Source organism: Lysinibacillus louembei (genome assembly GCF_033880585.1).
Taxonomy (GTDB): Bacteria; Bacillota; Bacilli; order Bacillales_A; family Planococcaceae; genus Metasolibacillus; species Metasolibacillus louembei.
Genome location: NZ_CP137624.1, coordinates 1,494,387 through 1,725,072 on the forward strand (window position 1 = coordinate 1,494,387; position 230,686 = coordinate 1,725,072).

The 230,686-nt window shown below is 38.6% G+C and carries 213 protein-coding genes, 9 tRNA genes, 6 rRNA genes, 3 pseudogenes and 3 riboswitches (2 of these 234 only partly in view); of the genes and pseudogenes, 169 read left to right on the forward strand and 62 right to left on the reverse strand.

All coding sequences use genetic code 11. From position 1 onward, the window contains the following. Window positions 1-279 carry the beginning of a threonine synthase gene (thrC, locus tag R6U77_RS07410; RefSeq protein WP_319838001.1) on the reverse strand. Its footprint begins 774 nt before the window's first position, so only the first 279 of its 1,053 coding nucleotides appear in the window; it begins with the start codon at window positions 277-279; its stop codon lies off the left edge, out of view. 186 nt (window positions 280-465) lie between these two features. Here thrC and R6U77_RS07415 point away from each other — a divergent pair, with 186 nt between their 5' ends. The 4 genes from R6U77_RS07415 to R6U77_RS07430 all read left to right on the forward strand — a co-directional run bounded on the left by R6U77_RS07415 (window position 466) and on the right by R6U77_RS07430 (window position 4,003). Beyond that, window positions 466-1,692 carry an MFS transporter gene (locus tag R6U77_RS07415; protein WP_293929394.1) on the forward strand — a complete coding sequence of 409 codons (1,227 nt, stop codon included), beginning with the start codon at window positions 466-468 and terminating at the stop codon, window positions 1,690-1,692. A gap of 116 nt (window positions 1,693-1,808) precedes the next feature. Beyond that, a complete protein-coding gene (locus tag R6U77_RS07420) occupies window positions 1,809-2,324 on the forward strand; it encodes a sigma-70 family RNA polymerase sigma factor (protein ID WP_319838002.1) in 516 nt (171 codons plus the stop codon). Continuing rightward, the gene (locus R6U77_RS07425; RefSeq protein ID WP_319838003.1) at window positions 2,308-3,585 is read left to right on the forward strand and encodes a DUF4179 domain-containing protein; all 1,278 of its coding nucleotides are present in this window, start codon (window positions 2,308-2,310) and stop codon (window positions 3,583-3,585) included. The genes R6U77_RS07420 and R6U77_RS07425 overlap by 17 nt, the downstream gene beginning before the upstream one ends. A gap of 181 nt (window positions 3,586-3,766) precedes the next feature. Beyond that, on the forward strand, window positions 3,767-4,003 hold the full coding sequence (locus R6U77_RS07430; RefSeq protein ID WP_319838004.1) for a MurR/RpiR family transcriptional regulator: 237 nt from the start codon (window positions 3,767-3,769) through the stop codon (window positions 4,001-4,003). A 156-nt stretch (window positions 4,004-4,159) separates the two neighbouring features. Here R6U77_RS07430 and R6U77_RS07435 read toward each other — a convergent pair whose 3' ends face one another. Then, window positions 4,160-4,960, reverse strand: coding sequence for a GNAT family N-acetyltransferase (locus tag R6U77_RS07435; RefSeq protein ID WP_293929401.1), 801 nt, complete (start codon window positions 4,958-4,960; stop codon window positions 4,160-4,162). A 322-nt stretch (window positions 4,961-5,282) separates the two neighbouring features. Between R6U77_RS07435 and R6U77_RS07440 the strand changes: the two genes are divergently transcribed. After that, window positions 5,283-6,209 carry a manganese-dependent inorganic pyrophosphatase gene (locus R6U77_RS07440; RefSeq protein ID WP_319838005.1) on the forward strand — a complete coding sequence of 309 codons (927 nt, stop codon included), beginning with the start codon at window positions 5,283-5,285 and terminating at the stop codon, window positions 6,207-6,209. Between the two features lie 136 nt (window positions 6,210-6,345). Here R6U77_RS07440 and R6U77_RS07445 read toward each other — a convergent pair whose 3' ends face one another. Then, window positions 6,346-7,704 (reverse strand): FAD-dependent oxidoreductase, encoded by a 1,359-nt coding sequence (locus R6U77_RS07445; protein ID WP_319838006.1) that lies wholly within the window; start codon window positions 7,702-7,704, stop codon window positions 6,346-6,348. Window positions 7,705-7,830: 126 nt separating this feature from the next. Between R6U77_RS07445 and R6U77_RS07450 the strand changes: the two genes are divergently transcribed. From R6U77_RS07450 to R6U77_RS07465, 4 genes are all read left to right on the forward strand, one after another. After that, window positions 7,831-8,538: a DsbA family oxidoreductase gene (locus R6U77_RS07450; RefSeq protein WP_319838007.1), complete on the forward strand. Its 708-nt coding sequence runs from the start codon at window positions 7,831-7,833 to the stop codon at window positions 8,536-8,538. 120 nt (window positions 8,539-8,658) lie between these two features. Further along, complete coding sequence (locus tag R6U77_RS07455; protein WP_319838008.1) at window positions 8,659-9,294, forward strand: FMN-dependent NADH-azoreductase; 636 nt, start codon at window positions 8,659-8,661, stop codon at window positions 9,292-9,294. 139 nt (window positions 9,295-9,433) lie between these two features. Further along, on the forward strand, window positions 9,434-10,486 hold the full coding sequence (locus R6U77_RS07460) for a lytic polysaccharide monooxygenase (protein ID WP_319838009.1): 1,053 nt from the start codon (window positions 9,434-9,436) through the stop codon (window positions 10,484-10,486). Between the two features lie 18 nt (window positions 10,487-10,504). After that, window positions 10,505-12,874, forward strand: coding sequence for a bifunctional 2',3'-cyclic-nucleotide 2'-phosphodiesterase/3'-nucleotidase (locus R6U77_RS07465; protein WP_319838010.1), 2,370 nt, complete (start codon window positions 10,505-10,507; stop codon window positions 12,872-12,874). A 58-nt stretch (window positions 12,875-12,932) separates the two neighbouring features. Here the strand turns inward: R6U77_RS07465 and R6U77_RS07470 are convergent, their stop codons facing one another. Then, entirely contained in the window at window positions 12,933-14,672 is a 1,740-nt protein-coding gene (locus R6U77_RS07470) for an ABC transporter ATP-binding protein (protein ID WP_319838011.1), read from the reverse strand. A 231-nt stretch (window positions 14,673-14,903) separates the two neighbouring features. Between R6U77_RS07470 and murB the strand changes: the two genes are divergently transcribed. The 5 genes from murB to R6U77_RS07495 all read left to right on the forward strand — a co-directional run bounded on the left by murB (window position 14,904) and on the right by R6U77_RS07495 (window position 21,044). Next, window positions 14,904-15,815, forward strand: a complete 912-nt coding sequence (gene murB / locus R6U77_RS07475; RefSeq protein ID WP_319838012.1) for a UDP-N-acetylmuramate dehydrogenase — start codon at window positions 14,904-14,906, stop codon at window positions 15,813-15,815. A gap of 47 nt (window positions 15,816-15,862) precedes the next feature. Then, window positions 15,863-16,624, forward strand: a complete 762-nt coding sequence (locus R6U77_RS07480; RefSeq protein WP_319838013.1) for an exodeoxyribonuclease III — start codon at window positions 15,863-15,865, stop codon at window positions 16,622-16,624. A 4-nt stretch (window positions 16,625-16,628) separates the two neighbouring features. Continuing rightward, window positions 16,629-19,055: a penicillin acylase family protein gene (locus R6U77_RS07485; RefSeq protein WP_406601099.1), complete on the forward strand. Its 2,427-nt coding sequence runs from the start codon at window positions 16,629-16,631 to the stop codon at window positions 19,053-19,055. 288 nt (window positions 19,056-19,343) lie between these two features. Continuing rightward, the gene (locus tag R6U77_RS07490) at window positions 19,344-19,691 is read left to right on the forward strand and encodes a DUF3221 domain-containing protein (RefSeq protein ID WP_319838015.1); all 348 of its coding nucleotides are present in this window, start codon (window positions 19,344-19,346) and stop codon (window positions 19,689-19,691) included. Window positions 19,692-19,772: 81 nt separating this feature from the next. Beyond that, window positions 19,773-21,044, forward strand: coding sequence for a S1 family peptidase (locus R6U77_RS07495; protein ID WP_319838016.1), 1,272 nt, complete (start codon window positions 19,773-19,775; stop codon window positions 21,042-21,044). A gap of 164 nt (window positions 21,045-21,208) precedes the next feature. On the opposite strand, the gene hpaB is transcribed toward R6U77_RS07495, so the two are convergent. The 3 genes from hpaB to R6U77_RS07510 are packed head-to-tail and all read right to left on the reverse strand — an operon-like array spanning window position 21,209 to window position 24,769. Beyond that, on the reverse strand, window positions 21,209-22,648 hold the full coding sequence (gene hpaB, locus R6U77_RS07500; RefSeq protein ID WP_319838017.1) for a 4-hydroxyphenylacetate 3-monooxygenase, oxygenase component: 1,440 nt from the start codon (window positions 22,646-22,648) through the stop codon (window positions 21,209-21,211). 58 nt (window positions 22,649-22,706) lie between these two features. Further along, window positions 22,707-23,546, reverse strand: a complete 840-nt coding sequence (locus tag R6U77_RS07505; protein ID WP_319838351.1) for an aldo/keto reductase — start codon at window positions 23,544-23,546, stop codon at window positions 22,707-22,709. Continuing rightward, window positions 23,546-24,769, reverse strand: a complete 1,224-nt coding sequence (locus tag R6U77_RS07510) for an MFS transporter (protein ID WP_319838018.1) — start codon at window positions 24,767-24,769, stop codon at window positions 23,546-23,548. Before R6U77_RS07510 ends, R6U77_RS07505 begins: the two co-directional genes overlap by 1 nt. A 188-nt stretch (window positions 24,770-24,957) precedes the next feature. On the opposite strand from R6U77_RS07510, the gene R6U77_RS07515 reads away from it, so the two are divergent. Further along, window positions 24,958-25,302 (forward strand): winged helix-turn-helix transcriptional regulator, encoded by a 345-nt coding sequence (locus tag R6U77_RS07515; RefSeq protein ID WP_293928486.1) that lies wholly within the window; start codon window positions 24,958-24,960, stop codon window positions 25,300-25,302. Between the two features lie 63 nt (window positions 25,303-25,365). Here the strand turns inward: R6U77_RS07515 and R6U77_RS07520 are convergent, their stop codons facing one another. Next, entirely contained in the window at window positions 25,366-25,836 is a 471-nt protein-coding gene (locus R6U77_RS07520) for a hypothetical protein (protein ID WP_319838019.1), read from the reverse strand. Between the two features lie 58 nt (window positions 25,837-25,894). Then, entirely contained in the window at window positions 25,895-26,365 is a 471-nt protein-coding gene (locus R6U77_RS07525) for a hypothetical protein (RefSeq protein ID WP_319838020.1), read from the reverse strand. A 152-nt stretch (window positions 26,366-26,517) separates the two neighbouring features. On the opposite strand from R6U77_RS07525, the gene R6U77_RS07530 reads away from it, so the two are divergent. The 3 genes from R6U77_RS07530 (at window position 26,518) to R6U77_RS07540 (ending at window position 29,522) form a co-directional block, all read left to right on the forward strand. Further along, complete coding sequence (locus R6U77_RS07530; RefSeq protein ID WP_293928492.1) at window positions 26,518-26,868, forward strand: ArsR/SmtB family transcription factor; 351 nt, start codon at window positions 26,518-26,520, stop codon at window positions 26,866-26,868. After that, window positions 26,869-28,962 (forward strand): heavy metal translocating P-type ATPase, encoded by a 2,094-nt coding sequence (locus R6U77_RS07535; protein ID WP_319838021.1) that lies wholly within the window; start codon window positions 26,869-26,871, stop codon window positions 28,960-28,962. Between the two features lie 293 nt (window positions 28,963-29,255). Further along, window positions 29,256-29,522: a late competence development ComFB family protein gene (locus R6U77_RS07540; RefSeq protein ID WP_406601100.1), complete on the forward strand. Its 267-nt coding sequence runs from the start codon at window positions 29,256-29,258 to the stop codon at window positions 29,520-29,522. Between the two features lie 73 nt (window positions 29,523-29,595). Here R6U77_RS07540 and R6U77_RS07545 read toward each other — a convergent pair whose 3' ends face one another. After that, window positions 29,596-30,270, reverse strand: coding sequence for a DUF7683 domain-containing protein (locus tag R6U77_RS07545; protein ID WP_319838023.1), 675 nt, complete (start codon window positions 30,268-30,270; stop codon window positions 29,596-29,598). A 259-nt stretch (window positions 30,271-30,529) separates the two neighbouring features. Here R6U77_RS07545 and mntR point away from each other — a divergent pair, with 259 nt between their 5' ends. The 7 genes from mntR to R6U77_RS07580 all read left to right on the forward strand — a co-directional run bounded on the left by mntR (window position 30,530) and on the right by R6U77_RS07580 (window position 34,971). Further along, complete coding sequence (mntR, locus tag R6U77_RS07550; protein WP_293928497.1) at window positions 30,530-30,949, forward strand: transcriptional regulator MntR; 420 nt, start codon at window positions 30,530-30,532, stop codon at window positions 30,947-30,949. 24 nt (window positions 30,950-30,973) lie between these two features. After that, entirely contained in the window at window positions 30,974-31,828 is an 855-nt protein-coding gene (locus R6U77_RS07555; RefSeq protein WP_319838024.1) for a CvfB family protein, read from the forward strand. A gap of 98 nt (window positions 31,829-31,926) precedes the next feature. Beyond that, window positions 31,927-32,829, forward strand: a complete 903-nt coding sequence (locus R6U77_RS07560; protein ID WP_319838025.1) for a DUF1002 domain-containing protein — start codon at window positions 31,927-31,929, stop codon at window positions 32,827-32,829. Between the two features lie 19 nt (window positions 32,830-32,848). After that, window positions 32,849-33,127, forward strand: a complete 279-nt coding sequence (locus R6U77_RS07565) for a GNAT family N-acetyltransferase (RefSeq protein WP_319838026.1) — start codon at window positions 32,849-32,851, stop codon at window positions 33,125-33,127. A 62-nt stretch (window positions 33,128-33,189) separates the two neighbouring features. Beyond that, window positions 33,190-33,609, forward strand: a complete 420-nt coding sequence (locus tag R6U77_RS07570; protein ID WP_319838027.1) for a DUF4362 domain-containing protein — start codon at window positions 33,190-33,192, stop codon at window positions 33,607-33,609. Between the two features lie 437 nt (window positions 33,610-34,046). Further along, window positions 34,047-34,505 (forward strand): GNAT family N-acetyltransferase, encoded by a 459-nt coding sequence (locus tag R6U77_RS07575; protein ID WP_319838028.1) that lies wholly within the window; start codon window positions 34,047-34,049, stop codon window positions 34,503-34,505. Window positions 34,506-34,668: 163 nt separating this feature from the next. After that, window positions 34,669-34,971, forward strand: a complete 303-nt coding sequence (locus R6U77_RS07580; RefSeq protein WP_319838029.1) for a hypothetical protein — start codon at window positions 34,669-34,671, stop codon at window positions 34,969-34,971. Window positions 34,972-35,028: 57 nt separating this feature from the next. Here the strand turns inward: R6U77_RS07580 and R6U77_RS07585 are convergent, their stop codons facing one another. The 3 genes from R6U77_RS07585 to R6U77_RS07595 form a co-directional block, all read right to left on the reverse strand. Then, window positions 35,029-36,174, reverse strand: coding sequence for an MFS transporter (locus tag R6U77_RS07585; protein ID WP_406601082.1), 1,146 nt, complete (start codon window positions 36,172-36,174; stop codon window positions 35,029-35,031). Window positions 36,175-36,277: 103 nt separating this feature from the next. Next, window positions 36,278-37,801 (reverse strand): succinyl-CoA:acetate CoA-transferase ScpC, encoded by a 1,524-nt coding sequence (locus R6U77_RS07590; RefSeq protein ID WP_319838030.1) that lies wholly within the window; start codon window positions 37,799-37,801, stop codon window positions 36,278-36,280. Between the two features lie 345 nt (window positions 37,802-38,146). Beyond that, complete coding sequence (locus R6U77_RS07595; protein WP_293928510.1) at window positions 38,147-38,797, reverse strand: LytTR family DNA-binding domain-containing protein; 651 nt, start codon at window positions 38,795-38,797, stop codon at window positions 38,147-38,149. A 616-nt stretch (window positions 38,798-39,413) separates the two neighbouring features. On the opposite strand from R6U77_RS07595, the gene R6U77_RS07600 reads away from it, so the two are divergent. From R6U77_RS07600 to R6U77_RS07615, 4 genes are all read left to right on the forward strand, one after another. After that, entirely contained in the window at window positions 39,414-40,205 is a 792-nt protein-coding gene (locus R6U77_RS07600) for a helix-turn-helix transcriptional regulator (protein ID WP_319838031.1), read from the forward strand. A gap of 234 nt (window positions 40,206-40,439) precedes the next feature. Next, the gene (gene yidC / locus R6U77_RS07605) at window positions 40,440-41,189 is read left to right on the forward strand and encodes a membrane protein insertase YidC (protein ID WP_293928513.1); all 750 of its coding nucleotides are present in this window, start codon (window positions 40,440-40,442) and stop codon (window positions 41,187-41,189) included. Between the two features lie 9 nt (window positions 41,190-41,198). Further along, the gene (locus R6U77_RS07610) at window positions 41,199-41,447 is read left to right on the forward strand and encodes a hypothetical protein (protein WP_293928515.1); all 249 of its coding nucleotides are present in this window, start codon (window positions 41,199-41,201) and stop codon (window positions 41,445-41,447) included. A gap of 33 nt (window positions 41,448-41,480) precedes the next feature. Next, a complete protein-coding gene (locus tag R6U77_RS07615; protein ID WP_293928516.1) occupies window positions 41,481-42,344 on the forward strand; it encodes a M15 family metallopeptidase in 864 nt (287 codons plus the stop codon). A gap of 41 nt (window positions 42,345-42,385) precedes the next feature. Here R6U77_RS07615 and cls read toward each other — a convergent pair whose 3' ends face one another. After that, a complete protein-coding gene (cls, locus tag R6U77_RS07620) occupies window positions 42,386-43,843 on the reverse strand; it encodes a cardiolipin synthase (RefSeq protein WP_319838032.1) in 1,458 nt (485 codons plus the stop codon). Between the two features lie 342 nt (window positions 43,844-44,185). On the opposite strand from cls, the gene R6U77_RS07625 reads away from it, so the two are divergent. Then, a complete protein-coding gene (locus R6U77_RS07625; protein ID WP_293928518.1) occupies window positions 44,186-44,317 on the forward strand; it encodes an Lmo0850 family protein in 132 nt (43 codons plus the stop codon). Window positions 44,318-44,438: 121 nt separating this feature from the next. Here the strand turns inward: R6U77_RS07625 and R6U77_RS07630 are convergent, their stop codons facing one another. Next, a complete protein-coding gene (locus R6U77_RS07630) occupies window positions 44,439-45,629 on the reverse strand; it encodes an FtsW/RodA/SpoVE family cell cycle protein (RefSeq protein ID WP_293928519.1) in 1,191 nt (396 codons plus the stop codon). Between the two features lie 578 nt (window positions 45,630-46,207). Here R6U77_RS07630 and R6U77_RS07635 point away from each other — a divergent pair. The 8 genes from R6U77_RS07635 (at window position 46,208) to R6U77_RS07670 (ending at window position 55,949) form a co-directional block, all read left to right on the forward strand. Next, complete coding sequence (locus R6U77_RS07635; protein WP_319838033.1) at window positions 46,208-46,951, forward strand: hypothetical protein; 744 nt, start codon at window positions 46,208-46,210, stop codon at window positions 46,949-46,951. A 32-nt stretch (window positions 46,952-46,983) separates the two neighbouring features. Continuing rightward, window positions 46,984-48,051, forward strand: coding sequence for a D-alanine--D-alanine ligase (locus tag R6U77_RS07640; RefSeq protein ID WP_293928522.1), 1,068 nt, complete (start codon window positions 46,984-46,986; stop codon window positions 48,049-48,051). A gap of 12 nt (window positions 48,052-48,063) precedes the next feature. Further along, window positions 48,064-49,428, forward strand: coding sequence for a UDP-N-acetylmuramoyl-tripeptide--D-alanyl-D-alanine ligase (locus R6U77_RS07645; protein WP_319838034.1), 1,365 nt, complete (start codon window positions 48,064-48,066; stop codon window positions 49,426-49,428). A 128-nt stretch (window positions 49,429-49,556) separates the two neighbouring features. Continuing rightward, complete coding sequence (locus R6U77_RS07650) at window positions 49,557-50,249, forward strand: alpha/beta hydrolase (RefSeq protein WP_293928525.1); 693 nt, start codon at window positions 49,557-49,559, stop codon at window positions 50,247-50,249. A 366-nt stretch (window positions 50,250-50,615) separates the two neighbouring features. Continuing rightward, window positions 50,616-52,136, forward strand: a complete 1,521-nt coding sequence (locus R6U77_RS07655) for a degradosome RNA helicase CshA (RefSeq protein WP_293928526.1) — start codon at window positions 50,616-50,618, stop codon at window positions 52,134-52,136. A gap of 160 nt (window positions 52,137-52,296) precedes the next feature. Then, complete coding sequence (locus tag R6U77_RS07660) at window positions 52,297-53,988, forward strand: IS1182 family transposase (RefSeq protein WP_319838035.1); 1,692 nt, start codon at window positions 52,297-52,299, stop codon at window positions 53,986-53,988. Window positions 53,989-54,028: 40 nt separating this feature from the next. Next, entirely contained in the window at window positions 54,029-54,508 is a 480-nt protein-coding gene (locus R6U77_RS07665) for a PH domain-containing protein (RefSeq protein ID WP_319838036.1), read from the forward strand. Next, complete coding sequence (locus tag R6U77_RS07670; protein WP_319838037.1) at window positions 54,501-55,949, forward strand: PH domain-containing protein; 1,449 nt, start codon at window positions 54,501-54,503, stop codon at window positions 55,947-55,949. Before R6U77_RS07665 ends, R6U77_RS07670 begins: the two co-directional genes overlap by 8 nt. Before the next feature lie 58 nt (window positions 55,950-56,007). Here R6U77_RS07670 and R6U77_RS07675 read toward each other — a convergent pair whose 3' ends face one another. Together R6U77_RS07675 and R6U77_RS07680 are read right to left on the reverse strand one after the other, a co-directional pair. Beyond that, window positions 56,008-56,373: a hypothetical protein gene (locus R6U77_RS07675; RefSeq protein WP_319838038.1), complete on the reverse strand. Its 366-nt coding sequence runs from the start codon at window positions 56,371-56,373 to the stop codon at window positions 56,008-56,010. A 90-nt stretch (window positions 56,374-56,463) separates the two neighbouring features. Then, window positions 56,464-57,069: a rhomboid family intramembrane serine protease gene (locus R6U77_RS07680; protein WP_319838039.1), complete on the reverse strand. Its 606-nt coding sequence runs from the start codon at window positions 57,067-57,069 to the stop codon at window positions 56,464-56,466. A gap of 61 nt (window positions 57,070-57,130) precedes the next feature. On the opposite strand from R6U77_RS07680, the gene acpS reads away from it, so the two are divergent. The 31 genes from acpS (at window position 57,131) to R6U77_RS07835 (ending at window position 78,442) form a co-directional block, all read left to right on the forward strand. Then, entirely contained in the window at window positions 57,131-57,484 is a 354-nt protein-coding gene (gene acpS / locus R6U77_RS07685) for a holo-ACP synthase (protein WP_293928534.1), read from the forward strand. 90 nt (window positions 57,485-57,574) lie between these two features. Beyond that, the gene (locus tag R6U77_RS07690) at window positions 57,575-58,558 is read left to right on the forward strand and encodes a LolA family protein (protein ID WP_406601101.1); all 984 of its coding nucleotides are present in this window, start codon (window positions 57,575-57,577) and stop codon (window positions 58,556-58,558) included. Between the two features lie 80 nt (window positions 58,559-58,638). Then, window positions 58,639-59,757 carry an alanine racemase gene (gene alr / locus R6U77_RS07695; protein ID WP_319838041.1) on the forward strand — a complete coding sequence of 373 codons (1,119 nt, stop codon included), beginning with the start codon at window positions 58,639-58,641 and terminating at the stop codon, window positions 59,755-59,757. Between the two features lie 145 nt (window positions 59,758-59,902). Then, window positions 59,903-60,181: a hypothetical protein gene (locus R6U77_RS07700; protein ID WP_406601083.1), complete on the forward strand. Its 279-nt coding sequence runs from the start codon at window positions 59,903-59,905 to the stop codon at window positions 60,179-60,181. A gap of 4 nt (window positions 60,182-60,185) precedes the next feature. Next, window positions 60,186-60,536: a type II toxin-antitoxin system PemK/MazF family toxin gene (locus tag R6U77_RS07705; protein ID WP_042476940.1), complete on the forward strand. Its 351-nt coding sequence runs from the start codon at window positions 60,186-60,188 to the stop codon at window positions 60,534-60,536. 161 nt (window positions 60,537-60,697) lie between these two features. Next, window positions 60,698-61,093, forward strand: coding sequence for an anti-sigma regulatory factor (locus R6U77_RS07710; protein ID WP_319838042.1), 396 nt, complete (start codon window positions 60,698-60,700; stop codon window positions 61,091-61,093). Window positions 61,094-61,103: 10 nt separating this feature from the next. Next, window positions 61,104-62,099 carry a PP2C family protein-serine/threonine phosphatase gene (locus tag R6U77_RS07715; protein WP_319838043.1) on the forward strand — a complete coding sequence of 332 codons (996 nt, stop codon included), beginning with the start codon at window positions 61,104-61,106 and terminating at the stop codon, window positions 62,097-62,099. A gap of 60 nt (window positions 62,100-62,159) precedes the next feature. Continuing rightward, window positions 62,160-62,504, forward strand: coding sequence for an STAS domain-containing protein (locus R6U77_RS07720; RefSeq protein WP_293928543.1), 345 nt, complete (start codon window positions 62,160-62,162; stop codon window positions 62,502-62,504). Then, the gene (rsbW, locus tag R6U77_RS07725; RefSeq protein WP_293928545.1) at window positions 62,491-62,961 is read left to right on the forward strand and encodes an anti-sigma B factor RsbW; all 471 of its coding nucleotides are present in this window, start codon (window positions 62,491-62,493) and stop codon (window positions 62,959-62,961) included. The genes R6U77_RS07720 and rsbW overlap by 14 nt, the downstream gene beginning before the upstream one ends. Continuing rightward, window positions 62,939-63,718, forward strand: a complete 780-nt coding sequence (gene sigB, locus R6U77_RS07730; RefSeq protein WP_293928546.1) for an RNA polymerase sigma factor SigB — start codon at window positions 62,939-62,941, stop codon at window positions 63,716-63,718. The genes rsbW and sigB overlap by 23 nt, the downstream gene beginning before the upstream one ends. A gap of 167 nt (window positions 63,719-63,885) precedes the next feature. After that, entirely contained in the window at window positions 63,886-66,045 is a 2,160-nt protein-coding gene (locus R6U77_RS07735) for a Tex family protein (RefSeq protein ID WP_406601084.1), read from the forward strand. A gap of 90 nt (window positions 66,046-66,135) precedes the next feature. Beyond that, window positions 66,136-66,594, forward strand: a complete 459-nt coding sequence (locus R6U77_RS07740; protein WP_319838045.1) for a SprT family protein — start codon at window positions 66,136-66,138, stop codon at window positions 66,592-66,594. 172 nt (window positions 66,595-66,766) lie between these two features. Then, window positions 66,767-66,841: transfer RNA gene (locus tag R6U77_RS07745), tRNA-Asn, on the forward strand. Window positions 66,842-66,843: 2 nt separating this feature from the next. Continuing rightward, window positions 66,844-66,918, forward strand: a tRNA-Glu gene (locus tag R6U77_RS07750). Between the two features lie 26 nt (window positions 66,919-66,944). Next, window positions 66,945-67,020: transfer RNA gene (locus R6U77_RS07755), tRNA-Asp, on the forward strand. Between the two features lie 7 nt (window positions 67,021-67,027). Continuing rightward, window positions 67,028-67,102: transfer RNA gene (locus tag R6U77_RS07760), tRNA-Gln, on the forward strand. A gap of 7 nt (window positions 67,103-67,109) precedes the next feature. Beyond that, window positions 67,110-67,185 (forward strand) — tRNA-Lys (locus tag R6U77_RS07765). Window positions 67,186-67,241: 56 nt separating this feature from the next. After that, window positions 67,242-67,327 (forward strand) — tRNA-Leu (locus tag R6U77_RS07770). 21 nt (window positions 67,328-67,348) lie between these two features. Next, a tRNA-Arg gene (locus tag R6U77_RS07775) sits at window positions 67,349-67,425 on the forward strand. Between the two features lie 12 nt (window positions 67,426-67,437). Next, a tRNA-Gly gene (locus R6U77_RS07780) sits at window positions 67,438-67,511 on the forward strand. A gap of 244 nt (window positions 67,512-67,755) precedes the next feature. Next, window positions 67,756-69,310, forward strand: a 16S ribosomal RNA gene (locus tag R6U77_RS07785). 377 nt (window positions 69,311-69,687) lie between these two features. Then, window positions 69,688-72,615: ribosomal RNA gene (locus R6U77_RS07790) — 23S ribosomal RNA — on the forward strand. 68 nt (window positions 72,616-72,683) lie between these two features. Beyond that, window positions 72,684-72,799, forward strand: a 5S ribosomal RNA gene (rrf, locus tag R6U77_RS07795). The 16S, 23S and 5S rRNA genes sit together here with 8 tRNA genes alongside, the layout of an rRNA operon. Window positions 72,800-73,379: 580 nt before the next feature. Further along, window positions 73,380-74,276, forward strand: a complete 897-nt coding sequence (locus R6U77_RS07800; RefSeq protein WP_319838046.1) for a patatin-like phospholipase family protein — start codon at window positions 73,380-73,382, stop codon at window positions 74,274-74,276. Window positions 74,277-74,364: 88 nt separating this feature from the next. Continuing rightward, window positions 74,365-74,440: transfer RNA gene (locus tag R6U77_RS07805), tRNA-Asp, on the forward strand. Window positions 74,441-74,561: 121 nt separating this feature from the next. Then, a complete protein-coding gene (locus tag R6U77_RS07810) occupies window positions 74,562-74,891 on the forward strand; it encodes a hypothetical protein (protein WP_319838047.1) in 330 nt (109 codons plus the stop codon). Window positions 74,892-75,010: 119 nt separating this feature from the next. After that, complete coding sequence (gene tsaE, locus R6U77_RS07815; RefSeq protein WP_319838048.1) at window positions 75,011-75,463, forward strand: tRNA (adenosine(37)-N6)-threonylcarbamoyltransferase complex ATPase subunit type 1 TsaE; 453 nt, start codon at window positions 75,011-75,013, stop codon at window positions 75,461-75,463. After that, window positions 75,460-76,155: a tRNA (adenosine(37)-N6)-threonylcarbamoyltransferase complex dimerization subunit type 1 TsaB gene (gene tsaB / locus R6U77_RS07820; RefSeq protein WP_319838049.1), complete on the forward strand. Its 696-nt coding sequence runs from the start codon at window positions 75,460-75,462 to the stop codon at window positions 76,153-76,155. The genes tsaE and tsaB overlap by 4 nt, the downstream gene beginning before the upstream one ends. Before the next feature lie 3 nt (window positions 76,156-76,158). Further along, entirely contained in the window at window positions 76,159-76,599 is a 441-nt protein-coding gene (gene rimI, locus R6U77_RS07825) for a ribosomal protein S18-alanine N-acetyltransferase (RefSeq protein WP_293927630.1), read from the forward strand. Then, on the forward strand, window positions 76,600-77,616 hold the full coding sequence (gene tsaD / locus R6U77_RS07830; protein ID WP_319838050.1) for a tRNA (adenosine(37)-N6)-threonylcarbamoyltransferase complex transferase subunit TsaD: 1,017 nt from the start codon (window positions 76,600-76,602) through the stop codon (window positions 77,614-77,616). It begins immediately after the preceding gene. A gap of 448 nt (window positions 77,617-78,064) precedes the next feature. Further along, window positions 78,065-78,442, forward strand: a complete 378-nt coding sequence (locus R6U77_RS07835; protein ID WP_293927634.1) for a hypothetical protein — start codon at window positions 78,065-78,067, stop codon at window positions 78,440-78,442. A gap of 36 nt (window positions 78,443-78,478) precedes the next feature. Here R6U77_RS07835 and R6U77_RS07840 read toward each other — a convergent pair whose 3' ends face one another. Then, window positions 78,479-80,410, reverse strand: a complete 1,932-nt coding sequence (locus tag R6U77_RS07840) for an ABC-F family ATP-binding cassette domain-containing protein (protein WP_319838051.1) — start codon at window positions 80,408-80,410, stop codon at window positions 78,479-78,481. 129 nt (window positions 80,411-80,539) lie between these two features. Between R6U77_RS07840 and R6U77_RS07845 the strand changes: the two genes are divergently transcribed. Beyond that, complete coding sequence (locus tag R6U77_RS07845; RefSeq protein WP_293927638.1) at window positions 80,540-81,166, forward strand: redox-sensing transcriptional repressor Rex; 627 nt, start codon at window positions 80,540-80,542, stop codon at window positions 81,164-81,166. On the opposite strand, the gene R6U77_RS07850 is transcribed toward R6U77_RS07845, so the two are convergent. Continuing rightward, window positions 81,163-81,495, reverse strand: coding sequence for a hypothetical protein (locus R6U77_RS07850; RefSeq protein WP_319838052.1), 333 nt, complete (start codon window positions 81,493-81,495; stop codon window positions 81,163-81,165). The genes R6U77_RS07845 and R6U77_RS07850 overlap by 4 nt on opposite strands. Window positions 81,496-81,626: 131 nt before the next feature. Here R6U77_RS07850 and R6U77_RS07855 point away from each other — a divergent pair, with 131 nt between their 5' ends. Next, on the forward strand, window positions 81,627-81,839 hold the full coding sequence (locus tag R6U77_RS07855; protein ID WP_042479204.1) for a twin-arginine translocase TatA/TatE family subunit: 213 nt from the start codon (window positions 81,627-81,629) through the stop codon (window positions 81,837-81,839). Window positions 81,840-81,857: 18 nt separating this feature from the next. Then, window positions 81,858-82,679, forward strand: a complete 822-nt coding sequence (tatC, locus tag R6U77_RS07860) for a twin-arginine translocase subunit TatC (protein ID WP_293927644.1) — start codon at window positions 81,858-81,860, stop codon at window positions 82,677-82,679. 34 nt (window positions 82,680-82,713) lie between these two features. On the opposite strand, the gene R6U77_RS07865 is transcribed toward tatC, so the two are convergent. Further along, the gene (locus R6U77_RS07865; protein ID WP_319838053.1) at window positions 82,714-83,463 is read right to left on the reverse strand and encodes a CPBP family intramembrane glutamic endopeptidase; all 750 of its coding nucleotides are present in this window, start codon (window positions 83,461-83,463) and stop codon (window positions 82,714-82,716) included. A gap of 194 nt (window positions 83,464-83,657) precedes the next feature. On the opposite strand from R6U77_RS07865, the gene groES reads away from it, so the two are divergent. The 8 genes from groES to R6U77_RS07905 all read left to right on the forward strand — a co-directional run bounded on the left by groES (window position 83,658) and on the right by R6U77_RS07905 (window position 91,710). Then, window positions 83,658-83,942 carry a co-chaperone GroES gene (gene groES / locus R6U77_RS07870; RefSeq protein WP_293927649.1) on the forward strand — a complete coding sequence of 95 codons (285 nt, stop codon included), beginning with the start codon at window positions 83,658-83,660 and terminating at the stop codon, window positions 83,940-83,942. Between the two features lie 116 nt (window positions 83,943-84,058). Continuing rightward, window positions 84,059-85,696 carry a chaperonin GroEL gene (groL, locus tag R6U77_RS07875; RefSeq protein WP_319838054.1) on the forward strand — a complete coding sequence of 546 codons (1,638 nt, stop codon included), beginning with the start codon at window positions 84,059-84,061 and terminating at the stop codon, window positions 85,694-85,696. A gap of 309 nt (window positions 85,697-86,005) precedes the next feature. After that, entirely contained in the window at window positions 86,006-87,331 is a 1,326-nt protein-coding gene (locus tag R6U77_RS07880) for a CitMHS family transporter (RefSeq protein ID WP_319838352.1), read from the forward strand. Window positions 87,332-87,430: 99 nt separating this feature from the next. Then, a complete protein-coding gene (locus R6U77_RS07885) occupies window positions 87,431-88,699 on the forward strand; it encodes an ATP-binding protein (protein ID WP_319838055.1) in 1,269 nt (422 codons plus the stop codon). A gap of 1 nt (window position 88,700) precedes the next feature. Then, the gene (locus R6U77_RS07890; protein WP_319838056.1) at window positions 88,701-89,375 is read left to right on the forward strand and encodes a response regulator; all 675 of its coding nucleotides are present in this window, start codon (window positions 88,701-88,703) and stop codon (window positions 89,373-89,375) included. Between the two features lie 24 nt (window positions 89,376-89,399). Beyond that, a complete protein-coding gene (locus R6U77_RS07895) occupies window positions 89,400-90,350 on the forward strand; it encodes a tripartite tricarboxylate transporter substrate-binding protein (RefSeq protein WP_319838057.1) in 951 nt (316 codons plus the stop codon). A 55-nt stretch (window positions 90,351-90,405) separates the two neighbouring features. Continuing rightward, complete coding sequence (locus R6U77_RS07900; RefSeq protein ID WP_319838058.1) at window positions 90,406-90,960, forward strand: GNAT family N-acetyltransferase; 555 nt, start codon at window positions 90,406-90,408, stop codon at window positions 90,958-90,960. A gap of 18 nt (window positions 90,961-90,978) precedes the next feature. Next, window positions 90,979-91,710, forward strand: a complete 732-nt coding sequence (locus tag R6U77_RS07905; RefSeq protein ID WP_319838059.1) for a hypothetical protein — start codon at window positions 90,979-90,981, stop codon at window positions 91,708-91,710. Window positions 91,711-91,760: 50 nt separating this feature from the next. Here the strand turns inward: R6U77_RS07905 and R6U77_RS07910 are convergent, their stop codons facing one another. After that, window positions 91,761-92,561 (reverse strand): YwqG family protein, encoded by an 801-nt coding sequence (locus R6U77_RS07910; RefSeq protein WP_319838060.1) that lies wholly within the window; start codon window positions 92,559-92,561, stop codon window positions 91,761-91,763. A 173-nt stretch (window positions 92,562-92,734) separates the two neighbouring features. Continuing rightward, on the reverse strand, window positions 92,735-93,193 hold the full coding sequence (locus tag R6U77_RS07915; RefSeq protein ID WP_319838061.1) for a YusW family protein: 459 nt from the start codon (window positions 93,191-93,193) through the stop codon (window positions 92,735-92,737). A gap of 166 nt (window positions 93,194-93,359) precedes the next feature. Here R6U77_RS07915 and R6U77_RS07920 point away from each other — a divergent pair, with 166 nt between their 5' ends. Then, window positions 93,360-94,616, forward strand: coding sequence for a glycoside hydrolase family 18 protein (locus R6U77_RS07920; protein WP_406601085.1), 1,257 nt, complete (start codon window positions 93,360-93,362; stop codon window positions 94,614-94,616). A gap of 275 nt (window positions 94,617-94,891) precedes the next feature. Further along, complete coding sequence (locus R6U77_RS07925) at window positions 94,892-96,244, forward strand: S-layer homology domain-containing protein (protein WP_319838062.1); 1,353 nt, start codon at window positions 94,892-94,894, stop codon at window positions 96,242-96,244. A 150-nt stretch (window positions 96,245-96,394) separates the two neighbouring features. Here the strand turns inward: R6U77_RS07925 and R6U77_RS07930 are convergent, their stop codons facing one another. Next, the gene (locus tag R6U77_RS07930; RefSeq protein ID WP_319838063.1) at window positions 96,395-97,138 is read right to left on the reverse strand and encodes an alpha/beta hydrolase; all 744 of its coding nucleotides are present in this window, start codon (window positions 97,136-97,138) and stop codon (window positions 96,395-96,397) included. Window positions 97,139-97,316: 178 nt separating this feature from the next. Here R6U77_RS07930 and R6U77_RS07935 point away from each other — a divergent pair, with 178 nt between their 5' ends. The 13 genes from R6U77_RS07935 to R6U77_RS07995 all read left to right on the forward strand — a co-directional run bounded on the left by R6U77_RS07935 (window position 97,317) and on the right by R6U77_RS07995 (window position 117,706). Further along, window positions 97,317-98,210 carry a LysR family transcriptional regulator gene (locus R6U77_RS07935; protein ID WP_319838064.1) on the forward strand — a complete coding sequence of 298 codons (894 nt, stop codon included), beginning with the start codon at window positions 97,317-97,319 and terminating at the stop codon, window positions 98,208-98,210. A 10-nt stretch (window positions 98,211-98,220) separates the two neighbouring features. Continuing rightward, complete coding sequence (locus R6U77_RS07940) at window positions 98,221-99,033, forward strand: tetratricopeptide repeat protein (RefSeq protein WP_319838065.1); 813 nt, start codon at window positions 98,221-98,223, stop codon at window positions 99,031-99,033. 281 nt (window positions 99,034-99,314) lie between these two features. Beyond that, window positions 99,315-99,800, forward strand: coding sequence for a chemotaxis protein (locus R6U77_RS07945; protein WP_319838066.1), 486 nt, complete (start codon window positions 99,315-99,317; stop codon window positions 99,798-99,800). A 28-nt stretch (window positions 99,801-99,828) separates the two neighbouring features. Then, the gene (locus tag R6U77_RS07950; protein ID WP_319838067.1) at window positions 99,829-101,106 is read left to right on the forward strand and encodes a globin-coupled sensor protein; all 1,278 of its coding nucleotides are present in this window, start codon (window positions 99,829-99,831) and stop codon (window positions 101,104-101,106) included. 123 nt (window positions 101,107-101,229) lie between these two features. Further along, entirely contained in the window at window positions 101,230-102,045 is an 816-nt protein-coding gene (locus R6U77_RS07955; protein ID WP_319838068.1) for a YitT family protein, read from the forward strand. A gap of 80 nt (window positions 102,046-102,125) precedes the next feature. Next, the gene (gene hemG / locus R6U77_RS07960) at window positions 102,126-103,499 is read left to right on the forward strand and encodes a protoporphyrinogen oxidase (RefSeq protein ID WP_319838069.1); all 1,374 of its coding nucleotides are present in this window, start codon (window positions 102,126-102,128) and stop codon (window positions 103,497-103,499) included. A 260-nt stretch (window positions 103,500-103,759) separates the two neighbouring features. Beyond that, window positions 103,760-108,115 carry an InlB B-repeat-containing protein gene (locus tag R6U77_RS07965; protein ID WP_319838070.1) on the forward strand — a complete coding sequence of 1,452 codons (4,356 nt, stop codon included), beginning with the start codon at window positions 103,760-103,762 and terminating at the stop codon, window positions 108,113-108,115. 178 nt (window positions 108,116-108,293) lie between these two features. Continuing rightward, window positions 108,294-108,393, forward strand: a riboswitch (SAM riboswitch). Between the two features lie 171 nt (window positions 108,394-108,564). Beyond that, the gene (locus R6U77_RS07970; RefSeq protein ID WP_319838071.1) at window positions 108,565-110,409 is read left to right on the forward strand and encodes a bifunctional homocysteine S-methyltransferase/methylenetetrahydrofolate reductase; all 1,845 of its coding nucleotides are present in this window, start codon (window positions 108,565-108,567) and stop codon (window positions 110,407-110,409) included. Further along, window positions 110,402-113,833: a methionine synthase gene (metH, locus tag R6U77_RS07975; RefSeq protein WP_319838072.1), complete on the forward strand. Its 3,432-nt coding sequence runs from the start codon at window positions 110,402-110,404 to the stop codon at window positions 113,831-113,833. Before R6U77_RS07970 ends, metH begins: the two co-directional genes overlap by 8 nt. 312 nt (window positions 113,834-114,145) lie before the next feature. Continuing rightward, a complete protein-coding gene (locus R6U77_RS07980; protein WP_319838073.1) occupies window positions 114,146-114,631 on the forward strand; it encodes a GNAT family N-acetyltransferase in 486 nt (161 codons plus the stop codon). Between the two features lie 160 nt (window positions 114,632-114,791). Further along, entirely contained in the window at window positions 114,792-115,826 is a 1,035-nt protein-coding gene (gene desA / locus R6U77_RS07985) for a Delta(5) desaturase DesA (RefSeq protein ID WP_293927691.1), read from the forward strand. Between the two features lie 144 nt (window positions 115,827-115,970). Further along, window positions 115,971-117,104, forward strand: a complete 1,134-nt coding sequence (locus R6U77_RS07990) for a sensor histidine kinase (protein WP_293927693.1) — start codon at window positions 115,971-115,973, stop codon at window positions 117,102-117,104. Continuing rightward, window positions 117,101-117,706 carry a response regulator transcription factor gene (locus R6U77_RS07995; protein WP_293927695.1) on the forward strand — a complete coding sequence of 202 codons (606 nt, stop codon included), beginning with the start codon at window positions 117,101-117,103 and terminating at the stop codon, window positions 117,704-117,706. The genes R6U77_RS07990 and R6U77_RS07995 overlap by 4 nt, the downstream gene beginning before the upstream one ends. 79 nt (window positions 117,707-117,785) lie before the next feature. Here the strand turns inward: R6U77_RS07995 and R6U77_RS08000 are convergent, their stop codons facing one another. The 5 genes from R6U77_RS08000 to R6U77_RS08020 form a co-directional block, all read right to left on the reverse strand. Further along, window positions 117,786-118,760 (reverse strand): proline dehydrogenase family protein, encoded by a 975-nt coding sequence (locus R6U77_RS08000; RefSeq protein ID WP_319838074.1) that lies wholly within the window; start codon window positions 118,758-118,760, stop codon window positions 117,786-117,788. Window positions 118,761-118,847: 87 nt separating this feature from the next. Next, complete coding sequence (locus R6U77_RS08005) at window positions 118,848-119,606, reverse strand: ABC transporter permease (protein ID WP_319838075.1); 759 nt, start codon at window positions 119,604-119,606, stop codon at window positions 118,848-118,850. Then, window positions 119,603-120,319 carry an ABC transporter ATP-binding protein gene (locus R6U77_RS08010; protein ID WP_319838076.1) on the reverse strand — a complete coding sequence of 239 codons (717 nt, stop codon included), beginning with the start codon at window positions 120,317-120,319 and terminating at the stop codon, window positions 119,603-119,605. The genes R6U77_RS08005 and R6U77_RS08010 overlap by 4 nt, the downstream gene beginning before the upstream one ends. A 129-nt stretch (window positions 120,320-120,448) precedes the next feature. Then, a complete protein-coding gene (locus R6U77_RS08015; protein WP_319838077.1) occupies window positions 120,449-121,732 on the reverse strand; it encodes an ammonium transporter in 1,284 nt (427 codons plus the stop codon). 24 nt (window positions 121,733-121,756) lie between these two features. Beyond that, a complete protein-coding gene (locus tag R6U77_RS08020) occupies window positions 121,757-122,098 on the reverse strand; it encodes a P-II family nitrogen regulator (protein ID WP_319838078.1) in 342 nt (113 codons plus the stop codon). A 219-nt stretch (window positions 122,099-122,317) separates the two neighbouring features. Between R6U77_RS08020 and R6U77_RS08025 the strand changes: the two genes are divergently transcribed. From R6U77_RS08025 to guaA (R6U77_RS08055), 7 genes are all read left to right on the forward strand, one after another. Next, window positions 122,318-123,787 (forward strand): nicotinate phosphoribosyltransferase, encoded by a 1,470-nt coding sequence (locus R6U77_RS08025; RefSeq protein WP_319838079.1) that lies wholly within the window; start codon window positions 122,318-122,320, stop codon window positions 123,785-123,787. 13 nt (window positions 123,788-123,800) lie between these two features. Continuing rightward, window positions 123,801-124,625 carry an ammonia-dependent NAD(+) synthetase gene (nadE, locus tag R6U77_RS08030; RefSeq protein WP_319838080.1) on the forward strand — a complete coding sequence of 275 codons (825 nt, stop codon included), beginning with the start codon at window positions 123,801-123,803 and terminating at the stop codon, window positions 124,623-124,625. Between the two features lie 124 nt (window positions 124,626-124,749). Further along, the gene (locus tag R6U77_RS08035) at window positions 124,750-125,082 is read left to right on the forward strand and encodes a hypothetical protein (protein ID WP_319838081.1); all 333 of its coding nucleotides are present in this window, start codon (window positions 124,750-124,752) and stop codon (window positions 125,080-125,082) included. A 225-nt stretch (window positions 125,083-125,307) separates the two neighbouring features. Beyond that, complete coding sequence (locus tag R6U77_RS08040; protein WP_293927711.1) at window positions 125,308-126,252, forward strand: AAA family ATPase; 945 nt, start codon at window positions 125,308-125,310, stop codon at window positions 126,250-126,252. Beyond that, window positions 126,249-127,424, forward strand: coding sequence for a DUF58 domain-containing protein (locus tag R6U77_RS08045; RefSeq protein WP_319838082.1), 1,176 nt, complete (start codon window positions 126,249-126,251; stop codon window positions 127,422-127,424). The genes R6U77_RS08040 and R6U77_RS08045 overlap by 4 nt, the downstream gene beginning before the upstream one ends. Next, window positions 127,421-129,574, forward strand: coding sequence for a transglutaminase TgpA family protein (locus R6U77_RS08050; protein ID WP_319838083.1), 2,154 nt, complete (start codon window positions 127,421-127,423; stop codon window positions 129,572-129,574). Before R6U77_RS08045 ends, R6U77_RS08050 begins: the two co-directional genes overlap by 4 nt. Window positions 129,575-129,672: 98 nt before the next feature. Then, on the forward strand, window positions 129,673-130,983 hold the full coding sequence (gene guaA, locus R6U77_RS08055; protein ID WP_319838354.1) for a glutamine-hydrolyzing GMP synthase: 1,311 nt from the start codon (window positions 129,673-129,675) through the stop codon (window positions 130,981-130,983). A gap of 33 nt (window positions 130,984-131,016) precedes the next feature. On the opposite strand, the gene R6U77_RS08060 is transcribed toward guaA (R6U77_RS08055), so the two are convergent. The 3 genes from R6U77_RS08060 to R6U77_RS08070 are packed head-to-tail and all read right to left on the reverse strand — an operon-like array spanning window position 131,017 to window position 132,424. After that, the gene (locus R6U77_RS08060; RefSeq protein WP_319838084.1) at window positions 131,017-131,559 is read right to left on the reverse strand and encodes a DUF7010 family protein; all 543 of its coding nucleotides are present in this window, start codon (window positions 131,557-131,559) and stop codon (window positions 131,017-131,019) included. 11 nt (window positions 131,560-131,570) lie between these two features. After that, a complete protein-coding gene (locus tag R6U77_RS08065) occupies window positions 131,571-131,987 on the reverse strand; it encodes a hypothetical protein (protein ID WP_319838085.1) in 417 nt (138 codons plus the stop codon). Beyond that, the gene (locus tag R6U77_RS08070) at window positions 131,984-132,424 is read right to left on the reverse strand and encodes a LytTR family DNA-binding domain-containing protein (RefSeq protein WP_319838086.1); all 441 of its coding nucleotides are present in this window, start codon (window positions 132,422-132,424) and stop codon (window positions 131,984-131,986) included. The genes R6U77_RS08065 and R6U77_RS08070 overlap by 4 nt, the downstream gene beginning before the upstream one ends. A 314-nt stretch (window positions 132,425-132,738) precedes the next feature. Between R6U77_RS08070 and guaA (R6U77_RS08075) the strand changes: the two genes are divergently transcribed. Next, the gene (gene guaA, locus R6U77_RS08075) at window positions 132,739-134,289 is read left to right on the forward strand and encodes a glutamine-hydrolyzing GMP synthase (protein ID WP_319838087.1); all 1,551 of its coding nucleotides are present in this window, start codon (window positions 132,739-132,741) and stop codon (window positions 134,287-134,289) included. 67 nt (window positions 134,290-134,356) lie between these two features. On the opposite strand, the gene R6U77_RS08080 is transcribed toward guaA (R6U77_RS08075), so the two are convergent. From R6U77_RS08080 to R6U77_RS08125, 10 genes are all read right to left on the reverse strand, one after another. Beyond that, window positions 134,357-135,547, reverse strand: coding sequence for a tyrosine-type recombinase/integrase (locus tag R6U77_RS08080; protein WP_319838088.1), 1,191 nt, complete (start codon window positions 135,545-135,547; stop codon window positions 134,357-134,359). Window positions 135,548-135,573: 26 nt separating this feature from the next. Next, window positions 135,574-135,774, reverse strand: coding sequence for a DUF3173 domain-containing protein (locus tag R6U77_RS08085; protein ID WP_319838089.1), 201 nt, complete (start codon window positions 135,772-135,774; stop codon window positions 135,574-135,576). A gap of 552 nt (window positions 135,775-136,326) precedes the next feature. Then, window positions 136,327-136,557, reverse strand: coding sequence for a helix-turn-helix domain-containing protein (locus R6U77_RS08090; RefSeq protein ID WP_319838090.1), 231 nt, complete (start codon window positions 136,555-136,557; stop codon window positions 136,327-136,329). After that, window positions 136,554-136,976 (reverse strand): sigma factor-like helix-turn-helix DNA-binding protein, encoded by a 423-nt coding sequence (locus R6U77_RS08095; RefSeq protein WP_319838091.1) that lies wholly within the window; start codon window positions 136,974-136,976, stop codon window positions 136,554-136,556. Before R6U77_RS08095 ends, R6U77_RS08090 begins: the two co-directional genes overlap by 4 nt. A 684-nt stretch (window positions 136,977-137,660) precedes the next feature. Beyond that, window positions 137,661-139,259, reverse strand: a complete 1,599-nt coding sequence (tnpC, locus tag R6U77_RS08100; protein WP_319838355.1) for an IS66 family transposase — start codon at window positions 139,257-139,259, stop codon at window positions 137,661-137,663. A 38-nt stretch (window positions 139,260-139,297) separates the two neighbouring features. Further along, a complete protein-coding gene (tnpB, locus tag R6U77_RS08105) occupies window positions 139,298-139,651 on the reverse strand; it encodes an IS66 family insertion sequence element accessory protein TnpB (protein ID WP_319838092.1) in 354 nt (117 codons plus the stop codon). After that, window positions 139,641-139,958 (reverse strand): IS66 family insertion sequence element accessory protein TnpA, encoded by a 318-nt coding sequence (gene tnpA / locus R6U77_RS08110; RefSeq protein ID WP_319838093.1) that lies wholly within the window; start codon window positions 139,956-139,958, stop codon window positions 139,641-139,643. Before tnpA ends, tnpB begins: the two co-directional genes overlap by 11 nt. Before the next feature lie 127 nt (window positions 139,959-140,085). Next, a complete protein-coding gene (locus R6U77_RS08115; RefSeq protein WP_319838094.1) occupies window positions 140,086-140,799 on the reverse strand; it encodes a CPBP family glutamic-type intramembrane protease in 714 nt (237 codons plus the stop codon). Next, window positions 140,792-141,235: a MarR family winged helix-turn-helix transcriptional regulator gene (locus tag R6U77_RS08120; RefSeq protein WP_319838095.1), complete on the reverse strand. Its 444-nt coding sequence runs from the start codon at window positions 141,233-141,235 to the stop codon at window positions 140,792-140,794. The genes R6U77_RS08115 and R6U77_RS08120 overlap by 8 nt, the downstream gene beginning before the upstream one ends. A 741-nt stretch (window positions 141,236-141,976) precedes the next feature. Then, window positions 141,977-142,846, reverse strand: coding sequence for a LysR family transcriptional regulator (locus tag R6U77_RS08125; protein ID WP_319838096.1), 870 nt, complete (start codon window positions 142,844-142,846; stop codon window positions 141,977-141,979). A 91-nt stretch (window positions 142,847-142,937) separates the two neighbouring features. Between R6U77_RS08125 and R6U77_RS08130 the strand changes: the two genes are divergently transcribed. After that, the gene (locus R6U77_RS08130; protein ID WP_319838097.1) at window positions 142,938-144,119 is read left to right on the forward strand and encodes an MFS transporter; all 1,182 of its coding nucleotides are present in this window, start codon (window positions 142,938-142,940) and stop codon (window positions 144,117-144,119) included. A 73-nt stretch (window positions 144,120-144,192) separates the two neighbouring features. On the opposite strand, the gene R6U77_RS19850 is transcribed toward R6U77_RS08130, so the two are convergent. The 4 genes from R6U77_RS19850 to R6U77_RS08140 all read right to left on the reverse strand — a co-directional run bounded on the left by R6U77_RS19850 (window position 144,193) and on the right by R6U77_RS08140 (window position 147,229). Continuing rightward, complete coding sequence (locus tag R6U77_RS19850) at window positions 144,193-144,639, reverse strand: IS3 family transposase (RefSeq protein WP_406601086.1); 447 nt, start codon at window positions 144,637-144,639, stop codon at window positions 144,193-144,195. A 29-nt stretch (window positions 144,640-144,668) separates the two neighbouring features. Further along, the gene (locus R6U77_RS19855; protein ID WP_406601087.1) at window positions 144,669-145,055 is read right to left on the reverse strand and encodes an IS3 family transposase; all 387 of its coding nucleotides are present in this window, start codon (window positions 145,053-145,055) and stop codon (window positions 144,669-144,671) included. Between the two features lie 8 nt (window positions 145,056-145,063). Continuing rightward, window positions 145,064-145,384 carry a helix-turn-helix domain-containing protein gene (locus tag R6U77_RS19860; RefSeq protein WP_406601088.1) on the reverse strand — a complete coding sequence of 107 codons (321 nt, stop codon included), beginning with the start codon at window positions 145,382-145,384 and terminating at the stop codon, window positions 145,064-145,066. 600 nt (window positions 145,385-145,984) lie between these two features. Beyond that, window positions 145,985-147,229, reverse strand: a complete 1,245-nt coding sequence (locus R6U77_RS08140) for an MFS transporter (protein ID WP_319838098.1) — start codon at window positions 147,227-147,229, stop codon at window positions 145,985-145,987. A gap of 289 nt (window positions 147,230-147,518) precedes the next feature. On the opposite strand from R6U77_RS08140, the gene R6U77_RS08145 reads away from it, so the two are divergent. The 4 genes and pseudogenes from R6U77_RS08145 to R6U77_RS08160 all read left to right on the forward strand — a co-directional run bounded on the left by R6U77_RS08145 (window position 147,519) and on the right by R6U77_RS08160 (window position 149,631). After that, window positions 147,519-147,962: an ester cyclase gene (locus R6U77_RS08145; protein ID WP_319838356.1), complete on the forward strand. Its 444-nt coding sequence runs from the start codon at window positions 147,519-147,521 to the stop codon at window positions 147,960-147,962. A gap of 39 nt (window positions 147,963-148,001) precedes the next feature. Continuing rightward, window positions 148,002-148,583 carry a TetR/AcrR family transcriptional regulator gene (locus R6U77_RS08150; protein WP_319838099.1) on the forward strand — a complete coding sequence of 194 codons (582 nt, stop codon included), beginning with the start codon at window positions 148,002-148,004 and terminating at the stop codon, window positions 148,581-148,583. A 254-nt stretch (window positions 148,584-148,837) separates the two neighbouring features. Then, window positions 148,838-148,984, forward strand: a pseudogene (locus tag R6U77_RS08155) (GMP synthase (glutamine-hydrolyzing)); the annotation flags it as partial. A gap of 197 nt (window positions 148,985-149,181) precedes the next feature. Further along, window positions 149,182-149,631, forward strand: coding sequence for a GNAT family N-acetyltransferase (locus tag R6U77_RS08160; RefSeq protein WP_319838100.1), 450 nt, complete (start codon window positions 149,182-149,184; stop codon window positions 149,629-149,631). Window positions 149,632-149,910: 279 nt separating this feature from the next. Here the strand turns inward: R6U77_RS08160 and R6U77_RS08165 are convergent. Both R6U77_RS08165 and R6U77_RS08170 read right to left on the reverse strand, forming a co-directional pair. Beyond that, window positions 149,911-150,276 (reverse strand): annotated as a pseudogene (locus R6U77_RS08165) (site-specific integrase); the annotation flags it as partial. A 102-nt stretch (window positions 150,277-150,378) separates the two neighbouring features. Continuing rightward, the gene (locus tag R6U77_RS08170; RefSeq protein ID WP_319838101.1) at window positions 150,379-150,939 is read right to left on the reverse strand and encodes a hypothetical protein; all 561 of its coding nucleotides are present in this window, start codon (window positions 150,937-150,939) and stop codon (window positions 150,379-150,381) included. A 776-nt stretch (window positions 150,940-151,715) separates the two neighbouring features. On the opposite strand from R6U77_RS08170, the gene R6U77_RS08175 reads away from it, so the two are divergent. The 4 genes from R6U77_RS08175 (at window position 151,716) to R6U77_RS08190 (ending at window position 155,096) form a co-directional block, all read left to right on the forward strand. After that, window positions 151,716-152,495: a hypothetical protein gene (locus R6U77_RS08175; protein WP_319838102.1), complete on the forward strand. Its 780-nt coding sequence runs from the start codon at window positions 151,716-151,718 to the stop codon at window positions 152,493-152,495. Between the two features lie 111 nt (window positions 152,496-152,606). Then, window positions 152,607-153,236 carry a nitrite reductase gene (locus R6U77_RS08180; RefSeq protein WP_319838103.1) on the forward strand — a complete coding sequence of 210 codons (630 nt, stop codon included), beginning with the start codon at window positions 152,607-152,609 and terminating at the stop codon, window positions 153,234-153,236. A 215-nt stretch (window positions 153,237-153,451) separates the two neighbouring features. Then, a complete protein-coding gene (locus R6U77_RS08185; RefSeq protein ID WP_319838104.1) occupies window positions 153,452-153,808 on the forward strand; it encodes a hypothetical protein in 357 nt (118 codons plus the stop codon). Between the two features lie 424 nt (window positions 153,809-154,232). After that, window positions 154,233-155,096, forward strand: a complete 864-nt coding sequence (locus R6U77_RS08190; protein WP_319838105.1) for a DUF6994 family protein — start codon at window positions 154,233-154,235, stop codon at window positions 155,094-155,096. An 86-nt stretch (window positions 155,097-155,182) separates the two neighbouring features. Here R6U77_RS08190 and R6U77_RS08195 read toward each other — a convergent pair whose 3' ends face one another. Continuing rightward, window positions 155,183-155,467 carry a hypothetical protein gene (locus R6U77_RS08195; protein WP_319838106.1) on the reverse strand — a complete coding sequence of 95 codons (285 nt, stop codon included), beginning with the start codon at window positions 155,465-155,467 and terminating at the stop codon, window positions 155,183-155,185. Further along, window positions 155,425-155,625, reverse strand: a complete 201-nt coding sequence (locus R6U77_RS08200; RefSeq protein WP_319838357.1) for a hypothetical protein — start codon at window positions 155,623-155,625, stop codon at window positions 155,425-155,427. Before R6U77_RS08200 ends, R6U77_RS08195 begins: the two co-directional genes overlap by 43 nt. 197 nt (window positions 155,626-155,822) lie before the next feature. Here R6U77_RS08200 and R6U77_RS08205 point away from each other — a divergent pair, with 197 nt between their 5' ends. From R6U77_RS08205 to srtB, 5 genes are all read left to right on the forward strand, one after another. Continuing rightward, the gene (locus R6U77_RS08205) at window positions 155,823-155,975 is read left to right on the forward strand and encodes a hypothetical protein (RefSeq protein ID WP_319838107.1); all 153 of its coding nucleotides are present in this window, start codon (window positions 155,823-155,825) and stop codon (window positions 155,973-155,975) included. 97 nt (window positions 155,976-156,072) lie between these two features. Continuing rightward, window positions 156,073-157,206 carry a C39 family peptidase gene (locus tag R6U77_RS08210; RefSeq protein WP_319838358.1) on the forward strand — a complete coding sequence of 378 codons (1,134 nt, stop codon included), beginning with the start codon at window positions 156,073-156,075 and terminating at the stop codon, window positions 157,204-157,206. 8 nt (window positions 157,207-157,214) lie between these two features. Continuing rightward, entirely contained in the window at window positions 157,215-157,358 is a 144-nt protein-coding gene (locus R6U77_RS08215) for a hypothetical protein (RefSeq protein WP_319838108.1), read from the forward strand. A gap of 198 nt (window positions 157,359-157,556) precedes the next feature. Beyond that, complete coding sequence (locus tag R6U77_RS08220) at window positions 157,557-163,964, forward strand: DUF7601 domain-containing protein (RefSeq protein WP_319838109.1); 6,408 nt, start codon at window positions 157,557-157,559, stop codon at window positions 163,962-163,964. A gap of 23 nt (window positions 163,965-163,987) precedes the next feature. After that, on the forward strand, window positions 163,988-164,755 hold the full coding sequence (srtB, locus tag R6U77_RS08225; RefSeq protein WP_319838110.1) for a class B sortase: 768 nt from the start codon (window positions 163,988-163,990) through the stop codon (window positions 164,753-164,755). Window positions 164,756-164,796: 41 nt separating this feature from the next. On the opposite strand, the pseudogene R6U77_RS08230 reads toward srtB, so the two are convergent. Continuing rightward, window positions 164,797-165,275: pseudogene (locus R6U77_RS08230) on the reverse strand (NUDIX hydrolase). Between the two features lie 134 nt (window positions 165,276-165,409). On the opposite strand from R6U77_RS08230, the gene R6U77_RS08235 reads away from it, so the two are divergent. Continuing rightward, window positions 165,410-166,084, forward strand: coding sequence for an MOSC domain-containing protein (locus tag R6U77_RS08235; RefSeq protein ID WP_293929764.1), 675 nt, complete (start codon window positions 165,410-165,412; stop codon window positions 166,082-166,084). 22 nt (window positions 166,085-166,106) lie between these two features. Continuing rightward, window positions 166,107-166,514: an SMI1/KNR4 family protein gene (locus R6U77_RS08240; protein WP_319838111.1), complete on the forward strand. Its 408-nt coding sequence runs from the start codon at window positions 166,107-166,109 to the stop codon at window positions 166,512-166,514. Window positions 166,515-166,569: 55 nt separating this feature from the next. Here R6U77_RS08240 and R6U77_RS08245 read toward each other — a convergent pair whose 3' ends face one another. Genes R6U77_RS08245 through R6U77_RS08260 form a run of 4 tightly spaced genes read right to left on the reverse strand, consistent with a single transcriptional unit; the run spans window position 166,570 to window position 167,932 of the window. Continuing rightward, entirely contained in the window at window positions 166,570-167,016 is a 447-nt protein-coding gene (locus tag R6U77_RS08245) for an ASCH domain-containing protein (RefSeq protein WP_319838112.1), read from the reverse strand. Window positions 167,017-167,029: 13 nt separating this feature from the next. Beyond that, window positions 167,030-167,305 (reverse strand): hypothetical protein, encoded by a 276-nt coding sequence (locus R6U77_RS08250; RefSeq protein ID WP_319838113.1) that lies wholly within the window; start codon window positions 167,303-167,305, stop codon window positions 167,030-167,032. A 7-nt stretch (window positions 167,306-167,312) separates the two neighbouring features. Further along, window positions 167,313-167,672 carry a hypothetical protein gene (locus tag R6U77_RS08255; protein ID WP_319838114.1) on the reverse strand — a complete coding sequence of 120 codons (360 nt, stop codon included), beginning with the start codon at window positions 167,670-167,672 and terminating at the stop codon, window positions 167,313-167,315. A 5-nt stretch (window positions 167,673-167,677) separates the two neighbouring features. Further along, window positions 167,678-167,932: a hypothetical protein gene (locus R6U77_RS08260; RefSeq protein ID WP_319838115.1), complete on the reverse strand. Its 255-nt coding sequence runs from the start codon at window positions 167,930-167,932 to the stop codon at window positions 167,678-167,680. A 69-nt stretch (window positions 167,933-168,001) separates the two neighbouring features. Here R6U77_RS08260 and R6U77_RS08265 point away from each other — a divergent pair, with 69 nt between their 5' ends. Beyond that, window positions 168,002-168,946, forward strand: coding sequence for a YwqG family protein (locus tag R6U77_RS08265; protein WP_319838116.1), 945 nt, complete (start codon window positions 168,002-168,004; stop codon window positions 168,944-168,946). A gap of 26 nt (window positions 168,947-168,972) precedes the next feature. Here R6U77_RS08265 and R6U77_RS08270 read toward each other — a convergent pair whose 3' ends face one another. Together R6U77_RS08270 and R6U77_RS08275 are read right to left on the reverse strand one after the other, a co-directional pair. Continuing rightward, a complete protein-coding gene (locus R6U77_RS08270) occupies window positions 168,973-170,127 on the reverse strand; it encodes a pyridoxal-phosphate-dependent aminotransferase family protein (protein ID WP_319838117.1) in 1,155 nt (384 codons plus the stop codon). A 98-nt stretch (window positions 170,128-170,225) separates the two neighbouring features. Next, on the reverse strand, window positions 170,226-170,951 hold the full coding sequence (locus R6U77_RS08275; protein WP_319838118.1) for a GNAT family N-acetyltransferase: 726 nt from the start codon (window positions 170,949-170,951) through the stop codon (window positions 170,226-170,228). A 94-nt stretch (window positions 170,952-171,045) separates the two neighbouring features. On the opposite strand from R6U77_RS08275, the gene R6U77_RS08280 reads away from it, so the two are divergent. The 10 genes from R6U77_RS08280 to R6U77_RS08325 all read left to right on the forward strand — a co-directional run bounded on the left by R6U77_RS08280 (window position 171,046) and on the right by R6U77_RS08325 (window position 183,494). Beyond that, the gene (locus R6U77_RS08280) at window positions 171,046-172,128 is read left to right on the forward strand and encodes an AraC family transcriptional regulator (protein WP_319838119.1); all 1,083 of its coding nucleotides are present in this window, start codon (window positions 171,046-171,048) and stop codon (window positions 172,126-172,128) included. 122 nt (window positions 172,129-172,250) lie between these two features. Beyond that, window positions 172,251-172,351, forward strand: a riboswitch (purine riboswitch). A gap of 99 nt (window positions 172,352-172,450) precedes the next feature. Then, window positions 172,451-173,782 (forward strand): NCS2 family permease, encoded by a 1,332-nt coding sequence (locus R6U77_RS08285; protein ID WP_293929773.1) that lies wholly within the window; start codon window positions 172,451-172,453, stop codon window positions 173,780-173,782. Between the two features lie 323 nt (window positions 173,783-174,105). Beyond that, window positions 174,106-174,399 (forward strand): DUF5316 family protein, encoded by a 294-nt coding sequence (locus R6U77_RS08290; RefSeq protein ID WP_293929774.1) that lies wholly within the window; start codon window positions 174,106-174,108, stop codon window positions 174,397-174,399. 380 nt (window positions 174,400-174,779) lie between these two features. Next, window positions 174,780-176,334, forward strand: a 16S ribosomal RNA gene (locus tag R6U77_RS08295). A gap of 377 nt (window positions 176,335-176,711) precedes the next feature. Continuing rightward, window positions 176,712-179,639, forward strand: a 23S ribosomal RNA gene (locus R6U77_RS08300). 68 nt (window positions 179,640-179,707) lie between these two features. Continuing rightward, window positions 179,708-179,823 (forward strand): 5S ribosomal RNA (gene rrf / locus R6U77_RS08305). Between the two features lie 905 nt (window positions 179,824-180,728). Beyond that, window positions 180,729-181,541 carry a hypothetical protein gene (locus tag R6U77_RS08310; RefSeq protein WP_319838120.1) on the forward strand — a complete coding sequence of 271 codons (813 nt, stop codon included), beginning with the start codon at window positions 180,729-180,731 and terminating at the stop codon, window positions 181,539-181,541. Between the two features lie 19 nt (window positions 181,542-181,560). Further along, entirely contained in the window at window positions 181,561-181,944 is a 384-nt protein-coding gene (locus R6U77_RS08315) for a hypothetical protein (RefSeq protein ID WP_293923932.1), read from the forward strand. A gap of 11 nt (window positions 181,945-181,955) precedes the next feature. Beyond that, window positions 181,956-182,471 carry a GrpB family protein gene (locus R6U77_RS08320; RefSeq protein ID WP_319838121.1) on the forward strand — a complete coding sequence of 172 codons (516 nt, stop codon included), beginning with the start codon at window positions 181,956-181,958 and terminating at the stop codon, window positions 182,469-182,471. A 51-nt stretch (window positions 182,472-182,522) separates the two neighbouring features. After that, window positions 182,523-183,494, forward strand: a complete 972-nt coding sequence (locus R6U77_RS08325) for a stalk domain-containing protein (protein WP_319838122.1) — start codon at window positions 182,523-182,525, stop codon at window positions 183,492-183,494. A 72-nt stretch (window positions 183,495-183,566) separates the two neighbouring features. Here the strand turns inward: R6U77_RS08325 and R6U77_RS08330 are convergent, their stop codons facing one another. Continuing rightward, window positions 183,567-184,496 carry an LCP family glycopolymer transferase gene (locus R6U77_RS08330; RefSeq protein ID WP_293923926.1) on the reverse strand — a complete coding sequence of 310 codons (930 nt, stop codon included), beginning with the start codon at window positions 184,494-184,496 and terminating at the stop codon, window positions 183,567-183,569. Window positions 184,497-184,611: 115 nt separating this feature from the next. On the opposite strand from R6U77_RS08330, the gene R6U77_RS08335 reads away from it, so the two are divergent. The 14 genes from R6U77_RS08335 to purD all read left to right on the forward strand — a co-directional run bounded on the left by R6U77_RS08335 (window position 184,612) and on the right by purD (window position 198,913). After that, window positions 184,612-185,004 (forward strand): DUF5301 domain-containing protein, encoded by a 393-nt coding sequence (locus R6U77_RS08335; protein ID WP_319838123.1) that lies wholly within the window; start codon window positions 184,612-184,614, stop codon window positions 185,002-185,004. A gap of 126 nt (window positions 185,005-185,130) precedes the next feature. Further along, the gene (locus tag R6U77_RS08340) at window positions 185,131-185,319 is read left to right on the forward strand and encodes an NETI motif-containing protein (RefSeq protein ID WP_293923923.1); all 189 of its coding nucleotides are present in this window, start codon (window positions 185,131-185,133) and stop codon (window positions 185,317-185,319) included. Between the two features lie 85 nt (window positions 185,320-185,404). Further along, window positions 185,405-185,504, forward strand: a riboswitch (purine riboswitch). 127 nt (window positions 185,505-185,631) lie between these two features. Then, on the forward strand, window positions 185,632-186,120 hold the full coding sequence (gene purE, locus R6U77_RS08345; protein ID WP_293923920.1) for a 5-(carboxyamino)imidazole ribonucleotide mutase: 489 nt from the start codon (window positions 185,632-185,634) through the stop codon (window positions 186,118-186,120). Further along, a complete protein-coding gene (purK, locus tag R6U77_RS08350) occupies window positions 186,117-187,241 on the forward strand; it encodes a 5-(carboxyamino)imidazole ribonucleotide synthase (protein ID WP_319838124.1) in 1,125 nt (374 codons plus the stop codon). The genes purE and purK overlap by 4 nt, the downstream gene beginning before the upstream one ends. Before the next feature lie 16 nt (window positions 187,242-187,257). Continuing rightward, window positions 187,258-188,553, forward strand: coding sequence for an adenylosuccinate lyase (purB, locus tag R6U77_RS08355; RefSeq protein WP_319838125.1), 1,296 nt, complete (start codon window positions 187,258-187,260; stop codon window positions 188,551-188,553). An 18-nt stretch (window positions 188,554-188,571) separates the two neighbouring features. Continuing rightward, a complete protein-coding gene (gene purC, locus R6U77_RS08360) occupies window positions 188,572-189,282 on the forward strand; it encodes a phosphoribosylaminoimidazolesuccinocarboxamide synthase (protein ID WP_319838126.1) in 711 nt (236 codons plus the stop codon). A 2-nt stretch (window positions 189,283-189,284) separates the two neighbouring features. Further along, entirely contained in the window at window positions 189,285-189,530 is a 246-nt protein-coding gene (gene purS, locus R6U77_RS08365) for a phosphoribosylformylglycinamidine synthase subunit PurS (protein WP_293923911.1), read from the forward strand. A gap of 3 nt (window positions 189,531-189,533) precedes the next feature. Then, window positions 189,534-190,217: a phosphoribosylformylglycinamidine synthase subunit PurQ gene (purQ, locus tag R6U77_RS08370; RefSeq protein ID WP_293923909.1), complete on the forward strand. Its 684-nt coding sequence runs from the start codon at window positions 189,534-189,536 to the stop codon at window positions 190,215-190,217. Next, window positions 190,204-192,438: a phosphoribosylformylglycinamidine synthase subunit PurL gene (gene purL / locus R6U77_RS08375; protein WP_319838127.1), complete on the forward strand. Its 2,235-nt coding sequence runs from the start codon at window positions 190,204-190,206 to the stop codon at window positions 192,436-192,438. The genes purQ and purL overlap by 14 nt, the downstream gene beginning before the upstream one ends. Further along, complete coding sequence (gene purF / locus R6U77_RS08380; RefSeq protein WP_319838128.1) at window positions 192,414-193,838, forward strand: amidophosphoribosyltransferase; 1,425 nt, start codon at window positions 192,414-192,416, stop codon at window positions 193,836-193,838. Before purL ends, purF begins: the two co-directional genes overlap by 25 nt. A 171-nt stretch (window positions 193,839-194,009) precedes the next feature. After that, the gene (gene purM / locus R6U77_RS08385) at window positions 194,010-195,065 is read left to right on the forward strand and encodes a phosphoribosylformylglycinamidine cyclo-ligase (protein ID WP_293923903.1); all 1,056 of its coding nucleotides are present in this window, start codon (window positions 194,010-194,012) and stop codon (window positions 195,063-195,065) included. Then, window positions 195,065-195,622 (forward strand): phosphoribosylglycinamide formyltransferase, encoded by a 558-nt coding sequence (gene purN, locus R6U77_RS08390; protein ID WP_319838129.1) that lies wholly within the window; start codon window positions 195,065-195,067, stop codon window positions 195,620-195,622. Before purM ends, purN begins: the two co-directional genes overlap by 1 nt. A 166-nt stretch (window positions 195,623-195,788) precedes the next feature. Next, window positions 195,789-197,315, forward strand: coding sequence for a bifunctional phosphoribosylaminoimidazolecarboxamide formyltransferase/IMP cyclohydrolase (gene purH, locus R6U77_RS08395; RefSeq protein ID WP_319838130.1), 1,527 nt, complete (start codon window positions 195,789-195,791; stop codon window positions 197,313-197,315). 341 nt (window positions 197,316-197,656) lie between these two features. Continuing rightward, window positions 197,657-198,913, forward strand: a complete 1,257-nt coding sequence (gene purD, locus R6U77_RS08400; protein ID WP_319838131.1) for a phosphoribosylamine--glycine ligase — start codon at window positions 197,657-197,659, stop codon at window positions 198,911-198,913. A 58-nt stretch (window positions 198,914-198,971) separates the two neighbouring features. Here purD and R6U77_RS08405 read toward each other — a convergent pair whose 3' ends face one another. Beyond that, the gene (locus R6U77_RS08405; RefSeq protein WP_319838132.1) at window positions 198,972-199,325 is read right to left on the reverse strand and encodes a YgaP family membrane protein; all 354 of its coding nucleotides are present in this window, start codon (window positions 199,323-199,325) and stop codon (window positions 198,972-198,974) included. A 145-nt stretch (window positions 199,326-199,470) separates the two neighbouring features. Here R6U77_RS08405 and R6U77_RS08410 point away from each other — a divergent pair, with 145 nt between their 5' ends. The 17 genes from R6U77_RS08410 to R6U77_RS08490 all read left to right on the forward strand — a co-directional run bounded on the left by R6U77_RS08410 (window position 199,471) and on the right by R6U77_RS08490 (window position 218,660). Next, entirely contained in the window at window positions 199,471-201,186 is a 1,716-nt protein-coding gene (locus R6U77_RS08410; protein ID WP_319838133.1) for an adenine deaminase C-terminal domain-containing protein, read from the forward strand. A gap of 11 nt (window positions 201,187-201,197) precedes the next feature. Continuing rightward, entirely contained in the window at window positions 201,198-202,256 is a 1,059-nt protein-coding gene (locus R6U77_RS08415; protein ID WP_319838134.1) for a DUF3048 domain-containing protein, read from the forward strand. Window positions 202,257-202,274: 18 nt separating this feature from the next. Beyond that, the gene (locus R6U77_RS08420; RefSeq protein ID WP_293923885.1) at window positions 202,275-202,589 is read left to right on the forward strand and encodes a YerC/YecD family TrpR-related protein; all 315 of its coding nucleotides are present in this window, start codon (window positions 202,275-202,277) and stop codon (window positions 202,587-202,589) included. Between the two features lie 277 nt (window positions 202,590-202,866). Further along, entirely contained in the window at window positions 202,867-203,550 is a 684-nt protein-coding gene (locus tag R6U77_RS08425) for a polysaccharide deacetylase family protein (protein WP_319838135.1), read from the forward strand. An 8-nt stretch (window positions 203,551-203,558) separates the two neighbouring features. Continuing rightward, window positions 203,559-204,143: a DedA family protein gene (locus tag R6U77_RS08430; RefSeq protein ID WP_319838136.1), complete on the forward strand. Its 585-nt coding sequence runs from the start codon at window positions 203,559-203,561 to the stop codon at window positions 204,141-204,143. Between the two features lie 13 nt (window positions 204,144-204,156). After that, window positions 204,157-205,305 (forward strand): MGDG synthase family glycosyltransferase, encoded by a 1,149-nt coding sequence (locus tag R6U77_RS08435; protein ID WP_319838137.1) that lies wholly within the window; start codon window positions 204,157-204,159, stop codon window positions 205,303-205,305. Between the two features lie 146 nt (window positions 205,306-205,451). After that, the gene (gene pcrB / locus R6U77_RS08440; RefSeq protein ID WP_319838138.1) at window positions 205,452-206,144 is read left to right on the forward strand and encodes a heptaprenylglyceryl phosphate synthase; all 693 of its coding nucleotides are present in this window, start codon (window positions 205,452-205,454) and stop codon (window positions 206,142-206,144) included. 31 nt (window positions 206,145-206,175) lie between these two features. Further along, window positions 206,176-208,422 carry a DNA helicase PcrA gene (gene pcrA / locus R6U77_RS08445; protein WP_319838139.1) on the forward strand — a complete coding sequence of 749 codons (2,247 nt, stop codon included), beginning with the start codon at window positions 206,176-206,178 and terminating at the stop codon, window positions 208,420-208,422. 11 nt (window positions 208,423-208,433) lie between these two features. Further along, on the forward strand, window positions 208,434-210,431 hold the full coding sequence (ligA, locus tag R6U77_RS08450) for an NAD-dependent DNA ligase LigA (RefSeq protein ID WP_319838140.1): 1,998 nt from the start codon (window positions 208,434-208,436) through the stop codon (window positions 210,429-210,431). Between the two features lie 16 nt (window positions 210,432-210,447). After that, entirely contained in the window at window positions 210,448-211,620 is a 1,173-nt protein-coding gene (locus tag R6U77_RS08455; protein ID WP_319838141.1) for a CamS family sex pheromone protein, read from the forward strand. A 226-nt stretch (window positions 211,621-211,846) separates the two neighbouring features. Beyond that, on the forward strand, window positions 211,847-212,137 hold the full coding sequence (gene gatC, locus R6U77_RS08460; RefSeq protein ID WP_293923867.1) for an Asp-tRNA(Asn)/Glu-tRNA(Gln) amidotransferase subunit GatC: 291 nt from the start codon (window positions 211,847-211,849) through the stop codon (window positions 212,135-212,137). A 39-nt stretch (window positions 212,138-212,176) separates the two neighbouring features. After that, window positions 212,177-213,640: an Asp-tRNA(Asn)/Glu-tRNA(Gln) amidotransferase subunit GatA gene (gene gatA / locus R6U77_RS08465; RefSeq protein ID WP_293923864.1), complete on the forward strand. Its 1,464-nt coding sequence runs from the start codon at window positions 212,177-212,179 to the stop codon at window positions 213,638-213,640. Between the two features lies 1 nt (window position 213,641). Beyond that, window positions 213,642-215,069 carry an Asp-tRNA(Asn)/Glu-tRNA(Gln) amidotransferase subunit GatB gene (gene gatB / locus R6U77_RS08470; protein ID WP_319838142.1) on the forward strand — a complete coding sequence of 476 codons (1,428 nt, stop codon included), beginning with the start codon at window positions 213,642-213,644 and terminating at the stop codon, window positions 215,067-215,069. Between the two features lie 128 nt (window positions 215,070-215,197). After that, window positions 215,198-215,752, forward strand: coding sequence for a thioredoxin family protein (locus R6U77_RS08475; RefSeq protein WP_319838143.1), 555 nt, complete (start codon window positions 215,198-215,200; stop codon window positions 215,750-215,752). A 71-nt stretch (window positions 215,753-215,823) separates the two neighbouring features. Next, window positions 215,824-216,738, forward strand: a complete 915-nt coding sequence (locus tag R6U77_RS08480; protein WP_319838144.1) for a diacylglycerol kinase — start codon at window positions 215,824-215,826, stop codon at window positions 216,736-216,738. A 126-nt stretch (window positions 216,739-216,864) separates the two neighbouring features. Then, window positions 216,865-217,893 carry a TFIIB-type zinc ribbon-containing protein gene (locus R6U77_RS08485; RefSeq protein WP_293923852.1) on the forward strand — a complete coding sequence of 343 codons (1,029 nt, stop codon included), beginning with the start codon at window positions 216,865-216,867 and terminating at the stop codon, window positions 217,891-217,893. Beyond that, complete coding sequence (locus tag R6U77_RS08490) at window positions 217,890-218,660, forward strand: TPM domain-containing protein (RefSeq protein ID WP_319838145.1); 771 nt, start codon at window positions 217,890-217,892, stop codon at window positions 218,658-218,660. Before R6U77_RS08485 ends, R6U77_RS08490 begins: the two co-directional genes overlap by 4 nt. Window positions 218,661-218,710: 50 nt before the next feature. On the opposite strand, the gene R6U77_RS08495 is transcribed toward R6U77_RS08490, so the two are convergent. From R6U77_RS08495 to R6U77_RS08510, 4 genes are read right to left on the reverse strand one after another with little or no spacing between them, the layout of a single operon-like run. Beyond that, complete coding sequence (locus tag R6U77_RS08495) at window positions 218,711-219,097, reverse strand: STAS domain-containing protein (protein WP_319838146.1); 387 nt, start codon at window positions 219,095-219,097, stop codon at window positions 218,711-218,713. Between the two features lie 14 nt (window positions 219,098-219,111). Then, window positions 219,112-220,806 (reverse strand): methyl-accepting chemotaxis protein, encoded by a 1,695-nt coding sequence (locus R6U77_RS08500; RefSeq protein WP_319838147.1) that lies wholly within the window; start codon window positions 220,804-220,806, stop codon window positions 219,112-219,114. Between the two features lie 14 nt (window positions 220,807-220,820). Next, window positions 220,821-221,234, reverse strand: coding sequence for an ATP-binding protein (locus R6U77_RS08505; RefSeq protein WP_293923840.1), 414 nt, complete (start codon window positions 221,232-221,234; stop codon window positions 220,821-220,823). A gap of 14 nt (window positions 221,235-221,248) precedes the next feature. Continuing rightward, complete coding sequence (locus R6U77_RS08510; protein WP_319838148.1) at window positions 221,249-222,370, reverse strand: SpoIIE family protein phosphatase; 1,122 nt, start codon at window positions 222,368-222,370, stop codon at window positions 221,249-221,251. 155 nt (window positions 222,371-222,525) lie between these two features. Between R6U77_RS08510 and rlmD the strand changes: the two genes are divergently transcribed. The 8 genes from rlmD to R6U77_RS08550 all read left to right on the forward strand — a co-directional run. Next, the gene (rlmD, locus tag R6U77_RS08515; RefSeq protein WP_319838149.1) at window positions 222,526-223,890 is read left to right on the forward strand and encodes a 23S rRNA (uracil(1939)-C(5))-methyltransferase RlmD; all 1,365 of its coding nucleotides are present in this window, start codon (window positions 222,526-222,528) and stop codon (window positions 223,888-223,890) included. 203 nt (window positions 223,891-224,093) lie between these two features. Beyond that, the gene (locus tag R6U77_RS08520; protein ID WP_319838150.1) at window positions 224,094-224,636 is read left to right on the forward strand and encodes a DoxX family protein; all 543 of its coding nucleotides are present in this window, start codon (window positions 224,094-224,096) and stop codon (window positions 224,634-224,636) included. 194 nt (window positions 224,637-224,830) lie between these two features. After that, window positions 224,831-226,165, forward strand: coding sequence for a catalase (locus R6U77_RS08525; RefSeq protein WP_406601102.1), 1,335 nt, complete (start codon window positions 224,831-224,833; stop codon window positions 226,163-226,165). 94 nt (window positions 226,166-226,259) lie between these two features. Beyond that, window positions 226,260-227,327 carry a DUF4085 family protein gene (locus R6U77_RS08530; RefSeq protein WP_319838152.1) on the forward strand — a complete coding sequence of 356 codons (1,068 nt, stop codon included), beginning with the start codon at window positions 226,260-226,262 and terminating at the stop codon, window positions 227,325-227,327. Window positions 227,328-227,540: 213 nt separating this feature from the next. Further along, window positions 227,541-228,248 (forward strand): metal-binding protein ZinT, encoded by a 708-nt coding sequence (locus tag R6U77_RS08535; RefSeq protein ID WP_319838153.1) that lies wholly within the window; start codon window positions 227,541-227,543, stop codon window positions 228,246-228,248. 150 nt (window positions 228,249-228,398) lie between these two features. Continuing rightward, window positions 228,399-229,514, forward strand: coding sequence for a serine hydrolase (locus R6U77_RS08540; RefSeq protein ID WP_319838154.1), 1,116 nt, complete (start codon window positions 228,399-228,401; stop codon window positions 229,512-229,514). A 196-nt stretch (window positions 229,515-229,710) separates the two neighbouring features. Further along, on the forward strand, window positions 229,711-230,400 hold the full coding sequence (locus R6U77_RS08545; RefSeq protein ID WP_319838155.1) for a response regulator transcription factor: 690 nt from the start codon (window positions 229,711-229,713) through the stop codon (window positions 230,398-230,400). 95 nt (window positions 230,401-230,495) lie between these two features. Continuing rightward, on the forward strand, window positions 230,496-230,686 hold the start of the coding sequence (locus R6U77_RS08550) for an ABC transporter ATP-binding protein (protein ID WP_319838156.1). Its footprint extends 730 nt past the window's final position; 191 of the gene's 921 nt are visible here — the first part of the coding sequence; the start codon lies at window positions 230,496-230,498; its stop codon lies beyond the right edge, outside the window.

Consider the following 230,686-nt stretch of genomic DNA (forward strand, 5'->3'; position numbering starts at 1 on the left):
GTAAGCAGCAGCTGCAGCAGATGTGTTGCCTGTAGAAGCACAAATAACGCATTGTGCACCATCCTCAATCGCCTTTGCTACTGCAAATACCATGCCGCGATCTTTAAAGGAGCCTGTTGGATTTGCGCCTTCAATTTTTCCGTATAGCTCAATACCTAGCTCCTTAGATAAATTTACTAAATGTACTAATGGTGTATTTCCTTCATTTAAAGTTAAAGCTGGTGTATTTTCAGTAACGGGCAAATATTGTTTATATTCTTCAATTAAACCTTTCCACATAACGAAATAGCTCCTTTTGTTCTTTCTGAATGAACAGTTGTTTTTGTATACAAGACATTGTAAACCTCTAGCCTACTTATTTCAATAGTAAAACAACAATTTAATTTAAACAATATTGTCACAATTAAAAAATAGGTGTATAGTATACATGCTTATACAAGTGTAAAGACAGGTGGTTGTATTCATATGATAAAACAGCAAAATGGGCAAATTTCACGCAATAAATTGCTAGGTGTAGCAGGTATTGGATGGATGTTTGATGCGATGGATGTTGGCATTCTATCCTTTGTTATTGCTGCACTTGCAATAGATTGGGGTTTAAACCCATCGCAAATGGGGTGGATTGGTAGTGTCAACTCTATTGGGATGGCTGTAGGGGCATTAGTTTTCGGTGTACTTGCAGATAAAATAGGTCGTAAAAAAGTGTTTATGTGGACGCTCATTTTATTTTCTATTGCGAGCGGTTTATCTGCATTCACAACAACGCTAGCGCTATTTTTAATTTTCCGCTTTTTCGTTGGAATGGGGCTTGGTGGAGAGCTACCAGTTGCTTCAACGCTCGTTTCGGAAAGTGTGGAAACGAAGGAACGTGGTCGCGTTGTCGTTTTATTAGAAAGTTTTTGGGCTGCGGGCTGGCTTATTGCTGCAATTATTTCGTACTTTGTCATTCCAGCAACGTTTTGGCCGATTGAAGGATGGCGTGTCGCTTTAATTTTAACAGCCTTACCAGCATTTTATGCAATTTATATTCGCATGAAGCTGCCAGATTCTCCGCAATTCGTGGCGAAAGCAGAGGCGAAAAAGCGCTCCGTTATGCAAAATATTGCGGAGGTATGGTCAAAACCATATGCACGTTCAACATTGATGCTATGGGTGCTTTGGTTTGCAGTAGTATTTTCATACTACGGGATGTTTTTATGGCTACCGAGCGTAATGGTTGGGAAAGGCTTCGATTTAATTTCTAGCTTTAAATATGTGTTAATTATGACATTGGCACAATTGCCAGGTTACTTTACAGCAGCTTGGTTTATTGAAAAGCTCGGTCGCAAATTTGTACTCGTTACATATTTAATTGGTACAGCGGCAAGTGCTTATGTTTTTGGCAACGCAGAATCTGTCACAATTTTGCTTATTTCTGGTATGCTGCTATCATTCTTTAATTTAGGGGCATGGGGTGCGCTTTATGCATACACCCCAGAGCAATATCCTGCGATTATTCGTGGAACAGGTGCAGGTATGGCTGCAGCAGTAGGGCGTATAGGTGGCATTTTCGGACCGTTGCTTGTCGGTACATTAGTTGCAAAAGGCTATGCGATTGGCTCGGTATTTGCGATTTTCTGTGTAGCAATTTTAATCGGTGTAGCAGCCGTATTATTTTTAGGGAAAGAAACGAAGCAAGTAGAATTAGACTAAAATAGTAGATGCATTAACTATCTGAAAAGGTAAAATCTTTTCAGATAGTTTTTTTTTGAAACGAAACCGACGCCTTGTTCATCTAACAAGTAGATATAAAAAGGATGTGAATACAATTGCTAAAAAAAGCACAGAAAGGAAATGGCGCTGCATTTTTACAGCTAGTACAAGATGAAAAGGTCAAGCTATATAAAATGGCGTACATTTATATGAAAAATGAAAATGATGCGTTAGATGTTGTACAGGAAACAGTGACAAAAGCTTATGCTAGCATCAATAGCGTGAAAGAACAGCAATATTTTTCTACATGGTTAATGAAAATTTTAATTAATACAGCGTTAGAGCATTTACGGAAAAATAGCAAGATTGTCTTAATGCATGAGGAGCAGAAGGAGCAAGGAAAAACCTATAATCATGATGAACGCATCGACTTATTACATGCAATTGGACAGCTAGATGAGAAATATAAAACGGTCATTTTACTGAAATATTATCAGGATTTATCAACAAAGGAAATCGCAGAGCTGCTTGATTATCCAGAAGGAACTGTTAAAACAAATGTGCACCGTGGCTTGCAACAGCTGAAAAAGAGTTTAAATAAAGGAGGGAACCTATATGGAGAACAATATTAAAAAGGTCATTGATGAAATGGATGTGCCGATGCAAAAGCTGGATGAGGCAATCAATAAAGGAATCATTGCCCCTAAGAAAAAAAGGAAAAACAAGCTGATTATAGGATTACTATCATCTGTTGCAGCTGTTTCTCTCGTATTAGGGTCAGGCTTTGTGTCACCAACAGTTGGCAATGCGCTTGCGAAAATACCATTTATGGGCTTTGTTTATAAAATTGAGGAGCAGGATAAAGGTTTGCATAAAGCATTGTCAGATAGCAATGCTATTAAATTAAATAAGACGGTGACGAGCAAAGGCATTTCCGTTACTTTTGAAGAAATTGTCTATGATGGCGCACGTCTCCATGTGATTTATTCAATGCCTGAATATCGAGAAATAGGTAAAATGGAGATGTTCGTAAATGGTGAATGGCTGAATACAGGAGGAAGTATAACTTCTTTGCAGGAGGAAGAGGGCTCATATCGCGCTTTATACGGTTTTCGCTTTGAGGAGGAATTGCCAGAGGCATTTGATTTAACATTAAAAATAGACTCGATTGATGGCATAGTAGGGGATTGGACGTTTGAAACACCAATCAAGAAAGTACAAAATAAGCATCGTATATTGCAGGCTGGGCAAAGGGGCATGATGAACGGAATTGCCTTTGAAGTAAAAAGTGCTCAAACTTCAACTACTTCTACAAAGCTGCAAGTAGAATTTACAGGGCCAATCAGAGAGAAAATTGGTTTTCCAATCGGCTGGTCTATATCTGAAACGATTACAGATCAAAATGGCGTTCCATTAAAAATACTAGAAAAGGTAGGCGGAGGAAAAACAGATAATGATTTGACATGGACATATATGTTAGAGCCACTTGCATCAGATATAACAGAACTGCGTTTATATTATTATGCTGGACCGAAAATAGATGCGGTGTTTGAGGATGTCATTGTGCCATTATCCAACGAGTTACCTCAAAAAATTGAGTTGGGAGATATGGGGGATATTGTAATTACGCATGTTGAGCAGGTTGGGGATGAAGCAGTTTTAACATTTTTAATTGATAGTGATTTTCCATTTAACAGAAACCTAGGATTGCTTCCTTTTACAATAGCTCTGGAAGATGGCGAAAGAATTATGACAGAGGGAGTACAGGCAATCGGGCGCAATGAATATCAATTAAAATATAAAACAAATGTAGGTCAGCCCTTCATTAAAACAATTCTGTTACCGAAGCTAACAATTGAACCGACAGCACAGGTAGTTATTCCAATTAAATAGAATTTATTTGCGGGAGCTATGGGAAATTGCCATTGTTCATGGCATCTTTCTTTATAAATTTGACAAAAAAAGCACAAATAACAGAGTTTTCAGAAAAGTGTTGAATGTCATGATATTTCATGTTAATGTATGTTCAAGTTCAGGCAGTTGAGAATAGATGAGAAAGGATAGAGAGTAGAGTATGAGTATTTGTGAGAGCATTAAAAGAAGATTTATTCGATTATCAAAAGGGCAGCGACGCGTTGCGCAATTTGTGTTGAATGACCCGAGCATTGTGACAACAAAGATTGCCTCTGAGGTTGGTCGAATAGCGGGAGTAAGTGAGTCGACTGTCCATCGTTTTTGCTATGCAATGGACTTTGCTGGTTATAGTGAACTACAAAAAAGAATGAAAGAGGACTTAGCTTATCATAAATAAGCTGCTTGTAAAAAAGGTGGTATTTGAAAAGTCGATTTATACTGAATTTCTCAGTGCAAATCGACTTTTTTCTGTGAAGGAGGCATCTCCCAATAATTTTTTAGAAAATTCCTGTTTTTAATGCCACTTTGCGGATAAAACGATTACATTTGTAAATTAACGAACTAGCTTACTATAAATAAATTCATCATAATACTCATTGTCAATTTTTACTGAATGTACTTTTTTTCCTTCGACTGTAAAGCCATGTTTTTCAAAGAGGGAAATAGCTTTTGTGTTATGAGCCATAATGATTGCTTCCAGTCTTTCAATGTCGTTTTGTTGTGACCATTTGATGCTACTTTCTACTAGTGCAGTACCGATACCGTTGTTAGCATATTTTTTTAACACGCCGATACGTATTGTAGCACCATGCTGTAAGCGTTGCTCCTTATAGCCAGTAATACGAGAATAGCCTGCAAATTCCCCATTAACGATACATAAAAGTATTGTTTGCTGTTTAAACTTGCGCCACTCGGCCATCTGTTTGCGAATAATTTGTACTGTTAAATGTTGTACATTAGGTTCATAATATTCAAATTCTGATTGGGCATAAATTTGTTCCTGTAGACGAATAAATGAGCGAGCATCCTCTGTTTCAATTGGTCTAATAATTGAAGTTTGTGTATTTTCATCTGCATCATTTTCATCGATTCCTGTTTGCTTTAAACGAGAGAATGTTACGGATTGACCTAGCTGAACATCCATTACATGATAATTGGCATTGAACCAAGATTGGTAATGTGTCAAGGGAGGCTTAGTTTTTTTCCACCAGCTCAAGTTCAAGTAAGCTGCATTTGGCAACGCTTGCCCCATAATATTTTCAATTGCTTCATATGTTAATGTAATTTCACTTTGCGTTGCATTCTGAAAGAACTCAGCTAATGGAATATACTTCTTTTCCATTTTTTTAGACATTGCTATCCTCATTTCTATGACTGAATTTATTGTGCATACGGTTATTTTAACATATTAGTCAAAAAAATAATATTTAATGTTTAGTTTTTTTGTATTTATACTAATAAAGGATATGAAAAAGGAATTTTGTCTATTCTTTTTGAAAATGAAGTAGGAAGTTTGGAGCGTTTTTGAAGGACAAATAGCCTAATTTTTAATTATATCAAAGGATAATTACGATTAGATTTTTTGAAATTCACGAAAGAAACTTCATTCAACTTCACTCATTATTTGTGATAAAATAAGTTTGTTAATAAGCATTGATATATTAGGAGGCTATTTCATGAGCAACACTTTAGTTTTTGGGCATAAAAATCCAGATACAGATACGATTACATCAGCAATCGTTTATGCGTACTTAAAACAGCAGCTAGGTGTGGAAGCAGAAGCTGTACGTTTAGGTGATATTAATAACGAAACAAAATTCGCTTTAGAAAAATTCGGCTTTGAAGCACCGCGCTTTATTAGCACGGTTGTTGGAGAGACAGAACAAGTAATTTTAGTAGACCATAATGAATTCCAACAATCTGCTGATGGCATTGAAGAGGTACAAATTACAGAGGTGATTGACCATCACCGTGTAGCAAACTTCCAAACAGCAGACCCATTGTATTTCCGTGCAGAGCCTGTAGGCTGTACAGCGACAATTTTAAATAAATTATTTAAAGAAAATAATGTAGAAGTTCCTGCAAATATTGCAGGTCTAATGCTATCAGCAATCATTTCAGATACATTATTATTCAAATCGCCAACATGCACAGACCAAGATGTAAAAGCTGGTGAGGAGTTAGCTGCTATCGCAGGCGTTGATGTGGCTGAATATGGCTTAGCAATGTTAAAAGCAGGGGCAGATTTATCTGATAAATCATTGGAGGATTTATTATCATTAGATGCAAAGGGCTTTGATTTTGGGGCATACAAAGCAGTAGTAGCACAAGTAAATGCTGTGGATATTGAAGATGTATTAGGTCGTCAAGCAGAGCTAGAAGCATTGCTTGCAAAAAATGCAGCAGATAATAGCTTAGATTTATTTTTCTTCGTTGTGACAGATATTTTAAACAACGACTCTACAGCAGTAGCAGTTGGACAAGCTGCAGAAAAAGCAGCAGCAAGCTTCGGTGCAACAATTGTTGATGGACGCATCAGCTTACCAGGTGTCGTTTCACGTAAAAAGCAAATTGTACCTGTCTTAACAGAAGGCTTAAAATAATCAATGAAGCAGTTGGGAAAGTAGCGAATACTTGCTTTTCTCGGCTGCTTTTGCATTTTTAAATTGGCGATAGTAGAAGGTTAGCAAAAAGGCTGTCCAGCAAGGAAATACTGGATAGCCTTTTTACAAATAGCCTCTACTCATTTTCTAATTTTAAAGGATAAACGGCAGGCCCTTCTATAACATTTCCTTTTTTATCAAAGCGAGAGCCATGGCATGGACAGTCCCATGTTTCGTCAGCATCATTCCAACGTGTTTTACAGCCTAGATGGGTACATTTGGGTGCTGATATGCGTGTCACGTAGCCCGTAATAAATTGCTCGCTAATAAAGCCAGCTTTTGTGAGCATATCGTAAACGGTACGACCTTGTATGCGACTAGGCATATATAATTGTGTAGCGCGGTGCTCTTTTTTCGTAAAATAGCCACGTAATATTTCTGCTGCTACAAGTGAGCTTGAAAGTCCCCATTTTTTAAATCCTGTTGCAATATAAATAGAGGAATCCTTTGTCATTGGACCAACAAACGGTATGCTATCAGGTGTTGTCATATCTTGCGCGCTCCATAAAAAGCCTGGTTCAGATAAATCAAATTCACTGTTTAGCTCCTGTGTAAGGGTATCATAATACTTCGTCGTATCTCCTTCTGTGCCAGCAAGATGAGATGTACCACCGTAAAGAAAATAAGATTGTCCATCGATTTTAGCTGTGCGAATTGTCCGAGCTGGTGAATCGATACTAATATATTGTCCTTGTAGAAGGTCTGAGCATGCTGTTGCAGTTAAATAAGCACGATCTACTGTTAACTTTAACGTGTTTAAGCCAGCGATTGAGTCGATTGGATAATGTGTGCATAGTACAAGCTTTTTGCAAGCAATAGTGTAGCCTTCAGCCGTTGTTACAGTTGGTTTATCTGTCACTTGTGTAACACGAGTATGCGTAAAAAATTGTGCACCAGCCTGTTGTGCGAGCTTGGCGAAATGCAGTAAAAAATGCACAGGGTGAATTTGCGTTTCATGTTGCATCCCTAAAGCAAGCTGAGCTTTATCTGCCAATTCCGTATCATTTGTGATGAGCGATGGAATACCTATTTTCTTATATGTTTCGTATTCTTGTTTTAATAAAACACGATTCTCAGTTTCCGTTGTATAAATAAATGATGTAGCAGCTGTATAAGTGGTTTTATCAGCCTGCTTCAATGCCTGCTCAATTGCATCTTTATTTACTTGATAGTAAAGCTTAGCATCCTCCTGTTTTAACGTATGATAAAATAGTCCATGCTGTGCTGTAAGTTTACCTGTAGAATGTGCTGTTGCACCTTCACCAATGCTTTTAGCCTCAATAACAATAACACGCAGTCCTGCCTGAGCAAGTAAATAAGCGGTATAAACGCCACTTAAACCAGCTCCGACAATGCAAATATCACAAACTGTATCAGATGATAAAGTTGAAGTTGTCATTGGTGTAGTGTTATGAAGCCATAATGATTGCTGCATAAAAAGCCCCCTTACCTATATTTAACAAACAGTATAGGGCAATTTATCAGCCGTTATTCACAAGTCGAAAAAATTGAATAATGCATTCGCTTATTTGTACAATGAGAAAACAAGGAGGCGAAACTATTGATTATACAAGTATGGTCTGATTATGTATGTCCATTTTGTTATATTGGCAAAAAACAATTAGAGCAAGCGCTTGAAACAAGCGGTTATGCAGAGCAAATTGAAGTGCAATATAAAAGCTTTTTACTGGACCCATCAACACCTGTTGACACAGAGGAATCTATTTATGGTCCATTAGCTGCAAAATATAATATGTCCATTGAGCAAACGAAGGCGATGACGCAAAATGTAGCGGAACGTGCAAAGGAAGTTGGCTTACATTACGATTTTGATCGCATGAAAACGGCGAATACAATTAAAGCACATCGCTTAGCGAAATGGGCGGAGGAGCAAGGCAAAGGTGCAGAGATGAATGAGCGCCTGTTGCAAGCGCATTTTTTAGAGGGTCTAGCGATAGGTCGCATGGATGTATTAATTACATTAGCTGAGGAAGTTGGCTTAAATGGTGAAGCAGCAAAGGAAATGCTAACGAGTGATGAGTATAAAGAAGAAATGTATTCGGATATTGAAATTGCCCGTCAATTAGGTGTGCGCGGTGTACCGTTTTTTGTTATCGATAATAAATACGGTATTTCAGGTGCGCAGCCACAACACTTATTTGAAGAAACGGTGGCAAAGGCAGCTGAAGAGGCTGGCTTACAGCGTAAATTAAATATGGTAGGCGAACAAGGTGCGCTATGTGAAGATGGCGTATGTGATATTGAATAAAGTTCAGCCTAAAGTCTTAGAGCAGTATGATTGATTTTTTCGTGCTGCTCTATTATGATATGTAATGTCTTGATTTCGAGATAATAATAAACTTTCTGAATTTTAAAGGAGATTTTATAAATGACAAACGTATTAGTAGTAAAAGCAAATAACCGCCCAGATGGCGTTTCAACAAAAATGTACGAAGCTTTCGTAGCAGAAGCAAAAGCACAAAATATCGAATTTACAACATTTGATGTGTTTGAAGAAAATTTAGCCTACTTTGGTCAAGAGCTATTCAACGCTTTCGGTAAAGCGCAAGCAGGTGAAGAGCTAAATGAAAAAGAAGCTGCTTCATTAGCATCTTTCAATAAATCACGTGAAGCATTAACTGCGGCAGATGTAGTTGTGTTTGCATTCCCATTATGGAATTTAACAATTCCAGCAGCATTGCAATCATTCATCGATTACACATACGGTGCAGGCTATTCATTCAAATATGATGAGAATGGTAACTTAGTAAGCCTAATGACAGACAAAAAATATATCGTTTTATCTGCTCGTGGTGGCATCTATTCATCACCTGAGGCAGCTTCATCAGAAATGGCTGTAAACTACATTAACAATGTAATTGGCGGCGTTTATGGAATGCAAAAAGTAGACGAAGTAGTAATCGAAGGTCATAATGCAAACCCAGCAAAAGCGGAAGAAATTATTGCAGAAGGTTTAGAAAAAGTAAAAGCAACTGTACAAAACTTAACAGCAGCTTTAGTGTAAAATGAATAAAGCGCATGAAATTGAATCTTGATTTCATGCGCTTTTTCTATTGTAAAATAGGTGTTTTTTATCATGTTACTAATGGTAAAATTAATTTAATATAAAGATAGTAACTTAATAATGAACGGGAGGCTGTGAAATGAGGTTACGATTACAAACTATGAAGCTATTACTAGTCGTATTTGGAGTAGTTATTGTCACTTTTAGTTTTGTTCATAAAGCATCGGCACACGGCTATGTAAAATCACCTGAAAGCAGGGCATTGCTATGTGCGCAAAAGGTAAATAATGATTGTGGTTCAATTATATATGAGCCTCAAAGCCTAGAAGCACCAGGCAATTTTCCGAGTGCAGGGCCCGCTGATGGCAAAATTGCAAGCGCAAATGGAGCATTCCCAAAATTAGATGAGCAAACAGCTAAGCGTTGGGCGAAAGTACCAATGAAAAGCGGTGCAAACACGTTTACTTGGAAATTTACTGCAGCACATGCGACAGACAAATTTGAATATTACATTACAAAGGAAGGCTGGAATCCGAATAAGCCTTTAAAGCGTGCTGATTTAGAGCATTTTTGTACGGTAAAAAATAATGGGAAACGCCCTGGGGAAGAGGCTACTCATAAATGTGTTGTGCCAGAGCGCAAAGGCTATCACATTATCGTAGCATATTGGGAAATAGGTGATACACCGAATGCCTTTTACAATGTCATTGACGCTAACTTTGATGGGCAATTTGTTCAGCCAGCGCCTGACAAAAGCGAGAGCATCGCATGGGATGCGAAAAAGGTGTATGTAGAAGGTGATAAAGTTGCATATAAAGGCGTGACTTATCAAGCGAAATGGTGGACGAAGGGCGATCAGCCAGGAAAAGCGCAAGTATGGGCTTTAGTAGGAGAAGAGGTGCCTGTAGCTAAAACGCCAGCTTGGGATATCAATAAAGTATATGTAGGTGGAGAGAAAGCCACATATAACGGCGCTACGTACCAAGCAAAATGGTGGACAAAAGGTGAAAGACCTGACAAAGCGCAAGTATGGGCTTTAGTAGAGGGGTCTAGCAAGTTATCTGCTTGGGATGCTGAAAAGGTTTATTTAGGTGGGGAGAAGGCTCTATATAAAGGGGCAACCTACCAAGCGAAATGGTGGACAAAGGGAGATGAGCCTGTAAAAACACAAGTATGGGCTTTGATTAAATAAATTTCAAGGAGTGGCAAAATGAAAGGTAAATTTTTAACAGGAACTGTAGCATCATTAATACTTGCAGCGGGACTAGGGGGTATGACACCTGCTGAGGCAGCAAAGGAATCTGTTACACGTGGAGACTACGTTGTACAGCTCATTAAAGAGCTAGGCGTAGAGCTAGGTGATGGTTCTTCTATTACATTTAAAGATGTATCAAAGGAATTAGCACCATATGTAGAAAAAGCAGTTGAATTAAATTTAATTCACGGTAAATCTGCAGATACTTTTGCACCGGACGAAAAATTAACACGTTTACATGCATTCGTTATCGCAGCACGTGGCTTAGCAACAGAAAATGCACCACTTGATGTATTGAACCAATTTACTGACAATGCCAAAATCCATGCATCACATAAGCAGGATATGGCAAATGCAGCAGCGCTAGAAATTTTAAATGGCTTTGCAGATGGCACGATTAGTCATACGAAAATTGTGACAGAGCAACAAATGGAGCTTATTGTGAAGCGTTTTGTAGAGCAATACAATAAGGAAGCGGTAACGGATGAAGATGAAGCGAAGGTAGCTTTACGCATTTTAGGTACATCAGATATCCATACCAATCTAGCAAACTACAACTATTATTTAGACAAAGATGCGAAAGATGTTGGATTAGCTAATACTGCTACATTAATTGATGAGGCACGTAATGAAAATCCAAATAATTTATTATTTGATAACGGTGACTTAATTCAAGGTACACCACTAGGATCATATAAGGCACTTGAAGCGACATTAAAGCAAGGTGAAGTGCATCCAGCAGTAGCAGCACTTAACACTTTAGGCTACGATGCAGCAACATTAGGAAACCATGAATTTAACTATGGCTTAGATTATTTAAATGAAGTAATGGATGATGCAGAATACACTTGGGTAAATGCCAATGTACGCGATGCGAAAACAGGTGACTACTACTTTGAGCCATATGCAATTATAGAGCGTGAAGTGGTAGATGAAGATGGCGACAAGCATGTCATTAAAGTAGGGGTAACAGGCATTGTACCTACGCAAATTTTAGGCTGGGATGCAATCCATTTAACAGGTAAAGTAACAGTGGATCAGCCAGTTGATGCATTGGAAAAAGTAATTCCTGATATGGAAGCAGCTGGAGCAGATGTTATTGTTGTGCTTTCACACTCTGGTATTGGTTCAGACCAAAATGTACAAGGCAATGAAAATGTAGGCTATCAAATTACTGAATTAGAAGGTGTAGATGCAGTAATTACAGGGCATTCACATTTACAATTCCCAGGTGACTACAAAGATTTAGCGAATGTTGATCAAGAAAAAGGAACAATTAATGGTGTACCAACAGTAATGCCTGGTGCATATGGCAGCCATCTAGGTGTTATTGATTTAGAACTTGAGCTTGAAGGCGATGAGTGGGTTGTAACAGATGGGACAGGCGAAATTCGCTCAATTAATCGTGAAGGCTTAGTGCCATCGAAAGACGTATTAGCTGCTGTGAAGGAAGCACATGAGGGCACTTTAGAGTATATCCGTCGTGCAGTTGGGGAAACAGCAGCCCCTATTAACAGCTACTTTGGTTTAGTACAAGATACAGCAGCAATCGAAATTATTACACAGGCACAAACATGGTTTATTCAAGACCAATTAAAAGATACAGCGGACGCTGATCTACCAATGTTATCAGCAGGTGCACCGTTTAAAGCGGGCTCTCGTGATAATGCAAGCGACTATACAAATATTCCAGCAGGTCCATTAGCAATTAAAAACATGGCGGATATTTACCATTATGACAATACAGTCGCAACTGTTAAAGTAACAGGCGCAGATGTGATTGAGTGGTTAGAAATGGCTGCAGGTGTATTTGCAACAATTGATCCAGCAAAAACAGAAGAGCAAAATATTATTGATCCAGAAGCACGCTCATATAACTTCGATGTGTTAGATGGTGTAACATATGAAATTGATGTGACATCTCCTGCGAAGTATGATCGTCGTGGTAACGTTGCAAATGAATCAGCAAATCGTATTAAAAATGTTCAATTTGATGGTAAACCAATCGATTTATCACAGGAATTTTTAATCATTGTGAATAACTACCGTGTTGGTGGCTCTTACGGAGCACAGTTTGTGAAGCCAGACCAATCAAACTTAACAGTATACGCACATGAAAATCGTCAAGCGATTATCGATTACATTATTGAAAAAGGTACGATTAATCCACAAGCAAACAACAACTGGAAATTTGTAGACTTCCCTGCAAATACAAAGGTAGTGTTCCAAACTGCTGATGTAGCAAAGGACTATATTCCAGAAGGCAGCAATATTGAATACATCGGGCCAAGTGCAAATGGCTTTGGTAAATTCCAATTGAAATAAGCAAATAAAAGGCGTGTTAGGAAAGGTATTACCTCTCCAACACGCCTTTTATTTTTAGTTATTCAATTAACCCTTGTCCTGCTGAAAATTCTCGATATAGTTCATGCCTAGCAAGAAGCTCCTCATGTGTGCCTTGACCTGTAATTTGTCCTTTTTCAATAAATAAAATTGTGTCAGCATGTAAAATTGTTGCAAGGCGATGGGCAATAATAAATGTTGTGCGTCCATGCATTAAGCGCTGCAAAGCCTCTTGTACATAAATTTCTGAGCCGCTATCTAAATTAGAGGTTGCTTCATCCAAAAGTAAAATTTGTGGATTATGTAGCAATGCTCGTGCAATAGCAATACGCTGTCGCTGACCACCAGATAGCTTCATGCCACGCTCGCCCACCTCAGTTGCAAATCCTTCAGGTAATTCCTCAATAAATTGTAATGCATTGGCGGCTTCAGCTGCTGCTCGCAACTGCTCCTCACTAGGCTGCTGCTTCATGCCGTACATAATATTATCTGCAATCGTGCCGCTTAATAAAGGGCTTTCTTGCGAGACATAGCCGATGTTACTGCGCCAAGCCTGTAAATTAAATGTAGAAATTGGCTTATTGTTAAAAGAAATTCGCCCATTTGTTGGCTCATAAAAGCGCTCTAATAATGAAAAAATGGTTGTTTTTCCACCACCGCTCGGTCCAACGAGTGCAGTAACTGTCCCTGGTGAGGCAGTGAAGGTAAGGTTTTGCAAAATTTGCTTCGTTTCATTATATTGAAAGCCTACCTGTTCAAAGGCGATTGTACCTTGTATTGCTGGTTGCTCTAATGCATTTGGTTCACTTGGCATAGAGAAAATTTCTTGAATACGCTCCGTTGCCCCCATTGCTTTTTGGAATGATGTAAAAAATGTTGCCATTTGCGCAAATGGCACGATAATTTGAAACAAGTAAAAAATAATTGCTACAAGTGCACCAGCAGATAAAGCGCCACTTGCCACCTGTGTACCGCCATAGCCTAAAATAACAACAAGTACAAGCATCATTAATAATGTCATAATTGGTGAAATAAGCGCCTGTACACGAGCTTCCTTTAAGCCGTAGCCAAATAAAGAACGAATCGCCTTATTGCCACGTTCATTTTCAAAGGACTCTGCATTGTAGGCTTTTACTAAGCGAATATCGGCTAAAATGCGTCCAAGTAAGCCAGAGAAGGAAGCCATTTCCGATTGAGTAGCAATGGCGATTTTCTGCATAATTTTACCGAGTGGCATCATAATAAGTAAAGATACAGGTACACTAATTAGCAAAATTAAAGTCATTTTCCAATCGATAATAAAGAGCAATATAATCGCACCAATAATGGAAATTACGCCAGAAATCACTTGCACCATTTGCTGTGTAATGAGCGTTTTCAATGTCGTCGTATCCTGCGTAATACGGCTCATTGTTGCACCTGTTTCATTCGTGTCATAATAGCTAACAGGTAAACGCAGCACTTTATGCCACAGTTTTTCACGTAAATCTGCAACAATCCGTTCACCAATAAACGTTAATAAATAAAATGACACACCACCTGCGACCGCCTGCACAAGAAAGACAACTAAAATAATCGCTAAGATACGCCAATTAAATAACTCTGTCGTTAAATTATCAACTAAATTCATTGTCACTAATGGTAAAACAAGACTAGCCACTGTTTCTGTTAATGTAATAATTAACGCAATAACAATCATGGCAACAGGCCAATTTAAGCCTTTTAATAAGGAAATAAATGACCGAAAAGCACTAGGCTTTGTTTGAGAAGACTGTTCCATAAAGCACCTCCATGTATTTTATACGGGTGAAACTAGTAAAAAGTTTCGGTGCCAGGCACACACACAATTCTATACAATTTTACTTTCTTTTAAATTGTCGGTAAAATAGAAAGGATAAAGGTGAAAGCTTGTAAAGTGAACCGCAAGCAATAATTTACTTGTCAAATAGGTTATAAAAACAGATACTAAGAAAGTATAATTGAGATAAATGTAAGGAAAGGAAATCGTTTTATGACATTACAACAGTGGGTGAATGATTTAGCTAAAATCATTGATCCTTCAAATATGAAAATAAATGAATCGTTAAAAGCATATACAATGACAAAATTAGGAGGGCATGCGGATATTTTCGTTATGCCAAATACAGAGCAGGAAGCGCAAGCTATTGTGAAATATGCACATGAGCATAATGTGCCTTTGCTTATGCTTGGGAATGGCTCGAATATGGTTGTACGTGATGGTGGTGTACGCGGTATCGTCATCAATTTTTCGAAATTAAATCAAATCAAAATAACAGATGGGCTTGTCTTCGCACAAGGTGGCGCATTATTAAAGGATGTTTCAAAATATGCAGCAGCTGAGAGCTTGACAGGCTTAGAATTTGCTTGTGGCATTCCAGGTTCAATTGGTGGTGCGATGGCGATGAATGCAGGGGCTTATGGCGGAGAAATTAAGGATGTCATTTTAGAAACGATTGTGCTGACACCAGAGGGACAACGCATTGTTTTGACAAAGGATGAGCTAGAGTTAGGCTACCGTACGAGTATTATTGCTAAAAAAGGCTACTACGTTTTATCATCAACGTTCCAATTGCAGCATGGGGAACAACAAGCAATTGATGCGAAGATAGCTGATTTAACATACCAAAGAGAATCACGTCAGCCACTTGAATATCCTTCAGCAGGAAGTGTCTTCAAGCGTCCACCAGGTCATTTTGCTGGGAAGCTTATTCAAGATAGTGAGCTGCAAGGAAAAGGTGTTGGTGGTGCCGAAGTATCCCAGAAGCATGCAGGCTTTATTATTAATAAAGATAATGCAACGGCGACTGATTATATTGAGACAATCCGGATGGTACAGCGCGTGGTCAAAGAAAAGTTTGATGTCGATTTAGAGCTTGAAGTGAAAATTGTAGGCGAAGATTAAAACTAGGGGGGAGCTAAATCCCCCTGACGATTGTAAGGAGCAATAAAATGAAGTTTATTTCATGGAATGTTAACGGTATTCGAGCATGTGTGACAAAAGGCTTTTTAGATTATTTTCATACAATAGATGCAGATTTCTTTTGTATTCAAGAATCGAAGTGTCAGGAGGGGCAAGTCGATTTACCATTAGAGGGTTATTATCAATACTGGAATTATGCACAGAAAAAAGGCTATTCAGGTACAGCTATTTTTACAAAGCATGAACCTCTTTATGTTCATTATGGAGTTGGAGATGAAAATAGCGAGGCGGAAGGGCGTATCATTACATTAGAATATGAGAAATTTTATTTAGTAAATGTTTATACACCGAATGCACAGCGTGATTTAGCAAGGCTGCCTTATCGTATTGAATGGGAGGAAAAATTAGCGCTCTATTTGAAGCAACTTGACGCAAAAAAACCCGTCATTTATTGTGGTGATTTAAATGTTGCACATCAGGATATTGATTTAAAAAATGCGAAGGCCAATCAAGGCAACTCTGGTGTAACAGTTGAAGAACGAGCAAAGATGACAGAATTGCTTGCATCAGGCTTCAACGATACGTTTCGTACATTATATCCAGAGCGCACAGATGCTTACACATGGTGGTCCTATATGAATAAAGTACGCGAGCGCAATATTGGTTGGCGAATTGACTATTTTATCGTATCAGAGCGCATTATGCAGCATGTGCAAAGTGCAGATATTCATGCACAAATTTTAGGAAGCGACCATTGTCCAATTGAACTAATAGTAGAGGGAATTGACTAGAAAGGTGGATTTTATGAGTAAAATAAAAAGCAAAAAAATAATTAATATTGCGATTTGGACTGTCGGTATATTGATTATTTTAGCTGGGGCAGCGGTAGCTGGTGTACATATGTATGTGGCAAACTCCTTGCCAGAAATTGAAGGAGAAGTAGATGTAACGATATTAGATTCTGATGTAAAGGTAACGCGTGATGGTACAGGCGTTCCACATATTGTCGCACAATCGGATGCGGATTTATACAGAGCGCAAGGCTATGTACAAGCACAGGATCGCTTATTCCAAATGGATTTATCACGCCGTCAAGCGAGCGGGCGTTTAGCAGAGGTTATTGGAGAAAATGCGGTGTCAACAGATAAGTTTTTCCGCACATTTAGCTTGCGTCATGCAGCTGAGCAATCATGGAATGAATATGATGGGGAAGCACAGCAAATTTTACAATGGTATGCGGAAGGTGTGAATGCCTTTATTGATGAGGTAAAAGGCACAAGCAAGCTTTCCTATGAATTTAAGCTACTAGGCTATGAGCCAGAGGCATGGACACCGATTGATTCTTTAACAATTGGTAAATTTATGGCCTATGATTTAGGTGGTAACTGGAACATGCTAGCGTTCCGTCACTGGGCTTTACAAAATTATTCAGAAGAGCAAGTAGAAGAATTAATGATAAACTACCCTGAAAATGCAAAATCGATTATTGAGGCAAATTTAAATAACCCAGTAGACGTAGCAGGGGCTTTCAATGTTGATTTATTGCCAAACGAATTTAATGGCAGTAACAACTGGGTTGTATCGGGTGATTTAACAGCATCAGGCAAACCATTATTAGCGGATGACCCGCATTTAGGATTGAATACACCATCGATTTGGTATCAAATGCATTTACAATCGCCAGAGCAAAATGTCAGTGGTGTGATTTTTGCAGGTATTCCAGGCATTATTTTAGGGCATAACGACAAGATTGCATGGGGCGTAACAAATGTAGGCCCTGATGTTCAAGACTTATATATTGAAACGCCAAACCCTGATAATCCTAAACAGTTTAAATATGATGGTGAATGGGAAGATGCGATTGTTCGAAACGAGCCAATCAAGGTAAAGGGCGGCAAAACAATCGACTTTGAAGTGGTGGAAACACGCCATGGTCCAATTATTTCAGAATTAGTATTTAAAGAAGAAAAGCCAACAGCGGTATTCTCGATGCAGTGGACAGCATTGCAGCCAACGAGAGAGCTACGTGCAATTATCGGCTTTAATAAAGCGACAAACTGGGAAGAATTCGAAACAGCATTAAATGATTTCCGTGCACCAGCACAAAATTTCGTCTTTGCTTCAACGGATGGCACGATTGCTTATAAAGCAAACGGTGATATTCCGATTCGGAAAAAAGGCGATGGACAGCTGCCAGTACCAGGAGATTCCTCTGAATACGGCTGGGAGGGCTTTATCCCTTATGATGAATTGCCAACAGTGATTAATCCTGAGTCAGGCTATATCGCAACAGCGAACAATCAAATTATTGGTGAAGAATATCCGTACCATATTACGAATTTCTGGGCACAGCCATATCGCTATGAGCGCATTGTAGAAATGATTGAATCTGTAAAAGAGAGCATCGGCACCGTTGATGAAGAAACTGGAGACGTGTACGAGGGCTTCACAAGAGCAGAGATGAAGGCAATGCAAATAGATAAGAAAAATCTGTATGCAGCTGAATTTTTACCAGGCTTCCTTGAAACAATTAAAGCGAATGATACAGATGGGAAATATGCTGATATTATTGCATTAATGGAAGAGTGGGAATTATACGACAACAGAGATGACGCACAGCCATTAATATGGCACTTCTTGATTGAAGAGATTAAAGAGACGATTTTCAAAGACCAAATGCCAGCAGATGTTTATGAAATGATGCCTGGTAAATATCAAATTATGGATGAAATGCTGCGCAAAGCATACGCTGGAAATGAAGGTGTATGGGTGAAGCAGGCAGGTGGCTTAGACCAAGTTGTTTATGGTTCATTTGAGCGTGCTATCGCAGATTTAAAAGTGAAGTACGGTACATCTGTTGCCAAATGGCAATGGGGCACTTACCATAAAATTTTATTCAAGCACCCACTTGCAAGTGCATCTGATTTTATTGCCTCATATGTCAATCCGAAAACGATGCCTACTGGTGGCTCACGCGTAACAGTAATGGCAGCAGCGAATGATGCCAATGGCAATGTTAACCATGGTGCATCATGGCGCTTTGTCGCAGATTTAAATAATTTAAACTATGCTGATCATATCGTTGGTCCAGGGCAAAGCGGGCATTTAAAATCGAAATGGTATGACAACCAAGTATCCGGCTGGGTATATGGTCGTTACCACCGCACATATATTAACGGTGATATCGATCCTGCCTATGATTTAATTTTGAAGGCAGAATAGTAACTAAAAGCTGTAGTACAAAAAGGTATTGACCTACTTGTACTACAGCTTATTTTTGTTAATAAGTATTCATTTTAAAGGAAGCCTCTCGAATACCGACAAAAAAATTGTCGGTGCATTGTCGGATATTGTCGGTTGTTGAAAAAAATGTTTATAGTATAATGTAGGGAATTAATGGGGATTTAAGATGTTTTGCAGCATGCTCAAAATTTGTTTTCTATATTGTATTTGTCTTTTTAGTTTTCAGCTATAACCTGAAGTATTTCTGATGAAAGGAGTAGATGGAGTATGACAAGGAAGAGTGTCTTATTGTTGTGTTTTTTGCTTAGCTTGTTTATGGCAGGATGTGAAGAAAAGCCGAAAAATGAAGTATCGCAACCAGCAGCATCGTATATGATTGGCATAATTGTTACAATAGAAAATGGCAGTCTACTAGTGGTTGGTGATGTAACAGAAGAGGATTTAAATACTTTAAGCCCACAGGAAATCATTGATAAATATCAAGATGGCGCTTGGTGCGGGTTGAAGGGAGGGATAGAAGAATTTAATATAGGAGAGAAAGTTAAGGTTTGGTATGATACAGCTCAACTTTCTTTACCAGGGTATATTGAAGTTGTGGAAATAGAGATTTTATAAAACAATATATTAAAAAACAAATTATTTAAGTAAAATATTATATTTAAAATATGTACTTAATTAAATTTATGGGGTGGTAGGATGTATAAATATAGAATTATTGTTGGATTATTTGTGCTAGTTATATCTATTTTGGGAGGTAGTTCAATTTCTTTAGCTAATAATGATACACCTAGCATAAACGAACAAATTAAGTTTAGGGAAAGTTTTGGTTTAGACAATAATATCGATAAAATTAAATTACTTAATCAAAATGATAAACAAGGTAAAGGGCGTATTTTTGAAGTTCCTCTAACTGAAAAAGAAACAATGGAATTGATGGAAAGATTTGAAGTTCAAAATAATAATCTGCCGAAGATTAAAAAAATGCTGAATGAAAAGTTTAATCAAGAAAATGTGACGATGTATATTGATCAGTCAAAGGGTGGGGAAGTAGTTGTAAAGCTAAAGAATTATCATCAAAAATCAGCAAGTACGGAATTATTCAAGGAATTAAAATCAATCAACCTGACTATTCCTTATAGAATAGAAGAAGCTTTTTATAGTGAAGAAGACTTAAATGCAATATCTGATGCAATTTGGGCTAAGAAAGCAGAGTTGAATTTAGATTTTGATTCTACGAGGGTCGATGTAGTAAATGAAAAAATTATTATTGGAATTGTTGAATATTCAACAATTAAAGAAGAGGAGTTATTAAAAATATTTAACAATTATCCGATAGAGGTGGAGCAGATTGAATCTCCAAGGAATTTTAGAGGGCCTTATGGAGGCGAACTAATTGTAACGAGTAGGGGTAATACTTGTTCGACAGGATATTATGCAACAAGTGGGAGCAATTATTATTTAGTGACTGCCGGACATTGCAGTATTCTATATGATAAAGTTACCACAAAACAAACTACCTACTATACTGATGTTTATAAATATGGAACAACTACTTTAGGTCAGGTTTCTTCAATAAGACATACGGGTTATGTAGATGCGCTTACAATTAAAGTGCCATCTTCTATGGTGAACAGTAATATTTATTTAAATGGAGCTGTTCGAAAAATGACTTCCTCACAAGCAAGAAATGCAGATATTGTAGGACAAGCTGTATGTAAAACAGGAAAAACAACTTTCGTTACCTGTGGTACACTTATTAGTAAAAATACCAGTTATGAGGTTTGGGGAAATCAATTTATTGGAATGAGGTCTACTAATTTGCATGCGGAACATGGTGATAGTGGTGGAACTGTTTATAATAATTTTCAATACTTAGGTATTATAAAAGGAACTCATGGAGGTTATGTCACTTACACACATATTGCTGAGATAAATCGTGAGTTATCATTAAGTACGTATTTACAATAAAACGAGAACAGCAAGCGATTCGGTACTTTATACATACCGAATCGCTTTTTTGAAAACAAAAAACGATTGTCATTGGAAGTCATTTAGCTACTTCGAACCACCTTTTATATTCAATGTTGCTCGTTTATTTGCACAAATTTATAAAAATAGAGGGATAGTGATAGTTACAATTCCTTTTCTGCTAAAAAATCCTCTACACGATGAAGGTATTCTTCTCGGTTATAAGAGTGATATAGACGAGCAGCTAGGCGGAGAGGATCACCAAAAAAGAAGCGCTCATATAATGTTTGTCTTGTGCCGAAGCTACTCATCGCTAAATCCCAAGCTAGCCGGAATTTTTTTACACGCTCTTTCCCATCATCCTGAAATGATTGCAAATAATGCTTTAAGTCTCCATTATCTACAGCAAAAGACTTTTCATTTGGAATAGACATGAGCCCGCTTGCTCCAAGTAACTGGATAATTTCTGAGAATTGTGGATACATTTTAGGGAACACTTGAATGGCTACTTGTAATGTTGGCTGATGTGGTCGAAGGAACCCAAAAATATCCCTATGAGCCTCAGATTCAGATTTTAACAATAATGCCTTCATCGTTTCTAATGTGACAATGATATCCACTACCTTTTGTTGGATATGTGGGTAATCTCCAATATTTATCGTATTCACAATAGATTGTACTACACCTAAAACAAATTCAGTTTTAACGATTTGCCGCGTTAATACTTGATGTAATGTGTATGCTTGAAAGCCACTTACATTCACAAACTGATTGGCAACCTCTAAATTCTCATAATAAAAAACACGCTTCCATGGTACAACAACATCATCAAAAACAACAATTGCATCCATTTCCTCAAAGCGGCTGCTTAATGGATGATCAAATGTGGAAGTACCAGCAACAAACGATTGTCTACAATAAAATTTTAAACCTGCTGTATTGCTTGGGATAGAGAAGCCAAAACTTCTCTCTATATCGAAGCTGTTTGAGGATAATACTAAAAGTTCATCGGTCATGCCACCCTGTGTAGCAAGAAGTCGCGCACCTCGAATAACAAGCCCTTGACTCGTTTTTGCTACAATTCTCGCCGCAATCGTTACTTCATCATCTTCGATATAATATAGCTTTCGATTTACTTGTGGCTCAATAAATGTATGTGTCAGTGTTAAATCTTGCTCACGTGCCAACTCATAAAACTGTTGCAAATGCTCTGGAAAGCAATTCGGCTTTCCCTGCAAATAATCTGTAGCTGATGCTAAAGCCATCAATACGGTGTTCATATAATCTGGGCTTCTTCCCATAAAGCCATGTGTGCATAATGCCCATTCTTTTGCAGCCAGCCTTCTTTTTTGGAGATCTTCGATAGTCAATACTTGGCGAAAGGACATCCCAACACGTGTATCACTTGTTGGTGATTGATATGTCATGATGTCGATAACACTTTCCTCATGTTGTTTGTCAAAGAGTTTCGCCTGACTGTGGATGACACCTTGAAAAGCAGGATGCTCAGACACTCTGCCCTCTACTTTTTTTCCATCAATAACAATAAACGTTTGGAGTGCATCAATTTGTTCAATATATTGTTTGCCTGTGCGTATTGGCATGTTTTCACTCCTACCTACTTTTGTTTAGAGTATGAGGAGAACGTTGAGATGGTGCGCATTAAAAATCGAAATTATCTGGATCTGGCCCAACGCGGTAATTTTCATTTAATGCATCGATTTGTTCCATATCTTCTCGTGCTAGCTCGAAATCAAAAATAGCAGCATTGGCAATAATACGATGTTCTTTTGTTGATTTTGGAATTGTGACAACTTCATTTTGCAAGTCCCAGCGCAAAATAATTTGTGCTATAGATTTATCATATTTATTCGCAATTTCCTGTAATATGTCGTTATCTAATAGTTGACCTTGCATAAGTGGTGACCATGCCTCCATTTGGATACCCTGCTCTTTACAAAACATTTGTAATTCTTTTTGCGTTAATCGGGGATGATATTCCACTTGGTTAATCATCGGTTTAATTTCTGCCTCTTTAATCACATCTTGCAAATGATGAATTTGGAAATTACTTACGCCAATTGCACGTACACGATTCTCCTTGTAAAGTGTTTCTAACGCTCGCCACGTTTCTTTATATTTACCTTCTACAGGCCAGTGAACAAGGTATAAATCTAAATAATCTAATCCTAATTTATTCAAGCTTTCTTCATAAGCAGCAAGTGTTGTTTCATAGCCTTGGTCAGCATTCCACACCTTTGAAGTAACAAATAAATCTTCTCTCGTAATACCAGCTTCTTTTATACCTGCAAGGATACCTTCGCCTACAGCCTTTTCGTTTTCATAAATTGCAGCTGTATCGATGCTACGATAGCCTGCTTTAATTGCAGCCTTGACAGCTTCCACTAGCTCTGGCCCGTCCTCTACTTTAAAAACACCTAAACCAAACCAAGGCATTTCTACACCGTTATGCAATACTGTTGTACTTTGTAAATTTTTCATCATAATATTTTCTCCTTTTGATCTTTTTCTTCTAGTTTGATGCTCCAAGCTGTTAAAATAACTGCACCTACTACCATGATGCCACCTACCCAAGTAGTATGAATTAAACCGAATGAGTTTGTCACAACACCACCTAAATAAGCACCTAGCGCAATACCTGCATTAAAGGCAGCGATATTAATGGCAGATGCAACATCAACAGCGCTCGGCACAAAACGCTCTGCTAATATAACAACATATACTTGTAGTCCAGGCACATTCATAAATGCAAATAAGCCCATCAAAATAATTGTAATAAGCCCTGCTATAGAAAATGGTGCTGTAAACGCTAGCACGAATAACACAATTGCCTGTATTGCAAACATAAAAAATAACGCTCGAATTGGATTGTGATTTGATAATTTCCCACCAACCATATTTCCAATAGCAATGGCAATTCCATATACTAGCAAAATAATTGTCACAGCATTTGCACTAAACCCTGTTACCTCCTGTAATAAGGGTGATAAATACGTAAAAATAACAAATGTACCACCATAGCCTAACGCAGTAATGAGGAAAACAAGCAGCAGACGCCTATTTGTTATTAATTTCAGTTGACTGCGAAATGCTACAGGTGCACCTTTTTTCAAATTGGATGGAATTAGCATGCTGTTGGCGATTAAAGCAACAATGCCAATTAGTACAATAAGGATAAAGGATGCACGCCAGCCAAATTGCTGACCGATAAATGTCCCAATTGGAACGCCTGTAATAGTAGCTACTGTTAAGCCAGTAAACATAGTAGCTATGGCACTAGCACGTTTATTTTCTGGCACGAGCGCAGCAGCAATTGTTGAACCGATTGACATAAAAACACCATGTGCAAATGCAGCTACAACCCTAGCAATAAGCAATACAGCGAAGCTTGTTGCCATTGCTGCAATTCCATTACCTATAATAAAGATAATCATAATCCACATTAATAGTGTTTTGCGTGACATACTAGCTGTTAACGATGTAAGAATTGGAGCTCCAAAAGCTACTCCAAGTGCATATAAAGATACTGTTAAACCAGCTGTTGTCACAGAAACATGTAAATCCTCCGCAATAGATGGCAATAAACCGACACTAATAAATTCAGTTGTGCCAATTCCAAACGCACTAATAGCTAGTGCTAGTAATGCAAAAACACTTCGATGATTTGTTTGCACATCTAAGGAGGATACCGTATTTGTATTCAATTGACTCCCTCCTATTTATTAAAGACTGTACATGCTAAAAAGTAATATAGGCACTTTTTAGTATCGTACTATATGTTTTCTGCTTGCATATGCTATTATGAAACAGACGATAAATAAAAGTAAGTACGCACTTTAAAGTGTTATAGGCACTAAAAAGTAACATTTAAATAAATTCGGAGGTTATCGCTATGAAGCAATATCATATTCCAGTGGAAGCAACGTTAGATGTAATCGGAGGGAAATGGAAGGTAGTTATTCTTTGTCATTTAAAAAAGGGCACAAAAAGAACGAGCGAATTAAAACGTTTAATGCCCAATATTACACAAAAAATGCTGACACAGCAATTAAGAGAGCTGGAGGATGATGGGATTATTCAAAGAAAAGTATACAATCAAGTACCGCCAAAAGTAGAATATTCCTTAACAGACTATGGTTCATCCTTAAATACGATATTGGATGATCTTTGTACATGGGGAGAGTGCCATCTCGAAAAAAATAATAGCACCTCTATGTTGATTACAATAGAAGACTAATGCTTTGAATAGAAATAAAGCGCATGAAATGATTTGAGGGCATTTCATGCGCTTTTTTTATGTCTATTCGGGCCAAACTTTGATTTTAATATCGTAGGCTTTCAAAATCTCATGGCTATTTGCATCTAAAACATCGATTTCCATCGCAATTGTATGTTTAAAAAACATATAATGTACATGTTCAGTAAAGAAAAATGATTTAAATGATGTAGGAATAAGAATGGGGGGATGCTCTGATAAATCAAATTCTTTATCATCAATCCACCACTTACCAAAACGAATACAAATATTATTTTTCATCTTATTTTGCACTTCAAACTCTATATACATATTATCTTCTACTTCTAAAAAGTAAATTTGATCAATTTTTAAAGAGAGGTCTATATGTTGTACTAAATCGAACTGCATTTTAGCAGGAGGACCTTCAGGTGGAAAAAACTCTTCCCAATCCTCAGCCGTCCATTCATCCATTTTCATCGTGTCCAATTTCTTTTTCCAAACTGTCTGATCAATAAGAATTTTTTCTCGTTGCATGATGTCACCTCTTTAGAAAATATTTGGGTACAAATAACTGGTGATTTAAGATGTGTATTTAACTAGGGTATACTTTGACTTTAATATCGTACGATTTTAAAATCTTAAAACTGTCAGCATCTAAAAGATCAATTTCCATTGCAAAGCCACTTTCCATAAACATAAAGTGTACAGATTCAGAAAAGGCGACGGCTTCAAGTTTTGTTGGAATCAATGTTGGAGTACGTTGTGATAAGTCAAACTCTTGATTATCCATCCACCACTTGCCGAAGCGAATGAGCATATCATTTTGCAGCCTATTTTGTGCTTCGAACTCTATATATGTATTTTTTTCTGTTTCATGGATATAAACAAGTGTGACTTTCAAATAAAAGTTTTTGTGCTGAATTAAATCAACTTGTATTCCTGTATATTCACTTTCATCTGGAAAAAATTCTTGCAATTCTTCAGAGGTCCATTCATCCATTTTACTTGTATCTAGTTTTTTCTTTCCATTTGTCATATCGATAAAGATTTTTTCTCGTTCCATTATATCGACTCCAATTTCTCCAATATTAATTAAAGCATATGGAAAGTAATTAGCAAAATCAAATAAAAACCCAAACATTCAAACAAACATTTGAACGTTACTTGCATATACTGTATACTACAATCAAATGAACATTTGAATGAGGTGGCAATGTGATGAAGGATGTTTGCGAGGTAACGAAAATTAATGAAGAAACGGTGGCACGTGTGCAAGGGCAGTTGCCAGAGCTAGGGCATGTTGCGAAGTTTTTAAAGGCTTTAGCGGATGAAACGCGCTTGAAAATCGCCTATGCGTTAACGATTGAAAAAGCTTTATGTGTATGTGATGTTGCAGCAATCATTGGTTCCTCTGTCGCAACAGCTTCACATCATTTACGCTATTTAAAAGAAAATCGCTTGGCAAAATCTCATCGTGAAGGAAAGCTCGTTTACTATTCCTTAGCGGATGAGCATGTGTATCAAATTGTGAAAATTGCCTATGAGCATGCGGAGGAGGACAATTAAATGGCTACTACTAATCAACAATATCGCCTTGAAAATTTGTCTTGCGCAAGCTGTGCAGCGAAATTTGAACGCAATGTCCGAGAAATTGCGACGGTTGAGGATGTACAGTTGAATTTCGGTGCAGCAAAATTAACGGTTGTAGGAGAAGCAACAGTCGAACAGCTTGAAGCGGCGGGTGCCTTTGATGGCATTAAAGTGAAATCAATCAATGATCGACGTAAAACAGCGATTCCGTTTTATAAGCGCAAGGAAAATATTTTAGCAGCTATTTCTTTGCTATTTGTCATTGCGGCAGTGCTAACAGCAAGCTTCACAGCAGAAAATAGTCTACCTGTTGTTGCTCTTTACATAGGGGCAATAGTCGTTGGAGGCACATCCATCTTTATTACAGGCTTTAAAAACCTAATGCGCTTTGAATTTGATATGAAAACATTAATGACTATAGCGATTATTGGTGCAGCCATTATTGGTGAATGGCAGGAGGCGGCAGTTGTTGTCTTTTTATTTGCAGTGAGTGAAGCATTAGAGGCGTACTCAATGAATAAGGCGCGTCAATCAATCGAAACATTGATGGATATTGCACCACCAGTTGCCTTAATTAAACGCGCACATGGCAATCATTCACATGAAATAGAAATGCCAACAGAGGACGTGAAAATTGGCGATATCCTTATTGTAAAACCTGGACAAAAAATTGCGATGGATGGTGTTGTGATCAATGGTACATCCTCCGTCAATCAAGCATCTATTACAGGCGAATCGATTCCAGTGCATAAAGCAGTCGATGACGAAGTGTTCGCAGGCACATTAAATGAAGAAGGCGCACTTGAGGTAAAAGTAACGAAGCTCGTTCATGACACAACGATTGCGAAAATTATTCATTTAGTAGAAGAGGCACAGGCGGAAAAAGCACCATCTCAAAAATTTGTTGACCGCTTTGCTAAATATTATACGCCTGCTATTATCGTTGTGGCGATATTAGTCGCTGTGATTCCATCGTTAGTGACAGGACATTGGCTTGAATGGATTTATCAAGGCTTAGCAGTGCTCGTTGTCGGTTGCCCGTGTGCATTAGTTGTCTCGACGCCCGTTGCGATTGTGACAGCGATTGGCAATGCAGCAAGACATGGTGTACTGATTAAAGGTGGCGTTTATCTTGAGGCGCTAGGACATATTAATGCAGTTGCCTTCGATAAAACAGGCACATTAACAAAAGGAACACCAGAGGTCACAGCAATTATTACTGCTAATATCACAGAGCAGGAGCTACTTGCATTAGTAGGAGCTGTTGAGAAAAAGTCGCAGCATCCATTAGCGCAAGCTATTTTGAAAAAGGCTGCCAATCAGCATATTGAAATCGCCCAAGCATCAGATTTCCAATCAGTGACTGGAAAAGGAGCTTATGCAACTGTTGGTGGACAGCAAATTGCAGTAGGTAGTGTAAAATGGATTGCTTCGATTGCTAAGGTTAACGAAGAGCTAATACAGCAAATTGATAAGCTTGCCGCTGAAGGGCAATCTGTTATTGTAGCGGCACGTAATAATGAATGCATTGGGGTATTAGCGATTGCAGACCAAATTCGTGAAGAAAGTAAAGAAGTTGTATCACAGCTTGAGCATAGTGTAATGCTAACAGGAGATGCGCCATTAACAGCACAAGCAATTGCAAAAAATCTTGGTATTACAGATGTGCGTGCAGGCTTGTTGCCAGAGCATAAATTGCAGGCAGTGAAGGAATTACAGCAGAAGTACGGTAAAGTAGCGATGGTCGGAGATGGTGTCAATGATGCCCCAGCACTTGCGACAGCTTCTGTAGGTATTGCAATGGGCGGTGCAGGCACAGATGCGGCATTAGAAACAGCTGACATTGTATTAATGGGCGATGATTTAACAAAGCTTCCATATACAATGCGGCTAAGCAAAAGAACATTAACGATTATTAAGCAAAATATCGCATTTGCGCTTCTATTAAAACTAGTTGCTCTATTGCTCGTTATCCCAGGCTGGCTCACTTTATGGATTGCCATTTTTGCAGATATGGGTGCGACATTGCTTGTTGTATTAAATTCTTTACGTTTATTAAATAAACAGTAAAACACAATTTTCAAACATCTTTATCATTTTCCTAAAATATTAAAATATTTGTTAATATGAAAATCAGTTTATGTGATTAAATTGGCATAAATACTAGGAAATATGAGGAATATTTGCTTTTTTACTTGAAATACAATCGTAAACAAGTTATTTGCAACATAATATATAATGTTATATGATAAGGGGACAAATTTAATGATGTACTAGCACAAAACTTTTGGTGAAAAGGGAGTATGACAAATCTTCGTAGTACATGAATGATTGAGGCGATGTAATTGACACCACCATTTTTAATGAATGTTACTGAAGAAATTGTCCGTGGACTTGTTCGGTTTTTACTTTATGGAGTAGAGTACCAAACGTTTTGTCATTGTGAGCAATGTGAGATGAATATTATAGCGGAGGCATTAAATAGCTTGCCACCAAAATATGTTGCATCGGATGCTGCACGACAAGAAGCTTTTAAAGTTTTAAATACACCACAAAACATTGAAGCGATTAATAAAGAAATCATTCATGCCATTTATAAAGTAGGGCAAGGTTTAGGGCATGGTGAATAGTGAAAGCAGCCTACAACTGTTGAATAACAAGTTGTAGGCTGCTTTATTTAATGAGCGAATTGAGGTTTAGTTTTTAAGTAATCGAGGCTAAATAATAATTGTATTTAGTAAAATCGATTTGGTGGTTAATTTTACTTTGGAAAAAATCTTTATTGTCCATTGTAATCGGAAAGACACCTGTTACAGGATGGATAGCTGAAAGACCTAATAAATCTCGATATTCCTCTAATGGAATAGGTAGTAAACTTTCTTCTCCTAAAATGATAGAGTATTCATCCTCTTTATCTGACCAACTGACAAACCTCATTATATCTTTCTCTTCTACATAGAAGGGAGAAATCATATCTTCGACAAATAAATTATGTGCTCTAGCAAATTGTAAAGGTTCCTCATGATAGCTATTAGAGCCGATAAACATATAGTAATCATCCCCAAAATGGATAAAGAAGTCTTCTGTAATAAAGTTACAATGAATGTAGTCTCGCAATGTCATTTTAGCCAAGAGTGGAACTTGTGAAGCAGGTACTTCGCAATCATCTTGTAACGGAAGTGCCTCTATATCTTTGTCATATAAGATAGAATTTTTATTCTTATCAATGTGAGTTACTTTAAGTATCCGCACAAAATCAATCTGATTCGCTTCTAAAAATTTCATGACTGTATCGACATAGGCAGTTTCTATTTTTAAATAATCCTCAAGTGTGACTGATTTACCGATATCAAAAGAGCTTATCCATTCCTCTTTCATATAAGCACCGTACTCATTACGATAGGCTGGGTTATATTTTGTAATGCGCCATTGATATTTTATGATTATTCCTCCTTCTATCATTTCTTTTATATGGAAATTTATCTAAGGAAATTCTAGTATGGATTTATTTGATTTGCAAATAGATAAAATGAAAGGTATTTACTTTTCTCATGTCTCCTTATTGTTTTCAGTTATCTTTCCGCCTAAATATGTAGTAAAATTAAGATAGTTAAATGAAAGAGAGGGGTTTTCGGATATGCCAACACCAAGTATGGAGGATCATATCGAGCAAATTTATTTATTAATTGACAATAAAGGGTATGCACGAGTGTCCGACATCGCAGAAGCATTATCTGTTCTACCTTCGTCTGTTACAAAAATGGTTCAGAAGTTAGATAAGGACGGCTACTTAGTATACGAAAAATATAGAGGTTTAACACTCACGCCAAAAGGGGAAAAATTAGGAAAGCGGCTTGTGCAAAGACACGATTTACTAGAGCAGTTTTTGCGTATTATTGGTGTAGATGAAGAACGTATCTATGAAGACGTTGAAGGAATTGAGCACCATTTAAGCTGGAATGCAATTGATCGAATTGCTGATTTAGTACAGCTAATGGAAGAGGACAAGGACTTTGTAACGAAATTGGATGCTATGAAGGCACAGCAAAATATATAAGCAATAGAAAGGAATTTGCAAAAGATGAATGAATTACGCTCAGGGCAAGTTGTAGAATTAACAGTATTGGAACAACAAAGCTCGCGCTATATGTTAACAAATGGCGATGTGGAAGTCCCATTAAACATGTCGGAGGTTGTGGAGGAGGTTGCGATTGGTGATCGATTGACAGTCTTTTTATATGCAGACCGTCGAGGTGATTTGCAAGCAACGACTGCCTTGCCAACAATTTTAGAAGGGCAATATGATTGGGCGCGCGTTTTGAAAGTAACACGTGAAGGTGCAATTGTTGATATTGGTACATCACGTGAAGTTATTGTCAAAGCAGAGGATTTACCTGCATTGCAGGAGCTTTGGCCACAGCCAGGTGACCACTTATTTATGACATTGCGCACAGACCGCAGTGGCGATTTATTCGGTCGTTTAGCAACAGAAGAGAAAGTAAATGAATTATATGAAGGTGCCTTGGAGGATATGTACAATCAAAATATCCTTGCACGCCCGTATCGCTTGCTACCTGTAGGCTCATTTTTAATTGGTGTTGATACACCATACCGTATTTTTGTGCATGAATCTGAAATGAAGGCAGAGCCACGTTTAGGACAAGATGTACAAGTTCGTATTATCGATGTGAAGGATGATGGCTCATTAAATGGATCGATGTTACCTCGTAAGCATGAGCGCTTAGGTGATGATGCTGAAAAAATTTACGCATATTTAGAAAGCGTTGGCGGTAAAATGCCGTTTGGTGATAAATCGACGCCAGAGGAAATTCAAGAGATGTTTGATATGAGTAAAGGTGCTTTTAAACGTGCGCTAGGCTCGTTAATGAAGGCGCGTAAAATTAAGCAGCAAGATGGTTGGACAGAGCTTGTGTAAGCTATCTGCAACCTTTTACTTTTAAACACGTACTAATAAACAAAGGTATGACGTATCTTAATACGTACAACCAGTGAAGTGTTTGAGGGGAGAATAATATGAAACAAAAATGGATGTTAAAACTTATTATAACAGTGTTGGCTTTAACAGTATTTGCGCCGTTTGCAAATGCCGCAACACAAAAGCCAATCAATGAGAAGCTTGGTGTACCAATTGTCGTGTACGGTGCTAATCTATCAGAGGCAGAAAAGGAAACAGTAAAAACGGCACTACGTGTAAACGAAGAGCCAGAAATTGATGAAGTGACGGTGTCTGGTGAGGATTTAGTACAATATATTAAAAATAGCAACGCTAGCTCTCGCATGTATTCTTCTGCGAAAATTACGCGTCAGGAAGAGGGCAAAGGGCTTACTATTAGCATTGTAACACCTGAAAATATTACAGAGGTTACAGCGGAAATATACGCAAATGCGATGGTGACAGCTGGGATTGAGGATGCAATCGTAGAAATTGCAGCACCGAAGCCAGTAACAGGTCATTCAGCATTAGTTGGTATTTATAAGGCATATGAAGTGAAAACAGGTGAAAAGCTTGATATTGAACGTACAGATGTAGCGAATGAAGAATTGAATGTAGCGACATCCATTGCAGATAGTGCAGGGATTTCAGATGAACGTATTGCAGAGCTTTTAACAGAGATTAAAAAAGTGATTGCAGAGCAAAAGCCTGTAACACGTGAGGAAGTTGAAAAAATCGTCTCGGATCAATTATCGCGTCTACAAATTAATTTAAGCGAAACAGACCGTCAGCTATTAGTTGATTTAATGGATCGCATTCGTAGCTTAGATATTGATTTTTCCAAGCTATCATCACAGCTAACAGACTTAAGTAAAACGATTGAAGAAAAGTTTGCACCCATTTTACAAGATGAAGGCTTTTGGAATGGTGTCAAAAACTTCTTTAATAAATTAATAGAAACGATTTCTTCATGGTTTAAATAACATAAAGGGGATGGATACGATGGAATTTACATTAGTACAAAATGGCGGCGCATTTGCTTATGAATATGAGCAAAATGGGGAGCGTTTAGCTGAAATTACGTGGACTGAGAAGGACAGCGTCATGCATATGGATCATACTTACGTGTCTGATCAGCTGCGTGGACAAGGGGTAGCCAAAAAATTATTGGATGCAGCAGCAGACTATGCGCGTACGAACAATTTAAAAATGCATGCGATTTGTTCATACGTCGTTTCTTCTTTTGAAAAAAGCGATGCCTATGACGATGTGAAAGCATAATAATGTAAAAGAGCTTAGTAGCACTACTAGGCTCTTTTTTTCTAATGGTGAGGAGGTAAAATATGAAAAATTCAATTTTACTATCGCTCTGTATCTTATTGATCGTAGGCTGTCAAAATACAAATAACATTACTAAACCATCTGCCTCTATACCAAAAGATGCAATTATCGTAAGACAAGAGATTGAAAATATAGAACGATTTCAGCAATTTCTAAATAATATTGCAGAAAGCAAAGAGGATAGAGTAACAATCGTTCAATATACAATAGAGGGTGACCCTATATTAGATACATTGGAATATGTAGGAGAAGTTCTTAAATATTCACATGATACAAGGCAGGATGAATATGGTGAAAAGACAGTGACAGCAGCTACATGTACAACTATTTCAGTAAAAGAAGATAATGAAGGGGCAACTTATACAGTTCAAGGCTGTAACAATCAAAATATCAATACAACAATTTTAGTAATACCAAAATGATAAAAAGGGGCGTCCGAAAAGTCATTTTGGGATGCCCCCTTTGCGACGAGGATGGTGACAATTTGCTCCTGCGGTTACTCGTCGCAGTTAAAACCATTTGCTCCTGCGGTTACTCGTCGCAGCAAAGCTCTATTGTGACCACCGCAGGAGCACAATTTTAATCAAAAATTGACTATATAAAAAAGCGGAGCCATCCAGAAAGTTCACTTTCTGGACGGCCCCTCATCTATATGCTATTGAAATTACATGACAAAGAAGTATACGAGCGATGTTAGCACGCCTGCCGCTCCTAGTATTGATAATACTTCTTGTCCGCCGAACTGTACGTCTTGAAATTTAAACATTTCCATCGCCCCTTTCTGTTGATATTATATAAATACCCGAAGCTGTATGATTATAAACATCTAAAAAATAAAATAAAAAGGAGTTACATACTTATGGCTTGGATAGTGAAAAATTTCCACGAATTAACGACAGCGGAGCTCTATCAAATCATTCAACATCGTGTGAATATATTTATTGTAGAGCAGCAATCTATTTATGAGGACTTAGATGATCATGATCAAAATAGTTTACATATCATTTATCAGGAGAAGGGAAGAATTGTTGCCTATGCACGTCTACTTCCACCTGGTGAGAAATATGAGGAAGTGTCATTTGGACGTGTGGTTGTGGCAAGGGAGAAGCGTGGCACAGGTTTAGGGAAAGAATTAGTTGCGTTCACAATGCAGCAAGCAAAAGGACGCTGGACAACGACAAATATATTTATTGAAGCGCAAAATTACTTGAAAAGATTTTATGAGGAATTCGGATTTGTAGCGACTTCTGAGCCTTATGAGTTGGATAATGTGCCACATATCGACATGCTTTATCTTAATTCAATAGAAAACAACTAGCTCGATAAGATAATGGGATGAATGCTTTATTTGCTGTCATTCAATGACAGGACATAGATTTACTGAATCAAGATAAAGTATTGATACAGCACAAAATGTTTAAAGCCCTGAAAGTCAGGGTATAACTTCCATATAACGTGAATAATAATGGAGGGAATCAATCATGGCAAAATTTAAAGGAAAAGGCGTTGTTATTGCAGGTTTAGTTGCAGGCGCAGCGAGCTATTTAAGTAAGAAAGACAACAGGGATAAAGTCATGGGCTATTTTAATGACGTAAAAGCAAAAGCGACAGAGATGATGGATTCGGCTAAGGGAAATTATGAAGAGGAAACACCGCTGCAAGATATAGCAGAAACACCTGCAAGTGCAAATACGACAGAAATTCGCGAAAACAATATGATTGCAGAGGGTGCACAAACATCGGTGCAATATTATAACGAAAATGAACAAGAAGAATTAACGTAAAAAATAAGGCTGTTGGACAAGCGAATATTTGTCCAACAGCCTTATTTCATATTTAAATTAATGAGCAGCTTGTTTTTCTTTATTGAAATTAATTAAGCTCACACCAGCGAAAATTAATAAAATAACACCTGTTAAAATAAAGCCGTGTGTATGTGATAATGCAAGTAATCCTAGTAAAGATGAGCCAATAACAACACCAAATGAGAAGAAGGCATAAAAATAACCATATGCTTTCCCACGGACTTCAACAGATGTAGAATCAATCAACAAGGAGTTAATTGATGGGAATAACAGACCAAAGCCGATGCCATAGCAAATAAGTGCACTGTATAACATCCCGCTATTATCCGATTGGCTTAAAAGTAGTTGGCTAATACCCATTAAACTAATCCCGATAGCTAATGTGTAGGTTGGAGCAACCTTATCAAAAATCCGATTTGTTGGTAAAATAAAGACAAGCACTGCTACAACACCAAAGACGCTCATCAGCATGCCACTCATACGTGAGTCAAAGCCTAGTGACTGCACATGTAGAGGTAGCTGATAGGCGATGACACCTTGGGAAAACATAAGGAAAAAAGCACCTGTAAATGCCTTTAGGGTGCCACTATTGCGGAAAAACGCCCGAACAGGAACAGCTTGTTGCTGCTGCTTTGATTTTACAATTTTTGTATTGCGTAGCATGAATAATGTTAACAAGCCTAAAATAAGCATAAAAATAGCTGTAATACTAAAAACAAATGGGACGCTTTGACGGCTCGCCATAATTCCGCTAAAGGCAGGGCCGAAAATTGCTGCAATGCCAACAAAAGCACCGGAAATGGCACTGCTTTTCCCACGCTTCGTTTGCTCTGTGGCATTTGCTAAATAAGTAAATGCAGCAGGAACGATAAATCCAGCGACTAAGCCGTGGATAAAACGAATCGCTAATAGCAATATAGGCTCCTCAATAAAACGATATAATAGAAGAGAGATACCTGTTAGGAGCAAGCCTATAACAAGAACATGGAAAGGTCCTTTTTTATCAGTCCAAAAGCCAGATAAAATATTGCCGAACGTGTTAGAAAACGAATACATACCGACCGCTAGCCCTGCGATAAAAGGCGTAGCACCAACAGATTCAGCAAAGGTACTCATGACAGGTAGCTGTGTAAATAAGTCGAAAAATGAAAAGAAAATAATCGCATATATGAAGAAACGCATAATAAACCTCCAGCTGATAATATTTCTCAATAATTAATTATAGCATTTTATTTATAAAAAAAGACAAAATCTGATTGAACAGATTTTGTCTTTTTCAATAGCTTTAAGCTTGTGCAGGTACTTCTTGCTTCATTGTTTTATTTTTAGCAAGATTTACGTGCCAAGAAAGAGCTTCTTCTAAAATATGTGGTGTTTGATGGCTACCTGTTACTTCAACAGCACGGTTGTAGTAATCACGTAATTGCTCTTTGAAATCTGGGTGTGCACAGTTTTCGATAATAAGTTGTGCACGTTCTTTTGGTGCTAAGCCACGTAAGTCAGCGATACCTTGCTCTGTGACAATTACATCTACATCATGCTCTGTATGGTCTACGTGAGAAACCATTGGTACGATTGAGGAAACAGCGCCGCCTTTTGCGTAAGATTTCGTTACGAAAATACCTAGACGGGCATTACGTGCGAAGTCACCAGAGCCGCCGATACCATTCATCATTTTTGTACCTGATACGTGAGTCGAGTTCACGTTACCATAAATGTCTAGCTCAAGAGCTGTGTTGATTGAGATTAAACCTAAACGACGGATAAGCTCAGGATGGTTAGAAATTTCTTGTGGACGTAAAACAATTTTATCCGCATATTTCTCTAAGTTACCGTATACTCTTTTTTGTAATTCTTCAGTAAGTGTAATTGATGTTGCAGCAGCGAATTTTACTTTACCTGCATCGATTAAATTAAATACTGCATCTTGTAATACTTCAGAGGCAACTATTAAATTTTCAAACTCTGAATCAGCGAAGCCTTCTAATACTGCGTTAGCAACTGAGCCTACGCCAGATTGTAATGGCATTAAGCTATTTGTTAAGCGACCTGCTTTAATTTCAGAGCGGAAGAAATCTAGTAAAATATTTGCCATCGTTTCTGTTTCTTCATCTGGTGGTACGATTAATGAAGGTGCATCTGGCTCTTCAGAAACAACGATTGCTTGAATTTTCTCAAGTGGCACTCGAATACCAATTTCACCAAGACGTTGTTGAACATCTGTTAATGGAATAGGCTCACGAGAACCTTGCTCACCTGGAATGTAAATATCATGGATACCTACTAATGATTCTGGATGAGAAACATTTAATTCGATAATGATGTGCTCTGCGTATTCCGCAAAGATTGGTGAATTACCAACAGAGTTTGTTGGAATAATTAAACCGTCTTCTGTAATAGCAACTGCTTCTATAATTAAGTGTTTAATCGGGCCGATAATGCCTTGACGAACTAATTCAGCATTGTGAGAAAGGTGTGCATCGACATAAGTGACTTCACCAGAGTTAATTAAGTTACGAATCCCTGCATCTGCGATAAATGGTCCACGCTTGCGGATTGCGCCAACAGTTGCTAAGTGATTATCAACTTCAGGTCCTAAAGATGCTCCTGTATAAACATCGATTTTTAGTGGCTCAGTTTTAGCACGTTCAGCAAGTGCTTCAGGTACAACCTTTGCATCCCCAGCACGTGTAAAACCACTCATTCCTACTACAGTGCCATCTTGAATAAGTGCAGCAGCCTCTGTAGCAGAAACAATTTTGCTTGCTAATTCTTTTACCCCTAAACGTTTTTCAATTCGTGAATCCATTGAAAATCCTCCTTTGCGAATAAGTTTAATTAATAGTTAGAATTTTCTGTTTTTTAAAAACAGCTATTTAAAATACATACCACCACATATTATCACCAAATTGTCACAACTTCTTCACATTTTACATGAAAGTGCTTAAAAAACGTTTAAACGAGAAAAAACTGGAATTTGCGATAGCATAGAGAACTATGTAATAGTATGTATATAAAACAAAAATAATAATTTTAATATCAATGAAATGAAGACTGCTTGCAGTTGCGATATTAAAAAGCATTTGGCTAGAGTAATTTATCACTAATTAATTGATGTAGTGAAGCAATCTCTTTTCAAAATCGTAGATAAAATTTAAAAACCTAACGAACGACGGAAATAGCTTGCATAGCGTTGACTTACAGGAATGCGTGTACCATCTTTCATAATAAGCAAGAACGTTGAGTGAGAGTCTGGTTGAATTTCATCGATATAATCAATGTTTACGATGTAAGATCTGTGGCATCTAATGAAAGAGTCAGGTGCTAAAAATAATTCTAAATCACTTAAATTTAGACGATGATAGCCTGCACGATTCATTGTTTTAACATATGTTTTACGTAGCTGTGTTTCTAAATAGATGACTTGATTATGCTTAATTGGATACCAGCAATCATCTATTTTAATTGTAATGTAGTTCGTTAAAAATGGTGATGGCTTTTGAGGGAAAACAGCTGTAATTGCTCCCTTCATTTCGCCTTCCTCCATTAAAGGAATGCTCATACCAAAGTAAGGAACCCCAAACACATCAGGCTCTATATAGGTACTTACTTTTTGCCCATAAGTTAGCGCTTGGTATGCGGCTGACCCTTTTTTTACAGGATCTCCAGGTTTAATTTTTAAGTCTACTTTCTTACTAGGCTGGTAATATACATATTCGTCTGTATTGGAAATTGCTATTGATGTATCCTCAGGGAAAAACTCTTTAATGATTTCCATGATTTCTTCCACTTGTTTTGGATCCATAATACGACACCTCTTTTAAATAAAGTCTTTAACCTTCATTCTACTATATACTTTTGTATTTATGCTATAGAAGATTTAAGAATGATACAGAAACTATGTATCTTTTTCTACAAAGAAATTGCTGTTTTTTGTTTTATTTAAGTTTATGATAAATTGTTATTATTTAATTTTCACTTAAAAGTAATTAAATGGTATATTTTATTTTGCTCTTTTTATATTTATATAGCTTTATAATTTGTTCAGATATTGTTGAGGGGAGTTTATTATAATAAAGGGTAAAGTAATGAATGAAAAGCACTATAATTGAAGATAGACAGTGTAGCTTTATTGAGATTTATCATAAAGGTAGTTAATTTTTATTTAGAAAGGAATAGTAATTCCAATATTAAACAATGCTAAAAATTAACGAGGGAAATAAAAAATTGGTTGATAAAAAAACGTAAATTATGGTAATATTCACTGTAGTTACTAAAAAATATCTTGTAATTTATCGAAAATATAGTTTCAGAGTAATGGTTTTTTAGCTATATTCATTACAACATAAATATGCATCTTGTTTAACAGCTATGTAAATCTAGGAAGGTATGAGAGTATTTTTAGGAAAGATGGGATATATATGCAGCCACAACAATCGATAGCAGGAACAATATCTAAACGTTATTTTCAGGAAATTGATAATATTAATCAATACGATGGTGTGGAAGATTTTTTTGCTGTAGAGTCGAGATTATTATTTGAAATTTATCATTTAGAAGAGACGAAAGCAAAACAATCATTACGTGCATTAATTGATATTTTATCTACTCGTTTTGGAAAGCAAATGATTAAAGCTGTGCGTCAATATTTTGTAGTTTTATCATCAATTATTGCACGAAAGCTACTCGATAATCAGGTACCTCCTAAAAAGGCATTTGCATTTAATTTAGCTTGCACGGATATGATTGAAAACAAAATGAAGGATGCTGAGTTTCTGCAATTTGCAGATGATTTAATCGAATTTTATGTGTATTTTATCGCTGACCGTAAACAGCCTACATTTAGCCATCAAACTGTTAATAAAGTGATTATGTTTATAAATGATGAATTAGAAACGGATTTAACTGTAGAAAGTATTGCGAGCAATTTCCAAATTAGTACAAGTCATTTATCAAGAATTTTCCGAGAGCATGTAGGTATTACATTAGTAGAATATTTAAATGTGCGTCGTGTTGAAGAATCCCAATACTATTTGAGACATACGAATAAAAGTATTACCTCTATATCGGATCAATTCCACTTTTGCAATCAGAGCTATTTTACGCGTATTTTCAAAAAATATACAGGTGTTACACCGAAACATTTTCGAGATGAGCTACACCATAATTTTTATCGCTTTGAAATGGTAGGTAATCAGCTAGAAAAAGCTTAACTTGAATTAGCAGAGGTTGCCCACGTCTATAAGTAGGGGGATGGATGCCAAAAATGCACCTTAATCCCCGACGTGTAATTGATAAATTGGAAGCAAGCAAGTGAAATGCCAAAGCGTTGAAGAGACAGTGCTTTGGCATTTTTGTATTGTCTATGAAAGTTTTACATTGTCAAATAATTGAGTGCATGAAAGGATTGCTGTATACTCACCATATTAACAACTATAGAAGGTGACATGATGAAAAAAATAATGATGCTTGGCATGCTAGGTAGCGTAGCTCTATTATTAAGCGGCTGTAAGGCAGTAGAAAATCAAGAAGGCTTTTTTTATAGCTTTTTTGTAAGGCCAATGGATTATTTGTTAGATTTTCTAGGGAATGATATATTCAATGGAAGTTATGGTCTAGCGATTATTGCTATTACAGTGGCAATTCGTTTAATTTTAATGCCTTTCATGCTACGGAATTATCGAGCACAGGCAACAATGAAAACGAAAATGGATATTGTTAAGCCGCAGATGGAAGAAATTCAACAAAAAATGAAGGCAGCTGAATCGAAGGAAGAGCAAGCAAAGCTACAGCAGGAAATGCTATCTCTTTATCGTGAGCATAATATTAATCCATTAAATATGGGCTGCTTACCGATGTTAATTCAAATGCCAATTATTATGGGATTGTATTATGCAATTTTATATTCACCAGATGTGAAGTCACATCAATTTCTATGGTTTAGCTTAGGCTCACCTGATATTGTTATGACAGTTATCGCTGGAATTGTCTATATGGTTCAAGCGCAAGTTTCGTTGTGGACAGTGCCTGACGCACAAAAAGCACAAATGAAAATATTTATGTACGTTTCACCGATTATGATTGTCATTATTTCATTTTCATCAATGGCTGCACTGCCGGTATATTGGTCAGTAGGGGGCTTGCTGCTTATTACCCAAACATATATTGGTCGAAAATATTATTCAGAGCACAAATAAGGAGACACTATGAATGACAAATTAATAGCCTTGCTACTTGTCACAGGCAGTAGCTTGCTAGCACTATTTTTTATTTTTAAGCAAAATTTTAATTTAGCGGTATTATGTTTAACGGTAATGTTTACATTTTCTAATCTTCTGCGTTATCGCAGCTTTATGCGTCAAGGATATGTAAAAGAAGCAAAATGGATGCGTAATTTAGCGATATTTTTCGGGTTAGCAACAGTAGCGGTAATTTATATTTTAGTGACGAAATAGCAAAATATTAAGTAAGGAAAGTAGGCGCAAACAATGAAGGGCAATCGAGCGAAAAAGACAAGTGATACTTGGAAGATCGTCGTGATTTTAATAACTTCATTATTCATTATTAGTGCCATTGTATTTACAGTGAAGGACAAGCGAGATGTAGCGAGCCCATCTGTTAAAGAACAGCCTAATGAAAATCATCAGTCGATTAAAACAATAAATGAACAAGACGAGCAGCAAGAAGCAGAGGATGAAAATGCTGCCAAGTTAAATGAAGAACAACCAGAACAAAAGCAAAAGCCAGTGAAGGAACCGAAACCAAAGGATAACCAGCCGAAAATCGAATATGATGAAAGTGGCTATCCAGTGACGCATATTGAGCCAGCAGAGCCAACTTACGTCAAAGATATTTTAATTGCGAACAAACAGTACCCTTTGCCAAAAACGTATAACCCTGGTGAAAGTTCTGAATCGAAGGCAGCATTAGAAAAAATGCTTGCAGGAGCTAAAAGTGCTGGCTTTAATTTGGTAGCATTTAGCGGCTTTCGCTCATATGAATATCAAACGACATTGTATAGCAATTATGTAAATAGAGATGGTAAAAAAGCAGCTGATCGTTACAGTGCGCGACCTGGATACTCAGAGCATCAAACTGGTTTAGCCTATGATATAGGTGAAAAGGGGCGTGAGGATTTGTGGCTGACAAGTGAGTTTGGTGAATCAGCAGCAGGGAAATGGCTACATCAGCATGCACATGAATACGGCTTTATTTTACGCTACCCACAAGGGAAGGAAAATATTACGGGCTATATGTATGAGTCATGGCATTTCCGTTACGTAGGGAACGAAACAGCAAAGGCAGTTTATGAAAAAAATACAACACTAGAGGAATATTTAGGGTTGAAATAATGAAAAGGAGCTATGGGGATATTTTTCCCATAGCTCCTTTTTTATAAAATTGGTGATAATAGTCGAGAAATAGACTCCTTACATTTGACCATAGTAGAGCGATTTTCATAGGCTTCTTTTAATAGCTCTGTGCTATCAAAAATATCCGATTCGAACGCCTCTGCTAAATCATGTGCGATTTTACGATCATAAATTAGGGCATTGACCTCGAAATTTAAACTAAAGCTACGCACATCAATATTAGCTGTACCAACGGATGCCACTTCATCATCAATAACGAGCACTTTCGAATGAATAAAGCCTTTGTCATATTGATAAATGCGTGCACCTGCTTTGAGCAATTGTCCAACATATGAATAATTTGCCCAATACACGAAAGGGTGGTCAGGCTTGTTTGGAATCATAATGCGCACATCGATTCCTGAAAGTGCTGCAATACGAATTGCATCTAAAAAGCTACTATCTGGTATGAAATAAGGCGATTGAATATAAATATATTTTTTCGCATCTGCAATTAAGCGTAAATAGCTGTTTTTAATAACTGTCCAATCTGTATCAGGTCCGCTTGAGACAATTTGCATAGCGGCTGTTCCTTTTTGCGGAATAACAGGGAAGTAACGCTCTGCATACTTCACACGATGATGATGACTTGCTTGATTCCAATCAAGCAGGAAACGCGTTTGTAGTGGATGCACTGCACTACCTTCAAGTCGTAAATGGGTATCTCGCCAATAGCCAAACTTTTTATTTAAGCCTAAATATTCATCCCCAACATTAAAGCCACCAATATAGCCAATCCGTCCATCAATGACAACAATTTTGCGATGGTTTCGGAAGTTTAGGCGTGGATTAATGAGCGGTAAAATAGATGGGAAAAACACTTCAATTTCACCACCGACATCAAGAAGCTCTTTAAATTGCCTTTTGCGCACGCTACGTGAGCCCATTTCATCATACAAAATGCGTACTTTTACGCCCTGTTTTGCTTTTTTTATCGTAGCATTATAAATTCGTTTTCCGATATTATCAAGCTTGAAAATATAGTATTGAATATGAATATGGTCTTTTGCGTGCATAATATCATGAATGAGTCGCTCGAATTTTTCGCGTCCATCATTCAAAATTTCAACATGATTGTCCTGTGTTAAAACAGCATGGTTTGTAATTAAATTCATGTAGATTAAATCTTGATGTGCTTCGATATGATCTCCGCGAAATTCAAGCTTATTCTCTTTAATCGCTTCAATTTGATAATCGATTAATGCTTTAATTCCGATGCTCTCTCGTCCTTCCCAGCGATAAAAATGCTTTTTACTAAGCTGTCTACCAAGCAATAAGTATAAAATAAAGCCAACGACTGGAAGGAAAAATAATACTAGTAGCCATGCCCATGTAGACGATGGGTCTTTGCGCTCTAAAAAAATGACTGCAATCGCAAACAAAATATTGAGCACTAAAATGATAAGAGCGACAAAGCTAGTTTCTAAAACTGTAAGCATAGCAACTCCTCACTTCCTAATTTTTTGATATAGGCGAAAAATATGTAGATTAACATATAGCTAATAGTAGCATATATCAACTCCTTTAATAAAGATATGGTGATAGTATGAATAAAATAATAGAAAATGAGCATATTGTATAAGTGGGTAGGAAGAAATAAAATCACTGTAGGTATAGAATGCATTAAAATAATTTACGTAGTTGTAACATAATTGATAAATTTTTAAGTGAGAATTAATGGTATGATAAATATAGAAAAAACAAGTCAGACCTCTTAAGGGTGAAACTTTCTACTATCCTGAAACGTTCATATTAATATATAAAAGGCTGAGGTGGAACAAATGGCGAAAGAAATCGACTTAAAGAAAATTGTTTCAAATTTATCTAAGTTAGGTGTGAATGCAACGATTACGAAATCTCGCATCGAGCTATTGAAAGTATTAACACCACCAAGACAATCACCACAAGCGTAATAACAGAAAAGAGCTGTCTGAAAAGTCATTTTCAGACGGCTCTTTTGCGTAGTACATTCTATTTTTATATAAATCAAAATAATGATGGCTGTCTGAAAAGCTCTCAGACAGCCACTTTATATTATTCATCCTCATCATTAGCAGAGAACATATACGTTTTGTAATGGAATCGCATACTAAAGACGAGCCCAAGTGCGAGTGCATTGCCCATTAGCGAGCTTCCGCCGTAGCTAATGAATGGTAGTGGAATACCTGTAATTGGCAATAATTGAATTGTCATGCCGATATTCTCAAATACATGGAAGGTAATCATCGCAATAATCCCTGCACATACATATGTACAAAACGGATCTTTCAATAGCAATGTTGTTTTCGTTAAATGATAGATTAATAGGAAATATAAGCAAATGACGAAGCTTGCTCCAACAAAGCCCCAATCCTCACCGATTACAGCGAAAATGAAGTCTGTATGGTTTTCCGATACATATACTTCTCGACCTTGAAAGCCCTTCCCGAATATTTCTCCTGAGCCGATTGCATTCAATGAAGTAATGAGATGGTATCCTTCATTCGACGAATACGAGTATGGGTCAAGCCATGAATAAATGCGGGCGAATTGATATGCTTTAAAGTTAAAGGTTTTTTGTAAAAACTCCTGCATATAAAGAGCCATCCATAGTAAAGAGCCACCTATAGCAACACCGCTAACAAGGATAGGCAATATAATTTTCCATGAAATCCCCGCTACAATAACGAGCGCAGCTGTAATGGCGATAAAAACAAGCGATGAGCCAAGGTCAGGCTGCATCATAATAAAAGTAAGTGGCAAAGCAAGTGTAACCCCAATTTTTGCGAGTAAAATAAAATCTGTTTTCAGTGTTTTATTCAAATATTTTTCATGATGCTTACTAATGAGCCTCGCTGCTGCTAAAATGAAAAATGTTTTCATAAATTCAGATGGCTGGATACTACCTGCGCCTGGGAGATGGAACCAGCTTTTGGCACCGTTTCTTCGTTCTACCAGCGACATGCCTTCTGGTAAAATGGCTAGAACAACTAGCAGTAAAATACCGAAACCATACAAATACCAAGACATCTTTTTATATTGGTCTGGCTCAAAATACATAAGGAATGCGACAATAAATGCGCCTACAACATACCATTGTAATTGTCTTGGTACGAAATTATAGTTGCCATATTGTCCGCCCGTTTGAGCAGAGGCGATTGCTAATAAACTAATGATGAGAAATATTAATAATATGGCAGCAAGAGACCAATCAAAACGTTTCATAAATTGACGATTATTTTCCATTAAATTCACCTTATTCATAAGTGCCATAACGCACTGTTGATCTGAAGTTTTACCTTGCATAGGAACTCCATTGAAAAGCAAGGCGTCTTAATTTGACGATAAAGCCTGTTCAATTGATTCACTTGACTTAGCCAAGGCGTAATTGATTTTATCATATTATATGAAAAAAAACTGCATATAAATGAAACTTCAACTGCTAGTGGATGCCATAGATGTAACTTCGAAGGACAGTTAGCCAAGGTGTAATTGATCAGTAATTCCTTATCGAACAGGTATTTCGTAATATGTGATAAAAATTGAGACGATACATTATTGAAAATGTTTCAAAAAAACATGGAATAGGCATATAATAGGTGTATCTTGAATGAGCAAAAAAACTCTCACCTCTATAAGGGAGTGAGGTGAATATTTATCTTGCTTTTTTATTCAACGGGTTTTCAAATACTAGTTGAATCAAAATAAAGCCTCTGGCGGATGTTGCAAATTTTAAGAAGAAGCTTTTGAGCTTACTTGAAGAAATTTGAAAATAATTATGCTGAGGTGTAATTGATTATCGGATTCGAAGGGGCGGGTAGGCAGTGGCTAGAAAAATGAGGGCAGCAGAGGATTATATGCACCATTTATATGTACATATGAATGATGTTGACCATTTTGTCATTTTTAGTAGGTTAACACATAAACAATTTATTTCTTCTGCGGCATCATTCAAAAATTTACTTTTAGTGAAGCATGCTTATGAAGAGGGTTCTTTTAATATGCATACACAGCTAGATTTTATCTCGTCAGAGGATTTTCCGAATTTTTCTAAAACAGAGATAAAGGGAAATTTATGCTTACTAGATTTCCAAAATGAACAGCAAGTCGATGAGCTGACGCCTATAGAGCAGGCTGAGCTTTTGTACATTGGACATAAACGAGAGCCAATTGCTTCACCGTTTTTTCAAAAGTTACAAAATCGCTATGTTTACTATGCTGCGCCTGAAGATCAAATGACAAAAGTATATTTTCGCTTTTTAGCTGATGTTGAACAGCTAGTTGCAAATTTATTTAATCAAATGATTAAGGAAAAAGAAGGAACAGGGAATTTCTGGCGGCGAAAATCTGCGAAACAAATACCTGCAATTGATGCGAATGTGTTGCGCTCTTGGAGAAATTATATGAAGGAAGGAGCACTTTTATCGCTAAGTAAGCAAGAGAAGCCGAATTCTTGCTACAGTATTGAAATTAGAACATTAATTGACTACGATTTCCCAGATGAAGTTTGGGACGATTTGAACGATATTATTAAGCAGCCTTATGATGAGCTAATTTTAATTAGCTAGTTCGATTTTAAATTAATTTAGGGGGAAGTAATATGACGAAAAAAATAGGATTAGTATATGGTGGGAAATCTGCTGAGCATGAAGTATCATTATCAACAGCGATGGCTGTAATTAAAGCAGTGGATTTTGCTCGCTATGAGGTGCACCCTATTTACATTACATTAGATGGTGAATGGCGTACAGGTCCCCAACTAACAGCTCCTGTTGAAAGCTTAGAGCAGTTACAGTTTACAAGAGAAGAAAAGAAGCCGAATACAATTAATGAATTTATCGAGGCGCATAATACAATTCAATTTGATGTAATCTTCCCATTATTGCATGGAACAAATGGGGAAGATGGGACAGTACAAGGATTATTTGAAGTGTTAAATATTCCATATGTAGGGAACGGTGTGCTGAGCTCCTCTACTGGCATGGATAAAGTAATCATGAAGCAATTGTTTGAAATTGCAGGATTAAAGCAAGTACCCTATGTTTATTTTATTCGCAGTGAGTGGCAAAAAAATCAACAGGATATTGTGGCTCAGTGTGAGCAGTTAACTTTCCCATTATTTGTGAAGCCTGCTAATCTTGGCTCAAGCGTTGGCATTAGCAAAGCAACGAATCGTGAGCAGCTAGTGAAGGCAGTAGAGCTAGCGCTACAATATGACCGCAAAGTTGTTGTAGAACAAGGGATTGTTGCACGCGAGGTTGAAACAGCTGTGCTTGGTAACGATGAGCCGCAAGTGTCAGTGGCAGGTGAAATTAAGCCCATGACTGAGTTTTATGATTATGATTCAAAATATAAAGATGGTTCTACAGCCTTGGTTATACCTGCGGAGCTAGCGCCTCAAGTAGCACAGCAATTGACTGATATGGCGAAGCGCGCATTTAAAATATTAGATTGTGCAGGGCTTGTACGTGCAGATTTCTTTGTGACAGCGCAGGATGAGGTGTTAATTAATGAAATTAATACACTGCCAGGCTTTACACCTGTAAGTATGTATCCGCTATTATGGCAAAATACGAATGTATCATATCCTGAATTAATCAATCGATTAATTGAGCTAGCTGTCGAGCGCTATGATGAAAAGCAACAACTACAGTACAACAGAGATTGAGTGGGATCAAAAGTGAAAAAGACATTAAAGCAGTTAGCTGCATGGTTAAAAATAGATGAGCAATTACATGAAGATGTGACGGTAACGGGCATTTCCATTGATACGCGTACAATTCAAGCAGGCGATTTATTCGTGCCATTTCGTGGTGAAGCGGTCAATGGTCATAAATTTGTAGAGCAAGCGTTTGAAAAAGGAGCAGCGGCTTCATTATGGTTAAATGACGAGCCAAATCCTCCTGAAAATCGCCCATTAATATTTGTGGATGATGCGGAGCAGGCATTACAAAAGATGGCGATTGCCTATCGTAGCGAGCACAAGGCTACCTTTATCGGGATTACAGGTTCAAATGGTAAAACCTCTGCCAAAGATATTGTAGCAAGCTCCTTGTCACCATATTTTAAAGTGCAAAAAACAATCGGTAATTTTAACAATCAGCTCGGCTTACCTATTACGATTTTGCAGCTTGATGAAGATACGGAAATATCCGTGCTTGAAATGGGTATGAGTGGCTTTGGCGAAATTGAGCTATTATCCCGTATTGCACGTCCGCATTTGGCGATTATTACAAATATCGGCGAGGCACATATGCAAGATTTAGGCTCAAGGGCAGGCATTGCGCAGGCGAAATATGAAATTACACAAGGTTTGCTGGAAGATGGTTTCCTTATTTATGATGGAGATGAGCCATTACTTCAAGAGCTAGTTGCACAAGACCCATATACCGAAACAAAGGCATTTGGCTTTGATGAGGCGCATGATCTTTTTGCAACACAAATAACAGCAACTGAGCAAGGCAGTAGCTTTACAGCTGCTGGCATCATAAATGGCGATTTTACAATCCCGATTTTAGGCAAGCATCAAGTGAAAAATACGTTAGCTGCAATGCTCGTATGCAAAGCGATGAATTTAACAGATGAGCAAATTCGCACAGCTTTCGCACAAATTGAATTAACGGATATGCGTATGCAATTAGTGTCGAAAGGCTCACTATTATTTATTAACGATGCATACAATGCGGCACCGACATCAATGCGTGCGGCGATTGATTTTATGCAGTCAACAACAATTCGTCCTGAAAAATGGCTTGTGCTTGGCGATATGCTAGAGCTTGGGGATGATGAGCAAGCCTTTCATGAGGCACTCGCTGAAGCAATCGATGCGCAAGCCGTACATTCCATTTGTTTATATGGACCACGTATGAAATGGTTATATAATCAGCTAGCATCTACATTTGATTCAGCACATTTAATTTATAGCGAAGCAGATTATATGCCAATTGTGCAAAAAATACAGGCAGAGGCGAATGAGGAGTCTATTATTTTGTTAAAAGGCTCACGTGGCATGAAGCTTGAAACGATTTTACAACAGTTATCATAAAAATAAGTCAAAGTATGGGCTGTTTGAGAAGGTATATTTCTTTTCAAACAGTCCACTCTTTATATTAAGAACCTGTAAGCTTGAATTAACTGTAATAAAATGTTATTGCAGAAAGGCGGATGTGGCAAATGAAGCAAGGAATTTTATTATTGCACGGCTTTTCTGGTGGACCATATGAAATTGAACCATTAACAGCGCATATAAGACAACATATGGAATGCGATATTGTGACACCTACATATTGTGGGCATGGTGAGGAGCTTTCGATGCGCGGCTACAAGGCACAGCATTGGCTAATGGATGCAGAGCTTGCCTATCGTCAGCTAGCAAAGCGAGTAGATGAGGTGACAGTCATTGGCTTTTCAATGGGAGGTGTTATCGCATTATATTTAGCAAAGCGTTATCCTGTCAAAAAACTTGTGCTTCTTAGTGCGGCGATTAAGTATATGAGCCCAGGGCAGATGTTAATGGATTTACGTGAAATGGCAGGAGAGGCAGTACGAGGGCATTTGAAAAATCATGAATTATTTCAACGCTATGAGCGCAAACTAATGTCAGTTCCTCTTAGCTCGGTCGTTGAATTTATGCGCATTGTCAAAAAGGTTGAGCCGTATATCGAGCATATAGCTGTGCCAACATATATTATCCAAGGCGAAAAAGATGGCATCGTTCCACACATGGCAGCACGTTTTTTATATGACACGATTCAAGCAAAGGAGAAACATTTATTTTTATCGGCAAATGGTAAGCATCATATTTGTTTTAGCGATGATTGTGAAGAGTGGTTTTGTGAAGTGTTGGAATTTCTTTGTACATCATAAAAAGTCAGATTATTAAGTTAAGCATTATCATTGCATACTGTCTGCACACGTGATAGACTATGTAAAGCAATGGATACATTTTGTGCGAAGACTCTTCAGATTATTTGTTGAAGAGTGCTTTTTTTTGAAATTAACGGTTTCATTCTATAGTTTTCATGTTCCATGTTGATTACCTAGGTAGAATTAAACCGCTCGGCAACGACCGGGCTTTCCTTTCATATTAAGAAAGCTTATGCGTTATTTATGAAACGCAAAGAGAATTATTACGTCACGGAAACCGTTCCACATAGAGGCTCGATTTTGCCGACACTTCATCTGAAAATGTAACCATTTGTCAACTTATAAGGAAAAAGGAGATTGAAGAGTTTGACAAATTTTTCAGAATTAAATATTAGTGAATCTACATTACGCTCAGTAAAGCGCATGGGATTTGAAGAAGCAACACCAATCCAAGAAGGTACAATTAAATTTGCATTAGAAGGCCGCGATATACTTGGTCAAGCGCAAACAGGTACTGGTAAAACTGCCGCATTCGGTATTCCTCTAATTGAGAAAATTGACCCTAAAAATCCAAACATCCAAGCATTAGTTATTGCTCCAACTCGTGAATTAGCAATTCAAGTTTCGGAAGAGCTTTATAAAATCGGATATGACAAGCGTGTGAAGTTATTGTCTGTTTACGGTGGTCAAGAAATTGGACGCCAAATTCGCGCATTGAAAAATAGACCACAAATTATCGTTGGTACACCAGGTCGTATTATTGACCATATTAATCGTCGCACGTTAAAGCTTGAAGATGTACAAACATTAGTTTTAGACGAAGCGGATGAAATGTTAAACATGGGCTTCATTGATGATATTAATTCAATTTTAGAAAATGTACCATCAAATCGCCAAACATTATTGTTCTCAGCAACAATGCCTCCAGCAATTCGTAAAATTGCAGAAACATTTATGCAAGAGCCAGAAATCGTTAAAATTAAAGCAAAAGAATTAACGGTGGATAATATTGAGCAATTTTTCGTAAAAGCGCAGGAGCGTGAAAAATTCGATATTTTATGCCGCGTAATTAACGTACATCAACCAGAATTAGCGATTATCTTCGGTCGTACAAAACGCCGTGTAGATGAGCTAACACAAGCATTAAATTTACGTGGTTATAATGCAGAAGGTATTCATGGTGATTTAAGCCAAGCGAAACGTATTTCTGTATTGCGTCAATTTAAAGAAAACCAAATCGACATTCTTGTAGCAACAGACGTTGCAGCACGTGGACTTGATATTTCAGGTGTAACACATGTTTACAATTTCGATATTCCACAAGACCCAGAAAGCTATGTACACCGTATTGGTCGTACAGGTCGTGCTGGTAAATCAGGTATTGCAATAACATTTGTAACACCACGTGAAATGAGCTACTTGCGTATCGTGGAAGAAACAACGAAAAAACGTATGACGCCATTAAAGCCACCTACAACAAGCGAAGCATTAGTAGGTCAACAACAGCAATCTGTGGAGAACTTAGTGGAGCTAGTACAATCTGCTGAGCTTAGCGATTACCGTTTATTAGCAGAAGAGCTATTGGAAAGCTATAATGCAGTTGACTTAATCGCTGCTGCATTAAAATCAGTTACACGTGAGCCAGATGCAACGCCTGTAACAATTACAGAAGAGCGTCCATTACCGATGCGTCGTGAGCGCGGCTCGCATCAAGGCCGTAGCGGCGGTGGTCGCAATGACCGAAATCGTCGTAACGATCGTGGTGGTAATCGTGATCGTGGACGTGGTGGTGACCGTAACCGCACATCATCGTCATCATCAGATCGAAATCGTGACCGTCGTCGTGAAGGTAGCGGAAGCCGACGCCCACGCCGTCGCGAAGACTAAAAAATTGGAGGCTGGGACAAAACCCATCCCCAAATTCAAAAGCCGGTGAAATTTTACAATCAGTAAAATTTCACCGGCTTTCATTTTTGGATTAAAAATAAGGATCTCTTCTGATAAAATTAAGTTACCACACAAAATCAATCTAGAAAGAAGGATCCTTATGTTTAAAGATTATAACATGAATCAATTAGTTTTACCGCTGGATGTTGAAATAAAATTACAAGAACACGATATCGCCTTCTCTATTCATCAATTAGTGGAAAGTATCCCCACAGAAGCTTTCGCTCCTTTTCTGCAACAAACCGGCTGTCCAGCCTATCACCCACGTATGATGCTCAAGCTCATTTTATGTGGCTATACCCAATCAGCGTTCTCTGGTCGCCGAATTGAAGACCTGACGAAAGATAGCCTTCGTATGATGTGGCTTGCGCAAGGCTATCAACCAAGTTACCGTACCATCAATCGTTTCCGTGTCCACCCATTGACAAAGGAATTGCTTCGTCAATGTTTCGTGCAATTCCGTTGTCAACTGGTGAAGGAGGACCTGATTGCGCAAGAAGCCATTTTTATTGACGGCACGAAAATCGAAGCAACTGCGAACAAATTCACCTTTGTGTGGAAACGTTCGATTGAAAAATATGAAGCGAGTTTGGTGGAAAAATCAAACCAGCTGTATGAGGAATTACTGCAACAACAAATTATACCAGCCATCGAACAAGAAGTGGAAACGCAGCTGTCCATCACTGAATTAAAGCAGGTGGCAGAAAAATTAGAAGAAGTCGTAGCCGACTATACAGAAAGAATCGAGCAATCCGAAAAGGCACAAGAGCGAAAGCAGCTACGAAGTGAACGAAAAACACCGAAACAACAATGGAAGCAAGTAAACGAGTGGATCACCCGCAAACAGAAATATGAACGAGATTTTGCGATTTTCGGCAAACGGAATAGCTATGCCAAAACAGACCCTGATGCAACTTTTATGCGCATGAAGGATGACTACATGCAAAATGGCCAATTAAAAGCGGGCTACAATTTACAAATTGCGACAGAGGGACAGTACACATTGGCTTATGGCATTTATGCGAATCCAACGGATACGAAAACGTTGATTCCCTTCTTGGATGAAATCGAGAGACGCTATTTTCAATTGCCACAACATATCGTAGCCGATGCCGGCTATGGTAGTGAGCCAAACTATGAAGATGTACGAAACAACCGAAAGTGTGAACCTGTGATTCCCTATACGCATTATCGAAAAGAGCAAAGCAAAAAATACCAACAAGACCCCTTCCGAACAAGTAACTGGATGTATGATGAAGAGTTGGATACCTATATCTGTCCATACCAGCAAAAAGTAACGTTCCGCTATGAGTCAACACAAGAAGACAAAGAAGGATTCCAACGAACGTTTCGTATCTATGAATGCGAAGACTGTACCGGTTGTCCATTTCGAGAGAAATGTACGAAAGCCCAAGAAGGCAAGTCACGGAAAATCAAGGTAAATGAAAACTGGGAACAACAAAAAGCATATGTACGTACAAAGCTTTCAGAAGCCAAAGCAGGAACTCTCTACCGTCAACGAAAAGTAGATGTAGAACCAGTTTTTGGCTGTCTGAAGGCTAATTTAGGTTTTACTCGCTTTTCGGTTCGTGGTCAATCGAAGGTGGAAAACGAAATCGGCTTCGCTTTGATGGCCGTGAATCTACGAAAGTATAGGTGGAAGAGGAAATCTTCTTCCAGTTCTTCCTTTCACACATCAAAAAATCGAAATCACCTGATGCGATTTCGATTTTTTGTATGGACTAGAACTATTTATGTCCCAGCCTCTTTTCATTTTTTTGAAACAAATTAAGTATTTATTCGTATAATGAAATGGAGAGGAAGTGGAAATAATGAGACAAGAACCAAAATATCAAATTCCTAAAAAGGGGCTAACGGTTTGGCGTCTGTATGGTGTATTAGAAACATTGGTAGCGATTATTATTGCTGGCGGTGTCAGCTTTGCTACATATTCTTTTGACTGGCCAAAATATATTTATTTTATAGCAGCGGCAATCGTTCTAGTTATTGCATTACTAGAAATATGGGTGTTTCCAAATGTTCGTTGGCGCATTTGGCGTTATGAGGTTCGTGAGCAGGAGATTGAAATTCAAAGTGGTTTATTTATCGTTAAGCGCACATTGATTCCAATGGTGCGTGTACAGCATGTAGATACAGGACAAGGGCCTATCTTAAAAAAATATGACTTGGCGAATATTTCAATATCTTCAGCTGCAACAACGCATGTTATTCCGATGCTAATTACAGCAGATGCGGATGAGCTGCGTGCGAAAATTTCCGAGCTAGCAAGGGTGGCTGAAGAAGATGTCTAAATATAAATTACATCCTGTATCAGCTATTATTAATTGTGCGAAAGCTTTAAAAAACATGTTAATTCCAATTGTGATTATTTTAGTCGCGAATGGCTTTAATTTCACCTTTGATTGGCGTGATGAACGCTTTTTTCAATCGATGGTACCATTAATTATTATCATTGTTATTGCACTGTTTTCATTAGTTAGTGGGGTTGTTCAATGGTGGACATTTACTTATTGGTTTGAGGATAATGAACTGCGTGTACAGCATGGCTTATTTGTAAAAAAGAAGCGCTTTATCCCATATGACCGCATACAAAGCTTGAACTATAAAGAAGGTATTTTTCACCGTATTTTTGGCTTAGTACAAGTGTCTGTTGAAACGGCAGGAAATAAATCGGGCAAAGCGGAGGCAGAATTAACAGCTATTACGCGTGATGCTGCGAATATTATTGAAAATGAAATGAAAAAACTAAAAGAAAAACCGCAGACTGAAGAAGGAGAAGTGCTAGCAACAGCTCGCCTCATTCATAAAATGTCACCGAAGGATTTACTTATTTTAGCGACAACTTCAAATAGTGTCGGCGTTGTTTTAGCAGGGGTATTAGCTGTCGTTTCACAGTTTTCAGAGTTTATCCCATATGATTCGATTTATGCGGAAATTGAGCAATTGCTACGCTTCGGCTTCTTATTAATTATCGTATTAGTGATTGTTGGTTTATTAGTTGCATGGCTTGTGTCTGTGGGAATTACCTTTATTAATTATTATAATTTTGAAGTGTCTGAGGAAAATGAGCGCCTTATTATTACGAGGGGATTACTAGAAAAGAAGCGCATTACAATCCCTTTAAATCGAGTGCAGGCGATTAAAATTGTTGAAAATCCATTTCGGCAGTTGTTTGGGTTAGCTGCAGTTATTGTTGAAAGTGCTGGTGGTGGCTTTGGTGGAGAAAAGGATAAGACGGTTGTCTTGTTTCCGCTTATTTCGAAGAAGCACCTGAATACCCCATTGCAGCAGCTTTTTCCTCGATTTGACTTGGACTTAGAGGAAGCAACCCATTCACCAAAGCGAGCACGTCCATATTTTTATCGCATAGATTTTATATGGCTTGTGCCATTAATCGGAGCATTGTCCTATTTCTTTTTCCCGTATGGCATGCTGTCCTTATTATTAATTATTCCAATCCTATTAATAGGAGGATGGCAATTTAAAACAGCGCGCTTTAAAATTTCGAACGAGCAAATTACAATTATGTATCGAACATTAAGTCGCATAACGTTTATTGCTGAAAAGCGTCGCATCCAAATTGCGGAGCAACGCCAAACGTATTTCCAAAAGCGTAAAAATATCGCATCAGCAAAAATCGTTGTTATGTCAGGTGCGGCAGGCGCATCTGCCAAAGCTTACCATATGGATGAACAGCATATTGATGAATTGATGCGCTGGTATGAGCATTAAAAAATTAAAAAACGGAAGAAGCTGTGAAAAGTGAACAGCTTCTTCCGTTTTTCTATTGTTAATGTGAAAATTTTAGCTTAATTATACAATCATTAATAAAGAAAATAGAAACGTAAGTAAACGCAGTTAATACATAAATCAAAAGCGAACCTGTATCTCGCTCTAACAATAAAAGTAATGCCACACAAATCAATCCGCAAATTAGGTGTTTTATATATAAAAATAAAATATTTTTATTTTTACTAATGGCTTCAATAGCTATTGAAGCTAAAACGCCTACTACAAAAAGTATTGGAGCAGCTACTATACTCACAGCTAAACCAATTGTAAAATAAGCATTTTGAAAATCATTGAAAAATAAAGGTACAACAAAATAACAAATAACCGTAGTAAAAAATGCAGCAGCTAGCTTTCTATTTAACACAGTTGTTCTCCTTTACTGTCCACATTAGGCTATGAAAAGGTACTAGCTTCAGACAGACTTAGCTGAATGATTTACTAAAAATGAACTTTTTTATTGTCGCCAACGCAGCATGTTTTTTGGCTTGAAATAAAATAAACCAAGAATAAAGCCTGTTACAAGTCCACCTAAATGCGCCATAATATTAATATTGGCCTGCAAAAATGTCATAATGACGCTGACTACAATAATCGGTAAAATGATTTGACGCAATTGTGGCATGACATGGCGCATATAGTAGAGAAGTGCACCAAATGCTCCGATAATACCAAAGATAGCACCACTTGCGCCGACGCTTGCATAGAGCGGGTCTTTTTCAAATGCAAATGTTGCAATGCCTCCAAAAATACCAGCAAGAAAATAAATTGTTAAAAAGCGCATTTTTCCTGCGATTTTTTCTAGCTCAGGTCCGAATAAAAAAAGCGAGAACATATTAAATAAAATATGTAAAAACCCAGCATGTAAAAACATGGATGTCAGCAGACGCCACCATTCACCTTCAGCAATTAAGCCATTGACACTAGCCCCTTTATAAAGAATTTCTATGCCTGTGTCAGGGATGAGGGTGATAAGATAGACGATAATATTTAAAGCAATAATAGTTGAAACGACCGGATACATTTTAATATACTGTTGAAAGCTTTCTCTACGAATAAACATTTTTCCACCTCGGTTTTAATTATACATTGGTTATAAGCAATAATGAAAGGAATAACACGCTATGATTAAAGGAATTGGATTAGATATTACAGAGCTTGGACGTATAAAAAAAGCAATGCAGCGCTCTGAAAAATTTGCATTGCGTATTTTATCACTTCGAGAGCAGGAAATTTTTTTGAAGTTATCCGAAGCAAGAAAGGTAGAATTTTTAGCAGGGCGCTTTGCGGCAAAGGAGGCATATGCCAAGGCGAACGGTACGGGCATTGGCAAAGGTTGCGAGTTTCAGCAAATTGAAATTTTAAAAAATGCATTAGGTGCTCCGCAATTATTTTTTAATGGAGAGGCTGTAAAAGGCTTTATATCAATAACACACACGGAAACGGTAGCAGCTGCTCAAGTTGTCTTAATGGAATAAGACATATTTTGACGTAACACTCCATATGCTGAATTACTAGAGCGAAAGTGGAGAAAGGATGGAATCGTGCACTTCCGAAAAATCATGTTTATGATTGGTTGTTGTGTTTTCTTATTGGCTGCATGTGGTAAAGCATCACAAGAAGATGTTGTTCAGAAAATTGGGGAAAAATGGGGAGAAACGAAAGGTTATGAGTTAACAGCTTCAATGGAAATTAAGACAGGCAATGAGCCCCGCACCTATGATGTAAAGGTTTGGCATACGAAGCCAGATTTTTACAAAGTGGAAGTGACAGCTGAAGATGAGGATATTACACAAATGATTGTGCGTAATGAAGAAGGCGTATTTGTTGTGACACCGGCATTATCAAAAACGTATAAATTCCAAAGTGATTGGCCAAAACAAAATAGCCAAGCATATTTGATTGGGGCATTGGCAGAGGATATACAAGCTGATAAAGCATTGAAAATGGAAAGTGGTGAAGATGCATATGTCTTGACTGCTGCGACACGTAGCACAGATAAATCAGGTATGGCAACACAACTAGTAACTGTTGATAAAAAATCGATGCTACCAAAGAGTGTTGCAATTTTAAACGAAGCAGGCGAGGAGCAAATTACGATTACATTCAATGATGTAAAACTAGGTGTAACACATAAAAAAGAAGATTATGCTGTAGAAAAATTTCAAGAAAATAAAGAAAAAGAAGCAGCGAGTGCCGATATAACAAATAGTGAGGCGTTTCAAACACATTATCCAATTTTGCAATGGGATCATACGAAATTAGTTGATTCACAAACGATTCGAGAAGACGGAGTAGAACGTGTTATCTTAACTTTTGAAGGTGAAAAGGCCTTCACTTTAATGCAACAGCCTGCAACAGCAACAGCGTCAACTGTACCGGTTTTTGCACCTGGTGATCCAGCTGATTTAGGGTTTGGTATTGCTGCAATTACAGATAATTCAATTAGTTGGGAGCGCGATGGTATTGAGTTTTTCATTGCCTCTAACAAGCTAACGAGAGAAGAACTAATTGAAGTAGCAGCATCTGTTACATCTGGTGAAATGAAGTAGGGAGTTTTCGAATAGTAGCTATTATGCCATAATGACAAAAAGCAAATGTTTAGAATTTGAGTAAAGAGGGTAGAAGACATATGGAAGAGATTCACTATTATCGTCCCACAAAAGCGTTTATTCATCTACAAGCTATTCGAGAAAATATTACACAACTAAAAAAACACCTGCAATCGGATGTGCAAATCATGGCTGTTGTAAAGGCAAATGGCTATGGTCATGGAGATGTTCAAGTAGCGCTTGCTGCAATACAGGCAGGCGCTACACTATTGGCGGTCGCTACACCCGAAGAGGCGATACATTTACGTGCACAGATAACAAGCACAGACATATTAGTATTGGGAGCGAGCCCTGCTTCCTTTGCTCCATATGCCGCTAAGCATAATATTACATTGACAGTTTTTTCTATGGAATGGGTAGAGCAAGCAGCATTATTAAACTTGATGAATAAATTAAAGCTACATATTAAAATTGATACAGGGATGGGCAGATTAGGTGTTACTTCAAAAGAAGAGCTCCAATCTCTATATGAAGCGATTAACGCAACAGAGCTAATGGAAGTGGATGGTGTGTTCACACATTTTGCTACTGCCGATGAAGAGGATGCCCTCTATTTTGAGACACAGGCGCAGCTGTTTCGCAACATGCTGCAAGTAATGCCTGTTAAACCTCGCTTGGTCCATGTTGCTAATACAGCCACAGCGATGGTTAAGGATGAGGAATTGCAATTTGATGCAATAAGATTTGGGATTTCGATGTATGGAATGGCGCCATCTCCTTACGTAGCAGAAAATCTACCATTTCCTTTGCAGCCAGCTATGTCATTAGAAACAGAATTGGTCCATGTGAAGCGATTAACAGCTGGACAATCTGTAGGATATGGTGCTACGTATACGGCAAATAAGGATGTTTTTATTGGAACATTGCCAATTGGCTATGCTGATGGTCTTCTTCGAAATTTAACAGGGCAAACCGTATTAATTGATGGACAACGTGCTCCGATAGTTGGTCGAATTTGTATGGATCAATGTATGATTTTACTTCCAAAAGCATATACTGTTGGAGAGAAAGTAACATTGATAGGTACACAGCAAAATGTAACGATCTCACTAGATGAATGGGCAGCTAAGCTCAATACAATTAATTATGAAATACCATGTATTATTACAAACCGAGTGCCGAGGATATATATTAGCTAAAATAATCGTACTTTCGACAAAAAGCCGCTTTTCATACAAAGATTGTCAGTTTTTTAGATTTCTTGTCTTTTCATTGTAGGTCATCAATGTTAGAATGAAATTATGAAAAGCAGAAGTTTTGCGGTCTTTTGTGGAGGTGCTTGTTGTGTACGCGAAAAAAAGAGAGAATACAAACTATTCAAACAGGTCATTAATAGAAATTCAGCAGTTAGCTGATCAAAGAAATTTCTATAATAATGGCGAAATATTGTATGTTTCAACATCTAAACGAGTGAAGCAGACACAACCAAATCAAATACGGGAAGCTTTAGAGAAGGGCTATGTGGAAATGTCGCACATTAATCTGATGATTTGCAGCGAATGTCTGCATGCAGAGTATGAAGCGGAACATATGGTGGAGCAGCGTCTCGTTAGCGGGGGATGACAATTTGAGCGTAAAACGTGGAGACGTTTTTTTTGCAGATCTATCACCTGTTATAGGCTCAGAGCAAGGTGGTACAAGACCTGTACTAATTATTCAAAATGATATTGGCAATAGATTTAGCCCAACTGTCATTATTGCTGCTATTACTGCGCAAATTCAAAAAGCAAAATTACCAACTCATGTTGAAATCGATGCGAAAAAGTATGGGTTTGAGCGCGACTCGGTGATTTTGCTTGAACAGTTGCGTACTATCGACAAATCACGATTGACAGATCGGATTACACAGCTTGATGACGAATTGATGGAAAAAGTAGATATGGCATTAGGAATTAGTTTAGGCCTCGTAAGTTTTTAATACATAATAAACGAAATAACTGTCTAGAAAGCGTGCAAATGCATGATTTTCTAGGCAGTTATTTTTGTATTTGGCAACTTTCGTGACAATTAATTTTACAAAAAAATATTATGTTGTATAGTGGAAATAAGCTTTAAAACGTAATTAGGGGCGATGAGTGTATGAAATCTACAATCAATATTACAACAGAATGGGATATTGTTACCGCCCGTGAAATTGGGCGCAATGAGGCGAAAAGAATTGGTTTCGACACAGTGAATCAAGCACGCATTGCGACAGTAATCAGTGAGCTAGCGCGCAATATTTATTTATATGCGAGTGTTGGAACAATCACAATTGAAAAAATAGATTGTGAGAATAGCGTAGGAATAGCTATTACGGCAACAGATGAGGGGCCGGGGATTGAAGATGTACGTAAAGTGATGCAGGATGGATTTTCTACATCAGGTAGTATTGGCGCAGGCTTACCAGGCGTTAAGAGATTGACGGATGAAATAGAAATTCAATCACAATTAGGGGAAGGGACAACTGTGCGAGTAAACAAGTGGTTACGATAGGAGGGATTGCATGAAAGAACTCAAAAAACAATATAAAAAAATTCTTATAGACTATATTGAAAATCAATCAGAGCGAGATTTATATATTGGGCAAAATTTTACACGGCAATTGCTTCAAAAAAACGTTGCACCAGAAGAAGTTATACATATGCATAAACAAGCGATGGAAGAAATATTTCCTGAATTGCCTGAAGTGAGTAAGCGTGGCTATGATTTTTTAATTGAAGTAATGGTGTATTTTGGATTAACGTTAAAAGAGCATCAAAGTTTGCTAGAGCAGCAAGAGGAAATGCGCATTGAAATGAATGTAGCAACGAAAATTCAAAGTGTTTTATTAAAAACAACTGTGCCACAAATTGATGGAATAGATATTGGAATGCTCTCAATTCCAATACGTAAAATGAATGGCGATTACGTTCATTTTTTAAACGATGAAAATAATTATGTTGGTGTAGCTGTGACTGACGTAGTTGGGAAAGGTGTCCCAGCTGCTCTTTGTATGTCGATGGTGAAGTATGGACTAGAAACGCTGGAGTATGCAGAAAACAACCCATCACATGTACTGGAAGTATTAAATCGCATTATTGAAAAAAGCGTAGATGATAGCATGTTTGTCTCCATGTTTTATGGGCGTCTTGATTTAGCTCGTAGTATTTTTACATATGGCTCGGCTGGACATGAGCCTGCTATTTATTATAGCGCTGTAGATGATACCTTTTATGGTCTTGGTGCAAAAGGCTTGTTGTTAGGTATTATGCCTGAAATGAAATATGAGCAAACAGAGATTCAGCTTTATGAGGGTGACTTCATCATTATGATGACAGATGGTGTAACGGAATTTCGCCATGATGCCCAGCTTGATTTGAGAAAAATTATTGAGCAGCTAGCGTTTATGCATCGACATTTAAGTGCACAGGAAATGTGTGAAAAATTATATGAACAATTACAAGAGTTGCAGGAAGACGGCTTAGATGATGATTTTACTGTTGTCATTTTAAAAAAGTAAATGTTTAAAATTTTGTGGAGAGGGAATCGTTCTATAGGTTCTGACGGAGGTGTCTTGAAAATGAATATAAATGTGCAATTTCAAAAGGATGGTCAAGTAGTAAATGGATATATTGAAGGGGAAATCGATACGTATACAGCTCCTATTTTGCGTGAGGAGCTAGATGCACTTGAATTTGAAAAAGATGTATTAATCCAAATAGATTTATCGAAGGTGAGCTATTTAGATAGTACAGGACTAGGTATTTTTGTTGCATTTTATAAAAAGGTTGTAAAAGAAAATGCTCATTTAAAACTAGTTGGTTTAACAGCTCGCTTAATTCGTTTATTTGAAATTACTGGCTTAAGTGAACTCATGGACATCGAAACGAATACAAAGGTGGAGTATAACAATGAAAGCATTTGATTATATCGAAATAAGAGTACCTGCTAAACCACAGTATGTTAGTGTCATTCGTCTTACAGTTTCAGGTTTAGCGTTACGCTTAGGCTTTAGTTATGAGGAGATTGAAGATTTGAAAATAGCTACAGGTGAAGCTGTCACAAATGTCGTTCATCATGCTTATCACGATGCAGAGGAAGGAGAAATTGTCATTGGCTGCGCATTGTTCAACGATAAAATCGAAATTATGGTAGCGGATTATGGCAATAGCTTTAATTTTGAGGAAATTAAGTCGAAAATCGGTCCATACAATGAAAATGAGAAAGTATCGATGCTGCGTGAAGGTGGCTTAGGGCTGTATTTGATGGAAGCGCTAATGGATGAAGTAAAGGTGAATAATGAGGGCGGTGTCACTGTTTTCATGACAAAGTATGTCACAAGAGAGCAGGTGGAGGAATATGACGAGAGAATCGTTACCTAATGAAACCTCGAAGGAGGAGATTTTACATTGGGTTGCACAATATCAAACAACGAAGGATGAAACCGCCCAAACACAACTAGTACTTCATTATCAGCAACTGGTAGAAGCATTGGCACGCAAATATGCAGCTGGTAAAAGCTATTATGAGGATATTGTACAAGTAGGTATGCTCGGTTTACTTGGTGCAATACAGCGCTTTGATACAACTGTAGGGCGTAGCTTTGAAGCATTCGCAATACCGACGATTATAGGAGAAATGAAGCGCTATTTACGCGATAAAACTTGGGATGTCCACGTACCACGTCGTATTAAAGAATTAGGTCCACGCATTAAAGCGACTGTGGAGCATTTAACGATTGAGTTACAACGCTCACCAACCATTCCTGAAATAGCTGCACATTTAGAGGTGCAGGAGGAAGAAGTACTAGAAGCAATGGAATTGGGGCGAGGCTATCAAGCACTTTCGATGGACCATGCAATTGAGTCAGATGCTGATGGCAGTACAGTCACGTTGTTTGATGTCGTTGGTGCGGAAGATACCGAATTTGAAACAGCAGATCGACGATTGATTGTATCTGAAATTATGCATGTGCTAAATGAGCGTGAGCAACGAGTGATTGAGCTTACATATTTAAAACAGCTTAGTCAAAAAGAGACTGGCGATCAGTTAGGTATTTCGCAAATGCACGTATCTAGAATTCAACGAACCGCAATAAAAAAATTGCAGGAAGCAGCTGTAACAGTCAATAATAGTTAAAATAAAATCAGCATGTTAGAATAGAGAGAACACACCAATCCATGGATGGTTAGTTCTTCTAGCATGCTGATTTTTTATTATAAATTAGCAAAGTGAATAAAGTAAGCACTAGTTAATCTTGCACTAAAACAATGTGAAGGAACGTGAAAAATTTGGATGACAAACAAATGTTTAAATTAATTGCCACAGATACAAATGTATCACCACGTCAAGTAGAGGCTGTTATTAAATTACTTAAAGATAGCAATACAGTACCATTTATTGCACGTTACCGTAAGGAAGCAACAGGCTCTTTAGACGAGGTACAAATTAAAGCAATTGATGACCGCTATCAATATATACAGCAGCTTGAAAAAAGAAAAGAAGAAGTACTACGCTTAATTGATGAACAAGGCAAGTTAACAGAAGAGCTACAGCAGGCGATTCAAATAGCAACAGTTTTGCAGCGTGTAGAGGATTTGTATCGTCCATATAAACAAAAGCGTAGAACAAAGGCAACAATTGCTAAGGAAAGTGGATTAGAGCCGCTTGCTGATTTCATGATGCTATTTACAAATAGCGATGTAACGCAAGAAGCACAAAAATTCGTAAATGAAGAAAAAGCTGTGGCAACTGTAGAAGAAGCTTTAGCTGGCGCACGTGCAATTTTAGCAGAGCGCTTTGCTGATGATGCCGCAATCCGTGAGCGCTTACGTAAGTTATCTTGGCGCGAAGGGAAAATTGAAACAGCAGGTAAGAATGAAGAAAAAGACGAGAAGCATGTTTTTGAAATGTACTATAGCTACGAGGAACCCATTCATCGTATCGTGCCACATCGTATTTTAGCAATCAATCGTGGTGAAAAAGAAGATGTTTTAAAAGTTTCGATTGTTGTCCCAGTGGAGCGTGCAACGCAAATTATGGAAAATGAATGGATTCCTAAAAATCGCACCTGTTCTTCTATCGAACAGGTGAAAGAAGCCATTTATGATAGTTACAAACGATTAATTCAGCCTTCTATTGAGAGAGAGCTACGCAATGAGCTATCAGAAAAAGCTGAGGCACAAGCAATTCATATTTTTGCAGAAAACCTCCGTAATTTACTGCTACAGCCACCAATGCGTGGCAAAATGGTATTAGGTGTTGACCCAGCCTATCGTACTGGCTGTAAGTTAGCGGTTGTGGATGAAACGGGAAAAATGCTAGAAGTAACAGCAATTTATCCACATCCGCCAAAGCCTGATGTAGCGAAATCTAAAAAAGTAGTAAACGAAATATTGAAGCGTTATCCGATTAGTATTATCGCAATTGGAAATGGGACAGCCTCTCGTGAAACAGAACAATTTATTGCAGATGTTTTAAAAGAACGTGGAACAGTGGATACAGCCTATGTAATTGTTAACGAGGCAGGCGCTTCGGTTTATTCGGCATCTGATGTGGCACGTGCAGAATTCCCAGATTTACAAGTAGAGCAACGTAGCGCAGTGTCAATCGCACGCCGTTTGCAAGATCCACTATCAGAGTTAGTGAAAATTGAACCGAAAGCAGTAGGAGTTGGACAATACCAGCATGATGTATCACAAAAGCAGTTGGCAGACTCTTTAACATTTATAGTAGAAACCGCAGTTAACCAGGTAGGGGTAGATGTAAATACTGCTTCAGTATCTTTATTGCAATATGTATCAGGTTTATCAAAAACCGTAGCTGAAAATATTGTCAATGTGCGCAGCGAGAGTGGGAAATTTACTTCACGTGCACAACTAAAGAAAATTCCACGTCTTGGTGCAAAAACGTATGAACAAGCAATAGGCTTCTTGCGTATTGTTGACGCGAAAAATCCACTCGATGCAACAGGAATCCATCCTGAAAGCTATGCGTTAGCAGAACAAATTTTGCAAATAGCTAATTTGACAAAGAAAGATGTTGGAACAGAAAAAGCAGAGCAAGAAATTTCTAGCTTATCTATTGCTGAAATAAGTGCTACGTTAAACGCTGGAGAAGTGACAGTAAAAGATATCGTTGATACATTAATGAAACCTACTCGTGACCCTCGTGATGCTTTTCCACAACCATTGTTAAAAACAGATGTTTTGAAAATGGAAGATTTAAAAGTAGGAATGGAACTACAAGGAACTGTACGTAACGTAGTTGACTTCGGTGCTTTCATTGATATTGGTGTGAAGCAAGATGGTCTTGTACACATATCTAAATTGCAAAATCGCCGAATCAAGCACCCGCTAGAAGTAGTTGCATTAGGGGATATTGTAACTGTTTGGGTAGAAAAAGTAGAAGTTGAGAAAGGGCGCATTTCTTTAACGATGCTACCACCCCAACAAAACATAGATTAATGACGAAGTGAACAGTAAAAAATCCATACTTGCTTAACAGCAGTTTGGATTTTTCGCTGTTTAATATAAATTTTTTTGGAGATGATAGGAATGGATGATTCACAATTACAGCAATTAGTAGAGCAATTATCAGAGCAGCATTTTCAAATGCCTTTTCAGCATAAGGCATACTTTAATACTCGCTTAAGAACAACAGGTGGGCGCTATATGCTAGGGACTCACAATATTGAAATAAACAAACGCTACTATGAGCATTTTGGAATGAACGAATTAAATGGCATCATTTTGCATGAGCTTTGTCACTATCATCTGCATCTACAGGGGAAAGGCTACAAACATAGAGATCAAGATTTTCGAACGCTCTTAAAAAGGGTGGGCGCACCACGCTTTTGCTCCACAATTGAAAAAGAAGAAAAGAAAATATCACCACTCTACAATTATAAATGTACTGATTGTGGGCAATTATATAGAAGAAAGAGAAGAATTAACGTAAAATCGTATTGCTGTAGTAAATGTCAAGGTGCTATTCAATACGTAAAAAAGAATTGAGAGAATGAGGGGGGAGAAGTTGATATATATAAGATTCATCGCTTATAATTTAGGATATCAAATTAAGGAATTAAAAATATGAAATTAATTTTAAAAAAATGTTGACTATATAAAATAAGCTGTCTATAATAGAAAAAGTCGGTGAGGTAATCACTGATTAAATAACAATTAATCCGAAGTAGCTCAGTGGTAGAGCAACCGGCTGTTAACCGGTTGGTCGCAGGTTCGAGCCCTGCCTTCGGAGCCAATGGCCCGTTGGTCAAGTGGTTAAGACACCGCCCTTTCACGGCGGTAACACGGGTTCGAATCCCGTACGGGTCACCATTTGCATTTTAGATTTGAATATTTAAGGTCCCGTGGTGTAGCGGTTAACATGCCTGCCTGTCACGCAGGAGATCGCCGGTTCGATCCCGGTCGGGACCGCCATTTTTGTTGGGGTATAGCCAAGCGGTAAGGCAACGGATTTTGATTCCGTCATGCCTAGGTTCGAATCCTAGTACCCCAGCCATTTGCACGAGCCATTAGCTCAGTCGGTAGAGCATCTGACTTTTAATCAGAGGGTCGAAGGTTCGAGTCCTTCATGGCTCACCATTTTCAACTTACTTTAATAAAGTAAAGGTATTAATAACCTGAATAAAAAGTTGAACGCGGTCGTGGCGGAATGGCAGACGCGCTAGGTTGAGGGCCTAGTGGGGGCAACCCCGTGGAGGTTCAAGTCCTCTCGGCCGCACCAATATTATTGAATTATCATATAGCGCCCGTAGCTCAATTGGATAGAGCGTCTGACTACGGATCAGAAGGTTATGGGTTCGACTCCTGTCGGGCGCGCCAAAAAAAATATATGCGGGTGTAGTTTAATGGTAAAACCTCAGCCTTCCAAGCTGATGTCGTGAGTTCGATTCTCATCACCCGCTCCAAAAAAAGTTTCTGAAAAATGTTGACGAACGAAAAAAGATATGTTATAGTTTAATAACTGTCGGTCGTGTGTTGACAGAGTAATAATATGAACCTTGAAAACTGAACAAGCAAGACGTGAATGAATAAAACGTTTCATTTAATAGATGGAACACAATTTTGGACATCATTAAGATGCCAGCAAATGTTTTACTGTATCGAAAGCAAAAGCGGCAGATGCAAAATTTGAGCTTAACTCAAATTCTTTTTATGGAGAGTTTGATCCTGGCTCAGGACGAACGCTGGCGGCGTGCCTAATACATGCAAGTCGAGCGGGCGTTACTTTGGTGCTTGCACCGAAGTAACGCTAGCGGCGGACGGGTGAGTAACACGTGGGCAACCTACCTTGTAGATGGGGATAACTCCGGGAAACCGGTGCTAATACCGAATGATACTTTTGAACACATGTTTGAAAGTTGAAAGATGGTTCTGCTATCGCTACAGGATGGGCCCGCGGCGCATTAGCTAGTTGGTGAGGTAATGGCTCACCAAGGCGACGATGCGTAGCCGACCTGAGAGGGTGATCGGCCACACTGGGACTGAGACACGGCCCAGACTCCTACGGGAGGCAGCAGTAGGGAATCTTCCACAATGGGCGAAAGCCTGATGGAGCAACGCCGCGTGAGTGAAGAAGGTTTTCGGATCGTAAAACTCTGTTGTAAGGGAAGAACAAGTACAGTAGTAACTGGCTGTACCTTGACGGTACCTTATTAGAAAGCCACGGCTAACTACGTGCCAGCAGCCGCGGTAATACGTAGGTGGCAAGCGTTGTCCGGAATTATTGGGCGTAAAGCGCGCGCAGGCGGTTCTTTAAGTCTGATGTGAAAGCCCCCGGCTCAACCGGGGAGGGTCATTGGAAACTGGGGAACTTGAGTGCAGAAGAGGAAAGTGGAATTCCAAGTGTAGCGGTGAAATGCGTAGAGATTTGGAGGAACACCAGTGGCGAAGGCGACTTTCTGGTCTGTAACTGACGCTGAGGCGCGAAAGCGTGGGGAGCAAACAGGATTAGATACCCTGGTAGTCCACGCCGTAAACGATGAGTGCTAAGTGTTAGGGGGTTTCCGCCCCTTAGTGCTGCAGCTAACGCATTAAGCACTCCGCCTGGGGAGTACGGTCGCAAGACTGAAACTCAAAGGAATTGACGGGGGCCCGCACAAGCGGTGGAGCATGTGGTTTAATTCGAAGCAACGCGAAGAACCTTACCAGGTCTTGACATCCCGTTGACCACTATGGAGACATGGTTTTCCCTTCGGGGACAATGGTGACAGGTGGTGCATGGTTGTCGTCAGCTCGTGTCGTGAGATGTTGGGTTAAGTCCCGCAACGAGCGCAACCCTTGATCTTAGTTGCCATCATTTAGTTGGGCACTCTAAGGTGACTGCCGGTGATAAACCGGAGGAAGGTGGGGATGACGTCAAATCATCATGCCCCTTATGACCTGGGCTACACACGTGCTACAATGGACGGTACAAACGGTTGCCAACCCGCGAGGGGGAGCTAATCCGATAAAACCGTTCTCAGTTCGGATTGTAGGCTGCAACTCGCCTACATGAAGCCGGAATCGCTAGTAATCGCGGATCAGCATGCCGCGGTGAATACGTTCCCGGGCCTTGTACACACCGCCCGTCACACCACGAGAGTTTGTAACACCCGAAGTCGGTGAGGTAACCTTTTGGAGCCAGCCGCCGAAGGTGGGATAGATGATTGGGGTGAAGTCGTAACAAGGTAGCCGTATCGGAAGGTGCGGCTGGATCACCTCCTTTCTAAGGATATTTTCGGAATATCTCCAACAGGAGATACCATTCACGACTTGTACCTTTCGCTAACGCTGTTGGTACAGGAAATCTTGCTGTTCAGTTTTGAAGGTTCATCCTTTGATGAATACTTCAAACCATTGTTCTTTGAAAACTGGATAAAACGACATTGAAAGCAACAAGTTTAAAATAGATCAAGTAATTGATCGTGTAAGTTCTTAAATCTTATTTCTTTATTGAAATAAGTTGTAACTAGCAAACAAGAAGGTTTCGAGATACGAGCAAGACAAGGAAACTGCTTGAGAGAATGAAGGAGCGTACCTTTGTACGTGACTGAATGAACGAAAGTAGTTGACGCCGTATTGCGATGTAGATCGAAAGCTGTAGGTTAAGTTATTAAGGGCGCACGGTGGATGCCTTGGCACTAGGAGTCGATGAAGGACGGCACTAACACCGATATGCCTCGGGGAGCTGTAAGTAAGCTTTGATCCGGGGATTTCCGAATGGGGAAACCCACTATGTTTAATGGCATAGTATCCTTACGTGAATTCATAGCGTATGGAAGACAGACGCAGGGAACTGAAACATCTAAGTACCTGCAGGAAGAGAAAGAAAATTCGATTCCCTGAGTAGCGGCGAGCGAAACGGGAAAAGCCCAAACCAAAGAGCTTGCTCTTTGGGGTTGTAGGACACTCTATACGGAGTTACAAAGGAATGAAGTAGATGAAGCGACTTGGAAAGGTCCGCCAGAGCAGGTAAAAGCCCTGTAATCGAAAGTTCATTCCCTCCAGAGTGGATCCTGAGTACGGCGGAACACGTGAAATTCCGTCGGAATCCGGGAGGACCATCTCCCAAGGCTAAATACTCCCTAGTGACCGATAGTGAACCAGTACCGTGAGGGAAAGGTGAAAAGCACCCCGGAAGGGGAGTGAAAGAGATCCTGAAACCGTGTGCCTACAAGTAGTTAGAGCCCGTTAATGGGTGATAGCGTGCCTTTTGTAGAATGAACCGGCGAGTTACGATAACGTGCAAGGTTAAGCTGAGAAAGCGGAGCCGCAGCGAAAGCGAGTCTGAATAGGGCGAGTGAGTACGTTGTCGTAGACCCGAAACCAGGTGATCTACCCATGGCCAGGGTGAAGGTAAGGTAACACTTACTGGAGGCCCGAACCCACGCACGTTGAAAAGTGCGGGGATGAGCTGTGGGTAGCGGAGAAATTCCAATCGAACTTGGAGATAGCTGGTTCTCTCCGAAATAGCTTTAGGGCTAGCCTCGTGATAGAGAATACCGGAGGTAGAGCACTGTTTGGACTAGGGGGGCATCTCGCTTTACCGAATTCAGACAAACTCCGAATGCCGGATATTTATGCACGGGAGTCAGACTGCGAGTGATAAGATCCGTAGTCAAGAGGGAAACAGCCCAGACCACCAGCTAAGGTCCCAAAGTAATCGTTAAGTGGAAAAGGATGTGGCGTTGCTTAGACAACCAGGATGTTGGCTTAGAAGCAGCCATCATTTAAAGAGTGCGTAATAGCTCACTGGTCGAGTGACACTGCGCCGAAAATGTATCGGGGCTAAACGATTCACCGAAGCTGTGGATTGACATCTACGATGTCAGTGGTAGGAGAGCGTTCTAAGTGCGTTGAAGTCAGACCGGAAGGACTGGTGGAGCGCTTAGAAGTGAGAATGCCGGTATGAGTAGCGAAAGACGGGTGAGAATCCCGTCCACCGTATGACTAAGGTTTCCTGAGGAAGGCTCGTCCGCTCAGGGTTAGTCGGGACCTAAGCCGAGGCCGACAGGCGTAGGCGATGGACAACAGGTTGATATTCCTGTACTACCTCCCCACCGTTTGAGTAATGGGGGGACGCAGGAGGGTAGGGTAAGCAGAGCGTTGGTTGTCTCTGTTCAAGCAGTAAGGCGTGTGTGTAGGCAAATCCGCACACTGATACGTTGAGCTGTGATGACGAGTCCGTATGGACGAAGTTCCTGATCTCACACTGCCAAGAAAAGCCTCTAACGAGGTGGGAGGTACCCGTACCGCAAACCGACACAGGTAGTCGAGGAGAGAATCCTAAGGTGTGCGAGAGAACTCTCGTTAAGGAACTCGGCAAAATGACCCCGTAACTTCGGGAGAAGGGGTGCTCTTGAGCGTGCAAGCGCATGAGAGCCGCAGTGAATAGGCCCAGGCGACTGTTTAGCAAAAACACAGGTCTCTGCAAAACCGTAAGGTGACGTATAGGGGCTGACGCCTGCCCGGTGCTGGAAGGTTAAGAGGAGTGGTTAGCGCAAGCGAAGCTATGAATTGAAGCCCCAGTAAACGGCGGCCGTAACTATAACGGTCCTAAGGTAGCGAAATTCCTTGTCGGGTAAGTTCCGACCCGCACGAAAGGCGTAACGATCTGGGCACTGTCTCAACGAGAGACTCGGTGAAATTATAGTACCTGTGAAGATGCAGGTTACCCGCGACAGGACGGAAAGACCCCGTGGAGCTTTACTGTAGCTTGATATTGAATTTTGGTACAACTTGTACAGGATAGGTAGGAGCCAGAGATCTCGGAGCGCCAGCTTCGAAGGAGGCGTCGGTGGGATACTACCCTGGTTGTATTGAAATTCTAACCCATGCCCCTTAGCGGGGCAGGAGACAGTGTCAGGCGGACAGTTTGACTGGGGCGGTCGCCTCCTAAAAGGTAACGGAGGCGCCCAAAGGTTCCCTCAGAATGGTTGGAAATCATTCGTAGAGTGTAAAGGCACAAGGGAGCTTGACTGCGAGACCTACAAGTCGAGCAGGGTCGAAAGACGGGCTTAGTGATCCGGTGGTTCCGCATGGAAGGGCCATCGCTCAACGGATAAAAGCTACCCCGGGGATAACAGGCTTATCTCCCCCAAGAGTCCACATCGACGGGGAGGTTTGGCACCTCGATGTCGGCTCATCGCATCCTGGGGCTGTAGTCGGTCCCAAGGGTTGGGCTGTTCGCCCATTAAAGCGGTACGCGAGCTGGGTTCAGAACGTCGTGAGACAGTTCGGTCCCTATCCGTCGTGGGCGTAGGAAATTTGAGAGGAGCTGTCCTTAGTACGAGAGGACCGGGATGGACATACCGCTGGTGTACCAGTTGTCGTGCCAACGGCATCGCTGGGTAGCTATGTATGGACGGGATAAGTGCTGAAAGCATCTAAGCATGAAGCCCCCCTCAAGATGAGATTTCCCATTACGCAAGTAAGTAAGATCCCTCAAAGACGATGAGGTAGATAGGTTCGAGGTGGAAGTGTGGCGACACATGGAGCTGACGAATACTAATCGATCGAGGACTTAACCACATTCTAAACTTGTTTCAATGACCGTTCATCCAGTTTTGAAAGAATAATTTCTTTCTAATTTAATACGGTGAAGTGATGATGGCAAAGAGGTCACACCCGTTCCCATACCGAACACGGAAGTTAAGCTCTTTAGCGCCGATGGTAGTTGGGGGTTTCCCCCTGTGAGAGTAGGACATCGCTTCGCAACAATGAGGCCACTGAATATTCAGTGGTTTTTTTGTGTATAGAAAAAAATTGGGCAAAATAAGCTGTTTTACGGGCGAATTCAATGCATAATCGGGCGGATTTCTACCCAAAATGGGCGAGTTATTTTTGATAGCTCTTCCTATAATATAGAATATGGTTAAATAATCTTATGAGAGTAGGACGTCGCTTCACATAGGCAATCCTATTTGCCGATAGAGTATCAAAGTTACTGATAGAATATAAAAACTTGCCGATAGAACCATGAAAGCTGCTGATAGAATGCAACAACTTGCTGATATACTTTGTCATAAATATTAAATGTTCAGCCTTCCAGATTGCAAATTATGAAAAAGAATTTTCTTTATAAAATCGGGCGGATTTCTACCTAAAACAGGTGAATCATTTCTCTTGAACTATGATTAAGAAACACCCAGCTATTAAAGATGAAAGCTGCTGTCTATTTTTCTAAGCGAATCCTCAAAATTGCTGATAGTCCTTTAAAACATACTGTGCATATTATACACATTAAAAGTTATATTTTCGGGTTGCTACTCCTACAATAATGTAGGAGGGGAAATATGCTAATCGATGGGGTTTTCTCCGGTGGGGGCTTGAAAGGATTTGCATTAGTTGGGGCATATCAAGTTTTAGAAGAAAAAAATTATCGCTTTAAACGTGTAGCAGGAACGAGTGCAGGAGCGATTATGGCAGCGTTTATTGCTGCTGGTTACAGTGCGAAAGAAATAGAGCAGCTATTGGATGAGTTAAATTTAACAACACTTTTAGATACCCGTAAAATGCTGTTTAATTTGCCGTTTTTAAAATGGTTAAACGTCTATCGACATATGGGTATACATCGAGGTGTAGCATTAGAAAAATGGTTTTATCGAAAGCTGGCTGATCGAAATATTTATACATTTTCAGATTTGCCACCAGGCACTTTAAAAGTAGTTGCTTCAGACCTTTCAAATGGGAAAATCATGGTATTGCCAGACGATTTAATTAACTATGGTATTAATGCAAATGAATTTTTAGTAGCACGTGCTTTGCGAATGAGCTGTAGTATACCTTTCTTTTTTGAACCTGTTATTTTAAAAGTTAGGAATAAGGAATCGATTATAGTCGATGGTGGTGTATTGAGCAATTTTCCTTTTTGGATATTTGATAATCAAAAGGGAAAAAGAATGCGACCTTTGTTAGGAATTAAACTTAGCTCCCGTTCAGAGCATCAACAGCCACGAAAAATAAATAATGGTCTGCAATTATTTGAATCGCTTTTTACTACAATGAAAGATGCGCATGATCAACGATATATATCAAGAAGACATGAACGGGATATTATATTTATTCCTGTAGAAGAATATAGTGCGACGCAATTTGCTATGGATGAAGAAACAAAAGAAGAACTGATTGTGATCGGAAGAACACGTGCACAGCAATTTTTAATGAATTGGCCCAAAGTACGCCTCTTTTAAATAAGAGGTGTATTTTCATAAAAAACTATTGTCAATGGTAATAAATAATGCTATCATATTAAATGTCGATAAAGTAATTAAATATATTGGTCCCGTGGTGTAGCGGTTAACATGCCTGCCTGTCACGCAGGAGATCGCCGGTTCGATCCCGGTCGGGACCGCCATTATTATAGTTTTTATAAGTGATGATTACTTATAAAGGCTTTTTATTTTGTCGAAATTTGGTTTCTAAACAGGTCACCATGGGTATGTATTAGTAGATACATATTGTTGGAGGTGATGCGTATGCTAATGAGAATTGGCGGCGTATTTGCATTAGTGTTTGGCTTAAGTAGTTGTGAGGCTTATGAACAAGGAAAGTTAATTGATATTGAAGATTCCAATGCATATGTATGGCAAAAATATATGAATGAACAAGAGTTTAATCAGATAGAGGTAGGCATGAGCTATCTTGATGTTGTGAAGATTGCAAAAGGTATAGGAACTTTTCAAAAAGATGGTCTATACATTTGGCAAGATGAACATACACTGACACAAGCATATGAAATACATTTTCAAAATGATCAGCTTGTTGACAAGAAAGTAATTGAATTAAAAGGACATTCAACAAGATAAATAAATGGGAGCGCTTAGAAATTATTTCTAAAGACGCTCCTTTTTATGTGTAGTCCTTTGAACATTTTTTCGCATTCGAGTAAACTAAAAGTAATGTATTTTTGGGAAGGGTTAATAATATGACATTTGAAAAGCATATACAATCATTAGATGAAACGAAGCAGCTTGCTCAAGCATTAGCGGAGCAATTAAGAGCACAAGATACAATCACACTAGAAGGCGATTTAGGCGCTGGAAAAACAACTTTTACACAAGCAGTAGCAAAGGGACTAGGTATTCAAAGAACTGTAAACAGCCCTACTTTTACGATTATGAAGCAATATGAAGGACGCCTGGCCTTAAATCATTTAGATGTGTATCGTTTAGCAGACAGTGACGAGGATTTAGGTTGGGATGAAATTTTTTATGGTGATGCGGTGACGATTGTAGAGTGGGCACATTTAATAGAAGAAGATTTGCCGAAGGAACGCTTAGCAATTACAATTAAGCGATTAGGAGAGCAAGAAAGATTATTTATTTTAAAGCCAATAGGTACTCGTTATGTTGAGCTTTGTGAGGAGTTAATGAAATGATTTGGTTAGGAATTGAAACAGCAAATGCACCATTATCCATTGCATTAGTGCAAGATGGAAAAGTTATTGCAGAAGTTGTTCAACATATTAAAATAACACATTCGGCAGGTGCGATGCCTGCTATTGAAGAGCTTTGTGTGAAAGCTTCTATTAAGCCAGCTGAAATTGATGCTATTGCTGTGTCAGAGGGCCCAGGTGCATATACAGGCGTGCGTATAGGTGTCACATTAGCAAAAACATTAGCATGGACATTGCAAAAGCCTTTAGTCGGTGTATCAAGCTTGCGAGTATTGGCTGTCAATGGTCGCTTGTTTAACGGGTGCGTGTGTCCTTTATTTGATGCGAGACGTCAGCACGTCTATGCGGCAATTTATCGAGGACAAACGGCATTGTTGGAGGATGGACATTATGCAATTGCTGATGTGTTAGCGCAAGTAAAACAATGTGGAGAGCAAACGTTGTTTATTGGGGAAGATGTCGCCTTGTATAAAGAGCAAATTGAAGAGATGTTAGGAGAGCAAGCAGTTTTTGCCCCATTTACATTGAATTTGCCTCGCGCTTCAGAGCTTGTGTCGTTAGCGATGAATCAAGCGCTGCCATCTATTGAAGCAACACATACTTTTGTGCCACAATATCGTCGTATTGCAGAGGCGGAGGCCAATTGGCTACAAACACAGAAGGAGAGCAAGTAAGCAATGGTACAATATCGGAAAATGACGGTGGAGGATGTCGAGGCGGTTTACGCAATTGAGGTTGCCTCGTTTCCTGTGCCTTGGACGCTTGATTCCTTTTATTATGAAATGCTTGAAAATCAATTTGCTTATTATACGGTAGCAGAGGAAAGTGGCGAAATTCTCGGTTTTTGTGGTAGCTGGATGGTTGTTGATGCGGCGCAAATTACCAATGTAGCTGTAGTGAAATCAGCACGTGGACGAAAAATTGGTGAAGGTCTAATGCGCGAGGCAATGCGTGTGGCACGTGAGGCGAATATGGAAACGATGAGCTTGGAAGTGCGTGTATCAAATGTTGTTGCGCAAAATTTATATTATAAGCTAGGCTTCCAAGATGGGGGTTTACGCAAAGGATACTATACTGATAATCAAGAGGATGCTCTTGTCATGTGGGTGAAATTATAAATGGAAAATCAATATATTTTAGCAATTGAAACGAGCTGTGATGAAACGGCAGCTGCGGTAATTAAAGATGGCACAACGATCATATCAAATGTCGTAGCATCGCAGATTGAAAGTCACAAGCGCTTTGGTGGTGTTGTACCAGAAATTGCTTCACGTCACCATGTGGAGCAAGTAACGATTGTTATTGAGGAAGCATTAGCGCAAGCACAATTACAGCCGAGTGAGCTAACAGCGGTAGCAATTACAGAAGGGCCAGGACTTGTGGGTGCATTGTTGATTGGTATTAATGCAGCAAAAGCATTTGCTTGGGCGCATCAACTGCCGATTGTTGGCGTGCATCATATTGCAGGTCATATTTACGCTAATGCGCTTGTACAGCCGATGGAATTTCCACTATTGGCGCTAGTTGTATCAGGTGGGCATACGGAGCTTGTTTATATGAAGGAGCATGGGCATTTTGAGCTGATTGGAGAAACGCGTGATGATGCAGCTGGTGAGGCATATGATAAAGTAGCGCGTGTTTTAAACTTGCCTTATCCAGGTGGGCCGCATATTGACAGATTGGCACACGAGGCAGATGAGGCGGTGGCATTCCCACGTGTTTGGTTAGAGGAGGATAGCTATGACTTTAGCTTTAGTGGCTTGAAATCAGCTGTCATTAACTACAAGCATAATATGGATCAGCGTGGTGAAGAAATTATTGCAGCACATGTAGCAAAAGGCTTCCAAGATAGTGTTGTGGAAGTATTAACAACAAAAGCAGTGAGGGCTGCACGTGCATACAATGTAAAGCAAGTGATTGCAGCGGGTGGCGTTGCAGCAAATAAAGGCTTGCGTACAGCGTTAGAGCAAGCTTTTAAACAGGAGGGCATTCCATTTTATGTACCACCACTAAAGCTATGTACAGACAATGCTGCGATGATTGGTGCGGCAGGTGCGAAAATGTATGAAGCAGGTGTACGTGGTAATATGATGATGAATGGGCGCCCAGGGATGGAATTAAAAAGCTGGATATAAATATAGAGAATGCCATTAGCGATAAAAAGCTGATGGTATTTTTTTATGCGATTCAGCATAATGTAAAAATATAATGTTTTTTGCTGTCGATATGCTAAAAAAAGCACCGTTATAAAAAAGGTTTAAGTTTTCTGAAAATTATCCACAGGTTGTGAATAGAAAAGTGCAAAATGTCAATAAGAACATTCGTACTTATGCACAATTTGTGGATAACTTGTGGGTAAGTTGTGATTTATCAATATATAGTATGTCGTTTTCCTCATCATCATGTGGAAAAAATAATTTTTGATTGTGGACAATGTGGAAAAGTCTGTTGATATGTTGGTATTACTATATTTAAAATGTGAATAAAATTGTGGGCTAATTTTATCGAAATTTGTATATTGACCAATATATATGTAATATAAAGTAGAAACAATAGTAGTATAAATAAAGGAGGTAGTGGCTGTTGAAGCAAACTAAAAATTCAATGATTATGTTATTAATTTTCGGAGCGGTGATAGCGAGCCTTGCTTTATGGCTACTTAGTCATACTGTATTCGGCACCTATATTTTATATTCATTCTCAGCTCTGTTTATTTTTATAGCGATTACTTGCTATCCTTTAGCGATTGTTTATGGCAAGCGCGATATTAAAAGAGTATACGATAGTATTTATATAGGAAATTATCGTCTATTTCGTATGAGGAAGCCTTATGCAAATGTATTGAATACAGTAGTTGCCATTGTTATTACAATATTTTTTGGCTGGGCATATGGTGCATATGGAGCTTATCGTGATTCCAAATATAAAAATAAAAGACCTCCGTTAAGAAGAGTGAAATAAAGGACATTGAGCCATCATTGCTCAATGTCCTTTATTTTATAAGTTTTCTACTTCTTCACTTAGCTCTAACCATTCCATTTCAAATGTTTCATGTGCGGATTTGGCGGCATCTAATTCATTTTGAATTTTGAGCGCTTTTTCATGATCAGAAAAAATAGCTGGATCGCATAGTTGTTCTTCTAAAGCGCTGATTTGTGCATCAAGCGCTACCATTTTACCTTCAATTTCTTCTAATTGACGACGAATTTGTCGTTCGCGTTTTTTAGCATCTTTATCAATCATTGAAGTTGATGCCTTTACAGTAGAAGTTGCTTCTACTGTTGAAGATTCCTTCATCGCAGCTAATTCTGTAAGCTCCTGCTTTTTCTCCACGTAATAATCATAATCTCCTAAATACTCGAATGAGCCATCTGAGGCTAACTCTACAACCTTTGTCGCAATGCGATTAATGAAGTAACGGTCATGTGATACGAATAACAGTGTGCCTGGATAGTCAATTAACGCGTTTTCTAAAATTTCCTTGCTATCTAAATCTAAATGGTTAGTTGGCTCGTCTAGTACAAGGAAGTTTGCTTTTTGCATCATGAGCTTAGCAAGCGCTAGACGTGCTTTTTCGCCACCTGATAAAGAGTTAACCGATTTACTAACATCATCTCCACTAAAGAGGAAACGGCCAAGCACTGTGCGAATATCCTTTTCATTCATTAATGGCCATTCATCCCAAAGCTCCTGCAAAACGGATTTATTGGAATTGAGCTTTGCTTGCTCTTGGTCATAGTAGCCGATTTGGACATTCGTACCATAGCGAATTTCTCCAGCGAGCTGTGGTAAGTCTTGGACAACTGTTTTTAATAATGTTGACTTCCCAACACCATTTGGACCAACAAGTGCAACGCGGTCTTCTCGGAAAAGGCGCAGCTGGATATTATGTGATATTTCCTTGTCTGGATAGCCGACAGTAAGCGCATCAACAGCTAATACGTCATTGCCGCTTTGCTTATCAACTGTAAAGCCAAAGCTAGCTGATTTTTCATCACCATCTGGCGCATCCATCCAGTCAGTACGCTCTAGCATTTTGCGTCGACTTTGTGCCATTTTCGTTGTAGAGGCACGAGCGATATTTTTTTGAATAAAGGCCTCCATTTTCGCCTTCTCATCTTGCTGACGTTCATATAATTTCATATCACGCTCATAATTTTTTGCCTTTTCATCTAAATAAGCGCTATAGTTACCCGCATATTTTGTGACGCGTGTGCGCGATACTTCATAAACAATCGATACGACTTGGTCTAGGAAGTAACGGTCATGTGAAACGATTAAAATAGCTCCAGCATAGCCTTTTAAATAATTTTCAAGCCAAGCGAGTGTTTCGATGTCTAAGTGGTTTGTCGGCTCGTCCAAAATCAGAAGATCAGGCTTAGAAAGAAGCAGCTTTGCTAATGCTAAACGGGTACGCTGACCACCTGATAATGAGCGAATTGGCTTGGCATAATCTTCAGGATAAAACTGCATGCCGTGAAGGACAGAGCGTGTATCTGCCTCATATTGATAGCCACCCGCATCCTTAAAATCATGCTGCAATTGGTCATATTCAGCCATCAGCTTTGCATAGACTTCTGCGTTTTCATAAACAGCAGGCTCTGCCATCTGTTGCTCTATAGTGCGGAGCTTTTTCTCCATTTGCTGTAATGGTACGAAAATCGTCATCATTTCATCCCACATCGAGAGCTCAGAATCCAATCCAGCGTGCTGTTCTAAATAGCCGATTTTAATATCTTTTGGGATGATGATTTCACCAGAATCATAGGACATCTGTCCAGCGATAATTTTTAAAAGTGTCGATTTGCCTGCGCCGTTGCGTCCAACAAGCGCTACTCGGTCTCGATGCTGTACTTCTAGCTTGACGCCGCTTAAAATTTCATCCGTAATAAATGATTTATATAGTTGATTTACTTGTAAAACAATCATATTTACACCTCAGTTCATGCTTTAAGTGTAATAGATACGCATGCTTGGTGCAATGATGGATACTTTACTTATTCGCCTATGTTTAGTAAGATGAAAACGACTTCGAACTAGATTGCAGGAGGATTGTATGTGAGCAAAGAAACGAAAATTCCACAAGCAACTACGAAGAGGCTTCCTTTGTACTACCGATTTTTACAAAATTTTGCGAGTGAAGGCAAGCAACGTGTGTCCTCCCAAGAGCTGAGTGAAGCAATGAAAATTGACTCAGCAACGATTCGCAGAGACTTTTCTTATTTTGGTGCTCTCGGTAAAAAAGGCTATGGCTATGATGTCCAGCATTTATTACAATTTTTTCGAGAAACGCTTGATCAAGATGAAGCAACAAATGTTGCTTTAATTGGGGTAGGTAATTTAGGAAATGCCTTTTTAAAATATAATTTTCAAAAAAACCATAATACGCGTATTGTTGTTGCATTTGATTCAAAGGCGCCTGTAGAAGGAACGGAAATTAGTAATATTCCAGTTTTCCATCCGGACCGCTTAGAGGAAATGTATGAGAAATATAATGCGGAATTAGCGATATTAACCGTATCAGCAAGATCGGCACAAGCAATGGCAGATCGTCTGGCACAAATGAATGCGAAAGGTATTTTAAACTTTACGCCGATTCGTTTAAATGTGCCTGAAACTATGAAGTTAATGAATATCGATTTATCTGTAGAGTTGCAGGCACTTATTTATTTGATACGCAATTAAGCATGGCGTTTATTTTTTTTGCGCATGCTATGGTATGGATGACGAAGTATTTGAAGTGGATGCTTGATATAAATGTCTCTAGATATGTATTGTTTCCTACATACGGCGATAACATCTTTTACTAAATTGGCGGTGGAATCTTTGTCATAAGGGGATTGCATGACCTCGAAAACTTCAGGTTGAACAGTAATCAGCCAGCCATTGTTTGATCCCGTAATAATTAATTTGATGAAATTATACTCACCGATATGTTGGTAAGTGTCAGCTGTAATTGCGATTTCTTTTTGATGCTGCAATTTAAGCCATTTACGTATACGAAATTTATTCATATTCGTAACTCCTATCTATATAAGTTAAATATTGCTATATAGTATAACAAAGTTACGAAATTATTCACAACTAATGTATTAGCTAAATTGCGGAGAATGCGTTAAAATGTACATGAAGAGGAGGTGGCGTAATGGTAATCCATTTAAATGCGATTGGACCAGTAAGCCTTGTTATTATCGGTGTTGTTGCCATCCTGATTTTTGGACCGAAGAAGCTTCCAGAGCTTGGCAAGGCAATGGGCTCTACACTTCGTGAGTTCAGACAAGCAACTAAAGGCTTGGCAGACGATGATGATGATAAAAAGAAAGTTATTGAACATAAAGATAACGATAATGTTAAGTAAGTTAAGGATGTCTTATATATGAATCCAAAAGAACTAACTGTTATAGAGCATATTGAAGAATTAAGAAGTCGCCTTGTTGTCACGGCGTTCTTCTTTGTTTTGGCGCTTGTCGGTAGCTTTTTTTTAACAGAGCCTATCATAAAATTTATTCAGGAAAGTGATGAGGCGGCTCAATTTACACTCAATGCTTTTGCGCCAACAGACCCGTTGGCAGTATTTTTAAAAGTTTTGTTTATTGTAGCATTTGTCTTAACATCACCTGTCTTACTTTATCAGCTATGGTCGTTTATTACACCTGGCTTACTTGAAACGGAGCGTAAAGCAACACTTAAATATATACCCTATTCTTTTGTCTTATTTTTAGCGGGAATATCCTTTGCGTATTTTGTGTTATTTCCATATGTCATGCATTTTATGACGAGCTTATCGAATAGCTTGGAGATACAGCAAACGATTGGAATTGATGAGTTTTTTTCCTTTTTATTCACATTAACACTACCATTTGGCATTGTATTCCAATTGCCAGTTGTGACGCTGTTTTTAGCGCGTATTGGAATTCTAAATCCAGCATTAATGGTGAAATTTAGAAAATATTCTTATTTTATTTTATTTGTACTCGCAGCTATTTTAGCACCACCTGATTTTATTTCTAATTTAATTGTTGCGGTACCGCTCTTTATTTTATATGAATTCAGTATTGTTATTTCCAAAGTAGGCTATAAAAAATATTTAGCGGCAGAGGAACAACGTCAGCGTGAAGAAAAAGAGGCTGCTGAGCAAATGCAAGTAGAGGCATTGTTAGCAGAGCAGCGCCGACAAATGGAAGAGATGAATAGATAATAAAAACTGTAGGAAAAGATTTCCTACAGTTTTTTTATTTTGGCACAGCATCAACAAGCGGTGCGATTTTATCAATATTTAATTGGAGAATTGTAACAAAGCCGTTTAATAGCATATGTGCAATAATCGATGTCATGAGACGCTTCGTTTTATAATAAAGAAATGAGAAAATCAGTCCCATAGATGTATAAAGGATAATATGTGTCAGCTCCATGTGAACAATTCCGAAAAGAAGGGCGCTAATAAAAGCGGATACCCAGAAATTTTGCTTTTGAATAAGCGAGCCGAAAATGACACGGCGGAAAATTAGCTCCTCCAAAATAGGTGCTAGAATGACAGAAGACACAATCATAATTGGTGCTGCACGCGTAATTTCTATAATTTTTGCGGTGTTTTCAGAGCCAGGCTCAATTCCTAATAATAGTATTTCGATTTGCGCAGCAATACCTTGACCGAATAATACAAGGAAAAAGCCGATGACACCCCACATAATTGAGATGGGGATGGAAACTGGTTTTCCGGGAAATACATTGAAAAACTGCTGATGGCGTGAAATTAAAATGACGCTAATAATGATTACAAGTATCCAAGCGACTGTATTCCACCAAGCCATTAATGTATAACTAGGATATTCCGCATTCGCCACAAGCTGAAAGAAAAAATCATTTACCGGCGGAATTAATAAAAGAAAAGTGGAAAATTGGGAAGCAACGTATAACAGCAATATATAAAATGCTGTTTTTTGTGTTTTAAATTTTGGTGATTGAATAGATGTCACGTGCATAAAACCTACTTTCTGTAACTATAATACGTTATGCTTTCTTTATTGTAGAGGAAGTTCGTAATAAATGAAAATTTTTTGTAGTTCTGACTTGCAAAAAATTTAGAGATTATTTAATATAGTAAGTGTGTTAGCACTCCTTATGAATGAGTGCTAATAAATCCAAAGATTTAATATTTTGTAGGAGGTTGTTTCACTTGTTAAGACCATTAGGTGATCGTATCATTATCGAACTAGTTGAGGTAGAGGAAAAAACGGCATTTGGCATTGTTTTACCAGACTCAGCAAAGGAAAAGCCGCAAACAGGTAAAGTAGTGGCAGTTGGGACAGGTCGTGTATTAGATAACGGTACACGCGTAGAGCTTGATGTGAAAGAGGGAGACGAGGTTATCTTCTCAAAATTCTCAGGAACTGAAGTAAAATATGACGGCCAAGAATACTTAATTTTACGCGAAAGCGATGTATTAGCTGTTATTGGTTAATGAAATAAGGGGCGGGCAAGTGCTTGCTTGCCTCGCATATAAAAAGATAAGTAATGAGCTGACAATCAGCAACATATAACACGAATGGATAATTATTTTCAGGAGGTTTTTTTAGAATGGCAAAAGATATTAAATTCTCAGAAGAAGCACGTTCATTAATGTTTCAAGGTGTAGATAAATTAGCAAATGCAGTGAAAGTAACATTAGGTCCAAAAGGGCGTAACGTTGTATTAGAGAAGAAATTTGGTTCACCTCTAATTACGAATGATGGCGTTTCTATCGCAAAAGAAATTGAGCTTGAAAATCCATATGAAAACATGGGCGCAAAGCTTGTAGCAGAAGTAGCATCAAAAACAAATGAGATTGCTGGTGACGGTACAACAACTGCGACAGTATTAGCACAAGCAATGATTCGTGAAGGTTTAAAAAACGTAACAGCTGGTGCAAATCCTGTAGGTATTCGCAAAGGTATCGATAAAGCAGTAGCAGCAGCTTTAACAGAGCTTCAGGCAATTTCACGTCCAGTAGAAAATAAAGAAGCGATTGCACAAGTAGCAGCGATTTCTTCAGCAGATGAAGAAATCGGTCAATACATTGCAGATGCAATGGAGCGTGTTGGCAACGACGGTGTTATTACAATTGAAGAATCAAAAGGCTTCACAACAGAGCTTGATGTAGTAGAAGGTATGCAATTTGACCGTGGCTACGCATCTCACTATATGGTAACAGATACAGATAAAATGGAAGCTGTATTAGACAATCCATATGTATTAATTACAGATAAAAAAATCTCAAACATTCAAGAAATTTTACCTGTATTAGAGCAAGTAGTACAACAAGGTCGTCCGATTTTAATTATTGCAGAAGATGTTGAAGGCGAAGCTTTAGCAACATTAGTTGTTAATAAATTACGCGGTACATTCAATGCAGTAGCTGTTAAAGCGCCAGGCTTCGGTGACCGTCGTAAAGCGATGCTAGAAGATATTGCAATTTTAACTGGTGGTCAAGTAATTACACAAGATCTAGGCTTAGACTTAAAATCAGCTGATATTACTTCTTTAGGTCGCGCAGCGAAAGTTGTTGTATCAAAAGATAATACAACAATCGTTGAAGGTGCAGGTGACTCTGTAGCAATCGAATCTCGCGTTGGTCAAATTCGTGCACAGCTTGCTGAAACAACTTCAGAGTTTGATAAAGAAAAACTACAAGAGCGTTTAGCAAAATTAGCTGGTGGCGTAGCAGTAATCAAAGTTGGTGCTGCAACAGAAACGGAATTAAAAGAGCGTAAACTACGCATTGAGGACGCATTAAACTCAACTCGCGCAGCAGTTGAGGAAGGTATCGTTTCAGGCGGTGGTACAGCATTATTAAATGTTTATGGCGCAGTGGAAAAAGTACTTGAAGAAGTAGAAGGCGACGTAGCAACAGGTGTGAAAATCATCCTGCGTGCATTAGAAGAGCCAGTACGCCAAATCGCTGAAAACGCAGGCTTAGAAGGTTCAATCATCGTTGACCGTCTAAAACGCGAAGAAGTAGGTGTTGGCTTCAACGCAGCAACTGGTGAATGGGTAAACATGATCGAAGCAGGCGTAGTAGACCCAGCAAAAGTAACGCGTTCAGCTCTACAAAACGCAGCATCTGTAGCAGCTCTGTTCTTAACAACAGAAGCAGTAGTAGCAGACATCCCAGAGCCAGCAGGTGCAGGCGGCGGAATGCCTGATATGGGCGGCATGGGCATGCCTGGCATGATGTAATGGCTTTGCACAGCTTTTAATTGGTTAAATTTTAGCTATTAGAAAGTTATTGAATAAACGTTGCAGCACTTCTTTTGTATAGTAGTAGTGCAGTTCACAACTACCACCTCTTATGATTTGAAAATCATAAGAGGTGGTTTTTTGTGCCTTGAAAAGTTAGAGAATAGTTGTTTGGTTTTTATGAACACAATTCACTTTAAGAATAAAATGTTTTTATTTTTCATTTTATATCGCTTTTCGTTAGAATTCGTTAAATTAGTTTTAATATAAAACGCTTTCAAAAATGAAAAGGGGTGTTTCACAATGGCGATGCTTGCGATTCTCGGTTTTGCTATGGTAGCTACATTTATGTATTTAATTATGAGCGGAAGGCTTTCCGCATTAATTGCACTTATGATTGTACCAGCGGCGTTTGCTATTTTTGCTGGCTTTGGGTCTGACATTGGTGAAATGGCATTAGAGGGGATTAAAAATCTAGCACCAACTGGTGTTATGCTAATGTTTGCTATATTGTATTTTGGTGTAATGATCGATGCTGGTTTATTTGATCCAGTTGTCGGTAAAATTTTGAAAGCAGTGAAAGGCGATCCGATGAAAATTGTAGTCGGTACAGCTGTGTTAGCGTTGATTGTGTCACTTGATGGGGATGGTACGACAACATATATGATTACGATTTCAGCCTTTTTCCCACTTTATCAACGTTTGAAGATGAATCCACTTATTTTGCCAACAGTGGCTTTAATGGCTGTAGGTGTCACAAATTTAACACCATGGGGAGGACCGACTGCACGAGCAGCTAGTGCTTTAAGTCTTGATATGCACGACCTGTTTAATCCATTAATCCCTGTAATGATAGGCGGCGCTGTATGGGTGATTTTCTCGGCTTATTGGATGGGGAAAATGGAGCGGAAACGTCTAGGCGTTTTATCAGTTGAAACAATGTCTGTAGCAATTGGAAAAAACGAGCATGGCATGGTATTTGGAGATGAGGTTGCGGCTGATGAAAATATGCAATGGAAGCGTCCAAAATTATTATGGTTGAATTTATTGTTAACGATTACATTAATGGTATTGCTTATTTTAGGTGTTATGCCATTAGCCATTCTTTTCATGCTTGCATTTGCAATCGCAATTACAATCAACTATCCGAATGTAATGCATCAAAAAGAACGTATCGCAGCACATGCAGGAAATGTACTAGCGGTTGTGTCGTTGGTATTTGCGGCTGGAATTTTCACAGGAATTTTATCTGGAACAGAAATGGTAGATGCAATGGCTAATAGTCTTGTGGCAATTATCCCTGATGCAATGGGTCCACATTTGCCAGTGATAACAGCTATTACAAGTATGCCGTTTACCTTCTTTATGTCTAATGATGCCTATTATTTTGGTGTACTACCAATTATTGCAGAGGCTGCATCAAATTATGGAATTAGTGCAGTAGAGCTTGGACGTGCCTCTTTACTTGGGCAGCCTGTTCATTTACTGAGTCCACTTGTTGCATCTACCTATTTACTTGTTGGTATGGCAAAAGTTGATTTCGGTCAATATCAGCGCTTTGCTATTTTATGGACAATTGGCACATCTCTTGTGATGACAGTTGTTGCTTTATTGCTTGGTGTTATCTCACTTTAATTAATTATTCCCGGAGTTTTGACATTCGGGAATTTTTCTTTTATTTTGAAATATTTTTTCGTACAATTTAGTATAAAGCAGATAAGATGAGGAGCCTTTATGAGAAAAAAAACGATTACATTGCGGACAAAAATTTTTATTCTCGTGTTTTCACTGCTTTTTTTTATTGTAGCTGGTATGTCCGTTGTTTTTTACTCAATTCAAGCACGTGAAACATCGGAGCAGGTTGAGAAATTGTCATTGCAAACCGCACAGACATTATCTTTTATGCCAGAGACTATTGCTTTTTTAAATGGACATTCAGATCGAGACACTCTTCAGTCCATTTTAGAGCAAATAAGAAAACGTACTGAGGCACAGTCTATTACCATTGCAGGACGAAATGGAACTGTGCTTTCTACGTATGAATCTGAAGGGGCTTTACAGGAATCAGACAGTCGTTCTCTTATATATGGAGGAACGTATGTAGTTGAAGAGCAAGGCATAAATGGAGAATCCATTATTAGTAAGGCACCTGTTTTATATACAGTAGAAAATTCAACAGAAGTCGTTGGAACTGTTTCAGTTGAATTTTCAAAGCAATCAATTGCAGTTCAAACTGCTGCACAAATGAGCAATATTTTAATTGCAGCGGCATTTGCTCTTTTAGTAGGGATGATTGGTGGACTTTGGCTGACAAAAAGTATTCTAGCGGATACACTCGGCTTTGAACCAGCAAAAATAGCCGCTATGTATAAACGAACTATTGATGAAATGCGCCTCTATTCAGATGAATTACGTGCCCAGACGCATGAGTTTATGAATAAGCTGTATGTACTTTCCGGCCTTTTACAGTTAAATCGCTATGAGGCCGCACTAGACTTTATTCAAAAAGAAGTGGATAACGTCACTGTCCATCAGCATATTGTCTTTAAGCAAATTAAGGACGATTTAATTCAAGCTGTTCTACTTGGAAAAACAGCAAAGGCATCTGAGCGCAAAATAGCCTTTTCTATTGAACCAGAAAGTACATTGACAGCTATACCAGCCAATGTTGATGTCCATTTATTGCTGACAGTCATTAGCAATCTTATTGACAACGCATTTGATGCAGTAAAGGAATCAGAGGATCCGTATGTTTCTTTTTTACTAACGGATGCTAGTCCGACACTTATTATTGAAGTTGCTGACAACGGACATGGTATTGATGAAAATACAGTTCAGTTGCTATTCGAAAAAGGCTGGTCAATAAAAGGGGAGCACCGAGGCTATGGCTTGTTTAATGTCAAAGAAGCAGTCAATTCTTTTGGAGGCATGATTGATGTGCTACCAAATGAACCAAACGGAACAATTTTCACTATTTATATACCAAAAGAGGGAGGATCTTAATGTGATACGTGTTGCTATTGCTGAGGATGATTTTCGTATTGCCAACATACAGGAAGGCTTTTTGCAGCAACTTGAAGGGTTTACACTTGTTTGGAAGGCATTGAATGGAGCAGAGACGCTAGAGCAACTGGAAAATGAACCTGTGGATTTACTATTGCTAGATATTTATATGCCAGATCAGCTTGGAACAGAGCTACTACCGATTATAAAAGAACGATTTCCACAGACAGATATTATTATGATTACAGCTGCTTCTGAAAAGGAAATGCTTCAGGAAGCACTCCGTTATGGTGTTTTTCATTATTTAATCAAACCGGTATCACTTCAAAAATTTACATCAATTTTGATGAATTATAAAAAGAAAAAGCAGCTTTTGTCTGAAGCGAGTCATGTTACTCAAGAGGTGGTAGATGCTTATTTTTCGGAGGTCGTATCACCAACAATTTCTACGACCTCGCTGCCAACAGGGATTGATAGTGTTACACTTACACATGTTTCAGACTTAATGAAAACGATTGAGTCAGGTATTTCCATCGAGGAAATGGGTGTGAAAATGGGGGCTTCGAGAACGACTGCTCGTCGCTATCTTGAATATTTGGTCACAATTGGCTCCTGCCGCGTAGAGCATGAATATGGTATTGTTGGACGCCCAGAGCGCCGTTATTTCAAGATATAGCTTTTTCGAGTAGGAGGGATGGAATTGCTGAAAAAGTTAATGATTTGTTTACTCGTTGGTTTTATAGTAGGCTGTACACCATCCGATTCATCCCTTTCAGAAAAGGAGCTGACATTGATTGTCCCTGGTTCCCCAGATGGTGGATGGGATGCTCTTGCGTCTTCTATTAAAACAGTAATTGAAAAAGAAAAGCTTATAGATAGCAATATCAAGATTGTTTATGAAGAAGGGAATGGAGGAGAGGAGGGATGGTTAAGGTTAAACGAATCTTCTAGTGGCACAGTCGCTATGACATCTAGTCTCTTATTAACAAATGAGCTACTTGGGCATAGTAAGCTGCATTACAAAGATTTCACACCACTAGCTACGATGGCAAGTGAATGGCAAGCTGTCGTTGTATCTAATCACTCTTCTATTACTTCTATTCACGATTTAATGCAAAAGCTCAAATCTGAACCAGCCCGTTATCCAATTGGAATTGAGCCACAGTTTGGGAATGATGATCAAATAGCATTTATACAAGCCGCTCGTACACAACAGATTTCTATAGCATCAGTGCGTTTTTTACGATATACAAACGGTGAGGATTTATTGCAGGCACTGCATTCGGGGGAAATCGAGGCCGCTTCACTTTCTTCTTCTCAATCGGAAATATTTGCTGAAAACAAGCAAATTCGTATTATCGCAATTTCGTCACCCGAGCGTCTAGAGCGTCTTCCTGATGTTCCAACATGGAAGGAAGAAGGAATTGATGTTGTCTTCCCACATTGGCGGGGAGTAATGGGGTCAGGGGATATGAGTGAAATGGAGCGAGAACAATGGAATCAGTTATTGGAAAAGGTTCAAGCATCTCCTGTATGGGAGAAAGAGCTTGAAAAAAACAATTGGACTGCCTTTTATCGAAACAGTGAGGAAACTGCAGCACTTTTAGAGAATGAATATCGAAAATATCACTCCATCATGCAGCATAAATAAGTGTGAAAGGAGTTATTAAATAATACTGTGAAATTAAAGAATGAGGGGGATTTCTATGAAATACGACAAAGAAAAAATGGCTATTACAACAGATAGACTTATTCTTCGATTGTTTCAAAAAACAGATGCAGAAGCAGTAGCAACGCTTTGCAATAACTATAATATTTATAAAAGCACCTTATATTTGCCGCATCCATATAAGCTAGAGGATGCGTTAAACTGGATAGAATATCACTATGAAAATTTTGTAGAAGGCCGTTCCTACGAATTGGCCGTAACGGATAGAGAAACAAACGTGCTATACGGAGCAATTGCTTTATCGCACAATAAACACTTTAATCAAGGAGAGCTTGCTTATTGGATTGGTGAGCCGTATTGGGGAAAAGGCTATGCTACAGAGGCAGCAAAGGCAATCGTGCAATTTGCATTTGAAGAAAAAAAGCTGCACAAAGTGTTTGCGAGATATTTTGCAACAAACCCTGCTTCAGGAAAAGTAATGGAGAAGATTGGGATGGAGCAAGAAGGTGTATTAAAGGATCATATCGTAAAGGATGGCAAGTACGAGGATTTAATATATTACGGGATTATTAATAACTTAGAACATCACTAAGTAAGGAGTTTCGTAGCTATGGCAGAGAAAAGAATAATAGACATAAGATTATTTGAGGAATTAGAAAATACTCGGTCTTTTCCTGATTATGCTGGAAAAATATACGCAATTGAAAAAGAAGTGCATTTGATTTGTACTAGATTCGCTAGAAAGCTTAGAGAACAAAACTTTATAACTGGTGAGTTTGATCATGTATATATTGTGATGACACCACTTCTTGGAGAGCAAGTGGTACGAGAGGCAGAGCGGCAGATTGATAAGCGAGTCAAATGTTATTATGTTGGGGTAGCAATTGATTCTTTTAACTATAAATCAGTAAAGGAAAAAGAGGTCTATATTTTAGAGCTAGTGGCAAAGGTGCTGCTGGAAATTGCGCATAATGCTGAGCAAGCGGATTTAGTAATAAGCACACATCAGCTCTTATTACAGCTAGGAAGTGAAGTGGAGATTACTCACCTAACAAAGGAAACGAAAAAATATAAAATAATGATTACTTATCAAATACATCCAAATAATGCGAAATCAAAAGCAATCATTGAATATCATGATTTACAACAGGCTGTAAAAAGAAAAAAGGCATTTTTAGAGTTAAACATGTACGAGGATATTTATTTTTTAGCATCTACTGTCATGCTTCAAAAGGATATGATATGCATAAAGCCAAAAACGTCAGAAACTGCACGCTACCATACGAAAGATTATGTAACGCCAATTAATCTTGCAATAGAAGAAATTCCATACATGGAGTAAGCAGGAGACCCTATAAACAATTTTTTATGTGTTTATAGGGTCGTTTATTTTTAATGACAATCCCAATTATAAAGCACATTGCTAAAATCTTTGCGTTTTAATTCGTCTTCTGTAATGAAGAAGTTCCCAACGCCAACATCTCCCCACATAATATGTTCACCAACACTATCAACTTGTAGTAATAAAATTGTAGAATCAGTGTAGTCACCATATGCACGAGGATCCTCCTGTGTAAAGAAAGGATAGCCCCCTATTTTATGACCAGTTCCGCTAAATGTATCGTAAAATTGATCTTCAAGCTCAGCGTCCTCCTCCACATCTTCTTTAATAGCTGCATAGACGTCATTGCTACGGAAATCATCAATCATCAACGGTTCAAAATCTGTTTCAAAGGAAAGCGCCATTTCTTTTTCGACTGGGAAATACAATTCTTCATCCTTTAACTCAACAAAAGAAAAATCTTGTACTAGTTGCGATTCATCTTGAATGATTTGCTCATGAAAAATCACACGAAATCCAGCTTGATTTTTTCCATTATCAAAATCCATTCCTAAAACGTCATCATAGCCATCAATATAAAATTGCAAAATACCTTCAGTAGGGAAGTTAGAAAGATGCCTTGGTACATCTGCAAAATTGATTTGTGCTAACAATTTTAACGGTTGTCCTTGTTCATTTTTAGGATATTCCATTGTTAACGGAAAATAAGGATTTCCTTCAAATTTGCTTTCAAATAAAGATGTTTGGCGTTCAATTGTGTTAATGCGTACAACAGGCTGAATTGTGTTTTCAATAATAGAGCGGTATTGCTCGAATTCTTGTGGTAGCTGCAAAGTCGATTGATTTGTCATATGATGCCCCCTAGGTTTAAGTTATTTTTATTTTAGAACAAATGTTTCCTTTTTGGAATGGTCTAAATTCACTATATTTTATAGTGCTACTAAAAAGCCCTTAATATATAATAAACACATGTGCTCCTGCAATGAACTTATTGCAGGAGCGCATTAATTCTTACTTATGCTTTTTATTGATTCAACTTGAATTCTTTTTGTGTACCATCTGTAAAACGTACTTCAAGCTCAAACTCTGTATAGTCTGTAGATAATCCAAATGCATCTAAAACTTCAGCAGCAATTGTGGCATTATCTGTTGTTGCATCAAATGTTAGCTTTTGCAGTAAAGGCTCCAGCTTTGCATAAGCATCATTTCCTTTTAGCTTTTCACCATTTACCTTATCATCAATTTCGGCCTCAATTCCTTCGTTATCATTTTCATAATCAGCCTCGTATTTTTCTGTTAAGCCATATGACACTTCTAAGGAGAATTTTGTAAAGGCTAAGCTAGCAGTTGGCTGATTTTCATTTGCTGCACTATCTGGATTACTTGGTGTTGTGACAGGTACTTCCGTTACCTTATCGCTATTGCATGCTGCTAGTAAAAAGATGCTTAATGGAATAAACAACCACTTTATTACTTTCCTCATATAATTTCCTCACTTTCTTCATGAACTTATTATATTTATTACCCAATTAGCGAAAAAGTAATCATGGACACATGAAAATCGGCTAACTATCATAAACTACCACTAGCATTAAGGATTGATAGGAGGAGCTATTATTCAAATTCATGTCGTAAGGGCAGGAGAAAGCTTGTGGAGCATCGCACAAGGCTATGGAACGACAGTTGACGTAATTGTGCAGGCAAATCAAATTCCAGAGCCGGATCAGCTTGTTATAGGGCAGGCATTAGTTGTACCGATTTATGGGAATTTTTATACGGTGCGGGCAGGGGATAGTTTATGGTCGATTGCACAAAGGTTTCAAATGAATTATTTAACCTTAGCACAAATTAATGGAATTAATCCTTATCAAACATTATCAGTAGGTCTTCGCCTATATATTCCACCAACAGTGAAAAGTAACGCAGAAGCACTTGCTTATATTGAGCCTAGAGGAGATACAGTAAGTGAGGCGGTGTTAAATCAGGCACGTGAGGCTAGTCCATATTTGACATATTTAGCTTTATTCAGCTTTGAGGCCAAACGAGATGGTTCGTTGAAAGTTCCGCCATCAGGGGAATTACCAGCAATTGCACGACAAGCAGGTACGATGATGTCGCTCGTTGTGACCAATTTAGAGGAGGGCAATTTTAGCGGAGAGCTGGCACAGGATATTTTGCAAAGTAGCGCGGTGCAGGAACGTCTGTTAAATAATGTGTTAGCAGAAGCGAATCGAATTGGCAATGTGAGAGATATTCATTTTGATTTTGAAGCACTACCTGCAAGTCAGCGTGAAGCATATGTACAGTTTTTACAACGCGCAGGTGAAAAGTTTCATCCAGCAGGCTATTTTGTATCGGCAGCGCTTGCTCCAAAGGCGAGTGATGAGGCACAAGGGGCATGGCAGGTGGCACACGATTATGGAGCGATTGGTGAAGTTGTAGATTTTGTTGTGCTGATGACCTATGAATGGGGCTACATTTCAGGGCCTCCAATGGCTGTTTCTCCTATTAATGAAGTGGAGCGCGTTTTAAATTATGCGTTAACGAAAATGCCTGCCAGCAAAATTATGATGGGGCAAAATTTATATGGCTATGACTGGCCGTTGCCTTTTGTACAAGGGCAAACGAGAGCGACGGCATTAAGCCCACAAAGAGCCATTGAACTTGCAAACCGCTATCATGCAGCAATCCAATATGATACAACGGCACAAGCTCCGTATTTCTATTATGTCGATCAGCAAGGGCAGCAGCATGTTGTTTGGTTTGAGGATGCAAGGTCGATTCAGGCAAAGTTTGATTTAATGAAAAAGCTCCAAATACGTGGAATTGCATACTGGCGCTTAGGATTGCCATTCCCACAAAATTGGCTGTTGTTAGAGGATAATTTTAATATTGTTAAAAGATAATGCAAAAGAGCAATAGTTTTAGCAAATATTTAGTATATAAGCGAGGGCTATCTAAAAGGATAATCTCTTTTTAGATAGCCCGATTTATATTTTGCCTAGTTATATAGCATTATTCTAGCGAAAAGTTACAGGACAATCGATTCGTATCTAAAAGAATAGCAAGGAAATTATAATAAATCGAGTGTTCAAACATTGGCAATATTGTATACTAATAAAAACGTGGTCAAGCTGTTGGCGCTTACGTTTACTAATCGATTAAAGGGGAGATTGCTAGAATGAAAGGTTTTAAACTAGTTGCCATTTTATTTTTAGTATTACAATTAGTTTTACCGATGTCAGTAAGTGCACAAGAAGGAGAAGGTATTGATTACTTAGCATTAGGTGATTCACTTGCAGCAGGTATTCAAGAAACTGGTGAGCTTGGGCTTAGTTATGCAGACTTTTTAGCAATGAGCATGTCTGAGGAATATAATGTAAGCTCGTATAATAAAGGATTTTCCTATCCAGGGTATACGACATTAGATGTATTAAACGACATTAAAAACAATGTAACAAAGCCTATTTACAACATAGATGGACTACAAAGTGAATCAGCAGCAATACGTGATGCAATTGCGAATGCAGAAGTGATTACAATTAGTGCAGGCGCTAACGATATACTTAAACATTTTAATAAAGAGACGTTAGCATTTGATTTAAATGGTGCGTTCACAGGCATTCAGCAGCTAGGGAAAAATTATGAGGCAATTTTAAAAGAAATCGCAGCAATTAACCCAGATGCTACTGTATTAATTATGGGCTATTATAATCCGTTTCCTTATTTAGATAAAAATTTGCAAGTCCAATTAGATGCGCTTGTATCAGCCATTAATAAAATTATTCAAGATACTGCCTATACTCATAATGCGGTTTTTGTAGAAACAGCTCTATATATTGCAGAGGACTTCCAAACGTATATACCGAATCCGCAAAATATCCATTTAAGTGAAGCTGGCTATAAATTAGTGGCAGATTTATTTTTGACAGAAATTTATTATAATTTCTATGAAGATGCATCTAGTTATGAGGATATGGAATATGTAACATTTACGGATACGGAAGGTCATTGGGCTGAGGAGTATATCGGCTTTATGGCTATGACTGGTATAATGGGTGGCTATGAGGACGGCTCATTTAAGCCAGACCAACCATTGAAGCGTGTACATGTTGCCACAATTCTAGGACGTGTTATTGGCAATGAAGCAACACAGCTTGCACCATTTAAAGATATTACTAGCTATGCCGAAGAAACACAGCAGCAAATTGCTGTAGCATATGAGGCAGGTATTATTAAAGGTAATGGCAATGCTTTCAAGCCAGAGGAGAAGATAACACGTGCACAAATGGCATTAATGGTTGCACGCTTATATGAATATGTGTTTGAAGCATCATATGAGCCGAAGGAAATAGCGCCATTTAAAGATATTAAAAAATACGATGAAGAAACACAGAAGGCGATTACATTGCTATATGATTTAGGTATTGATGAAGGTGTTGATAACGGGATTTTTGCACCGAAAAATGAAGTGACACGCGCACAAGCGGCACAAATTATTACAGAGTTTATCTACTCAGCAATATTTGAATAAAGGGAAGGCTGTTTGAAAGTAGATAAGATACTTTCAAACAGCCTTTGTTGTGGTTCAGTAGAAAATGCCTAGGTGCGATAAATACTTAGATTACTTTTCATTCAGTGGTTGCTCAAAGCCTTCGACGCAATTACGCCAAAGCATAATTGATTATTGCCACTTTAATCCTTCGAAAAAGCGATATACTTCCTCGAACACAAGCTCTCGCTCTTGCCCTAGTGTTAAAATATGACCAGAATTTACAAATGTTTTAACTGATTTAATGCGAGATTTCACAGAGCTATAAATAAGGTCTGCGCTTTCGCAATAATATTCATCATCCTGTAAGCCACGTAAAATATGGACGGGTGCTTGAATATTGTCTAGCTTTGCACTTGTATCATTAATCATGCCCTGTAAATATTCCAGTGATGGCATTTTGACCGCCTTAGCAATCGTTGATCGATTATCAGTCGTTTCATCAAATGTACCTGATAATTTTTTATAATTAATCGTATAGTCAATAACACGATTTTGAAGGCTATCTGTATTTTTGGCAATCGCTGGTGCACTCATAGCAACGATAGCCTTTGTTGGGCGCTCAGCTCCAAGCTTTAAAGAAAAAATACCACCAAGTGAAACGCCTGCTACAGCAATTTCCTCATAGCCTAGACTGCGTAAAGTGTCATAGCCCTCGATTACGCTATCCCACCATTCTTTAGGGTTTGTTTGAATTAATGTCGATGGATCACTACCATGCCCTTTATATAATGGTGCATGAACTGTATAGTTACGGTCTGATAAATAACGACCAAGGCGTTTAACATCATTCGTATTTCCTGTGAAACCGTGTAATAATAATACTGCGCGATTACCTGCCTCGATTGTGAAAGGTTTTGGTGCAACAATTTTCATCATAAAATCTCCTTTATAAATATGACAGTTTTAAGAAAAATGTATTTTAATCATTGTAATTATGTTTATTTTTTGCTATGCAATGTTGTTAAAATTATTATAGTCACGAAAAAATATAAATACAATTTATTATTTCTATCATTTCAATTCCATTTAGTTATTAAAAAGGAGCGATCAAGTGGAAATTCAACAATTACATTATTTTAAACTAGTTGCGACATTGCAGCATATGACACAGGCAGCGGAGCAATTAAACATTTCCCAGCCAGCCTTGAGCAAGTCGATTGCGAATATTGAGCAAGAATTAGGGGTGCCGTTATTTGACAGGCAGGGACGTTCCATTTTTTTAAATCGCTATGGCGCATTATTTTTGGAAAGTGTAGATATTATTTTAGCTGAGCATAGTAAAGTCATGCAGGAGTTTGCTGAAATTACGAGACCAGGCTATGGTGAGGTTTCTTTTGGATTTATACATACGCTTGGAATGGAAGTCGTTCCTGACCTGATGGCACGTATGTCAGAAAGATATCCGCATATGCAATTTACATTGACACAGTCGACTTCGCTGCGTTTATTAAAGCTTTTAGAGGATGGAGATATTGATTTATGCTTATCACAAAAAATCGAATCGAAGCTGCTAGATATTAATTGGGTAGAACTGTGGACAGAGGAGCTTTTTGTCATTGTGCCAGAAAATCATCCTTTAGCAGAGCGCGAATATATTCAGCTAGTGGAAATTAAGGATGATCCGTTTATTTCAATTAAGCGAGGCAATTCGCTACGCCAAATGGTGGATACATTATTTGAGTCTGTAGGGGTTACAACAAATACGACCTTCTCAGCAGAGGAGATGCATACTGTAGCAGGGTTTGTTGGCTCAGGCCTTGGCGTATCATTAATTCCAAATATTAAAGGCCTAGATCAATTTAATGTTAAAAAACTTAGAATAAGTGAGCCAGCTTGCTTTCGGAAAATTGGGCTTTCTTGGGTGAAAAACCGCTATATTTCACCAGCGGCAAATGATTTTAAAGACTTTTTAATCGAAACATTAATAAAAGAGCAAAATAAATGAGGTGAGTGATTTGTTGCAATTATTAGCTGAATTACCAGCTGAAGAGCGTGCATATTGCCTGGAGCAATTAGAGATGGGAGAGCGTGGTGAACGACCTGCAATTTATAAGCTGATTGAGCTATGTGAAAATAATGCTTGGCATAGTGAAAGGCTGTTTTGGCTTCAGCGAATAGATGATGAGGCAGAGGCGCAATATGCGCTTGCCAATCATTATTTTATGGAAGGCAATGAAGAGAAAGCCTTCTACTATTACGAAAAAGCTGCACTGCAACATCATGCGGATGCTGCCAATAATTTAGCTGACATGTATTTGAATGGCGAAGGAGTAGCAACAAATGAACGACTAGCATTTTATTGGTTTATGAAGGCGGCAGAGGCAGGGGTAGTAGAGGCAATGTTTACGCTAGGCATTATGTGTGAGCAAGGTCTAGGGCAGGAAGTGAATGAAGTGAGCGCATTGCACTACTACATAAGCTCGGCAAATGGCGGATATGTAGAGGCACAATATCAGGTAGGGATGATTTATTTAGAAGGCTTACTTGGACACCAGCAAAATTTACAAAAGGCGATTATCTTTTTTGAAATGGCCGCCCAGCAACATCATGTCGATGCATTGTTTAATTTAGGCTATATTTTTGCAGAGCCGCAGTACCGTATGCAAGATGGCGTAAAAGCGATGCATTACTTTAAAAGAGCTGCTTTATTAGGTGATACATCAGCAAAATGGCAGCTTGTGCAACATTATGAAAATGGCATACTTGTTGAACGAAATAAGGATGAAGCACAAAAATGGAAGCAGTCTATAAATCAAAAATTGCAATAGCCAATTTTAATGATATCTACTAGTGAAATAGGATCGTCGTTGTATATATTTGTTGATTCTATATACCTATTTATTGGTTGTTTTGGAAAGGGTATAATATACTGAAAATTTATAATTATTATTGCCAAATGTTTAAAAAATCATAAAAATGTGAAATAAACTATAAAAGTGTGTTTTTTTGAAGTGATTGTCGTTTGAACTTGATTCAGCAATCTTTCCTACGTGAAAGTCCTGTTTCAAAATAGAGCAATAAAAAATAAGATGATGTGGATGTGATAAGGATGAGCGAGCAATTACCATTACAAAAAGGCAGCGAAAATCAAAACTTACGTGATTTACAAAGAATTTTGCTAGAGCAGCAAGAGGATATTACGTCCTTATGTACAGTTATTGAACAGTTAAGAATACTGGAACAAAGCATTTACAATCAGAATCAACAGCAAAACATGCATATGCTCATGCAAATGCAGAAAAGACAACAGCAGCGCTTTCAGCATCTAGATCAGCTTATTTTTACGAATAGACGCCATCTGAAAAAAGGTCAAATTACGGATAGTAGCATCATCACATACAGTAAAGAAGTGAGAAAGATGGAGGCGGGTGTTCGCACTTTACGTTTATATTGTGAAGATGTAGTAGAAATGACATCAATAGACTATACGAAGCCTAACCGAGCAATGGAGAGAATTTATTATTTTGATAAACGTTCAACATCTTTACAAGTAGAAATTCACCTATTAAGAGAAAACATCGATAAAATACAATAATTTTATAGAAATGGGTGTTGCTATGTTTATGAGAAAAAAAGAAAAGATGGAGCGCATACATCTTGATAATCTTTCTGTAGAAATGCGTATGGATACTACAATTGCAAAGCAAATTGAAATGTTGCAAATGACAGAGAGTGATTTGAAGTTTTTAAAAGCTTTCCAACCGTATGTAGAGCAAAACATTGAGGAAATCGTAGGTCATTTTTATCGTTCAATTGGTATGGAAACAAGCTTAATGAAAATTATTGATGATCATAGTTCTATAGAGCGATTAAAAACGACACTCAAAAAACATATTGGAGAAATGTTCAACGGTCAAATTGATGAGCAGTTTTTTTTAACACGACAACGAATTGCCCAAGTACATGTGCATATTGGCTTACCAACTAAATATTATATTGGAGCATTCCAAAATTTGTTTATAAGTTTAATGGAAATTGTACAACAAAAAATTGAACATCCTGAAAATCAGTTTGCTACATTACGTGCAATTTCAAAAATATTAAACTTTGAGCAACAAATTGTGTTAGAAGAGTTTGAAAATGTTGTACAAAAGGCCAAGCTTAGACATGAGGAACAAAAGCAATATATTAGCCAACAAATTATTGGAGCTACAGAAAATTTAGTAGCTATTTCGGAGCAAACCTCCGCATCTGTTCATCAATTGCATCAGCAATCAGAAGACGTTGTACATTATGCTGAGGAAGCTTTACAAATTTCAAGCGAGGCAAAAAACCGAGCGCAAGAGGGGAACATTCAAATTAAACAATCGCTACAGCAAATGGAGCAAATTATTCACTCCGTTGAGGAAATTGCAGGAGATGTGAATGAGCTTGTAGCGATTTCAAAGGAAATGGAAGGCATTATCGCGATTGTAACAAACATTGCTGACCAAACTAATTTGCTGTCCTTAAATGCTGCGATAGAAGCGGCACGTGCAGGCGAGGCAGGTAAAGGGTTTAGCATTGTTGCAGGTGAAGTGCGAAATTTGTCGGAACAGACAAAGCAATCTACTAAAAATGTAGCTACTTTACTACAAAGCTCAAATATTCAAACTGAAAAATTACTAAACTCTATGCAACGTATACAAACAGCAGTATCCTTAGGGGAGCAAGGCTTAGCAACAACTGCCCAAAGATTTACGCAAATTTTATCAGCGATGGAAGAGCAGCAACAAAAAAATAGCTTAGTTGGTCAAGAAGTACATGTGATTGGTCAAGTAATAGACGATTTAGGATCGACATTTAACGAAGTGTCATACTCTGTAGATTCATTAGCAACAGTTGCGAAGGATTTAGTATAAATACTTACCGAAAAGCTGAGGATGTTGGAAAAGCAAAACTTTTTCTAACACTTCAGCTTTTTTATGTTGGATTTCACGTATATTATAGTATAAAGAGATTAACTGTGAACAGGAGAACATGTTATGAAAAACATTGTGATGATTTTAGGTGCATCCATATTAGTAGCGTTTGCTTATAATTTTTTGTTAATCCCACATGAAATATTAAGTGGAGGCTTAAGCGGGATTGCGATTTTGCTTGGGATTGTGACGCCAATTAATACGGGGATATTAAATTTACTACTCAACTTGCCGTTACTGATTTTAGGGGTAATTAAGCTAGGGAAGCGATTTATTAGCTATACGATTTTATCGGTTGTTGTCTTATCTGTTAGCTTGTATGTTATTCCAATACATAAGGCGACAGAGGACCCTATTTTGGCATCTTTATTTGGAGGGGTCATTGTTGGGCTTGGTGTTGGTTTGATTTTTAGAGCATCTGGGTCATCAGGGGGCTTCGATATTGTAGCAATGCTTTTAAGCCGCAAGCGCGATTTCCCGCTTGGCGTCCTGATTTCTGCAATGAATGGTATAGTTGTTGCTTTTTCAGGCTTTATTTTTAGCTGGGATGCAGCATTGCTAACGCTCGTCTCTATATATGCAACAGGTAAGGTAGTTGACACTGTTCATACAAGTCATATTAAGCTAACGCTAATGATTATTACGAGCAAGGGAGAGGAAATGAAGGAGCAGCTACTAACGAATTTATATCGCGGTGTCACAATTATGGATGCAGAAGGTGCTTATTCAGGTGAAGGGCGCAAAGTGTTGATGACCGTTATTACTCGTTATCAGCTTGCTGAAGTTCGGCACATTATTAAGCAGGCTGATGCAGAAGCTTTTGTTAATATATTGCAAACGACAGAGGTTATTGGCATGTTTGATCGCAGCGCGAAATAATCGTAGCTATTTTGTCACAGAACAAGCTAATAATATAAAGTACAATGAAAGAAATGGATGTTTCGCAAGGAGAGAGGATCATGAAAACAATCGTAGTGATTGGTGGAGGCATTACAGGGCTTTCGACAATGCATTATATAGCGCAGCAAAATATTGATGCAAAGCTTATTCTTATCGAAGGAAATCAGGAGCTAGGTGGAAAAATTCGTTCACAGCAAATCGGGGAATTTATTATGGAAACAGGCGCAGATTCGATTGTGGCACGCCATCCAGGAGTGCTTGATTTAGTGCATGAAGTGCAGTTCGAAGATGAGCTCGTATATAATGCAACAGGCATCTCTTATATTCATACAAACAATGAATTGCATGCCATTCCAGCAGGCTCGACATTCGGCATTCCGATGAGTGAGGAATCATTGATGGCGAGTACTTTATTAACTGCTGAAGAGAAGCAACGGGTGTTACAGGATGCAGAAATACCGAATGACCGTTTTACGAAGGAAAGCTCAATTGGTGAGTTTTTAGAGTATTTTTTAGGTGAAGGAATCGTGCATAAGCAAATTGCACCAGTGCTAGCAGGCGTTTATTCAGGCAATTTATATGAATTATCAGTTGCATCAACACTCCCTTATTTAGTTGACTATAAAAATAACTACGGTAGCATCATGGCTGGCTTCAAGGCACATCGTGAGCAATTTGAAAAGGCGGCAGATAAAAAGTTTATTTCATTCCAAAAAGGCATGTCAGATTTTATTTATCATATTGAAAAAAGTTTAACACAGGTGGAATTTAAAAAAGGTATCAATGTAACAGCTATTGCACAGGCTGATGCACGTTATACGATTGCGTTAAGCAACGGAGAAGCGGTCGAGGCGGATATTATCGTCTTAGCTGTGCCGAATGAAACGGTAAAGCACCTGTTAGTAAAGGAGGAGCTTGCTCCACATTTCGAGCAATTTACAAATGGCTCAGCTCTTACATTATATGCAGGCTTTCATGTGTCAGATTCGGTACTGCCTGCGGATGGAACAGGCTTTATCGTTTCGCATAATAGCGATTTGTTATGCAATGCATCAACTTGGACGAGCCGTAAATGGGCGCATACTTCCGCAAATGGTAACCTGCTAGTACGTCTATTTTATAAAGATAGCAACCCGCGCTATGAGGAGCTTGTGGCAATGTCGGATGAGCAGTTAACAGAAATTGCTTTACAAGATATTAAGCTAAGCTTAAATATTGAGGACAAGCCAATTGTCATCAACATTACTAAATGGATCAATAAAATGCCACGCTATGACCTCGCACATCGCGATGCTTTGCAAGCAGTGGAGCAGAAAATGACTGAGTATTATCCAAACGTGCTATTAGCTGGCTGCTCGTATTATGGTGTAGGGATTGGCGCATGTATTCAAAATGGTCGGGTGATAGCAGGAAAGGCTCTAGCATTAATATAAAGAGAAATGGTTTAAAACATTAAAAAGTGTAAGAGGTCAGTAGTGTTAAATTGACTTCTTGCGCTTTTTTAATTTAAGGATAAGGTATGCAAAAAGCTTAGATGATAAATCAAGTAGAAGAAATAGAAATGTTAAAAATTTTTTATATTGATTTTTTTTAACTTAAATTTAACCTTCATCATATATAATCGAAAAAAGTGTGCTGTTAGATGTGACCACTAAAAGTTTGAACAATAAAAATGTTAAGGAGGGATTTAAATATGGGAAAGAAAAAGGGCTTTATTTATTTACTTGTTGTATGTATGCTATTTATGAATGTCCCAATACCATCATATGTTGCAGCAAGTGATACGACCCCAATTGTAATTGATAATATTGTAGATTCAATTGAAAATACTTGGGTTATGAAAGTAGTTGGGTTAGCTGAAGGAAATACAGGAATCTTATACTCAACAAGTGATGATGATTGGAATACCATCAAGGTGCGCTATAAGGTATTTAGTATTACAGGGGCAGTATTATCTGATATTAGTGTTAGTGACATGATGGGTGCACGTGCTACCAATGTTTCTGGGGCTAATGCCTATGCAATTGCTGGTGGTAGGACGGTTATTACATGGGAAGGTACAAGTAATGGATGCGGTGGAGCCTTCCAATTTGTAATTGTTGCGAAAGATGGTACAGCTATTAAAACAGCGACAGATATTAGTACAGCATCCGCACCTTATAACTGTTATACAGGAATGACTGAGCTATCTAATGGAAACCTTGCTTTTATGTGGCAAAATACAGGTGATGAGTATTTGTATCGTATTTTTAATGCTGCTGGGAATGCTTTAACTTCACCTACCTCTGTTGAAAAAGGCGGAACGAGACAAGACAGCTTCCCACATAATTCAACGTACACACATTCATTGTCTGCCAATGATCAAGGACAGTTTCTGATTACCTATGATATTTATCAAAACAATAATTATATCGGTGCGATGTATGATGATGATGGCACACGAAGGCTAACTAATGGCGTACATCACTTTTATTTAGCTCCAAAGCCTTCTAATGCGTCATCATATAATATTGGTTTGAAAAATGGTCATTTTGGCGTGTTTTTCCGAACAAATACTACATTAAGTATGGATATTATAAATTCGCAAGGGCAAGTTCAAAAGACTATATCCTCTGACTTAGTTTATCAGGATAATCAAGGAGGAGCAGTTGCTTTAAAAAATGGAGAATTCCTTGTTTATGATACTTCCACACAAGGAAATTCCACATATCTTTACACGAAACATTATAGTGCAGATGGGACACTAGTAAAGGATTGGACACAACGTGATACAACCACGGTTATTAATCACAATTTAGGGTTGTACTACTCAGTGGAGCCCTTGATATTTGCTGGCTATGACTCAGGTTTTGGTTTTTATAATACTGCGACAAATAAGCTTAATTTGTACGATGTGGGAACAACAGGACCACCGTCAATTTCAGAACACCCATCTAATCAGATGATTGTTGCAGGACAAAATGCAAGCTTTACCGTAGCTGCGACGAATGCAACCGCTTATCAATGGCAAGTAAATACAGGCTCTGGCTATCAGAATATTACAGATAATGCGATGTATAGTGGAGCGATGACTGCGACATTGCAAGTTTCTAATGTATCTGTATCAATGAACAGCTACTTGTACCGAGTAGTAATTAATGGAACAGTCAATTCAAATGCAGCTACTTTAACGGTCAATCCATTAGTGAATGCAGCAACACCAACAATTATGACACAGTCAAGTCATCAAACGATACTTGTGAATGGGGCTAGAACCCTTAATGTAGCAGCAACAGTAGCAGATGGAGGTGCTTTAAGCTATCAATGGTACAGCCAAACAACGAACAACAATAGCGGGGGTACAGCGATTGTTGGTGCGACAAGTGCAACCTACACAGTACCAACGAATGTAGTTGGTACTACCTATTATTATGTAATAATTACAAATACTAATAACAGTGTGAATGGCACACAAACAGCAACAACAACGAGCAATGCGGTGCGTGTTATTGTACATGACCCACCGACATTTACCGTTTCAGAAACAGGTACCTGGGCATTTACGCCATTAACTGTAGGATATACAACTTCACAAAGGGATGCATTAAAGAGAAGTGTGACATTAACGAAAGTTGGGATAGGAGCAATTGAAAATCTAGCTGTGAGCTTCAGTGGTGGAGTAAACAGTAGCTTTATGACAGGTACAGTACAGCCTGATACACTTGATGACGGTGTGGAATCAGCAGTAATGCAGGTATTTCCGAAAGTGGGCTTACCAGCGGGAACGTATACAGAAACGGTGACTATTACAGCTGATGGAGGTTTAAGTGAAAGCTTCCAAGTAAGTATTACGATAAATCCATTAGTGAATGCAGCAACCCCTGTTATTCAGATACAACCAGTAAGTGAAATAGTATATAAAGGAGACTATGTAGTATTAAGTGTAGGAGCTACAATTAGTGATAATGGACAATTACACTATCAATGGTTTAGAAATACGGGGAATAATACACTTTCAGGTATACCAATTGATGGGGCAAACGATGCAACCTATGAAGTACCTACTGATACGGAAGGTACATCCTATTATTATGTGGCTGTGATAAATATAAATAATAGTGTTAATGGGAATAAAAATGCTAGCGAGTATAGTAATGTAGCAGAAATCAAAGTAAATCCATTAATTGAGCATACAGTGACTTTTAATTTAAATGGCGGTAGCATGATAGATCCAACTACTGTAGTCATAATAGACGGACAGAAAGTGAATAAGCCGGCAGATCCAATGAAAGTAGGACATACATTTGCTGGCTGGTATAAGGATAGCGGTTTAAATACGGAATGGAATTTTGACACAGATATAGTATTAGAAGATATGACCTTATATGCAAAATGGGAAGCAAACCCACATATCGTGACATTTGAAACAAATGGCGGAACAACAGTTGATACAGCAATAGTTTTATATGGAGAGATAATGAGCAAACCACTTAACCCAGTAAAAGAAGGATATACATTTGTCGGCTGGTATAAAGAAGTAACGCTTGATACAGAATGGAACTTTGCCACAGATGTAGTGACAGAAGATATGATACTTTATGCGAAGTGGTCAACAAACCCATATACAGTTACATTTAATACAAATGGTGGTACAACGATTAATACAGAAACAGTACAATATGGAGATCAAATACAACAACCTACAGACCCAACAAAGGTAGGACATACGTTTGTTGGGTGGTATAAGGATAGTGGATTGAACATAGAATGGGACTTTGCTACAGATGTAGTGACTGAGCCTACAATATTATATGCAAAATGGCAGGCGAATTCGTATACAATTGCATTTGATACAAATGGTGGAACAGCAATTACTACAGAAACAGTCAACTATGGTAACAAGATGAATCCGCCAACACCTCCAACAAAAGCAGAGCATACATTTGTTGGCTGGTATAAAGACAGTACATTGAATAGTGAATGGGACTTCGCCACAGATATAGTAACAGAGAATACAACACTATATGCAAAATGGGCTGTAAATTCATATAAAGTCACATTTAATACAAACGGTGGGACGGCAATAAACACAGAAATTGTTCATTATGGTGACAAATTGAAGCAACCGGCAAATCCAACAAAAGCAGAGCATACATTTGTCGGTTGGTATAAAGATAGTGGACTAAATTTGCCATGGAATTTTGTACTAGACACAGTGGCAGAAGATATGATTTTGTATGCAAAGTGGGCCGTAAACCCACCACCAACTGGCGGTGAGGGTACTACTGGACCATCAACGCCTGAGGTCCCCACTCCAACAAAGATTAAGATTGCCTTTGATATAGGCGGAGGGACAATATTAGATACAATAGAGATTACTTACAATACAACTATTCGTGATTTACCTCTACCAAAAAAAGAGGGGTTTGAGTTTTTAGGTTGGTATCAAGATCAAGAATTAACAAAGAAATGGTCAGATGAAACACGTGTAATAGCGAATATGACCTTATATGCGAAGTGGGAGGAAATCAAGCAACCTGTAACGCCTCAACCAAGTGTTCCTTTTAACGATGTGGAACAGCATTGGGCGAAGGAAATGATTACTGAACTGACAGCTCAAGGCATAATTAAAGGCTACGAGGATGGTTCCTTCCGTCCAAATGAGCCAATTAACCGTCAGCATGTTGCAGCACTTGTTGCGCGAGCCTTTACATTGAAGCAAATACGCACATCAGAAAATTTTTCAGATGTATCGTTGGAGAATCCATACTATGAAGCAATTATGATGTTACAACAAGCGGGTATTGTAGATGGAGAAAATGGGTTATTCAATCCGAAAGAATCAATTACACGAGCGCAAGTAGCCAAAATTTTAGTGAGTGTGCTACAGCTTACGCCTGAAGGCACAAGCTCATTCAAGGATGTTTCTAGCAAACATTGGAGTGCAGGTTATATTGCAGCACTAGAAAGAGCAGGGATTACATTGGGGGATAATGGCTATTTTTATCCAAATTCTCCGATAACGAGGGCTCAGCTTGTTGCATTTTTATATCGTGCACTACATTATTAAATAGTGAAAAAATCAGTGGGAATGAAGTGATTGCCCACTGATTTTTTTAGTTTTATTTTCTAGATTACTTGATATTATTCTTGAGAGAAGTAGATATTTCTTCTGATTAGTAAAAAACACTTCTCAAATGGCATCGACTACTCTATAATGAACAATAAGAATTTAATATGCATTCAATTTCTTATCGAGAGAAGCAGAGGGACTGGCCCGATGAAGCTTCAGCAACCAACAAACATGTCAGGTGCTAAATCCAGCAGGTGTATGCCGACAGATGAGAAGGAACGATACGAACGAGTAGAGCCTTCTTTATATTTAAATAAAGGAGGCTTTTTATTATTATTCAGCAATACCTGTTGAATAATACAGCCTCTGGCAGATGTCACGGATTAATCCGTACCCAATTACGACGAGGCGTAATTGATTATATTAAGCGAGAGCGAGGATGAAAGATGGGACTACGTGAAGCATTACAGGCAAGAGTATTAACAGCAGATGGGGCGATTGGAACACTGCTTTATTCATATGGATTGGATTATTGCCATGAAGAAATGAATGTTACAAAACCTGAGATTGTAGAGAAGATTCATGGTGAATATATTGCGGCAGGAGCTGATGTCATTCAAACGAATACATATGGGGCAAATGCTATTAAATTAGCACGCTATGGCTATGAGAATCGCGTGCAGGAATTTAATGCGGCTGCAGTTAGGCTAGCAAAGGCAGCAGTTGGTAAAGGTGAGCAATTTGTGCTTGGGACAATTGGTGGTGTGCGTGGAATCCGTAAAAGTGATGCGACATTAGAGGAAATTTTATTAGCGATTCGTGAGCAGGCAGAGAGCTTATTAGCAGGTGGCGTAGATGGGCTATTGCTTGAAACATATTATGATTTCGAAGAGCTATCTGCAACGGTTCAAATGCTGCGGCCATTAACAGATAAAGTCATTGTGGCACAAGTGTCGATGCATGAGCCAGGCATTTTACAAAATGGCATGAGCTTAAATGATGCATTAACGGAGCTAGATGCACTCGGTGCAGATGTTGTTGGCATGAACTGTCGCTTAGGTCCGTATCATTCGATTCAAGCAATGGAAACGGTGGAGCTACCGAAGCATGCCTTTCTTTCAGCATATCCGAACGCTTCTTTATTAGATGTAGAAGATGGTCGTGTTGTCTATGAATCAGAGGCTGATTACTTTGCACGTGCAGCGGTGGAGCTAGTTGGGCAAGGAGTGCGTTTGATTGGTGGTTGCTGCGGTACAACACCAAAGCATATTGAAGCAGTGAAAAAACGTCTAGCAGGTGTTAAGCCACTGACTGAAAAGGAAATTAAGCCTAGAAGTGCAGAGTTTGTACGTGTGCCAGAGCCACCAGTTGAAGAGCCGTTACATATCAAGGCGAAGCGAGGCCGTTCTGTTATTGTTGAGTTAGACACACCACGTCATTTAGAAATCGATGGCTTTGTGAAGGGGGCGAAGGAGCTGTATGAAGCAGGGGCTGATGTCATTATGATGGCAGATAATTCACTTGCCTCCCCACGTATTAGCAATATTGCGATGGCTTCGATTTTAAAATTGCAGCATGGTGTTCGTGCATTGCCTCATTTAACATGCCGTGATCGTAATTTAATTGGCTTACAGTCGCATTTAATGGGCTTAGATGCCTTGGATTTAAATGATATTTTAGTTGTGACAGGTGACCCGACAAAGGTAGGAGATTTCCCAGGAGCAACAAGCGTTTATGATGTATCCTCAATGGAGCTAATTACTTTAATTAAAAAATTAAACGAAGGCATTTCCTTCTCAGGGAAATCATTGCGCAAGCAGGCGAACTTCTCTGTTGCTGCGGCATTTAACCCAAATGTGCGTGTATTAGATCGTGCGGTAAGCCGTTTAGAGAAAAAAATTGAGCATGGTGCAGATTATTTTATTACACAGCCTGTTTATACGAAAGAAAAAATCGTTGAAATATATGAGGCAACAAAGCATTTAGACACACCAATTTATATCGGTATCATGCCATTAACAAGCTTTAGAAGCGCAGAGTTTTTACATCATGAGGTGCCAGGTATTAAATTATCTGATGATGCATTAGCACGTATGGAAGCTTGCGGGGATGATAAGGAAAAAGCAACGGCTGAGGGTATTGCTATTGCACAGGAATTACTCGATACAGCATGCGAATATTTCAATGGTATTTATTTAATTACACCATTTTTACGCTACGATATGACACGACAATTAATGGACTATGTGAAGCAATTTGATGCACAAAAAGGAGTCAAAGCAAATGTTTAATCACCCAATTGAAGAACAGTTAGCAAAGCGCATTTTAATCATTGATGGCGCAATGGGAACGATGCTACAAAATGAAAATTTAACATATGACGATTTTGGTGGTGAGGAGCTGGATGGCTGTAACGAGAACCTTGTACTGACACGTCCAGACGTTTTGCACAAAATACATCGTGCCTATTTAGAAGCGGGCGCAGATATTATTTGTACAAATACATTCGGTGGGACACCGCTCGTATTGAATGAATACGATTTAGGGCATAAGGCAATTGAAATTAATAAGCGTGCTGTAGAAATAGCCAAGGAAGAGGCTGCAAAAATTTCAACACCAGAATGGCCACGCTTCGTAGCAGGTGCTATTGGACCAACGACGAAAACGTTGTCGGTAACGGGTGGTATTACCTTTGATGAATTAGAGGAAAACTTCTATGTACAAGCACATGCACTTGTAGAAGCGGGCGCAGACTTAATTTTGCTTGAAACGAGCCAGGATATGCTGAACGTCAAAGCAGCGACAATTGGTATTAAACGTGCTTTTACTGATTTGGGGAAAGAGCTACCAATTATGATTTCAGGTACGATTGAACCGATGGGTACAACGCTAGCAGGACAGTCGATTGAAGCCTTTTATATTTCAATTGAGCATGTCCAGCCATTATCAATCGGCTTAAACTGTGCAACAGGCCCAGAGTTTATGACAGACCACATTCGTTCATTATCTGAACTAAGCACAAGCTATGTAAGCTGTTATCCAAATGCAGGGCTACCTGATGAAAATGGCTGTTACCATGAAACACCAGAATCTTTATCGAAAAAGCTACAAGGCTTTGCAGAAAAAGGCTGGTTAAATATTGTTGGCGGCTGCTGTGGAACAACACCTGCGCATATTGCGGCAATTCGAGAAGCGGTAGACGGACATACACCACGTCAGCCACAGCAAGCAAGTGGAGAGCATATGGTATCTGGCATTGAGCCATTGCAATATGATGAGTCAATGCGCCCATTATTTATTGGTGAGCGTACAAATGTTATCGGCTCACGTAAATTCAAAAACTTAATTATTGATGGCAAATTTGAAGAAGCAGCGGAAATCGCACGTGCACAGGTGAAAAGCGGTGCACATGTTATCGATATTTGCTTAGCGAACCCTGACCGTGATGAAGTAGCCGATATGCAGAACTTTATGCAGGAGGTTGTGAAAAAAGTAAAGGTTCCGCTTGTAATTGACTCGACAGATGAAAAAGTAATGGAAGAGGCGCTGAAATTTTCGCAAGGAAAGGCCATCATTAACTCGATTAACTTAGAGGATGGCGAGGAACGCTTTGATGCGGTAATGCCACTTGTTAAAAAATACGGAGCTTCCATTGTTGTTGGAACAATTGATGAACAAGGGATGGCAGTTACACGCGAACGTAAATTAGAAGTAGCAGAGCGCTCTTATAAGCTGTTAACAGAAAAATGGGGCATTTCGCCAGAGGATATTATTTTTGACCCACTAATGTTCCCAGTTGGCACAGGGGACGAGCAGTATATTGGTGCAGCAGAGGAAACAATTGAGGGGATTCGCCTTATTAAAACGAAATTGCCAGGTGTTTTAACGGTGCTTGGTGTAAGTAACGTCTCGTTTGGCTTGCCACCAGTTGGTCGTGAAGTATTAAATGCAGTGTATTTATATCACTGTACACAGGCAGGTCTTGACTATGCAATTGTCAATACTGAAAAGCTAGAGCGCTATGCATCCATTCCAGAAGATGAAATTAAGCTTGCCAATGATTTAATTTTTAAGACAAACGATGAAACGCTAGCAGTCTTTACCGATTTTTATCGCGATAAGAAAAAGGAAAAAACAGAGGCGGACATCCCAAAAACAGTAGAAGGTCGATTAGCGTACTACATTTTAGAAGGTACGAAGGAAGGCTTAGTAGAGGATTTAAATGCGGCGATGGAAATGTTCGATACCCCTCTTGATATTATTAATGGACCATTAATGGCAGGGATGGCGGAAGTAGGTCGTCTATTTAATGATAACCAGTTAATTGTAGCAGAAGTGTTGCAATCAGCAGGTGTTATGAAGGCTGCTGTTGCTCATTTAGAGCAATTTATGGAGAAAAATGATGACTCCGCAAACAAAGGGAAATTAGTGTTAGCGACAGTAAAAGGTGATGTGCATGATATCGGGAAAAACCTCGTAGACATTATTTTAAGTAATAACGGCTATAAAGTAGTGGATCTGGGTATTAAAGTAACACCAACTGAGTTAATTGAAGCGATTCGCAAGGAGCAACCTGATTTCGTTGGTTTATCAGGCTTGCTTGTAAAATCAGCACAGCAAATGGTATTAACAGCGCAAGATTTTAAGGAGGCAGGTATTGATATCCCGATTTTAGTAGGCGGTGCGGCATTATCGCGTCGCTTTACAGAAACGAAAATTGCTGCGGAATATGATGGTCCTGTTATTTATTCAAAGGACGCAATGCAAGGCTTAGATTTTGCCAATCGTTTAATGAATAAGGCAGAACGGGAAGGGCTGTTAGAAGAACTTCGCGATGCGCGTGAAAAGCGTTTAGAGGCGGATGAAAAACGTGCAGCTAAACCGAAGGCAGAGCCACTAGTAAAGCCTGCTCGCACAGTGGAGGATGCATCTGTATTTGTACCAAAAGATTTAACACGTCGCATTAAGCGTAATTATGCTGTGTCACATTTACAGCCATATGTAAATTTACGTACATTAATCGGGCACCACCTTGGCTTAAAGGGCAATGTTGATAAGTTTTTAGAGGAAGGTGATAGCCGTGCGATTGAGCTACATGAGCTTGTAACAGGCTATTTACAGAGCGACACATTCCAGCCATCAGGCATGTATCAATTTTTCCCAGCACAAGCGGATGGTGATGATGTCATCGTGTACAGTCCAGATGATGCAAAAACAGAAATTGAACGCTTCACATTCCCGCGTCAGCAAGTAGAGCCATATTTATGCTTAGCAGACTTCTTGAAAACAGTAGATAGCGGTGAAATGGATTATATTGCATTAATGGTTGTCACGGCCGGTCATGGTGTTAGTGATAAAGCCCGTGAATTGAAGGAGCAAGGTCGCTTCTTAGAAAGTCATGCACTACAAGCGACAGCGCTAGAATTGGCGGAAGGCTTTGCGGAGCGTATTCACCAAGAAATTCGCGACCAATGGGGCTTCCCAGATGCAACAGATTTCACGATGCGTGACCGCTTTGCAGCAAAATACCAAGGACAACGCTTCAGCTTTGGCTACCCAGCTTGTCCGAATTTAGAGGATCAAGAAAAACTATTCGGCTTATTGAAGCCAGAGGAAATTGGCGTACAGCTAACGGATGGCTTTATGATGGAGCCTGAGGCGAGCGTATCCGCAATTGTCTTTGCACATCCAAATGCGAGATATTTTAATGTATAAATAAGACGAAAGAGCCTGAAAAGCAGTATAGTATGCTACTTTTCAGGTTCTTTTCTTATTCTGCGCACAAATTATAAATATCAATGTCGACAGAGGCATTGAGTTGATTGAAAAAAATGTATCGCCAAATAGACGAATCATAATACTAGAATGATATTTTTTCATAGCTCACTCTCCATTTAATTATGTATCAATAATTATTTTCTATATAAATGGTTGGATATCCTTTAAAATCCAATATTTTTCTCTGTAAGTTTTGATTGAAAACAAATATCTATAAGTATAGTATTTGATAAAAAGGAGGAATCGCCAATGATTCGCAGAGCGGTAAAAGAAGATGTTGCAGGGATGCTTGAAATTTTTAATGATGCGATTTTAACGACTACAGCAGTTTATTTATATGAGCCACAAACGTTGGAGCAAAGATTAGCTTGGTTTAAGGCGAAGCAAGCGGCAAACGAGCCGATTTTTATTTATGAGGAGAATGAACGAGTAGCAGGCTATGCCACATATGGACCATATCGTGCCTATCCGGGCTATGCGTATACGGTTGAGCATTCTGTTTATGTACATAAGAAGCATCATCGCAAAGGAATTGCGACGAAGCTAATGCATGCATTAATTGCAGAAGCAAAGACACAAAAATTAAAAACGATGATTGCTGTCATTGATGCTGAAAATGAGGCGAGTATACTTTCGCATGAAAAGCTAGGCTTCACTTATAGCGGGACAATTCGCAATGCAGGCTATAAATTTGAGCGCTGGTTGGATGTGTCATTTTATCAGTTAGATTTATAAAAGCATCATGATTTCGCCCATTTTTCTTACATTTCTCCCTAATTTAGCACCTAGTCATATGACAGTTGTCATAAAAAAATCATGATATTTAAGTCTACTTGTCATTCGTTTAATTGTTTAATATGAAGTTAATAAATTGAACGAAGGTAGGGATTTTTACATGGCACATATCGATGCTGAAAAAACAAAGCAGCTCCGAAAAGATGTTGCTCCATTTGCAAAGTCTGAAATGAGAAAAAGTATTCAACAGCTTATTAATACGCTTTTGCCAATGATTGCATTGTGGGCACTCGCATTTTATGTGATGCAATATTCACCTTGGCTAAGCGTTGCATGTAGCGTTTTTGCGGCAGGCTTTTTAGTACGCACGTTTATTATTTTCCATGATTGCACGCACGGCTCATTTTTCAAAAATAAAACAGCGAACAATATTGTTGGCTTTATTACGGGCACATTAACATCTTTCCCATATGAAAAATGGAAACGTGAGCATACAATCCATCATGCGACAAGCTCGAACTTAGATAAGCGTGGTATCGGTGATATCGATATGTTAACAGTAGAGGAATATGTAGAGAAGTCAAAGCTAGGTCGTATCGGTTACCGCTTATACCGCAATCCGATTGTCATGTTCGGTTTAGGACCACTTTACATGGTGTTAGTGTTAAATCGTTTTAATCGCAGTGATGCAAAAAAGAAAGAGCGTATCAATACACATTTAACGACACTTGTATTAATTGCAATTTGTGCAATTTTAATTTATGCTTTCGGCTGGCAAGCGTTTTTACTTGTTTATGGTGTAACATTATTTATCGCTGGCTCTCTAGGGATTTGGTTATTTTATATTCAGCATACGTACGAAGATTCGTATTTTGAATATGAAGAGGATTGGGATTATGTAAAAGCAGCAGTAGAAGGAAGCTCATATTATAAGCTACCAAAAGTGCTACAATGGATTACAGGAAATATTGGCTTCCACCATGTGCATCATTTATCACCGCGTATCCCGAACTATCATTTAGAAGCAGCGCATGAAAATGTAAAGCCATTGCAGCATGCAACGACGATTACATTAAAAACGAGCTTAGAGTCAATTCGCTTTAAGCTATATGATTCAGATAGCAAAAAGTTTGTAACATTTAAAGAAGCAAATGCATTGATTGCCTTGCGCAATAAAAAACCTATACAAGCATAATGACTAAGAGGCTGTTTGGAAAGTAAGACTTTCTGAGCAGCCTTACGTTTGTAAAATCATTGTAAGCTTTTTTCAACTATATGGAAGAACATTTTGATATAATACGATTAAAAAGGTACACATTTTAATGGAAAGGAGGCGCTTATGCAAAGCTGGTATAGCATTATCCCGAAAAGCCCGTGGTTAAGTATTTACATATGGATTATTTTTTGTATTATGCCATTTTTCTTTATCGTTCGTTCGCTTTCCATTTGGCATATATTATTGGGCACTTGCTTAATATTACTTTACTTCGTTTTCCACCGCTTTTCATTTAAATCTAGAAATGGGCTCGTCTACATGTGGCTGAGCTTTCAAATGGTACTGAATGTTGTAATGACATTGCTGTTTGGCTACGTCTACTTGTCGCTATTTACTGCATTTTTTATCGGTAATATAAGACGACCTGTAGGGTTTTATATTATGTATGGTCTACATATCGGTTTCACAGTGCTATCAATCGTAGCAGGCTATTTTATTTATTTAGAAATGTTTTTAGCGCAGACGCCGTTTATTATTTTGGCGGTGATTGGGGTTGTCTTATTACCATTTACGCTCTATACGCGCAATAAGCAGGAAAATTTAGAGGGTGAGCTTGAAACAGCTCGCGAGCGTATTTCGGAGCTCATTATTCATGAGGAACGTCAGCGCATTGCACGTGATTTGCATGATACACTTGGGCAAAAGCTATCAATGATTGGTTTGAAAAGTGATTTAGCAATGCGTCTCGTAGAGAAAAACCCAGAGCAGGCAAAGGTTGAAATTAAAGATATTCGTCATACCGCATCAATTGCTTTAAAAGAAGTGCGAGAGCTTGTTGCAGATATGCGAGCTGTTCGTATTGAGGAGGAACTGTATCGCATTGAGCAAATTTTAAAGGCGGCAGAAATCGAGCTTGTTCTCCATAATGAAGGGCATGATTTGAACATGCCTGTACTATCCGAAAATGTTGTTAGCATGGCGATGAAAGAAGCTGTCACAAATGTAGTAAAGCATAGCAAAGCATCTCGCTGCGATATTACAATTGCCCAAACAGATAACGAAGTGATTATTACAATACAGGATAACGGTATCGGTTTATCGAAGCGCGTTATTAATAGTGGTAGCGGTTTGAAAGGGATGCAGGAGCGATTGGAGTTTATTAATGGCACAGTGGAGTTAATGGATGACAATGGTACGCTATTAATCATTCGTGTACCACTTACGATAACGCATCAGAAGGGGAGTGAGTCGAAATGATACGAATTGTCATTGCCGAAGATCAAGGAATGCTACTAGGAGCGATGAAATCCTTACTTAGCTTAGAAGAAGATATGGAAGTAGTAGGTCTGGCGAAAAATGGTGAAGAAGCAATTGAGCTTGTGACGGAATTGCAGCCTGATATTTGTATTATGGATATTGAAATGCCCGTGAAGACAGGGCTAGATGCAGCAGAGCTGCTGCGCGAGCACGAATGTAAAATTATCATTTTAACAACATTTGCTCGCCCTGGTTATTTTGAGCGTGCGCGTAAAGCAGGAGTGCGTGGCTATTTATTAAAGGATAGCCCGATTGAGGAGCTAGTCCATGCGATACGTACAATTATGGATGGTCGCAAAATTTATGCACCAGAGCTCGTTGATTTCGTTTATGAGGATGATAGTGAAAATCCTTTAACAGAGCGCGAAAGCCAAGTGTTAGAGTTAGTAGCGGAAGGGAAAACAACGAAGGAAATCGCAGCAGAGCTTTATTTATCGGCAGGCACAGTGCGCAATTATATTTCAACAATTTTAGATAAGCTCGGTGTCAGCAACCGCATTGAAGCAATTGCTCGCTTTAAAGAAAAGGGCTGGAATAAATAAGGGAACATGGAATAAACCTTGAAAAACGTGGAATAAACTAAAAAAGCTGTCGGAAAAACTTTTCCGACAGCTGTACATATTATTTTTTCTTTTTCGTTAAGCGACCTAATGCGAATGCACCTGCTGCTACTGCTAGCACTGTGTTCGTTTTTTTGTTAAATACTTGCTTTGTTACAAGGTTTAAGTTTTGTGGACGCTCTGCTAGGCGACGCATGAAGTAACCATACCAGTCTTTACCGAATGGTACATACGTACAGAAGTTATAGCCTTCTTTTGCTAAAGAAATTTGCATTTCTTTGCGGAAGCCATATAACATTTGGAATTCGAATTTATCGTTCGGAATGTTATGGTCTTTTACGAAACGTTTCACATGCTCAATTACATTGTGGTCATGTGTAGCGATTGATGTAAATTTACCGTTTAATAAATGGTATTCGATTAAATCGATATAGTTTAAGTCGATATCCAATTTATCTTGATACGCTACAGATTCTGATTCTTTATATGCACCTTTTACAATACGTAAACGGTAGTCTTTGAATTTTTCAATGTCTTCTTTCGCGCGGAAGAAGTAAGCTTGGATTACTGTACCTACGTTATCGTAAGTTTTAGAAAGCTCTTCAACTAAATCGAAAGAAACTTGTAAACGATCGTAGTTTTCCATATCAAAGTTTACAAAAATATCGTACTCAGCAGCTTGTGCTACGATTTCACGTAAGTTGTCATAGCAGAAGTCGATGTCGATATCAAGACCAAGCTGAGAAGGCTTTAATGAGATATGAGCATCTACACCTTCAGCATGAATTGCTTCGATTACAGCTAAAATTTGCTCTTTTGCTGCTGTTGCCTCAGACTTTTCGAAAACGAATTCGCCTAAGTTATCTACTGTACATGAAATGCCTAAAGCATTTAATTCTTTAATGCTTTGGATTACTTCAGAGATATTTGTTCCTGCAACAACGCTTTGAGCGCCTAATTTTAAGCCATACTTTTGTGCTGCGCTATTTAAAAGTTGGTTTTCAGATAAGTGGATAAAAAAGTCACGTAATAGCATAAACAGTGCTCCTTTTATTTTTTAGAATATAAATCTAAATTATTATAACATATTTAGGCGAATATGCTATAAAAGCATGAGGGAACTTTAATTAAAAGAATTTTTAATTAATTGCATTCTCTCATTAAATAAGGCTGGGTAAATGAGAAATCCAAAAACGACACTAGTTACTGTAGCGCATGTAAGCAAAGCAAAAACAATTAAAATTTGAAACTGCACAGCTTGTATTGGATCAGCCCCACCGATAATTTGCCCACTCATCATACCTGGAAGCTGTACAAGCCCGATCGTTTTTTGCGCCTCGATTGTCGGAATCATACTTGCCTTAATAGCTTTTGTTAAATGGCGATGAACTGCCTGCTTTGGCATTCCACCTAACGATAAAATAAGCTCGATTTCATGCTCATGTGACTCAATCTCAGAGGAAAAGCGATTTAAAAATAAAATAGCTAAAACCATGGAGTTTCCAATCAACATTCCGCTAATAGGAATAATATATTGCGGTGTTGGTGGGATAATATGAAAGCCGAGCAGTACACATTGTGTAATTGCTTCCACAATAATTAATGTAACGGCTAGCTTCCATGTAATTCCTGGAATGTTTTTTCCTTTTTTCCGCGCATTAAGTGTTGCAACGCAAATCATCAGTGTAATCATTAACAATGAATAAGCAATATGCTCCGTGTCAAAGACGAATTTCAATACATAGCCAATAAATAGCAATTGTATAACAGAGCGAACAGTAGCAATAACGGTATCCTTTTCCAAGTCCAGACGCAATACTTTTGATAGAACAAGTGGAATCAAAATAAAAATGAGCGTTAAGGCAAGTGTAGAATATGTCATTGTTTGCCCCCTAGTAAAAATGCTTGAATAGAGGGCTCACTTGAATTGATGATTTCACTTGTTGTCCCGCTAGCGATAACTTGCCCCTGCGCCATCACCCATATATAATCACCCATTGTTTGCGCCTGTTCAATGTTATGTGTAATCCATATAATAGTTATGCCTTTTTGGCGGATTTTCATAATTAATTGTTCAATTTCCTGTACTGAATGAGGGTCGAGGGCTGATGTGATTTCATCAAGCAGTAAAATTTCTGAGCGATTCAATAGCGTGCGCGCGATAGCTAGCTTTTGCTTTTGTCCTCCTGACAAATCGGTTGCTTGGCGCATTAATAGCGCTTCATCTAAACCAACATCCTCCAGTATTTGAAGAGCCTCATCTTCTGTTAATTGTTGTTTGTGTAGATGTTTTGGCAAAGCTAAATTATGATAGACGGTTGTTCGAAGAATGGGAGCATTTTGCAAAACGATGCCTACCTTTTGTCTAAGTGCTGTTGGTGTATATGTGTCGATGGCTTGACCATCCACATAAATAGCTCCAGCTGTAGGGCTTAATAAGGCATTGCACATTTTCAATAAAGTCGTTTTACCCGCTCCGGAAGGACCAATTAACGTCGTAATAGCACTAGCATGTATATGTTGTGAGATATTATGTAAAATACTTTGCTCATTAACTGTATAGCTCATGTTTTGAAACTGTATAGCGTATGACATAGCTCGCTCCTTTTAAATGGTATTTGCTAATAAGCATACCTCTATATGATGACAGTGACAATGAGGAAAGTTAGAGTAAAAATAAAAGCTTGAGCTACTTAAAAATAGTACAGCTCAAGCTCCACGTGATTACGCTGAAGTTTGCTTTGTCCCCGCAGTTGTTAAACGGTGGGCGAAGGATTCATTCGGCACAAGCCCTTTAAATGTTTCTTGCTGGAACTCATATGCATTAGCTCCATGCTCTGTAATATCAAGTCCACCGATTTCCTCTTCACGTGAAACACGTAAGGGCATAAATACTTTAATAAGTGACAGGCTTGCAAATACTGCAACTGCTGTCCAAGCAATAACAGCAACAACTCCAATAGCTTGCACCCCTAATTGTGCAAGACCTCCACCGTAAAATAACCCATTTGCTACATCGAAGAAGCCGATAGCTAATGTTCCCCAAATACCGCATAAACCATGCACAGCAATTGCTCCAACCGGGTCATCTACTTTTAAGCGATGTTCAATCAAGCGAACACCTTCCACTAGTATCGGACCTGCTAGCAAGCCGATAATAATGGAACCAATAATACTGACGTTTGCAGCACCGGCTGTAATACTTACTAAACCAGCTAATGCACCATTTAATGTTAGAGAACCATCTATATAACGGTAGCGTAGCTTTGTATAAAAGGCAGTGGCAACTACAGCAGCAGCGGCAGCTAAAAAGGTGCTGGCAATGACGCTAGGCACTGCTTCAGGGTCAGCAGCTAGTGTAGAGCCACCATTAAAGCCAAACCAGCCTAACCATAAAATGAAGACACCAAGTGCACCAAGTGGAATAGAATGACCAGGAATAACATTGACACGATTTTTTGTGTATTTACCAATGCGTGGACCAATCATTGCTGCTGCAACGAATGCACCAACAGCCCCCGTTAAGTGTACAACTGTTGAGCCGGCAAAATCAATAAAGCCTAGCTGCGTAATCCAGCCATCACCTTGCCAAATCCAATGTCCAACAACTGGGTAAACGAACAATGTCATCACGACAACTATCACCATATAAGCCATAATATTTGTACGCTCTGCAACAGCTCCTGAAATGATTGTTGCACATGTTGCGGCAAACATCGCTTGGAAAATAAAGAAGCCAATGTCCTCCACACCATGTAAGAAAAAGCCCGAAATACCAACAAAACCCCCAGCAGTATCGCCAAACATAATGGCATAGCCTGCAACGAAGTAAACAATACCGCCAATCGAAATTGTTAAAATGTTCTTAATTAAAATATTGACCGCATTTTTAGAGCGGGTAAAGCCGGCCTCGACCATAGCGAAGCCTGTATGCATGAAAAATACTAAAAATGCTCCTAACATGACCCATACAAGATTAATGGAAAGTTCTAATGCCTCATTCGTCATACAATCTCCTCATTTCTTTTAAATTTAATTAATGGCAACTGAGCCAACTTCTTTTGTACGAATGCGTATTGCTTGCTCTATAGTAGAAATGAAAATTTTCCCATCCCCTACTTCTCCTGTGGAAGCCTCCTGCAAAATGACATCAACAATTGCTTGCACCATAGCGTCTTCCACAACCATTTCCAACTTTAGCTTTGGAGAAAACTCCATCGTGTATGAATTGCCACGAAATAGAGCTGTACGTCCTTCTTGTCTTCCGCAGCCAGCAATTTCATAAATGCTTAATCCATCGATTCCTTGTTCTGCTAGCCCTTCACGTACTGCTACGAATACTTCAGGTCGAATAATTGCTTCAATCTTTTTCATACAACCACTCCTTAAGTTAGAATATAGAAAATGATAAAGGGTATTTGCATGGAAAAAAAGGTTTGTGTAAGGAAACCTCACATAGAAAAAATCGATGACTTTGATCTAATTGTGAGATGTATATTTCAGCCATCATATTGTGTGAGAAGTTTTCTATGCCGATTAATAAAAAAAATAGTGTATACTAGGACTAATATATTTTGGAAGAAGGGAATTAGTATGGAAACGAAGTATCGAGATGATGGTTTAGCGTTACACACAGACTTATATCAAATTAATATGGCTGAAAGCTATTGGGCTGATAATGTTCATAATCGAAAAGCTGTGTTTGAGCTATATTTTAGAAAGCTGCCATTTGGTAATGGCTATGCTGTTTTTGCAGGACTTGAACGAGCACTTGATTATTTAAAAAACTTCCATTTTACAGAAAGCGATATTGCTTATTTACGTGAAGAGCTTGGCTATGAGGAGGATTTTTTAAGCTATTTACAGGGAGTTCGTTTTACAGGAACAGTGTATTCAATGGTAGAAGGTGAGCTTGCTTTCGGCAATGAGCCAATTATGCGTATTGAAGCCCCTTTAATTGAGGCGCAGTTAATTGAAACAGCGCTATTGAATATTGTTAATTTCCAAACGCTAATTGCAACAAAGGCGAGTCGTATTAAGCAAGTCATTAAAGATGAAATCGGCATGGAGTTTGGTACGCGACGTGCGCAGGAAATGGACGCTGCTTTATGGGGAGCAAGGGCGGCAATTATCGGTGGTTTTGAATCGACATCGAATGTGCGTGCTGGAAAACGCTTTAATATTCCCGTATCAGGCACACATGCACATGCGCTTGTTCAAGCATATAAAAATGATTATGACGCCTTCCATGCTTATGCAAAGCGCCATCGCAATTGCGTCTTTTTAGTAGACACATATAACACATTGAAATCAGGTGTACCAACGGCTATTAAGGTGGCAAAGGAGCTTGGCGATAAAATTAATTTTATTGGCATTCGCTTAGATAGTGGCGATATTGCCTTTTTATCGAAGGCTGCACGTCGCATGCTTGATGAGGCAGGGTTCCCAGATGCAAAAATTATCGTATCGAATGATTTAGATGAATATACGATTTTAAACTTGAAGGCACAAGGTGCAAGAGTAGATATGTGGGGAATTGGTACAAAGCTTATTACTGCATACGATCAGCCAGCATTAGGTGCTGTCTATAAAATGGTAGCGATTGAAAATGATGATGGGGTAATGGAGGATACAATTAAAATTTCTGCAAATGCGGAAAAAGTAACGACACCAGGCTTGAAAAAGGTTTACCGTATTATTGACCGAGTAACAGGTAAATCGGAGGGTGATTACATTGTGATGGAAGATGAGCAGCCACAAGCGGAGGAGCGCATTAAAATGTTCCATCCAGTGCATACATTTGTTTCGAAGTTTGTGACAAATTTTGAGGCGAAAAACTTGCATGAAAAAGTAATCGAAGATGGCAAAATCGTTTATCAAAATCCAGAGCTTATGGCGATTCGTCAGTATGCTGCAGATAATTTAGAGCTACTTTGGGATGAATATAAGCGCTCATTAAATCCAGAGGAATATCCAGTTGATTTAAGTCAAAAATGCTGGGACAATAAAATGCGCAACATTAGCGAGGCGCGTGAAATGGTTGAAAAGTTGGAGCAATCATAAGGAGTGTTGAAAAGTGACTTTACAACAGCAAATTATTGAGGAACTAAAGGTTTTACCAGCAATTGACCCAGAGGTAGAGGTGCGTAAAACGGTTAATTTTTTGAAAAGCTATGTGAAAAAGCACGCTTTTATTAAAGGCTTTGTGCTTGGCATTAGCGGTGGGCAAGATTCAACTTTAACAGGAAAGCTTACGCAGTTAGCTGTAGACGAGCTTAATGCAGAGGCAGGAGAAAATAAATATGCATTTTGGGCTGTGCGCTTGCCATATGGTACGCAATTTGATGAGCAGGACTGTCAGGATGCACTTGATTTTATTCAGCCAACACATATTTATACAATTAATATTAAAGCAGCAGTAGATGCGAGTGTACAAACGCTAGAAAACGCAGGTATCCAATTAAGCGACTTTGCGAAAGGCAATGAAAAGGCACGTGAGCGTATGAAGGCACAGTTTTCGATTGCTGCAATGCATGGGGCAGTTGTGCTTGGCACAGACCATGCAGCCGAAGCTGTTACAGGCTTTTACACAAAGTTTGGTGACGGTGGTGCAGACTTAATGCCGATTTACCGTTTAAATAAGCGACAAGGCAAGCAAATTTTAGCACACTTAAATTGCCCAAAGCATTTATATGTGAAAGTGCCAACAGCTGATTTAGAGGAAAATCGTCCAGCATTGCCTGATGAAACAGCTTTAGGTATTACCTATGATTTAATTGATGATTATTTAGAGGGCAAGGAAATTCCAGCAGAGCCTCGTGCTATTTTAGAAGGGCATTATTTACGCTCACAGCATAAACGCCATATGCCAATTACGATTTTTGATGATTTTTGGAAATAAGAAAATGAAAAGCCGAACTATGAACTGTTTCAGCATAGCGCGGCTTTTTTATTCAAGAAAAAATTTATGCTTCTTAATAAAAATACGATATAAATAATACAAATATGGAAAGGAGGTATGTGTAATGCGCACATCGAGAGTGAGTGCCACTCATAATAATATGTTTCGTGATAGTCGTCATTATGTGCAGGCAAGCGATGCTTTTCAGCAAGTGATGGATGGAGATAATCGACCGCCTTTTAATCAATCCAATCAACAAGCATTGCTGCAAAATAATAATAAGCAAAAGAAAAAGAAGAGCATCATTTTAAAAAATAGTCCACGTCTTATTATTAAAGGGATGCAATACAATGCGGACTCAGCTATTATTCGCAATCGATTGCTCGTGGCCTCTCAGGTTGTCAATTATACGAGCAATATAAAAAGCCGCCATTACACATACCGAAATTCGATTTGAAGAAGGGGAATAGCCAAAATTCATAGAAGGGCTTTATGCGAATGGAAAAACTCTATTTAAATTAGAGCTTTTTGTTTTTGCATGATATCATATCCCCTTTCAATTGTGTTTAAAACCATTTTTCGTTATGCTTAAAGTACTGGAAATGAGTTGTTAATGCCTCGCACTGTGCCGAGGTATGTTTGATTATTCAAAAAATAGCTGCTGTTGCAAGGGGGATATTGGATGCATCATCAAATTGAAGCGATTATTCAAAATATAGAAAAAGTGATGATTGGTAAGAGGGAAGTAGCCGAGCTAAGCGTTATCGCACTGCTTGCAGGAGGACATGTTTTATTGGAAGATGTTCCAGGAGTAGGGAAGACGATGATGGTTCGCTCTTTAGCGAAATCGGTGAGTGCGGAGTTTCGTAGAATTCAATTTACACCAGATTTATTGCCATCAGATGTTGTAGGTGTGTCGGTTTATAATCCGAAAACATTGGAATTTGAGTTCCGACCAGGGCCAATTATCGGCAATATTATATTGGCGGATGAAATTAATAGAACCTCTCCTAAAACACAATCGGCTTTACTTGAAGCGATGGAAGAGGCATCTGTCACAATTGATGGTGAAACATTAAAAATTGCTAAGCCGTTTTTCGTTATGGCAACACAAAATCCAATCGAATATGAAGGTACATATCCGTTGCCAGAGGCGCAACTTGATCGTTTTTTACTGAAAATTAAAATGGGCTACCCAACAGTAGCTGAAGAAGTGGAAGTATTGAGAAGGGCGCAATATGCACAGCCAATTGAGCATATTGAAGCAGTTTTGACTTTAGATGAGTTACTTGCATTGCAGCATGAAGTAAAGCAAGTTTTTATCGAGGATAGCATCAAAACCTATATTGTTGAATTAGCTGCTGCCACTCGCCGTGACGGCCAAATTTATTTAGGTGTCAGCCCACGTGCCTCACTCTCTTTAATGAAGGCAGCGCAAGCGTACGCTTTATTAAAGGGCAGGGATTTTGTTACACCTGATGATGTGCAATATTTAGCGCCATTTGTTTTTAGCCACCGTTTAATTTTACAGCCCGAAGCACGCTATGATGGGATTACAGCAGAGCAAGTGATGGGACGCATCGTTGAGTGGGTAAATGTGCCTGTTCAAAGGTATAGTGAAAGATGACAATCATTCGTCAGCACGTTAAATTTGTAAGCCTCGCAGTGCTTACAATTATTTTACTTTGTTTTGCGATGTTTCAAGGTGGCTTTGTCAGTTGGTTTATTTTTTTCGCTATAAGTCCATTTTTACTTTATGCAATGCTATTGCATTTCACTCCGCTGAAATTTGAAATTGTGGAGCGTTCAGTTTATCCAGCTCATCCAAAGCATGGCGATGATTTGGGGGTTATAGTAAGCTTCCGCAATAGCACGAGACTGCCGTTAGCGTTTGTTGTTGTTCGTGAAATAGCGAATGACCAGCATATAAACGACCATAGCAAATTGCTGTTTGTTGGCTTCAAACGTTCCTTTGACTGGACGTATGAAATCAAAAATGTGGCACGTGGTGAATATCATTTTCAAGGTTTAGAATTTGTGGTAACTGACTTCTTCGGCTGGATTACACGTACGAAAAAAGTGGAGCGACCACATACTACGTTAGTGTATCCGAAAACTGTTGCAATTCCTTTTTCAACAATGCAAATGCAGTATGATCAAGGTACAGTTCTTTCTAAATATACGATGATGAAGGATACCACAATGGCAACAGGTATCCGCAATTATCAGCCAGGTGATCGTTTTTCATGGATTCATTGGAAGTCCTTTGCAAAGGGTGGGGAGCTGCGTACAAAGGAGTTTGAAGACCGTCAAGCACAACGCTTGCTCGTTTGTATTCAGCAATCCTCATCTAAGCATTTTGAACAAGCCGTTAGTTTAACTGCTTCTATTATGCAATCAATTGTTAAGCATCAAGGGGAAGTGTCGTTTGCCACAGCGGGAGAAAAACGCGTATATATGCCGCTTGTTCGCACGGATGGGCAGCTTGAAAAGGTGATGCGCCATTTAGCTGTTATTGAAGCGAATGGAGAGGATACTGCCTCAGCGATTGTTCGCAGCCGCTATGAAAGGTTAAATCAATCCATTTTAATTATCATCACAGGGGAATTTACGAAAGAATGTCAGCAGCTGTTATTAAGTAGTGCTCAGCATGTACGTGCAATCATTTGCTTTGTTGTCGTTACGCTAGATGAATTAAAAAGCATGGCAAATACATACCGCACGATTGGACAAAATCGAGTTGTTTATTTAACGGAGGATATGTTTAATCAAGCGTTCACGGAGGTGAATCGACCGTGAAAAGAGATAGTCAATTTTATGTAGAATATAGCATCTATTACCTTATTGTTTTTCTTATTTTATGTGAGTGGCTAAAGCCGATTATGGAACTAACCAACACAGGATACGACCATTATTTTCTAATTTTTATTGCTCTTTCACTTGCACTTGCTTTGTTGGGATTACCGTTAATCATTACATGGCTCATTAAAATAGCTTATATCGCCTTTTTTATTGTTCAAGCCTATAGCGATTATTCCATAGCTTCAACAGAGGGATTTGCATTTTTATATAGTGATTTGCAATGGAATATATGGCAGCTAGTGCAACGGAATTTTACAGAAGTATCAAATCCATTCCGCACATTGCTCTTTTTAATTTTAATTTGGATGCTCGTGTATTTAATACATCATTGGATTACTGTACGTATGAGCATTTTTTATTTTTTAGCGCTAACGATTTTCTTTATCGCAATGCTCGATACATTTAGTGAATATGATGGAAAAGTGGCAATTATAAAGGTGGTATTACTTGGATTAATGCTAACAGCCTTCCTGTTCTTAAAGCGCTTCTCCACAACGATGGGCGCATTTATGCAAAGGAAATCATCCCTGTACTATTGCATACCTGTCATCTTCTTTGTTAGCTTAGTAGGCTTGATTGCTTTTATGCTACCAAAAGCGCCACCTCAATGGGCAGATCCTGTACCGTTTATTAAAGGGGTAGCAGGGGGAGGCATTGGGGGCACAGTAGAGGGGAAGGTTGGTTATGGAGAAAATGATGAAAAATTAGGCGGTGGCTTTTCTCAGGATGATACGGTGGTTTTCCGTGCCCATGCACCAAAAAAGCAATATTGGCGCATAGAAACGAAGGATTTCTACACGACAAAAGGCTGGACTGTTGCAAATGGTAGCTATAATGAATGGGAAATCCCTTCGAATACATTATTACCACTATCCATTCCGATTGGTGAAGAGCAGTCACAGGCAGAAATATTCCCACTTACTGATCTTCCATTTATTTTACAACCATATGGCTTGCAGCGCGTATTATTTGATGGTTCCACTATTTTTACAGAGGAAACGGAAAAGCTACAAACAGTCGTACAGAATACTATTGCTGTGCCAGAGCATTATCAGCTTATTTATAGTGAGCCTTCTTATAGCTTTACAGCATTGAAGGATGAGAATATGCCGAGAACGACTGTGAATTCAAGGTTTTTGCAATTGCCGCATGAATTGCCAGAGCGTGTACGAGATTTAGCCGAGGAAATTACTGGAGAATATCATACGACGTATGATAAAGCGAGAGCAATTGAGCGTTACTTCCAGCAAAATGGCTTTATCTATGACACGAGAAATATTGCCTATCCGGCGCAGGAGCAGGACTATGTAGACCAATTTTTATTTGAAACGAAGCGCGGCTACTGTGATAATTTCTCTACAGCAATGGTTGTTATGCTGCGCTCTGTTGATATCCCTGCAAGATGGGTTAAAGGCTTTGTTGGCGGTGAGCAAATTGATCGTACAGATGATGGGTTACTTGTCTTTGAAGTGCAAAACAACGATGCCCATTCTTGGGTAGAAGTCTATGTCGATGGGCTTGGCTGGATGCCATTTGAGCCAACAATTGGCTTCTCTAGCCCAGCATCTGTTGATTATGATGTAGATTTATCTGATATCGAGGACGAGCTTGTACCAGAGGAACAACGTGAGCTTGAACAGCAGCAGAAGGAAGAAATGGAGCAAGCTGTACAAAATGATCAAACAAATGAAGTAGCTACAAATCTATTCAACGAAAAAAATAGAAAATGGCTCATTGCTTTAGCTATTGTAGTTATTGTTATTGCATATATCATGTATCGCCACCGTCGCAAGTGGCTACCGACAGTATATGTAAAAATGAATCGCCAAAAGAAGCAAAATGCAGGAAGCTTTGATTTATCGTATAGCCGTTTATTAAAGCAATTGGAGTACCAAGGCTTTAAACGTCAAAACCATCAAACACTGAAAAGCTTTGCACAAGAAGTTGATGCGCATTTTGGTACAAGTGATATGACAATTTTAACAGAAGCATATGAGCGCATGATTTACAGTGAAAATGGTGAGGAATTAGATTTTGAACAATTGAAACAATGCTGGGAAAGTTTAATCGAGCGTGCAAGTAGTTAATATGTGTCTTATTCATAATTTTGTTATATCTATCTTTATGTTTATGCTGAAAAAGAGCAGGAAAAAGGGTAGAATAAATAGCATTAAGAGGAGGTTGTATCAACTTGAAGCAAGACAACATTTTAGTATTAGATTTGGGCAGCAGTGAGAACACGACGATTGCACGTTGGATTCGCGATTTAGGTGTGTATAGCGAGATTCATCCACACGATATTACTGCACAAAATATTGAAGATTTAAAAACAGTAAAAGGTATTATTTTGAATGGTGGAAAAAATAATATCGTGGATGGCGAAGCGATCAACGTATTAGATGAGATTTACACATTAAATATTCCAGTAATGAGCGTTAACCACCCATCAGCAAAAGCATCGAAAACGCTAGAAGCATGGCCACACGAAGAAGAAACGAAAGCTCTTTTAAAGGACTTCGTTTTCAATACATGTCAAGCGGAAGCAAACTGGAACATGAAAAACTTCATCGAAGACCAAATTGCGTTAGTGCGCAAGCAAGTAGGGGATAAAAAAGTACTTTTAGCCCTTTCGGGAGGCGTCGATTCATCCGTTGTTGCTGCATTATTAATTAAAGCGATTGGCAAGCAATTAGTTTGCGTGCATGTGAATCATGGCTTGATGCGTAAAAACGAATCTGAAGGCGTTATCGCAATGTTTGAAAAAGACCTTGAAGAAAACCTAATTTACGTAGATGCAAGCGAGCGCTTCTTAGGCAAGCTAAAAGGGGTAAGCGAGCCAGAGGAAAAACGCAAAATTATCGGTAATGAATTTATTCGTGTGTTTGAGGAAGAGGCACGTAAACTGGAAGGAATCGATTTCCTAGCACAAGGAACGATCTATCCAGATATCGTAGAATCAGGCACGAAAACACATAAAGTTGTAAAATCACATCACAATGTTGGTGGACTTCCAGAAGACTTACAATTTGAATTGGTGGAGCCATTATTCCAGTTATTTAAAGATGAGGTGCGTGCATGTGGCGTAGAGCTTGGTTTACCGCATGATATGGTTTACCGTCAACCATTCCCAGGTCCGGGTCTTGGTGTGCGCTGCCTAGGTGAAATTGAAATTGATCGTCTTGAAGCAGTACGTGAATCAGATGCGATTTTACGTGAAGAATTTGCACTTGCAGGCTTAGACCAAAAAGTGTGGCAATACTTCACAGTTGTACCAAACTTCAAATCTGTTGGTGTGCGCAACAATGAACGCACATATGAATACCCAGTTATTATTCGTGCAGTGAATACAGTAGATGCGATGACAGCAACAGTTGAGCAAATCGACTGGCCAATCCTTCTAAAAATTACTGACCGTATCATTAACGAAGTGAAAAACGTCAATCGTGTCTGCTACGACCTGTCTCCAAAGCCAGGCGGCACGATTGAGTGGGAATAATTTTAAGCAAAAAGCTAGTCTGATTTTTTCAGACTAGCTTTTCATTTCTCTATTGAGCATAAAAAATAAGTAAACTACCCCAAGCTCTACAATTAACGGGATAAAAATAATGTTTAAACGGAAGAAAATGATACTTATCACAATAGCTACACAAATAAAAAGTGAACTATAGCGGTAACTTTTAGATTGATAAAAGAATGAATATGGTAATAAATGTGCACCATAAATAATTGCATATGCTGGTAAAACCCACATAGGTGCTTTCATTAATAGAACAATACAAATAAGTAAATATAAAATCTGATTGTTTGTTGCAATTAATAGCCCATTAATCAATGGATTGTCCTTATAAAATAAATTAACATTTACGATTTTGGCACAAAGAATCGAAACAGGAAATAGCAGTGCACCACAAGATAAAACGCCAATATTTTTAATCATTATATCTAAAGGCAGCAGCGTGATAATTGTGATAACTACCCAAATAAATAGCGAGGCCATTATAAAGGGAAGTCCCTTCTTTTGTTTCTGTGCAATATCATGTAATAATACTTGTAAGCTTGTATCGAGGTTCATGTTCCGTCTCCTTAATGTTCTAGCGACCTATTCAAACTCTCCGCTAGTTTTTTATTTCCATATTTTGAGAAAAAATAAAATCCAATAATATGACCAATTAATGTTATTGCTAAAATGAGCAATAAATAAGGTTTAATAAAATCAAATGCTTGCAGTGAAAACAGATAAACACTTGCTATACTGCAGGAAAAATTCAAAAAAGTGCTGATGGCAATTTTAGCTGTTACTTTTAATGTAGAGTAATTCCATAAATAAGGGTAAGCAATACCGAAAACAATTCCCATCAGAACGCTAATACCAATTAAATTCCAAACATAAAGAAAGGGAACAAATTCTTCATGAAGATGAAAAATAGTTATTAAAAAAACAATCCAAACCATACTCAAAAATGAAACATATAAAAAGCTGTTTTTTAAGTTTTTGATCATAGCAACTTCTCCTTAATAAATTTTGCATAATGTCTACTAACGACATATTTATTTTGCTGCTTTGTAATAACTTCCAATCTAGCGTGACTTCCTGAAGCAAATGAATGTATTTGATTTAAATTTAAAATCATGGAATTGTTAATTCTAACTAACCCGAATGGTTCCAAATAAGATAATTCCTTCAAAATTTTATTCAGCAATAGCTGTGTACCATCTAGTAAGAAGATTTTAGTGAAATGACCAGATGCTTCAATTACTTCGATATTACCCACTTCAATCATCACCTGACGATTTGTTTTGAAGTCTGTTGCGTTTAATGTAATGGATTGAAAAAAGCGTTGTTCAAATGTTGATAGCAATTCTTTATTCGATGGATTACTAATAATCTCAATTTCAGAGGCTGGCTGATTGCTTTTCCAAATATAGCTGAATTTCATGTTGTTCTCCTTTCTGTTTTCATCGTAGCAATCCTCTTCAGAACTTACGATAAGTTTTCGTTTTGTTGCAAAAAAAGTAGACTTTGTTACAACATTACACCATCTAAAAAGCCAAAGTGTATTTAATTGTAAAGTGAATTAAAAAAAGAATATTCTATCAATTTTACTAGTAGTTGATTTTCTTTTTCGCAACGTTTAAAATTTAAAAAATAAAATGTAGTGTACTGGTGATACTATAAACGCGTAGAAAGCATAATTTCCACGCGTTTTTCGTGGTTGTAGACTGCATTAATACATTAGAAGAGGTGAAAGTTGTGGCAACTCCTTTATTAAAAGAGCAAGAAAAGATTGTCGTTCTTGATTTCGGAAGTCAATTTAATCAATTAATTACGCGTCGCATTCGTGAATTTGGTGTGTTCTCAGAATTACATCCACATACAGTAACAGCGCAAGAAATTAAAGAAATGAACGCTGTAGGTATCGTATTTTCAGGCGGCCCAAATTCAGTTTATGATGACCAAGCATTCAAAGTAGACCCAGCTATTTTTGACTTAGGCTTACCGATTTTCGGGATTTGCTACGGCATGCAATTAATGGCCCATACACAAGGTGGGAAAGTAGAAAGCGCAGAGACACGTGAATACGGCAAAGCAGAAATTAATGTAGTGACAGAGGGCAAATTATTCGGTGATTTACCGAAAGAGCAAGTAGTATGGATGAGCCATGGTGACCACGTAACAGAAGTACCAGCAGGCTTTGAAATCATTGCAACAAGCCCAGCATGTCCAATTGCGGCTATGGCGAACGTAGAGCGCAAACTTTATGCAGTACAATTCCACCCCGAAGTACGTCACTCTGTATACGGCAATGACTTACTGAAAAATTTCGTGTTTGATATTTGTAACGCAAAGGGCGATTGGTCGATGGCAAACTTCATCGATATGGAAATTGCAAAAATTCGCGAGCAAGTCGGCGATAAGCAAGTTCTTTGTGCACTATCAGGCGGCGTAGATTCTTCAGTAGTAGCTGTATTAATCCACAAAGCAATCGGCGATCAACTAACATGTATGTTCGTAGACCACAACTTAAACCGTAAAGGCGAAGTCGAGCAAGTGATGAAAACTTTCACTGAAGATTTCGATATGAAAGTCATCAAAATCGATGCACGTGAACGCTTTATGAACAAGCTAAAAGGCGTATCAGATCCAGAACAAAAACGCAAAATTATTGGCAATGAATTCATCTATGTATTCGACGAAGAATCAGCAAAGCTAGAGGACATGGACTTCTTAGCACAGGGCACTCTGTACACAGACATCATCGAATCAGGCACAGCAACAGCCCAAACAATTAAATCGCACCACAATGTAGGCGGATTACCAGAAGATATGAAGTTCCAACTAATCGAGCCATTAAATACACTATTTAAAGATGAGGTACGTGCACTAGGCTTAGAGCTAGGCCTTCCAGAAGCAGTCGTATGGCGTCAACCATTCCCAGGTCCAGGCTTAGGTATCCGTGTACTTGGCGAAGTAACAGAGGAAAAATTAGAAATCGTACGTGAAGCTGACTACATTTTACGTGAAGAAATCAAAAATGCAGGTTTAGAGCGCGACATTTGGCAATACTTCGCAGTCCTACCAGATATCCGTTCAGTAGGCGTAATGGGCGATGGCCGTACATACGACTATGCAATCGGCATCCGCGGCGTAACATCCATTGACGGCATGACATCAGACTGGGCGCGCATCCCATACGATGTGCTAGAGAAAATTTCAGTACGCATTGTCAATGAAGTAACAGGCGTTAACCGTGTGCTGTATGATATTACATCGAAGCCACCTGCGACGATTGAGTGGGAGTAGTTGTAGTAGAGCTAGAAACCTTTGTGTATCAAGGGTTTTTGGCTCTTTTTTATTTTTCATTGCACTTTTATTGCACTTTTTGTTTCTGCTTTCCTAAATAGTCCACAGTAAATTGATTTTTAGGGGAGGAATCATAGTTTTGCTTTGTCTCCTTAAAGGAGATGATCCCATTTAATTTGTTAGCTACTTCAAAATTACTGTTAGGATAAAGATGTCCATATGTTCCCAAAGTAGTTTCGATATCTTCATGTCCTAGACGATCTTTAATAATGAGCGGGTTTTCTCCCATACTGATTAACAAGGAAGCATGAGAGTGACGCAGCCCATGAATTCTGATACGATGAATACCAGCCAACTTGGCATAGCGTTCAATAGCATATGCTAGCGTATGTTTTTGCGTAGGAATACCATTGTAGCTCATCACAAAGTCGGTCTTAATCAGACTTTGTTGCACATTTTTCCATTCAGTTAAAACATTCAATGTACATTTATCTAATACAATGTGTCTAACACTTGCTTTTGTTTTTGGTTCAACAAATCTGTAATTGGTTTGGTTCTTGTAATAAAGATTTTTGTTGATGGTTAGTACTCCTGAATCAAAATCAACATCCTCCCATTGAATGGCGGTAGCTTCTCCGATTCGCATTCCAGTCATAAACAAGAACCATAAAGAAACAAAAAGGAAATGTTGATAGTAATCCTTTTTATAAATGAAAGAGATTACTTTTTCAAATTCTTCTTTTGTCCAGAATTCAATTTTTGTTTTTTGTTTTTTTACATTTCCAATAATCTTAGAAGGATTTGTCGCTGTAATGCCTAGTACAATTGCTCTATCCATTGCGACAGAGAATAATCCTTGAACCGCTCTTACATATGAAGGCTTAAGTTTTTTTGATAACTTCAACTGCCAATTCTGCACATGAATTGGTTCAATATCATCTACTGCTAATTTATAAAAATAAGGGAAATGTTTTTTTACAGTCGGTAATCGGTTATCATAAGTTCTAAGCTTTACTCTTGTTTTATACCAAGGTAGAAAAATATCTAAGATATAATGTTCAAACATCATTTTATCTTTAGTATCGCTTAGATCTTCTGGATTCATTAATATTAATTTTGAATATTCTTCTCTTGCTTCTTTTTTAGTTTTGAAACCACTACGGTATTTCTGAATCTTCTTTCCTTTAGAGTCATAACCTAGATTAGCACGAAAATAGTAAGTACCATTTTTAGCTTTTTTAATGGGGTCTTTAGACATAGTTTTTACTCCTTACCGTGCAAAAACTAATCAGACCTGTTGTCATCCGAAAAATTGATCCCAAGAATTTCTTCTACAGCTTCACGAGGGACTCTATCTAGCTTTCTAGACTCATAGTAGGAATGCCCCTTTGTAACCATTAATTCTTTTGCTTTTTTAATGATATCCGCTGAAAAAGAAGTTCCATATCCTAGCTCAATTAAGTCTTTTTTAGTGACCGTTATCATCGATACTCCTTTCCACTATAGGCTAGGGAAAACTCAAATATTCGCCTATAATTATAACGCACAATTTAAAATAATTGAATTTTAAGATGCATCTAAAGTAAAAACTTTAGATGGTGGTATGAACTACAACTTCTCCCAAATCAAATGATGAATAAGCAATCGAACAGCTTTGGTTAAGCTCACGGGAATTTCACCCCCGCATGGTTCGCATGCAGCTATACCCATTGCCTGCGGCACTCTAAACGCTCGGGCTGTGGCTGTACAGGAGTATCATTATCTCGATAGAGAAGTCATGGCAGTGACTTGTCCAAAAGACACTTACGGATCACTGAAAAGAATCGCTAGTTTTGCATTATCTACAAAGTCATGGCGTATCAGTCCGTCAGCTCAATCTCTACCGAAACGTATTCGATTACTTTTTATTTAGTTGTCAAAGAACATTGGCTTGTCAGCCTATTAAAATACACTGAAACAGCATATTTTAATAGAATGACAAACTTCTAATTAGGAAGCGTGTAACGCCCCAACACGCTTCCGTGAATGGAGATTTGTTTATCTGATTTTAAAAGACAAAACTTTGGTGATCAGTCGAGTTTGCATTCTACCATATAGCATTTCATCGGCAACCAATAGTTGATTCCCATATTCATCTTTCATGGGACGTAAGGAGCGTTTTGAGATATACCCTCTATAATGTCTTAAAATGTAGTAAATCGCTTCTGTATCACCATCTGCTGCTTGTACAATTAAAGAGAAGGGAACCATCGGATATGTTATTTTCATTCTGCATGCTCCTTCATAAATTCTTTAATAATGGTTAGTCCACTGGTTCGGTGACGATAGATTGTAGAACGACTTAAATTTAATAACTTTGAGATTTCTGTATCATTCATATCCACGAAATAATACAGCAAAATGATGTTACGCTTTTTATTTGACAAGTTTTTCAATGCTTCACTTAGTAAGTCATTTTTTAAACCAATACTAGAGCCGTACAATGAAAACATATGCATATCGATGTCATAGTAATCAATAGTAGAAAACTGATTGACAAGATGTTCTCCTGCATTTGAGAAGGAAACTTCTTGTTTTGAAATTCTTGATAGATATTTGAGATAATCTTTCCGTTCATCTTCTATCGCACGCTTACAAATGTAATCAAACTGGTTTTCTATGGTAGTTTGAAAAGAAGTTGTTCTCATTTTTCTCACCCCCTTTTTTGTGATGAAGAGAAGTGAGCTATGCTCTTTTGTCTCCCTTTGTACTTAGTCCCGACGCGAAAGGGCTGTTTGTTGCATTTTTGATGAAAAAACTTTTAAAAAGTTTTTAATAAACAAAAAAACACATAAACAGATTGCTCAGTCTGTCTATGTGTTTCAACAGTTGGTCTTATATACTCTAAAAAAACACATTTATAGGAGCTTTCATCCATGATAGATGAATAACTCATAATAATTAGAATAAAGAATATGAGTTTTGTTATACAAAAAAATCAACTAAACATATGTTAGTTGAGTAAAAAATAAAAATATATAGTAAAAGTCCTTACTCATAAAATATTTTAAAAGGGAAGAATATAAAGCCCAATCCTCCCTTCAGTAAATTAACAATTAAATAAAGAATTATCTAGCGATAAATTGATAGCGTGTAGTATGATTATTTGTTATTTGTTTAAATGCTAATAATAATTGACTTCGTACAAATACATTGGTTTTTTACTGTATTCTCACTACCAGCAATCGATCATTATTAGATGTAACAATTACCTCGAAACAATAGTAGAAGTCGACATACGAACTAAATGGTCTTGATGACATCGTTCGAGAACAAACGTAAGCGTCAAATAGCGGCCACCTAGTTTTAGGCAGCCGCTATTGTTATGTTATCTATATAGTTCGTTTTGGTACGTGGCAGTGGGTCGGAATTTTATCTGACCAAGGCATCAACGCATCTAACGCTGCGTCGTCTGTTCGTTCAATTAACGGCAGCTGTTCCAAGACATACGTTAAATATTTCAGCGGATCGAGTTGGTTCTCTTTGGCTGTTTCTACAATGCTGTAAATGACAGCACTAGCCTTTGCGCCTTTTGGAGAACGCGCAAATAACCACGCCTTGCGGCCGATAACGAAAGGTTTAATCGAACGTTCGCCTCGATTATTATCTAACTCTAGGCGACCATCCTTTAAAAATACCACGAGTTTTTGCCACTGATTTAAACAGTATGTAATGGCTTCACCTAATTTTGTTTTTGGTGCGACACGGGCTTTTTCTGTTTTTAGCCATACTAAAAAATCATCTAATACAGGTTTACTCTGCTTCAGACGTTCCTCGTAGCGACCTTCAGGTGTACAGTCGTCCATTTTATTAATCTTTTTGTCGATCGCAAATAAACGATTACAGAATTGAAGGCCTATTTTTGCGGCACATGGCTGCTCTGTATTTTGTAGATTTGCTGGTAAGGATTTCAGTGCTTCCTCATATTTTCGACGCGCGTGCGCCCAGCACCCGACCAACTCGACATTTTTCAAGTCGTGATAACCTGCATATCCATCGACATGGAGATAACCTGAAAAACCTTGTAAAAATGCTTTGGGATGTTTACCCGAGCGTGTTGTTTGATAGTCATAAAGCACGATGGGCGTTACTGCTCGACCTGTTCGATACATCCACATAAACGATTTACTTGTCGCAGCGCGACCAGGTTCATTTAATACTTGTAAACTGGTCTCATCCGCATGGGCAATATCCTCTTGTAGTAGTTTTTTATGAAGATGATGATATAAATGGATGAGCCATGTGTTCGCCCCATACATCATCCAGTTCGCCATCGTTTGACGTGAGAGTGAAATGCCCATTCGCTCTAATTGTTTTTCTTGTCGATAAAGCGGAAGACCTTCACAATATTTTTGGCTCATCAAATAAGCCATCGCTGATGGCAAAGCTAAGCTACCTGGATACATAGGCGCTGGCATTTTCGCTGTGACGATTGGTGTCTCAGTTCCTTCTTTTTCACACTGACGGCAACTATAGATGTGTTGCACATGTTCAACCACTTCGACTTGTGCCGGAATGATTTTTAATTCACGACGGATTTGTGTGCTCATTTCGTGTGTCTTTTCACCGCAACACAAACAAACCTGTTCCTCATCGGTTAAACGATAGTGAATCGTTTCGACAGACAAGTTTTCTAACATCGCTTCGATTTGACCCGAACGCTTTTTACGTTTATATGTAACCGTTTCAAGCATCGGTTCTTCGACCGTGTTATCTGACGTCATTTCCATTTCATTGAATAGCGTCAGCGCAAGTTGATCTTGGTTGGTTTTTTCACTTGAAGCCCCAAATTTCTTTTGTTGGCTGAGGCGGAACTGTGCTTCCAACCAGTTGAGTTTAGCCATAAGGACTTCATTTTGTTTTTCCAACGCCGCATTCTTTTTTACGAGTTCTTCAATTGTAAGTGTGGGTGTTTGTTCGATTTTTACCATAGCTAAAGAAATTCGACTTGAATAGCCGAATTCCTTTTTCAAATGACAACTTTAGCAGAAACCTTCATATGTGAGGATTTTTGATTCATAGCTAACCCTTCCAGTAACCATTTAAATTGACGCCCGGAGATTTTTAAAGGTGTGGTTGCTTCATTAGGCCAGTCAAACAAGCCTTCTTCTAACCGGCGATAAAAGAGCCAAAAGCCATTATGGTCCCAGTGAAGAATTTTTAATTTATCCTTTTTTCGATTACAGAATACAAAGAGATGCGATGAAAAGGGATCAAGCTGAAAGCTTTCTTGTACAATCGCAGCGAGCCCATCCACGGATTTCCGTAAATCCGTTGGTCCACACGCAATGAACACTTGATCCATTCGTAAATTAGTGAACATGATGTTGTACAACCTGAAGAACTTTACTTAACGTTCCTTCATCAAAATCGGGTGGACAATCAATGGTGATGCCATTTAATTTAATCGTAATAGGAATTATTTCAGGTAGAACAGGCTCTTGTACAACAACTGGCAACCAATGAGCAGGCTGAATTTTTGTCTGTGTACGTGATTTACGTAGCCACTGGTACATACTTTGAACAGGTATATTTTCTTTTGTGCACCAAGCGGCAACGCTTGCTTCACCACTTGTGTGGAAAGCTTGAATACGAGATTGCCACATTAATTGGCGTTCCGATCGTTTCATAAAAAAACCTCCAACTTGATTCATTTTCATGATTGTCTCATGGCCATGAAATTCGTTGAAGGTGTGCTGTATTTGGCGCTTACTTTTGAACGTAATCTTTCACCATAAGAGACGTAGGTTAGTTATATTATTTTGATAAATTATTCAGTTGACTTTTTAGAACTTTAACTTCAAACGGATATAAGATTAAATGAAAGCACATATGAACCAGTATTGCAGCAATGATACCATTATTATAAAATTGCCATCCACAAATTATACCTACAAGCATATTGCCAATAAAAATGTAACTATACAGTGTAAATGACTTTCCAGCTATTGACGAACCTTGATAATGCGCTAGTGTAAAAATCAAACTAGATACAACAACAGATGTGGCTACCGATATTCCTTCTGTTAGGAAAGATTGCGTTAACCAAAGTAATAAACTCATTATTCCCCAACGAAAAATAAGTTCTTCAACTACACTTGCATACAGTATTCGATTCGCGATGCCAATTGAATTTCTATGTTTTTCAATCTTATAAAAAGCTTTACCTAAAAGAGGTCTAAAGAAGACATAATAGATTAAAATATGTGTAATTGAACATCCAATACCTACTAAGGCAGCTTCTATCCAACTACTAATAAAGATATTCTCCGTAGGAAGACTTATTTTATTAATTAATGCGACACCCAGCGCTACAAATACACTTAGGAAAACAAGTTGTAAAATAATAGCTACAATAACAGGCACTTCTCGTTTTCCAGAAGCCGTTTTATTATTAAGCAAAATGGAAGAAATAATTGTACCAGGGATAGAGATAGAAACGAGAGTTATAAACACTACCCAATTAAACATGATCAGATTCCTCAGTAATTATATTATACAATTTTTGGGCAAAATCCCTAAATTGCTTTGTTTCTTTTAAAGATAATTTAGAATAATACTTTTCTATAACCAAGTCATCCATTTCCTCGTACTTTTTAAAAAAATCTTTTCCTTTCCCATCGATTCTTACCAAAATTTCTCTTCTATTCTGTGGATTGATACTTCTTGAGACATAGTTTCCTTGCTCTAGTTTATTAACAAGTTGACTTACTGAACTCATTGATAGCTGTAACTGATGAGATATGTCTTGAATTTTTGCCGGTTCAATTTCATGAATAAGATGGAGTACCATAAACTGCTTTGGAGAGAGTTCAATATCTAGTATAGAGTAATAGTTAATTACTAAATGATGATTGATTTTATCAAATAATGAAAATCCTTCTTTAATGAAATCACCTTGTTTCAAATTATTCACCTCTTAATATTTATATGATTAAATATTTTAATCCGATAAACTATTTATGTAATTAAACTATAATGCTATCTATTTAAATTGTCAAGAAAATTTAAAAGTAATTTTAAATCTTGATTATTCACTGTAATTTCCTCCTTCATATACTATAACGTTTTACAGTAACGGTTTATTGGTAAATTAATAAATATGATTTTAGAACATTAATCCTAAACATGATTAAAATTAATATCACTATAAGTACAACTTCCTAAGTATTCAATTCAATATATTGAATATTTAACTATGACCTATAATCTGCCTCAATTTTCCTTGACCCACTTTTTGACTTTAAATGTTCTAGTTTTTTAGACATAAAAATAGCCCTATCACATTACTAGAATCTAAAGAGGCAAAACGGGGCGGCTTTTCACAAACGGTACGAATCCTATTTATTATCATATTATTGTCCTTTGACAAAGAAAGCATGGAAGATAACGTCGTACAGTATATAACTAAAAATCAGGTTTGTTTTACTAACGATGAGCTATCTGGTTTTTGCACCATGAATTTCCATAGAAAAGAGCAAATTAATAAATCTAATGTAATCGTGGTAGATTACTGGCGATAACTCATCAGTAAGGTAATGATACTTCTCCTCTCATGGTTTGGGCGTTCAAAGCGTCACAAGCCATGAGAAGGATTGGCGTACTATGAGTAGTAGTTTAACGTTTTATTAAAAATTTTTTCTTGCTTTCATTTAAATACATTTTTTGCTATATGAAGAAATTCCTTAACCGCAGGAGAAGCATTCGTAATAGATTGACAGGCAAGTGCTACTTCACGGCTGTTTTCAATATTTAGTTTGCTGATTTTTATATTTTGCTGTGTCTTTAAAAATAATTCTGGACCAATCGTAACGCCAAGTCCTTCCTGTACCATATTAGCGATGGTTGTACAGTCGTGTACTTCGAAAAGAATAGATGGTTTAATTTGTGCTTCTGCAAATAATTCCTCAACATGTGATTGGTACATCCCTGTTGGCATAATAAAGGATTCATCCATTAAATCATTCATCTCTACTATTTCTTTAGAATGGAATTGATGAGCAGGGTGATAAGCGACTACCATTTTGTCTTTAATCAAAGGAACCAAATCGAAATTGGGGTTTGATTTTCCTTTTACTACAAATCCAATGTCAATAATGCCTGAACCCAACCATTCCGTAATTTCTTCATAGGTTCCTTCATAAAATTTAAATTCTATTTTAGGATGCTTTTTCCGGAATTTTGCAAGTAATTTAGGCAATAAGCAGGAAGAAGCACTTGCAAAAGTGCCGATACGAATAATACCTGTTTCCAAGCTGGTCATAAGCGCAATTTCTTGATTAATGGTCTCCACTCTTTTCAATATTTCTCTAATATGCGGCAGAATTTTTTGCCCCATTTCTGTAAGTATTATTCCTTTTTTTCGATCACGAATTAATAAAGAAACTCCCCATTCAGATTCTAAACTCGCAACTGCATGGCTCACGGCTGATTGAGTCATATTTAATATTTCAGCAGTTTCTGTAAAGCTTCCTATCTCAACCACTTTTGCAATGATTTCATAGCGTACAATAGTCATGAGTAATTACTCATCTCCCTTATTAAAAACATCAATTTTACTTATGTTAACATGGGATTTAAAATAAAAACAGTAGTTCAAATATAAGGAGATGTACAAATTGAAAAATAATATAAATCAACTAATCATCATACTTTTAGCTTTAGGAGCTTTTGTCACAGGAACAGCAGAGTTTGTTGTTTCTGGAATTTTAGAACTGATTTCCTTTGAATTGGATGTTTCAATTTCAATGGCTGGTCAGTTAATTACGATTTATTCTTTATCTTATGCTATTGGAGCATTGGTATTGGTCATGCTAACGTCTAAATTTGACCGTAAGAAAGTGCTTTTATGTGCCATCTCTATATTTATTCTAGGAAATCTAGTTGCATTTTTGAGCTATAATTTTGTCCTTCTTATGTTATCCAGAGTCATTATGGCGATAAGTGGAGGGTTATACATTGTTGTTGCCACCAATTATGCTGCGCAAATTGCAGTTCCAGAAAAAAGAGGTAGTGCTATGGCAACAGTCATTACAGGTTTCACTGTTTCATTAGTACTTGGAGTGCCTATCGGAACATTTTTAGCTGGACATTTTGATTGGCACTATATTTTCTTAATCATTGCACTTGGCACAGTTTTTTTAATGATGGGACTTTATAAATTATTACCAGCTATAAAAGGAAACCAACCGCTGCCATTTACACAACAGCTACAAATTATGAAAGATAAACGAGTCCTTACTGGTTTAATGACAACAATCTTTTGGATTTTAGGTTATACGATGGTGTTTGCCTACATTGCTCCATTATTAAGTCATACTGTTGATTTTTCTATAGAAATGACAAGTATCGCTTTATTTGTTTTAGGCACTTTTGCTTTTATTGGTTCACGCTTTGGAGGATATGCCGTAGACAGATGGGGACCTAATCGAACAATATCATTAAGTTTATGTGTTCATATCATCTCTTTATTTGTACTAGCATTTACACAGTATAAGGCAGTAGGTGTATTTGTCACATTCGCTTTTTGGGGAGTAGCAACTTGGACAACGACACCAGCAAAGCAATTTTATCTGATTTCACTAAAACCACAATCCTCTGAAACAGTACTTAGTTTTAATACAGCCTTAATGAATGTAGGAATGATGCTGGGTTCTGCATTAGGAGGAATCATTATTCAGTATACAAATATAGTGAATTTAAGCTGGATTGGTGGATTATTCGTTATACTCGCACTTATTTTTATCAGATATTCTTTTTATTTAAATAAAAATGTTATGAAGAACCACTAATTTTCAGGAATTAAAAGATAATGTCTAAACCCAACTTGTACTTACCCCTGTCAAGTAGACAGCTTTAAAAAGACTAAGCAGCCATCTGGTGTCGATATTCTATCGGCGCCAGGTGGTTGAGTCGTTTTTGGAAGCGCTGGTAGTTATAAAAGTAGATGTATTGCTCTACAGCTTGTCTCACTGCTTCCTCCGAATAATCATGTAACAGATACAAACATTCGCTTTTAAAGTGTGAGAAGAATGACTCGATACAAGCGTTGTCATGGTAGTTGCCTTTGCGAGAATGACTACCTATCATGCCAAGCTGCTCTACTGTTTGATGATACTTAATGGATGTGTATTGGAAGCCCTGATCGGAGTGGAGGATGCTTCGATACACATTTCTTTTTGCCGTCAACTCTTGGAGTGTGTCCATGACTAACTCTAAATCATTACGCTCGCTAATTTTCCACGCGACAATTTCGTTGTTATATAAATCTTGAACAGCTGACAGGTATAGGAAGCCATTTTTTGTTGGCAAATACGTAATGTCCGTAACGAGTACCTCATTTACTGTACGTCCTTGAATTTGCGTTCTAACACATTATCGAATACACGGGAAATACGATTTCCCCACACACGACGCTTTTTACGAATCATCGATTGAATACCCAACTCACTCATTAAGCGATAGACTTTCTTATGATTCACATGAAAACCTTTGTCTTGTAAAGCCATCTTCATACGCGGATACCCATACATTTTATGCGTTTGATGAATCGCTAAAATGTGCTCCTTTAAAAGGATATCATTACGTTTACGTAAAGATACCTTGCCATTTTTAAGCCACTTATAATAGCCTGAGCGTTCCACTTTTGCCATTTCAGTGAGCCAGGTAATGGGGTAACGACCTTTCATTTCTTCAATCATGAGGTAACGGTCTGGGTACGTTGGCATTCCTCCATTTACAGATTTGGATACTGCTTTTTTAAGTATTCTACCTGTGCCTTATAGTAGTCCCGCTCTTCTTCTACATTTTTAAAGTGGACCCGTTTTCCTTTTAACGGATTCTTCACACCCTTTGCCCCTGAGCCTGTAGATGGAAGACGATTAAACGCTTCAATTGATTTCCCTTCTTTAAATTTTTTCACCCAAGCCTTCACTTGTGAAACATTGCGAATCTTGTATTTGTCCGCAATCTTTTGCATACTTTCTTCTCCTGCTAAATAGGCCTGTACTATTTCTAATTTCAATTCATTTGAATACGTATTATTTTTTCTCGACATAGAAAAACCCCCTTTAAGTAATGTTATCTACAGCGTACTGTAGGTTTTTTAACATGTCTACTTAAAGGGGATAATATCAACTGCTTGAAATTCAGTTGGGTTTTTATTTTTTCTTGAAAATACTTTCCAATACTTAGCATTTCAAAAAAATCTTGTTGAAGGTTATGAAAGAGGAAACCATTACCCACCTTTGCAGTTGCGAAGGAAGCGGAGATGCATGATAGAACCAGATTGTACCGAATGGCAAGTTCGCTGTGCCTTTAACACCTTTTGTAAACGAGTATTGAAGAATGAGGTGATTAATATTTACAACGAAAGGCAGCAAAGGTGATGACATTTTTGAATCTTACTCCACAAAAAGAAAATCAACTGTTTATCCTAGATAAGCAATATGAAGGAGAAGAAGGGTAAAGTTTTCAAATGGCTGGAAAGAACATCACTTTGAAATTATTTGCTGAAGCGTTGCTTACTTTGCCAAAGGAAAAGCGTAAGATCGTCCTACTATACTATTTTTTTAACCTTAGGCTTTTGCTTTTTGATATTTCCAATAATTTTAGATAGGTTTGTTGGAGTGATGTTCAATGGGAATGATAAATATTTTTATTTTTCTTGCTTAGTCAGGTGAGATGTTAATACCCAAAATAAAAAGGCCAACGCACTAACAGATGCACCCAATAGACATACTCCATTCCATCCATAAGTTGCGTAAATATTGGTTGAAGCAATTGAACCTGTTGCACTGCCAATAGAATAAAAAATCATGTAAGCAGCAGTAAGCCGACTTCTCGCTTCAGGACGTACTGTAAAAATCATACTTTGGTTGGTAACATGTACAGCTTGCACAGCGAGATCAAGAAGGATAATACCGATAATCAATACAAACAAAGAGTAATGAATCAAGCTGATTAGAAACCATGATAGTAACAATAAAGCTAGAGAGATACCTGTTGTTCGCTGTCCTAATCCTTTATCAGCCAAACGCCCTGCCCGAGTAGCAGCTAATGCTCCCGCCACTCCAGCAAGACCAAATGCACCAATAGCCGAATGCTGAAGAAAATAAGGTGTTGAACTAAGAGGCAGTACTAAGGAAGTCCACAGCGTACTAAATGAAATAAAAATTAGCAATGCTAGTATTCCACGAACTAGTAGAATCCTTTCATGTATGAATAACAAAAGAACGGAACGCAATAGTTTTGGATAGGACATGGATGTTTTGTTCTGTTTTGGATTTGGTAATTTTTTATATAACAAACTAACGATGAAGAGCATAAGTGTAGCAGATGTAAGATAGACTAAACGCCACCCACCTATATCTGTCAAAATGCCAGCGAATACTCGGGAAAGAAGGATCCCTATTACTACGCCACTAGTGACGAAACCTACTATACTTCCACGTTCTGCTGGAGCAGATAATGTCGATGCGTATGCAACAAGTGTTTGTGTTACACTAGCAAGCATTCCCACCATAGCCATACCTATAAAAAGTGCTGTACTTGAGTTAGCAAAGCCAATAACAATGAGAGCAGCAACAGATAGTAGCATTTGCCCGATAATAAGCTGCCGCTGGTTTAATAAATCACCAAGTGGAACTAGTAGGAGTAATCCTAGTGCATAACAGATTTGAGTGATTGTAATGATAATGCCAATAGTTGAATAATCAATCTGAAATTCATGCGATAGTTCATCAAGCAATGGGTGTGCATAGTATATATTTGCAACAGCCATCCCACAAGCGGCTGCAAATAATAGTGCAATAAATCGAGACATGGTTGTACTGGCTCCTGTTTGTAATTGATTATCGTGATATTCAGGTACAATTGTTGTTTTTCCTCTAAACTTCTCCATTATTAATATCTCCTTTTTATACCTATTAGTATAATATACCGATAAGTACGTAATAATTCTCGATAAATATAACGAATAAAAAGTTATATTGTCAAGTGATTTATATTGATATTTGAATGTTCTTATTAAATAGGGAATTACAAATTGACAAATTTATTTTCATTTAATAGAATTGAAATATACCAATCGGTATAAAATGGGAGGGTTATCTATGACTAAAATTAACTCACAGGGGACAATAGGTGAGTCACATCAATTAGCAGAAAATAACGAATTAAGTGAAATAACAATGAATGATTCATTGTTACAAACAAACGAACAGATTTTAAAAAGCTTCTATGAAATTGTAAGAACAGGTCGTCATCCCGAAAGAGCTGAGCTTTTTATGGCAAAAGAGGTAAAAGCACATCAAATAAATTCAGAAAATATGGTGACCATTATAAGGTCACCTCAGAATTATGCTGACCATATAAGAGAAATGAAGGACTCGTGGGGGAATTTCAAAATAGAAATTGAAGAATTGATTACTCAAAATCAAAAAGTTTATGTTAGATGGAAACAAATAGGGATACACATTGGTGAGTATGAGGGCTATCAACCTACAAATAAAGAGGTCGTTGAATTAGGTAGTGCGATATATCGACTAGAGAATCAAAAAATAGTGGAGTATTGGATTCAAGTAGATAGACTTGGAATCATTGAACAATTAAAAAAGAATCAAGAAGCAGATTAGTTATTTAGTGAGGAAATTTTTTGAAAAGAGGGATTTTTTGTGGTTCGACAACGTGAATTTGATGAAGAAAGAGCATTAGATGAGGCTATGCAGCTTTTTTGGGAGAAAGGGTATAAGGCTACCTCATTAAGTGATTTGACAAAAAAGATGGGGATACAACGACCAAGTTTATACTCAGCTTTTGGAGATAAAGAGGAATTGTTTGAAGCTGCATTACGCAAATATATAAAACAACATTCTTTTGATATTCGAAAAAAACTTCAAAATCATCAATCTGTAAAGGAAGCATTTCGCATGTTTTTTGAAGAATTAGTGGAAGAGGCATACAAAGAAAATCCGAGTAAGGGATGTTTTTGTATTAATACAATGGTAGAACTTGCTCCTCATGATGAAAAGTTTGAAATTCTTACAAGGGAACATCAAATGTATCTTTCGGTCATATTTCAAGAAATGATTGTAACAGGGATTAACTCAGGAGAGCTCAAAAGTAGTTTAAACATTAAAATGTTAGCACAGACACTAGTTGTTTCATTAATTGGGCTTACAGTGCTGATGAAATCTCGTCCAGATCGCTCATTTGTAGATAATTCTGTAATGATGATATTATCATTATTAAAATAAATTCAGCCTCTGGAGGGATGGAGCATTTTTTACAAATAACTTTCGGTCATATTTTTTGTTGAATGAAGTCATACACATACTATCGAGCTACAAAGGATGGAGCAATGTCGAAGGAAATATTTAATCATAGCTCACAAAAGATTATATTACGTTATATTGGCATTACAGAGTAAGCGATTGAGAATAGCATAAAGAGTATTTCATTCTTTTGAGGAAGTTATTACTTTGATGAATTGGTTTTGAAAATTGGGTAGATTGATGCGACAAATGCGGACTGGGCACGCATTTCATATGATATCCTAGAGAAAGTTTCAGTACGTATTATCAACGAAGTGACAGGTGTGCTGTATGACATGACATCGAAGCCACCAGCGACGATTAAGTTATACTGGATTAAATGAAAAAAGCTTATTTAAAGGAATCTGTCTAGGGAATAAATCCTTTTAATAGGCTTATTTTTAAATAGTTTCCCACTAAAAAATATGGAAGGTCATTAGATTGGTTGAAACTCAATACTTGTTTGCTTGTCGAATTAAATCTGGCAAAGTAAAATTTAAAAATATATAAAGTAGTAAACAAAACTTGAGGAGGTATTGTAGTGAATCAACATAAAATGATAATTACTCAGTATAATCCTAAATACGCGGAACAAACAGTAGCTATGTGGCGAAATAGTAAGGAACAGGCTATTGGTCAGAAAGAAATTCACAGTTTTGAAAATCACCTTTATTTTTTAAATCATATATTATCTGAACAGTTTCAAATAGATTTAGCGTTAATTGATGAAAAAGTAGTTGGAATGATTGCCTATAATGAAAGGGAAATAAGCCAACTATATATTCATATAGACTATCAAGGAATCGGTATAGGTCATACATTACTAGATAAAGTAAAAGCGCACTCAAGTGGGAGATTAACTTTATACACATTTGAAGTAAATGAAAAGGCACAACGGTTTTATGAAAAACATGGATTTGAAATCATAGGTAGAGGACATGAAAATGAAGAAAATTTAGCTGATATTCAGTATGAATGGATATCAAAATAAATGATTAATAGGTGCTTTTGTGATAAAAAAGCTAAAGTTCTTCTTCAAATAATGAGGGGATAGTTGAAGAAGATAGCCAGAACCAACAATATTTGAAAAGCAGCCTTTTTAATTAACAAAGGCGAGAAAACTATAGAAAACACTTTAGAGGTTTTTCTTACTGAATGCTCGGACCACCAAAGTCAGGAAATCTGTCAGTTAAAGGGGGCTGTATCGTCTATTATTGAGTGGGAATAAGATGAGCTAAAAGTCCAGTGTTTACTGATTTTTCGGCTCTTTTTATTTTTCATTGCACTTTGTATTACCGACTTTTCTTAAGTAATCAACAATGAATTGATTTCTAGGCGAATCATCAAGATTTTGTTTTGCTGATTCAAAGTCAATGATTGCATTTAATTTGTCAGCTACTTAGAAATTACTGTTCGGATATAAATGTCCATATGTGCCAAGTGTCGTCTCAATATCTTCATGTTCAAGACGCTCTTCGATAATCAATGGATTTTCACCTATACTGATTAAGAGAGACGCATGAGAATGACACAAAGCATAGATTCAGATTCGATGAACACTAGCTTTTTTTGCATAGCATTCAATAGCGCAGGTAATAGTATGCTTTTGGATAGGGATTCCGTTGTCGTCGATTATTTAATACAAATTTATATTGAAATAAAACAGACCACCAAATGCAAAAATTAAAATTTGGTGGTCATATTTTGCCAAAGCCAATCTACTTTTAGGTCAGGTTGGTTATTCAATTTCAAAAAATTCGTGTGTACGAATGATATTTTCTTTTTTTATATAGGGCGTATGAGTTTGGATAATTCCACTTGTAAAAATGGAAGATTGAATCACACCATTGGCAATATTATTTAATAACCGATTAATATCGATTTCTGAGTATGGAGGAACCAAGACAATTGGAGGCATTAAGAATTGAAAATCATTTAAATCAATGCATATTGGGTTAAAGTTTTCTTGATATTCTAGTTCTAAAATAACTGAGCCCTGAGATGAAAACTGTTTCCACAAGCTAACGATTACCTCCTTTTTTCTAATCATCAGCTCTTTAAATTCATCTATATCAGATATTTCTAACAGGCTCCTATTATCTGTTTTAGCAAAACCAAATATTACTCCTGGCATATGACTACCATTCACATTATTATAAGAATGAAGCATAAACGTATAGAGGTCTTTTAAAGATGGTATTTTTTCCAAATAGCTACTTTTATTGAAATCAGGAATATATACATTATTCCCCATGATGTCATCCACCACTTGTTTCGATTGAATCGTCCATATTTTCATCCTTCTAAGCTCCTTCTTATTGAAAAAATATGTGTACCTATATCTAAACTTTCACTGCTGGTGCATTAAAATCTCATTCTATTCTGCAAAACAAAAAATCCTTTATACTAGCATTTGGATGACTTATCTAAAATCAATACAAAGAACCACAACATGGACAAGTATAAACTAAATTATGCATTCAATAAATCGGTTTCTATTATAATTAAAGAAAATATACCTTTTACAAAAATTGATTTCAGATTACAATTCCTACCATAAAAAAACCTGTCTTTTGAGGCTGTTCTCAAGATCGTTCTCTACGGTAGTAACAAAGAAAAAGAAGGTTTGTGTGATTTAAGCTCTTCCTTGATAATTCGACAACTACAAAGAAAAACTATCAGTCATTTCCAATTATCATGGGCGTTTGCACAGTTTCTTTTTCATTTTTTAGAAACGATAATTATTAGAATATTCCTAATTTTTCACACGACACTAATGTGATAAAGTATATATTTTTTAATATTTAACAAGCTAAATGTTTGTTTTGCTTATTTTAAAAAGATTTCATTGTTGACATACCCTTAAGGGGTATGATAAATTATATTTGCAAATTACTACCATTCTATTTATCGTGAATTAGAAGGTATATTATTTTTTTATTTATTTTATACCATACCTAGGTATAGATTGTTAGGGGAGTGGGGAAAATTTCGAGTATCTAGGGTATAAGAGCGTAGCCAAAAGCGATATTAGCAGTTAGTAATAAAAATAAAATGTATAAAGGAGAAGTCTAGATGAAAAAAAATATATGGATTTGGGGAATAGTGGCAATCGTATGTGTCGGAATTATTATTGGAGGTTACAGTATATATGTAAACAAGGCGGATGAAGCTAATGATCATAAGCAAAGTGGTCATGGTGGGCATAGTGCAAGTACAGCAAGCGAGGTTACACCAAAAGTATCTTATGCTAATGGAGAAATTACGATTGAGCTAAAAGACAAAAATGGTAACATTCCAAGTTTAGAGGTTTCTCATGAAAAATTAATGCACCTAATTGTTGTTGGAGCGGATTTAAAGGAATACTATCATTTGCATCCAGAAGAAGTGGGCAATGGCGTATATTTGCAAAAGTTTGATTTAACAGGCGGCTCCTATAAAGCGTTTGTAGATATTAAACCAAAGGATTTAAGCTATTCCGTAGAGCCAATTGAGTTACACGTTGGAGAAGGTCATCAGGGGCATGGTGAAAATAAATTGATTATAGATACTGAGTTTACAAAAGTTATCAATAATCAGGCAGTTAAATTAACGATTTCATCATTTGAGGTGAATAAAGAAGTTACCCTTACTTTTGATGTGAAGGATGCAAAGCCAGAGCCCTATCTCGGTGCTTTAGGGCATGTCGTAATTTTAGATGAAAATGGAGAAGACTTCATTCATGTACATCCTGCATCAAATGATGAAACGATTTTTAATACACAGTTTACTAAACCTGGTGTATATAAAATATGGGCTGAATTTAAATTTGGTGAGCAAGTGAATGTTTACCCATTTGTGATAGAGATAAAATAACAAACTATGTAAGCAAAGCTAAATAAAGTTTTGCAGCTTATGCTACTATATGACTTACTGCTTGCAAAAAATAATGTTTGATTTTGAATGAAATAAGGGTGTGAATTTACGATGGAGCAAAAAGAAAAAACAGTGAAACTAGCTATTAATGGTGGCATATCGTTTGGATCAAAATTAAACGCTAAGCAATTAGCTGTAATTGCTGAATATTTAACAGATGGAGATGAGTTGGAATTAACAACTTTCCAGCAGCTTTACATTGCTGTTGCTGAAAGTAAAGTGGAATTGATTAAAGAAAAATTTAAAGAGGCTGGACTATCCTGTTATCCTGTAGGCAATTTTGTAAAAAGCTTAAGAACGTGCAATTTTTGTAAAGGTGAAGAAGAGGAAGGAATGCCTGTAGCGATTGAACTAAATAAACGAATCGCAGGCAAAGAAGTACCGTTTACACTTAGACCAGCCTATACGGGTTGTCCAGTTGGCTGTGGCGAACCTTTAGTCAATGATATTGGGGTAATGAAAATAGGAGATGGCTACGATTTATATATGGGTGGTAGTGCAAAGGGAAAAACAGCTCAAATCGGTACATTAATTATGGAACAATTAACGCCTAACGAGCTTTATGAGACTGTAGAAAAAGCGGTAAATATTTATGCCGAGCATGGAAAGAAAAGAGAAACATTCTTTAGATTTATTAACCGTTATGGGATTGAAAGCTTAAAAAGTGAATTGATTAGTTAAAAGTATGGTCTTCGCATGCCAAACATTTTCAATACTTGCATTAATGATAATCGCACTGTTCAATTTGCCGTTATTCATAATTGTTTCCTCCTATTATTCAATATATGATACAATATAATGGAAGAATAATAAAGGGATTCCTCAATCTTACATAAAAGAATGACTAGAGAAAATTTATGAAAATAGGTCATAATTCTTTTGAAAGGGTGATTATCATGAAAACGATTTATATTTATCCAAAATTAGCAATCGGATTTGGTGGCGGTGCGGCAGGTTTAGATAGAGAAGGATTTCTTTTTAAGAAAAAGTCAACAAAACTAAGAAAAAGTATAGAAAATGCATTGAAAGAGAATAATTTGAATTCTTTTAATGTAGAGGTTACGCATGGGTTTGAATCGCCAGAGGAATTATTGGAAAACGACGGCGCTTTAGTGTTGATTTCCCCATATTTAAAAAGCTTACTTAGCCACATTGATTTTTCTAAAAAGGAATACTATCTTTTATCAGAGGCAGAATATAATTCTGAAAATATGGATAATATCTTGAAGTATATAAAAACGCAGCTAAGTTAATGTTTGAAAATCCAAAATTCTTAAAAGATAATCCCTTTAAAAATATTTATAAAACAGGAATGTTTATGCGAGCATTCTTGTTTTTTATTAGATATAAGGTTTCTTATTTAATAATGTACACTTTTGCACAGTTTTCTTTAAGGGAATGGGTATGTATAGAACGTTAGATGTTCAAACGAATTTTGAGGTTCACAGTTTTTCAGATATATTCAAATTCAAACTGCTAATAGAAAATTTAATGATGGAAATTATTAAGAGCTGATCAGCAAGAGAAATAGGTATTAACCAACATACAATTGATAAGCACCTCTGTGTATTTACCTGAAAATAGATGGAGAAGACAATGAATAGTCTGAATAGAAATATTTTTTTGTTTTATAAACTTACATTACAAATTATATACTTTTGAATAGGGAGTGGGGAAATGAAAATTGAAGATTTAGTTGCGATGAAGGAAAATGGAATTGTTTATGATTTTGAGGATTTAAAAGAATTTGAATATGAAAAATGGTTTATTCCGTATTTTGGTACAAATGTAAAAGAGAGATTTGAAGTTGATTTAGAAAGATTCAAACGATCTCAATATAATAACGGTAGGAAATTAGCGTATAAATATTGTTTTGATGCAGATAGATGTTCCTTAGCTCTGGAAATTTATCAAGCCCTTTGGCAAGAGCAAATAAATTTTGAAGTGATGACTTGTGCCGATAAGAAAAATAGAATATTGAGAACTAAGAATAATTTAAAGTTTTCTGGTGAAACAATGAATAGCTATAATACAACATTTTGTAGTAAGACGAGAGGTAGATGGGCTAACAATAAATACTTTATTGAGGGAGAACAAGTAGAGAAGTATTATTCTCTCACACATTCTATTGGTAATTTTATTCCGGTTCCTCAAATTACAGGTTATAGTTTCAATTCTAGCAGAGGAGGGGGGAAGGTTGCTTGCTATTTACGTGATTATTGGGATTTAACTCTTTTAGCAATAAAAAATTGGTACGGCAATAAAGATTTAAATAAACAAATTATTAATGAATGGTTAGATGGTAATGCTAAGTGGTTAGATGAGATGTTTGGTTGCTGGAGGAATTTTATTAATCATAATTATCTTAACTCGTTTGTTGATGGAAATTATGAAGTTAAATTATTTTGGGATGGGCATTCTTTTGAAAATCCTCGGCCGAAGAATAAAGAGGAAGTTGAAGTATTTTTATATCGAGTACAAACTTGTATCAAAGAGCGTGGTAAGTTGATGATCAGTAAGCTTGAAAAGGAATTTTTATAGATAGTTGTATTTATATTGGTCGGGAAAAGAGTTAGGATCACTTGAAGTATCAAAGCTTCGGATTCTTTTTCATTTCTCTGTTCTTGCTATTTCACTAACTTCAAAATATCCGCTTTAATTTTTGTAGGCTCAACAGTCGGAGAATAGCGGTGTACAACTTGACCATTTGCATCAATTAAAAATTTTGTGAAATTCCAATAAATTGCATTAGCTTCGCTGTTCGGATTAAATGCCCGTATTTTTTCTATAAAAGCTTGTGCCCCTGAACCTTCATCTGATGGCTTGCTCTCCCTTAACCATTGATATAAAGTAGCGGTATTTATGCCGTTTACATCAATTTTTTCGAAGCGTGGCCATAATTTAAGGAGCAAAATTGATTAATTTCCTCAATCGTTCCATGCGCTTGCTCAGCAAATTGATTGCAAGGGAAATCAAGAACCTCAAATTTCTCTTCAGCGAATTCCTTATATAAAGATTCCAATGCTTCATATTGCTTAGTAAAGCCACATTCTGTTGGAGTATTAACGATTAATACAACAGTTCCTTGATAGTTTTTTAAAGGAAAATCATTTCCTGACGCATCCTTTTTCTTATTTTACTATGGGCAATCTATACGTAGCCAGTGAATTGGCTTCATATCAAAAATGTGAAAGATTGACGTTAATTTAGTGAAAGAAAAGGGTAATGCTATAAAAAGATGTTTGTAGCAAAGGAGGAGCTGGAAAGATGAACAATAAAGCAATTACGAGTATGTACAGTATCGCATTGATTGGTAGTTTGATAGGAATAATTGTTATACCAATGCAGGCTATGGCAAAGACAGCACAGCAAATAGATAGTCAATTTACCGATTTAAACTACAGATCATTATGCTTATGAAGCGATTATTTGGGCCAAAAGAAAAGGGATTGTTAGTGGTTATTCGGATGGAACCTTTAGACCAAATGAAGCGATAACAGAAGCACAATTGGCAAAAATGTTAGCACAGTTTTTAGGTTTGCAGGATGATAAAGGGGATTTAATTAAATATACACCTGCTAGTCATTGGTCAGATAGCTATTATGATAGCCTAGCTGCCTATGGTACGCCTTTAAACGCTTATTTCGATAATAAGTTAAAAGTTGAACCTGTTAAACGAGGTGTAGTAGCACAGGCAATTAGTCATTTAACTGGTAATGTTAATTCCTTGGATGAATCTATTAATTTTATGATGGATAAAGGGATTACGACAGGTCAAAACCCACAATTTGAGGGAGAGGATTTAAAGGAGTTTTTTGGCTCTTCTAATACTCTAACAAGAGCTCAACTAGCAGTATTTTTATATAGTATGTTGATTGTAGATGTACGGGATGTTACAGGTATTGCAGTGGAAGTACATAATAATAAAGAAGGCTTAAGCTTAGTAGCGTTAGCTAATAAAGGGATGAATACACTTGATCGCTCCTTACGCATAGGGCAATTGGGGAGTGAGACACCTATTAGTGAGCCAGTTGTAGAAGTGAAAGAGGCTTACATTGCTGTTAAAAAATTAATGCAAAATCCAGAGCTCCCGAACGGCTGTGAAATTGTTTCTCTGACAGCTATATTTAATTATTATGGCTATGCGGTATCCAAAACGACAATGGCTGATCAATATTTGCCAAAGCAAGCTTTCAGCTGGAAGCAAGGAAAACGCTTTGGGCCTCATCCTTATAATATGTACGCGGGGAACCCTAGAAGTAAAACAGGGGGATGGTATAGCTTAGTACCACCGATTATGCAGGCCTCTAATAAGTATATGGCAACACAGAAAAATAAAATGACAGCAATCAATATTACAGGCAGCAGTAAGGAAGAATTAATTACATATTTAAATAATGGCGTACCTGTTGTTGTATGGGTAACCCTTGATTTAAGCAAGCCTCAATTAAGTGGACACTGGTATTTAAGTGATACAGGTGAATACTATAAGGCTTATACAAACTTGCATACGGTCGTTCTCCATGGATATAAAGAAGGAAAAGTGCATGTAATGAACCCTTTGAAAGGGCAAGTAGAATATAATATGAATGCTTTTTTTAAAAGCTATGAGGAGATGGGGAAACGAGCGCTTATTTTAGAAAAGGAGTAAGGCATATAATGGAGATGGTGATTTTTCATCGCAAAAAGCTCTTTAATTTCTTGCCATATGGAGAAATTAAAGAGCTTTTTACTGTGCAGAAGCAAGGCAATAAATACAAACCATTTATTCAGTCTCACATAGTTGGGAGCCATACTTTATAAGTTAGAAAAATCTATCAAAACACCAGTCACAGCAATTGTATATTTTTTGTTCAACTCCCTATGTTAGTTTTGATTATATCCGTCTAGGTATGCACTAGGCGAAAATTGTCGACGCATATCTAATCATCTTTTGAAAGAAAGGATATAGCATATGCCATAGTCGATAAGAACTATACAGAAAAGGAGGAGGCTCTAGTAATGAAACGAAAACGTGGTATATCACTGTTGTCATTTTGGCTGACAGTAATGCTTATTTTGCAAACATTGACATTTGCTATTCCTACGTATGCAGAAAGCGGGATAAACACTGCAGAAGGAAATGTAGAAGATGCATCAGCTGTTACTAATGAGGTAATAGATGGCGAAGATGAATCAATCAATGTGGATAAGACAATGGACAAAGAGGCTGGTCAAACAATCACACCAGATACAGCAAAAATTGTTATGCCAATGACAATGGGGCCTGCTGATAAAACAGCGGTGTTTATGGCAGCAAATATACCTTTTCCATTGAAGGTGGAACAGGGAAGTCCCCTTGCTGAAATTGCACCTGGAGGAGATATTCAGGGTAGGCAGTCATTTATACTTAAATCAGAAGGGCTCACAGTACCAGTAAATGGTGACGACCCAAATCCAACGAATGCAGATCCTGAAAAATACATTCAAAAGGGTGACTGGATTGAGTTGAAAAGAGAGGACTACTTCAAAGAAGTGGTGTTACCAACAACTAATAAAATCTTAAATGCACAGACTGAATCAGGTCCGAAAAAGCTAGGGACAGTACAATTCACGCCAAATAGCATCAGAATTGTATTTGATGGTGATGATGGCTTTTTCAATGGTGTTGGACGAAATATTATTTTCAGCTTTGAAACGACTGCTAACTCGGATGTCGAAGGAGTAGGGTATGGTGAGAGCAAGCCAATTGATATCTTTGGTACAACTTATCAGTTAGTAAATCCAGATGTTACACCAGATTATAGCATGACAATAAGTTCACCTGGGATGATTCAATGGGATCAGTACGCTTATCGAGGACTTCAACCCTCGCAATTTGTTGAGGGAATTGTTACTTGGGAATCAATAGTATCTGCCTCCGACAAGTTTGATAAGACAATCCAACTTCCGTTGGATGGGAAGACGTTTTATACAGATTTAGCGACTTATGCAAATAATGCAAATAATGTACCTCAGAGTTATGGTGTTAAAGGTATTTATGTACCAGGTTCATTTAAAGTGAATAACATAGAGGTAACGCCAACTATTAATGGAGATGTATTAAGTTATATCTTCCCAACAGGGACAGGCGAGAATCCAAAGGTGGAGTATAAAGTATGGATTCCGAAAGAAGGCTACTATTATGAATATAGAAACCCCCCAGGTAATCTAGGGCGTACGCACCGTGTTATGCTGGGAAGAGCAGAACTACAACAAGATGGAACTAAAATAGTAGATGCAACTAGAGAGATTGCCTTTGCGCCAGACTGGATTCAAGCTGTTGCCTCATATGACCATTCTAGTGAAACCATCACATGGACAATCAATGTCAACAGCCGTTATAACAAAAAAGGCTTAAAGGATTTTACCATTACAAATGTATTACCTGATGGGCTGGAATTCAAATCAGCTACATGGCAAACATGGGTAGATGGTGTTGCATCTACTGCAACATCAATTACACCAGATGCGAATGATGTTTATTCCTTTGGAGATATTGATGGTAGGGTGCAGCTAGTGATACAGAGTAGGGTGAAAAATGGTTCTAATTTCAGGATTGATCCACGTGCCAACTGGAATTTGGATACACCAAATGGTGTTCAGAACAACGATGTGACGAATGGTGTAAGACCTGTCGCAGTAACTGATGAGGCAACCGTTATTGTCGGTGCACATACATTTACAAAAAGCGGCGCTGTTTCACAGGAGGATTTCAATCTTGGGGGCGTGACATGGACAGTCAATCTAGCCCCGCAATATGCATTACCAGATGCGGTAGTATATGATGTGCTTGTGCGTGGTGGAGATTTAGGTGTTTTAGACCATGCTGTGGATGCAACGAATGAGGTGGATGCAGCGACAATTGCAAAAATAAAAGCCAATATTACAGTTGCACAGCTTTGGAAGCAATATCATCAAGGAAGTCTTAGTAGTGCAAATGGTCTAAATGTGAAGGCTATTCCGTTGACAGTGAATGGTGAAGTAGTAGCAGATTTAATTAAAGTGACAGGCTATACTACAGATCAGAATGCGTCCTTCAGTTTCCGAGCACTTGAAACAAAGCCAGATAACCTCTTTAGACAGGATATTAATATAGAGAAAACAAAACGGAATCGCGCCTTATTATTTGATGGTGAAACGGTAAAAACGGCAGAGAATACGGTGAATCTGCATGTGCGTATGCTGAATAAGGATATGCTCACAGCATCTTATCCTGTTAATGCAGCAGGCGTTACTGATTCATGGTTTATTCCAAATAATATTCATCGTTATCTTGGTTATAATGCTGTATCGAATACTGATGAATATACTTTAGCTGCATATGACAGAACAACGAAGACCGTTACTTTCCGTTTAAGTTTCAATATGCCAGGATATAACACAGAGGAATTGGCAAAAGACGGTGGCAATCGCGTTGTTAGCAATATCAAGTTAGTAGATACTTTACCAGAAGGATGGGAATTTGTTCCGTTCGAAAATGGACAATATTATGAGCTTTATAAAGGCTCTTCAACCAATTATAGTGGAACAGGGTTTGGGATTTTAAATACTGCACAAGAGCTTATCGGCTTAGGTACTGCTGCTCATGTTGTCACAAACTTTGAGCGCAATGGAGAAGTAGGAACATTCACTTTCTCTAAGTTTGAAAGCCCTTATGTTATTTTAGTGAAAGCAAGACCAACTAACACAGCATTAGAACAATACTTGGACGAATATGTGACTAGTGGTACTGATAAACAGGTAGTTTATAATAAAGCAGACCTTCATATGACATGGGGGGCAGAAGAAAAAGTTGTAACTGAGCAACGTAAGGTTATCGTACCCGTTCGAGCCCTAAGTAAATCAGTTAATAAGCCGTTCCCAGGTGTACTAGAATGGACAGTGGATTATACACCACCATTCAATCTGGCACAAGGTGTTTACTTGCAAGATACTATAGGTGCAGGTATGAAGCTACGTTATGATGAAAGTGGCAACCCGATATTGACTGCACCTAGTATGTCAGTATATCCTGCTAAGCTGACAGCGAGCGGTGCTTTAGAGCGAGAGGGTGCAGCATTAGATCTTAGTGCACCGAACGCTGAAGTTCAAGTAGAGGTTGCACCAGGAGCAGGGGGCACTACAGTTATTGAGTTTCACTTGAGTGACCCAAATAAAATTTATCAATTTGTGTATCAAACAGAGGTTGATAAAGCCCAAGAACCAAAAGCAGGAGACAAAATGGGGAATGAAGTAAGGTTAGTGGGCGATGATAATTTGCAAACTGTTAGTGTAAAAAGCGAAACTACACTAGACAGTTCGGATGTAGCAGGTAGCTCCACTTCCAATGCATTATTATCACTAATCAAGGTAGATCCAGACGGTAATCCACTTGGTGATGTATGCTTTGAGTTGTATCAGAAGAGCGATGGAACGAAGGTTGCAGAAGGAAAAACAACCAGCGATGGAAAACGTAATTTGTTGTTCCCTGATCCGGGGTACTACGAATTGGTAGAAACTTGTTATGATAAGGACACTTACCTACCAAATACAAAAGTTTATCAAGTATACGTAGGAAATACACCAGGAAAACCGGTTTGGGTAGATGGGGTAAAAGTAACTTCTGATGACCCACTAATTGTACCAACTCCTGCCGCAGGTAAATTAAAAATCGACAACACTGTAACAGGCAATGGTGGAGACCAAAACAAAGACTTTAACTACACAATTGTCTTTAATGGGGAAGGCGAGAGTGTGGAATATGAATATATTAAAGATGGGGCAAAAGCTACTTTAAAAAGTGGCGATTCTATCATTCTGAAACATGGTGAGGAAATCACATTCCCCTTATTACTTGAAGGTCTTTCTTACACAGTAACACAACAAAGCTACACAGATGATGGCTACACAACATCACCAAATACATTTATTTATTCAGGCGTAATTGAAAAAGATAAAACAAAAGAGCTAGCATTTGTCAATAACCGCATTGTCTCAGGCAATTTATTTATTGATAATACGGTGACAGGTGCAGGCGATCAAAGTAAAGACTTTGAATATACAATAAATTTCGCTGACACAGGTGCAAGTGAATCCTATGAATATACAAAGCCTGACGGAACAACAGGCACAATTAAATCAGGTGATAAAATCCTATTGAAGCATGGTCAGTCAGCTACAATTAATAACTTACCTGTAGGGCTGACTTACACAGTCGAGCAAACAGATTATGCAAATGAAGATTATACAACAGAGCCAAGTAGCTTGACATTTACAGGTCCAATTGAAGAATCAACAACAGCAGAAGCGAAATTTGTGAACCATAAGGATGCACCAGGCAGTTTAGTTGTAAGCAATACTGTAATGGGTAATGGCAGTGATGCCAATAAAGAGTTTGAATACAAAGTGATTTTCACTGGACTAGGTGCAAATAGAACGTATAACTATACAAAATCTGATGGCACAACAGGGACTATTGAATCAGGTGATACATTCACGCTGAAGCATGGTGAAAAAATCACAATTGAAGGCATAATTAAGGATACAGGTTATGTAGTAACAGAAGAGGATTATACAAGCGAATACTACACAACAAATCCAACAAGCCGTGAGTATACAGGAACAATTGAAGTGGGCACAATCGCGGAAGCACCATTTGAAAATGCTCGTTACCTTCCAGGTACACTTGCTTTAGAACCAAAAGAACAGAAGGTACGTGGAAATGGAGAGGTTCCTGTTGATTTAACAGCAACGCTAACAGGGGAAGACGGGCGTCCAGTAGAAGGTGAGGAAATTACCTTTATCGTAGATGGTGTGGAAGTGGGTAAAGCTATCACAGATGAAAATGGCAAAGCAACAATTACGTATCAGCCTCCAAAATTGACGGAGGAAACACCGAAAGAGCATGATGTTGTAGCCACAACGAAGGCGACAAGTCCTTCTGGACAGCCTTATAACGAGGATGATGCGACAGCAAAAGTGATTACAATGCCAGCAGCATTAACAGGTGTGTTACGTGATAATGAAACAGGACTAGTTATTCCTGACGCAGAAATCCAAGTGAAGAATGTGAAAACAGGTGAGGTTACAGTTATTAAAACGGATGAGGAGGGACGTTACTACCATCTTGTACAACGAGATGAGGAGTATACGATTACTTACAACCGTACGATTATGATTAATGGTGTGCCAACATCCATTCCATTCACACAAAAAGCATTTATTGAAGATAAAGATGCAGCACCAGTGGAAGGAAATTTGATTCCAGCAGAAATTACAGCAGTAGGTATTGTGTTATTGCAACAACCAAATGGCAACAAATCTCTACTAAATGAAGCATTTGCAGGCAAGCTGCATATTTACTTGAAGGATGCGTCTGGCAACTACGTATCAGAAAATGGCGTGCCAAAAGCATTCCCAGTAGAAGACAATGGTACATTCTTAGCTGAAGGCTTAACGACAGGTACTTATCTGATGGAAGTACGCTATGAGTTTGAGCCAGGCAAGGAGTTAACATTATTTAAAGATAAAGCATTAAACCTAACAGCAAATGGCGAGCTGAACATCTCAGAAGAACTAGTCGATCCTTATGGTACTGTGTATGATGAAACGACAGGTGACGCAAACACAGGTAAGAAAATCGAAGGTGCGACAGTAACGCTTTACTATGCAGATACACCGAGAAATCGTGCCAAAGGTATTGTACCAGGCACAAAGGTTGTATTACCAGCTATTCCAGGCTTTGCACCAAACGATAACGCAAGCCCAGAGCAATTAAGTGACCTATATGGTTTCTATGCTTACATGGTATTCCCAGAAGCAGATTACTATTTAGTTGTAACAAAAGAAGGCTATGAAACATATACAAGCCCAACGATTTCTGTTGAATGGGATATTGTTCGACATGATGTACCGATGAAGCCAATTAGCTCAGGCGGTAATCCAGGAGGTAATCCAGATCCAGGAACAAATCCGGGCAATCCAGGAGGGAATCCAAACCCGGGAACAAACCCAGGCAACCCTGGAAGTAATCCAAATCCGGGAACAAACCCAAGTAAACCAGATGTAGAAGAAACATCAGAACAACCTGAAGGTAATCCAGATTCAGAAGAAATGACAGAAGAACCTGAGGGTAATCCAGATACAGAAGAAATTACAGAACAACCTGAAAGCAACCCAGGTTCAGGAGAAACGACAGAAGAATCTGTAGAACAACCTGAAGCAAATGAGCAACAAGAGAATAATCAGCCACAGAAAAATAATGAAGCGAAGCAAGAAAATAAGCTAGACAATGTACCAAAAACAGGTGATGATAGCCTATCACCGCTATTCTATATGGCGTTGGCATTAATGTCTTCAATCATGTTAGGCTTGCTATTGCTTAGCAACAGAAAGAAAAAACACATTTAGTAACAGAGAAAGGCGGTAAGATAGTGAGTAAAATAAGAAAACTTCTTATCGTCTTTTTTACTGTTGTACTTATTTATTCTTTAGCAGTTCTTGCAAAAACCTATTTGCAAAATTATGCTGATAATCAGCAAATAAAAGAATTAGCAGCAATACGCTACCAAGCAATACCTAAAGGTGAGGAAAAGCTTGCTAAGCAAGAGCTACAAACACCAACGATGCTTCCTGAATTTCAGAAGCTTTATCAGCGAAATTCAGATATTATAGGGTGGCTGAAAATAGATGGAACACGTATTGATTATCCGATTATGCAAAGTAAGCAGGACCCGCACTACTATTTGAAGCATGATTTTGATCAAAAGGAAAACATCAACGGGCTTCCTTTTTTAGATGAATATAGCGATATAGTAGATTCTAATATTTTGCTTATTCATGGGCATCATATGAAGAGTGGCTCAATGTTTGCCGACTTAGAAAAGTACAAAAAAGAGCGCTTTTATAAGGAGCATGCGACATTTCAATTTAGCACGCTTTATGAGCAAGAGGAATATGAAATTGTAGCGGTCATTTTGTCGAAGGTATATACCCAAACAGAGGATGTTTTTAAATATTATCATATTGAGGGAATCAAAACATCTGATGAATTTGACTTGTATATCCGAAATATTAAGCAGCAGGCACTTTATGATACAGGTGTGACAGCACAATATGGAGATAAGCTGATTATACTTTCCACGTGCGAGTATTCAACCGAAAATGGTCGATTAGCGGTAGTGGCTCGGAAGTATAGATAATGGAAAAAGTCATGAATTTAATAAAAATACCAAGGCATTGATTATACAAGGTCTTGGTATTTTTTCTTTGCAAGGTAATCATGAGCCTTCTCAAGCAATTTTACTGTTGTTGTATTTAGAGTTTTAGAGTTGGTAATTGATTTAGAGAAAAGTATTGCAAATCACTGCTTTCTTCATTTTTTTTGAGAGTACCAGTAACAATAGTAGCCTCAAAAATAGCGGTTGCATTATAAATTTCGTCGCCATGTGGGAAATGATAGTAGAGCTCTTTTCCGGAGGCTAGGCCAATCAATTTCATTTCTTGTGCGATTAGTCCTGTTTCCTCAAATAATTCCTTCTGTGCAGTTTCTTCAAAGCTGTCGCCCATTTCCATTCCACCACCTGGAAGTCCCCAATCATTTGTATCTGAGCGTAATTGTAATAGAATTTCTTTGTGCTCATTTAATACAATAATAGCTGAGCCCGGCGCAATAATTGGCTTTGTTCCAACATATTGACGTATGTATTTAATATAGTTCATATTGACCTCCATTGCTCTTAATAACTAAATATTATCTCATTTATTAGCAAATAGACTAGTACAAGATTGCTGGTCAAGTCTTACATATAGTAAACTGAAGAAATAGGAAAAGGATGAGGGAATGGGGGATTATATTGGAAAAGAATAGAGCAACAATTTATACACTTGCTATCGGTATGCCAAAAGAATTGCGTTATGGTGATGGGCGTTCCATGGTTACAGGGATTGCAAAACAACAAGTACCAAATGTTTATTTAGCAAGTCGTGGATTTGAGGGGGACGATGTAGCAGATAAAAAACATCATGGTGGACCTGATCGCGCTATCTGTTTATATCCTTTGGAGCATTATGCACAATGGCAGCAGGAGCTAGGGAAAACATTGCCAACAGCAGCCTTTGGTGAAAATTTAACCGTAACAAATATGCTAGAGGCAGATGTTTATATTGGCGATATTTACAAAATTGGTGATGCAGTCATTCAAATTACACAAGGACGTGTTCCATGTAGCACGATTGATAAATACACAGAGGCGACTACATTATTGAAACGTTTGATTGAAACTGGTTATACAGGATACCTTGGGCGAGTGTTAGAGGAAGGAACGATTTATGCAGATTCGCCAATTGAACTAATCGAAAAAGACTCTGCAGGCATTTCTGTATTGTATTGCAATGAAGTGTATTTCCAAAATAAAGATGCAGATGCAATGCAGCGTATTTTAGCCGTAGAAGCACTTGCAGATGAGTGGAAACAAAAATTGGAGAAAAGAATTCAAGTGTTGCAAAGTCGCGCAGTTGGAAAAAGTTAATCAATATATTTTGGAGGAATAAATGATTAGAGATGTGCTTTATTCTAAAAAGTGGATTATGGAATGGTATAAGCCAGCAACAGTAGAAGAAATTCAGCAGGTTGAAAAAGAGCTACAAATCGTTCTCCCAAAAGTATATAAAGAGCTTTTGTTTCTCTCAAATGGAGTGCTTGGCAATTTAGTTAAGCTATATACAACGGGTGAATTAATCGAAATGAATAAAACATATGAAGTGCAAGCTTATGCCCCAGGTTATGTTTCGATTGGAAATGATCATGGTGGCTACCATCTTTTAATGAAGGCGGAGGAAGATGTCGTTCATTTCCAATTAGTAAGTGATGGATATGGTATCCCTGTAGAAAGTGATGTAACAGACCATTTTCTGTCATGGCTAAATAGTGATGAGGGAGACCCATGGAGAAATGAATAATTTAGAAAGACTGTTAGAAAAATATGATGATATCTATATTTTCTAACAGTCTTGTTTAACTACTTGTGGAATAAACCTTTTTAAAGCGCTCGCAAACGACAAGCATATCAGGTGTAAATTTTAGGTCATATGCCTTTAACTGCGATGTAAAGAAGCGAACATGGGCATCCCACCAATATTGATAATCTCCTTCACCTTCTGCCAAAGCAAAATCCTCTGTTACTTCGTTCATAGGCACCACTTCAACAGATTGTATTTCAATGATGGCGACAGGTTCATCATGACTATTTAAAACAATTGAATATTCACCTACTTGTGGCAATGCTTCATTTTCAAGCTCGTAAAAAACATGTCCTGAAGTGGTAGCTGTTTTCTTACCTTGGCAGACTAAATCAGCTAACCAATCAGCCTCTACACCAAATTGAAATGCATCCGTGTAGACAATATTTTGCAAATTTTTTTCTTGGCAAAATGCTTCCCAAAAAAGCTGTATTTTGTTCATAAATCATACTCCTCTAATCTTCTATCAAATTATTAGGTAATGCAAATATCATAAGCATATGAATCGTTAAATAAATGATGGCAACAAAGCATAAGAAAATGGGTATTTGTAAAATTTCATGGATAGGGAATGACTGTACCCAGTCGATAGCAGTTGAGCAAAGACCAAATATTGCCCCCATACCAATTATGTATACAAGCATAGTTTGTGGTATTTTAGCTAATTGTTTACGCTGAAGAAAAATGCGAGCCGTTCCAATAAACATACCGATGACAACCATCTTGAACATAGTTATGTCACTCCTCTCCTAAAAATCGATCCATTTCCTGCTGTAATGCTTTGTCAGTTTCATGCATTGATACTATTAGATTATCTAAATATTGTAATGTAATTAACTCATCATCACAATAAATATGAAGTGTTGCCTCTGCTGCCTTTAAATCTGCTAGGAGCTGTCTAAAACGGGCAGTGTGGTCAATTTCTAGTAGCTCATCTACAACATTGTAAGCATATAAATCGTGACTAACAACATAGTGTCCATTTTTGATATTATTTTTAATTGTTTGAATCGGTAGTGCGCTATTAAACTTGCGGATAAGGGTAATGTATTTGAGTATATTTGCATCATTGTCAATTTTGATTTGCACATTGCTCATATGCGTCAGCTCCTTATATAAAGCGTTTTGTTTTCATTTAGAGGGAGATCAATTTCAAGAAACTCCTTAATTATAAAAAAACGGCTATCCACTTCAGCTATTTCGATTCTTGCGCCATAGGTTGTATATGCAACAAAATAAGCTGCACCTTCAAAAATACATTGTCCTACATGGTCATACATTGGTTCTACTATTTCATAAGCAATTTCCTGTATATCCTCAAATGGTAAGCTGAAAATTTCGGCGATTTCTTTCATCAATTAAAGCCTCCTTTTCGTTAACTTTATCATATATGGTAAACTGAAAAAAAACAAAGGGGGCAGGGGAAGATGCGAGAGGATTGGCGTAAACAAGCGATTGTAGATGTATTAACTAAATATGGCGTTGCACAAAATCAAGAGTTAACGAGCTTATTTTTAGAGCATGCGAAAGTAGCATTCCGTTTTGAGCTTGTAGGTGAAGAAACATATGAAGAGGTGGGAAACAGTCGCATAGCGGGACAACCAGACTTACCACCCTCTATCGAATGGCCCTGCACGCAAGAGGAAGAAGCATACACTTTCTTAGCCCAAATTAATTTAAATGAGCTGCCATTTTTACCTTCAGAGGATTGGCCGTCAACGGGAATGCTGTATTTTTTTATAGGCTTGGACGAGCCAGCCTATAATATTGATCATAAAGTCATTTATTATAATGGTGATTTAACGAATTTAGCATTAACTGATTTACCGGAAGGGGTAGAAGAAGTCAATGCGGATGAGCGAGAGTTTATTTCACATCAAGTGACATGGCAACCACATTTATCATTGCCTGATTTAGGTGAGGATTCAGATGTTTTGTGTGCAGAGTATGAAGAGCTTTATACAGAAGTATGTGATGTCAGCGATGCGCTTGCTGGGGGATTGCAATCATGGGCAGGGGAGACACAGCTTGATGCTTATTTATGTCGTAATGGACTGGAGGCATTATTGTTTAATACGTATAAGATACCAGAACGATTAGAGGGGGAAGCACAACAAGCATTGACAGATGGACGTAATCAATATGCTGATCACCTTGAAAAAGTAGTCATACCGCTTCTACGACAATATAAAGAATGTGAAGCGCAGCATGAGCAAGCTGCGAGAAATTGGCAAATATTATTCTCTTTATCATCGTTAAATGAAGTGAATATGTGCTGGTGGGACGCAGGGTACTTAGAATTTTTAATTGATATTGAAGATTTAAAAGAAGGTCGCTTTGACAATATATATCTAAATTTAGCGACAAGTTAAAGGGAGGCGCTTTTTAGGCGCCTCTTTTATTTTGTACTTTCTAAAAATACCTTTTGTGCAGCAAGGATACCTGCACCTGCTGTGAAATCATAGTTGAAATCTTGTAGGGCAGCTTCCATTAATGAAACAGCCTGCAATACATCGCTTGGGAAACAGTAGCCCATATGGCCAAAGCGGAAGATTTCTCCTTGTAATGAGCCAAGTCCACCTGCGAAGTCTAGATGGTATTTTGCTTTTAAATGTGCAACAAAATCAGCTAGCACGATACCTTTAGGCACTTTAATAGCAGTAACTGTTGGTGAAGCATACGCATCCTCTGTTAGTAATCCAATATTTAATGCAGTCATCGCAGCACGCACCATATTTCTCATTACCACATGGCGTTTCGCGGTTTGCTCAATACCACCCTCCTCATTAATTAGCTTACAAGCTTCATTTAAGCCGTATAGTAGCATAATGGCAGGAGTGTTTGGTGTCATGCCCTTTTCAGCCCAATTTTTATAGCTTAATAAATTTAAATAATAGCTTTGTGTCTGGTTCGCTTCTATAACTTTCCAAGCCCGCTTGTTAACAGCAACAAGTGCTAAACCAGGGGGTAACATTAAAGCCTTTTGTGAGCCAGTTACTAAAATATCAATACCCCATTCATCCATTTTCGGAGCGACACCACCGATGCAGCTAACTCCATCAACGATAACAAGGGCATCTGTTTTTTCATGTACAACTTTTGCTAATTCCTCGATTGGATTTAAAATGCCTGTAGATGTTTCGTTATATGTTATAAAAACGGCTTTTATCGAGGGTAAGTCTTGTAAAAATTCGCTTAACTCCTGCGCTGTACATGCCTCGCCCCAAGGCTTCTCTAGCTTGTGTACTCGGAAGCTATGTTGCTCACAAATATTGACGAAATAATCACCAAATGCCCCTACTGTAATTATGACAACATCTTCCCCAGCAGAAACAGTATTGATTGCGGCTGCTTCAAGTGCTGCTGTGCCCCCTGATGGTAAAAAAAGAATATTCTCTGTCGTACCGAATATAGGCTTCGCTAATTCCACTGTTTCATTGTATAGTTCAATAAATTCAGGTGTACGATGACTTATAATGTTTTTACTCATTGCAAGGTCAACACGTTTTGGAATTGGTGTTGGTCCTGGATGACGTAAAATATTTTCATACATAATGCTTCTCTCCTTATAAAAACTGAATTTTCCAACTATCTATTATCATAAGAAATATTTCAAGAGATTGACAGCATTTCGCTTCAAGTCATCAATTATTACGGTGAATCGGGTGAAATAACCTCCCATTGACCAAACAATGTCAATTCACATGCCTTTGCTAGAGAAATGGATGCTGTATTATCTAGCTGACATCGATATTGTGGCTCATAGCCTTTTTCATAAGCATATTGGCTAATCGCACGTACTACTTTGCGAGCATGTCCCTGTCCACGAAACTGTGATAGGGTTAAAACCCCTAAATCAGCAAGCTTTGTGTTGTCTGACCAAGGGTACATGCTAGAGGCACATGCTAAGCGCTCTTCTGCAAAGGAGCCGAACACAGCCCAATGGTCTAATTCCACATAAGCATCATCTAAATCTTGCTCTGATGCTGAATTTTCAAATTCTGAAAATACTTCTACATCCTGTTCTGTTAGTTGACGTATATTTTTAGTAGCAGTTTCTGTGCACACTTTCTCCTTTTCTTTTTCCGTAAAATAAAAAATGTGATCTGCACTATGCAATAGGATTCCTATTTCCTCCAATTTATTCCGGAAGATTTCTTCAGATATAGGCTGTTCCTTTACAAGCTGTAGCTTAGTTGCGATAGTAGGTGTCATAACAACGGAAACTTTACCATTTGCTGTTGTTAGCACCATAAGACGGCGACTTTCCTTTAAATGTGGGTTAATAATGCAACAAAAATAATCATCATTATAAAAAATTTCACCATTAAATGAGCTATCCCAAAAGTCTATAATTGTTTGTGAAAATAAAGTCATTACTCTTCCTCCTTTTTAAATACTGTAAAGCACAACAGCTGTCAAAACAATATTTTCAAGCAGCATTAAAATAAAAATAAGAGGTGATATATGGATGAAGGATGTCGTACAAAGGATGATTGATTGGACAGAAGACCATTTATTTGAAGGCTTTTCGTTACTTGAAATGAGCGGAAAAATGGGGTATTCCCCTTATTATTGCTCGTTTAAATTCCATCAAATAACAGGGATAAGCTTAAAGCGTTATATGGCATTAAGAAGAATTTATCTTTCTTCGATTGCTTTAAGGGATACGGAGGAAAGAATATTAGATATTGCATTAAATCACGGATATTCTACGCAGGAGTCGTATACAAGAGCCTTTAAAGAAATATTCGGTGTTAGTCCAAATAGTTACCGTCAAAAACCGATGCCATTACAATCATATGTAAAACTCGCAATCAGAACAGAGGAGATGTATATAATGGATATTTCAAAAAAATTACGAATTGAAGATTTGCAGTATGGGCTGAAGGAGCAATTTGATACAAGCATATTAAATATTTTAAATGGGGAGGATATGTTTAAAAAATTCAAGGAACAACAGTTAATGGGGGCAAGTGATTATGCACCATTTAATGAAGCGATGTGTGTTCATGAAACGACTTTCCCAATTTTCGAGGATACGTTTAATGAAATGAGGGCACAAGGGCATAAGGTGGCACTTCACGATTATGAAGCTATTACATTAGCGCCTTTAAAAAATACGCTGTTTTCTAAAAAATATGACTGTATTGTACTATGGTTTGGTGAAGATATGTTTTGTCAAATGAACCTATTAACGATGCTTGCTTATTTGGAGCAAATAAACTATGAAGGTGTAATTTATTATTACGCCGTGCAGGAGCAGACATATGATGTGAATGAAACGATACTACCATTAGGAATTTATCAGGCTTTATACAAAGCGGTGTTAATTGAAAAACGCATGCCAAATGAGAAGGTGATGCCTGTGATGTACCAAGGAATTAAATTATATTTGGAGCTGCAAAAGGAAGCGAATGATATAACGAAGTATATTGATGCACACAAACAAATGGTGACAGAGGAATTAGTACGAAACTTGCTAAAGGTATTTCCACAGTATGGCTTAGGGGATACGCAATATATTGAAATAATAAATAAAATTTCCCGATAGATTGTTATTTGTTTAACAGTAATTTGATTTTCTAAAATATTTTTTACGAACTTTATCTGTGTAAAACAAAAAAATGTTCGGAAATGAGTTGAAAAACAGAAAGTGAGGTGATATATTATTGAATGTAAATTAAATAACGTCGTCGTATAATAGCGGGAATAGGCTCGCAAGTATCTACCAAATCACCGTAAATGATTTGACTACGATTGAAGCAAATTTGTATTGTAATATACAAATACTTTATTCGTAGACATGTCACTAAAAGGCATGTCTTTGTTTTATTTCCTACGATTATAGACGATTAACGGAGGAACAATTCACAATGAAAAAATATTTCGAGTTTGATAAACTTGGAACAAACTACCAAAGAGAAATTCTTGGTGGATTCACAACATTTTTAGCAATGGCTTATATTTTAGTCGTTAACCCTATGACGTTAACGCTACAAGATGTGCCTGACTTACCAGAAGCACTTCGTATGAATTATGGAGCAGTATTCGTAGCAACTGCTGTTGCAGCAGCAATCGGCTCATTTATTATGGGGATTTTCGCTCGTTATCCATTGGCACTGGCACCAGGCTTAGGATTAAATGCATTTTTTGCATATACAGTTATTTTAACGAATGGTAGCCCTTGGCAGCATGCATTAGCAGCAGTATTTGTGTCAGGTGTATTTTTCTTAATCTTAACGTTAACAGGTTTACGAGAAAAATTAATTAATGCAATTCCAATGGAGCTAAAATTAGCAGTTGGTGCAGGTATCGGTTTATTTATCGCATTTATCGGTTTAAAAAATGCAGAAATCGTTGTAGCGAATCCAGCGACATTTGTAGGCATTGGTAATTTAACAGATCCAAAAGTGTTATTAGCAATTTTCGGTATTATTATTACAGTTATTTTCTTAGTTCGTGGTGTAAAAGCAGGTGTATTTTTAGGAATGGCGATTACTGCAGTGGCAGGAATGATTTTCGGCTTAGTTAATTTGCCATCAGGCGTTGTTGCTATGCCACCATCTATTGCACCAACATTTGGTTCATTATTCTCAGCATTTGGTGATACAGAGTTTTACACATTATCGATGCTGTCTGTTATTTTAACTTTCTTATTTGTTGATTTCTTTGATAATGCAGGTACATTGATGGCTGTTGCAAATCAAGCAGGCTTTGTGAAAGATAATAAACTACCACGTGCAGGCAGGGCATTAGTTTCTGACTCAATTGCCACAATTGTAGGTTCTATTTTTGGTACATCAACAATTACATCATTTGTAGAGTCTTCATCAGGCGTTGCAGCAGGTGCTCGTACAGGCTTTGCTTCTATCGTAACAGGTGTATTATTCCTATTATCATTGTTCTTTTTACCTTTATTGAGTGTTGTAACACCAGCAGTAACCGCACCTGCTTTAATTGTTGTGGGGGTATTAATGGTAGCTTCGCTAGGGAAAATTGAATGGGGCAAGTTCGAAGTAGCTGTGCCAGCATTCTTTACAATGCTGATGATGCCATTGACATTCTCTATCGCAACAGGCGTAGCAATTGGCTTCGTTTTCTACCCATTAACAATGGTTGTTAAAGGTCGTGCAAAAGACGTTCATCCGATTATGTATGTATTCGGTTTAATTTTCTTACTATATCTTGCAACAGCAACCCATTGATAGTCGTAAAATGAATATTTAATAATTGAGTTAAGGCTGCCTAGAAAGTGTATTTACATATCACTTTTCGGGCAGCCTTTTAGCTGAGCTAAACAAAGATTCTTCGCGTAAAAACATCGCTCCTTTGATTGAAAGTAATTGTTGATTCAAGTTAATCCTCTGGTGGATGTCATAGATTTTGAAAAGGAGGTCTGCATGATACAGGTTAGCTAAGAATTTGGGGAAATTTAGATACAATTACATTTTGGTGTAATGGATTTTTAAAAATGAAACTCTCAAGCTGATTGTTGCGTATATTATAGTAAAAAGTGGAGGTAAAAGGTATGAAAATAAGGTACTTTCTTTATGGGATTATGCTAGCTTTAGGATCCATTATCATTGCGTTTATTTTAGGTGATGTACAAAAAGTGATTCGAATAGCAGGAACAATAGGTGGTATTTTATTAATACTTACAATGTTCTTTTCGGGTGTGTTCGTAAATGGAGATCGTTTACGTGCTAATTTAGCTACAGAATCAAGTGAGCAAAAAAATAGGCGCCATAGATATGAAGAAATATTTTTATTTATGTCACTGCCATGTTTGATTGTCGCAGCTATATTTTATTATATATTTTAAAATTTATTTATTCCATATAAATAGGAAGAGATTCGTTTTTGTGAAATCTGAATATTTTTTCTTTAAATAAAGGGTTGCAATCTAAGGTCTTATAGGTGTATATTAATAAACGTTGTTGCGAAACAATCGCAAAACAAAAATAAAAAAGTAGTTGACTTTTTGAACTACTACATGATATTATATTAAAGTCGCTTCTGAACAAGGAGTGGTGAAGATATAAAAATGAACCTTGAAAACTGAACAAGCAAGACGTGAATGAATAAAACGTTTCATTTAATAGATGGAACACAATTTTGGACATCATTAAGATGCCAGCAAATGTTTTACTGTATCGAAAGCAAAAGCGGCAGATGCAAAATTTGAGCTTAACTCAAATTCTTTTTATGGAGAGTTTGATCCTGGCTCAGGACGAACGCTGGCGGCGTGCCTAATACATGCAAGTCGAGCGGGCGTTACTTTGGTGCTTGCACCGAAGTAACGCTAGCGGCGGACGGGTGAGTAACACGTGGGCAACCTACCTTGTAGATGGGGATAACTCCGGGAAACCGGTGCTAATACCGAATGATACTTTTGAACACATGTTTGAAAGTTGAAAGATGGTTCTGCTATCGCTACAGGATGGGCCCGCGGCGCATTAGCTAGTTGGTGAGGTAATGGCTCACCAAGGCGACGATGCGTAGCCGACCTGAGAGGGTGATCGGCCACACTGGGACTGAGACACGGCCCAGACTCCTACGGGAGGCAGCAGTAGGGAATCTTCCACAATGGGCGAAAGCCTGATGGAGCAACGCCGCGTGAGTGAAGAAGGTTTTCGGATCGTAAAACTCTGTTGTAAGGGAAGAACAAGTACAGTAGTAACTGGCTGTACCTTGACGGTACCTTATTAGAAAGCCACGGCTAACTACGTGCCAGCAGCCGCGGTAATACGTAGGTGGCAAGCGTTGTCCGGAATTATTGGGCGTAAAGCGCGCGCAGGCGGTTCTTTAAGTCTGATGTGAAAGCCCCCGGCTCAACCGGGGAGGGTCATTGGAAACTGGGGAACTTGAGTGCAGAAGAGGAAAGTGGAATTCCAAGTGTAGCGGTGAAATGCGTAGAGATTTGGAGGAACACCAGTGGCGAAGGCGACTTTCTGGTCTGTAACTGACGCTGAGGCGCGAAAGCGTGGGGAGCAAACAGGATTAGATACCCTGGTAGTCCACGCCGTAAACGATGAGTGCTAAGTGTTAGGGGGTTTCCGCCCCTTAGTGCTGCAGCTAACGCATTAAGCACTCCGCCTGGGGAGTACGGTCGCAAGACTGAAACTCAAAGGAATTGACGGGGGCCCGCACAAGCGGTGGAGCATGTGGTTTAATTCGAAGCAACGCGAAGAACCTTACCAGGTCTTGACATCCCGTTGACCACTATGGAGACATGGTTTTCCCTTCGGGGACAATGGTGACAGGTGGTGCATGGTTGTCGTCAGCTCGTGTCGTGAGATGTTGGGTTAAGTCCCGCAACGAGCGCAACCCTTGATCTTAGTTGCCATCATTTAGTTGGGCACTCTAAGGTGACTGCCGGTGATAAACCGGAGGAAGGTGGGGATGACGTCAAATCATCATGCCCCTTATGACCTGGGCTACACACGTGCTACAATGGACGGTACAAACGGTTGCCAACCCGCGAGGGGGAGCTAATCCGATAAAACCGTTCTCAGTTCGGATTGTAGGCTGCAACTCGCCTACATGAAGCCGGAATCGCTAGTAATCGCGGATCAGCATGCCGCGGTGAATACGTTCCCGGGCCTTGTACACACCGCCCGTCACACCACGAGAGTTTGTAACACCCGAAGTCGGTGAGGTAACCTTTTGGAGCCAGCCGCCGAAGGTGGGATAGATGATTGGGGTGAAGTCGTAACAAGGTAGCCGTATCGGAAGGTGCGGCTGGATCACCTCCTTTCTAAGGATATTTTCGGAATATCTCCAACAGGAGATACCATTCACGACTTGTACCTTTCGCTAACGCTGTTGGTACAGGAAATCTTGCTGTTCAGTTTTGAAGGTTCATCCTTTGATGAATACTTCAAACCATTGTTCTTTGAAAACTGGATAAAACGACATTGAAAGCAACAAGTTTAAAATAGATCAAGTAATTGATCGTGTAAGTTCTTAAATCTTATTTCTTTATTGAAATAAGTTGTAACTAGCAAACAAGAAGGTTTCGAGATACGAGCAAGACAAGGAAACTGCTTGAGAGAATGAAGGAGCGTACCTTTGTACGTGACTGAATGAACGAAAGTAGTTGACGCCGTATTGCGATGTAGATCGAAAGCTGTAGGTTAAGTTATTAAGGGCGCACGGTGGATGCCTTGGCACTAGGAGTCGATGAAGGACGGCACTAACACCGATATGCCTCGGGGAGCTGTAAGTAAGCTTTGATCCGGGGATTTCCGAATGGGGAAACCCACTATGTTTAATGGCATAGTATCCTTACGTGAATTCATAGCGTATGGAAGACAGACGCAGGGAACTGAAACATCTAAGTACCTGCAGGAAGAGAAAGAAAATTCGATTCCCTGAGTAGCGGCGAGCGAAACGGGAAAAGCCCAAACCAAAGAGCTTGCTCTTTGGGGTTGTAGGACACTCTATACGGAGTTACAAAGGAATGAAGTAGATGAAGCGACTTGGAAAGGTCCGCCAGAGCAGGTAAAAGCCCTGTAATCGAAAGTTCATTCCCTCCAGAGTGGATCCTGAGTACGGCGGAACACGTGAAATTCCGTCGGAATCCGGGAGGACCATCTCCCAAGGCTAAATACTCCCTAGTGACCGATAGTGAACCAGTACCGTGAGGGAAAGGTGAAAAGCACCCCGGAAGGGGAGTGAAAGAGATCCTGAAACCGTGTGCCTACAAGTAGTTAGAGCCCGTTAATGGGTGATAGCGTGCCTTTTGTAGAATGAACCGGCGAGTTACGATAACGTGCAAGGTTAAGCTGAGAAAGCGGAGCCGCAGCGAAAGCGAGTCTGAATAGGGCGAGTGAGTACGTTGTCGTAGACCCGAAACCAGGTGATCTACCCATGGCCAGGGTGAAGGTAAGGTAACACTTACTGGAGGCCCGAACCCACGCACGTTGAAAAGTGCGGGGATGAGCTGTGGGTAGCGGAGAAATTCCAATCGAACTTGGAGATAGCTGGTTCTCTCCGAAATAGCTTTAGGGCTAGCCTCGTGATAGAGAATACCGGAGGTAGAGCACTGTTTGGACTAGGGGGGCATCTCGCTTTACCGAATTCAGACAAACTCCGAATGCCGGATATTTATGCACGGGAGTCAGACTGCGAGTGATAAGATCCGTAGTCAAGAGGGAAACAGCCCAGACCACCAGCTAAGGTCCCAAAGTAATCGTTAAGTGGAAAAGGATGTGGCGTTGCTTAGACAACCAGGATGTTGGCTTAGAAGCAGCCATCATTTAAAGAGTGCGTAATAGCTCACTGGTCGAGTGACACTGCGCCGAAAATGTATCGGGGCTAAACGATTCACCGAAGCTGTGGATTGACATCTACGATGTCAGTGGTAGGAGAGCGTTCTAAGTGCGTTGAAGTCAGACCGGAAGGACTGGTGGAGCGCTTAGAAGTGAGAATGCCGGTATGAGTAGCGAAAGACGGGTGAGAATCCCGTCCACCGTATGACTAAGGTTTCCTGAGGAAGGCTCGTCCGCTCAGGGTTAGTCGGGACCTAAGCCGAGGCCGACAGGCGTAGGCGATGGACAACAGGTTGATATTCCTGTACTACCTCCCCACCGTTTGAGTAATGGGGGGACGCAGGAGGGTAGGGTAAGCAGAGCGTTGGTTGTCTCTGTTCAAGCAGTAAGGCGTGTGTGTAGGCAAATCCGCACACTGATACGTTGAGCTGTGATGACGAGTCCGTATGGACGAAGTTCCTGATCTCACACTGCCAAGAAAAGCCTCTAACGAGGTGGGAGGTACCCGTACCGCAAACCGACACAGGTAGTCGAGGAGAGAATCCTAAGGTGTGCGAGAGAACTCTCGTTAAGGAACTCGGCAAAATGACCCCGTAACTTCGGGAGAAGGGGTGCTCTTGAGCGTGCAAGCGCATGAGAGCCGCAGTGAATAGGCCCAGGCGACTGTTTAGCAAAAACACAGGTCTCTGCAAAACCGTAAGGTGACGTATAGGGGCTGACGCCTGCCCGGTGCTGGAAGGTTAAGAGGAGTGGTTAGCGCAAGCGAAGCTATGAATTGAAGCCCCAGTAAACGGCGGCCGTAACTATAACGGTCCTAAGGTAGCGAAATTCCTTGTCGGGTAAGTTCCGACCCGCACGAAAGGCGTAACGATCTGGGCACTGTCTCAACGAGAGACTCGGTGAAATTATAGTACCTGTGAAGATGCAGGTTACCCGCGACAGGACGGAAAGACCCCGTGGAGCTTTACTGTAGCTTGATATTGAATTTTGGTACAACTTGTACAGGATAGGTAGGAGCCAGAGATCTCGGAGCGCCAGCTTCGAAGGAGGCGTCGGTGGGATACTACCCTGGTTGTATTGAAATTCTAACCCATGCCCCTTAGCGGGGCAGGAGACAGTGTCAGGCGGACAGTTTGACTGGGGCGGTCGCCTCCTAAAAGGTAACGGAGGCGCCCAAAGGTTCCCTCAGAATGGTTGGAAATCATTCGTAGAGTGTAAAGGCACAAGGGAGCTTGACTGCGAGACCTACAAGTCGAGCAGGGTCGAAAGACGGGCTTAGTGATCCGGTGGTTCCGCATGGAAGGGCCATCGCTCAACGGATAAAAGCTACCCCGGGGATAACAGGCTTATCTCCCCCAAGAGTCCACATCGACGGGGAGGTTTGGCACCTCGATGTCGGCTCATCGCATCCTGGGGCTGTAGTCGGTCCCAAGGGTTGGGCTGTTCGCCCATTAAAGCGGTACGCGAGCTGGGTTCAGAACGTCGTGAGACAGTTCGGTCCCTATCCGTCGTGGGCGTAGGAAATTTGAGAGGAGCTGTCCTTAGTACGAGAGGACCGGGATGGACATACCGCTGGTGTACCAGTTGTCGTGCCAACGGCATCGCTGGGTAGCTATGTATGGACGGGATAAGTGCTGAAAGCATCTAAGCATGAAGCCCCCCTCAAGATGAGATTTCCCATTACGCAAGTAAGTAAGATCCCTCAAAGACGATGAGGTAGATAGGTTCGAGGTGGAAGTGTGGCGACACATGGAGCTGACGAATACTAATCGATCGAGGACTTAACCAACTTCTAAACTTGTTTCAATGACCGTTTATCCAGTTTTGAAAGAATAATTTCTTTCCAATTTAATACGGTGAAGTGATGATGGCAAAGAGGTCACACCCGTTCCCATACCGAACACGGAAGTTAAGCTCTTTAGCGCCGATGGTAGTTGGGGGTTTCCCCCTGTGAGAGTAGGACATCGCTTCGCAACAATAAGACCACTGAATATTCAGTGGTTTTTTTGTGCATAGAATGGGAAATCTCCAACTATCAAAGACCGAAAGGTCAAGTCGGCGCGGTATCGATAGCAAACAATTGCACTTTCCTTTATGCGAACCTGACATGAAGCAGTGCAGTGGAGCGGTGGAGTTCAAGGCGCCAAGGCGTGCGGAGCGGAATGTACATGGTACATGAGCACCGTAAGCGCCGCGGGCAACGAAGGAATCCGTCACTCCACTGTGCTGCGCTGAGAGTGCCGATGGTAGTTGGGGGTGCCCCCTGTGAGAGTAGGACATCGCTTCGCAACAATGAGACCACTGAATACTCAGTGGTTTTTTTGTGCATAGAATGGGAAATCTCCAACTACCAAAGACCGAAAGGTTAGGTCGGCGCGGTATCGATAGCAAACAATCGTATTTTCCTTGAAGCGAATCAAAAAAGAAGCAGTGCAGTGGCGTGGTGGAGTTCAAGGCGCCAAGGCGTGCGGAGCGGAATGTACTGTGTACATGAGCACCGTAAGCGCCGCAGGCAACGAAGAAATCCACCGTGCCCCTGTGAGAGTAGGACATCGCTTCACAACAATGAGACCACTGAATATTCAGCGGTTTTTTAAAGGCGTTTGAATTATTATTCAAACTGTTTCAAATAAAAACCCTCCACCTAGATAGTAAAGGTGGTACTGTTTCCTGATAGAAATATCAAAGTTACTGATAGAATATAGAAATTTGCTGATAGAATATAAAAACTTACTGATAGCAGTGCGAAATTTACCGATAGACTTTGCCATAAACACTAAATGTTTAAGCATTCTATATTGTGAATTATAAAGAAGGTAAAATAATTCTCTTCATGTTATACTTTTCCGTAACTTTAATAATTGAAGGGGGTTTTATTTTGCTTGCATGGAATAGCGATGTATGGGGAAAGTTGATGGGACCGTATGGCACAGGGGAAAATGTGCCAGCATTATTGCAGCAATTAATACAAAACTATGATCAAGAAATAGCAGACGAACTTTTTGAAGAATATTTGTTTCATCAAAATACAATTTATACAATTACATATGCAGTTGTACCTTACTTAGTACAGATCGCTTGTTCAATAAAAGACCCAGAGGTGCGACATAATTTATTTATTACATGTGGTGTTATTGAGGCGAGTCGCAACGACAATGATGTAGAGCCATTTCCTGCAGATTGGACAGCACTAGCTGAGCAGGTAGGAGCATCAATTTGTGAGGAGATTTACAGTGAATATATTAAAGCAATACATGAGATAGCATTGCTATGGGAAGAAGTATTTGCATATGCTTATACTTTAGAAGATTCAGAGAAACGTTATGTGCTTGTTGCTGATGCAGCATACAGAGGTGCACATCAAGTGGCAAATATACTAATGACATTTGTGGACGAGTATATTGTTGTATGTCCAATGTGTAAGCAAGAAGCCTATTTGTGGCCTAATGATAGGCACGGCTGTATAGAGGCTTTTGCACAAGACCCTGTGTTTGAAGAGGAGCAAGAGGCTCATCCAGTTATTCCTATAGATGAATTTTTAGATGTGGAACAAGCGATGTTATCAGAAAGAGTAGCAATGATTGATGAAAAAGAGCTTACTCGTGATTTACCGTATTTGGCTGGCGAAGTAGATTGTCCTTCTTGTGGTACCAAGATAGAAATTTGGCGAGCATTGCTAGAGCATTTTTAAGCAGAAGGGGGATGTATTGATGAATGTTTCTTCTTGGATAAAGTCATTAACAACGTTTAAAATTGATTCAAAATATGCTGATGTCAGTGAGATCGATTACTATTTGGAGCAAAGGGACGAAGAACCATTCGATTCACAATGGATGAAGGTACATAATAATTTTACAGCAATTATTGAAAGCTTGGACAATAAAGAAGTAAAAAGGCAATTAGAGGAGCTACAGAGCCTTGCTCAAGAGCAATTTTACAAAACTATTATCAAGCAGACGGGTCACCCGGATTTGGCTGCTTATTTATCAGATGATATTTATTTGATTGTTGGGTATCTTGCTACTGGTCATTCCAATGATTTTGTTTTTGCAATGAAAGAGAGCTATGACCATGGCGCTTTCCCAAAGATTTGAGGGGAATTTAAGTGAGAAAAACAGAAATTGTTCCTTGGACAAAAGAATGGGATAAATTATACATGATAGAAGCTGAAATACTGAGCAGAATCTTTGAGCATGAAATAATAAATATCTTTCATATAGGTAGCACATCTGTACAAGCAATAGGCTATGCAAAACCAATAATAGATATTTTAATTGTAGTTAAAAATATCAGAAATATTGATAGATATAACGATAAAATGCTAGATTTTGAATATGAAGCAAAAGGTGAAAATGGGATAACTGGTAGAAAGTATTTTGTGAAGGGTAAAAAGAAAAGAACGCATCATGTTCATATTTTTCAAATAGGAAATGAGAATATTAACAAGCATTTACAATTTAAAAACTATTTAATTTATCATCATCAAGAAGCAAAAAAATATGGAGATTTAAAGATAGCATTGGCGAAGAAATTTCCGAATAATACATATCAATATCAAAAAGGTAAGGAAGCGTTTATGAATAATCTTGTAGTAAAGGCATTGGAATGGGAAGTGAAATAGTATATTATTGGTGCTATAGTATAAATAATCATATTTAATGAGGTGTTCAAATTGAGTAAAATATACAAAAGCTTCATTGGGTGTATGTTAATAGTAATGCTAGTCATGATGATTGGTGATAAAGCTATGGCGGCGAATAGTGCGCCGGCTGGTGTAATTGTCAATGGGAAATCAGTTGTTTTCACAAGCAAAACAGGCTATCCATATGCTGATAAAAAGGGAATTAATATGGTGCCTTTCAATCCAATAATGAAAGCAACGGGGGCAGCGATTGGATTTGATAAGGCAAATAATACGGCTATCGTAGTGACAGAGCATGATCGAATTGAGGTACCTGTTGGTGAAAGCTATTTTTACAACAATAATACAGAGATAGCTTTGGGAGCGGTTGCAGTAAAGAAAGATGGTAAAGTTTATGTGCCTTTCAAGGCCTTAAAAGCCATTTTAGAGTCAGCAGATTTTACAGTGGAATGGGATAAAAAAACAAAAACAATCAATGCCTATACTTTTAAATTTAATAAGAATGAGTATGTCCCATATTCGACATCAAGTGCAAAAACACTTGTCACAGAAGTTTTAAAAGGGAATGTTGTTTATATAAAAGGAAAATACTATGCAACGCCTAAATATGTGAAAATGCTGACGAATACAGAGGTTATATATCTTAGCGATGATTTAAACAAAGCTATTTATCCAGAATATAATAGATACTCATTCTCATCATCATCTGATTTTGAATATATACCAAAAGATTGGGTATCTATAACTAACTTGGTCGAAAATGGGATTTCATTTGCGGCATATGGTGCGAATCGTTATGGTCCTGAACGAAAAGAATTCTATTCAGTAGGGAGAACGGGTGTTGTTATTATCTATAAAATGCCGAGTTTACCAGATGATTTCATGACGAATCCAGTTCCAGGAGTGTATGAAGGCATTACAATTAAAGTTGAAAGAGGGAAGATTTATTTTAAACAAGAAGATTTGATTAAATATAATATTTTAAAAGAACCAATTTTCTAAACAATGCTTATTAAGCACAACTAAGCGTATCTTAAAAAACCTGAGCAGTTAAATCGCTCAGGTTTTTTATTATTACTCAACTGCTAAATGTTGCTGTAGATTATTGCTAACATCCATTAATTCTTGCTCATCAAATAGATAGTACCACAGTGTGTCGATTCGTTGACCATCTCCTTTTTCGAATTGGAGCTGATCGATGTCCTTATTTAAATTAGAATAAAGCTTTTGCAATTGATACAAATTGTTCATTGGAAAATTCATTTGTACGTTATCGCCTAGCACATCGAAAATATCGTTTAGCTTTAATAACGTAGATGGACTTGCTGCTTTTGCTGCGATCGCTTCAATTAATTGCTTTTGGCGCAATTGTCTGCCAAAATCACCGCGCGGGTCTTCGTAGCGAATACGTGTGAAAATAAGCGCTTCTTCACCGTCTAGTGTCACTTCACCTTTAGGGAATGTGTATTGTTGATGGGATAAATCGATATCGTTATTGACTGTAACGCCACCTAAGACATCAATAATTTGTAAAAACCCTTCCATATTTACGGCTATATAATAATCAATAGGTATATTTAAAATATTTTCTACTGTCGCAATGGACATCGGAATGCCACCTCGTGCATAAGCGTGATTAATTTTTTCAACAGTGTTGTTGCCAACAATTTCGACACGAGCATCGCGTGGAATGCTTAACATTTTCACACTTTTTTTCTCTGGATTTACGGTGACGACAATCATAGTGTCTGTTCTACCTGTATCATGTTCACGTTCATCGATGCCTAATAGCAGAACAGAAAATGGGTCGATATGAGGAAGCTTATCTGAAACGGCGACTTCAGTGTTATTAGGGTGATCCTGCTTTTGCATTTTTTCTACAGCTTTTTGGAAGGAGTAGTATGTGTATGCACCGTAGCTAGCTGCTCCGATGATGAATAGGACAATTAAATATAATACAACCTTTTTCCATGTCTGCATTTTAGGTTTTGTTCGTTTTTGCATATCTAATCTCCATTCGTTTTACTGAAACATATAGACGTTATTAGTATAGATAAGTTTCTTCTTTTTGAAACGAAAATTTTCAGCATTCGTCAAATATGGAAAGGAGGCTCTAGAAATGAAACGGAAAATAATGGCGAGTTGTATATTAATTGTATGTGTTGTGACAGTGATAACTGGTGTTTCTTATATTCCGCAAAAGCTAATCAAGATTGATGCAAAAGACGTGGTGAAAATCGAAATGACAAATGGTCATACAGGGCAACATGTAGAAATTACGAATCGAGAGCAAATTTCACAGCTGTTAACAAGCTTGAGCAAGCTTACAATACAAAAGGAGCAATCTGCAAAAGATTTAAAGGGATATCATTATTCATTAAAGCTTTATACAGAAAAAGGTAAAGGGCAACAATTTACAATGACTGAACCTAATACAATCATTTATAACAAGGCACTTTATAAAATAAAAGGAAGCTCCATTGATGTGGCATATCTCGAACGCTTATTTTGATTCAAGGGCGTCTAAACATCTGAAGAAATTACACTGAGGCATAATAGCTTTACAGAAGTGACAAACATTTGACACATTTTCATGGTATAGTAGAAACAGCATATATGATTGGAAGGATGAAAACGATTGTCAAAGAAACAAGTTTGGTATGAGGTACAGGAGGATGAAACGATTGAGCAATGTCTACAGAGAATGAGCGAGGATGGTTATTCTGTATGTGGGCGGAAAGAGGAGCCTTTGTTTCATTTAGTGGATGGTGAACCTACGTACTTGCGCCAAAAAATACAATTTAAAGGTATACTACGAGAAGAATAGTTCTAAAACACGAACATTATTGTTTTCTGAAAATTTATCGTTCGCATTTTTGCGTTGCTTTTATAGAAAATGCTTGATAAAATATGAACAAGAAAACATTTACCCTCATATATGCTAAAGGATATGGCTTTAGTGTTTCTACCCGGTACCGTAAATTCCGGACTATGTAGGGAAGCAACTATTCACATTGGGAATGGAATAAGGAAAGCAAAGTTCTTTTCGTGTTCAATCCTTGAGTAGTTTGCTTTCTAGTACATAGAAAGCAAACTGTTCGAGGATTTTTTTAATTCAAATTATTAAGGAGTGCGAATAATGAGTCCTAAAATTGGCGTTATTATGGGAAGTTCTAGCGATTGGGAAACGATGAAGCATGCATGCGATATATTGGAAGAGCTACAAGTGCCTTATGAAAAACAAGTAGTGTCAGCACATCGTACACCTGATTTAATGTTTGAGTATGCAGAGGCAGCACGAGGACGCGGCATTCAAGTAATTATTGCAGGTGCTGGAGGTGCAGCACATTTACCAGGGATGGTAGCGGCAAAAACAACATTGCCAGTAATCGGCGTTCCAGTGCAATCAAAAGCATTAAACGGTTTAGATTCTTTATTATCCATCGTTCAAATGCCGGGTGGTGTGCCTGTTGCAACGGTAGCGATTGGTAAAGCTGGTGCAACGAATGCAGGCTTATTAGCGGCACAAATTTTATCTACAACAGATACAGAGCTTGCAGAGCGTTTGGAAAAACGTCGTGAAACAATTAAAGCACAAGTGTTAGAAAGCACAGGTGAACTACAGTGACGAAAGTTATTTATCCAGGGCAAACAATCGGCATTATTGGTGGCGGTCAATTAGGGCGTATGATGGCTTTAGCAGCAAAGGAAGCAGGCTTTAAAATTGCTGTTTTAGAGCCTGCAATGGATTCACCATGTGGACAAGTTGCTGATATTAGAATTGTAGCGGCATATGATGATGAAGCAGCATTGGAAGAATTAGCGGAAGTGAGCGATGTTATCACATATGAATTTGAAAATATTGATTATGAAGGCTTAAAGCGATTAACGCAAATTGCTTATGTGCCACAAGGTGCGGAGCTTGTACGTATTACCCAAAACCGCGTAACGGAAAAGGCAGCAATTGTGGAGGCAGGTTGTCCTGTAGCACCTTATGTTGTAGCAGAAAGCTACGAAGAGCTTGTGGCGCAAATTGATACAATCGGTTATCCGTGCATCGTGAAAACAGCGCGCGGGGGCTATGATGGAAAAGGACAACAGCTTTTAAAATCAGCAGACGATTTATTATTAGTGAAAGGATTATTTGAACATTCTGTATGTATTGCAGAAGGCTTTGTTCCTTTTGAAAAAGAAATCTCAGTCATTGTGCAACGCAATGGGCAAGGACAAACGTGCTGCTTACCTGTTGGTGAAAATATTCATGTGCATCATATTTTACATGAAACGATTGTACCAGCACGCATTGCAGAAACGACTTATGAAAAAGCGACAGAAGCAGCGACAAAAATTGCTGATTCTTTAAAGCTAGTTGGTACATTGGCTGTGGAAATGTTTGTTTTAGAAAATGGCGAGCTGGTCATTAATGAGCTAGCACCAAGACCGCATAATTCAGGGCATTATTCAATTGAGGCGTGTAATATTTCGCAATTTGGACAACATATTCGTGCGGTATGTGGTTGGCCATTACGTCAGCCGAAGCTATGGGCACCAACCGTTTCAATTAATATTTTAGGGCAGCATGTCATTCCATTAACAAATTCAATTGCGAAATATCCAGATTGGTCTGTGCATCTTTATGGAAAATCAGAAGCAAAAGTGAATCGTAAAATGGGGCATGTTACAATTATGACAGAGTCGATTGAGACGACACTACAGCAAATTCAAAACTCTGGCATTTGGTCAGAATAAAGGGAGCAAAACAACAATGATTGAACGTTACACAAGACCAGAAATGGGCGCAATTTGGACAGAACAAAACAAATACCAAGCATGGTTAGAAGTCGAGATTTTAGCATGTGAAGCATGGGCTGAAATCGGTGATATTCCAACAGAGGATGTAGCGAAAATTCGCGCAAATGCTTCATTTGATGTCAACCGCATTTTGGAAATTGAAGAAGAAACGCGCCATGATGTAGTAGCGTTCACACGTGCTGTATCTGAAACGCTTGGTGAAGAGCGCAAATGGGTACATTATGGACTGACTTCAACAGATGTTGTAGATACAGCACTTTCTTATTTAATTAAACAGGCCAACGACATTTTACGTAAAGATTTACACAACTTTATTGACATTATTGCTGAAAAGGCAAAAGAGCATAAATACACGGTAATGATGGGACGTACACATGGTGTCCATGCGGAGCCAACGACATTTGGCTTGAAGCTTGCGCTATGGCATGAGGAAATGAAACGTAATTTGGAACGCTTTGAGGCTGCGGCGAAAATTATCGAAACAGGTAAAATGAGCGGGGCTGTTGGCACATATGCCAATATTGATCCTCGTGTAGAGCAATATGTGTGTGACAAGCTAGGATTAGCGGCTGCACCAATTTCAACACAAACATTACAGCGCGACCGTCATGCACAATATTTCGCAACGCTATCATTAATTGCTACATCAGTTGAAAAGTTTGCGACAGAGGTGCGTGGCTTACAAAAATCAGAGCAGCGTGAAGTAGAGGAAGCGTTTGGCAAAGGACAAAAAGGCTCATCAGCAATGCCACATAAACGCAATCCAATCGGCTCAGAAAATATGACAGGGATGGCAAGATTAATGCGCGGCTATATGCTAACGGCTTATGAAAATGTAGCACTATGGCATGAGCGTGATATTTCCCATTCATCTGCGGAACGCGTTATTATCCCAGATGCAACTATTACATTGAACTATATGTTAAACCGTTTTGGTAATATTGTGAAAAACTTAACGGTATTCCCTGAAAATATGAAGCGCAACATGGATCGCACATTTGGTCTTATTTATTCACAGCGCATTTTATTAGCTTTGATTGATAAAGGTTTAGCACGTGAAGAAGCATATGATACAGTGCAGCCATTAACAGCGCGCGCATGGGATGAGCAAACGGCATTCCGCCCATTAGTAGAAGCGAGCGACAAAATCACAGCGCATTTATCGCCAGCAGAAATTGATGATTGCTTTGACTATAACTATCATATTCAACATGTTGATATGATTTTTGAACGATTAGGCTTAAATTAATCGCAGGGGGAATCCGCAATGAATAAAGGTCAGCTATTATACGAAGGTAAGGCAAAACGATTATATGCAACTGAGGATGACAACATTCTTTTTGTAGCATATAAAGATAGCGCAACAGCATTTAATGGTGAGAAAAAAGAGGAAATTCAAGGTAAAGGCATTTTAAATAATCGCATTACAACGCTTATTTTTGAAAAGCTGCAAGCACAAGGCATTGCTTCACATTTCATTAAAAGCTTATCTGATAATGAACAGCTTGTGCGCAAAGTAGATATTATCCCTATCGAAGTAGTTGTGCGCAATATTGCAGCAGGGAGCCTAGCGAAACGTCTAGGCTTTGAAGAGGGTATGCCGCTTGTACGTCCAATTGTGGAATTTTACTACAAGGATGATGAGCTAGGCGATCCATTGATAACGACGGAGCATATTGATGTGCTCGGTATTGCTACAGCGCAGCAAGTACAAGCATTATATGATAATAGCTTGCGAGTAAATGAAGTGTTGCGTCCAATTTTTGAAGAGGTTGGCGTTATATTAGTAGATTTTAAGCTAGAGTTTGGTATTGCTGCAGAGGGCGAAGTATTATTAGCAGATGAAATTTCACCAGATACATGTCGTTTATGGGATGCCGAAACAAAACGTAAGCTAGACAAAGACGTATTCCGCCGTGATTTAGGTAGTTTAACAGAAGTATATGAAATTATTTTAACTAAACTTGGAGGCAACTAATCATGAAAAAAGTAAAAATTTACGTAACACTAAAAGAAAGTATTTTAGATCCACAAGGCTCAGCAGTTCAAGGCTCTTTAAAGAAAATAGGCTATGAGGAAGTAGCGGACTTACGTATCGGGAAATATTTAGAGTTAACAATCGGTGAGACAACGCGTGATATCGATACAATCGTTAAAGAAATGTGTGAAAAAGTGTTAACAAACACAGTAATCGAAAACTATCGCTATGAAGTCGAGGAGGCTTAATCCATGAAATTTGCAGTGCTCGTTTTCCCAGGATCGAACTGTGATATCGATATGTATCACGCGATTAAGGATGAACTAGGTGAAGAAGTAGAATACGTTTGGCATACAGAAACATCTTTAGAGGGTTTTGATGGGGCATTAGTACCAGGAGGCTTCTCATACGGTGACTACTTACGCTGTGGAGCGATGGCAAACCAATCAAATATTATGACTGCTTTAAAAGAGTTTGCTGCACAAGGTAAGCCAGTATTAGGCGTATGTAATGGATTCCAAATCTTAACGGAAGCGGGTCTGTTACCAGGCGCATTGTTACGTAATAAAAACTTAAAATTCATGTGTCGTACAGTTCAGTTAAAAGTTGAAAATAACAACACATTATTTACAAACGAATATGAAGCAAATGAAGTAATCAATATTCCAATCGCACATGGCGAAGGAAACTACTACTGTGATGAAGAAACTTTAGCTAAATTAAAGGCAAATAATCAAATTGCTTTCACATATTCAAATGACAATCCAAACGGTTCTCTAGCTGATATTGCAGGTATTGTCAATGAACAAGGCAATGTACTTGGTATGATGCCACACCCTGAGCGTGCGGCAAATGAAATCGTAGGCGGCGCAGACGGTTTAAAATTATTCAAATCAATTGTGAAGCAGTGGGGGGAACAACATGTCAACAAATAATTTCGAGCCAACACCAGAGCAAATTAAAGAGCAACGTCTTTATGCAGACATGGGGATGACAGATGCAGAGTATGATTTAGCTGTTGAAAAGCTAGGTGGCCGCAAACCGAACTGGACGGAAATCGGATTATTCTCTGTTATGTGGTCAGAGCACTGCTCATACAAAAAATCGAAGCCTGTACTACGTAAATTCCCAACAAAAGGCCCTCAAGTATTACAAGGTCCTGGTGAGGGTGCAGGGATTGTTGATATCGGTGATGAGCAAGCGGTTGTTTTTAAAATGGAATCGCATAACCACCCATCAGCAATCGAGCCATACCAAGGTGCGGCAACAGGCGTTGGCGGAATTATCCGCGATGTATTCTCAATGGGTGCACGTCCAATTGCAATGTTAAACTCTTTACGCTTTGGTGAGTTAAAATCAGCGCGTGGGAAATATTTATTTGAGGAAGTTGTTGCTGGTATTGCAGGCTATGGCAACTGTATCGGTATTCCAACAGTTGGTGGTGAAATTCAATTCGACCCTTGCTATGAAGGTAACCCACTTGTCAATGCCATGTGTGTTGGCTTAATCGATCATAAGGATATTCAAAAAGGTGTAGCGGCTGGTGTCGGCAACACAGTGATGTATGTAGGTGCAAAAACAGGGCGCGATGGCATTCATGGTGCCACATTCTCTTCTGAAGAGTTATCAGAAGAAGCAGACGAGAAGCGTTCAGCAGTACAAGTTGGTGACCCATTCATGGAAAAGCTACTTCTTGAAGCTTGTTTAGAAGTTGTCAAATCAGATGCGTTAGTTGGAATTCAAGATATGGGTGCAGCTGGTTTAACTTCATCTTCAGCAGAGATGGCTTCAAAAGCTGGTACTGGTGTAGAGATGAACTTAGATTTAGTACCACAACGTGAAACAAATATGACAGCTTATGAAATGATGCTATCAGAGTCACAAGAACGTATGTTAATCGTTGTTAAAGCAGGTCGCGAAGAAGAAATTAAAGCAATCTTTGAAAAATACGATTTAGATGCGGTAGCAGTAGGGCGTGTAACAGATGATAAAATGCTTCGCTTATTGCATAAAGGTGAAGTAGTAGCGGAAGTATTAGCAGATGCACTTGCAGAGGACGCACCTGTTTACAATATGCCAGATGCAGAGCCAGCATACTTCGCTGAATTTCAAGCGATGGAAAATGCAGAGCCTGCTGTAACAAACTATAAAGAAACGTTAACAGCTCTTTTACAAGCACCAACAATTGCTTCAAAAGAGTGGGTTTATGACCAATATGATTACCAAGTACGTACAAATACGGTGGTAGCACCAGGTTCGGATGCAGCAGTATTGCGCGTGCGTGGCACAAATAAAGGTTTAGCGATGACTACAGACTGTAACTCTCGTTATATTTACCTAGACCCGGAAACAGGCGGTAAAATTGCGGTAGCAGAGGCAGCACGTAACATCGTATGTTCTGGTGGTGAGCCCTTAGCAATTACAGACTGCTTAAACTTTGGTAATCCTGAAAAACCAGAAATCTTCTGGCAAATTCAAAAATCCGCTGATGGTATTTCAGCAGCATGTTTAGCATTAAATGCACCAGTAATTGGTGGTAACGTGTCGATGTATAATGAGCGCTCAGGCGAAGCAGTTTATCCGACGCCAACAATCGGTATGGTTGGCTTAGTCAAAGACTTGGCACATGTGACAACACAAGAAGTGAAGGCAGCAGGTGACTTTATTTACTTAATCGGTGAAACGACGACAGAATTTGGTGGCTCAGAGCTTCAAAAACTATTAGAGGGTGCAATTTCAGGACAAGCACCAACAATTGATTTAGAAGTAGAAGCAGCACGTCAAGCGGCATTATTAGCAGCAATTCGCGACGGACTTGTACAATCAGCACACGATGTTGCAGAAGGTGGCGTAGCCGTTGCTTTAGCTGAAAAAACATTTGCAGCGAAAGGTCTTGGTGTCAATGTAACACTTGAAGGCTCTGCAACAACAGCATTATTTGCTGAATCACAATCACGCTTTATCGTAACGGTGAAAGCAGAAAATGCAGCAAGCTTTGAAGCAGTGGTAGCAGATGCAAAGAAAATTGGTACAGTAACAGACGATTCAACAATTACAATTAATGGGGAAACATCTACTCTTGTAGAAGGAACAGTGGAAGAATTCCGTTCTGCTTGGAAAGGAGCAATTCCATGCTTGCTGAAATCAGAGGCTTAAACGAGGAATGTGGTGTATTTGGGATTTGGGGTAACTCAAGTCCTGCACACCTTAGTTATTATGGCTTACATGCCCTGCAACACCGTGGACAAGAGGGTGCTGGTATCGTTGTAACAGATGGTGAAGGGTTACGTGCAGTAAAAGGTGAAGGCTTAGTAAGCGAAGTATTTAATGAAGATAAATTAAGAAAAGTAAACGGAAAAGCAGCAATTGCCCATGTACGTTATGCAACTGCAGGCGGTAGCGGTATGGAAAATGTTCAGCCGTTATTATTCCATTCGTCAACGGGCAGCTTAGCGATTGCTCATAACGGAAATCTCGTAAACGCTAATCATTTAAAGCAATATTTAGAGCGTCAAGGAAGCATTTTCCATTCAAGCTCTGATACGGAGGTAGTAGCGCATTTAATCAAGAAAAGTAAGCTATCACCATTCCGTGCAAAAGTGAAAGAGGCGCTGAATTTATTAAAGGGCGCATATTCTTTACTTGTCATGACGAAAGAAGAGATGCTTGTAGCACGTGATCCGCACGGCTTACGCCCATTATCTTTAGGGAAACTTGGCGATGGTTGGGTTGTTGCCTCTGAAACATGTGCATTCGATTTAATTGGTGCGGAATTTGTCCGTTCAGTTGAGCCTGGTGAGCTATTAATTATTAATGATAAAGGTGTAACATCTGACCGCTTTGTTGATATGCAGGGACGTGCAATGTGCGCGATGGAATACGTTTATTTAGCACGACCAGATTCAGATATTGATGGCATCAATGTGCATATGGCACGTAAGCGCATGGGGAAACAATTAGCACGTGAATGTGCGCATATTGAAGGCGATGTTGTAACAGGGGTACCGGATTCAAGTATTTCTGCGGCAATTGGTTTTGCAGAAGAAAGCGGCATTCCGTATGAGCTTGGTTTAATTAAAAATCGCTATGTTGGCCGTACATTTATTCAACCAACACAGGAACTGCGTGAGCGCGGTGTGAAAATGAAATTGTCTCCAGTTGTGCAAGTTGTAAAAGATAAGCGCGTTATTATGGTAGATGATTCAATTGTGCGCGGTACAACGTCACGTCGTATTGTTCGAATGCTGAAAGAGGCAGGTGCGGCAGAGGTACATGTTGTCATTTCATCGCCGCCGATGACAGACCCTTGCTTCTATGGTATTGATACATCAACACACGAGGAACTAATTGCAGCAAGCCATAATGTTGAAGAAATTCGACAAGCGATTGAGGCAGATTCATTAACATTTTTATCAGCAGAGGGCATGATTGAGTCAATTGCACGTCCATTCGAGGACGCTAATCGTGGTTTATGCTTAGCCTGCTTTACAGGAAAATATCCAACTGAAATTTTCCCAGACACGCTATTACCACATGAAAAAGAGTTATTAGGCTAAAATTGAGAGAAAGATTGCTAAACTCAATATTTCAAATTTTTAAAAGATAAGAACTTTTATTAAGTAAGATACCGTTTCAACAAAATAGGAAAAAGTGTCTGGAAAGTGCTGTGTTATGCCACTTTTTGGACACTCCCATGATAGTTAACCAATAAAGGGGGCGCTTTTCGCATGTCGAAAGCATATGAACAAGCAGGCGTAAATATTGAGGCCGGCTATGAAGCTGTAAAGCGAATGAAATCACACGTTGAACGTACAAACCGTTTAGGTGTAATGGGTACATTCGGTGGCTTTGGTGGCATGTTTGATTTATCTACATTGAATTTAAAAGAGCCTGTGTTAATTTCAGGTACAGATGGTGTTGGTACGAAATTAAAGCTAGCATTCATGGTTGATAAGCATGACACAATCGGTATCGACTGTGTGGCGATGTGTGTTAACGATATCGTGGCACAAGGCGCAGAGCCATTATATTTCCTAGACTATGTAGCTGTTGGCAAAGCGGAGCCAGCTAAAATTGAGCAAATCGTTAAAGGTGTGGCAGATGGCTGTGTGCAATCAGGCGCAGCATTAATCGGTGGGGAAACAGCTGAGATGCCAGGGCTTTACGAGGAAGATGAATACGATTTAGCAGGCTTTGCAGTAGGTGCATGCGAAAAGAGTGCCATCATTACAGGTGAAAAAATTACAGAAGGTGACGTGCTTGTAGGGATTGCTTCAAGTGGCGTTCACTCAAATGGTTATTCATTAGTACGTAAAATTGTTTTTGCGGATAATGGTTACGCCGTTGATCAAGTAGTGGAAGGCTATGAGGCGTTAGGTCCGATCGGTGAGGCATTATTAGTGCCAACGAAGCTTTATGCGAAGCCAGTATTGGCAGCGATTAAAGCGGCTGACGTACATGGCTGTGCCCATGTTACAGGTGGTGGCTTCTATGAAAACTTACCACGTATGATGCCAGAAGGTCTTGCAACGGAAATTGACTTAGGCTCTTGGCCAGTATTGCCAATCTTTGAATTTTTAAAAGACAAGGGACAGCTTGCTGATAAAGATTTATACAATGTATTCAACATGGGCATTGGCTTTGTTATCGCTGTACCATCAACAGATGCTGATAAAGTGCTTGAAGCGGTTGAAGCAAATGGTGAAAAAGCATATGTTATTGGTCGTGTTGTTAAAGGTGAGGGCGTTGTTTTCAACGGTGAGCATGACGGGAGTTTAGTGTAATGAAAAAAATAGCAGTATTTGCTTCAGGCAGTGGTAGCAATTTTCAAGCTATCGCTGAAAGCATTGAACGTGGAGAGCTGAATGCTCGTATTGAGCTTGTTGTGACAGATAAGCCAGGAGCATTTGTTGTAACACGCGCTAAGCAATTCAATATACCAGTGCTAGAGCTAGCACCAAAAACATTTGCATCAAAAGCACATTATGAGCAGGCAATTGTTGACGCTTTACAAGAGAAAAGTATTGAATGGGTCGTATTAGCAGGCTATATGCGCTTAATTGGCGAAACATTGTTAACGGCATTCCCAAATCGCATTGTCAATATTCACCCTTCTTTACTGCCATCCTTCCCAGGTAAAGATGCGATTGGTCAAGCGATTGAACATGGTGTGAAAGTGACAGGTGTTACAGTTCATTTTGTCGATGCAGGCATGGATACAGGGCCAATTATTGCACAAGTTGCAGTTGATGTAGCGGGCTCTCGTGAAGAGACAGAGACGCGTATCCATCAAGCAGAGCACAAGCTATATACAGCAACATTGAAGCAATTATTTCAATAAAGTGAGGTGGGGATGTTCGTCATTCCCACTGATTGTTAGCTTTCGTGGACAGCTATAGCCTATCGCTACAATAAACATACTGTCCGTTAATGCAGGCTAAATTTAGAGGCTGTTGGTCTTTCTCTGACAGTCCGAATATTTTCAACATACATTGGAGGATTTTATCGTGAGTAAACGTGCACTGATTAGTGTTTCGAATAAAGAAGGTATTTTACAATTTGCAAAAGAATTAGTCACATTAGGTTATGAAATTTTGTCAACTGGTGGTACGAAAAGCATGTTACAAGACAATAACGTACCTGTAACAGCAGTCGATGAAGTAACGAAGTTTCCAGAAATTTTAGATGGTCGTGTGAAAACGTTAAATCCAATGATTCATGGTGGACTTTTAGGGAAATTTGATGATGCCTCACATCAAGCACAAATGAATGAGCATGGCATTGAGCCAATTGAAATTGTTTGCGTCAACTTATATCCGTTTGTTGAGACAATTTCAAAGCCTAATGTAACATTCGATGATGCAATCGAAAACATTGATATTGGTGGTCCAACGATGCTACGTTCAGCCGCGAAAAATCATCAATATGTAACAGTAATTGTAGATGCAGCTGACTATGCACAAGTGCTAGAGGAATTAAAGGCGGATGGTGCAACGACACTTGCCACACGTCGCAAGCTAGCTGCAAAAGTATTCCGCCATACAGCAGCGTACGATTCATACATTTCAAATTACTTAACAGAAGAAGACTTCCCAGAAAACTTAACGTTAACATATGAATTAAAGCAAAGCCTACGTTATGGGGAAAACCCACACCAAAAAGCGGCATTTTATCAAAAGCGTTTAGGCTCGGATTTCTCTATCGCCTTTGCAGAGCAATTACACGGCAAAGAGCTTTCTTACAATAATATTCAAGATGCCAATGCAGCACTGCAAATTGTTAAGGAATTTGAGATGCCTGCTGCGGTAGCAGTCAAGCATATGAACCCATGCGGTGTTGGTACAGGTGCGACGATTGAAGAGGCGTTTAACAAGGCATATGAAGCTGATGCAACATCTATTTTCGGTGGTATTATCGCATTAAACAAAGAAGTAGATCAAGCAACGGCTGAAAAATTAAGCGGTATTTTCTTAGAAATTATTATCGCACCTTCATTTACAGCGGAGGCGTTAGAAATTTTAACGGCGAAGAAAAACATCCGCTTAATGACAATTGACTTCTCGCAAGCAAAGCAAGATCAGTTTAATGTCGTGTCAGTAGAGGGAGGCTTACTTGTACAGGAGCCAGACCGTTACGGCTTTAGCGATGCGACAATTAACGTTGTAACAGACCGTGAGCCTACAGAAGAGGAATGGAATGCCTTAAAATTAGGCTGGGCGGTTGTCAAGCACGTTAAATCAAATGCTATCGTTGTGACAGATAGTCAAATGACTTTAGGTGTTGGTGCAGGACAAATGAATCGTGTAGGCGCAGCAAAAATTGCCTTCGAACAGGCAGGTGAAAAAGCACAGGGCGCAGCATTAGCATCTGATGCATTTTTCCCGATGAGCGACACAGTGGAAGCAGCACATGCGGCAGGTATTACAGCTATTATTCAACCAGGTGGTTCAATTAAAGATCAAGATTCGATTGATAAAGCAAATGAATATGGCATCGCAATGGTCTTCACAGGCGTACGCCACTTCAAACATTAAAAAATAATAGCATAAGTATAAGGGAGCGGGTATAATAAAATAATGTTTCATTGCTACTTTTGGTCGGGGAGTAATAGAAGCGTTATCGAAAATGCTTTCTAGGAAAGCAAGAGCGATTTGATGATCCACTTTGGCCGGGGGATATCAATCGCACCCTATCTATTTTAAACAGCAGCCTATTTTGGTCGGATACGCACGCTGTTCAAATAGTGATAAAAAACGCTCGCTATAATAGCGGGCGTTTTTTTGTTCGCAGATAAGTGATGAAATTTCGCAGATAACCGACTGAAAAACGCAGATATATGATAAAAATTCGCAGATAAAATAGGAGGTTGCAAAAGATGAAGGTTCTTGTAATTGGAAGTGGTGGTCGCGAGCATGCGATTGCGAAGCAGTTTAGCATTGCGCCATCAGTAGAAAAAGTATTTGTTGCACCAGGGAATGATGGAATGTGTGCGGATGCAGAGCTAGTAGCAATTGATGCAATGGATTTTGCAGCACTTGTCACATTTGTCAAAGAGCACAAAATTGATTTAACATTTGTAGGCCCAGAGCAGCCATTGGCAGCTGGAATTGTAGATTATTTTCAACGAGAAGGATTAACAATTTTTGGGCCAACAAAGGCAGCAGCACAAATTGAGGGCTCTAAATCGTATGCGAAAGAGCTGATGCAAAAATATAATATTCCAACAGCAGCATATGCAACATTTACAGAGGCGGCGCCAGCCATTGCCTATATTCAAGAGCAGGGCGCACCAATTGTCGTGAAGGCAGATGGTTTAGCGGCTGGTAAAGGAGTTATCGTCGCAATGACAGAGCAAGAGGCGATTGATGCAGTCAATGATATGATTGGTAACCAACGCTTTGGTGATTCTTCTTCACGTGTTGTCATTGAGGAGTTTTTAGATGGCGAAGAGTTTTCATTTATGTCATTTGTACATAAAGGACAAATTTACCCAATGGTTATTGCACAGGATCATAAGCGAGCATATGACGGCGACAAAGGACCAAATACAGGAGGGATGGGTGCCTATTCGCCAGTGCCACAAATCCCTCAGGAGCTCATTTCAAAAGCCTATATTGAAATTGTGGAGCCAACTGTCAAAGCGATGGAGGAAGAAGGTGTATCCTTCACAGGTATTCTTTATGCAGGGCTCATTTTAACAGCAAAAGGACCGAAAGTAATCGAATTCAACGCACGCTTTGGCGATCCAGAAACACAGGTTGTCTTACCGCGTATGACATCTGATTTTGGCTTATTTATGCAAGCATTAATGGCTGAAAAATACTTCGATTTACAATGGTCAAATGAAGCGGTGCTAGGTGTAGTCATTGCAGCAGAAGGCTATCCAGGTGATGTAGAAAAAGGCAATGCATTGCCTAACCTACAAGCAATTAGCGGAAATTATGCGGTGTACCATGCAGGCACAAAGCTTGTAGATGGCACATATGTAGGTAATGGTGGTCGTGTGTTGCTCGTAGCAGCAAAGGCAGATACATTACAAGAAGCGCAAGAAAAAGTATATGCAGCAATCAATACGGAGAGCTGGGAGAAGTTTTTCTTCCGTAAAGATATCGGCTGGCGTACATTTCAATAAATAGCATTGTAAAAAAACTATCAGGGAAGCTTAGCCTTACCTGATAGTTTTTTATGACTTAAGAAGGATTTTGACTGGTATTGCCTGATGTTGTAGTATCATTGCTTTTGCCGGAAATAGCCTCTGAAAATTCCTTCATAAACTGGCTAACCTGTTCTTTAGACATGAAATCTTGGCTGTCAAAGGTGTTTGACGTAGCTTGCTCGTTTTGCATGCTAGTACCCATCATTGCTTTCATTGGGCAATATTGAAAAACACCTTCCGCAATTTTCATTGCGCCTGCTGCAATCATTAAATGACCTGTCCAACAATTTGGACGATGAGCAATACGACCGATGCCACAGCTAGTCATTGAAATACCGCAAATAAGTCGCATAAAAGCGCTACGCTCTGAAATATTTTCTTCTAACAAAAATAGTCAGCTCCTTATAAAAAATGTTATTTACATCGCTTTGCTTTATGAAAGTGCTGTGATACGATAAAGGCGATGTATTGCACAAATAGTATGCATCGTTTTCTGTAGAAAATGTATAGGTGAAAAAGGAGGCATTTTTGCCATGCCAGAAATCAATTGGAAGATTAAAGATATTCGAGAGCAAGTTGCTGTGATTGATGGCAAAGTTGCGCCGACGATTGTATTAAAAAATGCACGTTACTTGCATAGCATATTAAAAACATGGATTGAAGGTAATATTTGGATTTTGAATGACCGCATTGTTTATGTTGGAGAACGCATGCCAGCATTTGTAGAAGGCACTGAAATTGTTGATGTAGCAGGAAAAATAATTGTACCAAGCTATATTGAACCACATGTACATCCATTTCAATTATATAATCCGCAATCCTTTGCCGATTTTGCAGCACAAACGGGAACGACAGCATTTATATCCGACAATATGACATTTGCAGCTTTAATGGATAACGAGAAAGCGTTTACAATATTAGAACAGCTTCGACAATTGCCCTTTTCCTTTTATTGGTGGGCACGCTTTGATTCACAAACAGAAACAGAGCTAGAGGAGGAAATTTATTCAACTGCCTCTGTTTTAGAATGGTTAGAGCAGGATTCTGTATTGCTTGGCGGTGAGCTAACAGCTTGGCCAAAACTATTACGTGGAGATGACCAAATGCTCCATTGGATTCAAGTTGCAAAACTAAAAGGGAAGAAAATTGAAGGTCATTTCCCTGGCGCCTCTGAAAGAACGCTAGCTCGTATGAAGCTATTAGGCGCAGATGGTGATCATGAGGCGATGACGATTGAGGAAGTGGAAAGTCGTTTATTACATGGCTATGCAGTGACGCTACGCTATTCATCCATTCGACCTGATTTACCGCAATTATTAAAGGATGCTGTTGCAAAACAATTGAATGTGTTTGACCATTTAATGATGACAACAGATGGCTCTACACCAAGCTTTTATCAGGATGGTATTATGGACAAATGTATCCAAGCAGCACTTGATGCAGGTGTAGCGCCAATTGATGCTTATAATATGGCGACATACAATATTGCACGCTATTACAATATGACAGGATTACATGGATTAGTGGCAACAGGTCGCTATGCATCGCTTAATATTTTGCAAGATGAATTTTCGCCAACACCACAGGGCGTATTGTCAAAAGGTATATGGTTAAAGCGGGATAATAGCAAAGTTGCATCATTACCAACAATTGATTGGTCGGCATTTGGTGAGCTTCATATGGATTTCGATTTATGTGATGAAGATTTTCAATTCTCAATGCCAGTCGGAATTGAAATGGTCAATGATGTTATTACAAAGCCGTACAGCATTCCGCATTTAAATCATAGTGCAGCAGATGAATGTTATTTAATGCTAGTCGATCGACAAGGAAAATGGCGAATTAATACGATGATTAAAGGCTTTGCTTCTAGTGTACAAGGTTTTGCCTCTTCTTATTCAACGACAGGCGATATTATTTTAATTGGAAAAAGCATTGAGGAAATGAAATTTGCCTTTGCCAAGCTGAAAGAGATGAATGGTGGAATCTTACTAACGGAAAATAAACAAATTGTTGCGTCAATTGATTTACCGATTGCAGGTAGTTTGTATGATGGCGATGTTGAAACATTAATTGACAAAGAATTAGCGTTAAAGGCTGCATTGCATGAGCGCGGCTACAGCCATACAGATGCAATTTATACATTGCTCTTTTTACAATCGACACATTTGCCATATATTCGTATTACCCGTAAAGGGCTATTTGATGTGTTGAAAAATCGAGTGTTACTATCAGCAGTTATGCGTTAAAGGAGAAAATAATGGATATTAAATTTAAATTATTAGCTAGCCTCAGTGCAATGTTCATCATTGCAGGCTGTGGCAACAAGGCAGAGGAAAAGCCACAAGAGGAAGAAGTAATTGAGGACATCGTGGAAGAAGAGGAGCCAGAGGAAGAGGTAGTTGAACTACCTTTTACAACACCATTTACAGGTGAGGGGATTGCGGAGGAAATTACGCAACGTCCTATTTTAGCAACAATTAATAATCATCCTGCTGCGAGACCACAATCAGGTTTAGCGGCAGCTGATGTTGTCTATGAAATGCTAGCAGAAGGTGATGTGACACGTTTTTTAGCTTTGTATCAATCTGCAATACCAGAGCAAATCGGACCGATTCGTAGCGCACGCTCCTATTTTATTGATATCGCAAAAGGCTTAGATGCATTTTACATTGCACATGGTTATAGTCCAGAGGCGAAATCAATGCTAGCAAATGGTGTCGTTTCTAACATTAATGGCATGCACTATGATGGTACATATTTTAAGCGTTCGTCTGATCGTATAGCACCTCATAATTCCTATATTTCAGGAGAAAATGTCTTAGCGGGAGCAGAAAAAGTTGGCGCTTCAATGGACTACAGCAAAAAAGTGTTTTATACTTTTTATCGTGATGAAGAAAGTGCTAAAATAGGTACTAGAGCAAATGAAGCAACGATTCACTATAGCCAAAATAGCTCTTTCAATAGCACATATACGTACGATGAGGGAACAGAGCATTATAAAAGATTTTCGGGTAATACCGTTACGACAGATTATTCAACAGGTGAAGAAATTCAACTATCGAACATACTCTTTTTTGAAATGCCACATCGTATCATCGATAATGTTGGGCGGCGTGATATCGATATATCAGCAGGAGGAAAAGCGTATATTTTCCAGCAAGGTATGATGAGAGAGATTCAATGGAAAAATGTTGATGGCTTATTAGTACCAATCGAGGAAGATGGTAGTGAAGTTAAATTAGTGCAAGGGAGATCATGGATCCACTTTGTTCCAACAACACCGGGACTCGCATCTGCTGTAACGTATTCGGAATGAGGAAAGGGGGATAATGAGATGCAAATCGAAAAAATTCGTGGACATCAAACAGAACAATTATTCAAGGCGGTATTAGAGCTAAACGATATTGAAGAATGCTATAAATTTTTCGATGACTTATGCACAATCAGTGAAGTTCAATCGTTAGCACAGCGCTTTGAAGTAGCACATTTACTACGATTGAAAAAAACATATGAAACAATCAAAAAAGAAACAGGTGCTTCCACTGCTACGATTTCACGTGTGCGCCGCTGCTTTGACTATGGAAATGATATGTATGATGAAATGCTAGGACGTCTTTATCCTGATGAGAAACCATTTACACATAAATAAAAACAAGAAGGCTGCAAGGAAAATATTTATTTTCTTTGTAGCCTTTTAAAATATTAAGAAATCCTTCATAATTTCATATAGTAAAAAATTAACTTTATTTTTTATAATAAAGCTATGTGCAACTTTTTATTGAGTATATTCGTATAAAAATAGAAAGAGGAAAATGGCCACAAGTTTCTAATTAATAGCTAATTTAATTCAGCAATGGAAGCTTAACCTTTGACGAATGTTCAAATGCACTTAAAAATGAGGTGTAATTTAGAGGAGGAAGAACAGCTTGGAAAAGAAATGGATCAAACGTGCGCTATATGCTACTGGGGCACTGTTGTCTTATTCGATAGTAGCGACGGCGATTTATAAAAAGACAGATGTTGTAGAAATAAGCTGTTCGGAAGGGATTGCATTAACTTTTGATGATGGACCACATCCTATTTATACACCAAAGCTGTTAGATTTATTGAAGACATTTCAAATTAAGGCGACATTTTTTGTAGTTGGTGAACATGCTGAGGCTTATCCGGAAATTATTGCAAGAATGCACAAGGAAGGACATGCTATAGGCATCCACCACTACCGACATACATCGAATTGGCTGCTTGCACCACATCAGGCAAAACAAGAGATTGAACGATGTGCAAAAGTAATTGAGCAAATTACAGGGGAACAGCCGATATTCTATCGTCCACCATGGGGACATTTAAATGCTTTTACACCATTAGTAGCAAATGGTTATCGTACAGTGTTGTGGACAAGGCATTTTAAAGATTGGCGAATAGCACAAATCGAGCATACATTAAAGGATGAATTGACGAATGCAACGAAGGAAGGTAGCATTTTTTTATTACATGATAATGGGCAAACATTAGGTGCCGATGAGGAAGCACCGCACTACATGCTTGCGCATTTAGAGCAATATTTACAGCAGCATGCTGATACAACGAAGTTCGTCGTGTTAAGGTAGGTGCTAGGATGGATGAAGTTGTAAGATTGCTTGAGACGTATAGTTATGTACTTATTATATTCTCCTTATTTTTTGGAATTGTTGGCATTCCAGCACCTGAGGAATCTTTAATTTTTTTAGTTGGCTTATTTGTTGGTTATGGACGCTTGAATTTAGCTTTATCTATTATTTGTTCCTTAAGTAGCGTTTATATTGGCCTGTTAACGGCATATGCTGTGGGGCGCTGGCTAGGCTATCCATTTATGAAGCGCTTTGGGAAATTTATTGGATTGACGGAGCGCAATTTGGAAATTGTCAGCACAGGCTTTCAACGAAATGCTTTAAGAACTGTTGTTTTTGGCATATTTATTCCCGGTGTTAGACAGCTTAGTCCATATGTTGCGGGTGTGAGTAGACTACCTTTTAAGCGTTATACTGTATACGCCCTTATCGCTACAATTGTATGGGTGATACCTTTTTTAATAGCAGGGCGCATTTTAGGCTCCGTTTTTCATATCGGACCAGAGGTTGCACCATATATGGGAATAGGTATCGGCGTGATATGTATTGTTTATATACTATGGAAAAGACGCAAAAAGCTACGTTTGAAATAGAGGAGGAACCTACATGAAAAAAGCGCTGTTTTTACCGTTTTTGACGATGCAAACAGGGCATCATCAAGTAGCTGATGCTTTGATGGCATTTATTGAGCAGCATAATGACGATATCGAAGTGAAAAAGGTTGATTTACTAAGCTATGCAAACCCATTTGTAGAAAAAGTCATTTCACGCAGCTATTTATCATGGATTCAATATGCACCGACAACATATGCCAAGTTTTATAGTCGCAAGTTTGATAATCGTAAGGAAGTAAAGTCCGACTTTAAATTTTATAATCTACTTTTGAAATATTTAGTTCGCTTGTTAGACGAGGAGCAGCCAGATATTATTTTTTGTACGCAAAGTGGCCCTTCTTATTTACTAAACAAGCTAAAACAGGGTGGGCAATGTAATATTCCAGTAGTAAATGTTTATACCGATTTTTTTATGAATCAGCTATGGGGAATTAAAGAAATTGATTATCATTTTGTGCCAATGCAGGAGATGAAGGAGCTACTTTGTCAGCAAGGTGTAGTAGAGTCCAATATATTTGTGACTGGAATACCTGTACATGAAGAAATGCTTCGTACAACAGCCTTACATAATTTTGCACGCAATATTTTAATAGCAGGTGGTAATTTAGGGCTGATGAACTGTCCTGGTTTGTATGAGCAATTAAAGCAAAATAAGCTATTTCATTACTATATTTTATGCGGTAGAAATGCGAAGCTATATGAGCAAGTACTAGCATGGCGATTACCTAACGTCACACCCGTACCTTACATTGACTCACGCTTAGAAATGAATCGCTTATATGACCAGATGGATGCGATTGTGACAAAGCCTGGAGGAGTGACAGTTAGCGAGGTATTGCACAAAAGGCTCCCAATTTTTGTCCACTCTGTTTTACCAGGACAAGAGGAGCATAATTTAAAATATTTAACAGAGCGAGGACTTGCCTATACGCTTGATAAAAATAAAGCGTTACATCAGCAGCTTGAACAAGTACTATTAAATGATGAAAAGATGACACACTACAGACAGCAAGTCGTTGCTTATTTAAATAATTTACAGTTAAAAACAGCAGATGAATGGGTTGATTTTATGCAGACAATGCTAGGTAAAAAAGATTATTTATGCTCAGAGCACTTTACACAAAGCCTGACAAGTGTTTAGTTGGAAAGTGGAGAATGTGAGCCCCTCTGCTATATATTTTTTCGAAAGACATGTCTGAATAAATTATTTCAGATATGTCTTTTTTGTTTTGTCCATAATTACGTTATACTTGTAACGATAAACTTTTGAGAAAAGGGTGACATAGTGTGGAATTGAAAAATTGGCGACATGTATTTAAAGTCGATCCAGCTAAAGAGATTTCAGATGAAGATTTAGAAAAAGTATGCGAATCAGGTACTGACGTAATTTTAGTAGGTGGTACAGATAATGTCACATTAGACAATGTGCTTGATATATTAGTGCGCGTACGCAGATACACGGTGCCAGTCGCACTTGAAATTTCCAATGTAGAATCAGTTACACCAGGCTTCGATTATTATTTTATCCCGTCTGTTTTAAATAGTACGGATACGAAGTGGATAAAGGATTTACACCATGAAGCGATTAAAGAATATGGAGATATTATGGTGTGGGAGGAGCTTGTGGCAGAGGGGTATTGTATATTAAACCCAGACTGCAAAGTAGCACATGCAACAAAGGCTAAGACAGATTTATCCATTGATGATGTAGTAGCATATGCGCGTATGGCAGAAAACTACTTTAAGCTGCCAATTTTTTATGTGGAATACAGTGGCGCGTATGGTGATGTGGAAGTCGTACAGGCGGTGAAGGATGTATTAGCGAATACCTCTCTCTTTTATGGAGGAGGCATTACGACAGAAGAGCAAGCTGCTGAAATGGCGAAGATTGCTAATACAGTTGTTGTTGGTAATATTATTTATGATGATTTGCAAGTAGCTTTGAAAACGGTTGATGCTGTAAAAAGTGTTATGATATAATAAGAACGAATGTTCTGTAAGGTGGTGCAAAATGGAGCAAATTACGAAAAATCTACTTGCTGGGATGAATCCGCAGCAGCAGGAGGCAGTAAAAGCAACAGAAGGCCCTTTGTTGATAATGGCAGGGGCAGGTTCTGGAAAAACACGTGTATTAACACATCGAATTGCTTACTTAGTAGTAGAAAAAGAGGTTTATCCTTCTAAAATTTTAGCTATTACTTTTACGAATAAGGCAGCGCGTGAAATGCGTGAGCGTATTGATCATTTGCTCGGCAATGGCACTGGTGAGCGTATGTGGGTATCAACATTCCACTCCATGTGTGTAAGAATTTTGCGTCGAGATATTGATAAACTAGGCTTTTCGAAAAGCTTTTCAATTTTAGATAGCTCAGATCAATTAACGGTAGTGAAAAATGTATTGAAAGAGTTAAATATTGATCCAAAGCAATATGATCCTCGTGCGGTGTTAAGTACGATTAGCTCAGCAAAAAATGCTTGTATTACAGCAAGTCAATTTCAAGCAAACATGAATCCTCATAATCCATTTGAGAAGGTAGTCAGCCAAGTGTACGAAGGCTATGAAAGAAGGCTGCGCATTAATCAGTCACTAGATTTCGATGATTTAATTATGACAACAATTAAACTGTTTGAAAAAGTACCAGAAGTACTGGAGTTTTATCAAAATAAATTCCAGTATATACACGTGGATGAATATCAAGATACTAATAATTCCCAATATACGCTCGTTCAGCTATTAGCAAAAAAATTCCGCAATATTTGTGTAGTTGGTGATTCCGATCAATCTATTTATCGTTGGCGTGGTGCAGATATTACAAATATTTTATCATTCGAAAAGGATTATCCTGACGCAAAGGTGATTATGCTAGAGCAAAATTATCGTTCAACAAGGCGTATTTTACAGGCGGCGAATGAAGTAATTGAAAACAACGAAAGCCGCTATAAAAAAACGCTACGTACAGATAATGATGAAGGCGATAAAATTGTTGTCTATAAGGCATACAATGAAACAGATGAAGCACAATACGTTGTACAAACGATTCAACAGCTAATTCGTAAGGAAGGTCGTAGGCTGGATGATTTCGCTATTTTATATCGTACGAATGCACAGTCACGTGCGATGGAGGATGTGCTGAAAAAATCGAATATGAACTATCAAATTGTTGGTGGTACAAAATATTATGATCGCAAGGAAATTAAAGATTTGCTAGCGTATTTACGATTAATTGCCAACAACGACGATGATATTTCATTAGCGCGCATTATTAACGAACCGAAGCGCAGTATTGGTGCTACATCTTTTGAAAAAATGGCGCTTTATGCATTGCAGCAGGATCGATCGATTTTTGATGCGATGCAGGAGCTTGTTTTTATAGGCTTAACAGGAAAAGCGGCAGCATCAGCGGAAAAATTTTATGAGCTGATTAAAGATTTATCAAATAAACAGGACATACTTACAGTAACAGAGCTTGTAGAGGAAGTGATTGAGCGTTCAGGCTATCGCCAAATGCTACAAAGTGAAAAAACGATTGAAGCACAAAGTCGTTTAGAAAACGTTGAAGAGTTTTTAACTGTTACGAAAGCGTTTGAAGAGCGCAGTGAGGACAAATCGCTTGTGGCATTCTTAACAGATTTAGCGCTTGTTGCGGATATTGATTCATTGGATGAGGAAGAGAAGGCGAAAGGTACGATTATTTTAATGACAATGCACGCAGCAAAAGGTTTAGAGTTTCCTGTCGTTTTCATCATTGGGATGGAGGAAAATATTTTTCCGCATTCACGCGCAATGGAAAATGAGGAGGAGATGGAGGAAGAGCGGCGCCTCGCGTATGTTGGCATCACAAGGGCAGAACAGCGCCTTTACTTAACAAGTGCAAGCTCACGAACGATCTTTGGCCGCTCTAGCTATAATTCGGTTTCTCGTTTTATTGATGAAATTTCTGACGGTATAGTGGAGCATACAAGTAAGGCAGGTGGCTATACACATACAGAGGATTTGCCATTTAGAACGAACCGCTACGACCGAGCACCTCAATATCGAGCTGCACAAAAATCGACTTCGCGCATAACACATCAGCAGGCAACAGATGGAGATCAGCATGGCTGGAAAGCGGGAGATAAAGCAGTTCATGGGAAATGGGGTACAGGCACGGTTGTAAGTGTAAAAGGTGCGGGAGAAAATACAGAGCTTGATATTGCCTTCCCACAAATAGGGATTAAACGGTTGCTTGCGAAGTTTGCCCCTATTACAAAGGCGTAGGAGGAAACCACATGACGGATATTGAAAAACGAATTGCTGAGTTAAATACATTATTACATGACTATAATTATGCCTATCATGTATTGGACAAACCAGCTGTGCCAGATGCAGTGTATGATCAGCTGTTACATGAGCTGATTGCATTAGAGGAAGTAAATCCTTCTTTTATTTACCCAGATTCCCCTACACAGCGAGTTGGGGGAGCGGTGCTTGAAGGCTTTCAAAAGGTGACGCATAACCATCCGATGCTAAGTCTTTCAAATGCATTTAATGAAGAAGGCTTACGCGATTTTGACCGTAAAGTACGACAAGCAATTGGCGATCATTTCTCTTATATTTGCGAATTGAAAATTGATGGCTTAGCAATTGCGCTACGTTATGAAAACGGGGTATTTGTACAAGGAGCAACGCGTGGAGATGGTACAGTTGGTGAGGATATTACAGCAAATTTAAAAACAATCCGAGCGATTCCTCTTCGTTTAAAGGAGCCTGTAACGATTGAAGTACGCGGTGAAGCATACATGCCGAAAAAATCGTTTGAAGCTTTAAATAAAGCACGTGCCGAAAAAGGCGAGGAATTATTTGCAAATCCACGCAATGCGGCAGCAGGTTCTTTACGCCAGCTAGATCCAAAAATTGCAGCAAGCCGTCAATTGTCTACATTTATTTATTCGGTTGGGGGAGATGGTGAAGTTTATGGCTTAGATAGTCATGGTGAAATGCTGGATTATCTTCAGCAATTAGGCTTCCCCTCCAATCGTGAGCGTCAAGCATGTGCAACAATTGAGGAAGTTTTAACGTTTATACAATTATGGACAGAAAAGCGCAATGATTTAGCTTATGAAATAGACGGCATTGTGATAAAAGTAAATCGCTATGCTCATCAAGATGAGCTTGGCTTTACGGCAAAAAGTCCGCGCTGGGCAATTGCTTATAAATTCCCTGCAGAAGAAGTTGTCACGACATTGCTTGATATTGACTTAACGGTAGGGCGAACAGGTGTAATTACACCGACAGCTATTTTAGCTCCAGTTCAAGTAGCAGGTACCACAGTGGCAAGAGCATCCTTGCATAATGAAGATTTAATTCGTGAAAGAGATATTCGTATTGGTGATACGGTCATTATTCGTAAAGCTGGAGATATTATTCCAGAAGTAGTCGGCGTGCTATTAGAGCAACGTCCAGAGGATGCTGTTCCGTATGCAATGCCAACAAATTGTATTGCCTGTGATAGCAAATTGATTCGTATTGAAGGTGAAGTGGCGCTACGTTGCGTTAATCCAACATGTCCAGCACAAATTGCAGAAGGCATTAAGCATTTTGTTTCTCGCAACGCAATGAATGTGGATGGCTTAGGAGAAAAAGTCGTAGAGCAGCTATTAAGAGAAGGCTATATTCGAAATGTAGCAGACCTTTATTTATTGCAAGTAGAGCAGCTAATTGAGCTAGAGCGCATGGGACAAAAATCCGCTAGCAATTTAGTCGAAGCGTTAGAGCGTTCCAAAGAAAACTCTTTAGAGCGTTTATTATTCGGTTTAGGTATTCGCCATGTCGGTGAAAAAGCGGCAAAAATTTTAGCGGAGCAATATGAAACGATGGAAGCTTTAATGGCAGCAACGGCGGAGGAATTAACGGCGATTCATGAAATTGGCGACAAAATGGCAGATTCAGTCGTTAGCTATTTTTCCAATGAAGATGTCCAGCTTCTTATTGCACGCTTAAAAGATGTAGGCGTTAATATGAGCTATAAAGGGAAAAAAGTGCAAGTTGAAGTCGGCGAAAATCCATTTGCAGGAAAAACAATTGTGTTAACGGGAAAATTATCACAATTGACACGAAACGAAGCAAAGGCGAAAATAGAAGAGTTAGGTGGCATCGTCTCAGGAAGTGTTAGTAAAAAAACAGATCTTGTAATCGTTGGGGAAGACGCAGGCTCAAAGCTTGAGAAAGCGCAAAGCCTAGGGATTGAGATATGGGATGAAGAGCGCCTAATCGAACAATTTCAATAGTAAAGGGGCTTGACTGATGACTCGATTTCGCTGGGTATCGGTGCTCGTAGCAGCAGCTATATTAGCTGGCTGTACACCTTCCTTCAAGCAAAGCACGGAGGTTGTGCAGCAGACAGACGATGCAGAAGAAGCAGAAACAACACATATTACAAGCAGACAATTAAGTGAAAATTATTATAGGACATTAACACCTTATAAAGAAAGTGCGAGCAGAGGCTTAATTGTCTCTAATATTTATACGAAATATGACGTAAAAGAAGTAGAAAATGGCTTGATGCGTATTTCACAAAATGTTTTTGAAACAGATAAATACTTTTTCCAAGAAGGACAGTACTTATCCGCAAATACGGTAAGCTACTGGCTTGCACGTGAAAATCAAACAACGGACAAAGGTGAAGATCTACAAGGCTTAAACCCGTCTAGTTTAGATGCGAATGGCAAGGAGCTGGCGCCAACTGTTAAAGCTGTAGAGGCACCTGTTTATTTAGCACATATTGTTGAGCAAAATTATTTAACGATGACAGATGATAATAAAGTGAAGCTTGGTGGTATGTCAATTGGGCTTGCGCTCAATTCGATTTACTATTATCAAAAGGAAAAGTATGGGGAATATTTTGAGGAACCAATTCCTAATGAAAAGCTAGAGGCAGCAGCGAAGGAAATAGCAGAGGAAGTTGTAGCTCGCCTACGCACACGCTCAGAGCTTGCAGATGTACCAATCGTTATAGGGCTATTTAAGCAGCAGCCTCGAAATTCCATTGTACCAGGCACTTATTTTGCCTATAGTGTGGTAGATAGCGGGAAAAGCGGTCTAGGTGAGTGGCAAAAAATTAACGAGGCATATGTGACGTTCCCAATGAGCTCGCCTGTGGAGACATATCGTGAAGATAATGATAAGTTCCAAAACTTTAAGCAAGACATCGATAAATATTTCTCTAATTTTACAAGTGTTATCGGTACAGGCTTTTATCAAAATAACAAGCTTCAAAATTTAGAGGTGGAAATTCCGATACAGTTTTATGGTACAACGGAAATTATTGGTTTCACACAGTATTTAACAGATGTTATGCTTAAGCAATTGCCTAGCGATGTAACAATTACAGTGAGTGTGACATCGGTTAATGGACCAGAAGTATTAATCAAAAAGGAACGCAATAGCGATAAGCCTTTTGTCCATATTTATGAATAGTAGCAAATAGCAGTTGTATGAGAATGTGATTTTACAATGTATCACTTCTCATGCAACGGTTTATTATTTTCTCTGTTAAATAACGATGTTCTAAGCAGACATAGGCTTTTGGACAGCCCTGCTCATTTTACGAGGAGTATCTGTTATTTTTGCTCAAACTTATGATTTTCATTATGAAAAATGTTATGATAACACGTATGGTTAACTTTATTCGGAGGTGTAAATAATGGCTAAACTAACAAAAGAGGAAGTAAAGCATGTTGCTCATTTAGCACGACTTGCGATTACGGAAGAGGAAGCAGAAAAGTTTGCAGAGCAATTGGGGAAAATTACTGATTTTGCAGAGCAGCTAAATGAATTAGATACAACAAATGTTGAGCCAACATCACATGTTTTACCATTGGTCAATGTATTGCGTGAAGATGTTGCAGGTGAAGGCTTAGCGCGTGAAAAAATGATGCTAAATGTCAAGGAACAAGAAGCAGGACAAGTAAAAGTACCGTCAATTTTAGACTAAAAGACATCATTTAAATGAAAATGTAGGAGGACTTTACAGATGACGTTATTTGAGCGTTCAGCACATGAGCTGCAAGAAAGCTTACATAAAGGCGATCTAACAATCGCTGATTTAACAAATGAAGCATTCGCACGCATTGAAGCATTAGATGGGGATGTACAATCATTTTTAGCATTAAATAAAGAGCAAGCAACTGCACAAGCGGCAGAATTAGATAAAGTGCCTTTCGCGGAGCGTGGACCATTATTTGGTTTACCAATCGGTGTAAAGGATAATATCGTGACAGAAGGCTTAGAAACAACATGCGCCTCTAAAATTTTGGAAGGCTTCATGCCAATTTATGATGCAACAGTTGTGAAAAAGCTACGTGAAGCAGGCATGGTTACAGTTGGGAAGCTAAACATGGATGAGTTCGCAATGGGCTCTTCGAATGAAAACTCTTATTATAAAACGACAAAAAACCCTTGGAACCTTGCACACGTACCAGGCGGCTCTTCAGGTGCATCAGCAGCATCTGTTGCTGCAGGAGAAGTACCTTTCTCATTAGGCTCTGATACAGGTGGTTCGATTCGTCAGCCAGCCGCTTATTGTGGCGTTGTTGGAATGAAGCCAACATATGGTCGTGTATCACGCTTTGGTTTAGTAGCATTCGCATCTTCACTTGATCAAATCGGTCCGATCACGCGCAACGTACGTGATAATGCATTATTATTAGAAGCTATTTCGGGTGTGGATGCAAATGACTCAACATCTGCGAACGTGCCGGTGCCAAACTATGCAGCTGCATTAAATGGCGATATTAAAGGCTTACGTATCGCTGTACCGAAAGAGTTTTTAGGTGAAGGTGTAGGCGAGGCTGCACGTCAATCTGTATTAGATGCACTAGAAGTATTAAAAGGCTTAGGTGCAACAGTGGAAGAGGTATCGTTACCGCATTCTAAATATGCATTAGCAGCTTACTACATTTTATCGTCATCAGAAGCATCATCAAACCTTTCTCGCTTCGATGGTATTCGTTATGGCTTCCGCGCTGAAGGCGTGAAAAATTTAATGGAGCTATATAAAGAAACACGTGCACAAGGCTTTGGTGATGAAGTAAAACGCCGTATTATGCTTGGCACATATTCATTATCAGCAGGCACGTATGATGCTTATTATAAAAAGGCACAACAAGTGCGTACGTTGATTAAAGAAGACTATGATAAAGTATTTGCAGACTTTGATGTGATTATCGGTCCTACATCGCCAACACCAGCATTTAAAATTGGTGAAAACATTGATGACCCAATGACGATGTATGCAAATGATATTTTAACAATTCCAATTAACTTAGCAGGTGTACCAGCGATTTCAATTCCATGTGGCTTTGAAAATGGTCTGCCATTAGGCTTACAAATTATCGGTAAGCATTTTGATGAGGAAACAATTTATCGCACAGCTTATGCATATGAGCAAGCAACAGACTTCCATAGCAAAACACCTCAAATTTGGGAGGTAAAATAAAATGAACTTTGAAACAATTATCGGTTTAGAAGTGCACGTTGAGTTAAAAACAGAATCCAAAATTTTCTCAAGCTCACCAAACCATTTTGGTGCTGAGCCAAATACAAATACATCGGTTATCGACTTAGGCTATCCAGGCGTATTACCTGTATTGAATAAAAATGTTGTGGACTTCGCGATGCGTGCAGCACTTGCACTCAACATGGAAATCGAGCAAGAAACAAAATTTGATCGTAAAAATTATTTCTACCCAGACAATCCGAAAGCTTACCAAATTTCACAATTTGATAAGCCAATCGGTAAAAATGGCTGGATTGAAATTGAAGTAGATGGCTACAAAAAGCGCATCGGTATTACGCGCCTTCATATGGAGGAGGATGCTGGTAAATTAACACATGCGGATGGCTACTCTTTAGTTGACTTTAACCGTCAAGGGACGCCATTAGTGGAAATCGTTTCTGAGCCAGATATTCGCACACCAAATGAAGCATATGCCTACTTAGAAAAATTAAAATCTATTATTCAATATACAGGCGTGTCGGATGTACGTATGGAGGAAGGCTCGCTGCGCTGTGATGCTAACATTTCATTACGTCCATATGGTCAAGAAAAATTCGGTACAAAAACAGAATTGAAAAACTTAAACTCCTTCAACTTCGTGCGCAAAGGTTTAGAGCATGAGGAAGTACGTCAAGCTGAAGTATTGCGTGCTGGTGGCGAGATTGAGCAAGAAACACGCCGCTTTGATGAGAAAACAGGTAAAACAATTTTAATGCGTGTCAAAGAAGGCGCGGATGATTACCGCTACTTCCCAGAGCCAGATTTAGTGCGCTTATCGATTGATAACGAATGGTTAGAGCGCGTAAAAGCGTCTATTCCAGAGCTGCCAGATGCACGTAAAGCTCGCTACGAATCTGAGCTAGGTCTAACAGCTTATGATGCGGCAGTGCTTGTTATCAATAAGGATATTTCCGATTTCTTTGATGCGACAGTGGCAGCAGGTGCTGATGCAAAGCTAGCAGCAAACTGGTTAATGGGCGATGTATCTGCATACTTAAATGCAGAAGGTAAGGAATTAAAAGATACAGCGTTAACACCTGAAAACTTAGCAGGTATGGTGAAGCTGATTTCCGATGGGACGATTTCATCAAAAATCGCGAAAAAGGTATTCACGGAGCTTGTTGCAAACGGTGGCGATGCAGCGAAAATCGTTAAAGAAAAAGGCTTAGTACAAATTTCTGATCCTGCTGTTATTTTAGGCTTTGTTACAGAAGTGTTAGATAATGACACAAAATCTGTAGAAGACTTTAAAGCAGGGAAGGACCGCGCAATTAAAGCGATGCTAGGTCAAATTATGAAAGCATCTAAAGGACAAGCAAACCCTCAGCTAACAAATCAAATTTTATTAGAAGAGCTTGCGAAACGCTAATTAACATTGCTGAGCTGTCGAGAAAGTTAATACTTTCCCGGCAGCTATTTTAAATGGAATCAATTAGTTGTGAAATTTTAGGAAAAGATGCAAAATAGAAAATAAAAGCACTAGGGAGGAATCTAACAATGAAAACAGAACAACAATATTTTGATGAAGCGATTTCGATTGCACAATATATGAACGAGATGTCAACATTAAAAGAAGAAAGCTTTGCTATTTACAATCAATTCACTGTGCCAAAAGATGCATTTATTGAGCAATTAAAAAATAGCGATGTGCACATTTTAGCGATTACGGAAGACTGGTGTGGCGATGCCATGCTCAACAATCCAATCGTGCGTAAAGTGGCAGAGGCAGCAGGCTTAGACATGCGTGCAACATTGCGCGATGCAGATACAGATTTAATTGATCAATATTTAACAAATGGTGGTCGTGCAATTCCAATTTATTTACTATTAAACGCAACAGGCGAAGTTGTAGGGAAATGGGGCCCACGTGCGCCAGAGCTACAGCAATTTGTGATGGATGCACGCGCAGGATTACCTGACAAAGAGGACCCAGCATTTGAAGAGGCACAAAAAGCAATGTATACGAATATGCGTCAACAATACATTGAGGATAGCAAATATTGGACATATGTTTATGAGGATTTCAAGAAAGCTGTTTCAGCAATCCTATAGGGAACGTTTACGATTGTAAAAACGTTACAATGATAGATAAGAAAATTTGAATTTGTAGGATGGTTAACGGAATGAAACGAGCACGAATCATTTATAATCCCACTTCTGGTCGTGAAGCATTTAAAAAGCATTTACCAGAGGTATTAGAAAAACTAGAAATAGCAGGCTATGAAACATCATGTCATGCAACGACATGTGAAGGAGATGCAACGGCAGCAGCTAAGGCGGCTGTGGAGCGACAATTTGATGTGGTGATTGCCGTTGGTGGCGATGGTACACTAAACGAAGTAGTAGCAGGTATTAGCGGCTTTGACAAGCGCCCCAAACTCGGCTTAATTCCGATGGGAACAACGAATGATTTCGCACGCGCTATCCATATCCCACGTAAAATTGATGAGGCAGTAGAAATTATTGTCAAAGGCGATACATTGCCTGTGGACGTTGGCATATTAAATAATGAGCGCTATTTCATCAATATTGCGGCAGGCGGACGAATTACAGAGCTGACATATGAGGTGCCAAGCAAAATGAAAACGGTGCTAGGTCAGCTTGCCTATTATTTAAAAGGTATCGAAATGATTCCCTCGATTAAGGCGACACATATGAGAATTGAAATCGATGAGGAAGTGTTTGATGGTAATGCAATGATGTTTTTATGCGGCTTAACGAACTCGGTAGGTGGCTTCGAAAAAATTGCGCCAGATGCTTCAATCAACGATGGGCTATTTACAGTGATGGTACTGAAAGAATGCTCAATTACCGATTTTATTAAAATTGCTTCTTTAGCGTTGCGTGGGGAACATTTGAATGATGAGCGTGTCATTTATCGCAAAGCAAATAAAGTAAAAGTCACATCGGATGACGAGGTGCATTTAAATTTAGATGGGGAATACGGTGGCGATGCGCCAGCAACATTCCAAAATTTAAAGCGACATATTGAGATTTTTGTTCCAATCGAGGAAATTCGTGAGGAAGATCGAGTTTAGTAAGGTGTTGGGGAAGTAGGCTAAAGTCTGCATATCCCAATACTTTTTTCATGTAGCCCTCTATTTTTTTCTAGACTATATAGATTATAATGACTACAATACATACTATTTTGAGGGGGAACGGTAATGATTTTACATTATACATGCCCTAGCTGCGCTGGAGATATGAATTTTGATGCAGATACAGGAAAGCTAACATGTCAAAGCTGTGGTAGGCAGGATACGATTGAAAACTATCCAGAGGAATTGATTAAGACGACCTTTGAAGACAGTGAGACGAACGAATATCATTGTAATAACTGTGGAGCAGTGCTTATTACGCTTGCAGAAACAACGGCGACAAACTGTAGCTTTTGTCAATCAGCAGTCGTTATTGCAGATCGTTTATCTGGCAGCTTAGCACCATCAAAAGTGATTCCATTTACAATAAGCGAAAAGGAAGCAGTAAAGGCCTTTAAAAAATGGTGTCGTCGAGGCTGGCTAATGCCGAAGGATTTTATGATGTCTGAGCGCGTTAAAACAATTACAGGAATGTATGTGCCATTTTGGCTTTATGATATTAACAGTCAAGCAAAGGTAAAGGCAGTTGGCACGGTTGTGCGCACATATTCAAAAGGTGATTATAATTATACCGAAACAAGCTATTTCGATGTAATGCGTGAAATCAACTTAAACTATTCAAAAATTCCAGCAGATGCCTCTGAGAAAATGAATGATGAGCTAATGGATAAAATCGAACCGTTCCCTTTTCATGAACTGAAGGATTTCAAAACACCTTATTTAGCAGGCTATATTGCAGAGAAATATAATTACACAGATAAAGAAATGCTACCTCGCATTGAAAAGCGAGTACAGGAGTACGCAGATAAGTATATCGCTAGTGAGTTGAGCAATTATAGCACAGTTAGCTATAAGCAGAAGAATGTTAATATCAAACAAAAAAATAGCGCTTATGTGCTGCTGCCTGTATGGATGATTTACCATGACTACAACAATTCGGAATATATTTTTGCAATGAATGGTCATACGGGCAAGGTAGTAGGGAAGCCACCAATTAGTAAAGGAAAGGCGGCTGCTTGGTTTGGTGGAATTGCAGCAGGCACGTTTATTATACTGAAAGCTATTGCAACATTGATAGGGGAGGGCTATTTATGAGTATGCTGAAAAAATGTTTCGCATTTTTTATTTTACTAGTGGCTTTATGGCAGCCTTCTGTATTTGCTGAATCTACTAATCAAACGCAATATATTTTTGATTATGCCAACCTTTTAACAACAGAGGAGAAAAAAGAAGTAGAGGCTTTGGCGAAGGAGCTTAGTGCAGATTATAAAACAGCCTTTATCATATTAACTGTTAATGGAACTGATGGTAAGGGAATCGAGCAATATATGGGCGATTTTTATGATAATGAAGCACCAGGCTATAATAAGCCACATGGCAATACAGTGATGATGTCCATTGATATGCAGGAGCGTGATGTCTTTTTATCAGGCTTTAAAAAGGGAAAAGCTTATTTAGATGATGGGCGTTTAGCGTATATTCGTGAGCAAATAACACCAAGCTTATCGGCCGGTGATTATTATGAGGCATTCAGCCAATTTATTATTGAGTCACATGACTATATGAGCTATGGACCAGACGGTATTATATTCCAATGGTGGTTTCAATGGGGGGTAGCGCTTTTATTGGCAGCGCTTGTTGTTGGGCTGATGGCTTATAGCTCAGGTGGTAAGATGACAACAACAGAGCGTGATTATTTTGATTCTAATGGTTCGGGTATTACAAAAAAGCATGATCGCTATTTACGCACAACTGTCACAAAAACGAAAAAGGCTTCAAGCAATTCAGGTGGAGGCGGAAGCAGTGGCGGTGGCACAACAAGTGGCGGACACTCCTATAGCGGTAGCGGCGGAAAGTTTTAAAAAGGGCGTTGTGAAATGCAATGTATAGCATTTCACAACGCTCTTTAGTTTTAGTAGTCGTTTATTGATAGCTCTGTATGACCATTACCTTGAATAACTTGTAATGCTTCTTTTTCATTTTCAACAATTGGGAAGATTTTATCGCATTGTGAAATAGCGAAAAGCTTACGTACGAAATTATCTACAACAATAATGACGATTTTTTTATTTTGTATCGAGACTTTTTTGGCAAAATTGACAATCATACCAAACCCTGTACTATCAATATTTTTTACACGACTCATATCTAAAATAAAGCCGAGCTCCGCTTGTAAGCTTTGTGCTTGCAGCTGTTTTTTTATTTCTTCAATTAATCCGTATTCTAGGTTTCCTGTAAAGGCAATAGAAACATAGGTAGATTTATCTGTTATTTGCACGGTAGCTATTTTTTGTTCCATTGTATACCTCCTATTTAAAGCTGAAATTTATTTACTTCTTCACGCAAACGATCAGCAATTGTCGCTAAATGTGCTGTGCTTTCAGCCATTTCTGCAACAGTAGCGTATTGTTCTTCAGAAGCCGCTGCAATTTCCTCTGAGGCAGCAGCTGATAGTTCAATAATGCCTGAAATATCGTAAATGGCATCTTGAACATTATGAGAGTTCGTATTGACAGTTGTGAAGGCATCTTTCATTTGTGCCACACCTGTCTCCGTTATACTTGTTTTCTCAACAATCTCCTTCAATGCTTCTCCACCCTGATTAATAATAACAACTTGCTCCTCAACCGCTGATAAATTACTTTCCATTGTACGAACAGTTACAGCTGTTTCTGCTTGAATATCTTTAATCAGCTCTGTAATTTGCTGTGCTGCTTCTTTCGATTGTTCAGCTAAAACGCGTACCTCCGATGCCACGACAGCAAAGCCTTTGCCATGCTCTCCAGCTCTTGCAGCTTCAATTGCTGCATTAAGAGCTAATAAATTCGTTTGATCAGAAATATCTGTAATGACTGTAATAATGCCACCAATTTCCTCTGAGCGCATACCTAGCTTTTGAATAGAGTCCGTTGCATAGCTAACCGTCTCTGTCACAGTACCTAAATGTTGAATCGCTTTACTAATTGCCGCCTCACCTTCAAGCGCAATATGTGTAGACTCTTTAGCATGGTTAAAGCTTTCCTCAGCATTGAGTAAGCTGCTATCGACTTGGCTAATTGTATTACGCATCATATTCACAATATGCTCAGCTTTTTCTGCCTGTGTTGTAATACCAGCAGCTACATCATTCATCGTTGTAGCAATTTGGCTTGAAGCCTCATTTGTTTGCTGTGATGATTCCGCTAAGGCAAGAGAAGAGCTAGCGATTTCATTAGCGTTTTGAGCGACATTTGTTACTGTTTCTGTTAAACGCTCCTTCATATTGTGGAAGGCAACAGCTAAATCTGCAATTTCATCATTACCTCTTGCTTTTAATAAGTCGACCTTCAAATTTAAATTTGCGAGCTCATTAGCATTGTTACGCAAAACATTAATCGGTGTTACAATAAGGCGCTGCATAATAAAGCCAATAATAATGGTAATGACAATCGCAATAACTAAAGAAATGACAATATTTTCAATGGCAGATGCTGTTGCAATTTTTGTGTAAGGTGCTGTTGGAACCGCAACAGCCCAAATACCTATTACTTCGCCATTTTTATTTAAAATAGGATCATATGCAGCCTGGAATGGGTCTCCTAGAACAGTTGCTGTACCAAGAAAGCGCTCTTTGTTATTTAGTACAACCTCTGCCACAGCATCAGAAACCTTTGTCCCTAATGCACGTTCTTCATTTTCGATAATCGTTGTTGAAATACGTGTGTCATTTTGAAATATAGACATGACGTTTCCATTTGTTAAATCGCTAATTTGATCGGCAACCTCATAGTTCTCTACCATGTTGACAGAGCCTTTATAAAGATTACCGTCAATAATATCCCAATCTCCAGGAATACTAGAATCAAGTGCATAATAGCTTAATTGCACATCTGACATTAATTTCTCATTAGCACTTTCTAGTAAGTTTTTCTTTGTCACATAATAATTGACGCCACCTAAAATACACGCTAATAATAAAATACAAGTAAAAATAACGATATTGACCTTTTTACGAATTGACCACTTCATTATGTAGAAGCCTCCTAATCGAATAAACTTTTCTTAATGCCAACTAAAAATTGCGAAGTAGCTAATTGCTCAAACCATAGCTGATCTACCATATGAGCGATAAAGAAGAAGCCTCGTCCGCGGTCGGAAAAGCTCATTTCCTCTAAATTTGGCTCAATAATAGATTGCCACTCTTCAGGCGGGATGCCCTCAGCAAAATCAGTTACTGTAATTTGAATTTGCGCATCATGCCATAGAATGTGCAATTGAATATCTTCTTGCCTATTTGCCTTGTTCATTGCTTCAACAGCATTAATGATAAGCTCATGGGTGACAAAGCAAATTTCTTGAGCATTTGGAATGCTATAAAGCTCGGTATAGTTTACCATTACTTGATCAATAAAAAATATGGACTGCTGACAAGGAGCTACATGCAGCATCATTTCCATCAATAATCACCACACTATAATGTAATTGTAATTGAAACAATGGTTATATCATCCTCAAATTGCTGGTCTGCTAGCTCGTATTTTTGGGCAAATTTTTGCAATGCGTAGCTGTTGCTTTGTGATGCATAGGAATGAAAGAAATGTAAATCTATTTCCTCGTCATCCTGTAAGGTTAGCAAGCCATCCGTATATAAAATGATGCGATGCCAGCCAGTTAGTCGCACGCGCTTTGCCTTCACTTGAATAGCTGGAAACAGTCCAAGAATAGGAGAGTTAGCTGATAAAGCAACAGTTTCTCCATATTTGCCAAACAGGACACCTGCTGGATGTGAGGCATTGACATATTGCAACGTGCGATTTTTTTTATCGATGAGCATATAAACCGCTGTTACTAAAAAGCTATCTAAATCATCTGTCGAAAACAATTCATAAATTTGCTTGTTAAGCTCTGTTAGGACAGATACTGGATCTATTAGCGTTGTGATAATCCCTTTTAATAAGGAGCGAATAGACATTGTAATTAACGATGCAGCAATGCCATGCCCCATCACATCAAACAACATAACCGCTGTTAAATCTTCATCTAGCGAAAACCAGCAGTACATATCGCCACCAAGTGTTTGCGATGTAATATAAAGCCCATCTAGCTCAATATGCGGTAATGATAACGCAGGCGATAATGAATTTTTTTGAACATTTTTGGCAATGGCTAAATCCTGCGCTAATTTATATTGATGCTGTTTGCGAAGCTTTGTTTCCGCATCATATTTTAACGCAACTTGCACACGCGTTTTAAAATGAGTGAAATCGAATGGCTTCAAGATAAAATCAAAGATACCTACTTCAAACAGCCGGTCGAGAATAATAGGCTTTTCATAGGAGGTGGAGAGAATAATAGGTGCATCACACCATTTCGTTAAAGCCTCAATTTTCTGACAATGTTCTTCGCAGTTATTTAAATGCAATTTCGCATCATAAACAATCAATTGGATATCTTCTTTTAAAAATAGATAATCAAATTGAATTGCAGACTCCGCTGTTGTAAAGCAATGGATATTCATTAGTTCAATACGATTGAAAAATTTCTGAAGTCTAAGGATATCATTACTAACTGAGCCGATAATTAATACAGCCATTTGCTCTATACTCCTCGGAAATGTAATCTAAAGGTTCTATTTCCATTATACTATATATCCATGTCAGACAGACAAAACAAATTAGAATATTTTGCGTCTCTAGCATGCAAAAAGGTTGCGTGCTACAATAAAAGCATTGAAATGGAGGATTTACAATGACTGCACCAGTAATGAAAAATGACCGCTTGACGGTAACGATAGAGGATTTAACACATGATGGTAATGGTGTTGCAAAGGTTGATGGCTACCCATTATTTATTGCAGGAGCACTGCCACAGGAGCTTGTACAAGTGCATGTACTAAAAGTGTTAAAAAATTATGGCTTTGCAAAAGTGTTGGAAATACTTGAGCCTTCCGCTGACCGAGTAATAGCACCGTGCGATTACTTTGTGCAATGTGGTGGCTGCCAGCTACAGCATTTGTCTTATGAGGGGCAATTAAAATGGAAGCAGCGCATGGTTGAAAATGTGATGAAGCGCCTTGGTAAAATCGATGCACCTGTATTACCTGTTAAAGGAATGGACGAGCCGTGGCATTACCGCAACAAATCACAAATTCCATTTGCACAAGGCGAAATAGCACCAATCGCAGGCTTTTACAAAACAAAATCACATACAATCGTTGATATGGAACGTTGCTTAATTCAAACAGCAGAAGCAGATGTTATAATGGCTGACTTCAAGCGCGAATTAACAGCATTAGGCATTCGTCCTTACAATGAGGAGGCACATAAAGGTATGCTGCGTCATGTCGTAATTCGTAAAGGACGCACAACAAATGAAGTGATGGTTGTAGTCGTGACAACAGCACGTAAATTCCCACAAGCAGAAGCCACAGTGGCAAAAATTCGTGAGCTTGTACCGAATGTCACATCCATTGTCCAAAATATCAACCCAAACAAAACCAATGTGATTTTTGGTGATGAAACAGTGACACTATGGGGCAAGGATGTCATTGAAGACACAATTGGCGATGTGCGCTTCGAAATTTCCGCACGCTCATTTTATCAAGTGAACCCAATCCAAACAGAGGTGCTTTATAAGCAGGCGCTAGACTATGCACAGTTAACAGGCAATGAACGTGTCATTGATGCGTACTGTGGCATTGGTACAATCTCCTTATTTTTAGCTAAAAAGGCAAAGCACGTAATGGGCGTAGAAATCGTACCACAAGCCATTGAAGACGCTAAGCGCAATGCTGAGCTAAATGGCTTCACAAACACCTATTTCGAAGCAGGCCCAGCAGAGGAAATTATTCCACGTTGGTATAAGGAAGGCAAGGAAGCGGATGTGTTAGTCGTTGACCCACCACGTAAAGGCTGTGATGAGGCACTATTAAACACAATTATCGAGCAAAAGCCAAAGCGCGTTGTCTATGTTTCCTGCAATCCTGCCACATTAGCACGCGATTTACGCATCTTGGAGGATGGCGGCTATCAAACACAGGAAATTCAGCCTGTTGATATGTTTCCACATAGTACGCATTGTGAAGCAGTTGCACTGTTGGAATTAGCTTTGTAAAAGGAGGATGGGGTCTTAGCCCATCCTCTTTTTTGTACAGAAAACACCCACCTTCACAGCTAGCAAGATGAATGCATATATTACTTTTGAGCCCTAAAAAATCTGGACACAAATACGTCAAGGCTTAATGGTTTATTTCTAGAAGCCTGTGGAAAATTATACTATTAATATATATAATGAACATATAAGGAGATGAGAAATATATGAGAGATAAAAGTACTATTTATATCCCTGAAAACCCTGTTTCAAGATTTCTGTTTAGTGATACTCGTTCCGCAATCATTTGGTTAATTATTCGTCTTTATGTTGGGTACACATGGCTAACTGCAGGCTGGGGTAAAATCCAGAACGATGCATGGGTTGGTGAAAATGGCGGGAAAGCAGTTGAAGGATTTGTAAAGGGTGCACTTGCTAAATCACAAGAAACAGCAGATGTAGCTGGATGGTATGCAAGCTTTCTAGAAAATAGTGTGCTTCCACATGCAAAGCTATTTTCGTTCGTTGTTGCATATGGTGAGTTTTTAGTTGGTCTAGGTTTAATTGTCGGTTTATTAACGGGCATTGCAGCTTTTTGCGGTGCATTGATGAATGTGAGCTTTTTATTTGCAGGAACATTAAGTATCAATCCGTTGCTATTCATCCTTGCAACATGGTTAGTGCTTGCTTGGAAAGTTGCTGGCTGGTATGGTTTGGATCGTTGGGCTTTACCAAAGCTAGGTACACCTTGGAGTAAAAAGATAGGTTAAATTATATTTATAGGTAAAACGTTCTCTAGATTTTAGGAGAACGTTTTTTTAATAGGGCTGAGGACAAACATGGCTGTTAAGAGTGAGCAGAAGTGAATGGACACACAGTTATAACGACATATAACCGTGCATATATTGGTGAGAATGTAGGTATAGGAGGTAGAGGAATGAACGACAGAAATGCTCCCAACGAGATGAACAATCGAAGTTGGCAAGGCGGCTCGCAGCCATCGCGTTACTCGCAAACAGTAGGGGACCGTGGTCCAATTTTAGAACAAGACACTATGTTGCATGAAAAAAATGAAACTTTTATCCACGAGACAATACTGGAGCGACCTTTACATGTGAAGGGCTTCGGCGCTTTTGGCTACTTTGAGACACATCACTCAATGACGCCTTACACGAAGCTTAGTTTCCTACAGCATCCAGGGCAAAAAGTACCTGTTGCTGTCCGCTTTTCGTTAGCGTCTAGCAATAAGGGAACGCCAGACACTTCACGCAATATACGTGGCTTCTCAACTAAATTTTATACGGATGAAGGCATTTTTGATTTAATATGCAACCATATTCCCGTATTTTTGCTAAGGGATCCGATGCGGTTTTCAGAATCAGTTCGTGCTTTTCAGCCATCGCCAGTCAACAATATGATGGACCCCAATCGGTTCTGGAGCTTCTTTGCAACTACGCCAGAGGCAACGCATTTCGTTCTGCGGTTGTACTCTGATGAGGGGACAATCAAGAGCTTTCGTCATATTCCAGGTCACAGTGTGAGCACATACGTATGGAAAAATGCGCAGGATGTGCGCTACTATGTGAAATATAGCTGGATTCCACTAGCTGGCGAGCAGTATATTGATAGCCAAGAAGCAGCTCAGCTTGCCTGCGAGAATCCAGATTATGCAGGCAAGGATCTCTATGACACGCTAGCTAAAGGAACGCCAGTCGAATACGGGCTGTTTGTACAGCTGATGAATCCACAGGATGAGACTACATTAACGTTCGATCCACTAGACGATACGCAAGTGTGGGATGTGCGACAATATCCGTTGTTGCCAGTTGGCAAGATGGTGCTGAATCGAAATCCAGAGAATTTTAAAGAACAAGTTGAGAAGCTAGCCTTTTCACCTGCGAATCTGTTAGAGGGCGTAGAATTGACAGATGATAGAATCCTTCAAGGTCGTGCCAATATTTATTGGGATTCACAGCGCTACCGTCTAGGACCAGACTTCCGGAAGATTCCAATTAACCGTCAGGCAAATTGGACGCCAGAATCTGAAATTACAAGTGGCGCTGGCCGCTACGTAGCAGGACGACTCGTTCGTACTAACACGCCGAAAGCGGATGATTTCACACAGGCAGGGCAATTTTATCGCTCGTTAACGCCTGTAGGTAAGGAGCACTTAGTTGATAATCTTGCAGCTGGTCTTACACCTGTCTCACCAGAAATAAAGAGAGTTGTGTTGGGCTATTTAAACCAAGCAAGTCCAGATTTAGGAGAACGCGTTGCTCGACAGATTGCAAAAGGGTAGCATACAATAATCAGGAAACCTAGCTGTCTCAAAGCAAGACACTAGGTTTTTTGGTATTATGAAAGAAATTTTACTAGCATATAGGAGTGATACGATGTTTTTCTTAACAAGTGCACGACAAGAGCTATTTAATGTAGCACATACATATCCATTTGGAGAAAATATTGATGCTGAATTCGAACAATATTTATATGAGAATTTAGCGAATTATATCAATATTATTCCACCCGTATTTCATGCAGAAATACGTGAGCGAACTTTATTTCAAAACGATGCTTTAATGAATAATTTTAGAGAATGGTGTAATATCACGATTGAGCAATTTACAGTTAAAAGAGAGGCTATTTATGAGAAGCGTGAAGCGATTGTTGAACGCTTTAATTTGTCGGCACAAACAATGTTTTTAAAGTCATTTCATGATGGTGAGATTTTAGATGCTAGGCAGCAAGGAAATCAATTTACACTTTTATTAGATATGCGTGGTGGCTTTACAACCGAGGCAATTGTACAGCTAGTTTTTTATGATGCCCAAACAGAAGGAGAGCTTGCAGGTTATTATGTGTATGATGAGCTAGTAGAAACGGAAAATGGCTTTGCACTACGCGTTCTCTCTAGCTTCGGCAGCCCTTATGCAGAGTGGACGATTTACTTCAATAATGTTACAGCAAATTACCTATATCGCCCCGCGGCTTATATTGAATCAGGAAACATTACTACATGGGATGACTATGTTGCTACGCTAAACCGAGACGACCATTACTATATTATAGAAAACAATAGCTTGATAGAGGTTGATTTAGCTAAATTTTCACAAAAGGATAAAGGGATTTTTGCTGGGGAGCTATTACTAGGTAGGACTTTTAATGAGGCAAAAGAGAGGATTTATTGTGCTACTTATGAAGACCCTTATGCCTATTTTAGTGAACCTATTCCAGTTGATGAATTGCAAGGTGCTATGTTTAATTCAGACAAAACTATACAAACACGTGCCTTCAACACAATTTTTACATTGGGAGAGGATGTAGCAAATATTGTGAATAATGTACTGCGTAAAGCGAATGTCAATAGCGCTGAAGAAATGTATTTCCGGATTATGGCGAGTCATTTTGAGCAACTTGGGTGTTTAGAGGATGATGTGATAATGAAATGGATGAAGGAATAGGGAGGCAGGTCATACTAAATTCAGCAAATAATCGGCTAGCTTTAAAAGCCTCGAAATCAATACTGATAAAATTAAGAATTATAACGTAGAAGTTGTATAGCGTTCATTAATGAAAATAGTAAACATTACTATTTTCTAAAAAACTATTTACAAAACGTAATTATTACTATATAGTTTTAAAACGTAAACATTACGTTTTAAGGAGGAGTTACAATGAATAAAAAATGGTTTATGCCATTTGCAGCTGCTGCACTGGCTGTTGCTTTAGTAGCATGTCAGGAAGAAACAAAAGAAAAGGAAGAGGCGACTGAAGTTGAGGACCATAATCATGATGATCATCATGACCACAACCACGATCATGCAGAACTATCCGAAAAAGATAAACAAATTTCTCAAGGCTATTTTGAAGATAGCGATATTACAGATCGCCCATTAACAAATTGGCAAGGTGAATGGCAATCTGTTTACCCATACTTGCTAGATGGCACACTGGATGGCGTGCTAGAGCATAAAGCTTACCATGGTGATAAAACAGCTGAGGAGTATAAGGAATATTATAAAATTGGCTATGCAACAGATGTTACACAAATTGATATTGCGGATAAGACCATGACATTTTATAAGGATGGAGAAGCTGTTATAGGAACATATGAGTATGATGGCTATGAAATTTTAACATACGAAAAGGGCAATCGTGGTGTTCGCTATATATTCAAGCAAGTAGACGACAGTTCACAAGCACCAAAATATGTTCAATTTAGCGACCATATTATTTCAGATCAAGCATCAGGTCATTTCCATATTTACTTTGGCGATGATCGCGCAAAGTTGTTAGAGGAAATGGATAACTGGCCTACATATTATCCAAAAGCGATGTCTGGTGAAGAAATTGCTGATGAAATGGATGCACATTTGCATTAATAGGTCCCTGTTTTAATGGACTATAGGGGAGCTATCGGGAAGACATTTCCGATAGCTTTTATTTGTATATAAAGCAGTCAAATGGAGAAATGAAACTTTTTATAAATACAAAACGTAAAGGTAGTGATTAGAAGAGGAGGTAGATTTTACTTGAAAATAGCGCTATGGATTATTGCTGGAATTGTGGCAATCCTCGTTTTCGTTGTAGGAATAAAGGGATACATGCTTTATAAAGAATTTAAAACATCTAATCCTGAGTATATTATGGAGTTTGTAAAAGAGCATGCTGCGAATGGCGATGTTGCGATGTCTATTCAATACAATGATGAAAACTGGGTGAATGTAAATGAAAATGAACGCCTGCCTTTAGCCAGTACAGTAAAAATTATTTTAGCGATTACATATGCGCAGCAAGCAGCAGAGGGAAAAATCAATCCAAAGCAACTTGTCAGCGTAGCGGATTTAAATAAATTTTATTTACCTAAAACAGACGGTGGTGCACATGAGGCATGGCTAGCGCAGATGCCAAAAGAAGATATGGTACCACTAGAGGAAGTGGTAAAAGGTATGATTGCATACAGCTCCAATGCAAATACCGATTATTTAATGGATGTGCTAGGTATGGAAAATATTAATAATACTTTGCAGCAGTTAGAGTTATCAAAGCATGATGTAATTTATCCAATAACCAGCGTTTTATATATTCCTAGTCAATTGATGCAGGAGCAAAACCTGTCTAGTAAAGAGCTGGTAGAAGCGATGCAAGCGATGGATATGGAGGAGTACCGCAATAGAGCGATAGCGATTTATCACCAATGGCAAACAGCTCCATTGTCTAAGGAAGAAAAGGAGCAATTGCTTAAAACGTTATCGATGGATATACAAAAAGTATGGTCGGATCGTTTACCTGCCTCCACGACAAAGGACTATGTTGCCATTATGGAGAAGCTTAATAATAAATCCTATTTTAGTGAGGAGGTTTATCAATATTTAGATCCCGTTATGGAGCAATTAATGGAAAGCCCTACTAATCGTGAATTATTTAAACATGCAGGACAAAAAGGCGGATCGACAGCATTTGTTCTTACAATTGCTATGTATGCAATGGATCAACAACAAAATAGGACAGAGCTAGCCTTTTTCGCAAACAATTTATCTGTATTAGAGCAGGCAAAGCTGGAAAGAAATTTGAATAGCTTTCAATTGAAATTTTTAACAGAAGAAGTGTTTCGTGAAAAGGTGAAACGTGAATTAGGTGGAAATTAAATTTAATTAACAGGCTAGCCCCAAATCTAAAGGGCTAGCCTGTTATTTTTGGTCCCGAATTTCTCAATGAAGCCCGATTCGACCTTTTAAAAGTAATATTGCTGTTGCAGTTTTTATTACACACAATTATGCTATAAGACATAATTGTGTGTGAATTGTTTGTGTGTCTGGCACCCAAACAAAAAGGAGGAATTCAATGAATGCACAAATCAATATTTTAATTGTTGAAGATGATAATGATATTAATGCATTGCTTTGTGATGTTGTGCGGAGTAGTGGTTATCGGGCACAGCCTGCTTATTCAGGTACGGAGGCAATACTTTATTTGCAGCAGCAGCGATGGGATATGGTGTTGCTTGATTTAATGTTGCCAGGGTTAACAGGTGAGGAAGTGTTAGCAAAAATAAGAGAACAGCAGCATGTGCCAATTATTATTATTTCAGCAAAGCTAGAGCAGCAGACGAAGGTGGATGTGCTACGAGCAGGAGCAGATGATTACATTACAAAGCCTTTTGATATTGAGGAAGTGTCGGCACGCATTGATTCACATTTGCGCAGAATGCGAGTGTTAAACCAGCCGAGCATAGCGAAAGTGCTTGTACATAAAGATTTAGCGCTTGATACGGAAGCGAAGCAAGTGAAGGTTGGAGAGATGGAAATTGCTTTTACTGCACGCGAGTATGCCATTTTAGTATTATTAATGTCCTCACCGAAAAAGGTCTTTACGAAGGCAAATGTATTTGAAAGTGTTTGGCATGAGGAGTTTCATGGGGATGATAATACAATTAATGTGCATATGAGCAATATTCGTTCAAAGCTAGCACATGCTAATCCGAATGAGGAATATATCGAAACGATTTGGGGGATGGGCTACCGCTTAGCTTGATTCGAGAAACTTAATGTTTTCTTAAGAATTGACTTATGCCTTTCTTATGTTTTGCTTTTTACACTAGAAAGTATCATAAGAAGGAGGGATTTCGTATGACATATGTATTGCAAACAAATCAGTTAACGAAACAATATAAGCAGCAGCTAGCGCTTGATAAAGTAAATTTGTCAATTGAAAAAGGCTCGATTTATGGGTTTATTGGGCAAAATGGCGCTGGGAAATCAACATTAATTAAGATTGTAACAGGGCTTGCGAAGGCAAGTAGTGGGTCATTAGCGCTCTT

What these genes read in the sequence shown, in the direction of transcription:
- R6U77_RS07415 (WP_293929394.1), top strand. Translation starts at nt 466, where the DNA reads ATGATAAAACAGCAAAATGGGCAAATTTCACGCAATAAATTGCTAGGT.
- R6U77_RS07425 (WP_319838003.1), top strand. Translation starts at nt 2,308, where the DNA reads ATGGAGAACAATATTAAAAAGGTCATTGATGAAATGGATGTGCCGATG.
- R6U77_RS07430 (WP_319838004.1), top strand. Translation starts at nt 3,767, where the DNA reads ATGAGTATTTGTGAGAGCATTAAAAGAAGATTTATTCGATTATCAAAA.
- R6U77_RS07435 (WP_293929401.1), bottom strand. Translation starts at nt 4,960, where the DNA reads ATGTCTAAAAAAATGGAAAAGAAGTATATTCCATTAGCTGAGTTCTTT.
- R6U77_RS07440 (WP_319838005.1), top strand. Translation starts at nt 5,283, where the DNA reads ATGAGCAACACTTTAGTTTTTGGGCATAAAAATCCAGATACAGATACG.
- R6U77_RS07445 (WP_319838006.1), bottom strand. Translation starts at nt 7,704, where the DNA reads ATGCAGCAATCATTATGGCTTCATAACACTACACCAATGACAACTTCA.
- R6U77_RS07455 (WP_319838008.1), top strand. Translation starts at nt 8,659, where the DNA reads ATGACAAACGTATTAGTAGTAAAAGCAAATAACCGCCCAGATGGCGTT.
- R6U77_RS07460 (WP_319838009.1), top strand. Translation starts at nt 9,434, where the DNA reads ATGAGGTTACGATTACAAACTATGAAGCTATTACTAGTCGTATTTGGA.
- R6U77_RS07465 (WP_319838010.1), top strand. Translation starts at nt 10,505, where the DNA reads ATGAAAGGTAAATTTTTAACAGGAACTGTAGCATCATTAATACTTGCA.
- R6U77_RS07470 (WP_319838011.1), bottom strand. Translation starts at nt 14,672, where the DNA reads ATGGAACAGTCTTCTCAAACAAAGCCTAGTGCTTTTCGGTCATTTATT.
- murB (WP_319838012.1), top strand. Translation starts at nt 14,904, where the DNA reads ATGACATTACAACAGTGGGTGAATGATTTAGCTAAAATCATTGATCCT.
- R6U77_RS07480 (WP_319838013.1), top strand. Translation starts at nt 15,863, where the DNA reads ATGAAGTTTATTTCATGGAATGTTAACGGTATTCGAGCATGTGTGACA.
- R6U77_RS07490 (WP_319838015.1), top strand. Translation starts at nt 19,344, where the DNA reads ATGACAAGGAAGAGTGTCTTATTGTTGTGTTTTTTGCTTAGCTTGTTT.
- R6U77_RS07495 (WP_319838016.1), top strand. Translation starts at nt 19,773, where the DNA reads ATGTATAAATATAGAATTATTGTTGGATTATTTGTGCTAGTTATATCT.
- hpaB (WP_319838017.1), bottom strand. Translation starts at nt 22,648, where the DNA reads ATGCCAATACGCACAGGCAAACAATATATTGAACAAATTGATGCACTC.
- R6U77_RS07505 (WP_319838351.1), bottom strand. Translation starts at nt 23,546, where the DNA reads ATGAAAAATTTACAAAGTACAACAGTATTGCATAACGGTGTAGAAATG.
- R6U77_RS07515 (WP_293928486.1), top strand. Translation starts at nt 24,958, where the DNA reads ATGAAGCAATATCATATTCCAGTGGAAGCAACGTTAGATGTAATCGGA.
- R6U77_RS07520 (WP_319838019.1), bottom strand. Translation starts at nt 25,836, where the DNA reads ATGCAACGAGAAAAAATTCTTATTGATCAGACAGTTTGGAAAAAGAAA.
- R6U77_RS07525 (WP_319838020.1), bottom strand. Translation starts at nt 26,365, where the DNA reads ATGGAACGAGAAAAAATCTTTATCGATATGACAAATGGAAAGAAAAAA.
- R6U77_RS07535 (WP_319838021.1), top strand. Translation starts at nt 26,869, where the DNA reads ATGGCTACTACTAATCAACAATATCGCCTTGAAAATTTGTCTTGCGCA.
- R6U77_RS07540 (WP_406601100.1), top strand. Translation starts at nt 29,256, where the DNA reads ATGAATGTTACTGAAGAAATTGTCCGTGGACTTGTTCGGTTTTTACTT.
- R6U77_RS07545 (WP_319838023.1), bottom strand. Translation starts at nt 30,270, where the DNA reads ATGAAAGAGGAATGGATAAGCTCTTTTGATATCGGTAAATCAGTCACA.
- mntR (WP_293928497.1), top strand. Translation starts at nt 30,530, where the DNA reads ATGCCAACACCAAGTATGGAGGATCATATCGAGCAAATTTATTTATTA.
- R6U77_RS07555 (WP_319838024.1), top strand. Translation starts at nt 30,974, where the DNA reads ATGAATGAATTACGCTCAGGGCAAGTTGTAGAATTAACAGTATTGGAA.
- R6U77_RS07560 (WP_319838025.1), top strand. Translation starts at nt 31,927, where the DNA reads ATGAAACAAAAATGGATGTTAAAACTTATTATAACAGTGTTGGCTTTA.
- R6U77_RS07565 (WP_319838026.1), top strand. Translation starts at nt 32,849, where the DNA reads ATGGAATTTACATTAGTACAAAATGGCGGCGCATTTGCTTATGAATAT.
- R6U77_RS07570 (WP_319838027.1), top strand. Translation starts at nt 33,190, where the DNA reads ATGAAAAATTCAATTTTACTATCGCTCTGTATCTTATTGATCGTAGGC.
- R6U77_RS07575 (WP_319838028.1), top strand. Translation starts at nt 34,047, where the DNA reads ATGGCTTGGATAGTGAAAAATTTCCACGAATTAACGACAGCGGAGCTC.
- R6U77_RS07580 (WP_319838029.1), top strand. Translation starts at nt 34,669, where the DNA reads ATGGCAAAATTTAAAGGAAAAGGCGTTGTTATTGCAGGTTTAGTTGCA.
- R6U77_RS07585 (WP_406601082.1), bottom strand. Translation starts at nt 36,174, where the DNA reads ATGCGTTTCTTCATATATGCGATTATTTTCTTTTCATTTTTCGACTTA.
- R6U77_RS07590 (WP_319838030.1), bottom strand. Translation starts at nt 37,801, where the DNA reads ATGGATTCACGAATTGAAAAACGTTTAGGGGTAAAAGAATTAGCAAGC.
- R6U77_RS07595 (WP_293928510.1), bottom strand. Translation starts at nt 38,797, where the DNA reads ATGGATCCAAAACAAGTGGAAGAAATCATGGAAATCATTAAAGAGTTT.
- R6U77_RS07600 (WP_319838031.1), top strand. Translation starts at nt 39,414, where the DNA reads ATGCAGCCACAACAATCGATAGCAGGAACAATATCTAAACGTTATTTT.
- yidC (WP_293928513.1), top strand. Translation starts at nt 40,440, where the DNA reads ATGATGAAAAAAATAATGATGCTTGGCATGCTAGGTAGCGTAGCTCTA.
- R6U77_RS07610 (WP_293928515.1), top strand. Translation starts at nt 41,199, where the DNA reads ATGAATGACAAATTAATAGCCTTGCTACTTGTCACAGGCAGTAGCTTG.
- R6U77_RS07615 (WP_293928516.1), top strand. Translation starts at nt 41,481, where the DNA reads ATGAAGGGCAATCGAGCGAAAAAGACAAGTGATACTTGGAAGATCGTC.
- cls (WP_319838032.1), bottom strand. Translation starts at nt 43,843, where the DNA reads ATGCTTACAGTTTTAGAAACTAGCTTTGTCGCTCTTATCATTTTAGTG.
- R6U77_RS07625 (WP_293928518.1), top strand. Translation starts at nt 44,186, where the DNA reads ATGGCGAAAGAAATCGACTTAAAGAAAATTGTTTCAAATTTATCTAAG.
- R6U77_RS07630 (WP_293928519.1), bottom strand. Translation starts at nt 45,629, where the DNA reads ATGGAAAATAATCGTCAATTTATGAAACGTTTTGATTGGTCTCTTGCT.
- R6U77_RS07640 (WP_293928522.1), top strand. Translation starts at nt 46,984, where the DNA reads ATGACGAAAAAAATAGGATTAGTATATGGTGGGAAATCTGCTGAGCAT.
- R6U77_RS07650 (WP_293928525.1), top strand. Translation starts at nt 49,557, where the DNA reads ATGAAGCAAGGAATTTTATTATTGCACGGCTTTTCTGGTGGACCATAT.
- R6U77_RS07660 (WP_319838035.1), top strand. Translation starts at nt 52,297, where the DNA reads ATGTTTAAAGATTATAACATGAATCAATTAGTTTTACCGCTGGATGTT.
- R6U77_RS07665 (WP_319838036.1), top strand. Translation starts at nt 54,029, where the DNA reads ATGAGACAAGAACCAAAATATCAAATTCCTAAAAAGGGGCTAACGGTT.
- R6U77_RS07670 (WP_319838037.1), top strand. Translation starts at nt 54,501, where the DNA reads ATGTCTAAATATAAATTACATCCTGTATCAGCTATTATTAATTGTGCG.
- R6U77_RS07680 (WP_319838039.1), bottom strand. Translation starts at nt 57,069, where the DNA reads ATGTTTATTCGTAGAGAAAGCTTTCAACAGTATATTAAAATGTATCCG.
- acpS (WP_293928534.1), top strand. Translation starts at nt 57,131, where the DNA reads ATGATTAAAGGAATTGGATTAGATATTACAGAGCTTGGACGTATAAAA.
- R6U77_RS07690 (WP_406601101.1), top strand. Translation starts at nt 57,575, where the DNA reads ATGATTGGTTGTTGTGTTTTCTTATTGGCTGCATGTGGTAAAGCATCA.
- alr (WP_319838041.1), top strand. Translation starts at nt 58,639, where the DNA reads ATGGAAGAGATTCACTATTATCGTCCCACAAAAGCGTTTATTCATCTA.
- R6U77_RS07710 (WP_319838042.1), top strand. Translation starts at nt 60,698, where the DNA reads ATGAAATCTACAATCAATATTACAACAGAATGGGATATTGTTACCGCC.
- R6U77_RS07715 (WP_319838043.1), top strand. Translation starts at nt 61,104, where the DNA reads ATGAAAGAACTCAAAAAACAATATAAAAAAATTCTTATAGACTATATT.
- R6U77_RS07720 (WP_293928543.1), top strand. Translation starts at nt 62,160, where the DNA reads ATGAATATAAATGTGCAATTTCAAAAGGATGGTCAAGTAGTAAATGGA.
- rsbW (WP_293928545.1), top strand. Translation starts at nt 62,491, where the DNA reads ATGAAAGCATTTGATTATATCGAAATAAGAGTACCTGCTAAACCACAG.
- sigB (WP_293928546.1), top strand. Translation starts at nt 62,939, where the DNA reads ATGACGAGAGAATCGTTACCTAATGAAACCTCGAAGGAGGAGATTTTA.
- R6U77_RS07735 (WP_406601084.1), top strand. Translation starts at nt 63,886, where the DNA reads ATGTTTAAATTAATTGCCACAGATACAAATGTATCACCACGTCAAGTA.
- R6U77_RS07740 (WP_319838045.1), top strand. Translation starts at nt 66,136, where the DNA reads ATGGATGATTCACAATTACAGCAATTAGTAGAGCAATTATCAGAGCAG.
- R6U77_RS07800 (WP_319838046.1), top strand. Translation starts at nt 73,380, where the DNA reads ATGCTAATCGATGGGGTTTTCTCCGGTGGGGGCTTGAAAGGATTTGCA.
- R6U77_RS07810 (WP_319838047.1), top strand. Translation starts at nt 74,562, where the DNA reads ATGCTAATGAGAATTGGCGGCGTATTTGCATTAGTGTTTGGCTTAAGT.
- tsaE (WP_319838048.1), top strand. Translation starts at nt 75,011, where the DNA reads ATGACATTTGAAAAGCATATACAATCATTAGATGAAACGAAGCAGCTT.
- tsaB (WP_319838049.1), top strand. Translation starts at nt 75,460, where the DNA reads ATGATTTGGTTAGGAATTGAAACAGCAAATGCACCATTATCCATTGCA.
- rimI (WP_293927630.1), top strand. Translation starts at nt 76,159, where the DNA reads ATGGTACAATATCGGAAAATGACGGTGGAGGATGTCGAGGCGGTTTAC.
- tsaD (WP_319838050.1), top strand. Translation starts at nt 76,600, where the DNA reads ATGGAAAATCAATATATTTTAGCAATTGAAACGAGCTGTGATGAAACG.
- R6U77_RS07840 (WP_319838051.1), bottom strand. Translation starts at nt 80,410, where the DNA reads ATGATTGTTTTACAAGTAAATCAACTATATAAATCATTTATTACGGAT.
- R6U77_RS07850 (WP_319838052.1), bottom strand. Translation starts at nt 81,495, where the DNA reads ATGAATAAATTTCGTATACGTAAATGGCTTAAATTGCAGCATCAAAAA.
- R6U77_RS07855 (WP_042479204.1), top strand. Translation starts at nt 81,627, where the DNA reads ATGGTAATCCATTTAAATGCGATTGGACCAGTAAGCCTTGTTATTATC.
- tatC (WP_293927644.1), top strand. Translation starts at nt 81,858, where the DNA reads ATGAATCCAAAAGAACTAACTGTTATAGAGCATATTGAAGAATTAAGA.
- R6U77_RS07865 (WP_319838053.1), bottom strand. Translation starts at nt 83,463, where the DNA reads ATGCACGTGACATCTATTCAATCACCAAAATTTAAAACACAAAAAACA.
- groL (WP_319838054.1), top strand. Translation starts at nt 84,059, where the DNA reads ATGGCAAAAGATATTAAATTCTCAGAAGAAGCACGTTCATTAATGTTT.
- R6U77_RS07880 (WP_319838352.1), top strand. Translation starts at nt 86,006, where the DNA reads ATGCTTGCGATTCTCGGTTTTGCTATGGTAGCTACATTTATGTATTTA.
- R6U77_RS07885 (WP_319838055.1), top strand. Translation starts at nt 87,431, where the DNA reads ATGAGAAAAAAAACGATTACATTGCGGACAAAAATTTTTATTCTCGTG.
- R6U77_RS07900 (WP_319838058.1), top strand. Translation starts at nt 90,406, where the DNA reads ATGAAATACGACAAAGAAAAAATGGCTATTACAACAGATAGACTTATT.
- R6U77_RS07905 (WP_319838059.1), top strand. Translation starts at nt 90,979, where the DNA reads ATGGCAGAGAAAAGAATAATAGACATAAGATTATTTGAGGAATTAGAA.
- R6U77_RS07910 (WP_319838060.1), bottom strand. Translation starts at nt 92,561, where the DNA reads ATGACAAATCAATCGACTTTGCAGCTACCACAAGAATTCGAGCAATAC.
- R6U77_RS07915 (WP_319838061.1), bottom strand. Translation starts at nt 93,193, where the DNA reads ATGAGGAAAGTAATAAAGTGGTTGTTTATTCCATTAAGCATCTTTTTA.
- R6U77_RS07925 (WP_319838062.1), top strand. Translation starts at nt 94,892, where the DNA reads ATGAAAGGTTTTAAACTAGTTGCCATTTTATTTTTAGTATTACAATTA.
- R6U77_RS07930 (WP_319838063.1), bottom strand. Translation starts at nt 97,138, where the DNA reads ATGAAAATTGTTGCACCAAAACCTTTCACAATCGAGGCAGGTAATCGC.
- R6U77_RS07945 (WP_319838066.1), top strand. Translation starts at nt 99,315, where the DNA reads ATGAGCGAGCAATTACCATTACAAAAAGGCAGCGAAAATCAAAACTTA.
- R6U77_RS07950 (WP_319838067.1), top strand. Translation starts at nt 99,829, where the DNA reads ATGAGAAAAAAAGAAAAGATGGAGCGCATACATCTTGATAATCTTTCT.
- R6U77_RS07955 (WP_319838068.1), top strand. Translation starts at nt 101,230, where the DNA reads ATGAAAAACATTGTGATGATTTTAGGTGCATCCATATTAGTAGCGTTT.
- hemG (WP_319838069.1), top strand. Translation starts at nt 102,126, where the DNA reads ATGAAAACAATCGTAGTGATTGGTGGAGGCATTACAGGGCTTTCGACA.
- R6U77_RS07965 (WP_319838070.1), top strand. Translation starts at nt 103,760, where the DNA reads ATGGGAAAGAAAAAGGGCTTTATTTATTTACTTGTTGTATGTATGCTA.
- R6U77_RS07970 (WP_319838071.1), top strand. Translation starts at nt 108,565, where the DNA reads ATGGGACTACGTGAAGCATTACAGGCAAGAGTATTAACAGCAGATGGG.
- metH (WP_319838072.1), top strand. Translation starts at nt 110,402, where the DNA reads ATGTTTAATCACCCAATTGAAGAACAGTTAGCAAAGCGCATTTTAATC.
- R6U77_RS07980 (WP_319838073.1), top strand. Translation starts at nt 114,146, where the DNA reads ATGATTCGCAGAGCGGTAAAAGAAGATGTTGCAGGGATGCTTGAAATT.
- desA (WP_293927691.1), top strand. Translation starts at nt 114,792, where the DNA reads ATGGCACATATCGATGCTGAAAAAACAAAGCAGCTCCGAAAAGATGTT.
- R6U77_RS07990 (WP_293927693.1), top strand. Translation starts at nt 115,971, where the DNA reads ATGCAAAGCTGGTATAGCATTATCCCGAAAAGCCCGTGGTTAAGTATT.
- R6U77_RS07995 (WP_293927695.1), top strand. Translation starts at nt 117,101, where the DNA reads ATGATACGAATTGTCATTGCCGAAGATCAAGGAATGCTACTAGGAGCG.
- R6U77_RS08000 (WP_319838074.1), bottom strand. Translation starts at nt 118,760, where the DNA reads ATGCTATTACGTGACTTTTTTATCCACTTATCTGAAAACCAACTTTTA.
- R6U77_RS08005 (WP_319838075.1), bottom strand. Translation starts at nt 119,606, where the DNA reads ATGACATATTCTACACTTGCCTTAACGCTCATTTTTATTTTGATTCCA.
- R6U77_RS08010 (WP_319838076.1), bottom strand. Translation starts at nt 120,319, where the DNA reads ATGTCATACGCTATACAGTTTCAAAACATGAGCTATACAGTTAATGAG.
- R6U77_RS08015 (WP_319838077.1), bottom strand. Translation starts at nt 121,732, where the DNA reads ATGACGAATGAGGCATTAGAACTTTCCATTAATCTTGTATGGGTCATG.
- R6U77_RS08020 (WP_319838078.1), bottom strand. Translation starts at nt 122,098, where the DNA reads ATGAAAAAGATTGAAGCAATTATTCGACCTGAAGTATTCGTAGCAGTA.
- R6U77_RS08025 (WP_319838079.1), top strand. Translation starts at nt 122,318, where the DNA reads ATGGAAACGAAGTATCGAGATGATGGTTTAGCGTTACACACAGACTTA.
- R6U77_RS08035 (WP_319838081.1), top strand. Translation starts at nt 124,750, where the DNA reads ATGCGCACATCGAGAGTGAGTGCCACTCATAATAATATGTTTCGTGAT.
- R6U77_RS08040 (WP_293927711.1), top strand. Translation starts at nt 125,308, where the DNA reads ATGCATCATCAAATTGAAGCGATTATTCAAAATATAGAAAAAGTGATG.
- R6U77_RS08045 (WP_319838082.1), top strand. Translation starts at nt 126,249, where the DNA reads ATGACAATCATTCGTCAGCACGTTAAATTTGTAAGCCTCGCAGTGCTT.
- R6U77_RS08060 (WP_319838084.1), bottom strand. Translation starts at nt 131,559, where the DNA reads ATGAACCTCGATACAAGCTTACAAGTATTATTACATGATATTGCACAG.
- R6U77_RS08065 (WP_319838085.1), bottom strand. Translation starts at nt 131,987, where the DNA reads ATGATCAAAAACTTAAAAAACAGCTTTTTATATGTTTCATTTTTGAGT.
- R6U77_RS08070 (WP_319838086.1), bottom strand. Translation starts at nt 132,424, where the DNA reads ATGAAATTCAGCTATATTTGGAAAAGCAATCAGCCAGCCTCTGAAATT.
- R6U77_RS08080 (WP_319838088.1), bottom strand. Translation starts at nt 135,547, where the DNA reads ATGTCTAAAGACCCCATTAAAAAAGCTAAAAATGGTACTTACTATTTT.
- R6U77_RS08085 (WP_319838089.1), bottom strand. Translation starts at nt 135,774, where the DNA reads ATGATAACGGTCACTAAAAAAGACTTAATTGAGCTAGGATATGGAACT.
- R6U77_RS08090 (WP_319838090.1), bottom strand. Translation starts at nt 136,557, where the DNA reads ATGAAAATAACATATCCGATGGTTCCCTTCTCTTTAATTGTACAAGCA.
- R6U77_RS08095 (WP_319838091.1), bottom strand. Translation starts at nt 136,976, where the DNA reads ATGAGAACAACTTCTTTTCAAACTACCATAGAAAACCAGTTTGATTAC.
- tnpC (WP_319838355.1), bottom strand. Translation starts at nt 139,259, where the DNA reads ATGGTAAAAATCGAACAAACACCCACACTTACAATTGAAGAACTCGTA.
- tnpB (WP_319838092.1), bottom strand. Translation starts at nt 139,651, where the DNA reads ATGTTCACTAATTTACGAATGGATCAAGTGTTCATTGCGTGTGGACCA.
- tnpA (WP_319838093.1), bottom strand. Translation starts at nt 139,958, where the DNA reads ATGAAACGATCGGAACGCCAATTAATGTGGCAATCTCGTATTCAAGCT.
- R6U77_RS08115 (WP_319838094.1), bottom strand. Translation starts at nt 140,799, where the DNA reads ATGTTTAATTGGGTAGTGTTTATAACTCTCGTTTCTATCTCTATCCCT.
- R6U77_RS08125 (WP_319838096.1), bottom strand. Translation starts at nt 142,846, where the DNA reads ATGACTATTGTACGCTATGAAATCATTGCAAAAGTGGTTGAGATAGGA.
- R6U77_RS08130 (WP_319838097.1), top strand. Translation starts at nt 142,938, where the DNA reads ATGTACAAATTGAAAAATAATATAAATCAACTAATCATCATACTTTTA.
- R6U77_RS19855 (WP_406601087.1), bottom strand. Translation starts at nt 145,055, where the DNA reads ATGCCAACGTACCCAGACCGTTACCTCATGATTGAAGAAATGAAAGGT.
- R6U77_RS19860 (WP_406601088.1), bottom strand. Translation starts at nt 145,384, where the DNA reads ATGTCGAGAAAAAATAATACGTATTCAAATGAATTGAAATTAGAAATA.
- R6U77_RS08140 (WP_319838098.1), bottom strand. Translation starts at nt 147,229, where the DNA reads ATGGAGAAGTTTAGAGGAAAAACAACAATTGTACCTGAATATCACGAT.
- R6U77_RS08145 (WP_319838356.1), top strand. Translation starts at nt 147,519, where the DNA reads ATGAATGATTCATTGTTACAAACAAACGAACAGATTTTAAAAAGCTTC.
- R6U77_RS08170 (WP_319838101.1), bottom strand. Translation starts at nt 150,939, where the DNA reads ATGAAAATATGGACGATTCAATCGAAACAAGTGGTGGATGACATCATG.
- R6U77_RS08175 (WP_319838102.1), top strand. Translation starts at nt 151,716, where the DNA reads ATGAAAAAAAATATATGGATTTGGGGAATAGTGGCAATCGTATGTGTC.
- R6U77_RS08180 (WP_319838103.1), top strand. Translation starts at nt 152,607, where the DNA reads ATGGAGCAAAAAGAAAAAACAGTGAAACTAGCTATTAATGGTGGCATA.
- R6U77_RS08185 (WP_319838104.1), top strand. Translation starts at nt 153,452, where the DNA reads ATGAAAACGATTTATATTTATCCAAAATTAGCAATCGGATTTGGTGGC.
- R6U77_RS08190 (WP_319838105.1), top strand. Translation starts at nt 154,233, where the DNA reads ATGAAAATTGAAGATTTAGTTGCGATGAAGGAAAATGGAATTGTTTAT.
- R6U77_RS08205 (WP_319838107.1), top strand. Translation starts at nt 155,823, where the DNA reads ATGAACAATAAAGCAATTACGAGTATGTACAGTATCGCATTGATTGGT.
- R6U77_RS08210 (WP_319838358.1), top strand. Translation starts at nt 156,073, where the DNA reads ATGTTAGCACAGTTTTTAGGTTTGCAGGATGATAAAGGGGATTTAATT.
- R6U77_RS08215 (WP_319838108.1), top strand. Translation starts at nt 157,215, where the DNA reads ATGGAGATGGTGATTTTTCATCGCAAAAAGCTCTTTAATTTCTTGCCA.
- R6U77_RS08220 (WP_319838109.1), top strand. Translation starts at nt 157,557, where the DNA reads ATGAAACGAAAACGTGGTATATCACTGTTGTCATTTTGGCTGACAGTA.
- R6U77_RS08240 (WP_319838111.1), top strand. Translation starts at nt 166,107, where the DNA reads ATGATTAGAGATGTGCTTTATTCTAAAAAGTGGATTATGGAATGGTAT.
- R6U77_RS08245 (WP_319838112.1), bottom strand. Translation starts at nt 167,016, where the DNA reads ATGAACAAAATACAGCTTTTTTGGGAAGCATTTTGCCAAGAAAAAAAT.
- R6U77_RS08250 (WP_319838113.1), bottom strand. Translation starts at nt 167,305, where the DNA reads ATGTTCAAGATGGTTGTCATCGGTATGTTTATTGGAACGGCTCGCATT.
- R6U77_RS08255 (WP_319838114.1), bottom strand. Translation starts at nt 167,672, where the DNA reads ATGAGCAATGTGCAAATCAAAATTGACAATGATGCAAATATACTCAAA.
- R6U77_RS08265 (WP_319838116.1), top strand. Translation starts at nt 168,002, where the DNA reads ATGCGAGAGGATTGGCGTAAACAAGCGATTGTAGATGTATTAACTAAA.
- R6U77_RS08270 (WP_319838117.1), bottom strand. Translation starts at nt 170,127, where the DNA reads ATGTATGAAAATATTTTACGTCATCCAGGACCAACACCAATTCCAAAA.
- R6U77_RS08275 (WP_319838118.1), bottom strand. Translation starts at nt 170,951, where the DNA reads ATGACTTTATTTTCACAAACAATTATAGACTTTTGGGATAGCTCATTT.
- R6U77_RS08280 (WP_319838119.1), top strand. Translation starts at nt 171,046, where the DNA reads ATGAAGGATGTCGTACAAAGGATGATTGATTGGACAGAAGACCATTTA.
- R6U77_RS08285 (WP_293929773.1), top strand. Translation starts at nt 172,451, where the DNA reads ATGAAAAAATATTTCGAGTTTGATAAACTTGGAACAAACTACCAAAGA.
- R6U77_RS08290 (WP_293929774.1), top strand. Translation starts at nt 174,106, where the DNA reads ATGAAAATAAGGTACTTTCTTTATGGGATTATGCTAGCTTTAGGATCC.
- R6U77_RS08315 (WP_293923932.1), top strand. Translation starts at nt 181,561, where the DNA reads ATGAATGTTTCTTCTTGGATAAAGTCATTAACAACGTTTAAAATTGAT.
- R6U77_RS08330 (WP_293923926.1), bottom strand. Translation starts at nt 184,496, where the DNA reads ATGCAAAAACGAACAAAACCTAAAATGCAGACATGGAAAAAGGTTGTA.
- R6U77_RS08335 (WP_319838123.1), top strand. Translation starts at nt 184,612, where the DNA reads ATGAAACGGAAAATAATGGCGAGTTGTATATTAATTGTATGTGTTGTG.
- purE (WP_293923920.1), top strand. Translation starts at nt 185,632, where the DNA reads ATGAGTCCTAAAATTGGCGTTATTATGGGAAGTTCTAGCGATTGGGAA.
- purB (WP_319838125.1), top strand. Translation starts at nt 187,258, where the DNA reads ATGATTGAACGTTACACAAGACCAGAAATGGGCGCAATTTGGACAGAA.
- purC (WP_319838126.1), top strand. Translation starts at nt 188,572, where the DNA reads ATGAATAAAGGTCAGCTATTATACGAAGGTAAGGCAAAACGATTATAT.
- purS (WP_293923911.1), top strand. Translation starts at nt 189,285, where the DNA reads ATGAAAAAAGTAAAAATTTACGTAACACTAAAAGAAAGTATTTTAGAT.
- purQ (WP_293923909.1), top strand. Translation starts at nt 189,534, where the DNA reads ATGAAATTTGCAGTGCTCGTTTTCCCAGGATCGAACTGTGATATCGAT.
- purL (WP_319838127.1), top strand. Translation starts at nt 190,204, where the DNA reads ATGTCAACAAATAATTTCGAGCCAACACCAGAGCAAATTAAAGAGCAA.
- purF (WP_319838128.1), top strand. Translation starts at nt 192,414, where the DNA reads ATGCTTGCTGAAATCAGAGGCTTAAACGAGGAATGTGGTGTATTTGGG.
- purM (WP_293923903.1), top strand. Translation starts at nt 194,010, where the DNA reads ATGTCGAAAGCATATGAACAAGCAGGCGTAAATATTGAGGCCGGCTAT.
- purN (WP_319838129.1), top strand. Translation starts at nt 195,065, where the DNA reads ATGAAAAAAATAGCAGTATTTGCTTCAGGCAGTGGTAGCAATTTTCAA.
- purD (WP_319838131.1), top strand. Translation starts at nt 197,657, where the DNA reads ATGAAGGTTCTTGTAATTGGAAGTGGTGGTCGCGAGCATGCGATTGCG.
- R6U77_RS08410 (WP_319838133.1), top strand. Translation starts at nt 199,471, where the DNA reads ATGCCAGAAATCAATTGGAAGATTAAAGATATTCGAGAGCAAGTTGCT.
- R6U77_RS08415 (WP_319838134.1), top strand. Translation starts at nt 201,198, where the DNA reads ATGGATATTAAATTTAAATTATTAGCTAGCCTCAGTGCAATGTTCATC.
- R6U77_RS08420 (WP_293923885.1), top strand. Translation starts at nt 202,275, where the DNA reads ATGCAAATCGAAAAAATTCGTGGACATCAAACAGAACAATTATTCAAG.
- R6U77_RS08430 (WP_319838136.1), top strand. Translation starts at nt 203,559, where the DNA reads ATGGATGAAGTTGTAAGATTGCTTGAGACGTATAGTTATGTACTTATT.
- R6U77_RS08435 (WP_319838137.1), top strand. Translation starts at nt 204,157, where the DNA reads ATGAAAAAAGCGCTGTTTTTACCGTTTTTGACGATGCAAACAGGGCAT.
- pcrA (WP_319838139.1), top strand. Translation starts at nt 206,176, where the DNA reads ATGGAGCAAATTACGAAAAATCTACTTGCTGGGATGAATCCGCAGCAG.
- ligA (WP_319838140.1), top strand. Translation starts at nt 208,434, where the DNA reads ATGACGGATATTGAAAAACGAATTGCTGAGTTAAATACATTATTACAT.
- R6U77_RS08455 (WP_319838141.1), top strand. Translation starts at nt 210,448, where the DNA reads ATGACTCGATTTCGCTGGGTATCGGTGCTCGTAGCAGCAGCTATATTA.
- gatC (WP_293923867.1), top strand. Translation starts at nt 211,847, where the DNA reads ATGGCTAAACTAACAAAAGAGGAAGTAAAGCATGTTGCTCATTTAGCA.
- gatA (WP_293923864.1), top strand. Translation starts at nt 212,177, where the DNA reads ATGACGTTATTTGAGCGTTCAGCACATGAGCTGCAAGAAAGCTTACAT.
- gatB (WP_319838142.1), top strand. Translation starts at nt 213,642, where the DNA reads ATGAACTTTGAAACAATTATCGGTTTAGAAGTGCACGTTGAGTTAAAA.
- R6U77_RS08475 (WP_319838143.1), top strand. Translation starts at nt 215,198, where the DNA reads ATGAAAACAGAACAACAATATTTTGATGAAGCGATTTCGATTGCACAA.
- R6U77_RS08480 (WP_319838144.1), top strand. Translation starts at nt 215,824, where the DNA reads ATGAAACGAGCACGAATCATTTATAATCCCACTTCTGGTCGTGAAGCA.
- R6U77_RS08485 (WP_293923852.1), top strand. Translation starts at nt 216,865, where the DNA reads ATGATTTTACATTATACATGCCCTAGCTGCGCTGGAGATATGAATTTT.
- R6U77_RS08490 (WP_319838145.1), top strand. Translation starts at nt 217,890, where the DNA reads ATGAGTATGCTGAAAAAATGTTTCGCATTTTTTATTTTACTAGTGGCT.
- R6U77_RS08495 (WP_319838146.1), bottom strand. Translation starts at nt 219,097, where the DNA reads ATGGAACAAAAAATAGCTACCGTGCAAATAACAGATAAATCTACCTAT.
- R6U77_RS08500 (WP_319838147.1), bottom strand. Translation starts at nt 220,806, where the DNA reads ATGAAGTGGTCAATTCGTAAAAAGGTCAATATCGTTATTTTTACTTGT.
- R6U77_RS08505 (WP_293923840.1), bottom strand. Translation starts at nt 221,234, where the DNA reads ATGGAAATGATGCTGCATGTAGCTCCTTGTCAGCAGTCCATATTTTTT.
- R6U77_RS08510 (WP_319838148.1), bottom strand. Translation starts at nt 222,370, where the DNA reads ATGGCTGTATTAATTATCGGCTCAGTTAGTAATGATATCCTTAGACTT.
- rlmD (WP_319838149.1), top strand. Translation starts at nt 222,526, where the DNA reads ATGACTGCACCAGTAATGAAAAATGACCGCTTGACGGTAACGATAGAG.
- R6U77_RS08520 (WP_319838150.1), top strand. Translation starts at nt 224,094, where the DNA reads ATGAGAGATAAAAGTACTATTTATATCCCTGAAAACCCTGTTTCAAGA.
- R6U77_RS08525 (WP_406601102.1), top strand. Translation starts at nt 224,831, where the DNA reads ATGAACAATCGAAGTTGGCAAGGCGGCTCGCAGCCATCGCGTTACTCG.
- R6U77_RS08530 (WP_319838152.1), top strand. Translation starts at nt 226,260, where the DNA reads ATGTTTTTCTTAACAAGTGCACGACAAGAGCTATTTAATGTAGCACAT.
- R6U77_RS08535 (WP_319838153.1), top strand. Translation starts at nt 227,541, where the DNA reads ATGAATAAAAAATGGTTTATGCCATTTGCAGCTGCTGCACTGGCTGTT.
- R6U77_RS08545 (WP_319838155.1), top strand. Translation starts at nt 229,711, where the DNA reads ATGAATGCACAAATCAATATTTTAATTGTTGAAGATGATAATGATATT.